A 226,467-nucleotide genomic window follows, 5' to 3' on the forward strand; every position below is an offset into this window, starting at 1 on the left:
CTCGGGCGTTCTGTTTCAAAGCGATTGATCATGCTGGCAGCAAAATGCTGTGCGTTGGCGGCTGACGTGCCGTTGCCACAACAGAGGATTTTGTTGCCATTAAGCAGGGATTGCACCAGCGTCATTGCGGCACGCGAGATAGCATCCGGAAGGGCTTCCGCCGCGGCAATCTGAGTCTGGATGCTTTCTGTGAAGCACACTTTAATTCTTTCGAGCACGTTATCCCTTTTAAATCTTAATTATGCGTCTTCGCCAAAAGCGTTTTTAAGCCATTCGATCTCATTTCCGGTGAAGGCTATCACATCGAACCGGCAATCCACAGTATCAAAGCTCCCATTATGGCGGGCAAGCCACAAGTGGGCAGTCTGTAATAATTTATGTTGTTTGGCGAGCGTCACGCTGGCGGCAGCACCGCCAAAACGGGAGGACTGTCGAAAGCGGACTTCTACAAACACGATGACCTGACCGTCTTTCATGATCAGGTCAATTTCGCCGCCACGCCCGCGGACGTTAGCGGCGATAAAGCGCAGTCCATTGCCTTCAAGCCAGCGACGCGCCTTTAACTCCCACGCATCGCCGGTCTCTTTACGGCTTAACTGGCCGGGACGATTTGCCCCTGCTGGTATTTGAGCCATGATAACTTCCTGTTGATCACGCAGTCCTGAGTCGCGGTCAGATCGCCGGTGTTGCCGTTAAGCTCAAAGCCCGGCACCTGACGCATCTGGGTAAAGTGGTTCGCCAGCGCCCATGCATCGACACCCATCGCATACAGACGCGCCAGCGAATAATCGTTACGAACGGTACTCAGCGCCTGCTGCATCAGCGCCGGGTTGCTGCCTGCCAGCATCGGGATTTCGCTGTACTGCAGACCGTCCATTTCCAGACGGAAATCCGGGCCTGCGGTGCCCTGCGCGCTGCGTGAGCTGGCGTAGAGCGTTGCGCCGCTCTGGCTGCCGTTACGCATCGCGATCATCGGTTTGATAAAGGCGATCTCCTGCGGTGTGGCAACGATATAGGCCGCATCCACTTTACCGCCACCGCTAATCTGCGCGTCGGTAGGCGGGGCAGGGATCGTCAGGCCGCCAATCGTCACGCTCTGCTGCTGCGGCAGGCTCGCGGTGACAGGACTGCCGTTAAGCGCGATACCCGCTCCGCCGTTTACGCCCGCGCGCAGTTCAGAGACGGAACCGAATTTCTGCTGCAGCACCACGCCGCCACCGAGCTTCTGCCACTCGTCGGCAAAGGCATTGGCCACGCGATCGCCCAGCGCGCTGCGCGGGATGAGCAGCAGCGGAGCCTGCTTACCCTGCTCGTGAATATGACGCGCCGCATCGCGGGCTTCATCTTCAGGGGAAAGCGCGAAATAGCAAATATTGGCCCGGCTCTGAACCTGCTCAGGCTGGTTGAGCGCCAGCACGTTCAGCGTGGTATTGCTCTTCATCAGCTCTTCCACGTTGTTTTTCAGCAGCGGACCGACAACGATGCTCGCCCCGTCCTGCTGAACCTGCGCCAGAACCTGGTCGAGCGGCTGCGAGCTGGTGTCGTAGATTTTCAACTCAGCGCCCGGGTTGGCGCTGGTGGTTGCCACGGCCTGCGGCTGCGCGGCAGGTTGAGCCGCGGGTTGTGCTGGCTGCTCTGCTGTTGCGTCAGGCGCTGGCGCTGCTTGCGTCTCGGTCGGAGCCTGAGTAGCAGGTGCTGTAGTAGCCGGTGCAGCTGTAGCCGGAGGCGTCGTCGGCGCCGTCACCGGGTTTTGCATCGTACCCTGCGCCGGCGCTTGCGCCGTGGTCAGGTCGCTGGTCTCTGCGGCGGACGGGCTGACAACATCATTTACGTTAGCCGCCTGAGCCGCCTGGGCGGGAACCGCACTGCCGGTTACCGACGTCGTGCCGTTTTTCGCTGCTTCAAAGCCCTGCTGAATAGTTCGGCCAAACACCGCCGCCTGGCCGTTGAGCGGCAGAAGCAGGGCTATTTTGCTGGTGGACGCTGGCTTAAAGTTCTGCACGTTCACCAACTGGGTTGGCAGCATTTTCGCACCCGGGTTTTGCGGGTAGCGCGTCTGCCAGTCCGTAATACCGGCCTTCAGCATCTTTGGATCGCTGCGGTTGTTAAACCACATCTGCTGCAGATCCAGCCAGCCCTGCAGGACGTTTTCATCGGCGTTGATGACCAGTGCCTGCGCCTGTTCCTGGGTCATAGAGGCAAGCGCTTGCCAGGTGGCATCAATATTTTTCTGCTTATCAGCACCGCCAAGCAGCGGCTCTTGCGCGATGAGGGCGCGGAGCAGCGTCAGGGAAGGGCGCCCCTGCTCAGCGGTAATGCCCGCCTGCCAGAAGCGAGCCTGCTGATTTTTATCCAGCGCGCTCACGTCGATGTCACCGAGGATCTTCTTCGCGGAGGCGTAATCTTTCAGCGCGACTTTCAGCTCGGCAGAGAGAAGGCTCTGCTCACGACGCTGGACATCGTTAAGATCTTTCGGCGACTGGTTAAACAGTTCGGCAGCCTGCTGGGTTTTACCCTCTTTCAGCAGTGCACGAATGGCGAGTAATTGCCAGTTGGTCTTGGTATCATTTGAACTCTGCGACATTTGTTGCAGATAAAAGCCAGAATCAGCCTGAGCAGAACCCTGAAGATGGGCGGTGCTCTGGTCAGGTGCCTGGGTGCCACAGCCTGCAAAGATCAGGGCTGCCAGCAGAAGCGGCACGCTGCGCGTGGCTTTTTTTCGAAGAAACGTTAACGGTACCATACTGTATCCAGTGATTTTTTTTACGCAATGCTCAATATTAAATCGGCAATACGGACGAAACAATGAAACAACACGAAACGGCAGATAATTCTCAAGGCCAGCTTTATATTGTACCTACTCCTATCGGGAATTTGTCTGATATTACCCAACGTGCGCTCACCGTACTGCAAGCTGTTGATTTAATTGCTGCTGAAGATACCCGCCACACCGGACTACTGCTGCAACATTTCGCGATTAACGCCCGTTTGTTTGCTCTGCACGATCACAATGAGCAACAAAAAGCCGAAACGCTGGTGGCGAAGCTGAAAGAGGGGCAGAACATTGCGCTGGTCTCCGATGCCGGTACGCCGCTGATCAACGATCCTGGCTATCACCTGGTGCGTACCTGTCGTGAAGCCGGTATTCGCGTTGTGCCCCTGCCGGGTCCATGTGCTGCAATTGCTGCGCTGAGCGCTGCGGGTCTGCCGTCGGACCGTTTCTGCTATGAAGGTTTCCTGCCAGCCAAATCCAAAGGCCGTCGCGACGTGTTAAAAGACCTGGAAGCGGAACCGCGCACCCTGATTTTTTACGAATCCACGCACCGCCTGCTGGAAAGCCTGGAAGACATGGTGACCGTCTGGGGAGAAGCCCGCTACGTGGTGCTGGCGCGCGAGCTGACCAAAACCTGGGAGACTATCCACGGCGCGCCGGTGGGTGAACTGCTGGCTTGGGTGAAAGAAGATGAAAACCGCCGCAAGGGCGAAATGGTGCTGATTGTCGAAGGGCATAAAGCTCAGGAAGACGCGCTGCCTGCCGACGCGCTGCGCACGCTGGCGCTGCTGCAGGCGGAACTGCCGCTGAAGAAAGCGGCGGCATTAGCGGCGGAGATCCACGGCGTGAAAAAAAATGCGCTGTATAAGCATGCGCTGGAGCAGCAGGGGGAGTAATCCCTGCTGTTTTGCCGGGTGGCGGCTGCGCCTTACCCGGCCTACAGATCTTTATATGCCTTTTAGTTAACAGGTATCGCCTCAAACACCAGCGTTTCCAGCGGCTGCAGCGTAATCACCACCGCGTTTTTATACTCCTCCGGTACGGTTGAATTACTGCCGTACACCGCTTTCAGACTAAACTGCGCCGCGTTGCCTGTCGGGATTTCGAAATCTTTCGCCAAATCCAGGTAGTAGCTCTGCGGCTTATCCGACGGGTTACGTAAGCCGAGAATCGCTTTGTCCTTGCTCCAGGATGCCCAGCCGTAAACCTGCAGCGCGGTTGGATCGCCACCAATCCAGTGCGTATCTACCAGCACGCTGGCGTTATCCCGGGACCACTTCGCCGCCTGCGCAAGGGTATCCCACTTCGCCTTGTTCAGCATTGAAGGGGTGATATACAGCTCCTGCAGCTGCGTGCCGGTCGCGAAGTAGCTCCAGACCTGATCGGCAAAATCGCTGTCCGTTTGTACTTTCTCCAGTCCGTAATAGGCATTTTCCGCGCTGACGATCCCGTGGTACATCAGCGAGTTCAGCGGGAACAGCGGACCTTTACGCACGATGGAGCGGTATGTTTCCGCATCGCGGTAGGTCATCCACTGCTGCACCGGCGTGCCGGGGCCGTACAGGTTGATGTCATCCCCCTGGCGCCAGATTGAATCAGCGTAGAACAGCCAGGACGGGCTGGCGTTGGTACCGGTCGTCAGGTTAATAAACAGATTCGGGTTGGCGCTGCGCATGTTATGCAGCAGAGCGATAGAGGCGTCAAAATCCGAGGCGAACGGGCTGCCCTTAATGTGTGAGTTGGCATTGCCCATTCCGTCGAGCTTGAATGAGGTAATGTGTTCGTTTTTGATAAGCTTAACGATCTGCTCATTGAAGTTCTTAAAGTAGTTCGGCCCTGACAGCGCCAGCTTTCCCTCGACGGTTTCGAACCCATACTCTTTTGCATGCGAGACGCGCACGTCGCGCGGTTTGTTATATCCGCCCCACGGTGAAAGCCACAGTCCGACCGAGCTGTGCAGGCTGTCGGCTTTTTCCCGTACCTTGCCAAAACCGTTGCTGAATGCCGGACCAAACAGCCAGCGCCCGGTAAGGTCGTCCCAGCCGTCATCCAGCAGGAAGGCGTCCAGCGCCACGCCGCGCCCGGAAATAAACTCTTTATTCCACTCGTCCATCCGTCTCAGCACATCCTGTTCGGTGTACGGATTGAAAAAGCCGATATCCATCCAGCTGTTGTAGTGCAGGTAAGGCTTGTACGGCCGTGGACGCACGGCATCAATAAACTGGTTCACGCTGCGGCGCAGCTGGCTGATTTCCGGGAAGGTGCCGAACCAGGTGGTAAAGCTGACCGGCGACTCTGGCTGGATCGGCGTTTTCAGCTCTACGTTGAGATTGGTGGTCGCTTCATAGGCATAAGTGTTAACGATGGGCTTGTCCGGCAAAATAAAGAACGAATCAGCAACGATCGGCGAGCTGTTGATCGCGCCGTCAACATAGGGTGCCTGAGACTGCTTTTTCGTCGGGAAGAAGGTAATTTTCGCCACCTCTCGCGGCTGGCCGACTGCGGCAACGGTGTAGTCGATGCTGGCGTATTTTCCCTTCACCAGGTTCAGCTTCACCGTCACGTTAAAGTCCGGATGGGTAAAGTCGATGACAATTGCATTGTCCTGCTTTTCGACGTGCTTGATGGTGAAATCCGCGGTGTGGATTTTTGTCTCATCCGGCAGCGTCAGAAAAAACAGCTCCTGCGGCGTGAGCGGATGGTTTGCCTTATTGTCCTTAACCACTACCGTTGAGTTTGCGTCATCAAACGACAGAGCAATATTGTCGTTATTGAGCGCGTAGTTCGCTGCTACCGCGCCATGAGAAACAGAGAGAGCCAGCAGCGAGAGAGTGAGCACTTTTTTCATCGATTAAGATCCTAATCAGTAATGCTTCAGCATTCGGTTGATGGATTGTTCCAGCCAGTAGCGCTGGGTGCCGAAGTTAATCCGCAGGTAGTTTTCGCCGTTTTGCACGTAGTGGCTGCCGTCTTCAATCACGACGCCGGCCTGTTGGGCGAAATGTTGGGTCAACGCTGTGGCGCTGCGGTCGTCGGCGCTTACGTCTATCCAGGCCAGATACGACGATTCCGGGTTCATCATCTTCCACGCCGGAAAATGGGTCTGAATGGCGTCCGCAAGGTAGCGGGCATTGCCCTGCAGATACCCGTTCAGCGCGTCGAGCCACGGCAGGCCGTGCTGGTAGGCGAGGATAATCCCCCATAAGCCGAACATATTGGGTGAGGTAATCGAGTTCTTCTCAAGCTGCTGGCGGAAGCGCTGGCGCAGCGAATCGTCCGGGATCATGGAGTAGGACGTTTTCAGCCCGCCCAGGTTGAAGGCTTTATTTGGCGACGTCAGCACGATCAGGTTGTCCAGTGCGGCACAGCCCGAGGTCAGACAGCTGACGAATGTGCCGTCCAAAATGTGCTCAGCGTGAACCTCATCGACAACCAGAATCGTGCCGTAGCGTTTACAGAGATCGGAGACCTGGCGTATCTCATCCGCGCGCCAGATCCTGCCCGAGGGGTTATGCGGCGAGCAGAAGAACCACAGTTTTGGACGGTGGGTTTTGAGCTGATCTTCAACCAGATTAAAATCCAGCTGATAGCGGTTTTGCTTCACGGACAGCGGGTTAGCAAGCACCCGCACGCCCTGGCGCTGCGCTGCCATCGCAAACGGATCGTAGACCGGCGTGTTCATCATCACGCTGTCGCCAGGCGTGCAGAATGCCTGGACCGTGTAATGCAGCGTGGAGACGGTGCCGTAGGTCAGGGTGATCCACGACTTCTCCACCTCAACCTGATGACGCATGCGCTGGAAGGCCATCACCGCGTCGTAAAATTCGTCGAAGCACCAGGTATAGCCAAAGGTGCCGTGCTCCACGATGCGCTGGAAGCCTTCAATAACGGCTGGCGGCGAGGTGAAATCCATGTCTGCGATCCACAGCGGGATAAACCCCTGCGGGACATCACCAAAGCGCGAGCGGACAAACGCATGGTCCCATTTACGGCACTTATCGCTTTTACGCTCGATGATTTTGTCGAAATCAAACACAACAACCCCCTGTTAGATTAAGGCTTCAATGCCGGTTTTGACGCTCTGCACCTGCGGGCCGATGATCACCTGAACGCTGTGAGCATCCAGCACCATCACCGACAGGGCGCCAGCCGCTTTCAGCGCCTGCTGATCGATAAGCCCCATCTCTTTCACGACCAGGCGCAAGCGGGTGATGCAGTTGTCGAGCGACTCGATATTTTCTTTGCCACCGAGTGCGTGCAGGATAAGCCCGTGATCGTATTTCGATTTTCCACGCGCGCGGGTGTTGGCTTCGACGGCCTGCTGCGCACCCTGCGCGTCCACCTCACGGCCCGGCGTCTTGATATCGTGTTTGAGGATGTACCAGCGGAAGACGAAGAAGTAGATGGCAAACCAGGCGATACCGACCGGGAACAGCAGATACCATTTGGTCGACATCCCCTGCATCACGCCGAAGATCAGCAGATCCAAAATCCCACCGTCGGTGTTGCCGATGGTGACCCCCAGCAGGGCCATCACCATCAGCGCCAGGCCCGACATCACGATATGGAAGGCGTAAAGCGCGGGGGCGATAAACAGGAACAGAAATTCAATCGGTTCTGAAATACCGGTGACGACGGAAACCAGCACGCCGGAAAGCAGCAGCCCCTTAATCACCGGGCGGTTTTCCGGGCGCGCGGTGCGGTAGATGGCGTACGCCACGGCAGGCAGGCCAAAGATAAAGGTCGGCATAAAGCCTTGCGACAGAAACGCGGTAACGTGCGGGCTAAACGGCAGTCCGGCTTTCAGCTCGGCGTAGAAGATATTCAGCGCGCCGGCCACTTCATGACCGTTGACCATCTCAATGCCGCCTGCCGGCGTGAAGCGCACCATCGCCAGCAGAATATGGTGCAGACCAAAGGGTTTAAGCAGCAGCACGCCTACGCCGTACAGGAACGGTCCGAAAACGCTGGTGCTCTGGATGATATGGCCAATTCCGGCAATCCCCAGCGCGACGTATTCCCACAGCAGCGGGATAAACAGCCCGACCAGCGACAGCGTGAGGGCAGTAATGATGGGCACAAAACGAATGCCGCTAAAGAAGGCAAAGGCGTCATGTAGCACGGTGTCCTGAAAACGCTCGTGCAGGAAGTAAGTGATCACCCCGACCACGATGCCGCCCAGCACGCCCATCTCCAGGGTCTGGATCCCCAGCACGATCGATTGTCCTACCTGTCTCATGGTGGCGGCGTCAGCAAGCTGGTGGGTGGCGGTCAGGTAGTAGTTGATGCTCATGTTCATCAGCATATAGCCAACAAACCCGGCAAAGGCGCCCACGGCCTTGTTGCGTTTGGCAAGACCCATCGGGATCGCCATGGCAAACATCAGCGGCAGATAGGTAAAGGCGAACCCGCCTACCATGGCGATAAAGCCAAAGGTCAGCTGCGTTAACTCACCGCCCAGAAAGGGAAAGCTTTTAATAGTTGAAGGGCTAGTGACGGAGCTACCGATACCCAGCAGCAACCCCATAAAGGCCAGCAGAGAGACCGGGAACATAAACGTCTTTCCCAGGCTTTGGAAAAATTCCCACGCTTTCGATTTAAACGACTTTTCCTGTGTCATGTAGGGACTCCTCGGATTTTTAGGATAATGGAAGGCGCTGTCCGGCTTAAGGACGCGCCTTCATATTTGCGAGGCTTATAGTTATTTTTTAGGTATTGACGTAATGCGCGATGGGATCAGGCTTCGGCAGGAAGCAGGAGCCGGTTTGCCGAGCCGCAAACGGCGATCTTGCTTCTGACCACCTCTTTCATGGCGTCCATGCCGACCCGCATGTAGAAGCGCGGGTCGTTCCCCTGCGGGTTTTCGGCAAACCAGGCTTTAACCGCGTCAGAGAAGGCGATTTTCAGCTCGGTGGCCACGTTGACTTTGCACACGCCCAGCTCGATGGTGCGGCGAACAAACTCATCCGGCACATCGCTCGCGCCGTGCAGCACCAGCGGTACGGTGACCACTTCGCGGATTTCCGCCAGCCGCTGGAAGTCGATTTTCGGGCGTTTGGTATACAGGCCGTGCGCGGTGCCGATGGCGACGGCAAGGCTATCGACGCCGGTCAGTTCGACGAAGCGTTTCGCCTCCTGCGGATCGGTGAGGAACGCGCTTTCGGCGTCCACGCTCATGTCATCTTCCACGCCGCCCAGGCGGCCCAGCTCGGCTTCGACGCTGCAGTCGTTGAGGTGGCAGAAATCGACCACCGACTTCACCAGCTTCACGTTTTGTTCAAATGGAAAATGGCTGCCGTCGATCATCGCGCTGCGTACGCCCGCGTTCACCTTGCGGCGAATATCGTCCAGCGATTCGTGGTGATCGAGGTGCAGCGCCAGCGGCATGTCGTAGGTGTGGGAGTATGCGCTGCACAGGGCGTAGATCTCTTCCAGCGCAATATGCTTAAAGGTGCCCGGCGTGCCCGCGAGGATCACCGGCGATCGCATTTCGCTGCACGCTTCGAGGATCGCCTGGATCGTCTCCGCGTTGTGGATGTTGAATGCCGGCACCGCGTAGCCTTTTGCCTGCGCGTCCTGCAGAAGATATTTCGTTGAGATAATGCTCATAGTGCGATCCTCTTAAGCCTGCCACGGATGAATAACAACGCCCTGCACCACGCGGTTGACCGTCCCGCTGGCGGATGGCGTATCGGGCGTATTGCCCACGCTGAGGGACTGGGACAGCGCAAAGACCTGGGCGTACATCAGGAAGCAGAACGCCTGTTCCATATCGATAAACGGGCGGGAAGGCGGCAGCAGGATGTGCGGACCCGCTTCGATGACCGGATCGTTTTCAGCGGCGATGGCGACGACGCGCAGGGCCTGGCGATCGCGGCGCAGCTCGGCCAGCAGATCCAGATCGTACTGACGCGTATACGGATGGCTGGAGATGAACACCACCACCAGCGTTTCGCTATCGACCAGAGACTTCGGCCCGTGACGGAAGCCCGTCGGGGAATCGTAAAACGCCGCCAGCTTGCCCGCCGTCAGCTCCAGCACCTTCAGCGCCGATTCGCGCGCCGCGCCCTGCAGGCCGCCGCTTCCCAGATACACGACGCGTTTCCATGGCTCGCTGCCAAAGACGCCGTGGCTGAAATCACCGAGTGAGGCGAGGATCGCCTGACAGCGATCTGCCACGTCGCGGAAGGTGTGGCTATTGATCGTTTCCGGCGCGAACACCGCCAGACAGCTTGCCATCATGGTGGTAATGCTGCTGGTCATCGCGAACCCGCGATCGTGCGTTTCGGCAGGCATCAGCAGGGCACAGGCGTTATCGCTGTCGACGGCGTTCTGGTACAGGCTCCCCGCCTCGTTGCAGGTAATCGACAGGTGGTAGCACTCCGGCACGAACTGGTTTGCCAGCTCGACGGCCGCGACGCTTTCCGGGCTGTTGCCGGAGCGGGCAAACGAAATCAGCAGCAGCGGATGCGCAGGGCTGAAGTAGTCCATCGGGTTTGTGACCAGATCGGTTGTCGGGACGGCAGTGAAGTTTTTTCCGGTGTAGCTCGAAAGCCATGGCGCAATGATATCGCCGATAAAGGCGGACGTGCCCGCGCCGGTCAGGACGATCCGCAGATCGTCCTTGCGCAGCAGCGGCGTCAGGAAACTGTCGATCGAAGCACGCAGGTTATCAATATTGTTGAGCGAGCGGATCCAGCTGGCAGGCTGCTGGCGGATCTCTTCCTCGGTCCAGGTGCCGGTTGTGGCGGCGGTAGTGGTTTGTGGCATAACTCAGTCCTTAGTCGTGTGAATTCCACATCAGACGCTGGCAATCGTGTCGCTATCTTTCGTTTCGTTTCACTTGTTCACTTAAGCAGTTAAATAAAATCTATAGAAAAGAAATCGAAACTTCAATGAAAGAAAAGAAATAAAACGAAAAGTGTGATCGTGAAAGGAAAGGGAAAATTTAAGGAAAGGAAAAGAAAGGCCTTACGATCGGGTGCCGTAAGGCCAACAGGAGACACAATGAAAGGGCTAAAGGGGGAGAGCCTGGCCCTGAATCCAGATCTGCTGGAGGTGTAAACCCCCGTCCAGCGCAATGACACTGGCGCGTTTACCCTGGGCTAAGGATCCGAGCTGACCGTCAATGCCCAGCAGCCGGGCAGGGTGCAGCGAGGCCATATGGATAGCGTCTTCGGCGGTTACGCCCGCATGCTCCACCATATTCCTGACCGCGGCATCCAGCGACAGCGTGCTGCCCGCCAGCCCGCCGGACCCGGTTCGAACCACACCGTTTTGCATCGAGACCTCTTCACCACAGAGCGTATACCGTCCGTCCGGCATACCTGCCGCCTGCATGGCATCGGTAATCAGCACCACGCGATCCTTCGCGCAGCAGCAGCATAAGCGCATCGCCCCCGGATGGACGTGGTGGCCGTCGGCAATCAGCTCAAGCCACGCCCGTTTGTCCGTCAGCCCTGCGCCGACCATGCCGGGCTCTCTGTGATGCAGCCCCGTCATGCCGTTGTAGCAGTGAACCAGCCCATCGGCACCCGCATCAAACGCGGCGAGAGTTTGCCGGTACGTGGCAGCGCTGTGGCCCAGCATCACGCGTATACCGCGCTGTTTAAGATGGTGAATCGCCTGCAGCGCGCCGGGCTTTTCTGGCGCGAGCGCCACTACCCGCAGCGTGCTCTGTGAAACGTCAACCAGCCTGTCCAGCTCGGCGATATCCAGCTCCCGGAACAGCTCCGGCGGATGCGCCCCTTTGTTCTGCGGCGTAAAGTACGGTCCTTCCAGATAACTGCCCAGGACCTGCGCGCCGGGTCCGCCGGACTGACTGCGCTGGGCGATACGCATCAGCGCGGCGTAAATACTCTCCAGCGGCGCGGTCACGGTGGTGGGCAGAAATGCGCCCACGCCTTCGCGGGCTTTATGCATCGCCAGAGTGTCCAGCACGTCAGGCGCATCATCCATGACGTCCACGCCCGCACCGCCGTGGACGTGCGTATCGATATAGGCCGGGCAAAGCAGCTCCGCATCGCGCGTCGTAACGCCCGCCGGGATGGGTTCAATCGCTGCAACCGCGCCGTTTTCAATGCGTAGCTGGTGGTCGTCCAGCCAGCCCTGTTCGTTCAGCACCCGTCGTGCGCGCAGCACCTGGCTCATATCCCTTCCTCGGCAGGGGCTTCCTCGCGACAGCGCCCCAGCTCGTCCACCAGGCTCGTCAGGCCGCGGTGTCCGCACTCCAGCGCCTGCAGACGAAACGCTTCGCTGCTTAATCCGTCGCGCTCCAGCACCATCTCCAGCAGCAGCTGCAGGTTGGTGCCGGTGATCACTTCGCTGCCCGGCCTTTGCATCGCGAGCGTTGACGCCACGCGAAACGGCGTGCCGCCGAGCAGGTCGGTGAGAAACACAATATCGTGCTGCGCATCAAGTTCGTTCACCGCCTGCTCAAGCTGAGCGGTCAGCCGCGCGGTGGTGGAGTTTTCAGGAAAATCGATGGCGATAAACTGCGGCTGCTCGCCGAGGATCTGCTTCATCGCCTGCTCAAGCCCGCTGGCAAACCCGCCGTGACCCGTCAAAATAATGCCTAACATCGCAACCTCTTTGCTTTTACAGGAAGTGACAGAATTTACCGACAACGCCCAGCAGCACGGTGATACCGATTAGCCGCAGCGGGCTCCAGCCGCGGCGCACCAGCCAGAACATCGTCAGGGTGTAGACCAGCGGCAGGAACGCGGGCATCAGCTTGTCGATGACGTCGGCCTGCAGTTTGACGACCGCATCACCCGCCTTGATTTCGAGCGTGGTATTGAGGCGGACGTAGGTTGCCACCAGCGCGCCGATCACCGTCATCCCCACGATAGACGCCGCGTGGCCGACCTTTTTGGTGTTGGCTTTAATCAGCGGAATGGCCGCGACGCCCATCCGGTAAGCGTAGTGCGCCAGGCCAAAACGCAGGCCGAGGTGTACCACGTTAAACAGCACGATAAAGACCACCGCGCCCAGAATCGAACCCTGCAGCGCCAGGCTGGCACCAATACCGCCGCAGATGGGCAGCAGGGTCAGCCAGAACATGGCGTCGCCAATACCGCCAAGCGGCGCGCCGACGGCAATTTTAGTGCTCTGGATGCTGTTCACATCCTGCTTGGATCGCTCCATCGCCAGAATGATGCCGATAACAAAGGTCACCAGGAACGGGTGGGTGTTAAAGAAGCCCATATGGCCTTTCATCGCCCGCGCCAGGTCCCGCTTGTTGGTGTGGATCTTTTTCAACGCGGGCAGCAGCCCGTACAGCCAGCCGGAGGCCTGCATACGTTCGTAGTTAAACGAGGCCTGCAGCAGCATGGAACGCCAGGCCACGCGGTTGATATCCTTTTTCGTCAGCTCGGCACCGATGTTCTGGTCTTCGTAGACGTTTTCATTCACGCCGGTCAGCAGCGTCTCGTCGCTTTCAGACACGCCCGGCAGGGTGGTTTGGTTAGATGCCATCTTCGAATTCCTCTTTCTGGGCTGCGGGAGCCGTCGGTTCAGGTGATTTACGCATCAGGTCGATCAGCGCCATGGCCAGCGCGGCCGCCGCAATCGCCAGCACCGGAAGCTTGAGCCAGGCGGCGGCGACAAAGCCAATAATGAAGTAAGGGATGTAGACGTTTTTCATCATGATCTTCAGCAGCACGGCGAAGCCGATGGCTGGCATGATGCCGCCCGCGACGCCGAGGCCGTCAATCAGACGCGCTGGCAGAACGTCAATGGCGGTTTTCGCATGTTCCGCACCGAAGTAGATCGGCAGGAACGCGCACAGAAAATAGAAGATGCCGAGCGCCAGCAGCGCCAGATAGTTAACCCGTTCAATACCGTTTGTATCTGCATTGGCCGCCATGCGATCGCAGCGCGACATGACGCCGGACATCACCGAGAAGAGGAACGTAATCCCCATCTGAACCGCCACGGCAAACGGCACGGCGATGCCAACCGCGACTTCTGGCTTCACGCTGGTGCTGATGGCAAATGCGGTACCCACGATGGTGCCGATAATGACGTTCGGCGGCTGGGCACCGGCGAGCGGGGCCAGCCCCATCCAGACCAGCTCTAACGTACCGCCGGTCAAAATGCCGGTGTGCAGATCGCCCAGAATCAGGCCGACCAGCGGCCCGAGGACCACCGGGCGGTGCATGTGCGTTAACCCGTTAAACATATCCAGACCGGCGATAAAGGCGAGTATGCCCAACCCCAGCGCCTGCAACAGACTGATTTCCATTGTGAATCCCTCAGAGCAGTTTAAAGAGATCCAAAGCAGTTTCTGTTGGAACGCCCTGAACGAAGCATTCCACTCCGGCCGCTTTCAGGCCGTTGAACGCGGCGATATCGTTCGCGTCGACAGAGACCGTTTTGGCAATTTGTTGTTTGCCACTGGCGTAGTGCATGTTTCCGACGTTAATACGGGTGATGGGCACGCCGCCCTCAACCAGCTTCAAAAAATCGGCGGGTGATTTGCAGACCAGCAGGATTTTCTGGCGGTCAGCGGCGCGGTGAATGTTGTCGATCACTTTTTGCAGCGACCAGAAGCGCACGGCGATCCCTTCCGCGAGCACCATTTCCATCAGGTTCTGTTGAACCGGATCCTCTGCGACCTCATCGTTAGCGACCAGCACCAGGTTTGCCCCCGCAAACCCCACCCACTGTACGCCCACCTGACCGTGGATCAGGCGTTCGTCGATGCGGCATAAAACAATGTTTGGCATAGCGTTTTCCTCATTTTTTAATTATGCGTTTTGAGTCGTTACGCCTTCGCAGGCGGCGTGGTACTGCTGGAGTATGTCCTGAATGTGGTCGATGATGAGTTCCCGTGGCGTTGACTTGAGAGCGCCCTCGCGAACTTTGCCGTACTGCAACGGCAGGTACTGGCTGATCAGCGGCAGAGGAATAGGCTCGTCTGCCAGGTTACGCACCAGCCGTTCAAAGGCGTTGTCGATCTGGCTGTCCGGCCAGTAGTAGCGCACGCGGTCAGAGTAGCTGTAGCCGCGCGCCAGGCGACGCGCGTTGCCGTCACCGTGGTAATGGCTTTGCCAGTATTCCGGGCGATCGAGCATGACGTTTTCCAGCACGTGACGCAGGCCCGAGCTGGCTTTTGCCGGCAGCAGCTCCTCTTCTATGGCGGCCAGCGAGAACAGCGCTTCGCGCAGGGCGAAGGTCAGGGCGGGGCCAACTTTTAGAATCGCAAAGTGATCGTTGACCAGCTGACGCAGCGCCTGCGGCGTCTGGTAGTCGGTGGAGTGGGCTTCAAACACCAGCGTATCGTAGGCTTCAACCATTTTGCTCAGGGCAACGGCTTTCTGCGGCTGATAGTCGCAGACGTGCGCGTGGTCGAACTCCACGCCAGGCTGGACCACCAGGCCAATAATGCGCGGCCAAATGTCGCTTAAGCCTTCCTTTTCGAAGGCGTGGCGATGGGCTTCAAGCGTGGCGCGGGCCGCGTCCGGCATGGTGACGGCAAGTTCGGTGAGCGTCTCGTGCGCGCCGCCGGGAACCGGCACTTCCGTACCGATAACGTAGACCAGATCGGATTCACCAAACTGCTCGCGACGGGTCGCTTCGGCGATCTTCGCCAGGCGTGCGGCGCGTGCGGCAACGATCGCATCGTTCAGGGGAACGGGGTCGTCCTCGCAGGACATGCTGCAGTCGAGGTGGATCTTTTTGAATCCGGCAGAGACATAGCTTTTGATCAGATCGTCTGCATTGGCCATCGCCTGTTCCGCAGGGAGATTTTGCCAGCGGTTGGGGCCTAAATGATCGCCGCCGAGGATCAGCTGTGACGTCGGGAAGCCGAGCGACTCGGCGAGCTGGCAGACAAACCCGTGAAAATCCGCAGGCGTCATGCCGGTATAGCCGCCAAACTGATCCACCTGGTTGGAGGTGGCCTCGATCAGCAGCGGCGACTGATGCGAATGCGCGTAACGAATGGCAGCTTCAAGTACCAGCGGATGTGCGGAACAGACGGCATAGATCCCGTTTGCATTCCCTCGTTTATGGTGTTCCACCATTTCTGTCAGATGTTTCACTTTCCTCTCCATTTCGGATGGTAATGACACTTTTCTTTCGTTTTGTTTCATTTAATCCTGCATCATGGTGGTATAAAAATAAAACGAAAGATAATAGATTTCCGATCTGTTTCACAAAAGAAACATAATGAAAGGTTTCAGCGCAGTGTCGGCTTGCGTCTGTCCGTAAGGCGGGGCTTGCATTCCCGAAAAAGAAAGGCCTTAATAGGCAAAACGAAATGAAACGAAAGACTATTTATTAAGGAGCTCGTATGAGCAGCACCGATTCATCCGCGGAAAAGCGCATCACCGGCACCAGTGAAAGGCGAGAGCAGATCATTCAGCGGTTGCGGGCGCAGGGAAGCGTGCAGGTTAACGACCTGTCTCATCTGTACGGCGTCTCGACGGTGACGATCCGCAACGACCTGGCGTTCCTGGAGAAGCAGGGCATTGCCGTTCGCGCTTACGGTGGGGCATTGATTTGCGAAGGCACCATGCCGGGCGCTGAGCCTTCCGTAGAAGATAAAAGCTCGCTGAATACGGCGGTGAAGCGCAGCATCGCGCAGGCCGCTGCCGCGCTGGTCAAACCCGGGCACCGTATTATTCTGGACTCCGGCACCACGACGTTTGAAATCGCCCGTATGCTGCGCCAGCACACGGACGTCATTGCGATGACCAACGGAATGAACGTGGCGAATGCGCTCCTGGAAGCAGACGGGGTGGAGTTGCTGATGACCGGCGGGCATCTGCGCCGTCAGTCGCAATCCTTCTACGGTGACCAGGCAGAACAGTCGCTACAGAATTACCATTTTGACCTGCTGTTCCTGGGCGTGGACGCCATCGATCTCGATCGCGGCGTGAGCACGCACAACGAGGATGAAGCCCGTTTGAACCGCAAAATGTGCGAGGTGGCGGAGCGTATTATCGTTGTCACAGACTCCAGCAAGTTTAATCGCTCAAGCCTGCATAAAATCATTGATACGCAAAGGATTGATATGATTATTGTCGATGAAGGCATTCCGGCGGAGAGCCTGGACGGGCTGCGGAAAAGCGGGATTGAGGTGGTGTTGGTTTAAGGGGGCTTTCCCCTCACCCTAACCCTCTCCCCATAGGGGAGAGGGGACCGTTCGGTGCGGTTGGGAATGTGAATCACGTCACCGGTGCCGGGTTGAACACCGCAAGCTGGTTATGCAGCCCCCATTGGTCAGAAAAGGTTTTCTTCCGCCCGCTCGCCACGTCCAGAATGAAGTGGAACAGTTTCCAGCCCACGTCCTCAATGCTCTCTTCCCCGGTGGCGATGGTGCCCGCGTTGATGTCCATTAAGTCATACCAGCGGTTTGCCAGTTCGGTGCGGGTCGCCATCTTGATCACCGGCACCGCCATCAGGCCGTACGGCGTGCCGCGCCCGGTGGTAAAGACCTGTACCGTAATGCCGGATGCCACCTGCTGCGTGCCGCAGACGAAGTCGCTGGCCGGCGTTGCCGCGTAAATCAGGCCGCGCTTCGTCGGGCGCTGGCCTGGAGAGAGCACTTCTGCAATGGCGCTCTGGCCGGATTTCGCAATAGAGCCAAGGGCTTTTTCCACCACGTTTGCCAGGCCGCCTTTTTTGTTGCCCGGAGACGGGTTGGCGCTGCGGTCGGTTTTGCCCATATCAAGATAGCTATCGTACCAGGCCATCTCCTCAAGCAGGCGCTTGCCGACCTCTTCATTAACGGCGCGTGGCGTAAGCAGATGGATGGCGTCACGCACTTCGGTCACCTCGGAGAACATCACCGTGGCGCCGCAGCGAACAAGCAGGTCGGACGCAAAACCCACCGCCGGGTTGGCCGTCACGCCGGAGAAGGCATCGCTGCCGCCGCACTGGGTGCCCACGACCAGATCCGAGGCCGGGCACGTTTCGCGCTGGCGGCGGTTGAGTTTGTCCAGATGACGCTCTGCTACCTGCAGAATATCGTCGACCATTGAGCGGAAACCAACGTGGCGTTCGTCTTGCAGCCGCACGATGCTGGCATCGTCTACCGGAATGGCTTTCATATCTTCGGTGCCCTGCAGCAGGCGCTCGGGCTGCAATTTTTCACACCCCAGACCGATGACCATCACCTCGCCGCCAAAATTCGGGTTCAGGGCGATGTTGTGAATGGTACGGATCGGCACTACGGCAGCGGGTGCATTAATCGCCACGCCGCAGCCGTAGAGGTGGTTCAGACCCACTACGCCATCCACGTTCGGGTATTTCGGCAGCAGATCGCGCTCGATGATTTTCACCACGTAATCCACCACGCCCGCCACGCAGTGCACGCTGGTGGTAATGCCGAGCAGATTTTTGGTGCCAACGCTGCCGTCCGCGTTGCGGTAGCCTTCGAAGGTATAGCCCTCCAGCGGAGGAAGCGGTTCCGGCACGCGGGTCGCCAGCGGAAGCGTGTTCAGCGGCGGCGCTTCCGGCAGCGCCACCAGCGACTCCTCAACCCAGCTACCCTGTGGTATAGAGCGAACGGCATAGCCGATGACTTCACCGTAACGTACGATTTCGCTATTAGCAGGGATATCCACCAGGGCGACTTTATGTCCCTGTGGAATATGCTCAATCAGTTCCAGCCCGTCCGGGAAGCGGGTGCCCGCTTTTAAGCCATTATCGTTGACAATAATCGCCACGTTATCGGTATCGTGGACTTTTATATAAAACGCCGTCGGCGATGCCTGTCGAATTTCAATGTCGGCCATTGTTCACTATTCTCCAGCAAAGTGTCTGATAATAAATTCAGCCAATTTTCTAATGGTAGAAATAAATACGCGGCTTTCAGAAATAAAGCATGGCAGCATAGGGGATATGAAAATGTGATCGCGATCGCTCCCGAACCGGCAATCCCTGATTCTGTGCATTAGCGCCCAGTGCCTTGTGCATATGCAAAAGATTTTATCAAAATGTACCGCAATGCTTGAGCATTACAACAATGTGTGGTCGTGGATTGCGTCTTATACTGAATGACGATTTTATAACGCCAAAATACGTCAGAATAATAAATATAATGCTGGCGCGGTGTCTGAATAAATAAAATGATACTGAAAAAGGCTGCGGAATAAAAAAGGTAAATACGATGAGTAACGATATCTTCCCGAATAAATTTAAAGCGGCTCTCGCGGCGCACCAGATTCAGATTGGCTGCTGGTCCGCGCTGGCAAACCCTATCAGCACCGAAGTGCTGGGTCTGGCCGGTTTCGACTGGCTGGTGCTGGACGGCGAACATGCGCCGAACGATATCAGCACGTTCATTCCGCAGCTGATGGCGTTAAAAGGCAGCCACAGCGCCCCGGTGGTGCGCGTACCCACCAACGAGCCGGTGATTATCAAGCGTCTGCTGGATATCGGTTTCTACAACTTCCTGATCCCGTTTGTGGAGACGGAAGAACAAGCGGCACTGGCCGTTGCGTCAACGCGCTATCCGCCAGAAGGGATCCGCGGCGTTTCGGTTTCGCATCGCGCCAATATGTTTGGCACCGTGCCGGACTACTTCGCGCAGGCCAATAGCAACATCACCATTCTGGTTCAGATCGAGAGCCAGCAGGGCGTTGATAACGTTGACGCAATTGCAGCCACAAACGGCGTGGACGGTATCTTCGTCGGCCCAAGCGATCTGGCTGCTGCCTTTGGCCATCTGGGTAACGCCAGCCACCCTGACGTGCAGCGCGCGATCCAGCACATCTTTGCCCGCGCCAAAGCACACGGCAAACCGTGCGGGATTCTGGCGCCGGTTGAGGCTGACGCTCGTCGCTATCTGGAGTGGGGAGCCACGTTTGTTGCCGTCGGCAGCGACCTCGGCGTATTCCGCTCGGCTACGCAGAAATTAGCGGACGCTTTTAAAAAATAACCATCATGAGGAAACAGATTATGACGCTGAAAGTGGGTTTTATTGGCCTAGGGATCATGGGTAAACCAATGAGTAAGAACCTCATCAAAGCGGGTTACTCCCTGGTTGTATCCGATCATAATTCGCAGGCCGTGGCGGAGGTGATGGCGGCGGGCGCAGAAACGGCCACCACCGCTAAAGCCATTGCCGAGCAGTGCGATGTTATCATCACCATGCTGCCAAACTCCCCGCATGTTAAAGAGGTTGCGCTGGGTGAAAACGGCATTATCGACGGTGCGAAGCCGGGCCTGGTACTGATCGATATGAGCTCTATTGCGCCGCTCGCAAGCCGTGAAATCAGCGAGGCGTTAAAAGCGAAGGGCGTCGATATGCTGGATGCGCCGGTCAGCGGCGGTGAGCCGAAAGCGATCGACGGCACGCTGTCGGTGATGGTCGGCGGTGATAAAGCCGTTTTCGATAGATTTTACGACCTGATGAAAGCCATGGCGGGCTCCGTGGTACATACCGGGGACATCGGGGCAGGTAACGTGACCAAGCTGGCCAACCAGGTGATTGTGGCGCTGAACATTGCCGCCATGTCCGAAGCGCTGACGCTGGCAACCAAAGCGGGCGTCAATCCGGATCTGGTCTATCAGGCCATTCGCGGTGGTCTGGCGGGCAGCACCGTGCTGGATGCCAAAGCGCCGATGGTCATGGATCGTAATTTCAAACCCGGTTTCCGCATCGACCTGCATATCAAAGATCTGGCGAACGCGCTGGATACGTCACACGGCGTGGGCGCACAGCTACCGCTGACCGCGGCGGTCATGGAGATGATGCAGGCGCTGCGTGCCGATGGTCTGGGCACGGCCGATCACAGCGCGATTGCATGCTACTACGAGAAACTGGCGAAGGTGGAAGTGGCGCGTTAATCACGCCTTGCCCACACCTTAGGGTGACAGCGGCGCGCAAACCCTCTATACTGCGCGCCGAAGCTGACCAGACAGTCGCCGCTTCGTCGTCGTCCCTTTCGGGGGAGACGGGCGGAGGGGAGGAAAGTCCGGGCTCCATAGGGCAGGGTGCCAGGTAACGCCTGGGGGGGAAACCCACGACCAGTGCAACAGAGAGCAAACCGCCGATGGCCCGCGCAAGCGGGATCAGGTAAGGGTGAAAGGGTGCGGTAAGAGCGCACCGCGCGGCTGGTAACAGTCCGTGGCACGGTAAACTCCACCCGGAGCAAGGCCAAATAGGGGTTCACATGGTACGGCCCGTACTGAACCCGGGTAGGCTGCTTGAGCCAGTGAGCGATTGCTGGCCTAGATGAATGACTGTCCACGACAGAACCCGGCTTATCGGTCAGCTTCAACTTCTTCTAAAACAATACGTTGGTGTGTCTCAGGCTTTCTAAGGCAAAACTGTGACACAGACTGTGATACAAACGAGGCACACCAACGGCTGTTCCATCCCGAATATTCTAAAGCGCGGCAACCCCTACTGCCTTCATTTCCGATTACCTTCAGGCGGTTTTTTTCGCGTGTCTCTGGGCTGCGATTCAGCCAGCAGAGCAAGGTTTATATCTTCCCGTCTCCCTATGTTCATTTCATTTGTAAAATCGTCCAGGCTTGAGCCAGCCCTACTATTGGATATTGTTCAGAAAAGCAGGAAATTCGAACAAAAATGCATTGATGATTATTTACTCAGCATTCAGGCCGCATTCTATGCCGCAGCAAAAAAATTCCCTCAAACGTGCGTAGTACCTTGCGAAAGTCAGGTTCGCTAGCTGATGAAAAATATAATGTGTTTGAATTTGGATACCTGCGTCAGCAGGTCGAAACATCGTCCATACAGCAAAAGCTTCAATATTTCACAATCCGAATGAAATAACATAAATTATTCACCGAGTGAATTATTTAAAACGTCGTTTCAATTTGTGTGGAAAACCGCTTTCGGGAGCATGGGGGTTATTTGTACAATGAATGCTGGATACAGCCAAATTCACAGCAAGCAGAGGGATTTATGCAGCAGTATACCAATGAACTTACTCCAGAGATTCTGGCTTCTTTTGATAAACCAGCTTTCAGTAATGAGCAACTTTCCGGAATGACGGAGGAATGGCAGGAGTTACTTGCTAAACAGCAAGCTGACTTGAAACAGCATCCAGTTATTGAGTTCTACCGCATCGCGGTTGAAGGAAGCCTGACTCGTGACGGCGGCATACTCAAAACCGCAACTGCTACCACGGAAGTGGAGATCAGCAACGGTCAAAAACTGAGAGTAGCTCAAACTCTGGATACTGTTGTTTATCCCGATGGCACAGAAGCGGCAATAATCAGTGGCGCAGGAGACGCTGGGCATAATGGCAGTCGTCAAAGCGTTGCGCTTGTTGGCAGTCGCCTCAGCAATAGTGATGAAATAATAAGCACGCCACAAGGCACAACAATACTGGTGCTTCGCCTTGGCATCCCAGCAGCTAAAGGATTTCTTGTTGAGCATTTCGAAGTAGAAAAAGTATCTGAAACAGAGCTGACTCATTGAGGGATCGCTGATGGTTACGCAAAGAACGCTTGCAAAGCTGGGTAATAAAACGAGGTACGGGCACATTGTTTCCGCCTCATCAACTATTTTTGATGAAGACCACAATCCATTGGTGAGGGCTGGTGATAAAGCATGGTGTGATGTTTGCAAAGGTGCTTTTGAAATCAATGCAACCTATACCGGCCTCCTCGAAGATGGTCTTATCGCGGGTGATGGTGATCTGGTTTTATGCCACTGCAAAGATAACTTTGTGATCGCTGTATCTGGTTTTACAGGTGAACGTCATCCGGGAATAATGACCGCTAAACCAACAACCTTTGGAATAGCCCCGGAACAACAAACTCAGCAAGAGCCAGAACAACATGCTCAGACAGCTAAAAAGAAACGCACAGGTGTAGATGCTGGTTTTTGCGTAGTCCCTCGACATTCGACAACCGAAACTTTCGAAAGCATCCTGTTTGCTGGCGGTCAGCCAGAAGGAACCCGAGAACTTTACCGATCACTTAACGGCGCGGGTAAGGAATACAAAGCAGGATCTATTCTGCTGGTGGTTGACCCTGATAAACAGGACAGCGAACAAATTGCACATATGCAGGCCGCGAAAGCGCGAGTGGATGCAGCGTTAGCTCCTCTTTCCATTCAACAAGCCAACTTTCTCTACAAGCACAAAGACACCATTGAGATGTTCGCTGCTGCTGCCAGTACGGCGAGCGATACTTATGGATACTCAGGACAAGCAACCGAAGCCGCGAAAGGGTATTTTGAACAGGTAGAAAAAATCCTTGTCGAGATCGAGAAAACCTACAAGAACCAGTACATCACCAGCGGCACACTGATCGGTGAACAATTCTTTGTTGAGCGCAGTCGCCTGTTCGGGCAACTCGATAGTGTGCTGAAGATGTTCATGAAGCATCGTTTCATGTTCAATGAATACACCGACCTTAAAAGCGCCCTCGGCCTTTCCAGCCGTTCAATCACCCACCGCTGGAACGAAACTGGTGTTAGTGATATTGAAGGTTACGCAACCCACATTGAGAAGCTGGCGAAGTACGTCAAGTGGATGGAAACAGCCGGGAAGATCGGCATTGGTCTGTCTGCTTTGGATACTGCAGCGAAGATCACGGAAGCCTGTACCGTGGGGCGAGATTGTGCGAAAACGACGTTTACCTCTATTGGTGAGTTTTCCGGTAGCCTGATCGGCGGTGCGATAGCTGGAAAAATTGCGGGTACAGCCGCAGCAAATACCGTCTGTGCGATAGTGCTTGGCGCTGCAACCATAGAAGCCGCAGGTGCAGGAGCATTACTTTGTACGCTTGGGGTAAATGGCGCTATTGCATATGGGAGCGATAAAGCCACATCCGCGTTCGGTGGCTTCGTTGGTGAATCGCTATATGAGGTTACAAGCAATGACTATTGATGACCTACTTAGCGCCAAGGCAACAGTAATTATTGGTGCACTTGCTTTCGGCTTCGGTATAGCCAGTATCATAGCCTCAGTTCTGAACAGGGATAGATTTAAAGAGATCTGCATCCTGTACAAAGAAAGATACGGTAGTTTGCCTGATGCTGTACTGCTGTTCGAGAACGTTAACACGCTTTATGTCAAAGTGGCATACAGCACGAAAGTGAGTTTTATATACATGCCGCTGTTGTGGAATAAAAGCTCAATCCTGACCAAAAACGATGACAAGGACTTTATTCGTGGGCTACCAAAACGACTTATTGGCCCATTCTACGCGGAGATATACCTAGCGGTTGTCAGTCTTTTGTTTTTTGTCGTTGGTATGTTACAAATGTTAGCAATTAGGCATGGTTGGGTGTGAAAGGCACGTCCATTGTAGAGCTTTACTCTGTCACACGGAGTGAGATACAGTCTGCGACACACGACAACCCCAGCGCCTCAGATGCCTGACGTATGGTTGAACGAAGCCGCCTTATCGGTCAGCTTCAACTTCTTAGAAAACCCCGCTTCGGCGGGGTTTTTGCTCTCTGGGGTTGTAGACCAGGGTAAGCGCAGCGCCATCCGGCACCGGACAAACGACATCAATTCTCATATTTGCGACATTAAGCACATTTCACTGTTTTTATCCCCTCAGTATCGCTCCTGAATCTGTAGACGATCGCCATCACAAAATTTCACGCTAAAAAACAGGCGATTTTCAGTATTGATAATTTGTTATGATTGTTACCTTAATGATCGCGAAACTTTTCTCGTTTGATATAGATATATTGAATTCAAATACATTTCTCCCGTGAATATGTGACGTATTCCACTCTTTTCCGCAAGCCTGAAAATTCGCGTCGGAAAAATTTGATAAATTGAAAGAATGTTTCAAACAAATAGCGGTTATTTATTGGCCTTTAATTGCCTGAAATATCGTCTTTATTGATTTTTTCCAGACGGTAAAATTTATCCGGGTTATCGCCATAAAATAAATTTATTACCGCTATTTTTGTTGATCAATATCAGCGTAGTAGCATATTTATACTGCTGTATCTCTTTGATAGATATCGGTTTTATTGGATTTTTGATGTATGGGTTAAGGGGCCTGGAAAGCAAATTGTGAGTAACAGCACATACCCCTTCAAACATTATTGAGTAGAATTCACCCCGTCATAGGGAAATAAGCGCAGAATATTATGAACACTATTATTCTACCGAAAACACAGCACCTCGTGGTATTTCAGGAAGTCATTAAAAGTGGCTCCATAGGTTCTGCAGCAAGACAGCTGGGCCTGACGCAGCCTGCCGTCAGCAAAATCATCAGCGATATCGAATCCTACTTCGGCGTGGAAGTGATGGTGCGTAAAAACACCGGCGTAAAACTCACTGCCGCGGGCCAGGTTCTGCTCTCGTACTCTGAGTCGATCACCCGCGAAATGAAAAACATGGTGAGTGAGATTAACAGCCTGAGTTTCAGTACCGTTATGGACGTCTCCTTTGGCTACCCGTCGCTGATCGGCTTTACCTTCCTGTCTGAGATGATCAAAAAATTCAAGGAAGTGTTCCCGAAAGCGCGCGTCTCGATGTATGAAGCCCAGCTCTCCTCTTTCCTTCCGGCCATCCGCGACGGTCGTCTGGATTTCGCTATCGGCACGCTGAGCGATGAAATGCTGCTGCAGGACCTGCACGTCGAACCGCTGTTTGAGTCCGAGTTTGTGCTGGTCGCCAGCAAAACGCGAACGTGCACCGGCCCGACGACACTGGCATCGCTCACGCACGAGCAGTGGGTGATGCCGCAAACCGATATGGGCTACTACAAAGAACTTCTGACCACCCTGCAAGACAACCACATCAGTATCGAAAACATCGTCCAGACCGATTCCGTCGTCACCATTTATAACCTTGTCCTGAATGCCGATTATCTGACGGTCATTCCCCGCGACATGATTGCACCGTTCGGTTCTGACCAGTTTATTGTCTTGCCAGTGGAAGATGAATTACCCGTGGCGCGTTATGCCGCCGTGTGGTCAAAAAATTACAGGATTAAAAAATCGGCGTCAGTATTAGTTGAGCTGGCAAAACAATATTCGTCGATGAATATCGAAAGACGACGATGAATAATTAGCACCCATTTTAAAAACACCCAGAGCGTTAACATGTTAACGCGCTGATACCCTGACTTTGCCTGAAAAGAATGAATTATTATAACGAGGATATTATGCATATTACCTACGATCTCCCGGTAACGATTGAAGATATTCAGGACGCCAGAAAACGACTGGCAGGAAAAATATATAAAACCGGCATGCCACGCTCAAATTATCTCAGCGAACGCTGTAAGGGCGAAATATTCCTGAAGTTTGAGAACATGCAGCGTACCGGCTCGTTTAAGATCCGCGGCGCGTTTAACAAGTTAAGCTCGCTGACCGACGCTGAAAAACGCAAAGGCGTTGTCGCCTGCTCCGCGGGGAACCACGCGCAGGGTGTGTCCCTCTCCTGCGCCATGCTCGGCATCGACGGCAAAGTGGTGATGCCGATGGGCGCGCCGAAATCCAAGGTTGCCGCCACGCGCGACTACTCCGCCGAAGTGGTGCTGCACGGCGAGAACTTCAACGACACCATCGCTAAGGTCAGCGAAATCGTCGAGATGGAAGGGCGTATTTTTATTCCCCCTTACGACGATGCCAAAGTCATTGCTGGGCAGGGCACCATCGGCCTGGAAATTCTTGAAGATTTATACGACGTGGATAACGTCATTGTGCCTATCGGCGGCGGCGGATTAATTGCCGGGATTGCCACGGCGATTAAATCCATCAATCCGACCATTAATATTATCGGCGTGCAGTCAGAGAATGTTCACGGCATGGCGGCGTCTTATCAGGCCGGAGAAATAATGAGCCATCGCGTTACCGGCACGCTGGCCGACGGCTGTGACGTTTCTCGTCCCGGTAATTTACCGTTCGAAATTGTTCGCGAGTTGGTTGATGACATTGTGCTGGTCAGCGAAGACAACATTCGCGACAGCATGATCGCGCTTATTCAGCGAAATAAAGTGGTGACGGAAGGCGCGGGTGCGCTGGCCTGTGCCGCGTTATTAAGCGGCAAGCTCGACCACTATATTCAGGGTCGTAAAACCGTCTGCATTATTTCCGGCGGCAATATCGATCTCTCTCGTGTTTCCCAAATTACCGGCTTCGTTGACGCATAAAGGTGACCTATGAGCAACACAGAAAGCATTATCGTTGGCCAGACAAAAACGTCCTCCTGGCGTAAGTCTGATACCACCTGGACGCTTGGCCTGTTTGGTACCGCCATTGGCGCAGGCGTGCTGTTCTTCCCCATTCGCGCAGGCTTTGGTGGATTGATCCCTATCCTGCTGATGCTGGTTCTCGCGTTCCCGATTGCGTTTTACTGCCACCGCGCGCTGGCGCGTTTGTGCCTGTCCGGCAGCAACGTTTCCGGCAACATCACCGAAACGGTGGAAGAGCACTTTGGTAAGACCGGCGGAGTGGTGATCACGTTCCTCTACTTCTTCGCCATTTGCCCGCTGCTGTGGATTTACGGCGTCACCATTACCAACACCTTTATGACCTTCTGGGAAAACCAGCTCCAGCTGCCTGCGCTGAACCGCGGCGTCGTGGCGCTGTTCCTGCTGCTGCTGATGGCCTTTGTTATCTGGTTTGGTAAAGACCTGATGGTGAAGGTCATGAGCTTCCTGGTGTTCCCGTTTATTGCCAGCCTGGTGCTGATTTCCCTGTCGCTGATCCCTTACTGGAACTCGGCGGTGATCGACCAGGTCAACCTGAGCGATATCGCCTTCACCGGTCATGACGGCATTCTGGTCACCGTGTGGCTGGGTATCTCCATCATGGTCTTCTCCTTCAACTTCTCGCCTATCGTCTCCTCGTTTGTGGTCTCCAAGCGCGAAGAGTACGAACCAGAGTTCGGTAAAGAATTTACCGAGCAGAAATGTTCCAAAATCATCGGTCGCGCCAGCCTGCTGATGGTGGCCGTGGTGATGTTCTTCGCCTTTAGCTGCCTGTTTACGCTCTCTCCGCAGAACATGGCGGACGCCAAGGCGCAGAACATTCCGGTGCTCTCCTACCTGGCGAACCACTTTGCGTCAATGTCCGGAACCAAATCGACGTTCGCGACGGTGCTGGAATACGGTGCCTCCATCATCGCGCTGGTGGCTATCTTCAAATCCTTCTTCGGGCACTACCTCGGCACGCTGGAAGGGCTGAACGGCCTGATCCTCAAGTTCGGCTACAAGGGCGATAAGAAGAAAGTCTCTGTCGGCAAGCTGAACACCATCAGCATGGTGTTCATCATGGGCTCCACCTGGGTAGTGGCCTACGCCAACCCGAACATTCTGGACCTTATTGAAGCCATGGGTGCGCCAATCATCGCCTCTCTGCTGTGCCTGCTGCCGATGTACGCCATCCGCAAGGCGCCTGCGCTGGCGAAATACAAAGGGCGTACCGAGAACATCTTCGTTACCGCGGTCGGCCTGCTGACCATTCTGAATATCGTTTACAAACTGTTCTAACCCATTGCTCAGGAAGAGCGGAGTCACATGATGATTGAGTTTCCGGTTGTACTGGTTATTAACTGCGGATCGTCCTCTGTTAAGTTTTCGGTGCTCGACGCCAGCAGCTGCGATCCCCTGATGACGGGCATTGCGGACGGCATCAACACCGAGAAGGCCTTTATTTCCGTGAACGGGGGTGAGCCGGCCAGACTGGCTCACCAGGACTACGAAGGGGCGCTGGCTGCCATCGCCCTGGAGCTGGAGAAGCGTAACCTGATGAGCAGCGTGGCCTTAATTGGCCACCGCATTGCGCACGGTGGCGACCTCTTCAGCGAGTCGACCCTGATCACGGAAGAGGTGATTGCGCAGATCCGCCAGGTCTCCCCGCTGGCGCCGCTGCATAACTACGCCAACCTGAACGGCGTGGAAGCGGCAGAGCGTCTGTTCCCGGGCGTGCAGCAGGTGGCGGTATTTGATACCAGCTTCCACCAGACGCTGCCGCCGCACGCGTATCTGTACGGTCTGCCGTACCGCTATTTTGAAGCGCTGGGCGTGCGCCGCTACGGCTTCCACGGGACCTCTCACCGTTACGTTGCCGCGCAGGCGCATACGCTTCTCGGGCTGTCCCCCGATGACAGCGGCCTGGTGATTGCCCATCTCGGCAACGGGGCGTCCATCTGCGCGGTGCGCAACGGCGAAAGTGTCGACACCTCGATGGGGATGACGCCGCTGGAAGGGCTGATGATGGGCACGCGCTGTGGCGACGTGGACTTCGGCGCGATGACGTGGATTGCCCGGCAGACCGGGCAGTCGTTTGAGGACCTGGAGCGCGTGGTCAATAAAGAGTCCGGGCTGCTGGGGATCTCCGGCATCTCCTCCGATTTACGCACGCTGGAGAAAGCCTGGCACGAAGGCAATGAGCGGGCGCAGCTGGCAATACACACCTTTGTTCACCGCATTGCGCGACATATCGCCGGGCACGCGGCGTCGCTGCACCGCCTGGATGGGGTGGTCTTTACCGGCGGCATTGGCGAAAACTCGAAGCTTGTCCGCGCGCTGGTGGCGGAACATCTGAACGTATTCGGCATCCGCCTCGACGACGCCAAAAATACCCTTCCTGGCAGCGCGGGTGAGCGCGTGATCTCCACCGAGTCGTCCCGCGTAGCCTGCGCGGTTATCCCTACCAACGAAGAAAAAATGATCGCGCTGGACGCCCTCCGTCTTGGGAAGGTTATTCCGGCCGCGGCTTACGCCTGATAAAGCGAGAAACACATGAAAGTAACAATCGATACGGGCGTCGCGCCCTACAGCGACGCATGGGCCGGGTTTCGCGGTGAAGAATGGAAAAACGCCGTCAACGTCCGCGATTTTATTCAGCATAACTACACCCCTTATGAAGGCGATGAAGCTTTCCTCGCGCAGGCGACGCCAGCAACGACGGCGCTGTGGCAGAAGGTAATGGTCGGCATTCGCCAGGAGAACGCCACCCACGCCCCGGTGGATTTTGACACTAACATTGCCACCACCATTACGGCCCACGGGCCGGGCTATATCGACCAGGATCTGGAGACGATCGTCGGTCTGCAAACCGATAAGCCGCTCAAGCGCGCCCTGCATCCGTACGGCGGGATCAACATGATCCGCAGCTCGTTCGAAGCCTATGGCCGGGAGATGGATCCGCAGTTCGAATACCTGTTTACCGACCTGCGAAAAACCCACAACCAGGGCGTATTTGACGTCTACTCCCCGGAGATGATGCGCTGCCGTAAATCCGGCGTGCTGACCGGTCTGCCGGACGGCTACGGGCGCGGACGCATCATCGGCGACTATCGTCGCGTGGCGCTATACGGGATTGCTTATCTGGTGCGCGAGCGTGAACTCCAGTTTACGGATCTGCAGGGCAGGCTGGAGCGCGGTGACGATCTGGAGGCGACGATCCGCCTGCGTGAAGAGCTGGCGGAGCACAAGCGCGCGCTGCTGCAGATCCAGCTGATGGCGGCGAACTATGGCTTTGATATCTCGCGCCCGGCGATGAACGCCCGGGAGGCGGTGCAGTGGGTCTATTTTGCCTACCTTGCCGCGGTGAAATCCCAGAACGGCGGGGCGATGTCGCTGGGGCGCACGGCCTCGTTCCTCGATATCTACATTGAACGCGACATGCAGGCGGGGCGCCTGAACGAAGTCCAGGCGCAGGAGCTGATCGACCACTTCATCATGAAGATCCGCATGGTGCGCTTCCTGCGGACGCCGGAATTCGACACGCTCTTCTCCGGCGATCCGATCTGGGCGACGGAAGTGATCGGCGGCATGGGGCTGGACGGGCGCACGCTGGTGACCAAAAACAGCTTCCGCTATCTGCACACGCTGCACACCATGGGGCCTGCGCCGGAGCCGAACCTGACGATCCTCTGGTCTGAACAGCTGCCGATCGCGTTCAAGAAATACGCCGCGCAGGTGTCGATCGTCACCTCTTCGCTGCAGTATGAGAACGACGATCTGATGCGTGCGGACTTCAACAGCGACGACTACGCCATTGCCTGCTGCGTCAGCCCGATGGTGATCGGCAAGCAGATGCAGTTCTTTGGCGCGCGCGCCAACCTCGCCAAAACGCTGCTGTACGCGATCAACGGCGGGGTGGACGAGAAGCTGAAGATCCAGGTCGGCCCGAAAACCGAGCCGCTGCTGGACGACGTGCTGGATTACGACACCGTGATGGCGAGCCTCGATCACTTTATGGACTGGCTGGCGGTGCAGTACATCAGCGCCCTGAATCTCATTCACTATATGCATGATAAGTACAGCTACGAAGCCTCGCTGATGGCGCTGCACGACCGGGACGTCTATCGCACCATGGCCTGCGGCATTGCCGGACTGTCGGTAGCCGCGGATTCCCTGTCGGCCATTAAATACGCCACGGTGAAGCCGGTGCGCGACCATACCGGACTGGCGGTCGATTTCGTGATTGAAGGGGACTATCCGCAGTACGGCAACAACGACGACCGCGTGGACAGCATCGCCTGCGACCTGGTGGAGCGCTTTATGAAGAAAATTCAGGCGCTGCCAACCTACCGCAACGCGGTGCCAACCCAGTCGATCCTGACCATCACCTCCAACGTGGTGTACGGGCAGAAGACCGGGAACACGCCGGACGGACGCCGCGGCGGCACGCCGTTTGCGCCAGGCGCGAACCCGATGCACGGTCGCGACAGAAAAGGGGCGGTGGCCTCGCTAACGTCGGTCGCCAAGCTGCCGTTCACCTATGCGAAAGACGGGATCTCCTACACCTTCTCCATCGTGCCGCAGGCGCTGGGCAAGGACGAGCTGGTGCGCAAAACCAACCTGGTGGGGCTGCTGGACGGGTACTTCCATCACGAAGCGTCCATTGAGGGTGGGCAGCATCTGAACGTCAACGTCATGAACCGGGAAATGCTCCTCGATGCCATTGCGCATCCCGAGAATTACCCGAACCTGACGATCCGCGTTTCAGGCTATGCGGTGCGGTTTAACGCCCTGACGCGCGAGCAGCAGCAGGATGTGATTTCGCGAACGTTTACCCAATCTATCTAAACGTGAGTTCTCATGCCCCCTCAACGCAGGGGGCATTTTTTTGCCCGCTAAACATACAAAATTGTTTATATAATTACTCACACATATTCATCCGCTCTTGAAAAACAATACGCCTGCTTTTCCCTATAACAGCATGTAAGGACAGTAAGATGATGAAAATGACCCGTATTGCGCTGGTCGCCGCCGCGCTGGCAGTGTGCAGTTTTACGGCACAGGCCGCGAACGTTGAGGCTGCCCCGTCTCCCTCGCAGGATCCGCTGGTACAGCACCTGAAGCTCAGCAATGAGCAGGTTAAGAAGATTGAAGATCTGCATAAGCAGCTGGAACAAAATGTCCGCAAGATCCCGATGACGGGCGTGAAGGACGGCGCGCTGATTGACATGTTCCAGGCGGGTAAATGGGATGAAAGCACGGTGAAAAGCCAGCTCGCTGCCTTCAGCAAAATTGAAGAGCAGACCCGCTATTACCGCGTGAAATATTACTTCGACGTCAGCCAGGTTTTGACGCCGGAACAGCGTAAACAGATTAGAACGGATATGGCTAACGCGCTGGCTAACTGATTTCCTACCCGCGCATGGCGCGGGTTTTTATTTCTTGATCGGCGTCACTTTTAGAAAGTTAGCTTTTAATATCCCACTTCAGAAGCAAAATTTCCTCCAGAAGCAGAATATCCTTATTAATGTTGTGACATTTTTCTCCCGCTCTCCGGATATGATCTTCCCACACCAATAACACTCACCTGCAACCATCTGAATCGCAGTCGCTGGCGATCGGAAACCTATAAAAACAACTGTTTACCCTACAAAATAAGCAAGTGCCCAATGAATACGGCAACAAACAGCAGTGTGATTGTGAGTGATTCCCCTGCGGCAAGGCGGGCGGGAATGAGCGAAAGCGAGTGGCGAGAGGCGATTAAATTCGACAGCACCGACACGGGCTGGGTCATCATGAGTATTGGGATGGCTATCGGCGCGGGGATAGTTTTTCTCCCCGTGCAGGTCGGATTAATGGGGCTGTGGGTATTTTTGCTCTCATCAATAATCGGCTATCCGGCCATGTATTTATTCCAGCGTCTGTTTATTAATACGCTGGCGGAATCACCGGAGTGCAAAGATTACCCGAGCGTGATTAGCGGTTATCTGGGTAAGAACTGGGGCATCTTATTAGGCGCGCTCTATTTCGTGATGCTGGTGATCTGGATGTTTGTCTATTCCACGGCCATCACCAACGACAGCGCCTCGTATTTGCACACCTTCGGCGTGACCGACGGTTTGTTATCCGACAATCCGTTTTACGGTTTATGCCTGATCTGCATTCTGGTGGCCATTTCGTCGCGCGGTGAAAAGCTGCTGTTTAAAGTCTCCAGCCTGATGGTGCTGACCAAATTATTCGTGGTAGCCGCGCTGGGGTTGTCGATGATTGGGCTCTGGCATCTGGCCAACGTGGGCATGCTGCCGCCTGCGGGGTTGTTGATTAAAAACGCCATCATTACGCTGCCCTTTACCTTAACCTCCATTCTGTTTATTCAGACCCTGAGTCCGATGGTGATCTCATACCGTTCACGGGAAAAATCAGTGAAGGTGGCGCGTCACAAGGCGCTGCGGGCGATGAATATTGCCTTCGGCATCCTGTTTGTGACGGTCTTTTTCTACGCCGTCTCCTTCACGCTGGCGATGGGACACGACGAGGCGGTGAAAGCCTACGAGCAGAATATCTCTGCCCTGGCGATTGCGGCGCAGTTTATCAGCGGTGACGGTGCGGGCTGGGTCAAAATCGTCAGCGTGATCCTCAATATCTTCGCTGTGATGACCGCGTTCTTCGGCGTCTATCTCGGCTTTCGCGAGGCGACGCAGGGTATCGTCATGAACATCCTGCGCCGCAGAATGCCGGCTGAGAAAATCAGTGAAAACGCCGTCCAGCGCGGGATTATGCTGTTCGCTATCCTGCTGGCCTGGAGCGCGATCGTGTTAAACGCGCCGGTACTGAGCTTCACCTCCATTTGCAGCCCTATCTTCGGCATGGTGGGCTGCCTGATCCCAGCATGGCTGGTCTATAAGGTGCCGGCCTTGCATAAATATAAAGGCGTATCGCTGGTGATTATCGTCATCACCGGACTGCTGCTTTGTGTTTCTCCTTTCCTCGCATTCTCCTGAGGGCAATTAAGGTCGTAACGATGTTTAAGCAAACTCATCCTTTATGGAATCAATTTATTCGCGCGGTGCAGGAAGAAGTGAAGCCTGCCCTTGGGTGCACCGAACCCGTGTCTCTGGCGCTGGCCTGCGCGATGGCCGCAGACCTTCTGCCGGGGGAGGTCACGCAAATAGAGGCGTGGGTATCGCCGAACCTGATGAAAAACGGGCTGGGCGTAACGGTGCCGGGCACCGGCATGGTCGGGTTACCCATTGCGGCGGCGCTGGGTGCGATTGGCGGTAACGCCAACGCCGGACTGGAGGTGTTGAAAGATGTCACCGCCGATGCGCTGATACGCGCCAAAGCCCTGCTTGAGGCGGGGCTGGTGCAGGTCAAACTGCAGGCACCGTGCGATGAGATCCTTTACTCGCGCGCCCGCGTTCATGCCGGGGATCTCTCGGCAATGGTGACCATCTCTGGCGGACATACGCGGGTAGTGGAGGTGGTTTGTCAGGGCGAAACGCGCTTTACGCTTGACGATCATCAGTGCCAGACGAAAGACGATCCGCTGGCGGTACTCTCAACTACCACGCTGTCGCAAATCCTGGAATTTGTCGAGCAGGTGCCGTTTGAGGCGATCCGCTTTATCCTGCAGGCACGGCGGCTGAACGATGCGCTCTCCCGCGAAGGTTTGCGTGGCAACTGGGGACTGCACATTGGCGCAACGCTCAGTAAGCAGCGCGCGCGCGGATGGATGGCGCGGGATCTGGGGTCAGATATTGTCATTCGTACCAGCGCAGCCTCAGATGCCCGGATGGGCGGTGCGACGCTGCCGGCGATGAGCAATTCGGGCTCTGGCAATCAGGGGATTGCCGCCACTATGCCGGTGGTGGTCGTGGCTGAACACGTTCAGGCTGACGACGAACGGCTGGCGCGGGCGCTGATGCTGTCACATCTTTCGGCTATCTATATCCACGTCCAGCTTCCGCGGCTGTCGGCGCTGTGTGCGGCGACAACGGCAGCGATGGGTGCTGCCGCGGGGATGGCGTGGCTGATGGGCGGTTCTTACCAGACCATTTCAATGGCGATAGGCAGTATGATCGGTGACGTCAGCGGGATGATCTGCGATGGGGCGTCTAACAGCTGCGCCCTGAAGGTCTCAACCAGCGTCAGTAGCGCCTGGAAAGCGGTGATGATGGCACTGGATGACTCTGCCGTAACGGGCAACGAGGGGATTGTGGCGCACGATGTAGAGCAGTCGATCGCAAACCTGTGCGCGCTGGCGTGCCGCTCAATGCAGGAAACGGACCGGCAGATTATTGAGATTATGGCGAGTAAGGTGTAGCGCATTTCCCTCTCCCTGTGGGAGAGGGTTAGGGTGTAAGTATTTTCTAAACCGGCAAATCAATCAGCAGCGCGCGCAGCGGCGTATCCGCCACCAGGGTGATATTCGCTTCATCACGAATAAACGCCCCGTCGCCGCAGGTGAGCGCTTCTTTCTCTTCCGTGTGCGTTACCGCATGCACCGTACCGTGAATAGACTGCAAATAGGCGCGCGGACCATGAAGCTGGAAGCTCGCCTGTTCACCTTTCTTCAGCTCGATATGGTGCAGCCACACCTGCTGACGCAGTTGCAGACTCTCTTTACTGCCGTCCGGCGATGCAATCAGCTGCTGCTTATCGCCCGTTAAATCTAACTTCTGTACCAGCGGATTTTCCCGCTCAGGGCAGGCGTCCAGCCACAGCTGCATGCGGGTCAGCGTTTTGTCTTTGCTGAGGTTATGCTCGCTGTAGCTGATGCCCGGCTGCGTGGAAATTAACAGCGCTTCGCCAGCCTTTGCCTGGACATGATTGCCCTCGCTATCGCGGTATTCTGCCTCGCCTTCCAGGATCAGGTTCAGGATATCGACTTTCGGGTACGTACGCGGCTGGAAGGAGGCGCCCGGGGCGAGCACTTCCTGGTTCAACACGCGCAGTGAAGCGTAACCGAGGAGTTTAGGGTCAAAGTAGTGTCCAAAGGAAAAGGTGTAGCGGGCCTGCAGCCAACCGAAATCGGCTTGTCCGCACTGTTTAGCTGTTCTTGTCGTAATCATAAACTTGACCTCTCTTTACACTAAAACAATGGTAAAGGTATGGACGCTGCATTGTTAGCCAGATATTCTGCCCGGTATGTTCAAATTTCCTGAATGAGAACGAGATGGCTAAAGAGAGAGCATTGACGCTTGAGGCGCTTCGCGTCATGGACGCGATTGACCGGCGCGGCAGTTTTGCGGCGGCGGCAGACGAGCTGGGGCGCGTTCCGTCTGCGCTAAGCTACACCATGCAGAAGCTGGAAGAAGAGCTGGACGTGGTGCTGTTTGACCGCTCCGGTCATCGAACAAAATTCACCAACGTCGGACGGATGCTACTGGAGCGCGGCCGCGTGCTGCTGGAAGCGGCGGATAAGCTCACGACGGACGCCGAAGCGCTGGCGCGCGGCTGGGAAACCCATCTGACGTTAGTTACTGAAGCGCTGGTGCCGACTGAAGCGCTGTTCCCGCTGGTAGACCGCCTGGCGGCGAAGGCCAATACCCAGCTGTCGATTATCACCGAGGTGCTGGCAGGCGCGTGGGAACGTCTGGAGACGGGCAGGGCGGATATCGTTATTGCGCCGGACATGCACTTCCGTTCCTCATCGGAAATTAATTCGCGCAAGCTTTACAGCGTGATGAACGTCTATGTTGCCGCACCCAATCACCCGATTCACCAGGAGCCGGAGCCGCTCTCTGAAGTGACGCGCGTGAAGTATCGCGGCGTGGCGGTAGCGGATACCGCGCGCGAGCGTCCGGTGCTGACGGTGCAGCTGCTGGATAAGCAGCCTCGTCTGACGGTGACCTCGCTGGAAGACAAACGGCAGGCGCTGCTGGCCGGTCTCGGCGTGGCAACGATGCCTTATCCGTTTGTGGAAAAAGACATTGCGGAAGGACGGCTGCGCGTTGTCAGCCCGGAATATAGCCACGAGGTGGATATCATTATGGCGTGGCGTCGCGACAGCATGGGCGAAGCCAAATCGTGGTGTTTACGCGAAATTCCGAAGCTTTTCACGCAATACAATAAATAAAATCGTAATTGGTAGGCCCGGTAAGCGAAGCGTCACCGGGCTTTTTTTATGCACCGATCTTAGGATCCGGACCAAAGCGGTTTTCGCCCGGCGTCCCGCTCTGGCAGTTGAAGATCAAAATCACGATCCAGCCAATAATCGGGATCAACAGCAGCAGTAACCACCACGCCGAACGATCGGTGTCGTGCAGTCGACGGAACAGCACCGCCCATGATGGCAGCAGGACTAACAGGCCATAAATGGTGGTCAGCACGCCTTCACCGCCAGCCCGCTCCCAGCCAAGAATTTTATCCACAATACCCAGCACCATGATGAGGATGAAGTTCACCAGAACGAACATCCAGTACTCTTTACGGCGGGCACGGCCACCAAATCCAATGTAGTTGCGCAGTACTTTTAAATACCAGTCCATTTTCCTTGCCTCATTAGTCAGTCAATCACTTGTTTTCTAAGCGATCGAGGTAAGGATAGATGGAGATTGTGAATTAAAAAAGGGCATTTACCCGTCATACTTCAAGTTGCCTGGGCGTTGGCTTTCCTCGCTCACCCCAGTCACGTACTTATGTACGCTCCTGGGGATTCGCTGTGTCGCCGCCTTCATGCAACTTGAATTATTTAGGGTATTGATTGATGCCCTCAATATTTATCCAAAACGGACGTCGCGCCCGTGAGGTTCATCGAGATCCTGCCACGGCCCAATGGAGATAATGCCCGTCGGGTTGATGGTTTTGTGGCTGCGGAAATAGTGGGTGCGAATATGGTCGAAGTCGACCGTGTCGGCAATACCCGGCATCTGGTAGATGTCGCGCAGAAAACCGTGCAGGTTCAGGTAGTCGCTGATGCGGTGTTTGTCGCACTTGAAGTGGGTGACGTAAACCGGATCGAAGCGGATAAGCGTGGTCCACAGGCGGATATCCGCTTCCGTCAGGCGATCGCCCGTCAGATAGCGATGCTGGCCGAGAATCTGCTCCAGACGCTCCAGCGATTCAAACACCTTTCCAACCGCTTCGTCATACGCTTCCTGGCTGGTGGCGAAACCGGCCTTGTAGACGCCGTTGTTGACGTTGTCGTAAATCCAGCCGTTCAGCTCATCAATCTTATCGCGCAGCTCAACCGGGTAGTAATCCCCGGCGCGGGCGCCGTGCGCGTCAAACGCGGTATTGAACATGCGGATGATTTCCGCAGACTCATTGCTGACAATCGTCTGGTTTTTCTTGTCCCACAGCACCGGCACGGTAACGCGCCCGGTGTAGTGCGGATCGGCGCGCAGATAGAGCTGGTAAAGGAAATCGTGATGATACAGCTCATCACCCGTCGCGGCCGGGAAATTGCTGTCAAACGTCCAGCCGTTTTCGAGCATCAGCGGGTTGACCACCGAAACCGGAATTAACGATTCGAGACCTTTAAGTTTGCGCACAATCAGCGTGCGGTGCGCCCACGGACAGGCAAGCGAAACATAAAGATGATAACGGTCTTTCTCGGCTGCGAAGCCACCTTCGCCGCTCGGGCCGGGCGCACCGTCGGCGGTCAGCCAGTTGCGGAAGGCCGAAACTGAGCGCTTGAAGCGACCTCCGGTGGATTTGGTGTCATACCAGACATCCTGCCATACGCCGTCTACGAGTTGTCCCATTTTTTCTCCTCCGTCAGATAGCAAAAGCGAGGAGATGTCTCCTCGCTTTGTGTTCATTCAGTATAGCGTGCTTACCACTTCTTATTCAGAACGCGGTCAATGCTGTATGCGCCTGGGCCAGTGACGGCCAGCAGCAGGAAGCCACCCGCGATGGTCAGGTTTTTCATGAACATCAGGGAGTTCACGCCTTCCGCAAAGTTGCTGTGGAAGATAAACGCCGTCAGCAGGGTGAAGCCTGCGGTAAACAGCGCGGTAGTGCGGGTCAGGAAGCCGAACAGTACCGCCAGGCCGCCGCCGAACTCAAGAAGAATGGTCAGCGGCAGCAGGAACCCCGGAACGCCCATGGCTTCCATATACTGCTGGGTACCCGCATAACCGGTGATTTTTCCCCAACCTGCCACGATGAACAGAATTGGCATCAGAATACGCGCGACCAGTACACCAACATCTTCTAATTTTTTCATTTTACTCTCCAGGAAACCACATCAGCGGCTGAACATTATTTGTCTGCAATTCCGGGTAGATACCGCGTCGTTGCTGTCGATGGAGAGGATAATAAACGGGGCGGGTGACAATTGTTAGCAAGGAAAACTGTCAATCTTCTTCAAAGATATTGAGTAAGGAAGGGGGGCGACTTTGCCGGGTGGCGCTGCGCTTACCCGGCCTACGATTGCATGTAGGTCGGGTAAGGCGTAGCTAGCGTAATTGCTGCTGACGGATCGTGGCTTTTACCAGACGCCAGGCGCTCCAGGCGCCGAATCCACGACGAGCCCAGCGGATGAGCATATTCGGATGACGAACGGACCAGATTGCCATCACGCTGCTGCCGACCAGCGCCCACGAACGCAGGCTCAGGACGGTATTCCAGCCCCGGTCAAACCGTCGCGTCGCGTCAATCCAGTCGCGACGACTGGCAGACAGATCCAGCCGTTGCTGCTGGATCTGGCTTAACAGGTACGCTTTTCGCTTTTGACGTTCGGCTTTATCGCTCACGGCTAGTCATCCTCCAGCAGAGCGCGATCGTTCGCCAGCTCCTGACGCGTATGGCGCAGGAATGTGGACTTGCGCGCTTTACGCAGCGTCCAGATACCGCCTATCAACGCGGCGACCAGCAGAACGACGGTGGTGGCAATCATCGCGTTAAGACGATACTGCGGGTCAATGGCCCAGATGATTAACACCATCAGGCTCATCAGACCAAACGCGGCGAAAAGCATGGTCAGCCCAAGCATCAGCAGCATCTGGAAGAGGTTGGCTTTCTCCTCTTCCAGCTCGACCACTGCCAGCCGGACGCGCGTTTCGGCAATCCCGACCAGCGTCGTTAAAATACGCTGGCCGATGCCGAGGACGTTGTTAGCAGGCCCTTGTGCGTGACGAGGATCTTCCATATCAGCGACGCGTCAGAAGGACACCCAGTACCACACCTACTGCGGCACCAATTCCTACACCCGTCCATGGATTATCACGCACATATTCGTCCGCGCGGGCAGCCGCTTCGCGGGTCTGTTTCGCCAGTGCATCACCGGTTTCACCCAGGCGATAGCGGCTCTCTTTCAGCGCCTGCTCCGCCTTGCTGCGCAGTTTGCTGACCTCTTCTTTTGACTTGTCAGCAGAGGAGTTCAGCACCTCTTCAAGGGTATCGGCCAGGGATTTCAGTTCAGCGCGCAGATGTTCAGACGTCGTATCTTTTGACATGATTCTCTCTCCTGTTGAGATTTCCGTTAACTCAATAATCGCGAGCTTCCAGCGCTTTCAGATCATCCTGCGCTTCTTTCAACTTCTTCTCGCGCTTAGCAATTTTTTCCGCATCTCCTTTCTCTTTCGCTTCCTGCAGGTCGCGACGGCGCTCGGCTATCTCGTCCTTCTGTTCAGCGATTTTCTTCTGGTGGTCGGCACGTAGCTTGCTGTCTGAACAGTTCGCTTTCACTTCGCTCAGCGCTTTTTTAAGACCATCAACACGGTGCTGATTGTTATGCTTTTCGGCATAACCGATCTCACGCTGAATATCCTGTTCTTTCTCCTGACAGAGAGAGTTTGCGAAGGATGCTGTGCTTAAAGAAAAAAGGGCCAGAGCCAGAGTCATGCGGAATTTCATTATCGAAACCTTCCATTGTGTGGCGGCATAAGCCGCTATCCAAACTTATGCGGAGTACGTTGAGGGGTGCTCCGCGTACTTAAGCATAGTAAGTAAACGGGGGATTCACCAAAGTGAGTGAAAAGATTCGGAATCCTGGAAGTTATCCAAACCGATGCGACGTATCGCGAATCAATGACAGCCAGGCTGCAGGCTGGCTATCATCTTCCTGCTGGGCAATGATATACCCGTGCGGCAGCGTACGGTCGAGAACCACTTTCGCCGCGGCACTTTGCGCACGGGAATCAAACTTGATCAGTAAAACATCGTCCTGCGGGGTAATGCTCTTAAAGCGGATCCCGTTCGCATCCAGATGATGCCAGACAGAAAAACCGTCAGGCACGCTCGCACCCTGGTTTACCGGGCGGATGGCCAGCGTCGATTCCTGATGCGAAAGCGCGCTCCATGCCAGCAGCATGGCGCTGAGCACCACCAGCGTAACCACGGCAAAGGCAAAACGGCGCAGAGCGAGCGGTGAGATTGCCATCGTCAGCCTCTGGCTCCGTATTTCTTTTTCCACAGGACAACCAGTGAGCCAATCAGGCCGAAGACCAGCAGAACCACGGGCAGCAGCATCAGGCAGGACATCAGCTGGTCCTCATATTTCATAAAGACCGGCGTTTTGCCCAGCGCATAGCCGAGCGTCGTCAGAATAAGGACCCATAACAGGCCGCTCATCCAGTTAAAGAACTGGAAGCGGGCGCTGCTCAACCCTGACAGGCCGGCAATGGTCGGCAACAGGGTGCGAACGAAGGCGATAAAGCGGCCAATCAGCAGCGCGGAAAGCCCGTGCTTGTGGAAAAGGTGGTGCGCCCGCTGGTGATAATGGGCAGGCAGGTGCGAGAGCCAGTTCTGGACGATCCGGGTATTGCCCAGCCATCTTCCCTGGATGTAGCTCACCCAGCAGCCGAGGCTGGCCGCCACGGTCAGCAATAAAATGGTGTGTGGAAACGCCATCGCGCCTTTGGCACACAGCACGCCGACAAGCACCAGCAAACTGTCACCGGGCAGGAAGGCCGCAGGCAGCAAACCGTTCTCAAGGAACAGGATCATAAACAAGACGAAATAGAGCATGCCAATCATGGAGGGGTTGGCCAGCGTTTCAAAATCCTGCGCCCAGAGGGCATGCAGTAGTTGGGTCAAAAGTTCCATTCAGTGTTCCTGGAAATCGGTTAACGTCACGCCTGTTATCCGGGACAAACAGCACGGCGACATTGTTGTGATTTCATTATGGTCGCTCGCGGACACATTGCGGTGTGGCCAACACTGTTCCCTGTTAATTGGCTGGTTAGCAAGCACTAACTTACAAAATAAGGAATTGAATCCAATTGTAACAAAGCCCAACGTTCTGCGTCACAGAATTTGCAGGGGTGAGTTGATTTTGGCGTAAGCCCAGGAAGTGAGCGAGGGGATTTACAAAGGCTGACACTATATATGTTTTGCTTACCCACGTAAGCCGGAAGGCGCAACGTAGCGCCTGCCAGCAGAAATGTCATCTATTTTACGGCACTGGATGCCGTATCGAGATGAACAACGGGATTATCGGCAAAAAGATAGCGGTCAGCGTTAAATTCGAAGTCATCGCTGGTTTCGTTGAACAGCATCTGCTTCGTGTTTTCCAGGTGCTGCCACATCGCCAGCTTAGCGGCATGCGGATCTTTACGAATCAGCGCCTTAAGGATTTGGTCGTGATCGTCACACCAGTTGTCGACTGTGCGGGAATCAATATGGTCGTGCAGTTTTTTCCAGTACGGGTTGTGAACGCGCTGAGTCCACATTTTTTCAACGATTGCCGCCAGGGCCGTATTTTGGGTTGCCAGGGCGACCTGAACGTGGAACTGCAGGTCCCACTCTGAATCGCGGAAACATTTTTCCTTACGGGCATTCTCCTGGATCTCCATCAGCTTCATGATGTCCTGCTTGGTCACCTGCGTCGCCGCAAACTCAGCAATATTGCTTTCGATCAACTGGCGGGCCTGGAGCAGCTCAAACGGACCATAGCTGGCGAATTCCAGACTTTCGTCGGCGACGGGAGAGTGTTTCGGCAGATTAGAAATCACGTGAATGCCGGAGCCTTTGCGTACCTCAACGTAGCCTTCCACTTCCAGCATGATGATCGCTTCACGCACCACGGTGCGGCTGACGCTTTTTTCATCCGCGATAAAGCGCTCGGCGGGAAGTTTATCACCGACAAGATAGACCCCTTGCTCGATGCGATCTTTCAGCTCCGCAGCAAGTTGTTGATATAAACGACGTGGTTCGGTGATTTCCATATGCGCTCCAGGCAGGGTACGGCAGATGATTTGTTATACCACTTTTGCGTGCCACTCTCCAGATTTTGCCATTAAAAAAGCCGCCCGGAGGCGGCTTTTGAGAAGATGTTGCCGGGTGGCGCTGCGCTTACCCGGCCTACGATTTTATTGGGTTTTGTAGGCCGGGTCAGGCGAAGCCGCCACCCGGCTCCCGGCACAACAATGCTAACTCTGCGTGGCCGGTTTCCCGAGGGACTCTTTCGCCAGCTCCTCTGCCGATTTGCTTTTCAGCACCGTCCAGATAACCACCGCACCCATCAGGTCGAAGATCGCCAGCACCGCGAACAGCGGGCTGAAGCCGATGGTATCCGCCAGCGCGCCGACCACCAGTGCAAACATCGTACTCGCGGTCCAGGCGGCCATGCCGGTCAGGCCGTTGGCGGTTGCCACTTCGTTACGACCAAAGACGTCAGACGAGAGCGTAATCAGCGCGCCGGACAGGGACTGGTGCGCAAAGCCACCGATGCACAGCAGGGCAATGGCGACGTACGGGCTGGTGAACAGGCCGATCATACCTGGGCCGATCATCAGCAGTGCGCCCATGGTGACGACCATCTTACGGGAAACAATCAGGTTCACCCCAAACCAGCGCTGGAACAGCGGTGGCAGGTAGCCGCCCACGATACAGCCCAGGTCAGCGAACAGCATTGGCATCCAGGCGAACATCGCGATCTCTTTCAGGTTAAAGCCGTAGACTTTAAACATAAACAGGGGGATCCACGCGTTAAAGGTACCCCAGGCCGGTTCAGCCAGGAAACGCGGCAGGGCGATACCCCAGAACTGACGGGTGCCGAGAATCTGCCAGACGGTCATTTTTTTGCCGTTGTTGGTCTGATGCTGCGCTTCCTGTCCGCCAATGATGTATTCGCGTTCTTCTTCGGAGAGCTTTTTCTGATCGCGCGGGTGTTTGTAGAAAATCAGCCACGCCATCGCCCAGGCAAAGCTCAGCACGCCCGAGATGATGAACGCCATCTGCCAGCTGTGCATCACGATAGCCCACACCACCAGCGGCGGTGCAATCATTGCCCCGATGGACGAGCCCACGTTGAAGTAGCCAACCGCAATGGAGCGCTCTTTTGCCGGGAACCACTCGGAGCTGGCCTTCAGGCCCGCGGGAATCATCGCGGCTTCAGCCGCACCGACCGCACCACGCGCCAGCGCCAGTCCACCCCAGCTGCCTGCCAGCGCAGTTGCGCCGCAGAACACCGCCCAGGCGATGGCGAAGAAGGCATAACCGATTTTGGTACCGAGAATATCCAGCACATAGCCAGCAACAGGCTGCATGATGGTATACGCCGCGGAATAGGCGGCAATGATGTAGGAGTATTGCTGCGTGGAGATATGCAGCTCTTCCATCAACGTTGGCGCTGCTGCTGCCACGGTGTTACGCGTCAGGTAGCCCAGCACGGTGCCTAACGTCACCAGTGCGATCATATACCAACGTAACCCTTTAATTTTACGCATCTAAAACCTCATCGTTATGTTATTTCCGCGCCAGAGCACGGCAACCTCTCAACCGTTTCCGGGAGCAGTTGTGTAACGGGAGGGGCGTAGCCGGGAGCATGTCCCGGAACGGCCCGAACCTTGCCATAAGTAAGCGTGCATAAGTCGGTATCCGTACCGTTAAACCCGATGTCTCTCTCACCGGTAATGCATTCCGTCGGCTTATAGTTTGCGACGGCGAAAAGATAACTTGTCATACAACTTCAAAAGGTGAGTGACATCACAAATGTATGATTCTTTGTGTGGACATTAATCGTCGCGCGTAAAGCCAGTACTGGCGCGGGTTGCAGGAGGGTTTACGCCATCGAGGGTAATTTATTTGTTGGCGTTTATTGATCTCACTCACGAAAAAAGCTTCGGTTGGTGGAAATTGGTGTGATAACTTTGCAGCATATGAGCATACGCTTTCTGCGCTCCCTTAATGAGGAAGACGATAATGACGCCGTTTATGACCGAAGATTTTCTGTTAGATACCGAATTTGCTCGCCGCCTGTATCACGACTACGCAAAAGACCAGCCGATTTTCGACTACCACTGCCATTTACCGCCGCAGCAGGTTGCCGAAAATTATCGCTTCAAAAACCTGTATGACATCTGGCTGAAGGGTGACCACTACAAATGGCGTGCCATGCGCACCAATGGCGTCGCCGAGCGCCTGTGTACCGGCGATGCGACCGACCGCGAGAAGTTTGACGCCTGGGCGGCGACCGTTCCGCACACCATCGGCAACCCGCTCTACCACTGGACGCACCTTGAGCTCCGCCGTCCGTTTGGCATCACCGGCAAACTGCTCTCCCCAACGACCGCCGATGAAATCTGGGAACGCTGTAATGCGCTGCTGGCGCAGGATAACTTCTCCGCGCGCGGCATCATGAAGCAGATGAACGTGAAGATGGTCGGCACCACCGACGATCCTGTCGATTCGCTCGAGCATCACGCCGTCGTTGCGAAAGACACCTCTTTCGACATTAAAGTGCTGCCAAGCTGGCGCCCGGATAAAGCCTTCAACATTGAGCAGGCCACCTTCACCGACTACATGGCGAAGCTGGCGGAAGTGTCGGATACCGATATCCGTCGTTTCGCTGACCTGCAAACCGCGCTGACCAAACGCCTGGATCACTTCGCGGCGCACGGCTGTAAAGTGTCTGACCACGCGCTGGACGTGGTGCTGTTTGCGGAGTCAAACGAAGCCGAGCTGGACAGCATTCTGGCGCGTCGTCTCTCCGGCGAAGGCTTGAGTGAGCACGACGTGGCGCAGTTTAAAACGGCGGTGCTGGTGTTCCTCGGCGCGGAATACGCGCGTCGCGGCTGGGTACAGCAATACCATATCGGCGCGCTGCGCAATAACAACCAGCGTCAGTTCAAGCTGATCGGTGCGGATGTGGGCTTCGACTCCATCAACGACCGTCCGCTGGCGGAAGAGCTGTCTAAGCTGCTGAGCAAACAGAACGAACAAAACCTGCTGCCCAAAACCATCCTGTACTGCCTGAACCCGCGCGATAACGAAGTGCTGGGCACCATGGTCGGCAACTTCCAGGGCGAAGGGATGCCGGGCAAGATGCAGTTCGGTTCCGGCTGGTGGTTCAACGATCAGAAAGACGGCATGGAGCGTCAAATGACGCAGCTGGCGCAGCTGGGTCTGCTGAGCCGCTTTATCGGCATGCTGACGGACAGCCGCAGCTTCCTGTCCTATACCCGTCATGAATATTTCCGCCGCATTCTGTGCCAGATGATTGGCCGCTGGGTACACGCAGGCGAAGCGCCAGCGGATATCCAGCTGCTGGGCGAAATGGTGAAAAACATCTGCTTTAACAATGCGCGTGACTACTTCGCCATTGAACTGAACTAAGGCCGTTTGAGGTTGATATGCAATACATCAAAATCCATTCGCTGGATAACGTGGCCGTCGCGCTGGCTGATTTGACCGAAGGAACGAACGTCACGTTCGACGGCCAGTCGGTCACGTTGCGCCAGGCTATTGGGCGTGGACACAAATTTGCCCTGATCCCCATTGCGAAAGGGGAGAACGTGGTGAAGTACGGTTTGCCCATCGGCCATGCGCTGGCGGATATTGCGCCGGGTGAATACATTCACTCACACAATACCCGCACCAATCTGAGCGATCTGGACGAGTACAGCTATCAACCTGATTTACCTGCGGAAGCGATGCAGGCGGCGGATCGTGAGGTGCAAATCTACCGTCGCGCCAGCGGCGAGGTGGGGATCCGCAACGAGCTGTGGATCCTCCCGACCGTCGGCTGCGTGAACGGGATTGCGCGCCAGATTCAGACGCGCTTCCTGAAAGAGACTAATGATGCCGAAGGTACGGACGGCGTGCATTTGTTCAGCCACACCTACGGCTGCTCCCAGCTGGGTGACGACCACATTAACACCCGCACCATGCTGCAAAACATGGTGCGTCACCCAAACGCGGGGGCGGTGCTGGTGATCGGCCTGGGCTGCGAGAATAATCAGGTGGACGCCTTCCGCGAGACGCTGGGTGAGTTTGACCCTGAGCGCGTGCATTTTATGGTGTGTCAGCATCAGGACGACGAAGTGGAAGCGGGCATTGAACAGCTTCATCAGTTGTACGACGTGATGCGCCACGACCGGCGCGAGCCGGGCAAGCTGAGCGAGCTGAAGTTTGGGCTGGAGTGCGGCGGGTCGGATGGCCTGTCCGGCATTACCGCCAACCCAATGCTGGGCCGCTTCTCGGACTACGTGATCGCCAACGGCGGCACGACCGTGCTGACCGAAGTGCCGGAAATGTTCGGCGCGGAACGTATTCTGATGAGCCACTGCCGCGACGAAGAGACGTTTGAGAAGACCGTCACCATGGTGAACGACTTCAAACAGTACTTCATCGCCCACAACCAGCCGATTTATGAGAACCCGTCGCCGGGCAACAAAGCGGGCGGGATCACCACGCTGGAAGAGAAATCCCTCGGCTGCACCCAGAAAGCGGGCGCGAGCCAGGTGGTGGACGTGCTGCGCTACGGCGAGCGCCTGAAAACCCACGGTCTGAACCTGCTGAGCGCACCGGGCAACGATGCGGTCGCCACCAGCGCGCTGGCGGGTGCCGGCTGTCATATGGTGCTGTTCAGCACCGGTCGCGGCACGCCGTACGGCGGGTTTGTGCCGACGGTAAAAATCGCCACCAACAGCGAGCTGGCGGCAAAGAAAAAGCACTGGATCGATTTTGATGCGGGTCAGCTGATACACGGCAAAGCGATGCCTGAATTGCTGATGGAGTTTGTGGACTCTATCGTGGAGTTTGCTAACGGTAAGCAGACCTGCAACGAGAAGAACGACTTCCGCGAGCTGGCGATTTTTAAGAGTGGTGTGACGCTGTAAGTTTTTTGTAGGGTGGCGCTGCGCTTACCCGACCTACTAAACCCTGTAGGCCCGGTAAGGCGTAGCCGCCACCGGGCTTTTCTTTTTAACCTCGCAGGGCGTTCTTCGCTAAACGCGCGTCTTCCGCCTGACAGGCCGCTGCGGTAAACAGCACGTCGGTAGAGGAGTTCAGTGCGGTCTCGCAGGAGTCCTGCAGCACGCCGATGATAAAGCCGACGGCCACCACCTGCATCGCGATCTCGTTCGGGATACCAAACATATTACACGCCAGCGGGATCAGCAGCAGAGAACCGCCCGCCACGCCGGATGCGCCACAGGCACACAGCGACGCCACCACGCTCAACAGCAATGCGGTTGGCAGATCCACCGGAATACCCAGCGTATGTACCGCCGCCAGGGTCAGCACGGTGATGGTGATCGCCGCGCCCGCCATGTTCACGGTTGCACCCAGCGGGATCGACACGGAGTAGGTATCGCGGTCCAGGTTCAGCTTCTCTGCCAGCGCCATGTTCACCGGAATGTTCGCCGCCGAGCTGCGGGTGAAGAAGGCATAAACGCCGCTTTCACGCAGGCAGGTCAGCACCAGCGGATACGGGTTGCGGCGGATTTGCCAGAACACCAGCAGCGGGTTGATCACCAGCGCCACCAGCAGCATACAGCCGACCAGCACAACCAGCAACTGCGCGTAGCCCCACAGCGCGTCGAAACCGGTGGTTGCCAGCGTAGAAGAAACCAGACCAAAGATCCCGATTGGTGCAAAGCGAATCACCAGCTTCACCATAAAGGTCACAGCGTTGGACACATCGTTGACCAGGTTTTTCGTGGTGTCGTTACCGTGACGCAGCGCGAAGCCCAGACCAATCGCCCATACCAGGATGCCGATGTAGTTCGCGTTCATCAGCGCGGTGATGGGGTTAGAGACCATGCTCATCAGCAGGCCGCGCAGCACTTCGACAATGCCGGACGGCGGGGTGATATCACCGGCCGCGCTGGTTAGGTGCAGCGTGGACGGGAACAGGAAGCTAAACACCACAGCCGTTAAGGCAGCGGAGAAGGTTCCCAGCAGATACAGGAACAGAATAGGGCGAATGTTGGTTTTTTGTCCGTGCTGGTGGTTGGCAATCGACGCCATGACCAGCATCAGAACCAGTACCGGTGCGACGGCCTTCAGCGCGCCAACGAAAAGGGTGCCGAGAAGCCCTGTCGCTTCCGCTGCAGGTTTTGACACCATCGCCAGCAGAATACCCAGAACCAGCCCGACCAGAATTTGTTTTACGAGGCTGCCCTGCGCCAGGCGCGCGAACAGACCGCTTGATTGTGTGCTCATACGTTATTCCTGAGTGAAATTGCGTTCCATCCTGGATGTGCTCTTAGTCACATTTATGTCCGGATGTAAGTATTTGTTTGCCTGGTTGAGTATCAGGGAAAGCAGCGAAAGGCGGAAGCGTAAAATGCTGGATTTTACGTGGTGCATCATGTTTTTTAACTATTGCTTAACGAAAATGCCCGGTAGCACAGCGCCGCCGGGCAAAACGCATTAAGCCTGCTGCTTCTTATCGTGCTGGCGGTTAACCCAGGTATTGATAATCAGCGTCACGATCAGAATGCCAAACACCACGCCGAGCGAAATGGCGATCGGGATATGGTAGAAATCAACGATCAGCATCTTGATACCGATAAACACCAGAATGACCGACAGACCGTACTTCAGCATCGAGAAGCGCTCCGCCGCGCCCGCCAGCAGGAAGTACATCGCACGCAGGCCGAGGATGGCGAACAGGTTAGACGTCAGAACGATGAACGGGTCGGTGGTCACCGCGAAGATCGCCGGAATGCTGTCCACCGCGAAAATCACGTCGCTCAGCTCAACCAGAATCAGCACCAGCAGCAGCGGAGTGGCAAACAGCAGGCCGTTCTTGCGCACGAAGAAGTGCTCGCTCTCAATCTTGTCGGTCATGCGCAGATGGCCGCGGATCCACTTCACCAGAGGGCGATCGCCAATCGCGGAGCCGTCCTCTTTCGCCAGCGCCATTTTGACCCCGGTGAACAGCAGGAACGCGCCGAATACATACAGCAGCCATTCGAACTGGGTGATTAGCCAGCTGCCGGCGAAGATCATAATGGTACGCAGAACAATGGCACCCAGCACGCCGTAGACCAGCACGCGGCGCTGCAGGGCAGCAGGCACGGCAAAGTAGCTGAACAGCATCAGCCAGACGAAGACGTTATCGACCGCCAGGGCCTTTTCAATCAGATAACCGGTGAGGAAGGCGAGCGCCTGAGGATCGGCCACCGCGCGGCCTTCGGTCGAGGCCAGATACCACCAGAAGGCAGCACAGAACAGCAGGGAAAGGGTAACCCACACCAGAGACCAGGCCGCGGCCTGCTTCATGGACATGCCGTGCGCGCCGCGACGGCCCTGCAAAAAGAGGTCGATCGCCAGCATGATGAGCACGACAACCGCGAATCCGCCCCACAAGATTGGAGTGCCGACAGAATGCATACTATTTTCCTTACACATAAAAAACAAAAACGGCCATGGTCAGAAGACGATAGCCGTTAGCTTTTTATGCATAGACCTCGCCTTCCGGCAAGGTCTCACTTACAACCACGAGGGTTGCCCGGCGACCGGATGCGGTATTGCACGCATCGTAATGACGATCCACCGACGAAGAAGTTACTCCCCTTTGCAGGTAACAAAATATGTCAGACCATCAGTTTCGTCAATGGTCTGCGCCGTTTCATTACACAGCTTTACGCGATCGCTTCCGCACTGACGTCGTCTGCCGGGAACACCACGCCGGTCTGGCGGCGGATCTCCGTTTGCAGCTTCGCCGTGGTGCGGCTCACCGCGAGGCCAGGGTGATTCACTTCGTTGTCTTCCACCAGGCGGGCGAAGACCTCTGCCTCATAGAGCATAGTGTTAATATGCTGAGGCTGCGTCAGCTCCTGCGCTTTGCCGCCGCGCGGCACAAAGCTCACCTTCTGGCATTCCGAGATCTTCTCGATAACCAGCGAGCCCGCTTCGCCCTGAATTTCGCTCGGCAGCACGGAATCGCTCACCTTGGAGTGCTGCAGCGTAACGCTGAAATCACCGTAGTCCAGCACCACCAGGCCGTGCGCATCCACGCCGCTCTCCAGCAGGCTGGCGGTGGCCGTTACGCCGTGCGGTTCGCCCCATAGCGCCACGGCGGAGGCCAGGCAGTAGAAGCCGATATCCATAATCGAGCCGTTCGAGAAGGCCGGGTTAAAGGTGTTCGGGTTCTCGCCGTCCAGGTAGCGCTGGTAGCGCGACGAGTACTGGCAGTAGTTGATAAAGGCTTTACGCACTTTGCCAATTTTCGGCAGGGACTGCTGTAGCAGCAGGAAATTCGGCAGGCTGGCGGTTTTGAACGCCTCGAACAGCACCACCTGATTTTCGCGGGCAAGCGCAATGGCCGCTTCCACTTCCTGGATGTTTGACGCCAGCGGCTTCTCGCAAATCACATGCTTTTTGTGGCTGAGGAACAGCTTCGTTTGCGGGAAGTGCAGGGAGTTCGGGCTGGCAATATACACCGCGTCTATGGCGTCGCTTTGCGCCATCTCATCAAGAGAAGTGAAGAGGTGCTCAACGAGGTAGTCGTTAGCAAAACTCTGCGCCTGCTCAAGGCTGCGGGAATAGACTGAGGTAAGTTTAAGTTTGCCGGTTTCGTGGGCGGCGTCGACGAACTGGCGTGTGATCCAGTTCGTACCAATGACTGCGAAACGTATCATAAACGTTTACGTACTCCGTAGCGGGGAACCTTTAGCCACTGTAGCACGTCATCATGACAATTCGCGTGCGCTATTCCGCATTACCATTTAACGATAAATGCGTAAGCCACAGGCGGGTATCAAACTCCAGCTGGTGGTACTGCGGCTCCATGTGGCAGCACAGGGAGTAGAACGCTTTGTCGTGCTCTTTCTCTTTCAGGTGCGCCAGCTCATGCACCACGATCATCCGCAGAAAGGCTTCCGGCGCGTTACGGAACACCGTCGCGACGCGGATTTCGGCCTTCGCTTTTAGCTTGCCGCCCTGCACGCGGGAGATGGCGGTGTGCAGGCCGAGCGCGTTTTTCAGCACGTGGATCTTGTTGTCGTACATCACCTTGTTGATCGGCGGCGCGCTCTTCAGATACCGGCTTTTCAGATCCTGCGTATACTGCCAGAGGGCCTTATCGGTCGCGAAATCGTGCGTGCCGGGATAGCGTTTTTCCAGCACTGCGCCGAGCTTCTGCTCGGCAATCAGGCTGCGAACCTGAGTCAGTAAATGCTCCGGATAACCCTGGAGATAAGTAAGTTGGTTCATCAAAAGCCCAAATTTATGCGAAAACGGGTATACTCACGCACCCTTTTCAGGGATACGCCAAATTTTACCATTCAGGAGGGCCGATGAGCCACTTAGACAACGGTTTCCGTTCACTCAACCTTAAACGTTTCCCGGAAACGGACGACGTTAACCCGCTCATGGCGTGGGAAGCGGCGGATGAATATCTGCTGCAGCAGTTGGATGAGACTGAAATCCGCGGCCCGGTTTTGATCCTGAATGACGCGTTTGGCGCGCTGGGCTGCGCCCTGGCGGAGCACACGCCTTACAGCATCGGCGATTCCTACCTGAGCGAGCTGGCGACGCGTGAAAACCTGCGCCATAACGACATCGAAGAGTCCAGCGTGAAGTTCCTCGACAGCACTGCGGACTATCCGCAGGCGCCGGGCGTGGTGCTGATCAAAGTGCCAAAAACCATGGCGCTGCTGGAGCAACAGCTTCGCGCGCTGCGTAAGGTCGTGACGCCGGATACGCGCATTATCGCGGGCGCCAAAGCGCGCGATATTCACACCTCGACGCTGGAGCTGTTCGAGAAAGTCCTCGGCCCGACCACCACGACGCTGGCCTGGAAAAAAGCGCGCCTGATCAACTGCACCTTCAGCGCGCCGGAGCTGGCCGACGCGCCAGAAACGCTGAGCTGGAAGCTGGAAGGGACCGACTGGACCATCCACAACCATGCGAACGTCTTCTCCCGCACCGGGCTGGATATCGGGGCGCGTTTCTTCATGGAACATCTGCCGGAAAATCTGGAAGGTGAGATTGTCGATCTGGGCTGCGGTAACGGGGTGATTGGCCTGACGCTGCTGGCGAAGAACCCGGACGCCAGCGTGGTGTTCAGCGACGAATCGCCAATGGCGGTGGCCTCCAGCCGTCTGAACGTGGAAACCAACATGCCGGAAGCGCTGGACCGCTGCGAGTTTATGATCAACAACGCGCTGTCCGGCGTAGAGCCGTTCCGCTTCAACGCGGTGTTCTGCAACCCGCCGTTCCACCAGAAGCACGCCCTGACGGATAACGTCGCGTGGGAGATGTTCCACCACGCGCGCCGCTGCCTGAAAATCAACGGCGAGCTGTACATCGTGGCGAACCGCCACCTGGACTACTTCCACAAGCTGAAGAAGATTTTCGGCAACTGCGTCACCATTGCGACCAACAACAAGTTTGTGGTGCTGAAGGCGGTGAAGCTGGGGCGTCGTCGTTAAGATTGTTTTGCCTGGCGGCGCTTCGCTTGCAAAGGCCTACCTAGTGTGCGGTCTGATGCCCGGTGGCGCTGCGCTTACCGGGCCTACAACGGCCTCGAACCCGTAGGCCCGGTAAGCGCAGCGCCACCGGGCAATGTTCTAGATCTCCAGAGCTAACTTCGTTCCCTGCGCAATTGCCCGCCGCGCGTCCAGCTCCATCGCCACATCGCACCCGCCGATCAAATGCACCGTTTTTCCCGCCTCACGCAGCGGATCCGCCAGATCGCGCTTCGGCTCCTGCCCGGCACATAAAATGACGTGATCCACGCGCAGCAACTGCGGTTCGCCGCCGATCGTGACGTGCAGCCCGTCGTCGTCGATCTTCTGGTAGCTGACCGCCGGGATCATCTTCACCCCGCGCGAGAGCAGGGTGGCGCGGTGGATCCAGCCCGTGGTTTTTCCCAGACCTTCACCCGGCTTGCTGGCTTTACGCTGGAGCATCACAATCTGCCGCGGGCTTTTCGGCAGCTGCGGACCTTCCGGGCGTAAACCACCGGACTGACTGAGACTGGTATCAATGCCCCATTCCACGCAGAACTCAGCGATGTTCTGGCTGGTGGCTTCGCCCGGCTGGCTTAAGTACATCGCGGTATCAAAACCGATCCCGCCGCAGCCGATAATCGCCACCTTCTCGCCGACCGGCGCTTTGTCGCGCAAAACGTCCAGATAGCTCAACACCTTTGGATGATCGATGCCTTCGATCGCCGGCAGGCGCGGTACGATCCCGCTCGCGAGGATCACCTCGTCGAAATCGATCAGATCCGCCGCGCTGACAAACTGGTTAAGCCGCAGATCGACGCCTGTAAGATCGATCATCCGGCGGTAATAGCGCAGCGTTTCATAGAACTCCTCTTTGCCGGGGATCTGCTTGGCGATATTAAACTGCCCGCCAATCTCCGCCAGCGCATCAAACAGCGTTACGCTGTGCCCGCGCGAGGCGGCATTCACCGCAAACGCCAGCCCCGCCGGGCCAGCGCCCACCACGGCCAGGCGTTTTTTATTGACCGCCGGAACGACCGGCATTTTGGTTTCATGGCAGGCGCGCGGATTCACGAGACAGGAGGTGACCTTGCCGACGAAGATCTGATCCAGACAGGCCTGGTTACAGCCGATGCAGGTGTTGATCTCATCCGCACGGCCGCTTTGCGCTTTGGAGAGCAGTTCGGCATCCGCGAGGAACGGACGCGCCATCGACACCATATCGGCATCGCCGCGTGAAATCACATCGTCCGCCACCTGCGGGTCGTTAATGCGGTTAGTGGTCACCAGCGGAACAGACACTTTGCCCTTCAGCCTGCGCGTTACCCAACTGAACGCCGCGCGCGGCACCGGCGTGGCGATGGTCGGGATGCGCGCCTCGTGCCAGCCAATTCCGGTGTTGATAATCGTGGCGCCTGCGGCTTCAATCGCCTGCGCCAGCTGCACGGTTTCGTCGAACGTGCCGCCGCCCTCCACCAAGTCGAGCATCGACAGGCGGAAGACGATAATAAAGTCCGCGCCCGCACGTTCGCGCACCGCGCGCACCACCTCCACGGCAAAGCGCATCCGGCGGGCATAGTCGCCGCCCCATTCGTCGTCGCGCTGGTTGGTGCGGGCGGCGAGGAATTCGTTGATCAGGTAGCCTTCCGAGCCCATTACCTCAACGCCGTCGTAGCCCGCCTCGCGCGCCAGCGCCGCGCAGCGGGCGAAGTCGTCAATCAGCGCCAGGATCTCGTCGTGGGTGAGGGCGTGAGGTTTAAAGCGGTTAATCGGCGCCTGTAGAGCCGACGGCGCGACCAGGTTCGGCTGATAGCTGTAGCGTCCGGTGTGCAGGATCTGCAGGGCGATTTTGCCGCCCTCGCGGTGGACCGCATCGGTCACAATGCGGTGGTGCGGCAGCTGTGACGCATCGTTCAGGACCGCGCCGCCCTCCATGCCTACGCCGGAAGGCGCTGGGGCCACGCCGCCGGTGACAATCAGCGCCACCCCATGGCGGGCGCGCTCGGCATAGAAAGCTGCCAGACGCTCGGCCCCGTCCTGATGCTCCTCCAGCCCGGTGTGCATCGAGCCCATCAACACGCGGTTTTTGAGTGTGGTGAACCCCAGATCGAGAGGGGCGAATAACGACGGGTAGCGGCTCATAGTCTCTTCCAGTGTAAAATTATTGTTATGTGGTCGGATGAGTTACTAATTTAGCCAGCGGCAGCGGAAAGGTAAAAGCGGGATCGAATGATTGTGATAGATCTCAAAGAACTTCCCCGGTGGCGCTGCGCTTACCGGGGCTACAAAACCGTAGGCCGGATAAGCGCAGCGCCATCCGGCGTTATTTACGGCGCAGCTGCCCGTACTAACCCCGGGGCCTGCCACATCGACGTCGTCAGCCCGCTGTCCACCAGCCCAAGCTGGTCGGCGTACACCGCCTGCCATTTCTGCATCATGCCGTCGTACAGCTCGCGGTGCTGCGGGTTCGGCGTGAACTCGCGGCTCCATTTCACCAGCCGCTCGCCCGTCGAGGCCATATCCGCGAACAGCCCCGCGCCAGCACCTGCCGCGATGGCGCAGCCGAGCGCTGTCGCCTCTTTCACCTCCGGCACGCGCACCGGCAGCCCGGTGACGTCGCTTAATATCTGGCTCCAGAGGGCGCCTTTGGCCCCGCCGCCCGCAAACACCAGGCTCTCAAACGTCACGCCGGAGAAACGCGAAATCTGCGCCAGGTTGCAGGCCGAGACGATCGCGGCGTTCTCCTCCAGGGCGCGGAACAGCGTCGCTTTGTTGCACTTTTCCGGGTCGATGGAGAGGTTAATAAACGACGGCGCGGCGTGGTACCACTGCTTGAAATGCATCGCGTCGGAGAAGATCGGCATCACCCCGTGGGAGCCCGCCGGGACGCGGCTCGCCATCTCTTCCAGCAGGGAATAGGTGTCCATCCCCATCCGCTCGGCAATCAGCTTTTCCTCGGCGCAGAAGGCGTCGCGGAACCAGCGCATGGTCAGCCCGGTAAAGAAGCTGATCGACTCCGCCTGCGCCATGCCGGGGATGACGTGCGGGTTCACGCGGATGTTCATCTCGGGGTCGGTGCGTACCTGCGGCAGGTTCACCACCTGCTGCCAGAAGGTACCGCCGAGCACCGCCGTTTGCCCGGCGCGCACCACGCCCAGCCCCAGGCAGCCCAGCTGCACGTCGCCGCCGCCCATCACCACCGGCGTGCCTTCGCGCAGGCCGCTCTGCTGCGCGGCCTGTCTGGTAATCGCCCCCAGCACGGTGCCGGTCTCTTTCACCGGGGAGAGGATATCGGCGCGCAGCCCGGCCATGTCGAGCAGCGCCGGACGCCAGTCGCGGGAGAAGAGATCCAGCATGCCGGTGGTGCCCGCGTTAGACGGATCAACCGCCAGCTCGCCCGAGAGCTTCGCCGCCAGCCAGTCGCTGATCATGGTGATGGTGGCGGCTTTACGATAAATATCCGGACGATGGTGTGCCAGCCACAGGAGGCGCGGCATGGCGCTCAGCGCTAGCGTCTGGCCGGAAACGTCATACACTTCGGATTCAAAACGGTCGTCGTGGATCTCTTTGAGTTCGGCCACCTCGCGGCTGGCGCGGGCGTCGACGTTGGCGCAGGCCCAGATGGCCTCGCCGTTGCGGTCGTACAGCACGATCCCTTCGCGCATGGAACAGCAGGCGACGGACTGAATATCCGCCGCGCTCAGGCGCGCGCGCTCCAGCGCCTGATGAATGCACCGGCAGGCCAGCTGCCAGTTGGTCTCAAGGTCGAACTCCATCGACCCCGGCACGTTCTCCACGCTCAGGTGCTTCCACTCGGCCTGGCCGACGGCAATCTGGTTGCCCTGTAAATCGAAAATCACGGCGCGAACGCTGCCTGTCCCTGCATCTAACGCTAAAAGGTAACTCATGAGCTTGCCTCATTGTTAGCGCAGGGCAGACTCTTATCCGGCCAGAGCCAGCACCGCGCGGGCTGTCGTCTCCTCCGTCACCAGGCCATTGATACGGCGACCTTTCAGTGCGGCATAAATCGCATCGGCTTTCTCTTCCCCTCCGGCCACGCCAACGATGGTGGGCAGCTGCGCCAGTTCATCGAGCGTGACGCCCAGCAGTTCTTTGTGGATCTCCAGCTCTTCAACGCACTCGCCCTCGGCATTGAGGAAGTAGCCGAGAATGTCGCCGACCGCCCCTTTGCGGGCGTACATCAGCTGTTCACCTTCGCTGATATAGCCGGAGCGCAGTATCGTGGCGTCACGGCGCTGGTTCACCGAACCAATGCCGACTACCGCCACGTCTGCAGCGGTGGCGGCGAGGATCACGTCCCGCACGCTGGTTTCACGTTTTAAGATCCCGGCCACCTCGGCGGATGACACGCGAAGCGGGGCGGGGATCATGCTGACGCTGCAGGCCGCGTCCAGCTGGCCGATACCGGTCATGTACGGTCCGACGCCGCCGGAGAGCGTCACCAGGCGGATCTGCTGCGAGCTGATAAAGCCGCTCAGGTGCTGCAGGCTGCTCATGGTGGTTTCACCAAACCCCACCGCCAGCAGCTGGCCGGGCTCCAGTACGCCCATCAGCGACTGCGCCGCGCCAATGCCGAGCCGCACGTTCATCGGCGGCGTATTTAACGCGGGCATCACGCGCACCAGCTTCAGGCCAAAGCGCTGCTGGAGCTCGGTCTCCAGCGCCAGGCAGCCCTCGTAGCGGGAGTTGATCTGCACGCGGATCACCCCGGACTGACGGCCCTTCTCCAGCAGGCGAGAAATCTTCAGGCGCGGCAGCCCGAGCCGCTCGCCGATGTCGTTCTGGGTTAATCCGTCGTGGTAGTAGCACCAGGCCACGCGCGCTACGAGTTCCTCTTCCGCCAGTGCCAGCCCGGCAAACCGTCCTTCTTCCGCAGTGCGTTTATCGCTCATAGTTGAACTCTTATAAAAATTTAGATCATATGTTCGTGATGGCGCGAAGGGAAAGTGTGAGCCACGCGACAAAACGGATCTTTTCGATCGTTTCTGGTTTATCTGAATCTCAATCGATAAAACTGTGATCCCTGCACGGTTGTAAATATAGTTCACCGTCTACGCTTTTGAACATTATTAAATCTAAAAATCATTTGTTCAATAGCGGAGCGATGATGACACCACTTCTCGACGCGCGAAATATCAGCAAGCAGTTCTCAGGCGTGCCGGTTCTGAAAGGCATTGATTTCACGCTGCTTGCGGGCCAGGTGCACGCGCTGATGGGCGGAAACGGCGCGGGAAAATCGACGCTGATGAAGATCATCGCCGGGGTGGAAACGCCGGACAGCGGTGAACTTTCCGTCGAGGGGCAGTCATATGCGCGGCTCACGCCCGTGCAGGCGCACAGGCTAGGCATTTACCTGGTGCCGCAGGAGCCGCTGCTGTTCCCCAACCTGACGGTGCGGGAAAACATCCTGTTCCGCCTGCCGCGCGAGCGCGATCGGGAAAAGCGCCTGGCGGAGAAGCTCCAGCAGCTCCAGTGCCAGCTTAACCTCGACGCCACCGCCAGCACCCTGGAGGTGGCGGACCAGCAGATGGTGGAGATCCTGCGTGGATTAATGCGCAACGCCAGGATCCTGATCCTCGACGAACCCACGGCCTCCCTCACGCCGGGTGAAACCGAACGGCTGTTCCGCCAGATCCGCTCCCTGCAGGCGCTCGGCGTCGGGATTGTCTTTATCTCGCACAAGCTGCCGGAAATTCGCCAGCTGTCGAGCCATGTCTCGGTGATGCGCGACGGCGCGGTGGTGCTGAGCGGCGAAACCGCGCAGTTTGACGACAGCGCCCTGATTGCCGCCATGACGCCGGTGAGCCGGGAGAAATCCCTCAGCGATACGCAAAAGCTGTGGCTGGCGCTGCCGGGCAACCGCCGCACCCAGGCCCAGGATTTCCCGGTGCTGCGGGTGGACGAACTCACCGGGGAAGGGTTTATCGATCTCAGCCTTGAGATCTACGCCGGGGAGATTGTCGGACTGGCCGGGCTGGTGGGATCCGGGCGCACCGAGTTTGCGGAAACGCTCTACGGCCTGCGGCCGGTACGCGGGGGCCGCGTCTGGCTGGAGAATCAGGAGATCACCGGCGAGCCGGTAAGTTCACGCCTGGAAAAAGGGCTGGTCTACCTGCCGGAAGACAGGCAGGTGTCCGGCCTGTTCCTCGACGCGCCGATCCGCTGGAACACCGTGGCGCTGAACGAGCCGTCGATTTGGCAGCAGAGCAAGCGGGAGTCGGCGGTGGTAGAGCGCTATCACCGGGCGCTGGGGATCAAGCTCAACCATGCGGATCAAACCGTGCGCACGCTCTCCGGCGGCAACCAGCAGAAGGTGCTGCTGGCGCGCTGCCTGGAGGCCAACCCTTTACTGCTGATCGTCGATGAACCGACGCGCGGGGTGGACGTCTCGGCGCGCGCCGATATCTACCAGCTGATAAAAAGCGTGGCGGCGCAGAACGTGGCGGTGCTGATGATCTCAAGCGATCTCGACGAGTTTCCCGGCCTTGCGGACCGGGTGCTGGTGATGCATCAGGGCGTGCTCAGCGGCGAGCTGCCGCGTCACGCCGTCAGCCTCGACAAGATGATGGCGCTGGCGTTCGGAGGGCAATCATGAAGACCTTACTCAAAAACCGCGAGCTGAGCGCGTTTCTCGCCATTCTGGCGCTGTTCGCCGTGCTGGTGGCGCTGAATCCGTCCTACCTGAGTTTACAGACGCTGGGGATGATCTTCTCCAGCGCGCAGATCCTGATCCTGCTGGCCATCGGCGCAGCGCTGGTAATGCTGACCCGCAATATTGACGTGTCCGTTGGCTCCATCGTCGGGCTGTCCGCCATCGCCGTCGGTGTGGCGCTTAATAGCGGCTACAGCCTGCCCGTTTCCATTCTCTTCGCGCTGTCTATTGGCGCGCTGGCCGGGGCGTTCAACGGGTTTCTGGTGGTGGGGCTGCGCATTCCGGCGATTGTCGCCACCCTCGGCACGCTGGGGCTGTACCGCGGGGCGATGCTGCTCTGGACGGGCGGGAAGTGGATTGAAGGACTGCCGCCAGCGCTGAAATCTCTCTCTGAGCCTGCCGCCGTCGGCATATCGCCGCTCGGCATGCTGGTATTAATTATCGCCGTCTTTGGCGCGTGGACGCTGTCGCGCACCGCTTTCGGGCGTGATTTCTACGCGGTGGGGGATAACCTCGCCGCCGCGCGCCAGCTGGGCGTGGCGGTGAACCGCACGCGAATGCTCGCCTTTACCCTGAACGGCATGCTGGCGGCCTGCGCCGGGATCGTGTTTGCCGCGCAGATTGGCTTTGTGCCCAACCAGACCGGCAGCGGGCTGGAGATGAAGGCCATCGCCGCCTGCGTGCTCGGCGGCATTTCGCTGCTGGGCGGCACGGGCACGCTGGTTGGCGCGCTGCTCGGCGCCTTCTTCCTGACCCAAATCGACACCGTGCTGGTGCTGTTCAGGCTCCCGGCGTGGTGGAACGACTTTATCGCCGGGCTGGTGCTGCTGGGCGTTTTGGTGCTCGACGGACGTCTGCGCCAGGCGCTGGCGCGCCACCAGCGGGCGCTAAAGTACGGCCGCTTCCAGCCGGGTAACAGAGGGGGAAAGCACGTGACCCCTTTTCCAAAACGCAAAAAAGAGGTGGCGTAAATGAGGCTTAACTGGGAAAGCGCGCTGCTCATTTTACTGGTGCTGGAGATCCTGCTCTTTGGCGCCATCAACCCGCGCATGCTTGATATCAACATGCTGCTGTTCAGCACCAGCGACTTCATCTGCATCGGCATCGTGGCGCTGCCGCTCACGCTGGTCATCATCAGCGGCGGAATCGATATCTCTCTCGGCTCGACCATCGGCCTGTGCGCCATCGCGCTGGGCGTGATGATGCAGGCGGGGTGGCCGATGGCGGTCGCCGTTCCATTGACGCTGCTGCTAGGCCTGCTGTGCGGATTATTTAATGCCGCGCTTATTCACTACACCGGCATCAGCCCGCTGGTGATCACCCTCGGCACGCTCTACCTCTACGGCGGCGGCGCGCTGCTGCTCTCCGGCATGGCGGGGGCGACGGGCTACGAGGGTATCGGTGGCTTCCCGGACAGCTTCACGGCGTTCGCTAACCTCACGGTGTTTGGCCTGCCGATCCCATTGGTCCTGTTCGCGGTAATCACCGTCTTCTTCTGGCTGATTACCCATCGCGGGCGCTTTGGTCGTCACCTGTTTTTAATCGGCCAGAATCCTCGCGCGGCGCGCTATGCGGCGCTGTCGGTGAACGGCATGCCCTATGCGCTGTACGGCCTGGTGGGCGTGGCCTCTGCGGTTGCCGCGCTGGTGATGGTCTCCTATTTCGGCTCCGCGCGTTCGGATTTGGGGCGCGATTTACTGATGCCTGCGCTCACCGCCGCGGTGCTCGGCGGGGCGAATATCTACGGCGGGTCAGGTTCGGTTGTGGGTACGGCGCTGGCGGCGCTGCTGGTGGGCTACCTGCAACAGGGTTTACAGATGGTCGGCATCCCTAACCAGGTGTCGAGCGCGCTGTCAGGGGCGCTGCTGGTTGTGGTGGTGATGGGACGTTCGCTGAGTCTGCACCGCGAGTGGGTGCGTTCTCTCTTTAGAAAACTATCCGGAGCGTAAGATGAAAACAAAACTGTTCGTCCTGGCAATGGCCCTCAGCTTCGCCTCGGCGCAGGCGGCGGACCGCATTGCCTTTATCCCGAAGCTGGTGGGCGTGGGCTTCTTCACCAGCGGCGGCAACGGCGCGAAAGAGGCGGGGAAAGATCTCGGCGTGGACGTGACCTACGACGGCCCGACCGAGCCGAGCGTCTCCGGCCAGGTGCAGCTGATCAATAACTTCGTCAACCAGGGCTATAACGCCATTATCGTCTCCGCCGTGTCCCCGGACGGCCTCTGCCCGGCGCTGAAGCGCGCGATGCAGCGCGGGGTCAAGGTCCTGACCTGGGATTCCGACACCAAGCCGGAGTGCCGCAGCATCTACATCAACCAGGGTACGCCGGAACAGCTGGGCGGCCTGCTGGTTGAGATGGCGGGCAAACAGGTCACCAAACCGAACGCTAAAGTGGCGTTCTTCTATTCAAGCCCCACCGTTACCGATCAGAACCAGTGGGTGAAAGAGGCAAAGGCCAAAATCGAGAAAGATCATCCGCAGTGGCAGGTCGTGACGACCCAGTTTGGCTATAACGACGCCACCAAATCCCTGCAAACTGCCGAAGGGATCTTAAAAGCGTATCCGGATCTGGATGCGATCATCGCCCCGGACGCCAACGCGCTGCCTGCGGCGGCGCAGGCGGCGGAAAACCTGAAGCGGGAAGGGGTGGCGATTGTCGGCTTCAGCACGCCGAACGTCATGCGCCCGTACGTTGAGCGCGGCACGGTAAAAGCCTTCGGCCTGTGGGATGTCGTACAACAGGGCAAAATTGCGGTCAATGTCGCCGATCGCCTGCTGAAAAAAGGCGATCTTAACGTCGGCGACAGCGTGGACGTAAAAAACATCGGGGCGCTGAAAGTCGAGCCGAACAGCGTGCAGGGCTACCAGTATGAGGCGAAGGGCAACGGCATCGTGCTGCTGCCGGAGCGCGTGGTGTTCACCAAAGAGAACATCAGCAAATACGATTTCTGACGGGGGAGCAAATGGCTGATTTAGACGACATCAAAGACGGTAAGGATTTTGGCATCGGCACGCCGCAGCAGAATGTGCCTTACACCCTTAAGGGCTGCGGCTCGCTGGACTGGGGCATGCAGTCCAGGCTTTCGCGCATCTTCAACCCGCAGAGCAACCGCACGGTGATGCTGGCCTTTGACCACGGCTACTTTCAGGGGCCGACCACCGGCCTTGAGCGTATCGATCTCTCTATCGCGCCGCTGTTTGGTGAAACCGACGTGCTGATGTGCACCCGCGGCATCCTCAGGAGCCAGGTGCCAGCCGCCACGAACAAACCGGTGGTGCTGCGCGCCTCCGGCGGTAATTCGATTCTGGGCGAGCTGTCGAACGAGTGCGTGGCGGTGGCGATGGAGGACGCGCTGCGCCTGAACGTCTGCGCGGTGGCGGCGCAGGTGTACATTGGCAGCGAGTTCGAGCACCAGTCGATCAACAACATCATCAAGCTTGTCGATGCGGGCGCGCGCTACGGCATGCCGACGCTGGCGGTGACGGGCGTCGGCAAGGAAATGGCGCGTGACGCGCGCTATTTCTCGCTCGCCAGCCGCATCGCCGCCGAAATGGGGGCGCAGTTCGTCAAAACCTACTACGTGGACGAGGGCTTTGAAAAAGTGACCGCCAGCTGCCCGGTGCCGATCGTCATCGCCGGGGGCAAAAAGCTGCCGGAGCACGAGGCGCTGGAGATGTGCTGGCGCGCGATCGACCAGGGCGCGTCCGGCGTGGACATGGGGCGCAATATCTTCCAGTCCAGCGCGCCGCTCGCCATGCTGAAGGCGGTGAAAAAAGTGGTTCACGAGAACTGGAACGCCCGCGATGCGTTCCAGTTCTGGCAGGAAGAAAAACAGGGAGAAGCAAAATGAACGTGACGCTGGTAGAGATCAACATCAAGCCCGAGCGGGTGGACGAGTTTCTGGAGGTGTTTCGCGCCAACCACGAGGGGGCAATCAAGGAGCCGGGAAACCTGCGCTTTGACGTATTGCAGGACCCGCGCGTGAAAACCCGGTTCTTTATCTACGAGGCCTATAAAGACGAGGAGGCGGTGCTGGCGCATAAGCAAACCCCGCACTACCTGGCGTGCGTGGATAGGCTTGAAGAGCTGATGTCGGAGCCGCGTAAGAAACGCAGTTTTGTGGGATTGTTGCCGGAATAGCGGATTTGCCCGGTGGCGCTGCGCTTACCGGGCCTACGGGTGGCGGGACGGTGCGGTAGGCCGGGTAAGCGTTAGCGCCACCCGGCGTTTTTCAGGCCAGCTCAAGAGCCGCAAGTAACCCGGCGAGCGCTTCACGCGGCTCACCCTGAACCGCCTGTAACGGGAACGGCAATGTAGGTGCAGCTACTTTCCCCATCATCTCTGCTGCCGCCGCGATAACCCGTAAGCTGCCGTATCGACGGAATAATTCCCAAAGCGGCTCCAGCCGCTCGGATTGTACCGCCTCTTTCGAACGGGCAATCGCCAGCGCTGCTTGCGGAAACAGCCCGCCAACCACCGAGTACCATACGTCAAACCCGGCCTGCAGGGCGGAGGCCGCTCGCCAGTCACCGGCGATGCCCAGCGTGACGGTATCAGGAAGACGAGCGCGTACCTGCGACAGGTCCTCCGGCACGCGGCCAAGCTTTATGGACCCTATATTCGGCAAGGCCGCGGCGGCAAATAACAGTTCATCGCTAAACGAAAAACCAGTCGTGGCGGGATTATCGTAAATGCACAGCGGTACGGAGATCTGGCGGGTCACCGTTTCATAGAGATGAAACACTTCGTCTTCCGTTAATCGCTGGTACGACACGGGTGCCAGCAGCACGCCGGAGACGCCTGCCGATTGCGCGTCGTCAGCCAGACGCAGAATATCGTCCAGCCGCAATGCGCCGATGCTGACGATGACCGGAATGTCATCAGCATGCGCCACCGCGCAGCGTGCGATCCGGCCGCGCTCTTCAACGGTCAGATAGGCATAACTTCCCGTTGAGCCCAAAATGCCCAGTGAATCCACGCCAGCGTCGACAACGGGGCGCAGAAGATTGATGAAGGAGTGCTCGTCAAACGTCCCCTCTTTCAGGGGGGTTAACGGAAACGCGCTTAATCCGTGAAACATTGTGTTGTCCTCTTACAGCGTCAGCATCTTAACCCGAGCCGTGGCCCCCGGCATCAGCTGCTGCAGGTTGTTAACCAGCTCTTCTCCTGCCGCTTCCAGTGCCGCAAGCGGCATCGACGGCAGGCTTTCAAGAATAAACCACATGGTTTGCGCCCGACTGTCCAGGCGGGTACGCACTCCCTGTCGCCAGTTCCAGCGGCGGCAGGTGACGCCGAGATCGTCGCGCCAGATAACCTCACCAGCATCCGGGTATTCCACCACCGGCTGGCCCTCTTTGAGTGTATCAAACGGCTCGCTGCCGTCGGCCAGCGTCAGGCGCGGTGCACCGGAATAAGCCGCGAGATTTTCACCGCCAACCGGAATCGCGTAGCGAATACTCACTGCGTTATAGATATCCACGACCGGATCCAGCGATGGCAGCGAACCGTCTTTCAGTACCCGCTTGCGCAGAGCCGCGGTGGAACAGGGCGTGCGTTTCGGTTTCGCGCCGAACGCTTTAAACACCTCATCCCAGTCTGAAAGGTGCGCATCAGCCCACGGCACATCATCATTCAACATTTGCTGGCAGGCCTGCGCCAGCGCGGCGGGCGCAACCTCCGGTTGGGCGATCGGCGCAGCTTCAACCAGAATGCTCAGCGCCCGAAAGCCCGGGGCAATCCGGGCAAGTCGCGAATCTATTGACGGCGTAGCGAGAGACATAAATAATCCTGTATTGACTGTTTTATACCATGGTAATGACCAATGACTGATAAAGTCAATATAATGACTGATTCGGGTGCCGATGTTGCCCAGGTAAGCCTGGCCGTGGCGAACCGCATCCGCAACTGGCGTAAAGAGAAAAAGCTGTCGCTGGACGAGCTGTCCCGTCGCGCAAGCGTCAGCAAAGGCATGCTGGTGGAGATCGAAAAGGGTGCAGCCAACCCCAGCATCGCCATCTTGTGCAAGCTTGCCGCCGCGCTCGGCATCTCCGTGGCGGATATCGTCAACGTCTCCAGCGAGCCGCTGGTGCATGTTATCGAAGAACAGGCTATTCCGGTGCTGTGGCAGGGTGCGCAGGGTGGTTACGCCAGACTGCTGGCGGGCACCGCGGGCCCGGATATGATTGAGCTATGGCAGTGGGAGATGCAGCCGGGAGAGCGCTTTACCTCTTCGGGGCATCCGGCGGGCACCTTTGAGCTGCTGCACGTGAACGAAGGCATGTTAACCCTGACGGTGGACGAGACGGTAACGCAGATGGCTGCCGGGGCGTCGGCGGTGGCGAAAACGGAAGCCGCGCACGGTTATGCCAATGAAGGTGATACTGTGCTTCGCTTCACCATGACGGTGGCGGAGTTCCACCGATAAAAAGCAGCCCGGTGGCGCTACGCTTACCGGGCCTACATATGCAGTATTTGGTAGGCCGGGTAAGCGTAGCGCCACCCGGCGTTGATTACGCCTCTTCCACGCTCACGCGCAGCGCTGCCAGCGCTTTACGCGCCGCTTTAAGCACCTGCTCACACTGCTCAATCGTCAGCGTCAGCGGCGGTTCAATGCGGATGGTTTTCGAGTTGTTGAGCGTTCCGGCGACCAGTACCCGCTGGCGGAACATCTCGCTCGCGAAGCGATAGCCGGTTTCGTTATCGACAAACTCAATCGCCATCAGCATTCCTTTCCCACGCGCGTCCTGCACCAGGTCCGGATACTCCCGACCTAGCTGACGGAAACCGTCCAGCAGCATGTCGCCTTTCTGCTCCGCCTGCGCGGGCAGGTTTTGCTCCAGCAGCACGTTGATGGTTGCCAGCGCGGCCGCACAGGCCAGCGGGTTACCGCCAAAGGTGGTGGTATGCAGGAACGGGTTGTCGAACAGCACCGAGAACACCTCTTCAGTCGCAACCGTCGCACCAATCGGCATCACGCCGCCACCGAGCGCCTTCGCCAGGCACAGGATGTCCGGCTGAACGTTTTCATGCTCGCAGGCAAACATCTTGCCGGTGCGCCCCATCCCGGTCTGGACTTCGTCGAGGATCAGCAGCGCGCCAAACTCATCGCACAGCTGACGCACGGCAGGCAGATAGCCCTGCGGAGGGAGGATCACGCCGCCTTCACCCTGAATCGGCTCCAGGATCACCGCCGCCACGTCATCGCCGGTTTTACGGCATTCGCTCAGCACGGTGCGCATGGCGTTGATGTCGCCAAACGGCACGTGGCGGAAGCCCGGCAGCAGCGGCATAAACGGTTTGCGGAAGGTGGATTTGGCGGTAGCAGACAGTGCGCCCAGGGATTTCCCGTGGAACGCGCCGCTGGTGGCGATAAAGGTGAATTTCCCGCGCGGCGACTGGTACGCTTTGGCGAGTTTAATCGCCGCTTCGACCGATTCCGTGCCGCTGTTGCTAAAGAAGCTGTACTTCAGTTTGCCGGGCGTTAAGGCCGCCAGCGTTTTCGCGAGCATGGCGCGAAGCGGGTCGAGCAGTTCCTGGCTATGGAGAGGTTGTTTCGCAAGTTGATTCTGTACGGCGGAAACCACAACTGGATTACGGTGCCCCACGTTGAAGATACCAAAACCACCCAGGCAATCGATAAACTCCTGTCCCTGGGTGTCGACAAGCGTGTTAAGACTCCCCGCTTGCCACTCTACGGCTCCGTAATCCCCGCCGGCGGTAACAGATTTGCGATACTCCAGAAAACCTGGATTGACGTGCTCTTTAAAGTAATCGATGACCTCTCGGTTAAGTTGTTTCATCTCCTCATGATCGAGCGTTTGCTTCTCAATGAGATTCAGTGCGTGCGCGGTACAGGCAAGAGCCGAGGCGCTGGAAGGTAACCTGTTCAAAATGTGCTCCCGGGGATCGCGTATCACATGATACTGGTTTAAGTATTGCAGGGATTACGCCACTTCAGATGACTTAACGAAAATCGGGATAAACGCCAGGTTAAAATAATGTTGCACAATATTTAATCATGCCGAAGCAACCGAAACGGGATTTAGCGGTCCAGGACAGAGAGGGCAAATGAGGGCGAAAAAGCGCAATTGCACTAAAGAAGTGCATTCGCTGCTACTTAAGTGGGCATTAACTGGTCATGCTTTACAGGTAATTTCTTATCGAAAGTATTTGAAATCAATGAATTATAAAATCGTACAAAAAGTATGGTTTAAGTCAAATCTGCGATCTTCATCAAGTTTAACAACTAAAGATAAATTGTTTACCGCCGAAAAAACATTGACCCACAAAATTAACATTCAAATAACCTGCAAGGGATGCCCACGATGTCCTCTCCAACTTATGTCACCCAGAATGAATATCCTCTGGACGATGACACCACCTTAATGTCTACCACAGACCTCCACAGCTACATTACACACGCCAACGACACCTTTGTGAAGGTGAGCGGCTACCAGCTCGATGAGCTGACGGGCCAGCCGCACAATATGGTGCGCCACCCCGATATGCCAAAAGCCGCGTTTGCCGATATGTGGTACACGCTGCAGCAGGGCGAGCCGTGGAGCGGAATTGTCAAAAACCGGCGCAAAAACGGCGACCACTACTGGGTGCGTGCGAATGCGGTGCCGATGGTGCGCGGCGGGCAGGTGACTGGCTATATGTCCATTCGCACCAAAGCCACAGCGGAAGAGATTGCCGCCGTGGAGCCGCTCTACCGGGCGCTGAACGACGGAAGCTGTAAGAAACGTGTGCACAAGGGGCTGGTGGTTGGAAAAGGCTGGCTGGGCAAACTGCCGTCAATGCCGCTGCGCTGGCGCGTGCGCAGCGTGATGGCGGGGCTTTTTGCCGTGCTCGCCGCCACGCTGGTCGCGACCTCCGCCGGGTGGATGCCGCTCGCCGCAGCCGCGCTAGTGATGCTGCTGGGGACACTGCTGTTTGAGCAACAGATTGTCCGCCCGGTAGAGAATGTGGCGCGACAGGCCCTGAAGGTCGCAACCGGTGAGCGCAACAGCGTGCAGCATCTGAGCCGCAGCGACGAGCTGGGGCTGACGCTGCGCGCGGTCGGGCAGCTGGGCCTGATGTGCCGCTGGTTAATCAATGACGTGTCGAGCCAGGTGGTGAGCGTCCGTGACGGCAGCGACAGGCTGGCGCAGGGAAATGAAGACCTGAACGATCGTACGCGTCAGACCGTGGCGAACGTGCAGCAGACCGTCGCAACAATGAACCAGATGGCCGCGTCCGTTCAGAGTAACTCTGAAACCGCCGCCGAGGTGGATAAACTCTCCGTGGCCGCGAGCAGCGCGGCCACGAAAGGGGGCAACGCGATGCAGACCGTGGTTAAAACCATGGACGACATTGCCGACAGTACGCAGCGAATTGGCTCGATTACCTCTCTAATTAACGATATCGCTTTCCAGACCAATATTCTGGCGCTGAACGCGGCGGTTGAAGCAGCAAGGGCTGGGGAGCAGGGCAAAGGTTTTGCCGTGGTCGCGGGCGAAGTTCGCCACCTTGCCAGCCGCAGCGCCAACGCAGCGAATGATATTCGCAAACTCATTGATGCCAGCGCCAGCAAGGTGCAGTCCGGCTCTGAGCAGGTGCACGCCGCAGGCCGCACGATGGATGATATCGTTGTGCAGGTGAAAAACGTGACGCAGCTTATCGCCCAGATCAGCCACGCGACCTCCGAGCAGGCAACCGGGCTGTCAGAGTTGACGCGCGCGGTGGCCGAACTCGACAGCATCACGCAGAAAAACGCCGACCTGGTCGAGGAGAGCGCCCACATTTCTGCGATGGTGAAGCATCGCGCCGGACGTCTCAAAGATGCGGTGACCGTGCTCCATTGAGTCAATAATGTTCCGGAAAAGCCGTTTATTTCGTAAGGAATAAACGGCTTTTTATTTTCTGGTTGTAACTATTAATGTATTTTATTGTTAATTTAATATTAAATAACTAAAGAAAGTGCCTCAGTTATTTATCCCTGCCTAAGTCAGTTCTTCAGAATGCTATTTCAAAAATACCCCGTTTGACGGTCTGGTAACGATCGATGAGGCAATATTAATAGCCTACACCTATGCATTGCGGGGGTTATGAAATAAAAAAACGATCAAACTCATAAAGTTAGCTAAATCGTTACCGATAACAGCGATCGTCTGAGAAATAATCACATCGATGGAGAAAATATGTTCTTACATGACGTAAAGATCGGCACGAAATTATTTCTGGCGTTTGGATTCTTTATTGTCCTGATGGCGATCAGCGCGAGCCTGTCTCTTCTGAGTCTGAACCGGGCTAATAACGGGATGCAATCCATTATTACCAGTGATTATCCGACCACGGTAAAAGCGAACCAGTTAATCGATAACTTCCAGGAATTTATTAGCACTCAACAGCTGATGCTGCTGGACGAGCAGGGCACTTACACGGGGCAATCTCAGCAGCGCCTGAAAGAGATCAGCGAGCACATCACGGTGATCCTGGGCGAGCTGAACAACGCGTTGCAGGATCAAAAGTCTCAGCAGGTGCTGGCGGAAATCCGCAGCGTGCGCCAGCAGTATCTGGACTCGCGCTACCGCATTTTGCAGGCGGTGCAGAACAACAATCGTGCGGGCGCTATCCAGGAGATGATGACCACTACCCTCGCCGTGCAGCAGGCTTATAAAGCGAAGGTGAAGGAGTTGATTACCATTCAAAACAGCGAGATGCAGAGTGCCGGCGCGCAGGTGGAAGGGGATTTCAGGTCTAACCGCCTGCTGCTGATCCTGCTTACGCTCTTTAGCGTCGCGGCAGGCAGCCTGATTGGCTGGTTTATCGTGCGCGCTATCACGCGTCCGCTCGGCGAGGCGGTGCATTTTGCGAAAGCCATTTCAGAGGGCGACCTGACGGGCAGCATCACGCCACACGGCAAAGACGAAACGGGTCTGCTGCTGCATGCGCTGATGGAGATGAAAACGCGACTGCTGGATATTGTGCAGCAGGTGCAAACCGGCTCGGAGAATATCTCCAGCGCAGCCGCGCAGATTGTCGCCGGGAACCAGGATCTGGCCGCGCGCACGGAAGAGCAGGCAAGTTCTGTCGAACAGACCGCCGCCTCGATGGAGCAGATCACCGCGACGGTGAAAAATACCGCCTCGCATACCGGGGAAGCAACCAACCTCTCGGCGGATGCCGCCAGGGTGGTCAAAAACAACGGTGAGATGATGAAGCAGGTGACCAGCAAAATGCGCCTGATTAACGAGACGTCGAACCGAATGTCCGACATTATCGACCTGATCGACGCCATTGCTTTCCAGACCAACATTCTGGCGCTGAACGCAGCGGTGGAGGCGGCGCGCGCCGGCGAGCACGGTCGTGGTTTTGCGGTGGTCGCGGGTGAAGTTCGCCAGCTTGCCCAGAAGAGCGCGTCGTCTGCCAGCGAAATCCGCGAGCTGATTGAAAGCTCAACCAGCCAGACTCAGGACGGGATGAACCTGGTCGAGAAAGCGAGCGCGCTGATCAACGGGATGGTAGGCAACGTAGAAGAGATGGATGTGATCCTGCGCGAGATCCGCCAGGCCAGCCATGAGCAGACGGAGGGGATCTCCCAGATCAACAGCGCGATTGGCCTGATTGATGCCACCACCCAGCAAAACTCCGCGCTGGTGGAGGAGTCCGTCGCGGCGGCGGCATCGCTTAACGAACAGGCGATGCACCTGAAGGCGCTGGTGCGCGTCTTCCGCGTGAGCGAGCACGCTCCGGCTTAGTCCAGCTGGGAGATCTCGAGCGCCGCGCGGTCGATTACGCCGATAATCTGCTTAAGCTGCGCGTCGCTGAGCTCTCCCTGATTCACCTTCAGGTCTAACACCGCTTTGAAGTTATCCAGCGCCCGCTTCATCTGCGGGTTTTTGCGCAGCTGAAAACCGACGGAACGCGCTTTGATACGCACCTGGATCTGTTCCAGCTGTTCCCGGTTTTCGTCCAGCCAGCGTTGTCCTTCAGCGGTAATCGCAATCTTCTTACGACCGCTCTCTTCTTCCGTGATGGTGATAAAAGTCTGATCCTGAAGATAATCCAGGGTCGGATAGATCACTCCTGGGCTCGGGGTGTAGTTCCCCTGAGTCAGATTCTCGATCTCTTTGATCAGCTCATAGCCGTGGCTCGCGCTGCGGGTCAGGATATCCAGAATCACCAGCCGCAGATCGCCGTGGCCGAAAAAGCGCGGTCGGCGCCCGCCGCTGTCGTGTTCGTGTCGCATAAAAGGCCCTTCAATTTGATATATCTAAACTATATCTAAGATATATTCAGATGCAATCTAAAAGATCTTGCATTTTTACTGACTAGTAATCATTATCATTTGAAAATTGATTTAGATATATCGTATTCACCAGAGAAGGGGCTACAAATGGCATCTACCCGTTACCCACAGCGCGTTCGTAACGATCTGCGCTTTCGCGAGCTGACGGTGCTCCGCGTTGAGCGCGCCAGCGCGGGTTTCCAGCGTATTGTTTTAGGCGGCGAGCAGCTGGAGGGCTTTAGCTCCCGCGGTTTCGACGACCATACCAAAGTCTTTTTCCCGGCGCCCGGGGCAACGTTTGTGCCGCCGGTGGTTACCGATGAAGGCATCGAGTGGGGCGACGGCGTACGGCCGCAGGCGCGCGACTATACGCCGCTGTACGATGAGGCAACTCATGAGCTGGTGCTCGATTTCTTCATTCACGACGGCGGTATTGCCAGCGGATGGGCAGTACAGGCGAAGGTGGGAGACAAACTGACCATCGGCGGCCCGCGCGGTTCACTGGTGGTGCCTGAGGATTACGCCTGGCAGCTGTACGTGTGCGACGAGTCCGGCATGCCCGCGCTGCGTCGACGCTTAGAGAGCATTGCTAAACTGCCGGTTCGCCCGCAGGTTCATGCGGTAGTGACGGTCGGGGACGACTCTTATAAGGATTATCTGGCGCACCTGAGCGAATTCAACATCACCTGGGTTGTAGGCCACAACGCGCAGGCGGTAGCGGACCATCTGGCGGCGCTGACCGTTCCGGTGGAAGATTACTTTATCTGGCTGACCGGGGAAGGGAAGGTGGTGAAGACGCTGAGCCGCCAGTATGAAACCGACGCGATTGACCAGCAACTGGTGCGTGCCAGCGCATACTGGCACGCCAAATAGTCAGGCGGCGGAATCCAGCTGCGCTTCGTTCACCTGATGTTCGAGCGAGGCGCGGACCTCGTGCAGCGCTTTCTCCTGCTGAGCAAAGTACGCTTCCATATTGTTCAGCGACGAGACCAGAAGCCAGGACTCCTCTTTCTCCAGCTCCGCCAGCTCGTTCACTAAGGTGTCGATCTGCTCGCGGACCTGCACCATTTTCTTGCGGATGCGTTCCAGATCGTTCAGCCTGTCGCTTGCCATCAATGGCTCAAAGCCCTGCTGCAGGCGGGCCACCAGTGAGCGGATGGTTTTAACGTCACCACGCTGCTTCGCCTGGTTGAGCTGCACCATCATCGCGTTGGCTTCTTCTTTCAGATCGTCCGCAACCAGATCCGGGTGGCAGAGCTTGCTCGCCTGACGCCAGAGGCGTTTCAGCTCGTTCCGATCCTCTTCCGAAAGATCCTTGCCCTTGCGCAGCCGCACTTCGGCATCGTGATGCTGCTCGCGATACTTCTCGTACTCTTCGTTAGCGTCGTCTCGTGCCTGACGCGCAGGCTCCTCTTCGCGCGTTAAGCCGCTCTCCAGCTCCAGCGCTTCAGCCAGCAGGTTGGCAATCAAATTGCTTTGCTGCTCCAGATGCTTACGCGCCTCGGCGGCCTGGACGGAGTCGGCCGGGAGATCGCGCCAGCGCTGGGTGAGCGTCGCCAGCACCTCCACCGCCTGCGCCATATAGCGCTGGCAGCGACGGTAATCTTCCTCGCGACGACGCGCTTCCGCCTGCTGACGACGCAGGTTGAGCTCTGCCAGCGTTTTACGCAGGGCGAGGATCTGCTGCATCAGCGGGCCGAGACGGGAGAAATAGAGATCGTTGAACTCATCGAGCTGCTGCACCCGGGCGTTGCGGCGATCAATCAGATCGCGCAGACGCTCTTCCAGCGCTTTCAGCTCCAGCTTGCTGGCAGCCACCTGCGGATCGCGCCACTGGGTCACAGCGCGCTGGCCCTGCAGCCAGGCGGTAATTGCCGCCATCGCAGAGGTGTAGTTCTTCTCCTCAAGCGCCACGACGATTGCCTGTAGCTCATCGTCAAACGCTTCATTTTTCAGGCGTGTCAGCTGGCTCTGGATGATGTCGTCATCTTCCAGTTCAATGGCATTTTTAATGATTTCTAGCCGTTTGATCGGTGTGCTCATGATGCCTTTCGCTTTGGCGCTTAAGTATTTGAGTTAAGGTTAGTTGTTGTAAAAGCTACAGGAAATAATACACACGGATGATGATCGGCGCGATGGGGGATTTCTTTAGTTTTTAGGGTTTGTGAGGGTGAGCGGCAGGCCGGGCTACGTTTGATTGATTTCGTATGTGCTTGCATAGGGTGCAGCAAAAATCAGAGGCGGTAGCTGACAGAGAATGCTTAACAGCATTAAGCATGATTAAAATACCCCAAACGTGTAAGAAGTGCGGAGAGCCGGCACCGGGTGATCGCGCGAGGTATTGCCATCGAGGGAGGCTACGTGCTGGCAGACCCAGGGTGCGGAAGAATTGGCACTAAAAACAATATAGGGCGAATTAACCGCCCTTTTTTTTACGCTGTTACACGCTCGTTCCACGCGTCTGAATATTGGACGTTCCCATCGCAATACTTCCAGGTGATCCGCTCATAACGTAGCTGTACGCCCTCATTATGATTATGCATCTGTAAACCTGGCTCTTTGCAGTTATGCATAACTGGGCTAATGCTGACTACCCGCACATTCTCAAGCAGCATGTTGAAATACTCGACCTCTTGCCCCGCGTCGTTGATTCTGTACCACTTAATTTCAACGCTTTTAAGCGTCTGGCCGGTTGCTACCGCTTTATAGAGATACGGGCTGGAGCTATCAAATTCTTTCTCGATCATAAGCGGCGCATGTAAGCGTGTACCCGTGATTTTGCCCGTGTTGCTATCGGTTGGAACAAGCAAGCCGTGACTAAAAGAGAGAATTTCTACGCTACTTTCACGATCCTGAACATCTACAGACCCCCTGATCAGGTTGCCGCCATCGTCTTTAAGCCACATGTAAGCTGGAATAGCCATTTTTAAAACTCCATTTTATGAGGGTAAACCCTCATTAAACGGCTAAAACCGGATCGCAGGTGATACAAATTGTGTTATCGGTATGAGTGATTAAAACGCGTTAGATATTGATATTAATAATAAAAATGATTGATTGATCTCAAACAGTACCGTGCAGCGCCGTTGGTCTTATGTTGCTGGTTTTGCCAGGCAAAAGGGAATAACGATGGCATGTATACCGATTTACCCGCCCCGCGGGCTGGAAATTTTGCGCGAACACATTAGGCTCGCGCGGGCGCGTCACGGAGTCCAGGATATGGCTACCCCGCTTACGTATACGTGGTTTTATGAGCGAGTAAGAAACGGCGGGGTGTGGGATTACAAACAACAAAAACGGGCTTACGCTGACTTCGGGAATTTTCATTACGGCGCGGTGGGTTATGCAGCGTGCATACCTGCAAAGATTTTGCTTATTGCCGCCGGCGCGGCGCAGTGGAAAGCCGGCACATCAAGACCAGAGTGGGGGAATTTCACGGGGGCCCCGCCGTTTGGTGATGATCCGATGGACCAATTTTGGATAAAGCAAGGCATAGACTATGTTAAGCAGCACCACTATTAAGGCGTTTAAGGCGTTGCATTGGGTGGCTACATTCGCTATGGCTATAGTGATTGCGGGGTACTGTTATTTTCAGCATATCCAGCGCTTAACGGTGAGTGACAAACTTTATGAGGTTCGCCAGCTCACGCCCCGGACCTGGTTATACATTACTGAGTATGACGGCTCTAACATGACTACGGGAGAAGTGTATCGCTATTTTTTAGCAAGCAAGATTGACGGCGATCCGCTGGTGGCTCTCGAAAAACAACATATCGCCCCAACGCTTACAGCGAACACCGCCCGCGCGAAAGTTGACGGCATAGGCAACAATATCTCATTTACTGTTTATGGCACCGTGTACAGCTTTACAACGTCCGCTTTTTTTTATGATGCAGAGGGAATAGCGGCCGCGCCGTCAATCGACTTAACGGCCCGTGGCGAGAGCTGGGAAAAGGGGAAATTAAGTCGATAATAAATATTTATTTATAAACAGAGGATATCCCCGTACCGAAAAAGCGCAGCGCCCTGTATCGCTGGTGGAACGGCAACCATGAGGAAATGGGTTATCAGGCCGCCGTTGCTGCCGCAGCTGCAGCTACACGCGCGCAGACGGCCACGGCAGGCGCAAGCCTGCTGGAGCTGATAAGCGGCAGGGCGCTGACATACGGCACCTGGGCGGTGCGGGGTGCTCCCGTGGCCGGGCTACTGGTGGGAATGATGCCCGGCAGGCTGAACGACGGCGAACAGGACTTTATCGACCGTATGCGCCTGGCGCAGATGCGTGAAGCCCCGAGTCGTGTTCGCTATACGTGGGAGAACGACAGCAGGGGGAACCCGGTGCCGCACGGCTGGCACACGCCACCTGGCCGGGACAGCGTGCGCGTCAGAAAAATGGAGTACGACAGCAGGGCGCAGGCGTACACGTTCACCACGGAGGAAGAACCGCGCATAACCATCGTGTGGACGCCTGACCGGACAGACGAGAAAAAGCCGTGGAATACCGGCAACCAGGCGCGGCCGGTGCTACCGAACCCGGTGGTTGTTGACCCGCTGCCGCATGATACCGGCATAACTGCGACCACCAGCCCGGCACCAGAGGAAAAGAGTTTCGCGGATTATATTCTGATCCTGCCGTTCCCTGACCTGCCACCAATTTATATTTACCTGAGCAAACCGCCGGTGGAGTTTCTGGAGGTCGAGTTATACAGTGACTTTAAACGCCGTTCGCGGCAGGGGATGTATGAGGCGGATCACATGCCGTCTGCCGCTGCTGTTAAAGCCTATTTACGCAGGGAATATCCGAATTTAAAAGAAACGGAAATTCAGGAGTTTTCATCACAGGTAGCGGCTATCGTCGTTCCCAAGGATGTGCATCAGAAAATAAGTGAGACTTATGGCGGGCGTAATACTCCTGCACAAATTGATCTGGACTCGCAGAGCTTACGGGCAGCAGTGAATCGTAATCTAGATGCCATAAAGCCAGCATTAAAAAAACATGGTGCAACGGAAAGCCAGATAGAAGCTGCCAGGGTTAAAATTCACGAATTGAATCGTAGCGTGGGGTTGTACGAATGACAGTAAATGTAGAAGCACTGATCCGTAATCTTGGCAGGAGCTATAAAGAGTTAGTTGATAATGAAATAATCACTTACAAAAGTGACCCTAAAGGGGCAGCAGGCGACCCCGTGTTACTTTTACCAATGGCGAACGAAGGTGTCTATTTAGCCTTTAATCGAGAAGGGAGAATACTGAAAGAAATTACGTTGTCTATTCAGCGTGATGGCGTAAAGGGATGGATCTTTCCGAATGAACTTCCTACACCGTTGCAGCAAAGCATGTCTCGCATCTGGATTCATCAGGCGTTTGGTGAGCCTGAAGGCGCGGTTGCCCCAAGAGCCATAATGAATCGTTCTTTCGGTTGGGTTGAAAAGTACACCGTTGAAGATTTTCACACGCCAATCACAATGCAGGTTGATTACGATCTTGACGATATGGTGAAGGAAGTTGCTTTTATTCTCACTTCTGAAATTCGCTGGTGAACTCAACATAAGCCCCGAAAGGGGATTTTTTGTGATCGTTTCTTACTGCGAATTCGCAAAAAAATCAGCCAGGAAAACTGCGAATTCGCAATTTTTCGGTTTTGTGCTCCAAACTGTTCCCCCTGTTTTGTGCCCATGGAGTTGTTAATTGAATGATTTATATCTAATTTTAATCCATCCAGAATGCGATTTATGGACCCGGCAAAATTGCGAATTCACAATTTTTGGTTTAATGATTTCGGGAATCATCATGATGCTTCGATCGTCTCAGAGCGCATGTCGGAGGTATGTCTGGCGGGTTTTCTGGCAGAAGATGGCCGAATAATTCGCGGATATGCCTTACCCCATGAGCTGTTAAGAAATAATAAGGTTTCTGGGGTACACACTGCCGGAAGCTAACCATTGAGGCATTCAGGTTTATACAGGAGGAGGGGGGAATGGATAAGGCGCTGAAACGTCATCTTCAGGAGCTGCGCAGGGAGGTCCGGGATTTTCGTGCTTCGCAGATGGAGAAAGAGGCGCAGCATGATGCGATGCGGCAAGCATATTATTCGATCCCACCCAGGTTCAGACCACAACCTGCACCCGGACGTTACGAGCGGGAACCGTGGCCGGATCATTTGCGTGCCATTCCCTGCGGTGCGACTACCCGCAGCGGAACACCCTGCAAAATAACCGTACTCTACCGTAACGGGCGCTGTAAGCTGCACGGTGGCATGAGTACCGGGGCAAAGACAAAGGCCGGGCGGAAGCGTCAGCGTGATGGGTTCCGCGCGTGGCAGGAACGGCAGTTAGCCAGCAAAGCAGGCAGAAAGCGCACCCGGACATATACCAGTGACGTTGCGGGGATTAATGGCGCGACACTGGCCGAAATCAGCGCCAGCGCGACGGAGAAACCATTAAATAAGGTCAGCGGCATTGTGTTGCACTTCACAGGAGAACGCCTCAAAGCGACGCTGGTAAGCGGTCAGAGCGTTGCAGTGCAGTTGACGACCACCAGCCCAAAGTATGGCGGCGTTCGCTGGTGGTATGTATGCCCGGCATGTACCGGGCGGAAAGCCGCACTTTATGTTTCGGGCGAGTCATTGATCTGCCGCCAGTGCGCTGGCCTGCATTATGCAAGTCAGAGTGAATAGCATTCTGACTATCAGAATAAATCACTAAAAAATGATGATGGCCACGACGAGCGCATAACATAATATCCTGCCAAATATTGTGGATTATGCGATTTGCTCCACCAGCAGCAACCGGCGTGAGTGCGTCCAAACATTTACCAGGAAAAACCAAATGAACCAGGCACCGGAAACCACACCAAATAGCGGCGAACCTTCACAGGCCTGCCGGCAGCGCCTTGCTGATACGGCTGTGAACAGGGAGGCGACTGCCGCCGAACGCCTGAGAGCGCGTGTTGACCTTCTGTGCAGTTATATTTCCGACGAGCTGATACCACCTGATGAGCAACCGACGTTTCGTGAGCGCGTTTCTGCGCTGGTGGATGGTACGGATCACATCATGCACGCTGACAGGAAGCTGAGGCAGCTGGAAGACCAGATTTATATCCCTATGCGAGAAGACGCCGCAGCGCGCTTTGACAGCCTCCACAAAGAAAAGCCGGACATGACGGCGGGGCAATTGGTTAAAGCGCTGGTAGGGCCGGAGATTGAGGAATATCGGTCATTACACCCGGAGGCTGGGCAGCAAACTTTGCTGGTGGCGCTGATGCGGTCGTCACCCTGTGCAGAAATCATCATTCAGATGGCGCGCAGCATGAACGATGAGGATCAAGTCATTGCTTTTAGCTGGCGCCCGCAGGAATGGCCGCTGATGGGTTTATGACGATCTTCATTCCACCAGCAAAAAAGCCGCAGATAAATCAATCAGTTAAAAATCCGCATTTTTTTGCTTTTTTCTTAAGCTATCAAAGTCAGCTGTCATGCGGCCTGCGCGTGCTGAAATAGTCATTTTTATGCCGCAAAAAATGCCACTTTCCCAAATGATTTCGATGGGATTTGCGGAGAATCGAAATGAACACTGATTCATCACAAAAACCACGGTTCGTGCATGAGGTTTCCCGGCTTAACGGGAGCAATATTCCGGAGCTGCTGGCGATGGCTGCAGGGGATAAAAAGTTTTTTTGGTTCGGGCTGAATTATGTCCAGGTCGTCCGGCTCGATGCCGCCCCGCATTTTGCGGCTCGCCCGCTATCGCTTTCAGGGAACTGGCACCGAATGCGGCTGGAATCCACGGCAACGGCGTTTAATGGTCAGCGCTGGTGGTACGTCTGCCCGGAATGCGGTAAGCGCAGCGCCGCGATGTACTGGAGCCCGGATAAGTTAGCATGTCGCAAGTGCATGGGGCTGCGTTATCAAAGCCAGTACGAAACGTTTTCGAGCGAATTCGAGCGGCTTTGTCACCGTGTCAGGAAAGAGCGGATCGCTATATGGGGACCGAATGAGCCTGATGTCGAATTCCTGATGCGCAAACCCAGCAGCTTTAAACGTCCAAAGGGTATGCGCAAAAAGACCTTTCGCCGGAAGCTGGAACGCCTGCAGGCGCTTGATGCTTTATGGTCTGGGGTCGCGCTCAGGCATCTTAATTCCTGGACGGATGGGGAGTGAACCAACTTTTACGGGGCTGAACCAACCTCAATTTACCGTATGTTGGTTCGCATAAATCCAGTGCTGGCGCGGGTTACAGCGCCGTGAACCAACTGAACCGACTGAACCGACGTTTTTTCTGTGTCTATATATACGTTTTAATGGGTTACTTTGAGCCACCAGCAAGCTCTCCGGGATTAAGGGCGTAGGAATGGGTTCGGTACACCGAATAAAACAAAAACAATTTCAACGATAGGTATAAACAATCGCCACAACCTATATGTTTAAACTTTTGTTTAAACAACAACATCTAGTGTCTGTCCCTGTTGTTAAGCACACCATAGGGCCCGCTTGCCTGACATGTCAGATTGACATAAAACCTACGTAGTGTAGATTTTCCTTTAACCGAGCCCGATCCCCTGTTTCTCCTTAACGTTAGTTTTGTGAGTCTCACGGTCGGGCCTTTTATTATCTAATCCCCCCAAGACTGCAATGATTGCTGCCAAACCACACAAGGAATACGATCAACAGCTCGCCCTCTTGTTAGATCGCGGCATGGTGATCAGAGACAGTGAACGGGCCATGAGAAAACTTTCTCAGGTCGGTTATTATCGCTTATCCGGCTTCTGGTATACCTCCCGCATTATCCGTGCAAACGATGAGGGCCTTTCCTTCCGTAGCGATGATTTTCTCGATGGGACTTCTTTCGAACAGGCATACGATCTTTATCTTTTCGATAAAAAGCTTCGGCTATTGATGATCGACGCGCTTGAGCGAATTGAAATACACGTTCGCTCAGTGATCGCTCATGAAGTAGGGCGTAATGACCCTCTGGCGTATCGCAATAATGCGTACATAAACCAGCGTTTCCTTAATGACGGCCAACCCAGCACTTATGATAAATGGCTGAGTAAACTTGATCAGAAAATCAGAGATAGCAGGGATGAGTGCATTACCTGGCATCTGAAACAACAGAAAGAAATCCCTTTTTGGGTTGTCGTTGAAACGTGGGATTTTGGTCAGATGTCAAAATACTACGCCATGCTTAATGGCGGAATGCAGGCAAAAATCATTAGACGACTGCAGATAGATAACAAGCAAACCCTTTCTAAATGGCTCCAGTGCCTTAACCTGTTACGTAACCGTTGTGCACACCATTCAAGGATTTGGAACAGGAAGCACCCGGCAGTAACGATACCTCAGAACGAATTTTTTAATGTATTAAGAATTGAAGGCGAAACGAACCAACGCCTTTATAGCGCTATTTGCATTATCTGGTATTTGGTTCGAATGATCGGCCCTAGCTCTAAATGGTTGAGACAGGTTGCCGACCATTTCGATACTAAGCCAAATATGCCTGGCTGCTCGTATCTTTCGATGGGGGTACCGAGAGGTGGGTTTCCTCGGGCCAGGTTCGGTGATGCTTTGGGCTTTGTTCAGGCAGATAATGAAGCGCTTCATCAGGATTCTGAAGGAGCTTAAAATGAGTCAAACACCCGCCAACCTTCCGGCCAGCACACCACCAACATCACGGCAATTCAACGAAACACAATTATCAACAGCTGCGGGAACGGGCACCATGAAAAGCTTACGAGAATAGCCCGCACACTTGGGTGGCGGGCTGAAAGGTGATTAATTAGCTGCCTGACTCATTGGGAAAGGAAGTTCAACAATGTCCCTTGAGTAACACTAGGAAAATTTAGCGGTCACCAGAGTGAAACTAGATGATCTTCAGTCCTTTATAACCTTAATATGGCTTACGTATCCCTTGGATTATCTCGGAAAGAGTAGGATCCCATTCTTGCTCCAGGAGCGGAAGCAATTCGGTTCGATGCGGTTCTTGATTATGAATTGCAAAGGAACGGCTTTGCTTTATGTTCTCCGGCAATTCCAGTATTTCCGATGGGATATCCAGATTTACCAGATCTTGATGAAGCACGGTAAGCATATCTTCAAAAGTAAGCTGAGATATCACTGCAGGGTTCCACCCCGTGCGAACAAACAGTAAATGATTAAGCGCCCGCCTTCCCAAGAGTGGTTCCCATGGGGTGGCGAATTTTTTACGGTGTTCGATTATGAGGATATCAAGCCTTAATAATTGCTCTGCATGAAGCCACGCCTTGTAGTACGGAATTCCTTCACCTTCACTGCTCCATGATCTAATCCCGGCAACTTTGTAAGCATGTTTCTGATACAGCGATTTTAACTTTTCATTATCCATTTGAACCTCCCTCGGCTCTGCTGAATGGGAGCCAAAAGCTTATACCGCGAAAGCAAAACTATTTACGCTTACAGTGCTGGTGGCGCTCGATAATGGTTATGAAAACAGGAACCATCAGCGCAGTTGGTAGAGGGTATATCTATCCCTACGGGGGGGCTCGCCATACGGCCCGCTTTATCAAATTTTTGCACCCGCGAAAAAATTACTGTTAGCAACCCGCCAGCATCGCCCGCACAAGGATCGATAGGATAATTTTATTAATATATGCGCAGAGGCAGTACACCCTTTTTCCGCGATTATCTCTGCGCATTTTAGTTACCACATACACTCTCCGTCAGATACTCCCAGAGAAATCGTGAAATATTGACGAGCCCTCTGCTGCATACAAGATTCGAATTGAGCTTGAAAAGCGGGCATTGCCCCTGCGGGAGATGTAATTATTGCCGTTAAAGTTGCAGCTGCCGCACCTTGAACGGCACATTGCTGGATATCATTCTGGATGCCAGGAATGGAGGGAGCATCCACCTCAGCATATGCGTGAACTCGTTGCTCTGCTGTTTCTAGAGTTGGTGACGGCGTTCCGAAAATGCCATCATTTCGCCAGATTACGCGTGAGCATGGGGTTATGTTTCCCCATCCGAGATCCACTCTTTCGGCATGTGCTATGTCAGGAGCTAAACCCACAAGCGGTATGCTGATAAACAGCGCTTTTGCGGTACCGTGCTTCATTACTTCCCTCCTATTACCAGTCAACTGGCATTAAGAAGAGTGTAAGTATCAGCGAAGCAGAACCAATTAAACCAAATGTATATAATTTTTTATGATATTAATATTTTATTACTAGTTCATTGGTGTTACTAAATAGAGGCGACATCTTCGGAGCTATAGACATTTCGGATGCTAAAACGGAGACATTAGCTATGAACGGTCATAAATTAACCATGTATCACTATGGTTCCCGTTTCAAAATATCCTATAAATATCCTGGAGGATTTGGGGCTGGTGGGTGACTCCCCGCCAGCCCTTGCGGTGTCTGGTGGCCCCTGCTGGACTTGAACCAGCGACCAAGCGATTATGAGTCGCCTGCTCTAACCACTGAGCTAAGGGGCCGTGGCGGTGAATTATAAAGTAACTCCCCGCAGCAATCCAGCCATTCACACCTGCCTGCTGTTTTTATAAACAACGCATAATCAATCCTTTATACTTCCCTGACGATGTATCAAGCGGGAGTAGAGATGATCAACGATATTCTGGCCCCGGGCCTGCGGGTGGTGTTCTGCGGAATCAACCCGGGCAAGTCCTCGGCGCACACCGGCTTTCACTTCGCTCATCCGGGGAATCGCTTCTGGAAGGTGATCTACCAGGCCGGGTTCACCGACAGATTACTCAAGCCGGAAGAGGAGCAGCACCTGCTGGATACGCGCTGCGGGATCACCATGCTGGTCGAGCGGCCAACCGTGCAGGCGAGCGAGGTCAACCTGCATGAGCTGCGCAGCGGCGGACGAGAGCTGGTCAAGAAGATCGAAGACTACCAGCCGGCTGCGCTGGCGATCCTCGGTAAGCAGGCCTACGAGCAGGCGTTCAGCCAGCGCGGGGCTAAGTGGGGTAAGCAGAGCATCACTATCGGCGTGACGCAGGTATGGGTGCTGCCAAATCCGAGTGGGCTCAACAGAGCAACGCTGGATAAGCTGGTAGAGGCGTATCGGGAGCTGGATGAGGCGCTGATGGTGCGGGGGCTTTAGGAGCCTCTGCGGCCTGATGCCCTCACTCTCACCCTCAGCCCACAGGGGGAGGGAATAAAAAAAAGCTCCCGATTGGGAGCTTTTTCACTGTCAGGACCGATTAATCGTCCAGGAAGCTACGCAGCACTTCAGAGCGGCTTGGATGACGCAGCTTGCGCAGTGCCTTCGCTTCGATCTGACGGATACGTTCGCGGGTAACGTCGAACTGTTTACCCACTTCTTCCAGCGTGTGGTCGGTGTTCATATCGATACCGAAACGCATACGAAGGACTTTCGCTTCACGGGCGGTCAGGCCGGCCAGTACGTCGTGCGTCGCAGCACGCAGGCTCTCGGTGGTCGCAGAGTCCAGCGGCAGCTCGAGGGTGGTATCCTCGATGAAATCACCCAGATGCGAATCTTCATCATCACCGATTGGTGTTTCCATGGAGATTGGCTCTTTGGCGATCTTCAGCACTTTACGGATCTTGTCTTCCGGCATCAGCATGCGCTCGGCCAGCTCTTCCGGCGTCGGCTCGCGGCCCATCTCCTGCAGCATCTGGCGGGAGATACGGTTGAGCTTGTTGATGGTCTCAATCATATGCACCGGAATACGGATGGTGCGCGCCTGATCCGCGATAGAGCGGGTGATAGCCTGACGGATCCACCAGGTTGCGTAGGTGGAGAATTTGTAACCACGACGGTATTCAAACTTATCTACCGCTTTCATCAGACCGATGTTGCCTTCCTGAATCAGATCCAGGAACTGCAGACCACGGTTGGTGTATTTCTTGGCGATAGAGATAACCAGACGCAAGTTCGCTTCAACCATCTCTTTCTTCGCACGGCGGGCTTTCGCTTCACCGATGGACATACGACGGTTGATGTCTTTAACCTGCTCGATGGTCAGGCCGGTCTCTTCTTCAATCTGCTGCAGCTTCTGCAGACCGCGATAGACATCGTCCTTCACGTCGTGCAGTTTTTCAGACCACGGCTTGTTCATCGCGATAGCCGCGTTGAACCAGGTTTCGCTGGTTTCGTTGCCGGTGAAGAGGGTGATGAAGTTCTTCTTCGGCATTTTGCACTGCTCAACGCACAGCTTCATGATGATACGTTCCTGGGTGCGTACGCGATCCATCATCACGCGCATGCTGTTTACCAGGTAGTCGAACTGTTTTGGCACCAGGCGGAACTGTTTGAATACTTCAGACAGTTTCAGGATCTCTTCCTGAGCGGCGGCATGGCTGCGGCCTTTCGCTTTGATGGTGTCACGCGTGACTTCGTACTGGGTACGCAGCTCGGCAAACTTCTCGCGCGCCAGCTCCGGGTCGATGCTGTTGTCATCGTCCGCGGTGTCGTCGTCGCTCTCTTCCTCATCTTCGTCTTCGTCATCATCCATCTCTTCCTGAGACAGTTCAGAACCGACGTGAGTGGCGGTAGGCGCCATATCTTCTTCAGCGTTCGGGTCGACAAAACCGGTGATCAGGTCAGACAGGCGCGCTTCTTCCGCTTCAACGCGATCGTACTGCTCCAGCAGATAGGTGATCGCTTCCGGGTACTCGGCAACGGAGCACTGAACCTGGTTGATCCCGTCTTCGATGCGTTTTGCGATGTCAATTTCGCCTTCGCGGGTCAACAGTTCAACGGTACCCATTTCGCGCATGTACATGCGGACCGGGTCAGTGGTACGCCCGATTTCAGATTCCACGCTGGACAGTACCTGTGCAGCAGCTTCTTCCGCATCTTCATCAGTGTTGTTGGAGGTTTCAGCCAGCAACAGATCATCGGCATCCGGTGCTTCTTCCATCACCTGAATGCCCATGTCATTGATCATTTGGATGATATCTTCGATCTGATCTGAATCGACGATATCTTCCGGCAGATGGTCATTGACCTCGGCATAGGTCAGATAGCCTTGCTCCTTACCGCGTTGGACAAGAAGTTTCAGCTGTGACTGCGGGTTTTGCTCCATAAGACGGTATCCACACTTAATTCGTTTGATTGGTGTCGGCGATGGGGCTGCCAACCTTTAAAGCGAGGGCGTACTTATATTTTTGCCGCTGCCTCTCAGTGCGGCTGCCGGGGGCTTCCCGATCGATATTCGGCACTTAAGCCGTTAAATTTTTTATTTCTTCGCCAGTTCCTGGTTAATCATCCAGAGCTCCCGGCGTTCTTCGCTGCTTAAGCCGTGCGTCCGCTCGCGAGCTATCAACTCTTCCTGGCGCAACTCAAGCATCGAATCAAACATATGGTTGAGCGAGTCGGTGAACGTTTTTTCTGCAATGTCCTTATCTGCTATATCGTCCCACATCGACAATTTTTCAAGGGTAGCGGCCTCTTTTGTGCCGCGATAATGCTCTAAAAGTTGTCCGGTGGTCAGACCTGGCTGAGACAAACACGTGTTGACCAGTTCTGAAAATAAGCCAAGTCCGGGCAATTTTTCGTGGTTCAAACCCGCCAGCGACGGCACCTGCGGCGCGAGTTCGGGGTTTTGGACCAGCAACCCTATCAGTATACGCATGGTTGTGCGTTTTAGCTGAGGCGCGGGGCGAACCGCGCCGTTTTCAGCCTGTTTAGGCATTAAACGTTCAAGCTGGCTGTCATCCAGAATGCCAAGCTTGTTGCCTAACTCCTGACGCAGATAGATGCGCAGCGTTTCGCCGGGCACCTGGCTGATTAACGGCAGCGCCAGCGTACTGAGCTGCGCGCGCCCGTCAGGGGTACTCAAATCGACCTGCGGCATCAGGCTGTTAAACAAAAACGTGGAGAGCGGCTGAGCCTGCTCCATCCGCGCTTCAAACGCCGCTTTGCCCTCTTTACGCACCAGCGTATCCGGGTCTTCACCGTCGGGCAGGAACATAAAGCGTAGCTGACGTCCGTCGGTCATGTAGGGCAGCGCGGTTTCCAGCGCACGCCAGGCGGCGTCGCGTCCTGCGCGGTCACCGTCGTAACAGCAGATGACGTTGTTGGTCACCCTGAACAGCAGTTGAATATGATCGGCGGTGGTGGACGTACCCAACGACGCAACCGCGTAGTTGATGTCGTACTGCGCCAGTGCCACGACGTCCATATAGCCTTCGACGACCAGAAGACGCGGAGGTTCCGCATTATTCTGCTGCGCCTCATAAAGACCGTAAAGCTGGCGGCCCTTATGGAAAATATCGGTTTCCGGGGAGTTGAGGTATTTCGGCAGGGCATCACCCAGCACGCGACCACCAAAACCAATTACCCGGCCACGCTTGTCGCGGATCGGGAACATCACCCGTTCGCGGAAGCGGTCGTAGCTTCGTCCCTGGTCGTTAGTGACCAGCATGCCTGCATCGATGAGAGACTTACGATCTTCGCTATTGCCGCCAAAACGCTTTAACACGTTGTCCCAGCCGGGCGGGGCGTAACCAATAGCGAAACGCGCAATGACATCGTCGCTCAGTCCGCGCTTGTTCAGATACTGACGCGCAGGCTCAGCCGCAGAGTGCTTAAGAGACTGTTGGTAAAACGAATTCAGGCCATCCATCAGTTGATACAGCGTTTGCCGTTGATGGCGCTCGATCTGACTTGGGCCACTGCCTGCTTCATACGGCACTTCAAGGTTATGCATCGCCGCCAGCTCTTCGACGGTTTCAACGAACTCGAGCTTGTCGTAATTCATCAAAAAATCGACGGCATTACCGTGTGCGCCACAGCCGAAGCAATGGTAGAACTGCTTTTCACCGTTTACGGTGAAGGAGGGGGTTTTTTCGTTATGGAACGGACAGCACGCATGGTAGTTCTTGCCCTGCTTTTTTAGCTTTACCCGCGCGTCGATGAGATCGACGATGTCGGTTCTGGCAAGCAGGTCATTGATGAAAACGCGTGGGATTCTTCCGGCCATATGCCCCGTTATTTTTAGTGACTCATAAACGAAAACAAGCCGCGCATTCCTTCCGGAAGCACGGCCTTACGACTATTACTCTGTCTGTCAATTGAGGGCTGCGGCCCTCAACCAATTAGTACAGACGAGTACGGCGTGCGTTTTCGCGAGCCAGTTTCTTCGCGTGACGTTTCACAGCGGAAGCTTTAGCGCGCTTACGTTCGGTCGTTGGTTTTTCATAAAACTCACGACGACGAACTTCAGCCAGAACACCTGCTTTCTCGCATGAACGTTTGAAGCGACGCAGTGCTACGTCGAACGGCTCGTTTTCACGTACTTTAATTACCGGCATGTAACTCTCACCTTTAATAAATTCGGTTTGCCGCTGGCATCAACGCCAGCTTATTTCAAAATGGTGCGGAATTTTACTGCAAATGCTGCTGCTTTGTAAAGCACCGATGCGATTTTGAAAGGGACTTTAATAAGGGTGAGGAGTATACACGAGCCTTCTTCCTGGGGCGAACAAAGTTTTACATCAACCCGCCCAGGCTCTACACTGCGCGGTATTGAAACGAGGTAAAACAAGTCATGCGTGTACTGGGTATTGAAACATCCTGCGATGAAACCGGCATCGCCATTTACGACGACGAAAAAGGGCTTCTGGCCAACCAGCTGTATAGTCAGGTGAAATTGCACGCTGACTACGGCGGCGTCGTGCCGGAACTGGCCTCTCGTGACCACGTGCGTAAAACGGTTCCCCTGATTCAGGCGGCGCTGAAAGAAGCGGGATTAACGGCAAAAGAGATTGATGCAGTGGCGTATACCGCAGGCCCGGGCTTGGTCGGTGCGCTGCTGGTTGGCGCGACGGTAGGGCGTTCGCTGGCCTTCGCGTGGGATGTGCCGGCGATCCCGGTTCACCATATGGAAGGGCACCTTCTGGCACCGATGCTGGAAGAGAATCCGCCTGAATTCCCGTTTGTGGCGCTGCTGGTTTCCGGCGGTCATACGCAGCTGATTAGCGTAACGGGCATTGGCAAATACGCGCTGCTGGGCGAGTCGATCGACGACGCCGCCGGTGAAGCGTTCGATAAAACCGCCAAGCTGCTGGGGCTGGACTATCCGGGCGGCCCGATGCTGTCGAAAATGGCGTCGCAGGGAACGGAAGGGCGCTTTGTCTTCCCGCGCCCGATGACCGACCGTCCGGGGCTGGATTTTAGCTTCTCTGGTCTGAAAACTTTCGCGGCGAATACGATCCGTAATAACGATGACAGCGAGCAGACCCGCGCCGATATCGCCCGCGCGTTCGAAGATGCGGTGGTGGATACGCTGATGATCAAGTGTAAGCGCGCGCTGGATCAGACCGGCTTTAAGCGTCTGGTAATGGCGGGCGGCGTGAGCGCTAACCGCACGCTGCGCGCGAAGCTCGCCGAGATGATGCAAAAGCGTCGCGGGGAAGTGTTCTATGCCCGTCCGGAATTCTGTACCGATAACGGCGCGATGATCGCTTACGCCGGAATGGTGCGCCTGAATGCGGGCGCGACGTCCGACCTGAGCGTGTCCGTGCGTCCGCGCTGGCCGCTGGCGGAACTGCCGGAGGCGTGAGTTTCTTTGCCCGGTGGCGCTGCGCTTACCGGGCCTACAAGATCCACGTGTGCTAACGTGCAATAAACCACCCTACACCCGCAACATTCCTTTCTCTTCCAGAAACGCAATAATCGTCGCTAAGCCGTCACCCGCCTTCAGGTTGGTAAACGTCCACGGACGATCGCCGCGCATGCGGTTGGTATCGCGCTCCATCACCTCCAGCGACGCACCGACGTACGGCGCGAGATCGGTTTTGTTGATCACCAGAAAATCGGATTTGGTGATCCCCGGCCCGCCCTTGCGCGGGATTTTTTCCCCTTCGGCCACGTCGATCACGTAAATGGTCAGATCCGCCAGCTCCGGGCTGAACGTCGCGCTCAGGTTGTCGCCGCCGCTTTCAACGAAGATCAGATCCAAATTGCCGAACTTCTCGCTTAACGCTTCCACCGCCGCCAGGTTCATTGAGGCGTCTTCCCGGATGGCGGTATGCGGGCAGCCGCCGGTCTCCACGCCCACGATGCGCTCCGGCTCCAGCGCGCCTGCCTCGGTCAGGATGCGCTGATCCTCTTTGGTGTAGATATCGTTGGTCACCACCGCAAGATGGTAGGTATCGCGCATCGCCTTGCAGAGCGCTTCCAGCAGCGCGGTTTTGCCCGACCCTACCGGGCCGCCCACGCCCACGCGCAGGGGATGTTTGTAATCAGCCATGTTGACTCCTCAGGAACGGAATAGTCGTGAATATTGGGTTTCGTGGCGCGCGGAGGCGATGGCGGACAGCGGCGTTGCTGCTCCCAGCGCGTCGTCGCGACGTAAAAATGCCTGTTCAAAACCAGCGGCGTAGTGATCGCTCAGTTCGATAATCAGCTGCTGCGCGGCCTGTTGCCCAAACGGCACCAGCTTGACGCCCGCCATCACCGCGCTCTCTATCCAACTGTAGCCAATGCTCAGCGCCAGCTCGCGCACGCGAATGCCCCAGCGCACGCCGAGCCAGGCCATGCCGCCGAGCTGGCTTTGCATAAACAGCGGCAGCCATTCCGGCGGACAGTCAGGTTCCCAGCTCTTAATCAGCCGCATAAAGGCCGCCCCGCGGTTGCGCTCCTCTTCGCGCAGCTCACGCGTTTCCCGGCAGGCGAGCAGGTATGCCGTCCAGCGTTTTGCTTTTGTAAGATCGCTTTGCCCACAGGCCTGATAAAGACGGATAAACAGCGGCAGATCGACGCAGAAAAAGCTCTGCTCCATCTGCTGGATTTGCCAGCGTTTAAAGGCCCCGGCATCCGTGACCCAGCCCGCCTCAACGGCCCACTCCAGCCCCTGCGACCAGGTAAACGACCCGACCGGCAGGCTGCTGCTGGAGAGCTGCATCAGGCGCAGCCTCTGGCGGGCGTGCTCCATCAGCTCATCAGCGCCAGCAGGGCGGAGACGATCAGCCCGCCGCCGAAGGTTTTACGCAGGCCGTCGTGACGGCGCAGCAGCAGCCCCGCGGCAAAGCTGGCGCACAGCACCGTGGCGCTGGCCAGCATAAAGCCGCTGGTGAAGAGCCAGAAGCTGTGGCCGGACATCTCCACGCCGTGCGCCCAGCCGTGGAACATCGCCAGAGCAGGCACCGCCAGCAGCAGGCGGTTTTCGGTTTTAAACATCATCACGCCGGATACCGCCAGCGAGGCGATAATCAGCATCTCCATGCCGCTAAAGCCGCCGAGCAGGCTGCCCGCAATCGCGCCGACAAGCATCATCCCGAGGGTGGCTAACGGCAGCAGGAGTTTGCGACCGCTCAGCGCCGAGAGCACGCCCGCGCCGGTCAGCATCAGCAGATGATCGAGCCCGGTCAGCGGGTGGAAGAAACCGGCCTGAAAGCTGTCGGCGCCGTGGCCGGGGTGGGCGAGCGCCGGAACGGAAAAGGCCAGAAGCAGCAGAGGTAAATACTTACGCATGATTAATCCTTAATGTGAATGAGCGTGAGAATGGCTGTGGCTGTGGGCATCGCTGGCGTAAGCGCCCGCTTCCGGTTCAAACGGCAGGCTGGCGTAGGCCACTTCCAGCCCGAACTGGCGCAGCATGTCGTCGAGAACGTGGTCGTGGTGATAGCGCAGCTCGCCGGGCATGATTTGCAGCGGCACGTGGCGGTTGCCCAGATGGTAGCAGGCGCGGGCGAGCAGGAACGGATCGGCGCAGCGCACCACGGAAACTGACTCCGGGGCGGCGATCACTTCGATGACCTCGCTGCCGTCGTCGGTAGTCAGCAGGTCGCCCCCGCGCAGCAGCAGGCCACGCGGCAGCATCAGCCCGGCTTCGCGGCCATCGTTCAGCGCTACGCGGGCGCGGCTTTTCACCCGCACGTCAATCGGCAGCGTGACGCTGGCGGTAATCGGATGCGCATGGTCCAGGCGTTGGGTTAAATAGATCATCATCACTCCTCAAAACAGGAAATAGCGTTGCGCCATCGGCAGAACGTCAGCCGGTTCGCTGGTTATCAGTTCACCGTCGACGCGCACCTCGTAGGTTTGCGAATCGACGGTGATATTTGGCTGCAGGCCGTTGTGGATCATGTCCGCCTTTTTCACCGTCCGGCAGCCTTTCACCACCGCCGTGGCGCTCTGCAGATTGAGCTGCTGCGGGATGGCGTTCGCACTGGCGGCCTGCGAGATAAACGTCAGCCGGGTGGCGTGGCGCGCGGCGCCCAGCGATCCAAACATCGGGCGGTAATGCACCGGCTGCGGCGTGGGGATCGAGGCGTTGATGTCGCCCATCGGCGCGCAGGCGATCATCCCGCCCTTGACGATGGTGGCGGGCTTGACGCCGAAGAACGCCGGGGACCAGACCACCAGATCCGCCAGCTTGCCCGCCTCAATCGAACCGACTTCGTGGGCGATGCCATGGGTGAGCGCCGGGTTAATGGTGTATTTGGCGACGTAGCGCTTTACGCGGAAGTTGTCGTTCTCGCCCGTCTCTTCCGGCAGCGCGCCGCGCTGGACCTTCATGCGGTGCGCCACCTGCCAGGTGCGGATAATGACTTCTCCGACGCGGCCCATGGCCTGCGAATCTGACGACGTGAGCGAGAACGCGCCGATGTCGTGCAGCACGTCTTCCGCGGCGATGGTCTCCCGACGAATGCGGGATTCGGCGAACGCTACGTCCTCGGCGATATCCGGATCGAGGTGATGGCAAACCATCAGCATGTCGAGATGCTCGTCGATGGTGTTCACCGTGTAGGGTAAGGTCGGGTTGGTGGAAGAGGGCAGAATATTCGGGTGCGCGCAGGCGGTGATGATGTCCGGCGCGTGGCCGCCGCCCGCGCCTTCGGTGTGGAAGGTGTGGATGGTGCGCCCGGCGATAGCCGCCAGCGTGTCTTCGACAAACCCGGACTCGTTCAGCGTGTCGCTGTGCAGCGCCACCTGAATATCCATCTCGTTAGCGACCTCCAGCGAGCAGTTGATGGCCGCTGGCGTTGCGCCCCAGTCTTCGTGGATCTTCAGCCCGATAGCGCCGGCGGCAATCTGCTCGCGCAGGGCGTCCGGGTTGGAGCCGTTACCCTTGCCGAGCAGGCCGATATTCACCGGCAGCGTATCGGCAGCCTGCAGCATACGGGCGATATACCACGGCCCCGGCGTGCAGGTGGTGGCGTTGGTGCCCGCTGCCGGTCCGGTACCACCGCCAATCATCGTCGTGACGCCGGAGACCAGCGCTTCTTCCGCCTGCTGCGGGCAGATCCAGTGGATGTGGGTGTCGATCCCACCGGCGGTGACGATCTTCCCTTCGGCGGCGATCACTTCCGTCGCGGCGCCAATCGGGATCGTCACGCCGGGCTGAATGTCCGGATTACCGGCTTTGCCGACGGCGAAGATCCGCCCGTTCTTGACGCCGATGTCGGCTTTCACGATCCCCCAGTGATCGACGATCAGCGCGTTGGTGAGAACCAGATCCACGCAGCCGTCTGCGGTCATCTGCCCCTGACCCATACCGTCGCGGATCACCTTTCCGCCGCCGAACTTAACCTCTTCGCCGTAGACCGTGAGATCGTCTTCCACTTCGATCCACAGCTCGCTGTCGGCCAGCCGCACTTTATCCCCGGTGGTGGGGCCGAACATATCGGCATACGCCCGGCGTGAAATGTCAGCCATGTTTCACCTCACCCATCACCTCGCCGCGAAAGCCGAAAATGCGCTGCGCCCCGGTGACCTGAACCAGCGTGACTTCCCGCTTCTGGCCGGGCTCGAAGCGCACGGCGGTGCCCGCCGGGATGTTCAGCCGGTAGCCCCTGGTGGCTTCCCGATTGAACTTCAGCGCCGGGTTGACCTCGTAAAAGTGGTAGTGCGATCCGACCTGGATCGGCCTGTCGCCGTGGTTTTCGACAACCACGCGTTGGGTTTCACGCCCGACGTTGAGGGCAATGTTTCCGGGCTGGATCCGGTATTCACCTGGGATCATCACGCGCTCCTTAGACGATCGGGTTGTGGACGGTGACGAGCTTGGAACCGTCCGGGAAGGTGGCTTCGACCTGAATATCCGGGATCATCTCCGGGACGCCCTCCATGACCTGGTCGCGCCTCAGGACGTGGCGGCCCGCCTCCATCAGCGAGGCGACGGTTTCGCCATCGCGCGCGCCTTCCATAATGAAGGCGCTGATCAGCGCGACCGATTCCGGGTAATTGAGTTTTACACCGCGCGCAAGGCGGCGTTCGGCAACCAGCGCGGCGGTGAACAGCAACAGCTTGTCTTTTTCTCTGGGGGTCAGTTCCATAACGTTTCTCTTATGTCTGCCAGATACGCGGCGAACAGGCGGTTTTGGTGGTGAGAAGCGGGCGAAGCGACTGCCAGATATCGCGCATCACCCGCTGGCAAATCAGGTTGTCGTGGGAGAGAAAACGCACCGACAGCAGGTCATCGGTGAGCGTTGCACCCGCAAAGTGTTCCAGCGGCGCGAGCCGTTCGCGCACCGCGTCGAGATGTTCTTCCCCGGCAGGGTAGAACAGCAGCGTGCCGAGCCACGGATGCCCGGCGACGGGCGTGAGATCGCCGTCGCTAAGATGCTGGCGCTCAATCAGGCGCGGTTCGTCTTCAATCCAGATTTCAAGGCGGCTCTCCAGCGTGCCGTGGCTGAAGGTCTCACCGATCACCGGGCGGCCCAGACAGTAAAGCTCCCACGCCAGCAGCGTGCTGGAGGCCTCCAGGTGGAAGACGGTTCGCAGCGCGGCATTCGCACCGGGAAAAATAATCGTGTCCTGCGGCAGCCACTCCAGGATGGAATCTTCATCGAGATAAAAACGCTGACTCAGACGAGCCTGCGGGCCGCTGCTGCGATAGAACTTGCTGGCGCCGGGCATGGTGATAAGCACATGGCTTTTGGCGTCCAGCTGAACGGAAATGTCCAGCGTATCGCCGCCCACAATCCCGCCGGGCGGGTGCAGCAGGTAAAGGTGGCAGGTTTCCCCTTCGGGATAAAACGGACGCTGGACGGTAAGCGGCCCGACGTGATGAGCGGAGTGCAGGAGGGTTTTCTCAGGGGTGTGACGAAACTGCAGGGCAAGCGACGCCTGCCAGCCTTTATACGTATTATCAGTGACCTGAGCTGCTAACATGCTGCATCCATTTCCACACCGTCGGGGTCGTTTCAGTATGCCCTGGCGGAAATGAAGGCTGTCATATGAGTCGCTTATGGATAAAAACGGCTCATGTGATTTTCGCCCGGCGGCGCTACGCTTGCACGGGCCTACAAGATAATGCGCAGTGTAGGCCGGGTAAGCGCAGCGCCACCCGGCAGGAAAGGCTAGCGATAATCCTCCGCATCCACATCATACCCGGACGGCTCCCAGCGGATCGCCAGCAGCGACGCCAGGCCGATAAACGGTGCCAGCGCAATCACCCAGAACACGGCAGTATCCAGCGAAGCAACCAGCAGCGGGAACAGGAATAGCGACAGCGTCGAGCTGCTGCGCATCAGCGTCTGGTTGAGACCCACGCCCACGCCGCGCAGCGAGGTTGGGTAGCTCAGCGAGGCAAACGTCATGGTATGCGCGCCCGGGCCAAAGCCCTGACCGAACAGGAAAAGCGCCAGCATCGAAACAGCAAGCACGCCTTCAGAGGCACCTTCCGGTCGACCAATCAGCGCCAGGCCAAGCAATGCGACAAGCTGGCAGGCATAACCCGCAAGCGACATCCGCCAGGCGCCGAAGCGCGGCACGTAGCGCACCGCCAGCAGTCCGCCGACAAAGGCAAACAGCAGGTTAAGCACCAGAGAAATGAGAATGGTGATGAGCATCGACTGGACAAAGAAGCTGGAGATGATCACCGGCAGGCCAAACGCCACGGCGTTATAGGCAAACGAGGAGACGACGGACAGCAGCGTGGCGAGCGTCGTGCGCCGCAGATAGATGCCGCGGAACAGGTTCAGATAGTTTGACCATTTCGCTTTATTCACCACAGGGGCTGGCTGGCCGAGCGCGTCCTGCGGCACGTGGGCATTGATGTTATACGACTGGCGTAAAATCGACGCCGCCTCTTTCAGGTTGCCCTGATTCGCCGCCCAGACCGGCGATTCACTCATATAACGGCTGCGGATGGCGATAATCACCAGCGCGGGCACTGCACCAAAGCCGAGAATCAAACGCCACAGCCAGTCGCTGTGGCTCTCCGGCAGCACGGCGTAGAAGAAAAGCACCAGGAGATACGAGATGCTGATGGCGGCATACCAGGTGGGGCACCACATCGCGACGCTGGAAGCTTTGTTTCCCGGACCTTTCAGCCTGGCGAACTCGCTTAAAAACGCCATCGCCACGGGAAGGTCGATCCCGACCCCAAGCCCCATCACAAAGCGGGCGCCCGCGAGCACATATTCGTTCGGGGCCAGCGCACAGGCGATGGCTGCCACCACGAAGAACACCATATCAGCCATAAAAACGCGGTAGCGCCCGATTTTATCCGTGAGATAGCCGCCGAGCAGCGCTCCGACAATCGCGCCAAAGGTAATCGCCGAGGCCACCATACCGGTACCGGCGGGCGTCAGGTTAAATTCGCGGGTGATGTCTTTAATGCCGAACGCCAGCGCGCCCAGATCGTAGGCATCGAGGAAAATTCCGCCCAGCGCGATACCGACCACGATACGGGCGTTTGTCCGGCCCTGAGAACCGTCATTAACGAGGCGTGATACATCCGATGCGCTGCGCACCCACTGGATGTCGCCATCAGGAGGATTACCTGCCGTTGAAAGGGGAGTGGTGTCTGTGATTTCAGCCATTTTCTTCTTATGTGGTTGTGTTGGGTCCCTAACAGTTACCACAGGCAGAAGGTGACCAAAATCACATTTGGCTATAAGGCATAACTAACTCTTCGGCGCGTCTTTTTTCTTTCTCTTGAGCTTCGTCCAGATTTTGGTCTCCTGCCGCCGCCACAGGCGCTGGATATTGTCGTGATGACGCAGCAGGATTAGACAGGAGAGCATCGACACCGGGAAGGTGAACTGGGGTTTGAACCACCAGACGTAGAACGGGGCGATCAGCGCGCTGACGATAGCGCCCAGCGACGAATAGCCGCTTAAAAGAATGGTCAGAAGCCAGGTTCCGGCCATGACGCCGGTTAAGTCCCAGCCGATGGGCGCAATGGCGCCAAAGGCGGTCGCCACGCCTTTACCGCCTTTAAAGCCGAAGAATACGGGCCAGATGTGGCCGACGCAGGCCGCAATCGCAATGAGCCCCAGCCAGAACGGCGTGACGCCCAGCGCATACGCGCCCCAGACGGGTAACATCCCTTTCAGAACATCAAAAATCAAAACCGCTACGGCTGCTCCCTTGCCGCCAATTCGTAGTACGTTGGTCGCCCCCGGATTCCCGGAACCATTTTCACGCGGGTCAGGTAACCCGGCAATGCGGCAGACCAGAATGGCGCTGGAGATTGAGCCGCAAAGGTAGGCGAGGAGGATCATTCCAGGCGCGATTGCACTCATAACGCTGTTCCGTTTTGAAAATGTATCTGTATTCTCAGCATCTGTGGATAATACGCATAATTCGCCGGAAGTGGTATCCGGTTTAGCCAAAAAGCAGGCAGGTCGTGATGGATATTGTATTTATAGAGCAACTTTCGGTAATCACCACAATTGGTGTTTACGACTGGGAACAGACCATCGAGCAGAAGCTGGTGTTCGATATCGAAATGGGCTGGGATAACCGCAAATCGGCAAAAAGCGATGACGTGAATGACTGTCTGAGCTACGCCGATATCAGTGAAACGGTCATCGCACACGTTGAAGGACAACGTTTTGCGCTCGTCGAACGGGTGGCTGAAGAAGTGGCAGAATTGCTGCTGAAAAAATTCAACTCACCGTGGGTGCGCATCAAGCTGAGCAAACCGGGCGCGGTGGCGCGCGCCGCCAATGTGGGCGTCATCATTGAGCGTGGCACAAATCTGAAAGGCAAGAATTAACGTCATAATTGCTAAACCAATTTAGGTTATACCGGTCTTAAAGCTGTATCTTTCACGGTAGCCGTTGGGGCGACCGTTTTTTTATATCTTTTTTAGGGGTTTATAGATGAGCGATATGCACTCGCTGCTGGTGGCGGCAATACTGGGTGTGGTCGAAGGATTGACGGAGTTTTTGCCGGTTTCCAGTACGGGCCATATGATTATCGTTGGCCATCTGCTGGGCTTTGAAGGCGATACCGCAAAAACGTTTGAAGTGGTGATCCAACTGGGGTCTATTCTGGCGGTGGTCGTGATGTTCTGGCGTCGCCTGTTTGGCCTGATCGGCATCCATTTTGGCCGTCCGCCTCAGCACGAGGGGGCCGGTAAAGGTCGTCTGTCACTGATCCATATCCTGCTCGGGATGATCCCTGCGGTGGTGCTGGGCCTGGTTTTCCACGACGCCATCAAATCTCTGTTTAACCCGATTAACGTCATGTACGCGCTGGTGGTGGGGGGCTTCCTGCTGATCGCCGCGGAAGTGCTGAAGCCAAAAACGCCGCGCGCGGAAGGTCTGGACGATATGACGTATCGTCAGGCGTTTATCATTGGCTGCTTCCAGTGTCTGGCGCTGTGGCCGGGCTTCTCGCGCTCAGGCGCAACGATTTCTGGCGGGATGCTGATGGGCGTGAGCCGTTACGCCGCGTCAGAGTTCTCGTTCCTGCTGGCGGTGCCGATGATGATGGGGGCTACGGTTCTCGACGTCTATAAGAGCTATCACTTCCTGACGGCTGGCGACATTCCGATGTTCGCCGTTGGCTTCATCACCGCCTTTATCGTGGCGCTGATTGCCATCAAAACCTTCCTGCAGTTGATTAAGCGTATCTCGTTTATTCCGTTCGCAATCTATCGCTTTATCGTGGCGGCTGCGGTGTACGTGGTCTTCTTCTGACCGATGGCCCTCAGTCTTTCGGCTGAGGGCAATGCTTTTCCTTCCAGTCCGACACCGCCTGAATTCGCCGTTTCGTGAGCTCTTCGCGAATTTCCGGTCCTTTAAATCCTGCTTCGACAACGTCCTTTGTGGGCACCGCTTTCGCGACGTCCCAGGCTTTACGCAGTAAACGTCCCTGCGGGTAATCGCACGCTTCAAAACCGGTACGGCCGCGCACGTCCGCTTCGCTGGTGAGCGCAATTTGCTCTACGCGCTGGGGTTTGCGCCAGGCGTCGATGTTATCGAAAAGCTTAACGATGGTGGCTGGTTTCAGGATCGGGAAGGTGTGGATCAGGTCGTGGAACTCGGCCACCAGTTTCGCCAGATCGCGGATCTCGTTCGGCACGCGCAGACGCTGGCACAGCCCCTCGACCAGCTTCACCCCAGCCGGGCCGTGCCCGTGGTGGCGAGGCCAGAATTCCTTTGGCGTTAAGCCTTTGCCGAGATCGTGGCACAGGGTAGAAAAGCGGACGTCCACGTCAGGGCTGAGCATGGCCGCCATGCTCAGGGTCATCAGCGTGTGTACGCCGGTATCAATTTCCGGGTGCCATTTTGCCGGGGCAGGCACGCCAAACAGCGCGTCTATTTCCGGGAACAGCACCTTCAGCGCGCCGCAGTCGCGCAGGACCTGGAAAAAGACCTGCGGGTTGCGCGTGGTGAGCGCATTTTCCGTCTCTTTCCAGACGCGCTCTGGCGTCAGGTGTTCAAGCTCGCCCGCCTCGGTCATGGCGGTCATCAGCGCCATTGTCTCATCGGCAATACGGAAACTGAGATGGGCGTAACGCGCGGCAAAGCGCGCCACGCGCAGCACGCGAAGCGGATCTTCAGAAAACGCCGGGGAAACGTGACGTAAAAGACGGTTGCGCAGATCGTCCTGACCGCCATAGGCGTCAACGATCTGCCCGTGCTCGTCCTGCGCCAGCGCGTTGATGGTGAGATCGCGGCGCAGGAGATCTTGCTCCAGCGTCACGTCCGGCGCGGCATAGCAGGTGAAGCCCGTATAGCCCGAGCCCGATTTCCGCTCGGTACGCGCCAGGGCATACTCTTCACGGCTTTTCGGGTGCAGGAACACGGGAAAATCGCGGCCTACCTGCTGGTAGCCCGCGTCGAGCATCTCTTCAGGGGTGGCGCCCACCACCACCCAGTCTTTATCTTTGACCGGCAGACCTAACAACGCATCACGTACCGCACCACCGACCAGATAACTCTTCACGCCTGACACTCCCGTTTTCTCTTTTCCAGAATGATACGTAAGTCTGGCAGAGAAGACGAATTAGTTCATCCAGCGGTCTTTACGCTTACGGCTTGGGATCAGATGCGGCAGGACCAGACCCAGCACCAGACCCACGCCCAGCACGCCGCCGCCATACATAAACCACTGCATAATGATGGTGCGCTGTTTGTCGTCGAGCTGCAGATTGGCGGCATTCACCTTCTTCTGCGCGACAATCAGCTCGTTTTTCAGCTTCTGGTTCTCTTCTTTCAGACCGTTAATGACACCGTCGCTTTGCGCCACTTTCTGCTGCATTTCAGCGGTGCGCTGGTTCCAGGTACCGTCGATGTTGTTCAGCTTGTCGGTCAGGGTCTTCACCTGGTTTTCCAGATCCGGAACGCGCGTGCGCAGGCTTGGCACGGTGCTCAGCTCTTTCAGCGGGATCCAGGAAGTACGACCGGTACTGTCGCGAACCTGACCATAGTTGGTGTCCGCGTTGGTCTGTAACAGGGTGACTTCCTCGCCGGCATTCACCGTGCCCACGAGGCGATAATTATCTCCGGGGCCGCTGCGTACCCAGGTGTTCAGTTCGTCAGAAACGTAACGCTTCTCTTCAGCGTGCACTGCGGTTGCGGCGCTAAAAGCGAGTAAAGTAAGTCCAATCAGGCGTAATTTAAGCATCATTAGTCGTTATTTTCATAAATAGTGGAACGATAGTAGTGGCAACAGTGTCTCTACGCAAAGCATTCGTCAGCAATCAGAATCATCTGTGTCACGACTCTACAGATTTACGCCCGACAAATTGCTCATTGCATGGCAATTTGGCGCAAAATACTATGTACTGACAAACAAATGGCGAGGAAGTTCGCCCTCATTGACGCGTCTGTGACGCACGCAAAAGTACAAGGCTATGGCACAAGAAATCGAATTAAAGTTTATCGTCGAAAAAGACAGCGTTGACGCACTCCGCCAGCATCTGCATACGCTTTCCGGCGAACACCATGCACCGGTACAACTGCTTAATATCTATTACGAAACGCCAGACAATTGGCTTCGCCGCCACGATATGGGGCTGCGCATCCGCGGTGCGAGCGGGCGCTACGAGATGACGATGAAAATTGCCGGCCGGGTGGTCGGCGGTTTACACCAGCGCCCGGAATACAATATCGACATCAGTAAGCCAGAACTTGAGCTGGAACGCTTCCCGGCGGAAGTCTGGCCGGAAGGCGAGCTGCCTTCCACGCTGGCGGAACAGGTTCAGCCGCTGTTCAGCACCGATTTCTGGCGCGAGAAATGGCTGGTGACGGAAGGCAAAAGCCGCATCGAAATCGCCCTCGATTTGGGTGACGTGAAGGCGGGTGAGTTCCAGGAGCCGATCTGTGAACTGGAGCTTGAGCTGCTGGAAGGGGACGCGAATGACGTGCTGAAGCTGGCGCGCAGGCTGGTAAACCAGTCCGGATTACGTCAGGGAAGCCTGAGTAAAGCCGCGCGGGGTTACCATCTGGCCGCCGGAAATGCGCCGCGCGTGCTGAAAGAAACGACCATCCTGCACGTTGCGCCGAAAGCCAGCGTTGAACAGGGTCTGGAAGCCGCGCTGGAGCTGGCGCTTTCTCAGTGGCAGTACCATGAAGAGCTGTGGGTGCGAAATGTGAAAAACGCGAAATCCCACGTGCTGGCGGCGATTGCCCTGGTGCGCCATACCCTGACGCTCTTCGGCGGTATTGTTCCTCGCAAAGCGAGCGCTCACTTACGTGACCTGCTGACGCAAACCGAAACGCTGATGCTCTCTGACGTATCGGCGCAAACGGCGATCTACAGCCCGCAATCCGCTTCGGCAAAACTGGCGTTGACCGAGTTTCTGGTGACGCGCGGCTGGCGCGCCTTCCTGGATGCGAAAGCGGAGACCAAAATCGCGGAAAACTTTAAGCGTTTCGCGGATATTCATCTTTCCCGTCATGCGGCCGAACTGAAGAGCACCTTTGCGTATCCGCTTGGCGATCAGTACGGCGATCAGCTTCCCCGTCTGTCGCGCAATATCGACAGCATGCTGCTCCTTTCCGGTGCCTACGATGGTCCAAAGGCGCAGGCGTGGCTGGAAAACTGGCAGGGGCTGAAGCATGCCATTGAAACCCGCCAGCATATTGAGATTGAGCATTTCCGTAACGAGGCCATTTCGCAGGAGCCGTTCTGGCTGCACAGCGGAAAACGTTAACTCTGGCAAGGAACCCCAATAATGCCGCTTTCTTCAGCGTTACAGCAGCAGTGGCAGACCGTTTGCGAACGTCTGCCTGAGTCATTACCGGCGTCATCGTTAAGCGAGCAGGCAAAGAGCGTGCTCGTATTCAGTGATTTTGTGCAGGAAAGTATCGCCGCCAACCCGGACTGGCTGGCGGAGCTTGAGAACGCACCGCCGCAGGCGGACGAGTGGCGGCATTATGCTGGCTGGCTGCAGACTGCACTCGACGACGTGGCGGATGAGGCCACGCTGATGCGCGTCCTGCGCCAGTTCCGCCGTCGGGTGATGGTACGCATCGCATGGGCGCAGGCGCTGGAGCGGGTGAGCGAAGAGAGCACGCTGCAGCAGTTAAGCGAGCTGGCGCAAACGCTGATTGTCGCCGCGCGCGACTGGCTCTACGCCGCCTGCTGTAAAGAGTGGGGCACGCCGTGCAGTGAGGAAGGGGTTCCTCAGCCGCTGTTGATTCTGGGGATGGGCAAGCTGGGCGGCTGCGAGCTGAACTTCTCCTCCGACATCGACCTGATTTTTGCCTGGCCGGAGAACGGCTCCACGCGCGGCGGCCGTCGCGAGCTGGACAACGCCCAGTTCTTTACCCGCCTCGGTCAGCGTCTGATTAAGGCGCTGGATCAGCCCACGCAGGACGGTTTTGTCTACCGCGTGGATATGCGCCTGCGTCCGTTTGGCGACAGCGGACCGCTGGTTCTGAGCTTTGCCGCGCTGGAGGATTACTACCAGGAGCAGGGGCGCGACTGGGAGCGCTATGCGATGGTCAAAGCGCGGATCATGGGTGACAGCGGCGACGCTTACGCCAACGAGCTGCGCGCCATGCTGCGTCCGTTCGTGTTCCGTCGCTACATCGACTTCAGCGTGATCCAGTCCCTGCGTAATATGAAAGGGATGATCGCCCGCGAGGTGCGCCGCCGCGGGCTGAAAGACAACATCAAGCTCGGCGCGGGCGGCATTCGCGAAATCGAATTTATCGTTCAGGTCTTCCAGCTTATTCGCGGCGGCCGTGAGCCGTCCCTGCAGTCCCGCTCGCTGCTGCCGACCCTGAGCGCCATCGAGCAGCTGCACCTGCTGCCGGACGGCGACGCGCAAACCCTGCGCGAGGCCTATCTGTTTCTGCGCCGTCTGGAAAACCTGCTGCAAAGCATCAACGATGAACAGACCCAGACCCTGCCGGGCGACGACCTGAACAGGGCGCGTCTGGCCTGGGGCATGCGCGTGGAGGACTGGTCAGCGTTGACCGAACGGCTCGATGCCCATATGGCAGGCGTACGCCGCATCTTTAACGAGCTGATCGGTGATGACGAAAGTGAATCGCAGGACGATGCGCTTTCCGAGCACTGGCGCGAGCTGTGGCAGGACGCGCTCCAGGAAGATGACACCACGCCGGTGCTGACGCACTTAACCGACGACGCGCGCCATCGCGTGGTGGCGCTGATCGCGGATTTCCGTCTTGAGCTGAACAAACGCGCCATCGGCCCGCGCGGCCGTCAGGTGCTGGATCACCTGATGCCGCACCTGCTGAGCGAGGTCTGCTCGCGGGCGGATGCGCCGGTGCCGTTGTCGCGGATGATGCCGCTGCTGAGCGGGATTATCACGCGTACCACCTACCTTGAACTCCTGAGCGAGTTCCCTGGCGCGCTGAAGCACCTGATTACGCTCTGCGCCGCGTCGCCGATGGTGGCCAACAAGCTGGCGCGCTACCCGCTGCTGCTGGATGAGCTGCTCGATCCAAATACCCTTTATCAGCCGACGGCGACGGATGCCTACCGTGACGAGCTGCGTCAGTATCTGCTGCGCGTGCCGGAAGAGGACGAAGAGCAACAGCTTGAAGCGCTCCGTCAGTTTAAGCAGGCTCAGATGCTGCGCGTGGCGGCCGCGGATATCGCCGGAACGCTGCCAGTAATGAAAGTGAGCGATCACTTAACCTGGCTCGCGGAAGCGATCATCGACGCGGTGGTCCATCAGGCGTGGGTGCAGATGGTGGCGCGCTACGGCCAGCCGAAACACCTGGCCGACCGTGAGGGTCGCGGCTTCGCGGTCGTGGGGTACGGCAAGCTTGGCGGCTGGGAGCTGGGCTATAGCTCCGATCTGGATTTAATCTTCCTGCACGACTGCCCGGTTGACGTGATGACCGACGGCGAGCGCGAGATTGACGGGCGCCAGTTCTATCTGCGCCTGGCGCAGCGCATCATGCACCTGTTCAGCACCCGCACCTCGTCGGGCATTTTGTATGAAGTGGATGCCCGTCTGCGTCCGTCCGGCGCGGCGGGGATGCTGGTCACCTCGACGGACTCCTTCGCCGATTACCAGAAGAATGAAGCCTGGACGTGGGAGCATCAGGCGCTGGTGCGCGCTCGCGTGGTGTATGGCGATCCGCAGCTCAAAACGCAGTTTGACGTCATCCGTAAGGAGGTTATGACCACCGTGCGTGATGGCAGCACGCTGCAAACGGAAGTGCGCGAAATGCGCGAGAAAATGCGCGCGCATCTCGGCAATAAACATCGCGATCGCTTTGATATTAAAGCCGACGAGGGTGGGATTACCGATATTGAGTTCATTACCCAGTATCTGGTGCTGCTGCATGCCCACGACAAGCCGAAGCTAACGCGCTGGTCCGATAACGTGCGCATTCTGGAGCTGCTGGCGCAAAACGACATTATGGACGAGCAGGAGGCGCAGGCCTTAACCCGCGCCTACACGACGCTGCGCGATGAGCTTCATCACCTGGCGCTGCAGGAGCAGCCGGGGCATGTGGCGCTGGACTGTTTTGCTCATGAACGTGCTCAGGTAACGGCCAGCTGGCAGAAGTGGCTGGTGGAACCGTGCGTAACAAATCAAGTGTGATATTATCGCGCGCAAATTGTGAATCTTTCTGGAGTCAGGAATGAAAGTAACACTGCCAGAGTTTGAACGTGCTGGGGTAATGGTTGTTGGGGATGTGATGCTGGATCGCTACTGGTATGGTCCTACCAGCCGCATCTCTCCGGAAGCACCGGTACCGGTGGTTAAGGTCGACACCATTGAAGAGCGTCCCGGCGGCGCGGCAAACGTGGCGATGAACATTGCTTCTCTGGGCGCCCAGTCGCGTCTGGTGGGCTTGACCGGCATCGACGATGCGGCGCGCGCGCTGAGCAAGTCGCTGGCGGACGTGAACGTGAAGTGCGACTTCGTTTCTGTTCCGACCCACCCGACGATCACCAAGCTGCGCGTGCTGTCGCGTAACCAGCAGCTGATCCGCCTCGACTTTGAAGAAGGTTTCGAGGGCGTTGATCCTGAGCCGCTGCACGAGCGTATCAATCAGGCGCTGGGCAATATCGGCGCGCTGGTGCTGTCCGACTACGCCAAAGGCGCGCTGGCGAGCGTGCAGACGATGATTCAGCTGGCGCGTAAAGCCAACGTCCCGGTGCTGATCGACCCGAAAGGGACCGATTTTGAGCGCTATCGCGGCGCGACGCTGCTGACGCCAAACCTCTCCGAGTTTGAGGCGGTGGCGGGCAAGTGCAAAACCGAGGAAGAACTGGTTGAGCGCGGCATGAAGATCATTGCTGATTTCGAGCTGTCTGCTTTGCTCGTCACCCGCTCCGAGCAGGGGATGACGCTGCTGCAGCCGGGCAAACCGCCGCTGCATATGCCAACCCAGGCGCAGGAAGTGTACGACGTGACCGGTGCCGGTGATACGGTGATCGGCGTGCTGGCGGCGACGCTGGCGGCAGGAAACTCCCTGGAAGAGGCGTGCTACTTTGCCAACGCCGCGGCGGGCGTGGTAGTCGGTAAACTCGGGACGTCTACCGTTTCGCCAATCGAGCTGGAAAACGCGGTGCGCGGTCGTGCCGATACCGGTTTTGGCGTGATGACCGAAGACGAGCTTAAAGTGGCCGTCGCCGCCGCGCGCAAGCGTGGTGAAAAAGTGGTGATGACCAACGGCGTGTTCGACATCCTGCACGCGGGCCACGTTTCGTATCTGGCGAATGCCCGCAAGCTGGGCGATCGCCTGATTGTGGCGGTTAACAGCGATGCGTCGACGAAACGCCTGAAGGGGGAAACGCGTCCGGTGAATCCGCTCGAGCAGCGCATGATTGTGCTCGGCGCGCTGGAAGCGGTGGACTGGGTGGTGTCGTTTGAAGAAGACACGCCGCAGCGCCTGATTGCCGGCATTCTGCCGGACCTGCTGGTAAAAGGCGGGGATTACAAGCCGGAGCAAATCGCGGGTAGCGAGGAGGTCTGGGCGAACGGCGGTGAGGTGATGGTACTCAACTTTGAGGACGGGTGCTCAACCACCAACATCATCAAGAAGATCCAGAAAGACAGTCAGTAAAAAACGGGCCAGCTGGCCCGTTTTTTATGTCGGGTGGCGGCTGCGCCTTATCCGACCTACGCGTTCATGTAGGCCCGGTAAGGCGTAGCCGCCACCGGGCGCAACAGGCCGCACTTACGCCTGGTCGTCCACCGGTGGAATAGCCGGTGCCGGTTTCACTTCTTCCGGCGCATTGCGGTTTTCCAGCTCGGTCAGACGCTGTTCCAGCAGTGCCAGCTTCTCGCGGGTGCGCAGCAGAACCTGGGTCTGTACGTCAAACTCCTCGCGGCTGACTAAATCAAGGCGAACCAACTGCGCCTGCAGCGTCTGGCGGATTTTCTTCTCAACGTCATCACCAAATTCACGAATGCCTTTTGGCATAGATTCATGAACCTGACGCGCAATTTGCTCAATTTTCTTCGGGTCAATCATTGTCGTTTCCCTTGATGGAAAGGTGTCAGTGTCCATTGTAGCGCGTCATGCCCGGGGTAAACAAAATTGTTTGATGCTTATGCATTGCCCAGGATAATCAATAGCGTTATAGTTATCTCGCTTATTCTCAGGGCGGGGCGAAATTCCCCACCGGCGGTAAATCAGCTTAACGCTGAAAGCCCGCGAGCGCTTTGGGTGAAAACTCAAAGGTCAGCAGATCCGGTGTAATTCCGGGGCCGACGGTTAGAGTCCGGATGGGAGAGAGTAACGATCCAGTCGGGCATGGGCCCGCTCACGTTATCTTTTTGCCGCTTATACGGCGCTCCTAAGACTGCCCTGATTCTGGTAACCATAATGTTAATGAGGTTTTTTTACCATGAATCAGACGCTACTTTCCTCTTTTGGCACTTCAACTCAACGTGTTGAACATGCACTGGATGCACTGCGCGAAGGCCGCGGTGTGATGGTGCTTGACGATGAAAACCGTGAAAACGAAGGCGATATGATTTTCGCCGCCGAAAACATGACCGTTGAGCAGATGGCGCTGACCATCCGTCACGGCAGCGGCATCGTATGCCTGTGTATTACCGAAGATCGTCGTAAGCAGCTTGAACTGCCGATGATGGTCGAAAACAACACCAGCGCCTTTGGTACCGGTTTTACCGTGACCATCGAAGCGGCGCATGGCGTGACCACCGGTGTCTCTGCGGCTGACCGTCTGACCACCGTACGTGCCGCGATTGCAGACGGTGCGAAGCCATCCGATCTGCATCGTCCTGGCCACGTCTTCCCACTGCGCGCGCAGGCGGGCGGCGTGCTGACCCGCGGCGGCCACACCGAAGCGACCATCGACCTGGTGACGCTGGCAGGCTTCAAACCTGCAGGCGTGCTGTGTGAACTGACCAACGATGATGGCACCATGGCGCGCGCGCCGGAGTGCATCACCTTTGCGCGTCTGCACAACATGCCGGTCGTGACGATCGAAGATCTGGTTGAGTATCGCCAGGCGCACGAGCGCAAAGCCAGCTGAAATGGCTGATGTGAAAAAGCCGGGGAAACCCGGCTTTTTTGTGTCTAGTGATAGTTAATTTTGAACAGCACCACCGTTTCGAACGGGCCGGACTGAATGGCTTGACCCTCCACGCGCGATAGCTCTGCCGTGTAGGTTTGCTCATATTGCAACGTGCTGCCCGTAAAATCAGCATACTCTTCATAGTGGTTGAAGGTGTAGGGCTGCTGCGTTTCGTTAAGGATCCGCAGCTTTAAGCCGTTCCCTATCAATAACGCCGTATCGTCGGTGCTGAGTGACTCTGTGGTATAGAACGACGAATCCATTTTGAACCCATCTGAACATTGCGCATCCTGCACTTTGGTTGTTCGTACCGAAAATGTGCGAGTGCGCGTCTGCTGATTCACAATATCGCGCGCGCTAAACGTGCCGAAATCAATCTCCTGGTTCTCAGGGTAAATACTGAACGTCGCCCCGCAGTCCAGAACGGTAATATTTTGCAGACCGTTAATATGATATTTGAGGTTTTTCGCGTCCACCATCTGGTTAACCCCACCTTTTCCGTCAAACTGCACGACGATGTAGTCCCCCAGCGAGCTGACGTAGCCGTGGGGCGGCATCGCTTTGATTTTGACGTATAAGCGCAGGCGAGCGACAAAGGTGCGTGAGGTGTGGATATCGTCCGGGTTACCGGAACAGATGCGATTTTCCCATCCCATTTGTCGGATCTGGTCAGGGGTATAGATTGTGATGTTTTGGTTGTCCAGACACTGTCGGGTATCGACGCCGTTGGGCTGGCCTGTTGCATCGTAGTCTACCCCTTCATAGGTTACCCCAAGTTCATAATAGGGATCGGTGGCAGAAGGATAGGGGTTCACCCAGCCAAAAACGTCTTCAGGTTGAAAACTGCTCGTGACGTTGTGATCGCACGTTACCGGGATTTTGATGTCATCTGACTCCCAGATTTTTTCACCCACCTGCGCATTGCTGGGAATAGCAAACGGAGAGATCGTTTTGACCTCTTCAACGGGACCGCCGGAACCGCCCAGGTAGCAGTCAAGCGCCAGCGCGTCTTTTAAAGGCAGCACTGAGAGCAGCAGTATAAACACTACGTTAGCGATATTTCGCATCTTTATCGATCTTCCGTTCGGTGAGCGTGCATTGAGCCGTTCCGGCGCACTGCGCGTCGACCTTTTTCAGCGCACCGTAATCGTCGATGTAACCGATGCTGTAGTAGTTGCCGTGATAGTCACCCGTAGACGTGGTTGCCGTTGCGAAAGGCGCGATCATCAGGCTGTCAAAGCCCGGCAGCATGGTCTTCGCATTCTTGCTGAGCCACGCGAGGGTGATGTAATACGGCGTGGGGTTATGCACGGTCAGCCCTTTGGCATTGGCTGAAATTTCCATGCGCATTTCCGTCAGCTCACCGGGCTTTTTGGTAATCGCTTTTGGACGCCAGAACAGTTTGATCCTGCTCTGCATCGCGACCTGCATAACGCTACGTTCATCGCTGGCGCTGCTGCTTTTCGGCGGCACTTCGCGCAGGTTGAAATAAAACAGGGATTCTCTGTCTTTCGGCAGCTGGCTGGTGGCCGCTTGCTTAACGATCCTGACCTGCGACGCGGAACCCGCTTCAAGGCGTTGAATGGGAGGGAGCGCCATGAAATGCGTGTCTTCTTTGCGGCCCTTTTCATCTTCAATCCAGGAGAGCGCCAGATAAGGCAACGCCTTACTCTGATTTTCAACCTTCAGGCTGCTGGCTTTGTCACTTTCCGGGAAGACAATACGCGTGCGGTCCAGGTTTACGGCCGCGTGGGTGGTGAATGCTGCGCCGACCAGCATCAGGCTCAGTCTTTTGAATAGAGTTAATTTGATCATGATTTCTTACTGACATGGCAGTATCAACTGCATACTGTTTTCAAGGTGTGAAGGTAACGCGAAGCGACACTGCTGATTGTCTCCCCACGTTACGCGGAACTGTTGTTCTGGCTCTACGGCACCGAGCCAGACGTGGCCGTCATCGGCGACCATGGCAATCTGCCGGTCGTTTTCCAGCAGGCGAACAACCGCACCCAGCGGCGGCGTGCCGGAAGCGGTGCGTAAGATGCCTGCAATATCGTTGCCTGCACGCGTGGCAATCTGACGGAATCCAATCGCGCCTTCTGTCCAGGTTGAGGTGACGACGCGGGTGTCAACGTCTACGCCATCGGGTAGGTTGTTCATATTGACCTGCACGCTGGCGGGTGAATAGCTGGAGATAGACGGTAAAACACCAATGCCAAACCGGTTTGTTTCATCCCGCGACATGTTCAGCGGGATGTTGCCTACGCCGTCGGTGCTGACCATCACGCGCGGTTCATTACCGTAGCTACGGCGGTGCAGGGCGGCACCTTTCGCCGTTGCAGTAAACGAGCCGTTCCAGCTGGCGCTCAGGGAATTGTATTCATTAGCCTTATAGCTCCCGGAAAGATTGAGATCGCCATAAGGGGAATAATGTTGATAGTTGCCGCTTACCTGCGCGCCAGCATCTGACTTCTCGCTCTCGGTGCCCGCGGAAACGCCCCAGGTATTATTCCTGTCTGATGTGTCATACCACGATACGTTCTGGCTCAGGCTGTCGCTGTTGCGCAGGTCGTAATTCAGTCGATGATCGGGATCGAGCGGCACGCTCAGTGAGAGATAGAACTGCGTATTGTCGTTTTCATCTTCATAATGCGTTTTACTCCACGACAGGGTGACGCCCAGGTTTTTCCAGCGACCCAGGTCAAAGTTGTAGCCAGCGGTCACGCTGCCCGTTGTGGAGGGCGAGTCGTTCCACCAGGTTTGGCGCAGCATATTCACATAGAGGTTGAGTGATAACGCCGAAATGTATTGGCTGGCCGTCACGCTGAGCGTCTGTTTTTCTGACTGTCGGTCGTTATTGTCATAGTCCAGAAAACGGGCGTAGCTCAGGAACTGAGGGTCTGAGTAGCGGTAGCTGGCGAGCGTAAGCTGACTGCCTGTGGTATCGAAACGCTTACTGTAGTTAAAGCGGTAGCTGTAGCCCGTCTGGCTATTCTGATTGGGCAACTGGCTGGTCGCTTGCGTGATGTCGAAAGAGAGGGCGCCCAGGTACTCCATGTTTTGTCCGATACCGGCAGCGACGGATCGGTAATGGTCGCCATCGGCGAGCGTACCGCCATAGAGGGAGGTTTGTGACAGCATCCCCCAGGAGAATTCACCGCTCAGAAACGCGTTATCTTCAACGTCATGCGAAGCGTCTTTGCGCGCTTTCCCGGTCGCCAACTTGTAGCGAACCTGACCTTTGCGGGTTAAAAATGGGACCGATTCTGCAGAGACCTGGAAGGTGCTGACGCGTCCATCTTCTTCCGTCACCTTGACGTCCAGAGTACCCTGGACAGATTGGTTAAGATCCTGAATCACAAAGGGACCGGGCGGGACTTTGCTCTGGTAAATCACGCGATCGGCAAGGCTGACGGTAACCGTGGCGTTGGTTTGTGCTATCCCGGTAATTTGTGGCGCGTAACCACGCAGCGACCACGGCAGCATGCGCTCATCGCTAATCAGGGATGCGCCGGTATAGGTGAAAGCATCAAAAATAGCGGACTGGAAATCCGTTTCGCCCAGCGTAAGTTTGGCGCCGAGCGAGGGGAGAGGACGGAACATATAGACGCGCGAAAAGCGACCATCATGTTCAGAGCCAGCATCGGTATGCGTTTGCGTGTACTGATAATCGCTGCGCAACCGCCACGCGCCCATATTTGCACCCGCGGTGCCGTAGCTGTTGGCGTTGTCCGTACCAGAGCCGTTATTGGGTTGGTAATGACTGGCGAACAGGTTGTAATCCAGCAACACGCCGGGCACGCCGTTGTCCCAGGTGGAGGGTGGCATCCAGTCTGTGGCTCGGTACTGTAGCCAGGCCTGAGGAATGGTTACCCTGAGCGTCTGACTGGCCTGATCAAAGGTGAACTTAATATCGGGTCTGGATGAAAAATCAATGCATCCCTCTTTTTTGGGCAGGGCGCTGCGAATAGTGTCCTGCAGAGCAAAGGTATCGGCCAATTCAGATGGGATACAGACCTGTACCTGATTATTCATTTCTCGCCAGCGAAGCTGCCAGCCGTTTGCCAGAGGAATATCATTAATGGAAACCGTAACAAAGTAGTTGCCCGGAATTACGGCGATTTGATCTTTGAAAAGAGATAAGTCAACGCTACCGCGCTGATCTTTATCAATTGCATTTATGTTAAACTCAGTCGCGGCGGCAGTTTTAGTCATTAACAGGGACGTAATAATAATTATCCATTGTAATTTGTATGTCATCGTCCTGTTACTCAAAAAATATAGATTGCCGGCTGCATTAAATGCCAGCCGGTTTATACCGTGACGTGATGTTATTATTTGTACATCAGAACATAGTTGGCCGTTGCTTCAACCTGACCCGCCGTAGCGGTTTTGCCTGCAAGCACTTCCATTAACGCTTTGAAGTGCAGCGTCTGAGTTGTTGAGCCTGCCAGCAGGGCAACTTCATTAGATGCACCCAGCGTAATGTTGGCTTCGGCGTTATCCAGAAGACGAACGCCCACGTTCTGTGCGCCACTTGCGAAGGTATTGGTCATCAGGCTGGTATCTGTCGCGTCTGTCGCTGAGCTGGTGAAGGTGACATCGACTTTGGTAATTGGAGTGTCAGTCTCGTCGGCCGGATCGTCAAGCTGGCAGTTTTCCAGATTGATATCAACCGGAACCGCGGTAGACTTTTTGTTGGCATTGATCACGGCTGTGGTCACTTCACCGAGATCGACTTCTTTATCTACGCTGTCAGGTGCTATGTTGCAAGGCGCATCAATAACAACGCCTTTGAATTTTATTTTGCCCGAACCCTGGTCGTCAGCAAAGGCAGAACCCGATACGATGGCAGCCACAGCAGCGGCTAACAGAATTTTTTTACCCATATACATGAAAATATCCTTTTTCAAACGAATTCATACTCTGAATATTAATTTCAGGACGCATATCAAGTATACGGGAGGACCGTGAGGGGATGCGATTATCGCATCTTAAAGCTATTTTAAGATTATATTAATATATAATTCATGTTGATTATAAGTATCGACTGCCACTCATAATTTATGCAGTGAGTCAGATAATATATTTATACAATTTCATCGTTCTATTTCTATAAAATTATATTATTTATTGTAAGGGAGTTTTTGGCAACAGAATAGCGCATCATTTTTAGCTGTTTCTTAACGTTTCGCACGCCTGCCTCCGTATTAGACGGAGGCAGGCTTATGCTAACCGATACCTGCAGATTGCAATAACACCAGGCTTAAGCCCATGACCGACATTCCGCACAGCACGCCATAGCTGGGGTTGTTATTCGGATCGATCTCTTTCGCAAGCGGCATTAGCTCATCCACGGAGAGCGCAACCATGATCCCGGCAACCGCAGCCATAATGGCAGCCATCAAAACAGGGGAGACCAGACTTCCCAGGATTAACCACGCCAGCACGCCTCCAAGAATTTCGGCCATCCCGGAAATACCCGCCCAGAACACCGCGGTGCGTTTCGAGCCCGTGGCGGCATACACCGGTCCTGCAACGGCCAGTCCTTCAGGAATATTGTGTAAGGCGACCGCCAGCGCGATACCAAAACCCATCTCAAGATTGCTGCTGGCCGTTACGTAAGTCGCTACCCCCTCAGGGAAATTATGCAGGCTGATGCCAAGCGTCAACAGAATCGCCGTTCGCTTGATATTGCGCGGCATGGACGCCACGTTCTTCTGCATTAAATCCTGCGGATGCGCGTGTGGTAACATCCTGTCGAGGGCAAAATATCCCAGCAGGCCAAAGACAAACATGCCGTAACCCAGTAGCGGAGACATGCCTTCTGTACCCAGTGCGGCAGGCAGCATCTCCATCAGGGAGATGAGCAGCATGATCCCGGCAGCAAAGCCCAGTGAGAAGGCCAGAACGCGGTTAGAGGGCTTTTGGCCGAGCACGCCGAGGAGTGCACCGATAAAGGTCGCGGCGCCCGCCAGTATGGTCAGGATCAAGGGGACTGACATGCATTGCTCCTTATGATAATGATTCTCATTAATATAAATGATTCATTTCTGGCAAAGCGAGGGGGGAACCCCGGCTTTACACATTCCTTACATTCAAATTTCCTGATGATGATCTTCACGCTTATCTGCGTTCATCTTTGCCACATTGCGCGTAATGTAGCACCATTAAATTGACACCTTCTGTAAGGATATCACCATGACTTCTTCCCGTATGCCAGCCCTGTTTTTAGGCCACGGTAGCCCAATGAACGTTCTGGAAGACAACGTCTATACCCGTGCCTGGCGTCATCTGGGCGAGACGTTGCCGCGCCCGAAAGCGATCGTGGTGGTGTCTGCGCACTGGTTTACCCGAGGGACGGGCGTGACCGCCATGGAAGCGCCTAAAACCATTCATGATTTTGGCGGCTTCCCGCAGGCGCTTTACGACACGCATTATCCGGCCCCCGGCTCGCCTGAGCTGGCACAAAAGCTGGTAGATTTGCTGGCACCTGTCCCTGTAACGCTGGATAAAGAAGCCTGGGGTTTTGACCATGGCTCGTGGGGCGTGCTGATTAAAATGTATCCTGATGCGGATATCCCGATGGTGCAGTTGAGCATCGACAGCACCAAACCGGCCGCCTGGCATCTGGAGATGGGCCGTAAGCTGGCGACGCTTCGTGATGAAGGCATCATGCTGGTGGCGAGCGGTAACGTGGTGCATAACCTGCGTACCGCACGCTGGCACGGTGAGAATACGCCATACCCGTGGGCGACCTCATTTAACGACTACGTCAAAGCCAACCTGACGTGGCAAGGTCCGGCTGAGGCGCATCCGCTGGTGAACTATCTGGATCATGAGGGTGGTTCGCTCTCTAACCCGACGCCGGAGCACTTTCTGCCGCTGCTGTACGTTCTCGGTGCGTGGGATGGTCAGGAGCCGGTGACGACCCCGGTCGACGGTATTGAGATGGGGAGTTTGAGTATGTTGTCGGTGCAGATTGGGTAAAAACATGCCGGGTGGCGGCTTCGCCTTACCCGGCCTACATGTCGAGCGTAGGCCCGGTAAGCGTAGCGCCACCGGGCAGGTCTTATTCGACAAAAATGTGCGGATAAAACCGTGACAGATCCTGCGTGATCAGCGCGCGATCTTCGCGAATGCCAATCCCGGCCGGCCGATCGTTGATGAGCCAGCTGCCAATCAGGGTATAGCTGTCGCCAAACTTCGGCAGTTGCCAGAACGCCTGAACGATCATCCCCTCTTCGCCGTACGGCCCTTCAACCGCTTCCAGCGTCTTACCGTTTTCGATAATCGAGACGTTTGCGCCTTCACGGGAGAAGATCGGCTTAACGACGTACTTCTCCATTTGCGGGTAATTATCTTCCGCAAAATACGCTGGCAGCAGGTTCGGGTGGTTAGGGAACATCTCCCACAGCATCGGCAGCAGGGCTTTGTTAGAGATAATGCTCTTCCAGGCCGGCTCCAGCCAGCGCACGCCAGCGTCTTCCAGCTTGGTGGAGAACATCTCGCGCAGCATGTATTCCCACGGGTAGAGCTTGAACAGGTTGCTGATCACCTGGTCCTGCATATCCGTAAACTGACCTTTTTCACCCAGGCCGATATCCTCGATATAGAGGAACTCGGTCGCCACTTCCGCTTCGGCAGCGCAGTCCTGCAGATACTGAACCGTGCCACGGTCTTCTTCCGTGTCGCGGCAGCAGGCGAGATGCAGCAGGTTGAAGCCATGCTGTTCACGCAGCTCGGCAAAACGCTCAATCAGCTTTTCCTGCAGGCTGTTAAACTGGTCGCTGCCTTCCGGCAGGTTTCCGGCACTGGCCTGGTCTTCCAGCCAGATCCACTGGAAGAACGCCGCTTCGTACAGGGAGGTTGGCGTATCGGCGTTGTTTTCCAGAAGCTTCGGTTCACCTTTGCCGTCCCACGCCAGATCCAGGCGAGAGTACAGAGAAGGCTGATTCGTTTTCCAAGACTGGCGCACAAAGCTCCAGGTGTGTTTTGGAATGCGGAACTTTGCCATCAGCTCGTCGCTGTCGATGACCTTTTCCACGACCTTCAGGCACATCTGGTGCAACTCGGCCGTCACCTCTTCCAGTTTTTCCACCTGGGCCAGCGTAAGCTTGTAATAGGCGTCTTCACACCAGTACGGCTCGCCGTACATGGTGTGGAAGTTAAAACCGTACTCGGTGGCTTTTTCGCGCCAGTCAGGGCGCTCGGTGATACTGACTCGTTCCATGATCAGCCGCCCATTGAGCGAGTAGAGGAGGTACCTGTCGCACTGCGCTGCATGCTGGTCTGCTTCGCCACAGATTCACCAAACCCGCCGCGGGTGATGGTGCTGGTCGTTGCTGGCTTTGGCGCCATCGCCGTTTTCGGAACGGTCACGGTGCGGCCAGGGGTTGCTGCGCCGTAGCCTTTGCCGGTGGCATCGGTATATTGACCGTAAGCCGGGCTGGCCGGGTTTTTCGAGCTAAACAGCGGCTGCTGCTGGTAGCCCGCACCGCCGCCCATCAGACGACCCATCATGTAGCCTGCCATCAGCGGCATCCAGAAGCTGCCGCTGGACTGCGCCTGCGCCTGATTTTCAGGTGCGGTGCCAGCCTGAGCCGGTGCCTGCTGGCACTGACCTTCACCAAACTCCGCCACGCAGTCTTCGCGTGAGGCATATTTCGGCGCGGTGCGTTCCGCTTCTTTCAGCGCGCTGGTGTAGGCCGTTTTACATTCGGCGGCTTTGCCGGTTGCGGCAGAGCAGTCGTCCGCGTTCTGATACAGCGAAACCGTTTCGTCATTTTTCTCACAGCCTGCCAGCATAAAGACAGCCGTGACCGCCAGCGCAACAGGGGTGAGGTGACGCGCGTTCCAGCTCTTGCGGAACGAAGCGTGATTTATAGATTTTGTCCGTTTCATCTTTGTCTTCCAGGACCCAGTGGTAATAACGCTCAGGATAGAGGATGAGTGGTTGAAAATGAAGCGAAGAGGGGCGGAATCAGGGGGATCTTTACGTTGGCTTACGTTCGGATGTGATTTTGCGCCGGGTGGCGCTGCGCTTACCCGGCCTACTTGATCGTAGGCCCGATAAGCGAAGCGCCATCGGGCAATGCTTAGTTACGGAACGGATTATTGCCTTGGCTGGCAGGCGCAGCGGTACGTGCGGCAGCAGGCTGTGCAGCAGGGGTGTTGCTGTCAGCGTTGAAGTTATCAACCGCGGCAACCTGCTGTGGGTTCTCCGGCGCGACGCTGTCTGGAGACGTCGAAACGGGTTTGCCCAGCGTGCTGTTCAGCATTTGCAGATCCTGCTCGTTAAGCGTACCCAGCGCCTGCTTGATATTCAGCTGGTTAATCAGGTACTGGTAACGCGCGCTGGAGAGCTGCTGTTTCGCGTTGTACAGCGTGGTGGTCGCGTCCAGAACGTCAACGATGGTACGAGTACCGACGGAGTAGCCCGCTTCGTTCGCATCCAGAGAGCTCTGGGCAGAGACAACGGCCTGTTTATACGCGTTGATGCTGCTGATCGAGGCGTTCACGTTGTTGAAGGAGGAACGCACGGTCTGCACCACGTTGCGGTGGGCGCTTTCCAGCTGCTCGCTCGCGCCAACAAAGTTGTACTGCGCCTGTTTCACCTGCGAGTTAACCTGACCGCCCTGGTACAGCGGCAGGGAGAAGCTCAGGCCCACTTTGTTCTGGCCCATATTGCTGTCGTCATACTGGGACGTATTGGTTTTAGAGCCGCTATAGGTGGTATCAGAGACACCGGTTGACGCGCTCAAGCTCAGGGTTGGCAGGTGGCCGTCCTGCGCCTGGCGAATTTGTTCGCGGGCCAGATCCTGGCTCAGACGCGCCTGCAGCAACGTCAGGTTGCGGTTTTCCGCCTCTTTCAGCAGGGCGTTTACGGCCTGTGGTTTATCCGTTTTAAAGCTGTCCACGTTCAGGGACGCCAGCTCTGGATAGTAGTTACCGGTGACCTGACGCAGGGATTCCAGTGCGTTATCGAGGTTGTTACGCGCGGTCACCTCGTTAGCCAGCACGGTGTCGTACTGTGAACGGGCGTTCTGCACGTCAGTAATCGCGACCAGACCCACGTTGAAACGCTGGGTCGTTTGATCTAACTGACGGTAAACTGCCTGTTTCTGCGCTTCGGTATAGGAGAGTGCATCAATCGCGCTCAGCACGTTGAAGTACGCCGTGGCGGTGTTCAGGATCAGCGTCTGCTGGTCGGTCTGATAGGTCACATCCTGGATCCCCGCGCTCTTTTCCTGCAGGGTCAGGGCGCGCCATTTGGACATATCAAACAGGGTCTGTGTCAATTGCAGTGAGGCGCTGGTAGCATTGGAGTTAACGCCGTTAGCGTCGCGGAAACCGTTGCTGTAGGTGTAATCTGCACCTAAACCTAACTGCGGCAGCAAGGGGCTACGCGCTTCGTTAATCTTTTCAAACGCAGCATCACGATCGGCCGCTGATTTACGTAAATCAGGGTTGCCCAGACGTGCCTGCTGGTAAACCTGTAACAGGTTTTCCGCCTGGCTCATTGCACTGAAGCCCGTCAGGCTCAGGCCGATAAGGATGGGGAGCAATTTCTTCATTTGCATTCCTTGTTGTGAAGCAGTATTAGCGCTGATCTAATTAAAAAATAATTGCCGATTCTAACAGAATCTTCCATACCAAAAGGTTGGCGTTACGTGCCATCTGGCGGTAATTTGCACCAATCTACCATATAGCCTTACAAACGGCAGCCAAACAGCCTTGAAATTCACAATTTCATCACCATTGCTACCAGGACTCGACTCATGCAAAAACCAGAAAAGTTGCCCGTGACATTCGCCAAAAACGATGTAGAAATTATTGCACGAGAAACGCTTTATAGCGGTTTTTTTTCAATGGATCTTTACCGTTTCAGGCATCGCCTGTTTAACGGGGAAATGAGCGGCGAAATCAGGCGCGAAATTTTTGAGCGCGGGCATGCGGCAGTCTTGCTACCCTTTGACCCAGTGCATGACGAAGTTGTGCTGGTGGAGCAGATCCGCATCGCCGCTTATGACGTCAGTGAAAGCCCGTGGCTGCTGGAGATGGTGGCCGGGATGATCGAAGAAGGTGAGTCGGTTGAAGACGTCGCCCGGCGCGAGGCGCTGGAAGAGGCGGGGTTGGTGGTAGGGCGCACAAAACCGGTGCTGAGCTATCTGGCAAGCCCGGGCGGTACCAGCGAGCGCTTGTCCATTATGGTGGGCGAAGTGGACGCCACGACGGCGGAAGGGATCCACGGTCTGGCAGATGAAAACGAAGATATTCGGGTTCATGTGGTGAGCCGGGAACAGGCTTATCAGTGGGTAGAAGAGGGGAAAATCGACAACGCAGCATCTGTCATCGCCCTGCAATGGCTACAGCTGCATTATCAGACATTACGAAACGAGTGGAAAAAATGAAGCGCTATACGCCTGACTTCCCAGAAATGATGCGCCTGTGCGAAACCAATTTCGCACAGTTGCGCCGCCTGCTGCCGCGAAACGACGCACCCGGCGAAACGGTAAGCTATCAGGTGAGCAACGCGCAGTATCGGTTAACGATAACAGAATCAACGCGCTACACTACGCTGGTTGAGATTGAGCAAACGGCACCCAGCATTAGCTACTGGAGCCTGCCGTCGATGACGGTTCGCCTCTATCACGACGCGATGGTCGCTGAAGTGTGTTCAAGCCAGCAGATCTTTCGCTTCAAGGCGCGGTATGATTACCCGAATAAAAAGTTGCATCAACGCGACGAAAAGCATCAAATTAACCAGTTTTTAGCCGACTGGCTAAGATATTGTTTAGCACATGGAGCAATGGCGATTCCGGTTTGTTAGCGTCATAAACCTACCTAAGGACACCATTTGGAAAGCCTGTTGAACCTGACTGTTGCTGGTGGGGCGCCAGTCAGGATATTACAAATCACCGATACCCACCTTTTTGCCGAAAAGCATGAAACGCTACTGGGGGTCAACACCTGGGAGAGTTATCAGGCGGTACTTAGCGCCATTCACGCTGAAAACCGTGCATGCGATCTGATTGTCGCAACGGGCGATCTGGCGCAGGATCAGTCCTCCGCGGCCTACCAGCATTTTGCTGAAGGCATCGCGAGCTTTAGCGTGCCTTGCGTCTGGCTGCCAGGAAACCATGACTTCCAGCCTGCCATGTTCAGTTCTCTTCAGGATGCGGGGATTTCTCCGGCGAAATGTGTTTTTGCGGGTGAACAGTGGCAGATCCTGCTGCTGGACAGCCAGGTATTTGGCGTCCCGCACGGTGAGTTAAGCGAGTTTCAGCTCGACTGGCTTGAGACCAAACTGGCTGCTGAACCTGAACGTCACACGTTGCTATTGCTTCATCATCATCCTCTGCCGGCGGGCTGCAGCTGGCTCGATCAGCACAGCCTGCGCAACTCCGCGGCGCTGGATCGCGTGCTGACGAAGTTCCCGCGGGTGAAAAATCTGCTGTGTGGACATATTCACCAGGAACAGGACCTCGACTGGAACGGCCGTCGCATGCTGGCGACGCCGTCGACCTGCGTTCAGTTTAAGCCGCACTGCGCCAACTTTACGCTGGATACCATCGCGCCAGGCTGGCGCTGGCTGGAACTGCATTCCGATGGCACGCTGACCACGGAAGTCTGCCGTTTGACCGGTGCAAAATTCCGCCCGGATACCGCTTCAGAAGGCTATTGATGTCTACGCTCCTTTATCTGCACGGATTCAACAGCTCGCCGCGCTCCGCAAAAGCGACACAGTTTCGCCAGTGGCTGAGTGAGCATCACCCCGACGTTGAGATGATTATCCCGCAGTTGCCGCCTTACCCGGCGGAGGCGGCAGAAATGCTCGAATCGATCGTGCTTGAACACGGCGGTGAATCCTTTGGCGTGGTTGGCTCATCATTGGGCGGATACTATGCCACCTGGCTCTCGCAATGCTTTATGCTGCCTGCCGTTGTGGTTAATCCGGCGGTTCGGCCATTTGAGCTGCTGAGGGACTTTCTTGGCGAAAACGAGAACCCCTACACCGGCCAGCAATATGTGCTAGAGTCACGCCATATTTACGATCTCAAAGTTATGCAGGTCGACCCGCTTGAGGCGCCGGATCTCATCTGGCTGCTGCAACAGACGGGTGATGAAGTGCTGGATTACCGCCAGGCAGTGGCGTATTACGCCTCCTGCCGCCAGACTATAGAAGAGGGCGGAAACCATGCTTTCACGGGCTTTGAGAATCATTTCACCCAGATTGTCGATTTTCTTGGACTGCACAGCCACTGACAATCAATGCGAATTGCTAGTTTAAATCATGACGCAAACCTATAACGCTGATGCCATTGAGGTCCTCACCGGGCTTGAGCCGGTTCGCCGCCGCCCGGGGATGTACACCGATACGACGCGCCCAAACCATCTGGGCCAGGAAGTTATTGATAACAGTGTGGACGAAGCGCTGGCGGGGCATGCCAAACGCGTTGACGTCATTCTGCACGCCGATCAGTCGCTGGAAGTCATCGACGACGGGCGCGGCATGCCGGTGGATATCCACCCGGAAGAGGGCGTGCCTGCCGTTGAGCTGATCCTCTGCCGTCTGCACGCGGGCGGAAAGTTCTCCAACAAGAACTACCAGTTCTCCGGTGGTCTGCACGGCGTGGGTATTTCCGTGGTGAACGCCTTGTCCAAACGCGTAGAAGTCAACGTCCGTCGCGACGGTCAGGTATACAACATCGCGTTTGAAAATGGCGATAAGGTGCAGGATCTGCAGGTTGTCGGCACGTGCGGCAAACGCAACACCGGCACCAGCGTCCACTTCTGGCCTGACGAAAGCTTCTTCGACAGCCCGCGCTTTTCCGTTTCTCGCCTGACGCACCTGCTGAAAGCCAAAGCGGTGCTGTGTCCGGGCGTGGAAATCACCTTTACCGATCACGTTAACAATACCGCACAAACCTGGTGCTACGCCGATGGCCTGAACGACTACCTGTGCGAAGCGGTAAACGGCCTGCCAACGCTGCCGGAAAAACCGTTTGTCGGTAACTTTAGCGGCGATACCGAAGCCGTGGACTGGGCGCTGCTGTGGCTGCCGGAAGGCGGCGAGCTGCTGACGGAAAGCTACGTCAACCTGATCCCAACCATGCTCGGCGGTACCCACGTCAACGGCCTGCGTCAGGGACTGCTGGACGCGATGCGTGAGTTCTGCGAATACCGCAATATCCTGCCGCGCGGCGTGAAGCTGTCGGCGGAAGATATCTGGGATCGCTGCGCCTACGTGCTCTCCGTGAAGATGCAGGATCCACAGTTTGCCGGTCAGACCAAAGAACGTCTGTCGTCACGCCAGTGCGCAGCGTTCGTTTCCGGGGTGGTGAAAGATGCGTTTACCCTGTGGCTGAACCAGAACGTCCAGGCGGCAGAAATGCTGGCTGAAATGGCCATTTCCAGCGCCCAGCGTCGTCTGCGCGCCGCGAAGAAAGTGGTGCGTAAAAAGCTGACCAGCGGCCCTGCGCTGCCGGGCAAGCTGGCAGACTGTACCGCGCAGGATCTCAACCGTACCGAACTGTTCCTCGTGGAAGGGGACTCGGCGGGTGGATCGGCCAAGCAGGCGCGCGATCGTGAATATCAGGCGATCATGCCGCTCAAGGGGAAGATCCTGAACACCTGGGAGGTCTCTTCTGATGAAGTGCTGGCCTCGCAGGAAGTCCACGATATCTCGGTAGCGATCGGCATCGATCCGGACAGCGACGATCTGAGCCAGCTGCGCTACGGCAAGATCTGTATCCTTGCGGATGCGGACTCCGATGGCCTGCACATCGCCACGCTGCTGTGCGCGCTGTTTGTGAAACACTTCAAAACGCTGGTGAAAAACGGTCACGTCCACGTGGCGCTGCCGCCGCTGTACCGTATCGACCTCGGCAAAGAGGTTTACTACGCGCTGACGGAAGAAGAGAAAGCGGGCGTGCTGGAACAGCTGAAGCGCAAGAAGGGCAAACCGAACGTGCAGCGCTTTAAAGGACTGGGCGAGATGAACCCGATGCAGCTTCGCGAAACGACGCTGGATCCGAACACTCGCCGTCTGGTGCAGCTGACGATCAGCGACGAAGACGAGCAGCAAACCAACGCCATGATGGATATGCTCCTTGCCAAGAAGCGTTCGGAAGACCGACGTAACTGGCTGCAGGAGAAAGGCGATATGGCGGATATCGAGGTCTGATGCCCTCACCCTAACCCTCTCCCACAGGGAGAGGGAATGGATCGTAGGCCCGGTAAGCGCTAGCGCCACCGGGCTTTTTTACATCAAAACTCCATCTTCACCGTAAACTGCACTTCGCGCGGATCGCCAATCTGGTTGCCCAGGTTGTTGGTCGCAATGGACGATGTGTAGTAGGTCTTATCAAACAGGTTTTTCACGTTCACCTGCAGCGTCACCGGATACTGTAGCTTCATCTTGTACGCCGCAAACGCATCCGCCACGAAATAGCCCGGCAGATAATAATCTGCACCGTTGGTTGCGGAGCGACGGCTTACGCCATGCCCGCCGCCGCCCAGCGTCAGGGTGTTCCCGGCAAACGCATTGTGAATATCGTAGGTCAGGAACAGGGAGCCGGTATGGCGCGGCACGTTCGGCAGCGGCTTGCCCGCATAGTCCGGGTCTTCCAGCACCTTCGCGTCGGTATAGCCGTAGCTGGCGATAATGTTGGTGTTCTCGGTCAATGACCCGGCAAGATCCACTTCCACGCCCTGAGAGCGCACGCGACCCGCGGTTTTAGCGACGGTTTCATCACCGACGCTCTCGGTGTACAGCACGTTGCGCTTGTGAATATCAAACAGCGCGATGTTGGCGGTAATACCGTCGAACAGGTCGAATTTAGCGCCGATTTCATACGCGTTCGACGTTTCCGGCGGCAGGTCGCCGATGTAGCTCGCAATGGACGACTGCGGCATAAACGTCTGGGAGTAGTTGGCAAACAGCGAGACCGCCGGGGTGAGCTTATAAACAAGACCCAGCTTTGGCGTCCACTGGTCGTCGCGGCTGTCAGTGTTCACGTTGAACGGACGGCCTTTGCCCGCGTACTGGGTGTAATACTGATAGCGCAGTCCGGCGACGGCGATCCACTTATCGGTCAGGTACAGCGCGTCCTGCGCGTAGGCGGAGTAGCTCTCCTGCTTAATGGTTTGATCGCTGTCGGATGCCGAGACGGTGGTGCACTTGCCGAGGCTGCCGTAGCTCGGGTTGTAAATATTGAAATCCTTAACGTTCTTACAGCGGATCATGTCCGTACGCAGCAGGTCGTAATTCTCATACGACACGCCGGTCAGGATCTCATTGTAAAAGCCCGCGATGTCCACGTTCCCCTGCAGATCCGCGCGCGTCGTGTGCATACGCTGGGTCGAGCCCTGGGTCGCATCCACGCGGCGGGTCAGGTTGCCGGTTTTTGAATCGTAGGCCATCACGCGGGCCTGGTTATCGCTGTATTTATCCTGGCTGTAGCTGTAGTCGAACTTCGCGGTCCACTGGCTGTTGAGGCGATACTCCGCGTTGAGCTGAGCGAGATCGGACTGGCCGTCGGTCACGTTGAACGGCTCGTCGAAGCGGGTTTTGCGATCGACGTCGACGGCTTTCTTGGTGTTGAGATCGAAGATCGTTCCGCGATCGAACGGCGTTTTATAGTCGCGATGCGAATAGAGCACGGTCACGGTGGCATCATCGCCAAACCAGGTGAGCGACGGGGCGATAAAGGTGCTGCGTTCGTTGCCAAAATTACGCCAGTAATCCTCGTCCTGATATTCGCCCGTCAGGCGATACGCCAGGCGCGTGCCGTCAATCGGGCCGGTAACATCGATCTGACCGGTGCCGCCGCCAAAGCTGGATGAGGTGGCAGAAATTGAACCGCCGAAGGTCTTCTCCGGGCGTTTGGTGACGACGTTAATCAGTCCGCCCGGATCGAGAATGCCATAGAGCGTCGAGGCCGGGCCTTTCAGCACCTCCACGCGCTCGGTTGCGGCATTAAAGCTGCGCGGCAGTACGGTGCGCAGGCCGTTGGTCATGATCGAACCGTCGCGGTTCGCACCAAACCCGCGGCGTACGAAGGCATCCTGCGTGCCGCCCAGAGTGTTGGTCTGCACCACGTTACTGACGTTATAGAGTGCTTCATCCAGCGTGGTGGCGTGCTGATCCTCCAGCACTTTGTCGCTGACGGTATTGACCACCTGCGGGATGTCCAGCATCGGCATGTTGGTTAACGTAGCGGTGGAAGTATTCAACGGCTGATAGCCATTCGTGGCCTCTGCCGTCGTATTTGGATCGGCGGTGACGGTAAGCGTTTCGCCGTCTGTAGCCGCGGTGTTATCTGCTGCCTGCACCAGCGGCGCCATAAACAGCAGTGAAAAGAGCGCGCGCCCTTTTACCCCAGAGAGTGAAGGTGTGAACGTAGCCATTACATCTGTTATCCCGAAATATCCCGCGAATGCGTTTCGCAGCAAAATGTGTGAGTCATTGCCCTTTACGGTCTGTCCGTTAGCCTGCGCTGGCATCAGACATGTAATTGAGAATCATTCAATCATGCGCGAATGTAGTAGTAAATGGAAAAAAGAAAAAAACGGCTACAGCATTTAATCGTGTGTATAAGCGCAGCGGGACAATAATTAATGTGTTGATATTACTGTTTTTGTAATGCATGACGTGTTCATCTTCCCTCTGGCTTATCCCTGGTTTTTTCGGGGTGTTTCTTCTCTTGACTACTACATGGCGCAGCGTCAAACTCTCAAAAGAGAATGATTTTTATTTATATTTGTTGCGCTTTTTTATTACGTTGGCATTCACGTGGCTCACAACACAAAACAACCGGGACTGGTTCTGGAGAACCTCTCTGCGGGCTATCAGAAAAAAATCATCGTTGATGATATCTCCCTTGCCATCCCTCAGCAGAAAATGACGGTGCTGGTAGGGGCGAACGGCTGTGGGAAATCCACGCTGTTGAGCACAATCGCGCGGCTGCTCCAGCCGCTGGGTGGCGCCGCACTGCTGGACGGCAAAGCCATTCATGCGCAGCCGACCAAAGCGGTCGCCCGCCAGCTTGGCATTCTCCCGCAGTCTCCGATGCTCCCGGAAGGATTAACCGTTTTTGAACTGGTCTCGCGCGGGCGTTTTCCCTGGCAGAATTTTATGCGTCAGTGGAGCGACGAGGACGAACTGGCGGTGGAGGAGGCTCTGCGCCTGACCGGCACGGCAGAGTTTGCCCATATGCCGGTGGAAAGCTTGTCCGGCGGCCAGCGTCAGCGCTGCTGGATCGCCATGGCGCTGGCGCAGCAAACGCCGTATATCCTGCTTGACGAGCCCACGACGTTTCTCGATCTCCGCTATCAGGTGGAGATCCTGGAACTGTTGCACGCTCTGACCCGCCAGCACGGGCGTACCGTGGTGGTGGTGCTGCACGATCTCAACTTTGCCGTGAACTACGGCGATTCGCTGGTCTTTTTACGCCAGGGGAAAGTTGAAGGCGTATTGCATGAAGGCGATGCCTGCACGCCGGAGCTGATCAAAGCGGTGTTTGATGTGGACGTGCATATGTCCATTAACCCGTTGACCGGCAAGCCGTTCTTTATGCCGTTTCGCCAGGGCACGGTTCAGCCATGATGCGATCCTCTCTGGCCTTCCCGATCTTCGCGTTGCTGCTGGCGCTGGGCGCGATTATGCACCTGGGCATCGGCGCGCGCTTTATCGCCCCGCAGACGGTGGTGGAGGCATTCTTCCATTTCGACCCGCGCAATTTCGACCACAGCGTCATTATCAAATTACGGCTGCTGCGCCTCTGCGCCGCGATGGTGACGGGCGCCGCGCTCGGCGTGGCGGGCGTCCTGCTGCAGTCCGTGATCCGCAATCCGCTCGGCGAGCCGCATATTCTGGGGCTCAACGCCGGGGCCGCGCTGGCGGTGGTGATTACCAGCGCGCTTGGGCTGTCGCTGCCGTTTGGTCGCCCGCTCGTTGCCGCCGCCGGTGCCGCCGCGCTGTTTTTGCTGGTGCTGATGTTCTCCTCGTCCGGTCGCACCGGGCTTACGCCGATGAAGGTCACGCTGTGCGGCGTGGCGTTGTCGGCGTTTGCCTCGTCGATTACCGCCGCGGTGTTAATCCTCGATGAACAGACGCTGCTCGCCATGCGCACCTGGCTGGCTGGAGACCTGGCCGGGATCAGCGTGCAGACGCTCCAGAGCGCCCTGTGGGCTGCAGCAGCCGGTTTTGTTCTCGCTATTGGACTGTCGCCGTCGCTCAACATGCTGGCGCTGGGAGACCGGATGGCGCAGGGGCTCGGCGTGTCGATGCTGAAAACTCGCCTGCTCGCCCTGCTGGCCATCGCGCTGCTCTGCGGCGCGGCCGTGTCTATCGCCGGGCCGATTGGCTTTATCGGCCTGGTCGTGCCGCAGCTCATCCGCCGTCTGGTGTCGGTCGATTTACGCGTGATGGTGCCGCTGTCTGCCCTGTGCGGCGCGCTGGTTCTGCTGCTGGCGGATATCGCCGCCCGCACGCTGTTCACGCCCTGGGAGCTGGCAACCGGTATTATGACGGCCCTGGTCGGCGCGCCCGTGTTCATCTTTATGGCCTCGAGGATGTTCAAATGAACCGGGCCGGATTCCGCGCGATCCGAATTGGCCGTTTATCGGCGCTGGTTCGTCCAAAGGCGCTGGCGTGCCTGACGCTTTTAGCGCTGGTGGTGCTAAGCCTGCTGGGCTTTGGCCTGACGCACGGTTCTCTGCCCATTCCCACCTCCGACATCGGGCGCGCGCTGTTTTCGCCTGAGAGTCTGACGGCGGAGACGCGCTACATCGTGATGGATATCCGCCTGCCGCGCCTGCTGATGGCGGTGCTGTGCGGCGCGATGCTCGGTATGGCGGGGGCGGCGATGCAGTCCATCACCCGCAATGGCCTGGCTGACCCCGGGCTTATCGGCGTGAAAGAGGGCTGTAGCGCGGCGGTACTGCTGCTGATTTTTCAGTTCCCGGCGCTGGGCCTGGCCTGGCGTCCGCTGGTCGGCATGGCCGGCGGGCTGCTTACCGCGCTGCTGGTCATCGCCCTGGCGCGCGATATCTCGCGCCCGCGATTCATCCTGATCGGCATCGGCGTGTCGTGGGCCTTTGCCGCGGCAATGGGCGTTTTTATCACCACCGCCGACGTGCGGGACGTGCAGACGGCGATGCTGTGGCTGGCGGGAAGCCTGCATGCGGCAAACTGGACGCTGGTGGGGTTAGCCGCGCTCTGGGCGGCCCCTGCGTTTGCGCTACTGCTGTTTACCGCGCGGGCAGCGGACGTGGCGTTGCTCGGCAATCAGGCCGCAGCGGGCCTTGGCGTGCGCATAACCCGGCTGGCGCTGCTGCGGGTTCTCGCCCCGGTGGTGCTGACGGCGGCCTGCGTCTCCTGCGTGGGCAGTATTGGTTTCGTGGGGCTGATTGCCCCGCATATGGCGCGCCTGCTGCTGCGCGGCGGGCAAACCGCGCTCCTGACGGGAAGCGCCGTGCTGGGCGCGCTGCTGGTGCTGCTGGCGGATAACGTCGGACGTCTGGCATTCCTCCCGCTGCAGCTGCCGGCGGGGATTGTGATTTCACTGATTGGCGGACCGTTTTTCCTGCTGCTGCTCTGGCAGCGTCGGGACAGATTTTAGGGGACTTAAATGCGCGTAGTGTTTTCGATGCTGTTGCTGGTGGGGTTCGCGGTGAGTGCGGCGGAGCCGACGCAGACGTTTACTGACGATCTGAACCGAAAAGTGGTGGTGCCGGTTCATCCGAAGCGAATCGTCTCCTTACACGATCTGGATATCACCATTCCGCTGATTGAGCTTGGCGTGCCGCCCGTGGCAAGCCATGGCCGCACGCGGCCGGACGGCAGCCACTTTCTGCGCTCAAGCGGCATGTTGACCGGCGTCGACTTCGACAATTCCGACATTAAATTTATCGGCACGGCCGATATCGACATTGAAGCTATCGCCGCCGCAAAGCCTGACCTCATTATTACCGAGCCGACCCGCAACACCCCGGTGGAACAGCTGGCGAAAATTGCCCCGACGGTGAGTATCGATCATCTCGACGGCGGCGCGCCGGAGATCTACCGCAAGCTGGCTCAGCTGACGGGAACGCAGGCGCGGCTCAAGGTTCTGGAGCGCCGCTATCAGGAGCAAATCAAGGCGCTGAAGGCGACTATTGATACCCGCAAGGTGACCGTGTCCGTGATTCAGGCCAATCAGGGAAAGATTAACGCCATGCACAGCTACCACTCGCTGGGCCGCGTGCTGCGCGACGCGGGATTCAAATTCCCGCCGCTGATTGAGAGCATCCCGGACGGAGGGCGCATCGACGTCAGCGCCGAGCGCCTGCCGGAGCTGGATGCCGATTTCGTCTTCGCCACCTGGCGCGGGGATACGGGCGGTAAGCCGCAGGACGAGCTGGCGGCGATGGAGGCGGTCATGCCGGGCTGGTGTCAGTTCCTGAATGCCTGCCGAACCGGGCACTACGTGCTGATCTCGCGTGAAGAGGCCATCTCGAATTCGTTCGCGTCTCTAGGGCTGATGGCCGCGCAGGTGCAGTCGCAGATTGCCGGGCGTCCGCTGCCGGAGGCGACACGGTGATCCGCAAAGAGAAAGGGCGCGTGGATGTCTATGGCGACCGCTTTCGCGCGCGGGCGCATCAGCTGACGCCGCGACTTCTGCAGGTTGCACGCTACATCCATGACAACCGCGAAGCGGTGATGGAGCAGACCGCAATGGAGATCGCGACGCAGTTGAAAACCTCGGATGCCACCGTCGTTCGCGCCATTCAGGCGCTGGGTTTCGCCGGGCTGCGCGATCTCAAGCAGACGCTGGAGCAGTGGTTTGGTCCGGTGGTTACCTCCAGCGAAAAGATGTCCACCACGGTGAATACGCTCGCCAGCGACGTCAACGCGAGCATTGATTTTGTGCTGGAGGGGCATCAACACACCTGCGAAGTTTTATCCGAGCCCCATAACCGCTACGCAATGGCGCAGGCGGTCTCTCTGCTGGCGCAGGCGAGGCAGGTCGCCATATTTGGCATTGGCGCCTCCGGCATTCTGGCCGAGTACACTGCCAGGCTGTTCAGCCGTATGGGGTTACCCGCTATGCCGCTTAACCGTACCGGCATAGGGCTTGCCGAGCAGCTGATTGCGCTTCAGCGCGGTGACGTGCTGGTGATGATGGCGCAGAAATCCGCGCACCGGGAGGGGCAAACCACGCTGCGTGAAGCAAAGCGTCTGGGCATTCCAACCATCCTGCTGACCAACGCCCTTGACTCACGTTTCAGCAAGGAGGCCAGCGTGGTGATCCACGTTCCGCGCGGCGGCGAAAAGGGCAAAATCCCGCTCCACGGCACGGTGCTGCTGTGTCTGGAGATGATCATTTTATCCGTGGCCTCCACCGAGCCGCAGCGCACCATTAAGTCGATGAAGCGCATCAACGAGTTACACCGTGGGTTAAAACCGGGGAAGAAAAACAGCTAAAACAAAGCCCGGTGGCGCTAGCGCTTACCGGGCCTACGGTTCAGGATTTGTAGGCCGGGTAAACGCAGTGCCACCCGGCAAATTCCACGAACTTAAACCCCTTGCTCCAGAATACGGATGTGCGTTTCCAGCACGTCACCCTTCACCGCGTCGCTCCACGCTTTCATGTGCGGGGTCTGCAGGTGCGCTTCAAGGTGCGCGACGGTTTCCCACTGCTCAACCATGATGATCGAGTCTGGTGCGGTCGCCTGGAAGCTGGCGTCAGTGGCGGCATCCACCATCGGCGCGTAGCCGTGGCAGCCTTCTTCTTTCAGTACGGTCGGGATGATTTTCGCGAACTGATCCAGCACCGCCTGGCGGTGATGTTGACCTGGACGAGTACGGATTTCTGCGATAACGGTAAGCATGTTTACTACTCCTTTAATTCCAGGCTACCAGTTAAGCAAAAATTTCCGCGAGATGCTTGCGATATTCTGCGATATAGCTCGGGACGTCAGGCATTTTAATCACGTCGTTGACGATAAACGTTGGCAGCGGATCCATGCCAAGGAACTGGTTAGCCTTGTGGAACGGCAGGTGCGCACCGTCTACGCCCACGCCTTCGAAGAACTGATCTTTATCGGTGAAGGCTTCCAGCGGGGCGTTCCAGGTCAGCGAGAGCATATATTTTTTGCCCTGAATCAGGCCGCCTGAACCGTATTTTTTGGATGCGTCAGAGCGGGTGCGGCCATCGCTGGCATACAGCGAACCGTGACCTTCGGTGAACACGTCGTCCATGTATTTTTTTACGGTCCACGGCGCGCCCATCCACCAGCCTGGCATCTGCCAGATCACCACGTCAGCCCACAGGAAGTTCTGCACTTCTGCTTTCACGTCGTAGTTGCTGTCCGCGCGCACGACCTTAACATCATGCCCGGCGTCGCGCAGGAAACCGTCCGCGACCTCGGTCAGGGTGTCATTCAGCTGGCCTTTAGAGTGCGCAAATTCTTTTGCGCCGTTGATAATCAGAATGTTGCTCATTATTTGTCCTCGATGATGAGAGTATGGCGAGTATTCTACGCGCGAGGACGGTGCGGTAAAATGAGCAAAATGTGCAAAGTCTTTTGCATTAAACGCAATAATCCCTTACCAGCTGACCTTCGCTTCAAAACCGCCTTCAGGGGCATTGCTCAGCGAAACGCGCATCCCGTGTAGGGCGGCGATGCGTTTTACGATAGATAATCCCAGCCCGCTGCCCGTGGCATCCTGACCCGGTGGACGATAAAAGCGCTCGCCGATGCGCGCCAGCGCGTCCGGTGAAATGCCGGGACCGTTGTCGCGCACGGTAAAGCTACGCGCGTCCAGCGTCACGTCCACCACGCTGCCGCGCGGACTGTAGCGAATCGCGTTATCCAGCAGGTTGCGTACCAGCAGGCTTAACAGCAGCGGCTGGCCCGGGCGTTTAACCTGCGGAGCCGCGTTGTTGAGGCGAATATCAATGCCCGCCTGCTGCGCGGGATGCCAGATATCCAGCACGGCCGACTGCAGTAAGTCGGCAAGCGTTATCGGTTCGATATCGTCCAGGTTATCCAGCGAGTCCAGACGCGACAGCGTGAGGAGCTGATCCACCAGCCGGGAAGCGCGGTCGATGCCCGCATGCAGCTGCATCAGCGCCTTTTCCCGCGCCTGCGGGTCGTCATGAGAGAGCTGCGCCACGTCAGTTTGTACCTTCAGGGCCGCCAGCGGGCTGCGTAATTCGTGGGCGGCGTCGGACGTAAAGCGGCGCTCGCGGGCCATCATCTCCTGCGTGCGCATAAACAGATGATTCAGCGCGTCGAGCAGCGGACGCACCTCTGTGGGTACCCCTTCCGTCGGCAGTTTATCGGTGGCATCCGGCGAACGAGAACGCAACGTCTGCGCCAGCTTTTTCAGCGGCTTCAGCTCGCGGCTTAACAGAACGATTAGCAACAGCAGCATCACGGGCAGCGCCACCAGCCACGGCGTGAGCTGCGAGCTGACCACGTCCAGCGCCATATCCTGGCGGTACTCCCACTCCTGGCCGACCACCACGTGGTACTTCCCGTCGGGTGAGGTCAGCCATAAAAAACGCCACTCGTCGTTGTCGCCCTGCAGCTGACCGTTATCGAACCCGTCGCGGCGATAGTGGTACGGAATATCGCGTCCGTTTTCACCGTCGTTCAGGAGCATTTTGCCGTCGACGGCGTAAATGGCGAAAGCCAGCGCGTCGTCATCCAGACGACCGTGCTTCACTTTTTTTGGGATGTCACGCATCCGTTCGGGGGCGCGGATCTCGTCCAGATCCATCGTCAGCAGCCGTTTAGCAAACAGCATCTGCTGGGTATCGAACAGCTTGTCGAGCTTGTGGGTGGTCTGCTGCCACGCGACCAGGCTGGCGGTAAACCACGCCGTCAGAGAGAGCAGCAGGAAGAGAAGCGTCAGGCGAAGTTTCAGGCTCAGCTTCATGCGTCACCCAGGGTATAGCCGATGCCGTGCACGGTGCGGATAAACTCGCTGCCAAGCTTGCGGCGCAAATGATGGACGTGAACCTCAATGGCGTTGCTGGAGACGTCATCGTCCCAGGTATAGAGTTTTTCCTCGATAAGCTTTCGCGGCAGCACCCGGCCCGCGTTGCGCATCAGCAGCTCCAGCAGGGCGAACTCTTTCGGCTTGAGCGTCAGCGGCTCACCGTCCAGCGTGGCGACGAGACGGCTCGGATCGAGCGTGACCTTCCCGTGACGCAGTTCGCTACGCGCCTGGCCGTGGCTGCGGCGGACCAGCGCTTCGAGGCGGGCACCCACTTCAATCAGCGCGAACGGCTTACAGAGATAATCATCCGCGCCAAGACGCAGCCCTTCGACGCGCTGGTTAAGCGCATCCCGCGCCGTCAGAATTAATACCGGCTCGCTGCGCCCGCTCTCGCGCCACGCGCGCAGGATCTCCAGACCGTCAATTTCCGGCAGCGTCAGATCCAGCACCACGGCATCATAGGGCGCAGAGGAGAGCGCGGCCTGACCGGTTTTTCCGTCGGTAAACCAGTCCACGCTAAAGCCCATTTTGCTTAACCCCGCCTTGATACCGTCGCCGATTAACCTGTCGTCTTCTACCAGTAAAATGCGCATGTTCCCTCCTTGATGCCGCCAGTAAACCCTCTGCAAGCGCCTGCTGTACAGCAATAATAAATAAATTTTTCCCTTAAGAAGTTGTTAAGGATTACCCTGTTAAATGGATTGCGAAACGACATTAAAGGGAGAGATGAAGATGAAAAAATTCGCTGCAATTGCTGCCATCATGATGATGACCACCGCGCCGGTCTTTGCTGCTCAGGGCGGTTTTACTGGCCCATCGGCCACACAGACCCAGACGCAAACTCAGCAGGGCGGTTTTGTCGATAACAACGCCAACCTCACCACCGCGGCAAAAGTGAAAGACCTGAAGGACGATGCCTGGGTGAAGCTGCGCGGGAACATTACCGAGCGCCTGTCCGATGACCGCTACACCTTCCGCGATGAGTCCGGCACGGTGGTCGTTGAGATTGACCACAAGCGCTGGAACGGCGTGACCGTCACTCCGCAGGATAAAGTTGAACTGCAGGGTAAAGTCGATAAGGACTGGAACGAGTTTGAAATCGACGTGAAGCAGGTTATTAAGCTGAACAAATAACCCAAAAAGGGCCGCCTGTGCGGCCCTTTTTCTTTGTGACTCAATTCATCAGATGAGGTAGTATCTGCGGCAATATTGCCTGAAACCCTTCGGTTTCTGAGTTGAGGAATCACACGTAATGAGCGATATGGCAGAGCGCCTCGCGCTACATGAATTCACGGAAAACGCCTACCTGAACTACTCCATGTACGTCATCATGGACAGGGCGTTGCCGTTTATCGGGGATGGCCTGAAGCCCGTTCAGCGCCGCATCGTCTATGCGATGTCCGAACTGGGGCTGAACGCCACCGCCAAGTTCAAGAAATCCGCCCGAACCGTCGGTGACGTGCTGGGTAAATACCATCCGCACGGCGACAGCGCCTGTTATGAAGCGATGGTGCTGATGGCGCAGCCGTTCTCTTACCGCTACCCGCTGGTGGACGGGCAGGGGAACTGGGGGGCACCGGACGATCCGAAATCCTTCGCCGCAATGCGTTATACCGAATCCCGCCTGTCTAAATACGCCGAAGTGCTGCTGGGCGAGCTGGGTCAGGGGACCGTTGACTGGGTGCCAAACTTCGACGGTACGATGCAGGAGCCGAAGATGCTGCCTGCGCGTCTGCCGAACATCCTGCTGAACGGCACCACCGGTATCGCGGTCGGTATGGCGACGGACATTCCGCCGCACAACCTGCGCGAAGTGGCGAAAGCCGCCATCACCCTGATCGAGCAGCCGAAAACCTCGCTGGATGAGCTGCTGGATATCGTGCAGGGGCCGGACTACCCGACCGAAGCCGAGATCATCACCTCGCGCGCGGAAATCCGCAAAATCTACCAGAACGGTCGCGGCTCCGTGCGTATGCGCGCGGTGTGGAACAAAGAGGACGGCGCCGTGGTGATCACCGCGCTGCCGCATCAGGTTTCCGGCGCGAAAGTGCTGGAGCAAATCGCCTCCCAGATGCGCAATAAAAAGCTGCCGATGGTGGACGACCTGCGCGACGAATCCGACCACGAGAACCCGACCCGTCTGGTGATCGTGCCGCGTTCCAACCGCGTGGACATGGAGCAGGTGATGAACCACCTGTTCGCCACCACCGATCTGGAAAAAAGCTACCGCATCAACCTGAACATGATTGGCCTCGACGGACGCCCGGCGGTGAAAAATCTGCTGGAGATCCTTACCGAATGGCTGACCTTCCGCCGCGATACGGTACGTCGTCGTCTGAATTACCGTCTGGAGAAAGTGCTTAAGCGCCTGCATATCCTTGAAGGTTTGCTGGTGGCGTTCCTCAACATCGACGAAGTGATTGAGATCATCCGTACCGAGGACGAGCCGAAGCCGGCGCTGATGTCGCGCTTTGGCATCAGCGAAACCCAGGCCGAAGCGATCCTCGAACTGAAGCTGCGCCATCTCGCCAAACTGGAAGAGATGAAGATCCGCGGCGAGCAGAACGAGCTGGAAAAAGAGCGCGATCAGCTGCAGGCGATCCTCGCGTCCGAGCGCAAGATGAACACCCTGCTGAAGAAAGAGCTGCAGGCCGATGCTGACGCCTTTGGCGACGACCGTCGTTCTCCGCTGCACGAGCGCGAAGAAGCGAAGGCGATGAACGAGCACGACATGCAGCCGTCCGAGCCGGTGACCATTGTCCTGTCGCAGAGCGGCTGGGTGCGCAGCGCCAAAGGCCACGATATCGACGCGCCGGGGCTCAGCTACAAGGCGGGCGACAGCTTCAAAGCGGCGGTGAAAGGCAAGAGCAACCAGCCGGTGGCCTTTATTGATTCCACCGGCCGCAGCTACGCCATCGACCCGATCACGCTGCCTTCCGCGCGCGGGCAGGGCGAGCCGCTCACCGGCAAGCTGACGCTGCCGCCGGGCGCGACGGTCGACCATATGCTGATGGAGGCCGATGACCAGAAGCTGCTGCTGGCGTCCGATGCGGGCTACGGCTTTATCTGTACCTTTAACGACCTGGTCTCCCGTAACCGTGCCGGTAAGGCGCTGATTAGCCTGCCGGACAACGCCCACGTAATGGCGCCGCTGGTGATCGAGAATGAAAGCGACATGCTGCTGGCAATCACCACCGCCGGACGTATGCTGATGTTCCCGGTCAGCGATCTGCCGGAGCTGTCGAAAGGCAAGGGCAACAAGATCATCAACATCCCGTCGGCGGAAGCTGCGAAAGGCGAAGATGGCCTGGCGCACCTCTTCCTCCTGCCGCCGCAGAGCACGCTGACCATTCACGTCGGCAAGCGTAAGATCAAGCTGCGTCCGGAAGAGCTGCAGAAAGTGGTGGGTGAGCGCGGTCGCCGCGGCTCGCTGATGCGCGGCCTGCAGCGCATCGACCGCGTGGAGATTGACTCTCCTGCACGCAGCGCGGCGGGTGACAGCGAAGAGTAATGTCGTGATATCCCCCTCTGCCCGGAGGGGGAATTTCAATAAAATTTCCCGTAAAATCGTTGTTAATTCGTGCGTTGCGATTAACAATACGCGCTCGTAATAAAGTCCTTACCTGGCCACAGGTGAAGTATAATTGTCAGCTGTTGGGGCTTCAGAGGTCGCTATGCTATATATTGTTCGTATTATTCTTACCGTTATCTACTGCATTCTGGTCTGTATTTTCGGCTGTATCTATTGCCTGTTCAGTCCGCGTAATCCGAAGCATGTTGCCACCTTTGGCCATATGTTCGGTCGCCTTGCGCCGCTTTTTGGCCTGAAGGTTGAAAAACGTCTGCCTGAAGGGGCGGAGAATTTCGGTAATGCCATCTATATCGCTAACCATCAGAACAATTACGATATGGTGACCGCCGCAAATATCGTTTTGCCGCCGACCGTGACGGTGGGGAAAAAAAGCCTGCTGTGGATCCCGTTTTTTGGCCAGCTGTACTGGCTGACCGGTAACCTGCTGATTGACCGTAACAACCGCGCAAAAGCGCACAGCACCATTGCGGAAGTGGTGAATCATTTTAAAAAGCGCAGGATCTCAATCTGGATGTTCCCGGAAGGAACGCGCAGCCGCGGTCGTGGCCTGCTGCCGTTTAAAACCGGTGCGTTTCATGCCGCAATTGCGGCAGGTGTTCCAATTATTCCTGTGTGCGTTTCCAATACTTCGAATAAGATTAATCTTAACCGCCTGAATAACGGGCTGGTGATTGTCGAAATGCTGCCACCCGTCGATACCAGCAAATACGGTAAAGACCAGGTGCGCGAGCTGGCAGCGCACTGCCGTGAGCTGATGGCTCAGCATATTGCGCAGCTCGACAAAGAAGTCGCAGAGAGAGAAGCCGCCGGTAAGATTTAATCCGGCGTTGAAGGGAAAACGAATTCCCGCGTTGTTAGTCGTTTCAGATGGAGCTTATATGTCACTCAGTCGGCGTCAGTTTATTCAGGCTTCCGGGATCGCCCTTTGTGCGGGTGCGATGCCGCTGACAGCCAGCGCCGCCGGGCAGCAACAGCCGCTGCCTATTCCGCCATTAATTGAATCTCGTCGCGGTCAGCCGCTTTTCCTGACGCTGCAGCGTAGCCACTGGTCCTTCACCCAGGGGACGCGTGCACCCGTCTGGGGCATTAACGGACGTTATCTTGGGCCGACCATACGCGTGTGGAATGGCGATGATGTAAAGCTCATCTACAGCAATCGAACCCCTGAAAATGTTGCCATGACCATCAGCGGCCTACAGGTACCTGGCCCGTTGATTGGCGGCGCGGCGCGAATGATGTCACCCAACGCCGACTGGGCGCCCGTTCTGCCAATCCGCCAGAGTGCGGCAACGCTGTGGTACCACGCCAACACGCCTAACCGCACGGCGCAACAGGTCTATAACGGCCTGGCCGGCATGTGGCTGGTGGAAGATGAGGTCAGCAAATCCCTGCCGATACCGAACCATTACGGCGTGGATGACTTCCCGATTATCATCCAGGACAAACGTCTGGATAATTTCGGTACGCCGGAATACAGCGAGCCGGGCAGCGGCGGCTTCGTCGGCGATACGCTGCTGGTCAACGGCGCGCAAAGCCCGTATGTCGAAGTCTCGCGCGGCTGGGTGCGCCTGCGCCTGCTCAACGCCTCCAACTCGCGCCGCTATCAGCTGCAAATGAGCGATGGCCGTCCGCTGCACGTGATCTCCGGCGACCAGGGCTTTTTACCGGCGCCGGTTTCCGTCAAACAACTGGCGCTCTCGCCGGGTGAACGTCGCGAAATTCTCGTGGATATGACCAACGGGGATGAAGTGTCGCTGACCTGCGGCGAAGCGGCGAGCATTGTTGACCGTATTCGCGGGTTCTTTGAACCGTCGAGCATACTTGTCTCGACCCTGGTGCTGACCCTGCGTCCAACCGGTCTGCTGCCGCTGGTGACCGACAGCCTGCCAATGCGTCTGCTGCCGCAGGAGATCATGAGCGGCTCGCCGGTACGCAGCCGTGATATCAGCCTGGGCGACGATCCCGGCATCAACGGCGCGCTGTGGGACGTCAACCGCATCGACATTACGGCGCAGCAGGGCACCTGGGAGCGCTGGACGGTCCGTTCAGATATGCCGCAGTCGTTCCATATTGAAGGGGTATCTTTCCTGATCCGCAACGTCAACGGCGCGATGCCGTTCCCGGAAGATCGCGGCTGGAAAGATACCGTCTGGGTGGACGGCCAGGTCGAACTGCTTGTCTACTATGGTCAGCCTTCGTGGCCACACTTCCCGTTCCTGTTCCACAGCCAGACGCTGGAGATGATGGACAGGGGATCCGTGGGGCAGATGCTGATCAATCCGGCACCGTAATCCTGACATTCCCGGTTCGCCGGGAATGTTTTATGCCCGCCAGAAAAAGCGCGAGAACAGAATCAGCACCGGGTAAATTTCCAGACGCCCTAATATCATCGCCGCACACATCAGCAGTTTTGCCCCCTCTGTCAACGTGCCAAACGTTGACGCCGTTTCGCCAAACCCTAGCCCCATGTTGTTGATGCAGGCGGCAACCGTTGCGAATGAGGTAAACAGGTCGTAGCCCATCAGATTAAGCGCCCAGACAAAAAAGCCCGTAATCATGACGTAGAGGAAAAAGAAGCTCCATACCGAGCGCAGAACGCGTTCATTCACCACGCTTTTACCGACCTTGATACTCAGCAGCGCCCGTGGATGCGCCAGCTGGTTCATTTCCTGAATACTCTGTTTGAACATGATCAGAAAACGCAGCGCTTTGATCCCGCCACAGGTCGAGCCTACGCAGCCACCAAAAAAGCTGGCGCTCAACAGCAGGAAGATGGTGTGTGCGGGCCATTGGGCATAGTCAGCTGTTGAAAGGCCGTTATCGGTCATCATCGAACTGGCAAGGAAGAAGGCGTGCACCAGGCTATCGGTGGCGTTGTACATCCCCGCATGCCAGACCTGCCAGGCGGTGATGGCGATAAGCACCGCGGCGGCGGTCAGAAAAAATCTCACCTCCGGGCTGCGGCGAATTGGTTTCAGGGTGCGTCTGACAATGGCAACATACCAGAGGGTAAAGTTAAACGCGGAAAGCAGTGAAAACGCCCCGGCGACCAGCTCAATGGCGTGGCTGTCATAAAAACCGATGCTCTCGCTGCGGGTGGAGAATCCGCCCAACGACACGGTCGACAGCCCGTGACAGAGGGCGTCAAAAAAGGACATGCCCGCCAGCCAGTAGGCCAGGGTGCAGGCCACGCCCAGCGCGAAGTAGGTCACCCACAGCGTGCGCGCGGTATCGGCAAGGCGGGGCGTCAGACGTTCCTCCTTGAACGGCCCCGGCATCTCTGACTGATAGAGTTTCATGCCACCGATACCCAGCAGCGGCAGGACCGCGACGGCCAGCACGATAACGCCTAAGCCGCCAATGAAATTCAGCTGAGCGCGGTAATAAAGGTACGACTTAGGCAGGGCGCTGACGTCCCCGATTACCGTTGCGCCGGTAGTGGTTATACCGGAAACCCCTTCAAAGAGCGCGTCAGCAAAGGAAAGATGCAGGCCATCGTCCATCCATAGCGGCATGGCGCTGATCAATGAAAACAGCAGCCAGAACAGCACGATAATCACAAACCCGTCGCGGGTACGCAGCTGAATACCGGCATGGCGGGTTGCCCTCCACGTCAGTCCGCCCAGGCTGAAAAAGGTTAAAAAGGTGGTCAAAAACGCAAAATAGGTCCGCTCTTTATTCAGCAGGGCGATAACCATCGGCGGCAGCATAGAAAGGCTGTACAGCAGAACCAGAAAACCGCAGAGGTGAAGGACAACCCGGAGCTGGGACACATGTAATGAATCGTTGAACTTCACAGAGGTACTCCGCGCCATCGCACATTCCGGGAGGCTACTCACCGGAAGATATAGTGGATATTATGATCCAAAATTAACAGGGTGCTGTATTTTAACGACTTCCACGAATATCTGCCTGCTTGCTGCATCCTTTTCTTCAAATCTGGCGGATGAACAGCGTATAATCCCGCTCCTTTTGTCTATTTTTTCTTCGGAAGCATTATGAGCGCAATTTCCCTGATCCAGCCGGATCGTGACCTCTTCTCCTGGCCCCAGTACTGGGCGGCCTGTTTTGGACCGGCGCCGTTCCTGCCGATGTCCCGTGAAGAGATGGACCAACTGGGCTGGGACAGCTGCGACATCATTCTGGTCACGGGCGATGCCTACGTTGACCATCCGAGCTTCGGTATGGCCATCTGTGGCCGTATGCTTGAGGCGCAGGGCTTCCGCGTGGGGATCATCTCCCAGCCTGACTGGAACAGCAAAGACGACTTTATGCGTCTGGGTAAACCGAACCTGTTCTTCGGCGTCACCGCAGGCAACATGGACTCGATGATCAACCGCTACACCGCCGACCGTAAGCTGCGTCATGACGACGCCTACACGCCGGATAACGTGGCGGGTAAACGCCCCGACCGCGCGACCCTGGTCTATACCCAGCGCTGTAAAGAAGCCTGGAAAGACGTGCCGGTGATCCTGGGCGGCATCGAGGCGAGCCTGCGCCGTACCGCGCACTACGACTACTGGTCAGATACCGTTCGCCGCTCGGTGCTGGTGGATTCCAAAGCCGACATGCTGATTTACGGTAACGGCGAGCGTCCGCTGGTGGAAGTGGCGCACCGTCTGTCGAAGGGCGAGCCGGTGAGCAGCATCCGCGACGTGCGCAATACCGCCATCATGGTGAAAGAGGCGCTGCCGGGCTGGAGCGGGGTGGATTCCCGCATCATTGATATGCCGGGCAAAATCGACCCGATCCCGCACCCGTACGGTGAAGATCTGCCGTGTGCCGATAACAAGCCGGTTGAGCCGAAAAAAGCGGAAGCGAAGGCTATCGTCGTGCAGCCGCCGCGCCCGAAGCCGTGGGAAAAGACCTACGTTCTGCTGCCGTCCTACGAGAAGGTGAAAGCCGACAAGGTGCTCTACGCGCACGCGTCCCGTATTCTGCACCATGAAACCAACCCGGGCTGCGCCCGCGCGTTGATGCAGAAGCACGGCGAGCGCTTTATCTGGATCAACCCGCCGGCGATCCCGCTCTCCACCGAAGAGATGGACAGCGTCTTTGCGCTGCCGTACAAGCGCGTGCCGCACCCGGCGTACGGCAACGCACGCATCCCGGCGTATGAGATGATCCGTTTCTCGATCAACATCATGCGCGGCTGCTTCGGCGGCTGTTCCTTCTGCTCCATTACCGAACACGAAGGCCGTATTATCCAGAGCCGCTCTGAAGATTCGATCATCAATGAGATCGAAGCGATTCGCGACTCGGTGCCGGGCTTTACCGGCGTGATCTCCGATCTCGGCGGCCCAACCGCGAACATGTACATGCTGCGCTGCAAGTCGCCGCGCGCCGAGCAAACCTGCCGTCGCCTCTCCTGCGTCTATCCGAGCATTTGCGAGCACATGGACACCAACCATGAGCCGACGATCAACCTCTACCGCCGCGCGCGCGACCTGAAGGGCATCAAGAAGATCCTGATCGCCTCCGGGGTACGTTACGACATCGCCGTGGAAGATCCGCGCTATATCAAAGAGCTGGCGACGCACCACGTCGGCGGTTATCTGAAGATTGCGCCGGAGCATACCGAAGAAGGCCCGCTGTCGAAAATGATGAAGCCGGGCATGGGCAGCTACGATCGCTTTAAAGAGCTGTTCGACACCTATTCGAAGCAGGCGGGTAAAGAGCAGTACCTGATCCCGTACTTCATCTCCGCCCACCCGGGCACGCGCGATGAGGACATGGTCAACCTGGCGCTGTGGCTGAAGCAGCGTCGCTTCCGTCTGGATCAGGTGCAGAACTTCTATCCGTCACCGCTCGCCAACTCGACGACCATGTATTACACCGGCAAGAACCCGCTGAGTAAGATTGGTTATAAGAGTGAAGAGGTGGTGGTGCCGAAAGGGGATAAACAGCGTCGTCTGCATAAAGCGCTGCTGCGTTACCACGATCCGAAAAACTGGCCGCTGATCCGTCAGGCGCTGGAAGAGATGGGTAAAAAACACCTGATCGGCTCGCGCCGCGACTGTCTGGTACCGGCCCCGACGCTGGATGAGATGCGCGAAGCGCGTCGCCAGAACCGCAATACGCGCCCGGCGCTGACCAAGCACACGCCGATTGTGCATCAGCGTTCGAACGGTGGAGCGGGAACGAAGAAGAACGTAAAACGTAAGATCGGTTAAACCTGTAACAATGCCCGGTGGCGCTGCGCTTACCGGGCCTACAGGTCAGCGCGTAGGCCGGGTAAGGCGCAGCCGCCACCCGGCTTTTTTCTGCGACTACCCGCCAAACTGATCCGGATCCGGGCCTAAACGTTTACCCTTATCCAGCTTCGCAATCTCACCCAGCTCTTCTTTGTCCAGACGGAAATCCCAGACGTCGAAGTTCTCGGCGATGCGCGATGGCGTGACCGATTTCGGGATGACCACCACGCCGTTGTCCAGATGCCAGCGAATGACGATTTGCGCCGGGGTTTTACCGTATTTATCCGCCAGCTCGCGGATAATCTTTTGATCAAACACCCCTTCGCCGCCCTGCGCCAGCGGGCTCCATGACTCGGTCTGGATTTTATGCGTGGCGTTCCAGGCATGTAACTGACGCTGCTGCATCAGCGGGTGCAGTTCGATCTGGTTAATCACCGGCGCGACGCCCGTCTCGTCAATCAGCCGCTGCAGGTGATGAACCTGGAAATTACAGACGCCGATGCTTTTCACCAGCCCCTCTTTCTGCAGTTCAATCATCCCTTTCCAGGCATCAACGTAGTGATCGATAGCCGGAACCGGCCAGTGCATCAGCCAGAGATCGACGAAATCGAGCTGGAGCTTTTCAAGGCTCTCCTCCAGCGCTTCACGGGGGCGTTTTTGATCGTCGTTCCAGAGTTTCGTGGTGATGAATAACTCATCGCGGGGGACGCCAGCGCCGGCAAGTGCCTTACCCACGCCGTCCTCGTTTTTGTATGCGGCGGCGGTATCAATGGACCGATAGCCGACTTCCAGGGCTTTATGAATGGCGGAGACGACCTCGTCGTTACCGGCTTTCCATACACCTAGCCCCAACTGGGGCATCACGTTGCCGTCCTGCAGCTTGATTACGGTTTGGTTTGCCATTTTTCCTCCTTCAGGTGCGCATCGCCGGAGGGTTCCTCCGGCGATGGGGTGTGCATTAAGTCTGGACGAAATGTCAAAAAACGAAAGTCGGGAGGGCAAAAACGCTTAGCGCGCCGCTTCGTAGATACGACGGCTCACGTCCAGCGTGATGTCGCCGTGCTCGCCCAGGTGGGTCATGCCGTGCTCTTCGAGTTTCGCCAGCAGGGCAGGGATGGAGCTGCCGTCCAGACCGTAGCCAGAGAGACGCGTTGGCACGCCCAGACCTTCGAAGAAGCTGCGGGTTGCTTCGATGGCGGCATCAATCCGCGCATCGTCAGAACCCTCGGTGATGTTCCACACGCGCTCGGCGTACTGCAGCAGCTTGGCACGCTTGGTGTCGCGTTTTTCGTTCCACAGGGCAGGCAGCACAACGGCCAGGGTCTGCGCGTGATCCAGACCGTGCATTGCCGTCAGCTCGTGGCCCAGCATGTGGGTTGCCCAGTCCTGCGGCACGCCAGCACCGATCAGGCCGTTCAGCGCCTGCGTGGCGGCCCACATCACGTTGGCGCGAACGTCATAGTTTTCCGGCTCTTTCAGCGCTTTCGGACCTTCTTCGACGAGCGTCAGCAGGATGCCTTCCGCGAAGCGATCCTGAATTTTGGCATTCACCGGATACGTTACGTACTGCTCAACGGTATGAACAAAGGCGTCGACCACGCCGTTCGCTACCTGACGCGCAGGCAGGGTGTAGGTGTAAACCGGATCCAGAATGGCGAACACAGGCTGAACGTGTTCGTTCATGAAGGCCTGTTTGTCGCCGGTCGTTTTACGGGAGATTACCGCGCCCTTGTTGGATTCAGAGCCGGTCGCTGGCAGGGTCAGCACGGAGCCCATCGGGATAGCGCTTTTGATGTCGCTGCCGCGGGTTTCCAGAATGTGCCACGGATCGATGCCGTCAGCGTAGTGGGCAGCCGCCGCGATGAACTTGGTGCCGTCCAGCACGGAACCGCCGCCGACCGCCAGCAGGAAGGTGATGTTTTCTTCGCGGGCGATTTTCACCGCGTTCATCAGCGTTTCGTAAGACGGGTTTGGCTCAATGCCGCCGAACTCACGCACGTCCAGACCGTCCAGCGCGCTATAAACCTGATCCAGCACGCCGGTTTTTTTCACGCTGCCGCCACCGTAGGTGATCAGCATGCGGGCGTCAGCAGGGATCTGCGCACGCAGGTCAGCGATAGCGTCTTTACCAAACAGAATGCGGGTTGGGGTGTGAAGATTAAAGTTATTCATTGCTCGTTCCCTTTAGTGGGTGAAAAACCGTGGTGGCGCGGAGGGCTACCTGATGCTGCACATTGTGGCTTTCCAGGGCTACGTCCTCAATGCACATTCCTGCCGATGTCTTGCCCATTTCTACAGAGCGCTGGAGAAAGCGCGGAAAACGACGCACACTGTCAACGTCGATAACCGTACCCGGAGTAACGCAAGATGAACCGTGAGGCTATCTGCCAGCAGCTCACTGCGCAGATTAAGAGATTGATAGATAATGATAATTGTGCCAGCGATCTACTGCCGGACATTCGCCTGCTCTATGGCACGCAGCCCGGGACGCGCACGCCGGTCATGTACCAGCCGGGCATCGTTTTTCTCTTCTCGGGCCATAAAATTGGCTATATCAACGAGCGCGTGTTCCGCTACGACACCAATGAATATCTGCTTCTGACAGTACCTTTACCCTTTGAATGTGAAACCTTCGCGACAGAGGCCGTTCCGCTGGCCGGTATTCGCGTCAACGTCGATATTCTTCAGCTGCAGGAGCTGCTGATGGAGATAGGTGAAGACGAGCTCTTCCAGCCTTCGATGGCGTCGAGTGGGATTAACTCGGCGACGCTGTCGGAAGAGATCCTCTGCGCCATTGAGCGTCTGCTGGACGTGATGGAGAGGCCGCTGGACGCGCGCATTCTGGGCAAGCAGATTATCCGCGAAATTCTCTACCATGTGCTGCTGGGCCCGGGGGGCGGGGCGTTACTGGCTCTGGTGAGCCGACAGACCCACTTCAGCCTGATAAGCCGCGTGCTCAAGCGTATCGAAAGCCAGTACACGGAAAATCTCAGCGTCGACCAGCTGGCGGCGGAAGCGAACATGAGCGTCTCGGCGTTTCACCATAATTTTAAATCGGTGACCAGCACCTCGCCGCTGCAGTACCTCAAAACCTACCGGCTGCATAAGGCGCGGATGCTGATGATCCACGACGGCATGAAGGCCAGCGCGGCGGCAATGCGGGTGGGTTACGAAAGCGCGTCGCAGTTCAGTCGGGAGTTTAAGCGCTATTTCGGCGTCACGCCGGGGGAAGATGCATCACGCATCCGAACCATGCAGGGCGCCTGAGGGGAAACGTAGGCCGGGTAAGGCGTAGCCGCCACCCGGCAATTACGTCACGCGCTGCAATACTTCTTCTTAATCACTACCGCAATAGTCCCTACCAGTCCCGCGACCAGCAGGAACATCGGCAGCACCATCAGGAAGGTCATCACCTGGTCTTCATGGTGTTTCACAAAGGGGATCATATTCAGCGCGTAGCCGAGCGTGGTGACCACACCCACCCACAGCAGGGCGCTCAGCCAGTTAAAGAACTGGAAGCGGCGGTTCGACAGACCGGAAATGCCCGCCATCGTAGGCAGAAGCGTGCGAACAAATGCCAGGAAACGCCCGGCGAGCAGCGCCAGCAGGCCATGTCGGTCAAACATGCAGGTCGCACGCTGATGATATTTATGCGGCAGCTGCGCCAGCCAGCCTTTCACGACGCGGGTATTGCCCAGCCAGCGGCCCTGCAGATAGCTCAGCCAGCAGCCCAGGCTGGCGGCGGAGGTGAGAATAACCATCGTGGGCGTGAAGTCCATAACGCCTTTGCCGATTAACGCCCCGGCCAGTAAAAGCAGGCTGTCACCTGGAAGAAATGAGGCTGGCAGTAATCCATTTTCCAGAAACAGCGTTGCGAACATCACGAGATAGACGATACCGACGACGTGAGGATCCGCCAGCGCGGCAAAGTCGTGTTGCCAGAGCGCCGCGATAATATCTTGAATAACAGCCATGGACTTTCCTGTGGAACAGCAGATATAGCGCTATTGTACTCCCTTATTCGCCCGTCGGGTTTGATCCCGGGCGCAACTCATGCAGACTTTTCTGCTTGCGGTGTCCACAAAAGCGTCCAGGGAGTACATTTTCAGCCAGCACTCTACACGATACGCTCGAACCCTGCTGCTAAATCGGCAATCAGATCGTCAACATTTTCTAAACCGATATGCAGTCGAATCAGGGTGCCGCTGAAGTCCACTTCACCGCCTGGGCGCAGAGCCGCAACCTGTTCCGGCTGGTTAGGCAGGATCAGGGATTCAAAACCGCCCCAGGAGTAGGCCATGCTGAAGAGGGTAAAATTATCCAGATAGCTCGCCAGCTCGTCGTTATTCAGCCGTTTTTTCAGCACGAACGAGAACAGGCCGCTGCTGCCCGTAAAGTCACGTTGCCAGAATTCGTGGCCTTTACTGCCCGGTAGCGCGGGGTGATTAACGCGCTCAACCAGCGGATGCTGCGCCAGCCATTCGGCCACCTTCAGGCTGCTTTCATGGTGCTGACGCAGGCGAACGCCCAGCGTGCGAAGTCCGCGGCTGGTCATGTAGGCCGTGTCTGCGTCCACCATCTGGCCCATCAGGTAGGCATTTTCTCGCAGCTGATCCCAGCAGCGCGCGTTAGAGACCGCGGTTCCAATCATGCCGTCAGAGTGGCCTATCAGGTACTTCGTCGCAGCCTGAATCGAGATATCAATATCGAATTCCAGCGCCTTAAACAGCACGCCCGCCGCCCAGGTGTTGTCGATCATGATAATCGCATCCGGCGCTTTGCTGCGCACGGCCTTCACGATAGCCGGCACGTCGTGAACTTCCATGGTGAGCGACCCCGGAGATTCCAGGAACACGATGCGGGTGTTTGGCTGAATAAGTTCGGCAATGCCTTCACCAATCATCGGGTCGAACCAGCCGGTCGCCACGCCGAGCTTGCTGAGAATTTTGGTGCAGAAGTCCTGGCTGGGTTCATAGGCGGTGTTGGTCATCAGGATATGATCGCCCTGTTCCACAAACGCCAGAATCGTGTTGGCGACCGCAGCCGCCCCGCACGGGAACAGCGCGCAGCCCGCGCCGCCTTCCAGCTCGCACATCGCCTCCTGCAAAGAAAAATGGGTTAGCGTGCCGCGACGGCCATAAAAAAGCCCGCCTTTCGCGCGGTTGCGCGTGGCGATTTTTTTCTCCTCAACGGTATCAAACACCAGCGAGGAGGCGCGTTGAATCACGCTGTTGACCGATCCCTGCGTATATTTTTTGCTGCGTCCTGCCTGTACCAGCGTGGTATCAAGATGCTTCTTTGTCATGTTCGCTAACCCTGTTTTTATACGTCTGGACGTCCAGACTACCACGATTGGAAAAAACTGCACCCCGAGGCTTATCGAATAAGCAGAAAATATTAGCAAAAATTCGCATAAGAAATTTTTACTGCGTAAGCGCAAGGAAAGTGAGCGAAAATTACGGCACCATGCAAATACTAATGAGAACTACTATCAATTCGACGACGTTTTGATATTATTACGCTCAGATTTTGTGATTTGCGTCCTGGAGATACAGAGTGGGTAATAATTTGATGCAGACGGATCTCTCCGTTTGGGGCATGTATCAGCATGCTGACATCGTGGTTAAGATTGTGATGGTCGGCCTGATTCTGGCGTCCGTTGTCACCTGGGCTATCTTCTTCAGCAAAAGCGCCGAGCTGCTTTCGCAGAAGCGTCGCCTTAAGCGGGAACAGCAGCAGCTGGCTGAAGCCCGCTCTCTGGATCAGGCTTCTGACATGACCTCATCCTTCCACGCGAAAAGCCTGACCACCCTGTTAGTGAATGAAGCTCAGAACGAGCTGGAACTCTCCGCTGGCAGTGAAGATAACGAAGGCATTAAAGAGCGTACCGGTTTCCGCCTGGAGCGTCGCGTTGCGGCCGTGGGCCGACACATGGGACGCGGCAACGGTTATCTGGCGACCATCGGTGCGATCTCGCCGTTTATCGGTCTTTTCGGTACGGTCTGGGGCATCATGAACAGCTTTATTGGTATCGCGCAGACCCAAACCACCAACCTGGCGGTTGTGGCGCCGGGTATCGCGGAAGCGCTGCTGGCAACGGCGATTGGTCTTGTTGCTGCGATCCCAGCGGTCGTAATCTACAACATTTTCGCGCGTATGATTGGCAGCTATAAAGCCACGCTGGGTGACGTTGCCGCGCAGGTTCTGCTGCTGCAAAGTCGCGATCTCGACCTGAATGCCAGCTCGGTTAAGCCGGTGCACGCGGCGTCTAAACTGCGCGCAGGTTAATGCTATGGCGATGCGTCTGAACGAAAATCTGGACGATAACGGCGAAATGCATGAAATTAACGTGACGCCGTTTATCGACGTTATGCTGGTTCTGCTGATTATCTTCATGGTGGCTGCGCCGCTGGCGACGGTGGATGTGAAGGTGAATTTGCCTGCCTCTTCCAGCCAGCCCCAGCCGCGCCCGGAGAAGCCTATCTACCTGTCGGTGAAGGCGGATAAATCCATGTTCCTCGGGAACGACCCGGTGACGGCAGACTCAGTCATCCCGGCTCTTGAGCAGCTTACCGGCGGTAAGAAAGACACCACGGTCTTCTTCCGTGCGGATAAAACCGTTGATTATGAAACCATGATGAAGGTAATGGACACGCTGCATCAGGCGGGTTACCTGAAGATTGGGCTGGTCGGCGAAGAGAAAGCGGCCTCGAAATGATAAAGAAGCTGGCGAAAGCCGGCTTTTTTTATGCCTGTCGGTTTATGCGTTTTTACTCTCCGTCTGTGCGGTAGAGGGGGTGGCCAGCGCGTCCTCATCAAGCGCCACGCAGGTGACGTTAGAAGTACGGTACTCGCCGTCTGACAGTTTACGCGTCAGGCGCAGGGTGGCGATTTCTCTGGCAAGCAGATACTGGTAATTGGCCTCAAGACGTCCGAGAAGCTTCTCTTTCAGTTCTGGCCGCTGTTCCATGATGGCGTTCATCACGGCACCGTAAATTTCTTCTTTGACCTGTAGCGGATAAATTTCACGGCGATTCTGCCATTTCAGACGAACCAGCGTCGCCGGGATCGATACCAGGTCTTGCGTAATACGCGTCATCTCGTCATTTTTAGTGTTTCTCAGCGCGTCGAGATTTTGCTTTAAGATAAATTGATCGCTTTTTTTATCATCTAAAGTCAAATAAACGTCGTTGTTTTTAACTTCTTTCACGTTAATCTTCCCCCAGGCTATAAAAAATAGGGTTGTTTTTTTCGCGCGTAATTAAATTAAGCCAAATTTCATTGCCCGCTTCATTAATTTCTTCGGTTTTCTCTGCCAATATTTGACTTAGTTTCTGGGCATCTATTTCGCCCTCGGCCTGCAGGTCATTCAGCAGGTGGACAAAGGCTTCAATTTTTATGGCGCGAAATAAGCGGTCTTTTATATGGCGATCGTGCTCTTCCAGCAACATATTTCGGGATTTGCCAGTTCGGGAAACACCAATTAATATATCGGGCTCGAAATCGGAGAGCTTTCTTTTCCCCTGAGTGAAACTGGCCTCTTTTTCCGCTTCCGTCGGTTGCTGTTCCACAGGCGTAATGTGGTACTTAGCCGGGACGAGATAGTCGGGCAGCATTTTTAATTTCCTTTAATTTCAACAGGGTGGGGTTGGTAAAGGCGTGAGATTCGTTGACAATATCATGAGGCAAATTTAAAATCAAAAAAAATGGAGCCTACCCATGAACAGCATCTTTTTTACGGTCATCACATTACTATTACTGACCGCTGGTGTTCTTTTATTGATGCAGGAGTTCAATAAAACGAAAGTGTCGAAAGACGCCAGTGAACCCCCGCAACCTGAACTGATGACAAAAGAGGAAGGTGAAGACCATTTCTCTGTATTGATGAACTCCGTTACGCCTGTCTGGTACTGGCGGGTGAACCACGAATATATCGACTTTTTACACGCGACAATTAAACGCATGAAAATGTCGGAAATTAATGATACGCCCGGACTGTTTGAGGCGCAGCGTCGCTGCAGCGACCTGAATTCAGCAGTGTATAAATATTATGACAATATCAAAAAGCGCTGCCTAAACGGCGAGAAGGTATCTTATTCCGATCTGGACGTATTAAATTTGCGGCAGTGTTTTCGCGAGTTCAGCCTGGAAGCCTATCCTGAGCTGGTGGCGCTTGTCTGGCCAGAGTTCGCGCGTCCTGAGGTGAACCCGGACAACGTCTGAGTGAGGTACTGTTGAGTTATTGTAAACAGTCAGCGCCGTTGAGATATACTGGGCGCTGGTTTCTTTTGCAAACAGGACTTTATGGAACGCTTTTTTGAAAATGCCATGTACGCCTCTCGCTGGATACTGGCCCCCGTCTATTTTGGCCTTTCGCTGGCACTTGTCGCGCTGACGATTAAGTTCTTTCAGGAAATCCTGCACGTTCTGCCGAACATTTTTTCCATTGCCCAGGCGGATTTGATTCTGGTTCTGCTGTCGCTGGTGGATATGACCCTGGTGGGCGGGCTGCTGGTGATGGTGATGTTCTCCGGCTACGAGAATTTTGTCTCCCAGCTTGATATCGACGAGCGTAAAGAGAAGCTCAGCTGGCTGGGCAAAATGGATGCTTCTTCGCTGAAGAATAAAGTGGCCGCGTCGATTGTGGCGATCTCCTCAATCCACCTGCTGCGCGTGTTCATGGACGCGAAGAACGTGCCGGATAACAAACTGATGTGGTACGTCATCATCCACCTGACGTTTGTGCTGTCTGCGTTTGTGATGGGGTATCTGGATAAGATCAGTAAGAAGTAATTCCCCTCACCCTAACCCTCTCCCACAGGGAGAGGGAATAGTTAGCTCCCTCTCCCTGTGGGAGAGGGCCGGGGTGAGGGCAACAGATCGCACTATTTATCAGACGATGCCTGCCACAGATTCAACTCCCCATCCGCAACATGCTGGTCAATCCGCTTGAGTTCGTCGTCCGTAAAGCGCAGGTTGTCCAGCGCCCGAACGTTCTCCTCAATCTGTTCCGGACGGCTTGCGCCAATCAGCACGGACGTCACGCGCGTATCTTTCAGCAGCCAGCTTAGCGCCATCTGTGCCATCGTCTGACCGCGAGCGTGCGCCATCTCATTCAGCAAACGCAGACTGCTCAGGTTGGCGTCGGTCAGCATCTTCTGCGTCAGGCCGCGCGCTTTATTCCCTTCGCGCTGCATGCGTGAACCTTCAGGAATACCGTTCAGGTATTTTCCGGTCAGTAGCCCCTGCGCCAGCGGGGTAAAGGCGATACATCCCGTACCGTTTGCTTCCAGCGTATCCAGCAAGCCGGTCTTATCGACCCAGCGGTTAAGCAGGTTATAGGACGGCTGGTGGATCAGCAGCGGGATCTTCCACTCGCGCAGTAGCTCGGTCATTTTTTGGGTGCGCTCGGTCGAGTAGGAGGAAATGCCCACATACAGCGCTTTTCCGCTCTGCACGGCGTGGGCCAGCGCAGCGGCCGTCTCTTCCATCGGCGTGTTTTCATCCACGCGGTGGGAGTAGAAAATATCCACGTATTCGACGCCCAGACGCTTCAGGCTCTGGTCGAGGCTGGCGAGCAGATATTTGCGTGAACCGCCCGAACCGTAAGGCCCTGGCCACATGTCGTAACCCGCCTTGGTGGAGATAATTAGCTCGTCGCGGTGCGCGGCAAAATCCTCACGCAGCAGGCGGCCGAAATTCTCTTCCGCGCTACCCGGCGGTGGTCCGTAGTTATTGGCGAGATCGAAATGGGTGATGCCTAAGTCGAAGGCTTTTTGCAGCAGCGCGCGCTGGGCGTCAAGAGGCTGGACGTGGCCGAAGCTATGCCACAGCCCAAGCGACAGCGCGGGCAGGCGAAGGCCGCTCTTGCCGCAGTGGCGGTATTGCATGTTCTCGTAGCGGTCAGGGGCAGGGTACCAGGACATGATGTCTCCTTTTCTTATCGATGAATTTTTGAAACGGCGTTTTCATTCTGTCCTTATCAAAACACAAATCCCGGGGAGAAGCGATGGCAGAACTCCCTGCCAGCCATTTTCCTCGGGATGCGTCAGACGTTGCGTTCCGCATTGCCCGGTACACGCTGGTCACCGGGCAATCAGACGACAATCAGAAGCTATAGCTCATACCCGCCTGCACGCTGGCATCGTTATCCACATCACCCGTACCGACATACACGCCGGTGGTCAGGGTAAAGTTATGGGCAATGGTGGCATTGATGCCTGCCCCAAAGATGCCCATGGAGTTGTTGTGGCCAGAGGTATTGTGATAATCCGCCGCCTGAATGTCGGTGTTATCGCTGAACTCTTTCTGGAAGCGCGCGTCAATCCACGGCATCACCTTCACGTTCTTGTTCAAATCGCGAAGGGTGGTGGTGAGCCTCACGCCAGCGCCACTGTTCCAGGAAGAGACCTGGCTGTCGGCAAAGGTCACAGCACTATCAGAGAAGCCGTTTGCTTTGGTCTGATCCCAGCCTAACGTGGCGTAAGGCTGCAGCAGCGTTTCGCCCGGCAGCAGCACATTGACGCCGGTACGGGCTTGCGCCATATACAGGCTGCCATCGGTGGAGCCGTTCAGCGCTTCCGTCATGCCGCTGGTATCGCCCGTCACGTTGTTGGCAGACAGCGAATAACGCATATCGCCGTAGCTGAAGCTGCCGTCTGCAAACAGACCCCAGGTTCGGCCGTTCAGCGCCTGCTGCCAGCCGCCATACAGGCTGTAGTAGTTACCGTAAACACTGTCTTTGAAGCTATCCGCACCGTCGCTGGTGTCCTGCACGCGGCTGCGCGTCCACGCCAGCGCGATACCGCCGGTCACGCTGTCGCCGTTATTCAGATGCGCCGTCCAGTCTACGCCGCCCTGCGCACCCTGAGTGATGCTTTTATAGTCGACATCGTTGCTGAAATTCCCGTTCTGATAAAGGAAATCTCCCCACACCTGCGCGCCGTCCTGCTGCTCTCCCAGCAGGTTCGCCAGATGCACCTGGTTCATATGGTTGCTAATATCATCAGCCACCTGATGACCGGCTTGTTCAGCTCCATCCAGACCAGCAACCAGCCCCTGAACGTCGCTTGCGAGATTGCCCCTTTGGCTATTGAATTCAATATTCCAGTTCTGACTATTATCGGCTGCCAGCATCGTCTGCGGCGCGCCGTCGGCAGCAACAATATCCAGGCTATTGTCGTAGTTATAGGCTCCGCTGCGGCTCTCAACATTCTGCTGGCCGTTGGTAAAACTTGCTGCGGCATAATTTTCTGGGGCGCTGCTGCCTGAAGTGGTGAACGTACCCAGAATAACGTTACGTTGATTCAGTGCTGACGGGGTGATGCTATTCACAATGACTGCGTTATTGGCGCCGGTAATATTACCGAAATTCACATAGCTGTCGGTGCTCATGGTAACCAGCGCATTGCTGCCGGTGGTGGTGGCAGTCAGGGTTGAACCGTTTTGCAAACTCCAGCTGGTTGCATCGTTAATTTTATCAATGGCAATACTGTTATCGCTGGTGGTATTCACCGTTTCAAACTGGCTTATTTGTCCGGAGACGGAACTGCCCGCATCCATTGAAAGGGTATCGCTACCGTCACCGCCGTTAACATTGCCATTTACATGTGAATCATTGGTCAGCACGACCGTATCATCACCTGCACCCGTTGTTATATCACCGTTGACGGTTGCATTGTTTTGCAGCGTGATGGTGCTGCTGCCCTTATTCTGGCTGGTATTTATCTCGCCATTCACGGTACTGTTATCCACCAGAACGGAATTTGCGGAATTGCCCTCGACGGTCACATTACCATTTACAACGCTGTTATTCGTCAGTGAGATACGGGTGGAACCGTTTTCGTTAATGGCCCCAATGTCTCCGGCGATCGTGCTGTTATTCAGCGCCAGCGAATCGGCCTTCGTTCCGTACATCGCGATGGCGACATCGCCAAAGGCATCCAGGTTGATGTCGCTGAAGGGCTTGTATTCGCTCAGCTTTACCGCCAGCGTGTCGATGTTCTGCGCGATTTCGCTCTGCGAGGCATCCACGGAAGCGTTAGTCAGCGTAATACTGGTATCAGATTTATCGCTACCTGCGTAAATACCGCCCTTATCCATCGTGCTGTCGCTGATGGCAATATTTTGCGCACCGGCCCCCGCGCTGAGAATACTGCCGTGTAGTACGCTGCCGTTCTCAACGTTCACGGTGTGGTAGCCTTTATCCATCGGGTCGAGGTAAATGGCTGAACCCATCATATAGGCTTTCTTTCCCTCGTAGCTTCCGGCGTCATTTTCGCCATTCAGCGTGGCACCATCGATGGTCACCGTCGTATTGGTGGTTGCGCCAGTATTGCCCACTTCGATCATATCGGCGGTGGCGCCGTTATTCAGCGTAATATTAGCCGTGCCCCCGTTGCTGCCCTGAATATAATGGCCGGACATATCGGTGCCGGAAACGGTCAATGACTGGGTATCCCCTGATTCACGGCTTCCATCCATAAATATATTATTTGCGGTGGTGTCGGCCATAATGGCATTAGTCACGCCGGGCTCCTGATAGAAACTATTATCTTTGTACTTCGATAAACCGCAGGTCTGCGATGTCACGCCGGGCTGGCAGGGCGTGGCGGGCGTGGCGGCAGCCTGGGCACCAAATGAGGTTAAAGCTACTAAAACACATTGTGAAAGCAACGTACGATTCATTAATTTGCGCATTTGAAGTTCTCTGGATGAGTCGAAAATTGTCCGGCTCTTTTTAAATGAATTTATTTAAAATAAGAACTTTCTTAGTGGCTGGGGATGTAATGAAATCTAAGAATATATCCCGCGCAATAACTGACGTTTAAATAATTAAACCTGATTAATAAATTTTAATTAATTCATTCGGTAAATGTTTTGGAATGATTTGCATACAAATTAAAGGGTTTCTTGACTGTATGTGCGGTACTTTGACCGTCTCATTCACTGGGATATTAACCCTTTCGGGTTATGTGGTTAATTGATTGTTTGTCTGTTTTACATTTCGACGGCTGGTGAAATATTAAAACACGTATTGTGCAGAGAGATTTTCCCCGCAGCGATTATCCTTTTCCAGCGATCGGTAGGGTAGTGAAGATTTTTATAAAATTACGCGCGAAAGATTATACCTTCGTCACTTCCTGCCGATAACGAGAGTAGTACTCGCCTCTGGGCGAACTCACCCTCACGGCAAGGAAGACTTATGAATATGCTCCGTAATTTCACGATCCGCTTCGTCATGCTGACGATTCTCGGGATCTTTTGTTTAATGTGGGCGGGTGTTGGCTTGTACAGCACCTGGTCCCTTTCCCGCGTTTCTGATGGCAACGACGTGGATCGCCAGCTGGTTAAACAGATGACGGTGCTCAGCCAGGGCAACGATCAGTATTTCCGCTTTGTGACCCGTCTGAGCCGCGCCATGGAAGTTAAAGCCGCAGGCGGCACGCCGGATCTGGCCTCTGCCCAACAGGCGCTGGATAACATGGGTAAGAAACTGGCCGAGATGAAAGCGATCTCTCCTGGCCCGATGGATGAGCAGATCTCTTCCCGGGTGATCGGCACCTGGCAGGCGCTGCTTGAACAGGGCGTTACGCCGCAGATGCAGCAGGCAAAGCAGGGGGCTCTGGAGGGGTATCGCCAGCAGGCCAACAACGTTACGCCACCGCTGAGCCGCGCGTTCGGTGCGGCTGCCGAGGCGTTCAACAATGCCGCCGCGAAATCGCTCGATAGCACCCGCGTGGTGGTGGACGGCCTGACCAGCATGACCCGCACGGTGATAATCGTCGCCACGATTATCGGCCTGCTGATCCTGCTCTTCACCGACCGTTACCTGGTGGCGATGCTGGTCAAACCGCTGGACCGCATTCGCCAGCAGTTCCGCCAGATTGCCCAGGGCGATCTCAGCCAGCCCATTGAGCCGTTTGGCCGCAACTGCGTGGGACAGCTGGTGCCGCTGCTGAGCGCCATGCAGGACAGCCTGCGCGAAGCGGTCAGCACGATTCGCTCCGGCAGTGAAAATATCTGGCGCGGCGCGACGGAAATCTCCAGCGGTAACAACGATCTCTCTTCCCGTACCGAAGAGCAGGCGGCTGCGCTGGAAGAGACGGCAGCCAGCATGGAACAGCTGACCGCCACGGTGAAGCTGAACGCGGAAAGCGCGCGCCAGGCAAGCCAGCTGGCAGATGTGGCCTCAACCACCGCCAGCCGCGGCGGCTCGCTGGTGGAAGAGGTGGTGACCACCATGAGCGGAATTTCGGAAAGCTCGAAGAAAATTGCTGAAATCACTAACGTTATCAACAGCATTGCCTTCCAGACTAACATTCTGGCGCTTAACGCGGCGGTTGAAGCGGCGCGCGCGGGCGAACAGGGTCGTGGTTTCGCGGTAGTGGCAGGTGAAGTTCGCAATCTGGCAAGCCGCAGCGCCAACGCGGCCAAAGAGATTGAGGGGCTGATTACCGATTCCGTTTCCCGCGTAGAGCAGGGGGCGAAGCTGGTAGGCGATACCGGCACCACCATGGATGCGATTTTGCGCGACGTAACGGAAGTGACGACCATCATGAAGCAAATCGCTTCCGCCTCTGAGGAGCAAAGCAAGGGCATTTCGCAGGTCGGGATTGCCATTACGCAGATGGATGGCGTCACTCAGCAAAACGCCTCGCTGGTGGAGGAAGTTTCCGCGGCGGCAGCCGCGCTGGAGCGCCAGACGGAAGATCTTCAGCGCTCGGTGCAGAAGTTCCGCCTGACGGCATAACGCAACGTTGCAAGGCCGCGTTTTGCGGCCTTGAATTATTAAAGCCTTCCCCCTTCAGCGCGCGCTGAAACTGCTATTCTTTTGCTAACCCCCCTGACGTTCTGGGCTCTCTTCTATGAGGTGTTGCTATGAACAGATCGTTATCCGTTATCCCTGTTCTCTCTTTCATTTTTCTGATGCTGTTCTCGGTTTTTGCCAGTGCGACCCAGCAGGCGCAGGAACGGCGCGTGGCACGTGATGTCAGGCAGGAAACCCGCGACACGTCACGGCAGGTGAAGCAGGCCTGCGTCGCGAATAATAACCAGAGCAATCACGACTGCCGTCAGGACAAGCGTCAGATGAAACAGTCCGGAAGACAAAAAGCGCGGGACATTAAGTATTAATGCAACTGGTGAGGCGGCATGCAGGCATGTCTCTTACCACCTATTTCCAATAGCGTTTCAGTATGACGATCGTCATTGATGCTTCGTCCGGCTAGCACTTTCGGGCATGTTTTGACGTGCGTCTCACGCTGGTGCGTTTAACCCTGCAGCTGCAATTCGGGAAATCGGGTATCCGGTTGCAGATGCTACTTCTGCGATACGCTTAAATGAGGGGTTGCCGTTTGGTGAGAGTGATTTGTAGAGTGATTCGCGGGAAATACCTGCGCGTTTTGCAATGACGGTCATCCCGCCAGAGGCTTCAATGACATGCCGTAAAGCCAGCATGAACGCCTCATAGCCTCCGGGCTCGTCAATTTCAATGAAAGCCTGATGAAGATATACGGGCGCGAAATCTGGAGAATCTTTCAGGAGCTGTACCATTGCGTCATCATGTAGTACTGATTTAGCCATTACGATTTCCTCTTATATTCTGCGCTTGTAGTCGTTGAGGTACTCAACGGCCCTTTCAATATCTGCATTTTGCATTTTTTTCGTTCCAGTCAATAACACCAGACTCACTGTGCCATCTGCCGGATCGGAGACTTCGCTGAAATAGACACGGTAACCCGGCCCCTGGTTAATTCTGAGCTCTGAAACGCTCTCTCTGCATGGCTTGCAATCACCATAGTTACCCGTTGACATTCTGGCGACACGCGTAGCAATCATGGCTTTTGCTATGGGATCTTTCACACTTCTCAGATATGCATCAAAAGGATCGTACCCGTCAGATGTGATGTAGTGTTTAACCTTAGCCATTATTGTAGCCTGTAGTTTACGATAAGCAAATGCATTGTAATCTTCAGGCTACGATAGGCAATTATTCACTGAGTTGCGACACAGGGGAAGATGTGATTTCTGAAAGCGGATCGCAAAAATTTGAGACCTTGTGCGGAGGGATTACTGCATAACAACGAGGCCGGGCTCGTAGAGTGCCGCCCGGCGAAGTATATCAGTGCGTCGCTTCACCAATCAGCGCGCCTGTACCTGCACCAACGGCCGCACCTTTCAGCACGCTCTTACCGGTAACCGCCGCGGCACCTGCGCCCACGGCAGCACCTACCGCACCCCCTTTACGCGCGGCTTTACCTTTCTCGCCGTTTTTGAACATGGCGCCGGTTCCTGCGCCCACGACGGCGCCGCCAACGGTCGATTTCAGATCTTTGCCCGTGGCCGCGCCAATGGCAGCGCCTGCTACCGCGCCAGCGGCGGTTTTGTCGATGGCCATTCCCGAGGTGGAAAAAATGAGGGCGCTGATAACCAGAGTTGTTTTAATAAGTTTCATAACAGATCCTTTGTGACTGCTGTCGATTGAGACGTCATTTCTCACTCTCTGACGCGAGAAAAACGCCCAGATAGTGCCAGCAATACCGACTCAACCTTTAAGCTAATCATGCCCTGGATAAGGATCTCTGCTGCCGGGCGGCGAACCACCCGGCGGAACATTACGCCTGACGCTTGTCTTCCGTATTTGTCTCGAAGTCGCTCGCCGCGTGGCGTTCGTGAAGCTGCTCGTTCAGCTCGCCGCTGGTACGGTTAACGATGCGTCCGCGCTTAACGGCATGGCGATTCGCCACGTCTTTCGCCCAGCGCTGCACGTTGGTGTACTTCTCTGCGTCGAGGAACTCGGCGGCGTTATAAACGCTACCCAGCGCCACGCAGCCGAACCACGGCCAGATGGCAATATCCGCGATGGTGTACTCCTCACCCGCGACGTAACGCCCCCGCGCCAGCTGTTTATCCAGCACGTCGAACAGGCGTTTGGCTTCCATGGTGAAGCGGTCAATCGCGTACTCAATTTTCACCGGGGCATAGTTGTAGAAGTGGCCAAAACCACCGCCGAGGAACGGCGCCGCGCCCTGCAGCCAGAACAGCCAGTTCAGCGTCTCGGTGCGTCCCGCCGGATCTTTCGGCAGGAAGTGACCGAACTTCTCTGCCAGGTAGAGCAGGATATTGCCGGATTCAAAGACGCGCGTTGGCGGGTTCGTGGAGTGGTCGCGAAGTGCCGGAATTTTCGAGTTCGGGTTGACGTCAACAAAGCCGCTGGAGAACTGGTCGCCCTCGCCGATGCGGATCAACCATGCGTCATACTCCGCGCCCGTCACGCCCAGCGCCAGCAGCTCTTCGAGCATGATCGTCACTTTCTGGCCGTTCGGCGTACCGAGAGAGTAAAGCTGCAGCGGGTGCGAACCGACTGGCAAATCTTTCTCATGCGTTGCGCCGGAGATCGGGCGGTTAATATTGGCGAACGCGCCGCCGCCATTCTTTTTCCATTCCCACACTTTCGGTGGCTGATACGTGTTGTCTGACATGTTGGTCTGCCTTTTGAGTGATGTGTTGAGGCAGTGTAGCAGGAGATTTGTGAAGCGTTTAACCAACTGAGCGTAATCGATCTGCCGCTATTCCTTCCGGCGCTTATATATATCAAATCCGGCATAAGCTTAATCGAAAATCGCATTTTCATAATTAATGCGTAAACCGATAAAGCTGAATATGATGCTTCAACATAAATAAAAGATGCAGTAATAAACACTTTATAAGGCAAGGAGTTAGTGAGATGCGCAAGCTTCTGTTATCGGCAGTGGTCGTTTCGCTCGCGTTAGGCCTGGCGGGCTGTGATGATGCGAAAAATAAAGAGACAAACAGTGTGGCTGCGGCAAAAAGCGACGCGCCAAAAGAGGGCGGTTCGCTGATTATCGGTATTACCTCCGGCGACCCGTTAGCCGTGAATCCGCTCTATGCCAGTGACCGTACGACGTTAACCATCATGCAGGCGCTTTATGCCCCGCTCTATAGCTTCAACAACGGTAAGATCGAGTGGGGCCTGGCGGAAAGCCTGACGCCCTCTGCCGACAACCTGAGCTATACCCTGACGTTAAAACCCAACCTCAAATGGCAGGACGGACAGCCGCTGACGGCGGATGACGTGGTCTTCACCTTCAATAAGCTGCTGGATGCCAAACAGCACAGCTTCTTCCGCAGCATGTTCACCTACAGCGACAAGCCGGTACAGGTGAGCAAGGTGGATGAGCGCACCGTGAAGTTCACCCTACCGCAGGTCAGCGCGGCCTTTACCGGAACGCTGGTGCAGATCTACCCGATCCCTCAGCACGTGTTCGCCGGTGAAGGTGACCTGGAAAAGAGCACCAAAAACGATGCGCCGGTCGGCTCCGGGCCGTTCAAATTCAAAGAGTACCGCGCCGGGCAGTATTACGCCCTGACCCGTTTTGACGATTACTGGAACGGAAAAGCGAAGCTTGATTCGGTCACCTACCGTTTCGCCAAAGACAGCAACGCCGCCAACCTGGCGCTGCAAAACGGGGAAATCAACCTGAAGATGGTTGACCCGCAGGATGTGAACCGCCTGAAAAATACCGGTAAGTTTGACTTCGTGGTCTATCCGGAAGGCCGTCTGGCCTATATGACGTTCAACCAGAACGTGCCGGTGATGAAGAGTAAAGAACTGCGTCAGGCCATTGCTTACGCCATCAACAAGGACGAGCTGACCCAGACCGCGTTTACCTCGCTGGACTACGCTAAACCGGCGACCTCGTTCCTGACGCCAGATACGCTTTACAAGACGGATGACGTCGAGCAGTACAAGTTCGATCTGCAAAAAGCCAAAGAGCTGCTGAAGACGTCCGGCGCGCCGGACAACCTCAAGCTGCGCCTGGCATATGTGAACACCAACAAAACCCAGGAGAGCATGGCGCTTTATATTCAGCAGGCGCTGAAGGGCATTGGGGTGAACGTGGAGCTGATGCCGCTGGACTCCAACGCCATGTCTCAGCGCAGCCTTGATATGAACAACACCGCGTGGGAGCTGAACCTGGGCGGCTACATCATGGGCTCCGAGCCGGACGGTTACAAATCGCTGTTCATGAGCAACGAAGCCTATAACTACGCGCATTACAAAAATCCGCAGTTTGATGCTCTGTGGGATAAAGGCGCAGTGGAAACCGACGCCGCGAAACGTGCCGATATCTACAAGCAAATTCAGCAGACCGTAGCGAACGACATGACGTACTACCCGATTGCCTACACCAATGCGACCGTCGCGGTGGACAAGCGCTTCGGCGGCACCCAGGAGGCAGAGCCGAAACCGGTCTATCTGTTCCAGGATCTGTCAAAAATCTATCAGAAATAAGTGATTGCCCCGGCCGTCAGGTCGGGGCTTTTGAAAGGGCACGTCGTGAACACACTCCTCACGCGTCGGCTGCTGCAGCTGCTGCCGATGCTGTTCTTTATTTCACTGGTGGCGTTTTTGCTGGTCAAGCTCGCGCCAGGCGATCCGGTGGCGGCGTACATTACGCCGCGCATGGCTCCGGAAGATATCGAACGTATTCGCCAGAGCCTGGGGCTGGATAAGCCGCTGGTCACGCAGTACGTTCTGTGGCTGAAAAACGTCCTGCAGGGCGATCTCGGCTATTCGCTGATTTACCACCGCCCGGTGCTGGAGATGATCGGCGAACGCATTCCGGCCACGCTGGGGCTGATGGGCGCGTCGCTGCTGATGGCGATCGTGCTGGCGATCCCGCTGGGCCTGCTGGCGGGGGCATTTAAGCACCGCTGGCTGGATCACCTCCTGAACCTGTTCGCCTATATCGGCATCTCGGTGCCGATATTCTGGTTCGGCATTTTGCTCATCACCGTGTTTGCCGTGCAGCTTAACTGGTTCCCCAGCATGGGGATGCGCACCATCGGCATGGAGGACAACGGCCTGGACCTGCTGCGTCACGGCGTGCTGCCGTGTATTGCACTTACGTTCTATAACCTCTCCAGCTACGTGCGCTACATTCGCTCCAACACCATCTCGCAGCTCTCGGCCGACTACGTACAGACCCAGCTTGCTTACGGCGCCACGCGTTCCAGCATTCTGTTCCGCCACGTGCTGAAAAACGTGCTGCTGCCGGTGATTACCCTGTTCGGCCTGTCGTTCGGTGAGCTGATTGTGGGGGCCTATGTGACGGAAAGCGTCTTCTCCTGGCCGGGGATGGGGCTGCTCGGGATCCAGTCGATCGCCTCGCTGGACTACCCGCTGATCATGGCGATCATCATGCTCTCGTCGATGATGCTGATCGTCGGTAACCTGATCGCCGATGTGCTTTATCGCTTCGCCGATCCCCGCATTCGTACGCTGAGGTAACCCGGATGAGCAGACGCTGGCAGCAGGTTCGTCACCAGCTGCGCCGCAACCGTCCGGCGCAGTTCTCTCTGTTTGTGCTTTTTATCTTCGTTGTCGCCGCGCTCTGTGCGGGATTAAGTCCGTACGATCCGGATCGGATGGCGCTCGGCGCACGCACGCTACCGCCGGATGCCGCGCACTGGTTCGGCACCGATGAATACGGGCGCGACTACTTCACCCGCGCGCTGTATGGCGGCCAGATCTCCCTGATGGTCGGTTTTCTCGCCATGCTCTTTTCCACGCTTATCGGCACGGTGGTGGGAACGGTGAGCGGCTATTTTGGCGGCTGGCTGGATAACCTGATGATGCGCGCCGTGGATATCCTGATGGCCATTCCGGCCTTCTTCCTGCTGCTGGTGGTGAATGCTTACCTCAAGCCGGGCGTGGATAACATCATTCTCATCATCAGCCTGCTGACGTGGATGAACATGTCGCGGCTGGTGCGTGCTGAAACCCTGTCGGTGAAAGAGCGCGAGTACGTGCTTTATGCCCGCGCGTCGGGAGAGCACCCGCTGCGCATTATCGTGCGCCACATCATTCCCGGCGTGCTGCCGACCATCATCGTGGCGGCCACGCTCAATATCGCCTCGGCCATTCTGATGGAGTCAACGCTCAGCTTCTTAGGGCTCGGCGTGCAGGCGCCTGCGGCGTCGTGGGGAAGCATGCTTAACAACGCGCAGTCTTATATCGGCGAAGCGTCGTGGCTGGCGATGTTCCCCGGCATTCTGATCCTGCTGACGGTGTTCAGCTTTAACGTGCTGGGCGATGTGTTCCGTACCGCCTTTGAGCCGGGAGCGAATCGCGATGAGTAACTTATTAGCGCTTGAGAACCTGCAAACCACGTTCCGCACCCGCGAGGGCGAGGTTCACGCGGTGCGCGGCGTGAGCTTTCAGGTTCAGCCGGGCGAGCTCGTCGGCATCGTCGGCGAGTCGGGCTGTGGGAAAAGCGTCACCTGTAAGTCGATTATCCAGCTTCTGGGGAGCAACGGACGGATAACCGGCGGCAGCATTCGCTTCCAGAATGAGGATCTGGCGCAGAAAACCCCCGCGCAGATGCGTGCCATTCGCGGCAACGAGATCGCGATGATTTTTCAGGATCCGATGACCGCCCTGAACCCGGTGCTGACCATCGGCAAGCAGATGGCTGAGATCCTGATGCGTAACAAAGGGCTGAGCAAAAAAGCGGCCAAAGCGGCGGCGATCGCCATGCTGGAACAGGTAGGCATTGCCGAGGCGGAACGCCGATACGACCAGTATCCCCACGAGTTCAGCGGCGGGATGCGCCAGCGGGTGATGATCGCGATTGCGCTCTCCTGCAATCCGAAGCTTCTTATTGCCGATGAGCCGACCACCGCGCTGGACGTGACCATTCAGGCGCAGATCCTGCGCCTGCTGAAAAGCCTGCAACAGCAGACCCAAACCGCGATTTTGCTGATCACCCACGATCTCGGCGTGGTGGCGCAGGTCTGTAGCCGCGTGGTGGTGATGTACGGCGGGCTGGTGATGGAGGAGGGGAGCGTGGAGGACATTTTTTATCGCCCTGCGCATCCTTACACCCAGGGGCTGCTGGCCTCGCTGCCGCGCCCGGATGAGGTCAATCAACGTTTATCGCCGATCGAAGGTTCGCCGCCTGGCCTGCTTAACCCGCCGCCGGGCTGTCCGTTCGCGGAACGCTGCCCGAAGCGCATGCCCCAGTGTGAACGACAGCCCGCATTTTACACCGCCGGCGAGGGCCATCGCGCCGCCTGCTGGCTATGGGCCGATAAGGAGATTCAGGCATGAGCAAACAACAGGCGCCATTAGTGAGCGTGCGCGATCTGCGCAAGCACTATCCGCTCAACGGCGGTTTGCGGCGTAAAGGCGTGGCCGTGAAGGCGGTTGATGGCGTGAGCTTTGATATTCAGCCCGGCGAGACGTTTGGCCTGGTGGGGGAGTCCGGCTGCGGGAAATCCACCCTCGGGCGCGCCATCCTGCGCCTGTTCGATATCACCTCGGGCGAGATCCACTTTGCCGGGCAGTCTATCGCCCACGCCCGTGAAAAAGAGCTCAAGCCGCTGCGCAAGCGGATGCAGGCGATTTTTCAGGATCCTTATTCCTCGCTTAACCCCGGAATGACCGTGCGGCAGCTAGTGGCGGAGCCGATGCAGATCCACGGCTACAGCCGCGAAGAACAGCGGGAACGTACGGAAACGCTGCTCTACAAAGTGGGGCTGAAGCACGAACACCTTGAACGGTTCCCGCACGAGTTCAGCGGCGGGCAGCGCCAGCGCATCAGTATTGCCCGCGCGTTGTCCGTGCATCCTGAATTTGTGCTGTGCGATGAGCCGCTCTCGGCGCTGGACGTCTCGGTGCAGGCGCAGGTGGTAAATATTTTGCAGGATCTGCAGCAGGAGCTGGGGCTAACCTATCTGTTCATCGCCCACGATCTCTCCATGGTGCGCCATATCTCCAGCCGCATTGGGGTGATGTATCTCGGTAAACTGGTGGAGGTGGCCCCGGCGAATGAACTGTATCAGCGTCCGGCGCACCCTTACACCCGCGCGCTGCTGGCGGCGGTTCCCCAGCCCGATCCGCGCATTCGCAATCTCGACGACGCCACCCTGCGCGGCGACATTCCAGGCCCCACGTCCGCGCTGCCGGGCTGTAAGTTCTGCAGCCGCTGCCCGCACGCCATGCCGGTTTGCCAGACGCAGGAGCCTGCCATGCGGGAGATTGCGCCAGGGCATTTCGCGGCGTGCTGGTTGTTTAAGGTTTGAGCCTTAAACGTGTCGGGTGGCGCTTCGCTTACCCGACCTACAGGGTTTTGTATTTCGTAGGCCGGGTAAGGCGAATAATTTGCCGCGCAGGTGTATGATAAATGTTCCTCTGTCAGGTTAATTACAACGTGCAGACGACGACAACCCTTAAAAAAATTGCCGCCTGCCTGTTTTAGGTTGGATACATGCGTAAAGGAAAGTTAAGCAGTGATGCGCCATTCGGGACGTTGTTAGGCTATGCGCCCGGTGGCGTGGCGATTTACTCTTCAAATTACGGCAGTCTGGACCCGCGCAACTACCCGCAAGACGCGGATTTTCGCAGCTATATCGGCAACGAATACATGGGCCACAAGTGGCAGTGCGTTGAGTTTGCCCGCCGTTTCCTGTTTCTCAACTATGGCTTCGTGTTTACCGACGTCGGCATGGCGTGGGAAATCTTCTCCCTGCGCTTTTTGCGTCAGGTGGTGAACGATAACATCCTGCCCCTCCAGGCCTTTGCCAACGGTTCAAAACGCGCGCCGCGCGCGGGGGCGCTGCTGATCTGGCAAAAGGGCGGTGAGTTTCATGAGACCGGCCACGTGGCGGTGATCACCCAGCTTCTGGACGATAAGGTACGTATTGCGGAGCAGAACGTGATTCACTCCCCGCTGCCGCTCGGGCAGCAGTGGACGCGCGAGCTGCGTCTGAGCGTGGAGAACGGGTGTTATACCATCCATGACACCTTCAACGACACGGAGATTCTCGGCTGGATGATCCAGACCGACGACACGGAACACAGCATTCCCCAGCCGGAAATCGACGGCGAACTGCTGAAAATCAGCGGCGCGCGGCTGAAAAACAAACGTCAGTTCGACGGAAAATGGCTTAACGAAAATGACGCGCTGCAGCAGGCGTATATCCGCGCCAACGGCCATGTGATCAACAAAGACCCCTGCCAGTACTTCACCATTACCGAAAGCGCCGAGCAGGAGCTGATCAAGGCCACGAACGAACTGCATTTGATGTACCTGCACGCGACGGACAAGGTGCTGAAAGACGACAGCCTGCTGGCGCTTTTCGACATCCCGAAAATCCTCTGGCCGCGCCTGCGCCTCTCCTGGCAGTGGCGTCGCCACCATATGATCACCGGTCGTATGGATTTCTGCATGGACGAGCGCGGCATTAAGGTCTACGAGTACAACGCCGACTCCGCGTCCTGCCATACCGAGGGCGGGCTGATTCTCGAAGAGTGGGTGAAAAACGGCTATCGCGGCAACGGGCATAACCCGGCAGAAGGGCTGCTGGAAGAGCTGACCGGCGCCTGGAAGCATAGCCACGCGCGGCCGTTCGTCCACATCATGCAGGACAACGATGTTGAAGAGGACTATCACGCGCTCTTTATTCAGCGTTCGCTGATGCAGGCCGGGTTTGAAACTAAAATCTTGCACGGGCTTGGCGCCCTAAGCTGGGATACCGCCGGGCAGCTGATTGACGACGAAGGTCGCCACGTCAACTGCGTATGGAAAACCTGGGCGTGGGAAACGGCGATAGAGCAGATCCGCGAGGTCAGCGAAACCGAATACGCCGCCGTGCCGATCCGCACCGGACATCCCGAGGGCGAGGTGCGCCTGATTGACGTCCTGCTGCGCCCGGAGGTGCTGGTCTTCGAACCGCTGTGGACCGTGATTCCCGGCAACAAGGCGATTCTGCCGGTGCTGTGGCAGCTGTTCCCGAACCATCGCTACCTGCTCGACACCGATTTTGAGGTTAACGATCTGCTGAAACAGACCGGCTATGCCGCTAAACCGATTGCCGGGCGCTGCGGCAGCAATATCGATCTCATCAGCGCCCAGGACGAACTGCTGGATAAATCCAGCGGCAAGTTTGTCGACCGTAAAAACATCTACCAGCAGCTGTGGTGCCTGCCGAAGGTCGACGGCAAGTACATACAGGTCTGTACCTTTACCGTGGGCGGGAACTACGGCGGAACCTGTCTGCGCGGCGATGACTCGCTGGTGGTGAAGAAAGAGAGCGATATCGAGCCGCTGATTGTGGTGAAGGACTCGCTATAAAATAATACCTGCACGGACGACCCCCTCTCCCTTGAGGGAGAGGGCTGGGATGAGGGGGAACATACGGCTCTGGTGGTCATTCCGTTCACTTTATGTTCCTTGCTACTCTTTAACGACATGGCCTGTGAACGTGCAAGGGTGGCTCAGTCGCCACCACCCTGGCGACCCGGGCATCCAGCGGGGTCTTTTCGTTACAGTTCTTCCTCTTCCAGCTGCTCGCTGATCTTCAGATCGATGATGCGGCCAATCTGGTCATGATACACCGTCAGCAGGTTGTACTGGCTCATCTCGGAGATGATCTGCGGTGAGACATTAAAGCTGCGGGCCAGCTCCTCCTGGTGAAAATAGCCCGGCTGACGCCGCCTCACGTGGGCGCGGCGGCGGTTGTACTGATACCACAAAATTAGCAGCCAGCCGTTAAGCGCGGCGAACAGCAGGTAGAGCAACACCGTATTAAAGGACGCGATAATCACGCCCCAGCGGTGGTCGCTCTCATCGGTGAGCTGCATCCAGAGCCGGGCATACAGGAAAAACAGAAATCCACCCCACGCCACCAGCGTTAATGCGGCATCGAAAAGACGTGGCAAGAGCCGATGCTCGGTCAAAATTAAGGTATTTTCGTTCATTGAAGGCTTCCTTTTCCCCGGTCCGGACTGATCCAGCGAGCGCGGGCGCGCTGACGTTTAAGCATGACTTTTGGAAATGCGACGAGGGTGGTAAACAGGCCGATCATCCAGTACACCATCGGGAACCAGATCACCCAGAAAAGCGAGCTGGCCACTTTTCGTTCATAGCGCCGCTCTATAAACAAGCTGACCAGAAACTGCAGCAGACACATCACCCCCAGCAGCAGCCCGGTAAACTCCGGGGGGAAAAGGCTCTCCACGGTCAGCCTGGCGGGAACAGGCGCAACCTGGCTGAGGAGGAACAGCAGCACCGTCATCGCGTACGCGAAGGCCCACAGCGTTGACAGCGCGTACTCCATGAACAGCGGCCACATCCGGTGATGCTCCCAGCGCACAATCCTGCGAAGGTTGACCAGAAACACCTCCGCGCCGCCCTGGGCCCAGCGCAGACGCTGTTTCCACAGGCCCTTCAGTGTCTCCGGCATCAGGATCCAGCACAGCGCCCGCGGCTCGAAAAAGATATCCCAGTGGCGCAGCTGGAGCTTCCAGCTGATGTCGATGTCTTCAGTGATCATGTCCGGGCTCCAGTACCCGACGTCCGCCAGCGCCTGTCGGCGAAAGGCGGCGATGACGCCGGAGACGGTAAAGACCCGGCCATAGATCCGCTGCGTCCGCTTAATGAGCCCAATGATGGAGGAGAACTCACCCACCTGAATGCGGCCAATCAGCGTGGAGCGCGTGCGAATGCGCGGGTTCCCGGTCACCGCGCCGACGTGAGGGTACTGAATCAGCGGGGCCACCAGATACGCCGCCGTATCGCGATCGAGCAGGGCGTCGCCGTCAATGCAGACCAGCAGATCGCCCCTCGCCGCCGCTGCCCCGGCCTTGAGCGCCAGCGCTTTACCCTGGTTCTCCGCGAGGTTAATCACCCGCAGGCGCGGCTGTTCCTGCGCCAGCGCCTGCAAAACCTGCGCGGTGTTGTCAGACGAGCCGTCGTTGATGGCGATAACTTCTATATTTTCATACCGCTGATCCAGCGCGGCGCTGATGGTCTCCCGGGCATTTCGTCCCTCGTTGAAACAGGGGATAAGAATGGAGATGAGCGGCTCACCGGCGAGCGTCGGGGCAGGCGTGTCTTTATCCCACGACCAGTGGCGTTCAAGCTGATACCAGAAATAGAGGCCGCCGGTTATCCAGAGCACCGACATGAACAGCGGCCAGAAGAACACAAAATCCAGAATCAGTTCGCCGGTAAAGAGGGCGGCCACACCTAACGGCAACCCGAATACCAGACATAAAATAGAGAATGCAATAATGCGATCAGTCATTGTCAGGGTACCAGTACGAAGAAAATTCAGGCCTGATGCGTGAGATATCAGGTTGGTTGTTGAGGAAGTCGTCGGGGTAGTAACCGTAGTTTTTGACGCCGTTCAGCTGGAGCACGCGCATCCACTCTGCAAGCTGGCTATCGGACACGGCGCGCTGCGGTTTCTGGTCCCAGTCCCTGGCCTGCAGCTCGAAAAGGGTTTTATCGAGCGCGCCGGGGCGCGTGGCGACCGCCTTAACCAGACGCGTCAGCCAGGCATCGCTCTCGTCTGCCGGGACGGACTCCATCAGCGGCATGGCCATTGGCACCGTCCAGTCATACTCCGCCAGAAAATCATCAAGATTCTGCGCAAACCACGCCTCGCTTTCGGGCTGCAGAATGGGTAAGGCGAACATATTGCGGGCGGTTTTTATCTGCGGGCCGCGGATATGCTTCACCGCCAGGCTCAGGGCGTGGGTAAACCCGATAAGCCGTTGGCTCTTCTGGCGAGTCGTGTCCTGTCCGGCATCGTCCACGTCCGTCAGCACCGCATCGTCATGGAACAAAATCCCATTGAAGCTGGCATAGCGGGCCAGGTCTTCATAGATGTCCGTCACCTGCTGGCGCACCTGCGGGTCCCACGGGGAGAGCCGGATATAGGGCTCGGTGGCTTCGCGCAGCTGGCCGGTTTGACGATCCCGGCGCTGCACGCGCGGCAGGGAAGGATCGAGATCGAACGAGAGCACCGGCATCCACGCGAAGACTTTTACCCCCGCGCGGGTTTGCAGCTGCCAGGAGACAAAATTAAAGAGATCGGCCCGAACCGGCAGCCGACGGTTGGGGAAATAGAGCGCCGTGATCCTGCCGTCGCCCTGCGGATCGGCAAACGCCTGCAGGAAAACGTGGCTGATTTTCATGTCATAGACCCGCTGGATCAGCCTGTTGATGTTTTGAGTCTGCTGAGCCGGATCGGGATCGTAAACGTAGTCGAGATCGACGTGCATGACGCGCACGGGATCGCGTTCCTGAATCTGGCTGACCGTACTGGCAAACGCCTTGAGCGAGGGATTTCCGGCGATCAGCAGGCGGGGGATGTTGCCCAGATCCTGCACATTCCCCAGCCCGTCCTCAAGGGTAAAGGCCAGCTGATAACCCTGCTGTCTGGCGATAGCGAGCGACGTCCCGCTGGCGGCGCCGTAGGGCCAGACCCAGGCGCGAGGCGCTTTGCCCGTCACCTGCGTGATTTTTTCAGTCACTTTGCGAACGTCATCGCCGATCCGCTGGCTGAACTGCTGGTCGGTTTCATAGCGGCCTGTGGCTTTATCATAAAAGCGATTGGCGATCGCCGGTTCCCGGCTGCCCTGCGGGTTAGCCGGAATGCCGTAATGCGAGGCCCAGGTATGCGATCCGATCTCAATCAGTGGGGACTGGCTGAGCTCGCGCACCATGTCCCACGTCGCAAAGCGATCCCGGGGCGTCATCAGGCCGCCAAAATTCACCTTTTGATTTGCCGGCGTATCCACCCAGCTGCCCACCGGCGCCCAGAGCGCAGGAACGTTCCACGCCTGAAGCAGCGGCCAGACGCGGGTATAAAAGCTGCTGTAGCCGTCGTCAAAGCTGAGCAGAACGGCTTTCGGCGGCAGCGTTTTTTTTCCGTCATGGGCATCGAGAATGTCCTGCACGCTGATGGCGTGATAGCCGTTGTGCAGAAGCCAGCTTATCTGCTCGTTTAACGCGCTGGTGCGAACGGAGAGATAGCGCTGATCGGCGGCATCGTCTTCGACGTCGTGGTAGGCCAGGACCAGAAACTGGTTCTTCGGCCAGGGTTTACTTGCCTCCAGCTGCGGCCGATCTTTGGGCGCAATGAACGAGATCGCCTGCGCGCAGACGCTCGCGATGAGGCAGAGCCAGCCGAGGAGTATCAGGCTCACGGAAAAACGTGTGTTCAGCATATTCATCCTTAAAAGCGTAAAGTCGCGTCAAACGTGACGGAGAGATTGCTCTCGCGTTTGCCGTCGTAAGGGCGCTTATCCCAGTTCAGCATCACGCCGGTATCGATAACGTTGTTCCACTGAACGCGCTGTCCGTAACCCAGCAGGGCGATCGCGCCAGCGGACTGATTTTTCTGCCAGTAGCTGCCGCCTCCCGCCACGAACTGCTGGCTCCAGAGGGTGTCGTAATGGCGATACATCTCATGGTCGACGGCCAGGGCAGCCGTCACGGACAGATCCCGCGCCGGGTTGTAATAGAGCGTGTCCCGCAGGGTGTTTTTACTGGCGGCAATCCCCGGTTCGAGATCCAGCGTCAGGGACGGGGTCTGCCAGAGACGCTCCTTACCCGTGAGGCTGTATTCCTGGCGACGGTTACGATCGGAGAAGCGGCTGAGGGCGGCGCTGAACTGGTACTCACGCCGTTCGTTTTGATACCAGCGCACGCCGCCTTCACCCCGGTTGGCGCTAATTCCGTTGCGTAACGCCCGAAGGGGCGTAGTGCGCGACAGGCGCTCAAGGCTGCCGCTGACCTGCCAGCGATCGGTCGCAAAGTACGTCGTTGAGAGGCGAGCGCCCGGCTTGTTTTCACCGTGATAGCGGTTGCTGGAGAGTTCGGCCTCGAGCTGGAGGTCGCGTGGCCGCCATTCGACGCCGCCCAACAGGTGACGGCTGGTGCCCTTGCCTTCATCGAAATTACTCTGCGCATAGCGGGTGCCCGCAAACAGCCGCCAGTTATCCGCTACGGGTGGGCCATAGAGCGTGGCGTCCCCGCTCAGGTCGTGTGTCCCGCTCACGGGGCTATCGGAGTGCAAGCCCTTGCTCGCGTTGAGGCGCAGTTCGGACATGTGGTGGACCGTTCTGAGCCTGTCGAGACGCCTGGTGCTGCGGTCGGCGGGCGCGCGAGCCAGCACGTCGTCGGCCAGTAAGTCCATCTGTCGCCACTCCTGCAGATCCATCGCGACGTAGGCCTGCTGCTGTTCGAGTTCCAGATTCGATGGCTCCAGCGCCTCCGCCGTTTTCAGCTTTTGCTCGGCCGCGCGCGGCAGGCCCCGCGCCTGAAGCAGGGTGGCGTAGTCAATCTGTAGCCCCTGATTGCCCGGCGCCGTTGTCGCCAGACGGTGCGCCAGCGTTTCGGCTTCCGGCAGGGCATTCGTCGCCAGCAAATAGTTAAAGCGGAGCGACTGCCCGGTAAGCCATCGATCGTTAGGCTGAGGGGTAGGGGAGCCGAAATCGTAACGGGTCCAGGGGACGTCGCGGGTCTGGCGCTCAACGTACTGGCGGGCGGACTGATACTGTCCCGTATCCAGCCAGGCGTAGAACAGCGCGTGTTCCTCGTCCTGCGGGTCGGAAGCGTATTGCGGGTAGCGTTGCAGAAGCGCGAAGGCGGCGGCCGCGTTTTTTTCCTGCAGATACGCGGAGATCACCCAGCCGATTGCCCAGTCCGGTACCGGATGCTGAGCTGCCGTAAGATCCTGATATTCGCTAATCACCTTTGCGTAATCAGCATGAGCGTACAGCGCGCCAAGCCTGTCGATACGCGCAAGAACGACGTCTTCCGCCGCCTGCGGATCGTTTTGCCAGCGAGCAAGCAGAGCGTCGTAACGATTCAGCGCGGATTGCGCAAGCTGCAGGCGCTCCTTTTCTGTTCTGCCGGGCACATCGGCAAGGCGCACCCGTTCGGCGGCGGCATTACGCTCAAGACGACGACGCTCCGCGGGGGGCAGCGCCACCTTTTGTGAAAGCTGGAGCGCGGGGGTATTCACCCGGTTATCCGTAAGCGCGTCGATCAGCTCGTTGAGGAGCGCTTTATTCTCAGGTGCAATATTTAGCGCGCGCGTGTCTGCCAGAAGCCGATCCCAGCTTTTTCCCTGGCGTAACCAGACATACGAGAGCGTCTGAAGATGCGCCTGAGAGGGATTTTCCGCCACCAGACGTCGGGCTTCCTGCAGGGCAAGCGTGTCCATGCGGGCATCGGCCAGGGTTTTGATGTAGCCGATACGATAATCGTCGTTATCCGGCGCAAGGCTACGCGCCTCTTTCCAGAGCGCCAGGGCCGGCTGCCACGCTTTTTGATTTCGCCTGGATTGCGCGACGGCAGCCACACCACGGGCGGGCAGCGGCATATAAATGCCGTAACGCTGCCAGACCTGAATAACCTCGTCATCATGACCCGCCCAGGCTGCAACCTGTAACCAGTCCGCAACCTGTTCAGGCGTCAGGGCATGCTGCTGCTGATAACGCTGAAGATAATCGAGAAACGGCGTGTAATTACCGTTACGCGCCTGTTGAATCTGTTGCTCATATACGGATTCAGTCGCCTGAGCCAGAACAGGAAAGAGGAATAACAGAAACAATAATGTTGGGGCGCGATAAAAGAATAACGTATTGAAGCGAAGCGATCTTTCCATATCTATTTGCCATTTGTTTATCATGAATCCATTGCATAACACGGCCGCCTTTAAACTCAGGGTTAAAGGCCATAAATGAGAACATTAAATCTGAATGCAGTGATGTTACGGGGTACTTACCTAAAGGTAATTATGGATCCTTTTCTTAGTGGACTGGGTGAAAGCTAATGTACACCTGATATGTTGCCGGATAAATATGTTGAAAAGCGGGTGTGTCGTTTTGAGATAATTCTGGATTGAGCGCTTAGCGATGATTATTTTGAATTGATCTGTTATTTGTAACTTATTGAAAATAATAAATTTTATTTTTATTGTGACAGTTTTGTATATATTTTTAATGCTGCTTATCTGTGTCAATTAAAGTACTTTCTGGTGCATGTTTGGGAAGTTTCATGACAAAAATTCTTAATGTTTAGAGAAGTGACTTTTCTGCGATTGTTTTTTATTTATAATTAATGGCAGCCATTGAATGATAGTCTACAGGAAGTCTCGCTCATCAATGTCTGTATTGAGAGATGTCCAAAGCCAGAATACATTTATCGTTAATATAACAGCGCTATAAAACGAAGGCGGCCTTCTTTCCGAGGGATCGTTCTTGCTTTAATCTAAAAGGGATGGTTAGTGGCAACTTCAATAGTGTTAGTGACTCAGGATCGCTACCTTGTCAGGGGGATGCGGATATTTTTTCCGGATATTATCCTGCTCGACTCGATTGACAGAAACATATTTGATAACGGTGCAGATGAATATTCTGTATTGATTGATAGTCGTTCTCCGCTCCGTTTATATGATTACCTGATACGCCATCCGGCCAGAACGAAAAAAACAATCTGCTGCGTTATGCTTGATATGCGACACCGCGAGGAGAATCTGCTCAGCATGAAGCTGTTTATGAACACGCCGCTCACCGCGCCGGATATGGCGTCGCTATTTAACCTGGTGCTCAATATGAAGGGCAGGCGTCTGACCACGAAGTGGCTGCTTAACTTACGGCTTAGCACGCACGAAGCGATCATGCTGCGGTTGCTGCGGGCAGGGATGTCGATGGAAGCCATTGCTGATGAGCTGAATACGTCGGTGAAAAGTCTCTATCGCAAACGCACGGCGCTCTCGGAACGCCTGGGAGCGGAGAACTTCAATGAGGCATGTTTGTTTATCTTTAAAAACAAACTGCTGGACGCGGGTGGGAACGATCCCTAGGGTGGGGAGAAACCTAAAGCATAAAACTGACTTGCGGGCGGTATTCTGAGTTTTAAGAAAACTGGAAGATGACGACAGCCTTGTTTTAGCTATGGATTTACTATGGCTCAAAACGACAGAAAGGACGTTGTAATGGACACGGTTGAAGAGTCTGGCGGGACATGTTTTTGATGCTGCTATCCGATGAGCAAGAATTATTAGATTACCTCACTGAGAATTACAGTGACCGTAAATCTCCGGCAATGAAGGAATGGACCTTCCAGGAGCATTTCAATCTCGTACCTGAAGATCTTGAGGACATGCTACTTGATCTTTTCATCCGGTATGGAATCGAGTACAGCAACTTTGTGATGGACCATTATTTTGAACCGGAGTTGTTTTGGTTTCAGTTTCGGCTCAGAAAAAAATTCCGCGATCGGCAGTACAAGCCGCTAACCCTCGAAATGATTATTGAGTCGGCAAAAGCCGGACGCTGGCTGTATGACTAAGGGGCTGAAAGCCCCTTATGATGTTTACGCCGATTGACGCTCGTTACATGCATCGCTAAAGATGATGTTCCCATCGTTATGCTTCCAGGTGATTTTCTCGAACCTGAGTTCGACGGTTTCCATATGGTTTTCGTTAGGGATAGCGACAGTAGTCATCGCAGGGGAAATCGACACTATCCTGAAGCTAAAAACTTCTTCAGTGAATTGCTGTATGACTGGGGGGATAACACGCTGAGGACATCGCGTTAGCTAAGAACTAAAGAAGGAAGCATTGAGCTGTTAGACTAGCCCAAAAGCAAAAACCCAGCCATAGGCTGGGTTTTCTAAATAGTGGTGCCCGGACTCGGAATCGAACCAAGGACACGGGGATTTTCAATCCCCTGCTCTACCGACTGAGCTATCCGGGCAACGGGGCGCATTAAACCCGATCTGCCCCCTGCCGTCAACGAAAAATGTTGTTTTCGTTACAGACTGCGCAATCTCTCACCATTTCGCCGCATCCTTAAGCAAAAAAGTGCGTCCAGAGCGCGGAGAGCGGCATGGCGAGCAGCAGTGCGGGCAGCATGTTCACCACGGCAAACATCTTGATCCCGCAAATGCGCAGCCCGGTAGCCAGCAGCAGCAGGCCGCCGACGGCGGTAAAGTCTGCCATCATTGCCGGCGTGGTGAGCGGGAGAATCAACGTGGCGCAGGTGGCAAGCGCCAGCTGAATAAGCAGCATCGGCACGGAAATCGCGGCAACGGCAATACCGAGCGTGGTGGCAAAAATAGTGGCCGTAAAGAAATCAAGAAACGCCTTCGCAATCAAAATGCTTGGGTCGCCCGTCATCCCCTCCTGCATCGAACCGAAAATCCCGGTGCCGCTGGCGCAAAACAGAATGATGATGGCGACATAGTTTTGAATAAACGACTCGTGCGTGCCGTGTTTCGCTTTGCCGCCCGGTCGGGCAATCAGGTTTTTGGCTTTACTCACCGCACTGTTAATGCCTTTTTCCAGATAGCAGAACTCGCCAATCAGCGCGCCGAGCAGGGTGGCCAGCACCATCACCGGCAGGTTGGCACATTTGATGACTAAAAGAATACCGATCCCTAACGATGCCAGGCCGAATATGGAAGGCATGGAGGTGCGAATACGCTCCGGCAACCGCTGGCTCAGCACGGCGCCGAGTACGCCGCCCAGCAATACGGCCCCTGCGTTAATAAATGGCCCGATAACCAAAGTTAACTCCTGTTATTTAATCATTGATATTGCATTATTATGGCACGTCAGGGCTGCGCGGGCCTTAGCTTTGGGTGGTTTCGTGCATACTGATTCCTTCTTGCACCTCAAAATAAAAGGTGACATTATTGCGCGAATTTTCTCCTCCCTGTCTCACCGCTCGGTGAGGGTAACTGCGCCTATGAAAACCATGAAAATTGCCGTCAGCCGCGAGCTGGCCTCCTCCGTGTCTACGCACCGCGAAAAGGTGACGCTGGACAGCACTGATTTTACCAATGTGGCGGCCGTGGTCATCACAACAGCGGAAAGTCGCAGCGGCATTCTTGCACTGCTGAAACGCACGGGCTTTCAGCTACCGGTGTTTATTTTCTCGCAGGAGCCAACGGACGTTCCTGACGGCGCCACCGCGGTTATCTCCGGTAAAGCTCAGGAGTTTCTGGAACTGGAGAGCGCTGCCAGCCGTTACGAAGAGAACCTGCTGCCGCCCTTTTTTGACACCCTGAGCCAGTATGTGGAGATGGGCAACAGCACTTTCGCCTGTCCGGGCCACCAGCACGGGGCGTTTTTCAAAAAACACCCGGCAGGGCGACAGTTCTATGATTTCTTCGGTGAGAACGTGTTTCGCGCCGACATGTGCAATGCCGACGTGAAGCTGGGCGATCTGCTGATCCACGAAGGGTCTGCCAAGCACGCGCAAAAGTTCGCGGCGAAAGTGTTCAATGCGGATAAAACCTACTTCGTGCTGAACGGCACGTCAGCGGCCAACAAGGTGGTGACCAACGCGCTGCTGACCCGCGGCGACCTGGTGCTGTTCGACCGCAATAACCATAAATCTAACCACCACGGGGCGCTGATCCAGGCGGGCGCCACGCCGGTTTATCTTGAGGCCGCGCGTAACCCGTTTGGCTTCATTGGCGGGATTGACGAGCACTGCTTTGACGATGGGTATCTGCGGGAGCTGATCCGCGAGGCGGCGCCGGAAAAGGCCGGCGAGGCGCGTCCGTTCCGCCTGGCGATCATTCAGCTTGGCACCTACGACGGGACGATCTACAACGCCCGTCAGGTGATCGACAAGATCGGCCACCTTTGCGACTACATCCTCTTTGACTCCGCCTGGGTGGGCTACGAGCAGTTTATTCCGATGATGGCGGAAACGTCCCCGCTGTTGCTGGAGCTGAACGAGAACGATCCTGGGATTTTCGTGACCCAGTCGGTGCACAAACAGCAGGCCGGGTTCTCGCAAACCTCGCAGATACATAAAAAGGATAACCACATCCGCGGCCAGGCGCGTTTCTGCCCGCACAAGCGTCTTAACAATGCGTTTATGCTGCATGCTTCCACCAGCCCGTTTTACCCGCTGTTCGCGGCCCTGGATGTCAATGCGAAAATCCACGAAGGGGAAAGCGGGCGCAGGCTGTGGGCCGAGTGTGTGGAGCTGGGCATTGAGGCGCGCAAGGCCATCATCGCCAACTGCCATATGATCAAACCGTTTATCCCACCGGTGGTGGCGGGGCGGCCGTGGCAGGATCATCCGACGCGCGCCATTGCCAGCGAGCTGCGCTTCTTCAGCTTCGAGCCGGGGGCCAAATGGCACGGGTTTGAGGGCTATGCCCGCGAGCAGTACTTTGTTGACCCGTGCAAGCTCCTGCTGACCACGCCGGGTATCGATGCCGAAACCGGGGAGTACACGGATTTCGGCATCCCGGCGACGATTCTGGCGCACTACCTGCGCGAAAACGGCATCGTGCCGGAGAAATGCGACCTCAACTCGATCCTGTTCCTGCTGACGCCTGCCGAAAGCAGCGAGAAGCTGGCGCAGCTGGTGGCAATGCTGGGCCAGTTTGAACAGCATATTGAAGACGACACGCCGCTGGCGGACGTGCTGCCGACGATCTTCCAGAAATACCCGGTGCGCTACCGGGATTACACCCTTCGTCAGCTGTGCCAGGAGATGCACGATCTCTACGTCAGCTTTGACGTGAAGGATCTGCAGAAGGCGATGTTCCGCAAGGAGAGCCTGCCTGAGGTGGTAATGAACCCGCAGGATGCCAACCGGGCCTATATTCGCGGAGAGGTGGAGCTGGTTCGCATTCGGGATGCCGCAGGACGCATTGCTGCTGAAGGGGCGCTGCCCTATCCGCCTGGCGTGCTGTGCGTGGTGCCGGGTGAAGTCTGGGGCGGGGCGGTACAGCGTTATTTCCTGGCGCTGGAGGAGGGCGTCAACCTGCTGCCGGGCTTCTCGCCGGAGCTGCAGGGGGTTTACAGCGAGAAGGATGCCGACGGGATTAAGCGGCTGTATGGGTATGTTTTAAAGTAGACCCTCTCTCGAACGTAAGCCGGGTAAGCGTTAGCGCCACCCGGCGATGTGCCCGGTGGCGCAAGCTTACCGGGCCTACAATACTGCATCAGGCTTCTGCGCGGCGGTACATCCTCCTCGGATGTCCAATCTTGCCGTACAGCATCTCCACCGTCAGAAAACCCGTCTCCACGCAGTGTTCCAGGTAGCGCCGGGTGGTGGTTTTGCTTAATCCCGTTTCGCTCACCACCTCATCCACGGTAAAGCAGTGCGTTGCCTTGTCGTTGAACAGCGTCTGCACCCGCGCCAGCGTATTTTCCTCAATGCCTTTGCTGCCGTTGTCCAGGCGATAGTTTTTCGCCTGGAGCTGATACAGCGAATCCACGTTCTGCTGGTCGACAATCTTCCAGACCCGCTGCTGTTCGGCAAACTGCACGAACCGCTCCAGCGACTGGCTGAGCCGCTTCCAGGAGACGGGTTTAAGGATGTAGTCGAACGCGCCGTTGCGAATAGCCTGGCTGCAGGTGTCCATATCGCTGGCGGCAGTAATGAAAATCACCGAGCAGTTGGCGCGGGCCAGCATGGGGTTATTGATAAGCGAGATACCTTTGCCGTCCGGCAGATAGTTATCCAGCAGCACCAGCTGGGGCTGTTTGCTTTCAAGCTCTGCCTGGGCCGCAGCCAGCGACGAGGCAATGCCCACCAGCCTCAGACGCGGATGTTTGCCTATCAGCTCCGCGTGCAGTTGCGCCAGTTCGTTCTCGTCTTCAACAATCAGTACGTCAATAAGTTCATGTTGCATAGTCGGTGTCTTCCAGTTGCCGGGCGGTTCCCGTAGCCGGGATAAACAAGGAGAAAATGGCGCCGCGCGGGGTATTATCGGCAACTTCTATCGCGCCGCCAGCCTGTGTGACATAGCTTTCGATCAGATACAGACCAATCCCATGATCGCCGCGCGTTTTGGTGGTGATGCCGCGTTCAAAGATCCGGTCACGGATCGCCGGTGTAATGCCTACGCCCTGGTCGGCCACTTCAATAATCAGCTCCTGTTCGCTGAGTTTGATCAGCACCTCCACCGGCGCATGGGGAAGCGGCGATCGCTGGGTCGCTTCGATGGCGTTATCCAGCAGGTTGCCAATAATTGAAATCAGCTCTTGCTCCCCAAGGGGCAGGAACGGTTTGTCCAGCCGACAGGCCGGGTCGAAGCACAGCTCGACGCCTTTCTCCCGCGCGCGGGCGGCTTTCCCCAGCAGCAGGCCGCACAGAGTCGGGGAACTGAAGCGCGAAGAGATAAAGTCCAGCAGCTCCTGGGCATGCTCCGACTGCGCCTGAATGTAGCCGATGGCCTCCTCATAGCGGCCCATATGCAGCAGGCCGGAGAGGGTCGTCATCCGGTTTAACTGCTCATGACGCATAATGCGCAGGTTATCGACATAGCGTTTGACCTGGCTGAGCTGGGCGCTCAGCGAGTCGATCTCGTTGCGATCGCGGAAGGTGATCACCCAGCCCTGCAGCGACCCCTCAAGCATGATGTGCACCCGGCTGGCAATCACCGTCAGATCGTTAAAACGGCAAATCTCGTCATGGGTATCTTTCGCCAGCATCGTCTGCGTGTCGAAGAACGGGACCGGATCGATCACCTGGCTTATCAGCTGTCCGCGCAGCTCGCGGGCCGGCTGGCTCAGACCCAGCAGCTTGCGCGCCGCCTGGTTAATGACTTCAATCCGCCTTTGAGCGTCAATGGCAATCACGCCTTCATAAATAGACTCCATCATCGCCTTCTGCTGGCGCACCAGCAGGCCGATCTCGCGCGGCTCAAGGGAGAAGATCTGCTTCTTGATGCTGCGGGTAAAGAACCAGGAGAAGATAAAGAGAGCGATCAGCAGCAGCACGGCGGCAATCAGGATATTGACCACTTTACTGACGGTAATGGTATCAAGGTAGCTGGTGAGATAGCCTACCGAAACAATGCCGACCACCTGTCCGGCGGCGTTAAAGATGGGGGCTTTACTGCGCAGCGAAATGCCCAGCCCGCCTTTGCGGATGGTGGTGATGCTTTTACCCTGCAAAACGGCTTCATTGTCTCCGCCCACCAGGGTAGTGCCCACTCGGTCGGCAAAGACGGAGTGAAAAAGATGCTGCCCTTTATTATCACCAATCACAATAAAGCTGGCGTCGCTGTGCGCGGACATCTTCTGCATAAAATCATGGATGGCGGAGATATTTTTTTGTTCAACTTCATTACGCAATGTCGGAATAAGCGCAATCTCTTCAGCCTGTATTTTGGCTCGTGTACTCATTTCCTGATAAAGCTGTTTCCCGACGTCGGCATAATAATATCCGCCCAGTAGCGCAAAAAGCACTGAGAAAAAGGCAACCAGCGAAATAAACAGCTTGATCTGGAAAGAGACTTTCATAACTATCACGCGAGGTAGCAGCAAAGATGGCCAATATATCATCTTTTTTCGCGCGGACGCCCGCTTTGCCGAAAACTTGTGATCCCTTGCACAGCGGGCGCTGTAAAAGAGTTATCCTGAAGGCTAACGTGCTTCGGGCTGCGCGAACAAATGTTATTTGATTGTTCGATTCGGAAAAGAAACCATAAAAACCACGATAATAAATAAGGTATAAATCACATTAAATAAAAGAAACCATTAAAACCATAGCTGCCATTAAAACTTCGCTTTTAATATGCCATTCCTCACATAAAGTAAGCCTTTGTGACTCTAAGCTGAACGCACAAAATAACCAAGGGGCTTATTATGAGCACAACTGACGATTCTTTCTCTGTTACCCACGACCCGATTGAAATTCAGCGACCTTCGCTCAAAGAGCGCTGGTGGCATATTATGGATACCTGGAAAATTGGGATTATTCCTCTGCCGCTGTTCGTTCTGGCGGGCGCGCTGATTGCGATTGATTGCCTGGGCGGAAAACTGCCGAGCGACATCGTGGTGATGGTGGCTACGCTGGCCTTCTTCGGCTTTGCCTGCGGCGAGTTTGGCAAACGCCTGCCGATTGTCGGTAAGCTCGGCGCGGCGGCGATTTGCGCCACCTTTATCCCTTCCGCGCTGGTCTACTATGGCCTGCTGCCGGACGTGGTGGTCGAGTCCACCACCAAGTTCTACAAATCCACCAACATTCTCTATCTCTACATCTGCTGCATTATCGTTGGCAGCATCATGAGCATGAACCGCACGGTGCTGATCCAGGGCTTCCTGCGCATCTTCTTCCCGATGCTGTGCGGCGAAATCGTCGGCATGCTGGTGGGGATGGGCGTAGGCCTGGCGCTGGGTCTTGAGCCGTTCCAGATCTTCTTCTTTATCATTCTGCCGATTATGGCGGGCGGCGTCGGGGAAGGGGCAATCCCGCTTTCCATCGGCTATGCCACCCTGCTGCACATGGATCAGGGCGTGGCGCTCGGTCGCGTGCTGCCGATGGTCATGCTCGGCGGCCTGACGGCAATCATCATCTCCGGCTGCCTGAACCAGCTTGGTAAACGTTACCCGCACCTGACCGGTGAAGGCCAGCTGATGCCTAACCGCGCGAATGCCGATGCCACCGTCTCTCAGCCTGCATTTTCCGGCAAAGCGGACGTCACCACTATCGCCTCCGGTGCGCTGCTGGCGGTGCTGCTCTACATGCTGGGCATGCTCGGCCACAAGCTGATTGGCCTGCCTGCCCCGGTCGGCATGCTGTTTATGGCGGTGCTGGTGAAGCTCTGCAACGGCGCCTCTCCGCGCCTGCTGGAAGGCTCGCAGGTGGTGTACAAATTCTTCCAGACCTCCGTGACCTACCCAATCCTCTTCGCCGTCGGCGTGGCCATCACCCCGTGGCATGAACTGGTGGCGGCGTTCACCGTCAGCAACCTGCTGGTGATTGTCAGCACCGTTTCTGCACTGGTGGCGACCGGCTTCTTCGTCGGCAAAAAGATTGGCATGCACCCGATTGATGTCGCCATCGTCTCCTGCTGCCAGAGCGGGCAGGGCGGTACCGGCGACGTGGCGATCCTGACCGCAGGCAACCGCATGAGCCTGATGCCGTTCGCCCAGATTGCTACCCGTATCGGCGGGGCGATTAACGTCTCTATCTCACTGCTGATTCTGGGCAACTTCCTCGTTTAAGTTTTCAGGAAAGAACAATGAAACTCGCAAGCTTTTTATACCAGGGAAAACGCAGCTACGGCATCGTCCAGGCCGACGGCGTGATTGATTTAGGCCGCCGTCTCGGCGACCGCTACGGCGACCTCAAGGCGCTGCTGCAGGGCAACGGGCTGGCGCTGGCCACCCGCTATCTGAACGACGCCGTGGACGTGCCGTTGAGCGCCATCACCTTCTTACCGGTGATTGTGCAGCCGGAAAAAATCCTCTGCGTGGGCATGAACTACGCCGACAAGCGCAAGGAGTTTGACCAGCATAACCCGGCCCCGACGCTGTTTGTCCGCTTCCCGGATTCACAGACCGGCCACAACGAGCCGGTGCTGAAGCCGCGCCACTCCAGCGAATTCGACTATGAAGGCGAGCTGGCGGTGATCATCGGCAAAGGCGGGGAGAACATCAGCCGCGACGACGCCCTGCGCCACGTGGCGGGCTACAGCTGTTACATGGACGGCTCCGCCCGCGACTGGCAGCACACCTGGTTTACGGCCGGTAAAAACTGGCGACAGACCGGCGCGTTTGGCCCGTGGATGGCGACGGCCGATGAGATCCCGGATCCGCACCAGCTGGCTATCCGCACCTGGCTGAACGGCCGCATGGTGCAGGAAGACAACACCAGCAGCATGATCCACAAGGTTGCGGAGCTGATCGAATACATCAGCACCTTCACCCGCTTAAGCCCGGGGGATGTGATCATCACCGGATCCCCGGGCGGCGTGGGTAAAAAGCGTAACCCGCCGCTGTTTATGAAAGAGGGCGATCGCATTGAGGTGGAGATCGAGCATATCGGTCATCTGAGCAACGTGATTGTGGAAGCGCCAGCCGTCGGGCTTGCGGCGGCACACTGAGAAAGGCGGCATGAACAGTCAACCCATCGATTTTCGCCACACCCTCGTGGCGAAACACCCGGAACGCTTAAGCCAGATCCGTTACCTGCTGGCAGACAGCGGCCTTGGCCTGGACAACGACATCACGCTGTTTGTCGAAGCCTGGTCCGGCCCGCAGCTGGTGGGTTGCGCAGGGCTTGCCGCCAACGTCATCAAATGCGTGGCGGTCAACGAGCAGCTTCGCGGCGAGAACCTCAGCGCCCGGCTGCTGGCTGAGGTGCAAAATGCGGCGCTGGAGCGCGGCCATTTTCACCTCTTCCTCTGCACCCGCCCGTGCAACCGGGAGCGCTTTGCCCGCAGCGGCTTCTGGTCGATTGCCCAGAGCGGGAACAACGCGGTGCTGATGGAGAACACCCCGCAGGGGATCGAGCGCTACTGCCGTTCGCTGCGCGCGACGCGCAAGTGCGGGGAGAAAATCGGCGCGATAGTGATGAACGCCAATCCGTTCACCCTCGGCCACCGCCATCTGGTGGAGCAGGCGGCGCAGCGGTGCGACGCCCTGCATCTGTTCGTGGTGCGAGAAGACGCGTCGTTCTTCCCGTTTAGCGCGCGCCTTGAGATGGTGCGCGCGGGCGTGGCGCACCTGCCGAACGTGGTGGTGCATGAAGGCTCGCAGTACATCATCTCCCGCGCCACCTTCCCGGCCTACTTCCTGAAGGAGACCGGCAGGGTGCAGCAGGCGTGGAGCGAGATCGACGTGCTGATCTTCCGGGACTTTATCGCCCCGGCGCTTGGCATCACGCACCGCTTCATCGGCTCGGAGCCGTTTTGCGATATCACCCGCCAGTACAACCAGACGCTGCACGACCTGCTGGCCTCGCATATTGAGGTGGTAGAAATGCCGCGCATCAAGGCCACCGGCAACGCCATTTCGGCGTCGGAAGTGCGCCGCTTACTGAAGACACAGCAGTTTTCCCGGATCCGGGAGATCGTCCCGGACTCCACCTTCGCGCATCTCGAAACGCATTACCGTGCGAGTGCGGAAGTCGCTTAACTACCAGGAATTTATCATGAAAATTGTAAGGGAGGCGCTGGCCGGAACGCAGGAGTCCAGCGACCTGATGGTGAAAATCGCTCCCGCTCACGGCGAGCTGGAGATAGTCATCCACAGTGAAGTGATTAAGCAGTTTGGCGAGCAAATTCGCCAGGTGGTCAACGACACGTTGCGCGCCATGAACGTGCACCAGGGACTTATCATTATTGAAGACAAAGGGGCGCTGGACTGTGTGATCCGCGCCCGCCTGCAGAGCGCGCTGATGCGTGCCGCCGATGAACAGGCCATCAACTGGGGGGCGCTGAAATGAGCAAACTCCGCCGCAGCATGCTGTTCCTGCCGGGCGCCAACGCCGCCATGCTCTCAACCGCCTTTATCTACCGTCCCGACTCCATCATGTTTGACCTTGAGGACGCCGTTGCCCTGCGCGAGAAGGATACCGCGCGCATGCTGGTGTTCCACGCGCTGCAGCACCCGATGTATCAGGATATTGAAACCGTGGTGCGTATTAACCCGCTCAGCACGCCGTTTGGCCTGCTGGATCTGGAGGCCGCCGTGCGGGCCGGCGTGGACGTGATCCGCCTGCCGAAAACCGACACGCCGGACGATATCTACGAGCTGGAAGGCCACCTCGAGCGTATCGAGCGCGAGTGCGGCCGCGAGGTCGGTTCCACCCGCGTGATGGCGGCGATTGAATCGGCCATTGGCGTCATCAACGCCGTGGCGATTGCCCGCAGCTCTGTGCGCCTCATCGGCATCGCGCTGGCCGCCTTTGACTACGTGATGGACATGCAGACCGAGCGCGGCGACGGCACCGAGCTGTTCTACGCCCGCTGCGCCGTGCTGCACGCCGCCCGCGCGGCGGGCATCGACGCCTTCGACGTGGTGTGGTCCGACGTTAACGACGAGGCCGGGTTCCTGCGCGAGGTCGATCTGATCCGCAAGATGGGCTTCAACGGCAAATCGCTGATTAACCCGCGCCAGATTGACCTGCTGCACAACGCCTACGCCCCGACTCAGGAAGAGGTGGATCATGCCAAAAGGGTGATTGAGGCGGCAGAAGAGGGCGAGCGTAACGGCCTGGGCGTGGTGTCGCTCAACGGCAAAATGGTGGATGCACCGATTATTAACCACGCGCAGGTGGTGCTGGAGCGCGCGGCGGCCTCCGGCGTGCGTCGGTAAGGATGAGATGATGAATCAGACAGAACTTCTTCACGTGAATTTTCCCCATCTGCGGGACTTAAAACCCTTCGATACCGCCCACAGCGCCACGCCGTGGCTGGCGGACAGCGACGCGAAGCACAGCCGCAAGCTCTGCGCCTCTGTTGAAGAGGCGGTGATGCGAAGCGGCCTGCAGGACGGGATGACCATCTCCTTCCACCATGCGTTTCGCGAAGGCGACCGGGTGATCAACACCGTCGTGGCGCTGCTGGCGCGGATGGGCTTCAAAAACCTGACGCTGGCCTCCAGCTCGCTGATGACCTGCAACGACGCGCTGATCGAGCATATTGAAAGCGGCGTCATCACCCGGATTTACACCTCGGGGATGCGCGGCAGGCTGGCGGACGCCATCTCCCACGGGCTGATGGACGAGCCGGTGCAAATCCACTCCCACGGCGGGCGCGTGAAGCTGCTCCAGGACGGCGAGCTGAATATTGACGTGGCGTTTCTCGGCGTGCCGTGCAGCGATGAGTTTGGCAACGCTAACGGCACGCACGGTAAATCGTGCTGCGGCTCGCTCGGCTACGCGATGGTGGACGCGCACTTTGCCCGCAAGGTGGTGCTGCTGACCGAAGAGCTGGTGCCGTTCCCGAATATGCCCGCCAGCCTGGTGCAGGACCAGGTGGACTACATCGTGCAGGTGGAGAGCGTGGGCGATCCGGCGAAAATCAGCGTCGGCGCGGCGCGCGTCACCAGCAACCCGCGAGAGCTGATGATCGCCCGCTATGCGGCGGACGTCATTGAACACTCCGGCTACTTCAAACCGGGCTTCTCGATGCAGACCGGCTCCGGCGCGGCTGCGACCGCCTGCACGCGCTTTATGGAAGAGAAGATGGAGCGCAGCGGCGTGAAGGCGCGCTTTGCGCTTGGCGGCATCACCGGCAGCCTGGTGGATCTGCACGAGAAGGGGCTGATCGAAAAGCTGCTCGACACCCAGTGCTTTGACGGCCAGGCGGCGGCTTCGCTGGCGCGCAACCCGAACCACGTGGAGATTTCCACTAACGTCTACGCCAACCCCGGCAGCAAGGCGGCAAGCTGCGACCAGCTCGACGTGGTGATCCTCAGCGCGCTGGAAATCGACGTCGATTTCAACGTCAACGTTATCACCGGATCCGATGGGGTGATGCGCGGCGCGTCCGGCGGGCACTGCGACGTGGCCGCCGCGGCGAACCTGACCATTGTGGTCGCGCCGCTGCTGCGAAGCCGTATTCCGACGGTCGTGAAGCGGGTGACCACGCGCCTCACGCCGGGCGAAAGCATCGACGTGCTGGTCACCGACCACGGCATTGCGGTCAATCCGGCGCGCCCGGAGATCCGCGAACGACTGATGGAAGCAGGACTGAAGGTTGTAGACATTAGCGCGCTTTACGCGCGGGCGATTTCCCTGACCGGCGTACCGAAACCGATTGAATTTACCGACAAAATCGTCGGGGTGATCCGCTACCGCGACGGCAGCGTGATCGACACCGTGCGACAGGTGAAGGAGGAAGTATGACTTTAGCGACACCCGTGCGGGCGGGTGTCAGCCTGGACGAACTGCTGGCGGCGAAAGATCGCCGCGCAGCGCGCCAGGCTGACATGCTTGAGCACTATCAACAGCCGGTGATTTCCCTCACGCTGGTCACGCCGGGGGAAATCAAAGACAGCCTGCGCTATCGCAATACCATGGGCGTGGCGCTGCAAATGTGCGACCAGCTGCTGTGGGAGAACCGCTGGCAGGTGCTGGACCGCCAGGTGCTGTGGCTCCCGACCGGGCCGGAAGCCCTGTGGTGCGTGGCCCATCCGGCGGCGGAAATCAAAGCGCACTGTGCGGATCTGGAGCAGACGCACCCGCTCGGCAGGCTGTGGGATCTGGACGTGATCTGCCCTCAACACGGCCACGTCGGGCGTCAGTCGCTGGGGGCGAATCTCAGACGCTGTCTAATCTGCGACGAGCCCGCTCACGCCTGTTCCCGTTCGCGCAATCACCCCGCTGAGCAGGTGGTTTCCCGCGTGGAGAAGATGATTGATGACTGGTTTGCTCGCGACTAAACCGCGCCCGGTTGACGTGCCTGCACTTGCCGAAGCGGCGCTGTGGCAGGAGCTGGAGCTGACGCCCAAGCCGGGGCTGGTGGACAAGCTCAATAACGGTTCTCATCGCGATATGGACCACGCGCTGTTCGTCCGCAGCATTGCGGCGATCACGCCGTGGTTTTCGCGTTTTGCCGAGCTGGGCAGCGCGCATGCGGATAAACCCGCTGACGCGCAGTTACGGATTATCCGCCCGATGGGGATGGCCTGCGAGCAGGCGATGTACGCCGCGACGAACGGGGTGAACACCCACAAGGGCGGGATTTTTGCCCTGGGTTTACTGTGCTTCGCCGCCGGGCGTGTGAAAAATTTCTCCGCAGACAGCCTCTGTTGTGAGGTGAGTAACATCTGCCGCGGGATGGTGTCGCGTGAGCTGGCCGCCCGCAGCGGGCAGAAAACGGCGGGCGAGCGGCAGTTTCAGCAGTATGGCTTAACCGGCGCGCGCGGTGAGGCGGAAAGCGGTTTTGCGACGGCGCGTAGGGCGCTGGCGCAGTGGAACGGACGGTCGCTTCACGGCCTGCTGTTGCGCCTGATGGCGGTTAATCAGGACAGCAATCTCGTTTCGCGCGGCGGCATTGATGGGCTGCGCTACGTTCAGGGCTACGCGCGGGAATTACTGGCTAACGGCTGGGACCGCGAGGCGTTGCTTAAGATGGATAAGGCATTGATTGAACGAAACCTGAGCCCGGGCGGCAGCGCGGATTTGCTGTCGGTGGGGTGGGTGCTCTCTGCAATAAAATAGCCGGGTGGCGGCTTCGCCTTACCCGGCCTACGGTCTGGTTTTGTAGGCCCGGTAAGCGCAGCGCCACCGGGCACAACAATCAATGCGCTATTGGCTGCGCACCGTGCGGTTCACGCACGTGCTTGTACTTGAACAGCGCGATGAACGCGAAGAACAGCACCAGCGAGTACGCCGCGAAGATCAGCCATACAGGCTGCCAGTTGGTGATGCCGTTGGTGGTGTACATCTCAACCACCTTACCGCTCACCACACCGCCCAGAATACAGCCGAAGCCGTTGGTCATCATCAGGAACATACCCTGTGCGCTGGCGCGGATTTCAGGCTTCACCTCTTTTTCCACAAACACCGAACCGGAGATGTTGAAGAAGTCGAAGGCGCAGCCGTAAACAATCATCGACAGCACCAGCAGCACGGTACCGAACGCGCTCGGGTCACCGTAGGCGAACAGGCCGAAGCGCAGCATCCACGCGGCGATACTGATCAGCATGACGTTTTTGATGCCGTAGCGGCTCAGGAAGAACGGAATGGTCAGGATGAACAGCGTCTCAGAGATCTGAGAGATGGACATCATCACCGACGCGTGCTCGACGATAAAGCTTCCGGCGAACAGCGGGTTGTTGTCGAAGCTGTGCAGGAAGGTGTTGCCGAACATGTTGGTGATCTGCAGCTCTGCGCCCAGCAGCATGGAGAAGATAAAGAAGATCGCCATGCGCTTGTTTTTGAACAGCGCGAACGCGTCCAGGCCGAGCATGGTACTCCAGCTCTGGTTTTTCTGCTGGTTAGAAACCGGAATGGTTGGCAGCGTCAGGGTGAAGATCGCCAGCACCACGGAGAGCGCTGCACCGATATAGAGCTGCATATGGCTCAGTTCAAAGCCCGCGAAGCTCACGCCCCACATCGCCATGATAAAGCCGATGGTACCCCAGATACGGATTGGCGGGAAGTCGGTCACGATATCCATATCCGCGGATTTCAGACGGTAGTAGGAGATGGTGTTGATCAGGCCAAGCGTTGGCATATAGGCCAGCGAGTTAAGCAGGATCACCATGAACATCGCCCCCGGCGTGTTCACCTGGGCCGCCATAAACAGCGTCCCCGCACCCACCAGATGGCAAAGCATGTACAGCCATTTCGCACTCAACCATTTATCCGCCACGATGCCCAGCAGCGTTGGCATGAAGACAGCCGCAATACCGAGCGAACTGTATACGGCACCGATTGACGCTCCGTCGAACTTGAGCGTTACAAACATATAGGAGCCGAGTGTAGTCAGCCAGCTACCCCACAGGCAGAACTGCAGAAACGACAATATTTTAAGCTGCAGCTTAAGGTTCATGTTACTTTCCTCACAAGTGAGCGGGAGATATGTTGTTATAGGAACATTCAGGGTTGTTATTTGATGCAATTCTATCAGTTGGCAACGATATGTTTTGTTACCTCCCGCAAAAAAATGCAATCCACATTAATTTGCAGTTTGGATTGTGATGCAAATAACATTTTCGTATGGGTGTTCAATTTCCCTCTCCCTTTTGGGGAGAGGGTTAGGGTGAGGGGGCGTTTTTTAGCGACGACGATAGTTCTTCTGCGCCGTATTCACCTTATACAGATAGCGGCGGGATTCCGCAGACGGGTGGCGGGTCGTGAGGGTTGAGTAGACATCCCCCGGTGCCATGCTGTTGATGATGTTCGCGGCCTGCACTTTGTCATTTGAGAAGACGCGCAGCACGCTGCCCGCGCCGCCGTTATAGGCGGTGATCACCGCATAGCGGCGCGACGTTGGGTTATCAATTCCGCCGAGGTAGACATTGTTCAGCATCGCCAGGTAGGCCGTGCCTGTATCAATGTTGCTCTGCGGATCGAACAGATAGCTGCGGCTCGGCGTGCCGGATTTCCCCTGCGCGCGGAAGACGTCTTTACCGGCGCTGTGCTGCACAACCTGCATCAGCCCCAGGGCGTCGGAACGGCTTACCGCGTACGGGTTGAACGATGATTCGGTCTGCATAATCGCCAGGATCAGCGACTCATCCACGCCGTACTTGCGCGAGGCCTGACGCACCATCCCAATGTACTTATGCGCACGCTTGTCGAGGTGGTTCGGGACGAGGTTGATGGTGACGCTGTAGATAATCTTCAGACCGTTAGAGCGGCTTTTCAGGCGGGTCTGCAGCAGGTAGTCGGCAAATTTCGTGGCGCGACCTTCCCAGCGGATCGGCTGACCGGTCTGATCGACAACCTGGCCGTACAGGAACGGCTCTTTCGAGATAGTGATATCGTCGGCATCGGAGTAGAGATCGATAGATCCCGGATCGTCACACATCAGCAGGGTTTTGATAATCGCCTGACGGAGTCGTGCCGCAGGGTCTGTGCCTGCAATGGTCTCAATCGTGATCGTACCCTCATCAAAGTTGATGTGGCTACGGGTCTGATAGGCGTCGGTGTACTTAACGTAGTCCTTAGGTCCGGCAATAAGAACTTCGTTAAATCCCCATATATTCTCGATGTTGTGGGCAAACTGCCCCATCAAAATGTCAAAACCGTTGGTGTCCTTGATCCAGGCTTCGTTGTAATCTTCGCCTTTTTTTGACGAACACGAGACAAGCAACGGCGCAACAAGGGCTAGCGCTAAAAGTTTTTTCATCATTCCGGGAGTGCGTGTTGTGTTTGCTTAGTCGTTGCTATTGCCCGGCGGCGCTACGCTTGCACGGGCCTACGGTTTTGTAGGCCGGGTAAGCGCAGCGCCACCCGGCAACAGCCGCTCAATATTATTTTTCCGGTGGCGTATAGCCTTCGATGTGCACGTCTTTACCTTCGAACAGGAAGCTCACCATCTCCTGCTCTAGCAGCTTGCGGTGTTCCGGGTTCATCATGCTGAGTTTTTTCTCGTTGATCAGCATGGTCTGCTTTTTCTGCCACTGTCCCCAGGCTTCTTTGGAGATTTCATTGTAGATGCGTTTACCCAGATCGCCCGGATAAAGCTGGAAATCCTGGCCTTCAGCGTCACGCTGCAGGAAAGTACAAAAAATCGTTCTGGCCATACTCATTCCTCTTTTTCTTGTCGATGCTAAACCATTGCACCGGCACGTAATTGCTGTAACAGGCGCTCCACGGGAGCCGCCAGTCCGACTGATGGCGGTTGCGCTAAGTTATACCAGAGAGCGGTGCCTTCATCCATGCACGAGGCAAATGACGACACGGGAAGCCACATGGGTACAATATCCAGGTGGAAATGGCTGAAGGTATGGCGAAACGCGGTCAGCTGCGTCAGGTTATCGGCAGCAATCCCGCGCTGTTTAAGCCATTCACGCAGCAGGTCTTCATTTTCAAACTGTGGGAAGCAGTATAGACCGCCCCACAGGCCGCTCGGCGGCCGCTGGGCAAGGAACACGTCGTCGCCGTGCTGCATCAGCAGCATATAGCCGGTGCGCTCCGGCAGCGTCTGTTTGGGTTTCTTACCCGGATATTGCGCCCATGAATGGTTAGCGTACGCCACGCAGAGGTTATTCACCGGGCAGAGTTCGCATTTTGGTTTTGAGCGCGTGCAGACCATCGCGCCGAGATCCATCATCGCCTGGTTAAAACGCTCAACGCCGTTGGCCGGGGTGACCGCTTCACTTATTTCCCAAAGACGTTTTTCAACGTCCTTCTTCCCCGGCCAGCCGTCGACGGCATAGCAGCGTGCCAGCACGCGCTTCACGTTGCCGTCGAGGATCGGGAAATGCTTGCCTAAAGACAGGGAGAGGATAGCGCCTGCGGTTGAACGTCCGACGCCGGGGAGATCGGCCACCTCGTCGAAGGTTTCCGGGAATTTACCGTTGTGGCGCGTCGCAACCTGCTGTGCGGCCTTATGCAGATTACGCGCGCGGGCGTAATAGCCAAGACCGGTCCACAGGTGCAGGACCTCGTCCAGCGGCGCGTTGGCCAGATCGGTCACCGTCGGGAAGCGCGCCATAAAACGCTCGAAGTAAGGGATAACCGTGGCGACCTGCGTTTGTTGCAACATCACCTCGGAGAGCCATACTTTGTAAGGCGTTTTTTCAATTTGCCAGGGCAGGGTTTTACGCCCGTATTTGTCGTACCAGTCCAGCACCTGGGCTGAAAATTGAGAGGCTTGCATGGTCATCGATTCGCATAATCAGGGACGCAGATTGCAGCACAGCGTCAATCTGCTGTAAACCGGATCTTTCCCATGCTTGCATAGAAGCCTTAACTTTGGATAATGCCCGTTTCCCGAACATTCTCACAAGCAGACAACTCTTTTATGAAAAACGACGTCATTTCACCGGAATTTGATGAAAACGGTCGCCCGCTGCGCCGTATTCGCAGCTTTGTCCGCCGTCAGGGCCGCCTGACAAAAGGGCAGCAACATGCGCTGGACAACTACTGGCCGGTGATGGGCGTTGAGTTCAGCGAGCAGCCTCTGGACTTTACCGAACTGTTCGGCCGCGAAGCCCCCGTCACGCTGGAGATTGGGTTTGGTATGGGCACCTCGCTGGTGACCATGGCGAAAGCGCGACCGGAGCAGAACTTCCTCGGTATTGAAGTCCACTCCCCGGGCGTGGGTGCATGCCTGGCAACGGCCCATGAAGAGGGCGTTGAGAACCTGCGCGTGATGTGTCACGACGCGGTGGAAGTGCTGCATAAAATGATTCCTGACAATTCTTTAACCATGGTTCAGCTCTTTTTCCCTGACCCGTGGCACAAAGCACGTCATAATAAACGCCGTATCGTTCAGGCGCCGTTTGCCGAGCTGGTGAAAAGTAAGCTGAAGCTGGGCGGCGTCTTCCACATGGCGACCGACTGGGAACCGTATGCGGAACATATGCTGGAAGTGATGTCGTCGCTGGACGGGTATAAAAACCAGTCTGCAAGCAACGACTATGTACCGCGTCCGGAATCGCGTCCGGTAACGAAATTTGAACAGCGTGGCCATCGTCTTGGTCACGGTGTATGGGACTTAATGTTCGAGAGGGTGAAATAATGGCAAAGAATCGTAGCCGTCGTCTGCGTAAAAAGATGCACATCGAAGAATTCCAGGAAGTGGGCTTCTCCGTTGCCTGGCGTTTCCCGGAAGGCACCAGTGTAGAACAGATCGATCGGGACGTGGATGCGTTCATCAATGACGTGATCGAGCCAAACAAGCTGGCCTTCGACGGTAGCGGCTACCTGGCATGGGAAGGTCTGATCTGCACCCAGGAAGTGGGTAAATGCACCGAAGAACATCAGGCGCTGGTGCGTAAATGGCTTGAGGACCACAAGCTGGAAGATGTCCGAGTCAGCGAACTTTTCGACGTTTGGTGGGACTAATAAAGCAAGTACGGGGCCAGCATTAGCTGGCCCATTTTGTCTGAGGGAGTGTTTAAGATGCGCAAAACGTTGCTGGCTGTTGCTTTGATGGCAACCGGATTCACCGCCCATGCGGAGTATAAATGTAGCGTCACCCCGCGTGATGACGTGGTGTTAAGCCCGCAAACCGTGCAGGTTAAAGGCGAGAACGGCAATCTGGTGATTACGCCGCAGGGGAATGTCACCTTTAACGGCAAGCAGTACAACCTGACTGCCGCACAGCGTGAGCAGGCGAAAGACTATCAGGCCGATTTGCGTACCGCGCTGCCATGGATTAATGAAGGTGCGCTGACCCGCGTTGAGAAAAGCCGCGTCGCGCTGGATAAGATCATCACCAAAGAGGTGGGTGAGAGCAGCAACATGCGCACCCGCCTGACGAAGCTCGACAAGCAGCTTAAAGAGCAGATGAACCGCATTATCGAGACGCGCTCCGACGGCCTGACGTTCCACTACAAGGCGATTGATGAAGTGCGTGCCGACGGGCAGCAGTTGGTGAATCAGGCGATGGGCGGCATTCTGCAGGACAGCATTAACGAGATGGGGGCGAAAGCCGTGCTGAAAGGCGGCGGTAACCCGCTGCAGGGCGTGCTGGGCAGTCTGGGCGGCTTGCAGACCTCCATTCAGAACGAGTGGAAGAACCAGGAAGATGATTTCCAGCAGTTCGGCAAAGACGTGTGTAAACGCGTGGTGTCGCTGGAAGATAGCCGTAAGGCGCTGGTGGGGACGCTGAAGTAAGATCTCTGCGCGCTGGGCCCCTCACCCTAACCCTCTCCCCAAAGGGGCGAGGGGATGGTTTGCTCCCTCTCCCTTTCAGGGAGAGGGCCGGGGTGAGGGTTGTAGCATTTGCAGTGTTTCAAGGATCTTTTCTAACACCGCCTCTTCGTTATCCCAGAGTTCGTTATTCCAGAATCGAATGACATGCCAACCTTTCTCGTTAAGCCAGCACGTTCTTTGACGATCGTATTCCTGCTTTTCATCATGATGCCCGCCATCCAGCTCAACAGCCAGACGAGCCGCGCAGCAGGCGAAATCCAGAATGTAGTTTCCTACCGGATGCTGTCGGCGAAATTTATAATTTTCGAAACGGCGGCTGCGCAGTAGATACCAAAGCCGCCTTTTTTCTTTTGTCAGCTCACGTCTGAGCTGTTTTGCATAAGAACGAGTAATTTCCATCCCCGCACTCTGCCAGCCTTTCCCTCAGCCGACAGAACGGGATGCGAAATCCTGAATCAGCCTTCAGGATTCTTCGGCGAGGAACAGTTCAAGAAGGGAGTTTAAGAACAGTTTGCCGTGCTCGGTGATCTGCCAGTATTCCTCACATTCCGTGAGATACCCCTGGGCCAGCGCCTCGTCGATCTGCGGGCGAATCACCGACTCCGGCAGCCCGGTGTAACGCGCAAACTCCACGCGCGGCGCGGCTTCCAGCAGGCGGAATCGGTTCATAAAGAACTCAAACGGCTTATCCGCCGCCTCGACGTCGTGCTGACGCTCCAGGTAGCGGCCTTCCATATACCCGCGCGGATGGCGAGTCTTCGCCGTACGCAGAATGCGCCCGTCAGGGAAGGTGACCTTACCGTGCGCGCCGCAGCCAATCCCCAGATAGTCGCCAAAGCGCCAGTAGTTCAGGTTGTGCTGACACTGGTAGCCCGGCTTCGCGTACGCGGACGTTTCATACTGCTGATAGCCCGCAGCGGTTAGCAGCCTGTGGCCCTGCTCGAAGATATCCCACAGCGCGTCGTCGTCCGGCAGCACCGGCGGGCGGGAACCGAACAGCGTGTTTGGCTCGATGGTGAGCTGATACCACGACAGGTGCGGCGGATTCAGTTCGATCGCCTGGCGCAGGTCGTCCAGCGCCTCTTCCAGCGACTGATCCGGCAGGCCGTGCATCAGATCCAGGTTAAAGCTGCGAAGATTAAGCCCGGTCGCCAGGTGTGCCGCGCGCTTCGCCTCTTCCGGGCCGTGAATGCGCCCCAGACGTTTCAGCTTCGGCTCGCTAAAGCTCTGCACGCCGATGGAAATGCGGTTCACCCCCGCGTGCTGATAGTCGACAAAACGGTCGGCTTCAACGGTGCCGGGGTTGGCTTCCATCGTAATTTCAGCATCCGCCGCCAGGTTCAGGCGCGCACGCACGCCGTCCAGCAGCGTCTGCATCGCCGGGCCGGACAGCAGGCTCGGCGTACCGCCACCAATGAAAATGGTCTTAACTTCACGTCCCTGTGCGTAAGGTACATCGGCGTCCAGGTCGGCCAGCAGATGCGCAACGTAGTCATCGTGCGGCACTTCGCCCTTCAGCGCGTGCGAGTTGAAATCGCAGTACGGGCATTTCTGCACGCACCACGGGATGTGAATATACAGACTCAGAGGCGGCAAATTAGCCATTACGCAGTGCTTCCAGTAACAGTTTCAGCGCGCGTCCACGGTGGGAAATCGCGCTTTTCTCTTCGCGGGTCAGTTCCGCAGCGGTTTTGCCCTCGGAGGGGACAAAGAAAATTGGGTCGTAGCCAAAGCCGCCGTTGCCAGCCGCTTCACGGGTAATCACGCCCGGCCAGCTGCCGTGGCAGACGATCGGCGTCGGGTCTTCCGCGTGACGCATATAGACCAGCACGCAGTGGAACTGCGCGGTGCGCTGTTCGTCGGGAACGTCCTTCAGAGCCACGAGCAGCTTTTCCAGATTCTGCTGGTCGGTGGCGTCCACGCCGGAATAGCGCGCGGAGTAAATCCCCGGCGCACCGCCGAGGAAATCGACGGCCAGACCGGAGTCGTCGGCAATCGCGGGCAGGCCGGTAATCTGCGCAGCGTGGCGGGCTTTCAGGATCGCGTTTTCGATAAACGTCAGCCCCGTCTCTTCGGCGGACTCCACGCCAAGATCGGTCTGGGCGACTACGTCCAGCCCAAAATCATTTAATAGCGAGGCCAGCTCGCGCACTTTACCGGCGTTGCCGGTCGCGAGAACAACTTTCTGCATGGTTTAGTCCTGTTCTTTCAGAGCCGCGACTTCCGTCGGGATAGATTGCGGATTAAGGATTTTTACCTGTTTATGTCGCCCAAGTTCACCTTTTTCAATGATGACCTGGCTTTTGGCGACGCGAAACTGTTTTGCTAAATATTTGGTCAGATGCGCATTCGCCTGGCCGTCAACCGGCGGGGCGGTGATGGCGACTTTTAACTCGTCGCCATGCAGCCCAACAATACTGTCACGGCTGGCTTTGGGCTGAATGTACAGCCGCAAAACCAGCCCGTCAGCGCAGGTGCTTACTGCACTCATAGCGCCATCCACAGCCCCGGCAGCAGCATGTTGCCCGTGGCCTGTAACAGCTCGGCAATCCCCATATTGGCCACATACAGCAGCAGCACCAGTATCATCGGGGAGAAGTCGATTCCGCCCATTGAAGGCAGCAGGTTGCGAATCGGACGCAGCAGCGGTTCAGTCAGCTGGATCAGGGCATATTCCACTGGACTGCGCCCCTGGCTTACCCAGCTCATGATCGCCATCACCAGCAGCACCCAGAAGATCAGCGACCCGATGGTTTTAATCAGAATCAGGACGGCGGCAATCCAGATAATCGGCTGGAAGGTGATGACCATAAACAGCACTATCGCTTTGATAACGCTCAGAATAAACGCCACCAGCAGAGACGAACTGTCGATGGGACCCATGGCCGGGATAATGCGACGCAGCGGTCCGACAACAGGCTGCGTGATTTTCACGACAAACTGCGAGAACGGATTGTAAAAATCACAGCGGGCCCACTGCATCCAGACGCGCAGCAAAAGCGCCATAGTGTACAGCTCAAGCACAGTTGAGAGCAGGAAAGTCAACGTCTTCATGGCGTTCCTCAGGTTTCCTTATTATTTTGAGTAGTCGCGCGCACCGAAAATTGCCGTGCCGATGCGCACCATAGTGCTGCCTGCCGCGATGGCGGCTTCCATATCATCCGACATGCCCAGTGAAAGCGTGTCTACCGTGTTATAACGCGCTTTAAGCGCCTCAAATGCTACAGCCATTTGCTGTGCCACGGCAAACTGCCTTTCATAACTTGACTCAGGTGCCGGAATTGCCATCAGCCCGCGCAGGGTCAGGCGCGGCAGTTCGGCCACCTCTGCGGCCAGCGCGTCCAGCTCGCTCAGCGCAATGCCGGACTTGCTGTTTTCATCGCTGATGTTGACCTGAATAAGCACGTTGAGCGCTGGCATTTCCGTCGGGCGCTGGTCATTCAGACGGGTAGCAATACGCAGACGGTCGATGGTATGGCACCAGTCGAAGTGCTCTGCCACCAGACGGCTTTTGTTCGACTGCAGTGGGCCAATAAAGTGCCATTGCAGACTCGTCTTCCCCTGTTCCTGGAAATAACGAATTTTATCCACGCCTTCCTGCACGTAGTTTTCACCAAACGCCCGCTGGCCTGCATCAATGGCTTCTGCGATGGCGCTCGCAGGCTTGGTTTTGCTGACTGCAAGCAGCGTAATTTCTTCTGAAGCCCGGCCGCAACGCGTTGCAGCGGCTGAGATTTTGTCCCGGACCTGTGCCAGGTTATGCGCAATGTCGTTCATTTTCCGAGGAGTAGTCTATGGATCTGGAAGAAATTGTGGCTCTTAGTGTAAAGCATAACGTCTCCGATCTACACCTGTGCAGTGATTCGCCACCGCGCTGGCGCAGATTAGGCCGACTTGAGCCTGCTCCCTTTCCGCCTCCCGACGTTGGGGCGTTATTAAAAGCGTGGCTCAACGATGAGCAGCAGGGAACATGGTGGGCGAACGGGCAGGTGGACTTTGCCGCGACGGTGACGGGAGGCCAGCGCCTGCGCGGCAGTGCCTTTAAGCAGATGAGCGGTATCTCTGTGACGCTGCGGCTGTTGCCGCGTACCTGCCCGCAACTCACTTCGCTAGGCGCGCCGCGGGTAATCCCTGAACTGTTATCCAATGACGCCGGGCTGATTCTGGTGACTGGGGCAACCGGCAGCGGCAAATCCACTACGCTGGCGGCGATGGTCGATTTTCTCAACCGCCATGCTGACGGCCATATCCTCACGCTTGAAGATCCGGTGGAGTTTATCTACCAGAGCGAGCGTTGCCTGATCCAGCAGCGGGAGATAGGTCAGCACAGTACGTCATTTGCCGACGCGCTGCGCGGCGCCTTACGCCAGGATCCGGACGTTATTCTGCTCGGGGAGTTGCGCGACAGCGAAACGATCCGCCTGGCGCTGACGGCAGCGGAAACCGGACATCTGGTGCTGGCGACGCTGCATACGCGCGGGGCATCGCAGGCGATTGAACGGCTGGTCGATACGTTCCCGGCGCAGGAGAAAGATCCGGTGCGTAACCAGCTGGCCGGCAGCCTGCGGGCGGTGCTGGCGCAAAAGCTGCTTCCCGATCTACAGGGCGGGCGCGTCGCGTTGTATGAACTGCTGGTGAACACCGCAGCGGCGGCGAATCTGATTCGTGAAGGGAAAACGTGGCAATTGCCAGGCATCATCCAGACCGGTCAGCAGGCTGGAATGCAGAACTTTGACCAGAGCCTGGCGGAGAGACGGGCGCAGGGGCGGCTGTAGGCTCCTGCGTTCAAAAGCCCTGTTCGAAATAGCTTTCGAGGATGATGACTGCTGAAGCGGAATCCACGCTGCCCTTGTTGAGCGCCCTGAAGCCGCCGTGCTCAAACAGGCCCGCACGCGCTTCGACGGTGCTAAGACGCTCGTCGTGAAGCTTCACGGAGACGCCAAACCGGCCATGGATTTTATTGGCGAACTTACGTGCCCGGGCGGTAAGCGGCTGTTCCGTGCCGTCCATGTTCAGCGGCAGCCCAACAATCACGTCGTCCGGCTGCCACTCTTTGAGCAGACGCTCGATAAGATTCCAGTCAGGCGTGCCGTCATTGGCCTTCAGGGCCGTGAGCGGACGCGCGGTACCGGTGATGCGCTGACCCACGGCAACGCCAATGCTTTTGGTGCCAAAATCGAAGGCCAGAAGCGTTCCGCTCATCAGGCGTGCCCCGCTACGCCTGGCATGGTCAGGATATCAATGCCAATCAGCTTCGCCGCGTCACGCCAGCGATCGGCGATAGGGGTTTTAAACAGGATATTCATGTCCGCAGGCGCGGTAAGCCAGGCGTTATCGAGGATCTCTTGCTCAAGCTGGCCTTTCTCCCATGATGAATAGCCCAGCGCCACCAGCACTTCAGAAGGCTGCTCTGCGGTGCCCAGCGTTTCGAGCACGTCACGCGAGGTGGTGATAACGGTGTTGTCGGAGATGCGAATGCTGGAAGAGAATACCGGCGGCGTATGCAGGATAAAGCCGCGATCTTCTGCAAGAGGTCCACCCAGCATCACCGGTTTATCCAGCCGGATTTCCGGCAGTCGCGCTTCAGCCGGTATTTTCAGCTTGTCCAGAATCCCTTCAACCTGCAGGTTTTCCAGCGGTTTATTGATGATAATGCCCATCGCGCCGTCTTCATTGTATTCACAAATATAAACCACGGCGCGGCGAAAAATCGGGTCCTGGAGAGCAGGCATGGCAATAAGAAAGTGATGCTGTAAATTCATTGTCAGAGGTACTGTTTCCTGGTTTAAAAAGCGACAGCGCCCAGTATGGGGACAAACACAGGCGCTGTCACTAATAGTATTGTTAGGTTATTTCTGTAAACGTTTTTCGATAGCGTCCATCAGCATTCCGGTAATTGAGATCGGGAATTCCGCTTCAATTTCACGAATGCAGGTTGGGCTGGTGACGTTCACTTCGGTCAGACGATCGCCGATGATATCCAGGCCAACGAAGATCAGGCCTTTGGCTTTCAGCGTCGGGCCAACGCGGCGGGCAATTTCCCAGTCGCTTTCGGTCAGCGGGCGCGGCTCGCCGCGGCCGCCGGCCGCCAGGTTACCGCGGGTTTCGCCACCCTGCGGGATACGTGCCAGGCAGTAAGGAACCGGTTCGCCATCTACCACCAGAACGCGTTTGTCGCCGTCTTTGATCGCCGGAATATAGTTCTGTGCCATGCAGTAACGCGTGCCCAGCTCGGTCAGCGTTTCGGCAATCACGCCAATGTTCGGATCGCCTTCCTTCACGCGGAAAATCGACGCGCCGCCCATGCCGTCGAGGGGCTTCATGATGATATCGCCGTGCTTCTGCCAGAATTCTTTCAGCTGTGCTTTGCTGCGGGTCACCAGGGTTTCCGGCGTCAGGTCAGAGAACCAGGCGGTGTAGAGCTTCTCGTTGCAGTCGCGCAGGCTCTGCGGCTTGTTGACGATCAGCGTGCCTTTCTCTTCTGCACGCTCAAGGATGTAGGTGCTGTAGATGTATTCGGTGTCGAACGGTGGATCTTTACGCATCAGAATGACGTTGAGATCGGCCAGGGCAATGTCCTGCTCGGTGCCGAACTCGTACCATTTGTCGTAGTTCTGCTCGACGTTAACGATGCGGGTGCGCGCGCGGGCTTCACCCTTGATCAGGTAAAGATCGTTCATCTCCATATAGTGGAGTTCATAGCCGCGACGCTGCGCTTCCAGCAGCATGGCGAAGCTGGAATCTTTCTTGATGTTAATGTTTGCGATGGGGTCCATCACGATGCCGAGCTTGATCATGTTCTTCTCCGTTAATGCTTCAACCCAGATCGCCAAACCGTACCTGTAGCGCGGTAATGGCCGTGAGTGCCGTTGTCTCAGTGCGCAGAACGCGAGGTCCCAACAGAATATCAGTAAACTGGTAACGTGCCGTCATCGCAATTTCGTCCGCCGACAGGCCGCCTTCGGGGCCAATCAGCAGGCGTACGCGCTCAACGGGCAGGGGCAGCGTATTGATGCTGGCGCTGGCGCGCGGATGAAGATTGAGCTTCAGCCCACTGTCCTCTTCAGCACACCACTCCTCCAGATCCATCGCTGGGCGGATCTCCGGAATACGGTTGCGGCCACTCTGTTCGCAAGCCGCAATGGCAATTTTCTGCCACTGCTGGATCTTTTTGTTCAGACGTTCCGCATCCAGTTTAACGCCACAGCGTTCAGAAAAAAGTGGCGTAATGAGGCTTACACCCAATTCAATGGATTTCTGAATCGTGAACTCCATTTTCTCGCCGCGCGAGATCACCTGGCCCAGATGGATGTGTAGCGGTGATTCCCGGTCATCCACTTCGCCACGCAGGACGTTAACGTGCACGCTTTTTTTATCAGACCGCGTGATTTCCGCGTCGAAAACCTGGTTCGAGCCGTCGAACAGCTGTATTGCCTGACCTGCGCCCATGCGCAGCACGCGGCCAACGTGGTTGGCGGCATCATCAGACAGGGCGATTTCGCGGCCTGCGGTAATCAGTTCAGGATGGTAAATGCGGGGAATGCGCATAGTCAGAAATTCCATGTGTCATGCGATATAAGCGAATTGCCGTAGTGTAGGTTAGCTCTTTTGCGCCTGGCAAGCCCGCTGGACGTAAGGGTTGTGATTCCCCTGAACTCTGGCGATACGTTCGTCGCGCTGGCATTCCCACTCCGTCACCGGGTACTGCTTGTCCCAGGCGTTGAACAGCTGCGTCTGCTGGCGGGAGAGGTTGAGGTCGTAACGGTCACGCATATAGAAGTAGGTGCGGGCAATACTGCCGCGCGCGCGGGCAGGGGGCTCGGCGACTTTCTCTTTAAAATCAACCTTCATACCGCACTGGCCGTACTGGCCTTCGCCACCGTTCCACTGGCTGTACATGAAATTACCGCGGTCGCCGTTCACTTCACCTACGGCAGGCTGCAGGTTATGCATATCGCTTTCCATCTGGCGATAAACCGGATCTTTGGCGCAGTTTTTACGTCCGCCATCCTGCCAGCACTGGCGCTGGTGGCCAAACTGCCAGGCCGGAACGACATGCTCCCATTCAATACGGCTGGCGCGATTTTCGTTTTTACGCACCTTATAGCCGCAGGACTCAAGGTCAACGACCCCTTTTTTACCCTGCCAGTTAATTTTACAGCCGCAGTAGAAATCGCCCGGCACATCGGCGTTCACCTTCACGCCTGCTGCCTTAGCCTGGGAAAAACTGTTGATACCGTCGGCCAGAGCATGGCCTGAGAGCGCCGTCGTCAGAAAGGCGACTGTGAGAGAAAAATTACGGGACATCTTACACTCCGTGTCAAAACGAGCCCGCAACGTAACGAATGTTGTTCCTGTATGCAATCAGTCAGATCAGGAAAGTTCCTGAAAGTTCAGGTGATTATTCCGCAACCAGCGGCTCGCCGCATTTGACGCAGCGGTAGGTCGCCTCGCCGCGCACCACGCGATTATGGCGGCGGACGGTAAGCTGGTGCTGCTGACACTGGCAGCGGTAGGGGAAGGTATTGCGGCGCACCGATTCCAGCTCGAACTGATGGGTACGGCGTGCCGGAACGCCGAGCACCGCTTCCATCATCCACTTCCACTCTTTCCCGTGGGGCGCGACGCGCCCAAAGTGTTTCCACACCAGCAGATGCGCCAGCTCGTGCGGTACCACTTCCTCGATAAACGCCTGCTGGTTTTCCATCATCAGCACCGGGTTAAGGCGGATCTCATACGACTCGAGCCAGGCGGTACCGGCCGCGGTGCCGCGCTGCTGATAAACGATCTTCGGTTCAGGGTAATTGCGGCCAAGCTTCAGGTTCGCCTGGGCGAGTTTTTCCCGCAGGCTGCGCATAACGGCTTGCTGAAGGGCGATGGGGAGACGGGGTGCTTTCATAGGGGCAGAGCATAAAGCGCGAAGCGGGGAGGCGCAAGAGGCGCCTCCCGCAAGAGAATTAGTCGTGTGCGCCGATTTCGCGCAGAGGACGACCTTTCATCAGGTTACGTTCAATATGTTCCAGAGATACGTGTTTGGTTTCTGGAACCAGCCAGATTGTCAGCACAATAAAGAAGATGTTCAGACCGGCGTAGACCCAGAAGGTGTTCGCGTTGCCCAGGGTATTGAGCATGGTCAGGAACGTTGCGCCGACGATCATGTTGGCAATCCAGTTGGTTGCGGTAGAGCAGGTGATGCCAAAATCACGCCCTTTCAGCGGCTGGATCTCAGAGCACAGCACCCAAATCAGCGGGCCGGCGCTCATCGCAAATCCGACGATAAACATCAGCAGCATGCCTACGGCAAAGTACTGGGCGGTGGGTGAGTGAATGCCCACATGCATCATGGTACCGAGGACACCCATACCGGCCGCCATCACCAGGAAGCCCAGCGTCAGGGTTGGCTTACGTCCCCAGCGGTCCACCAGACCGATGGCGATAAAGGTGGCCAGCACGTTGGTCAGACCCACGATGACGGTCCCCCACATCTGCTCGGTGGTGTTGGTATAGCCCGCCAGCTCAAAGATTTTTGGCGCGTAATACATGATGACGTTCATCCCGGTGAACTGCTGCATCACCTGAAGCAGTACGCCGAGGAACACCGCACGGCGGAAGTTGCTGTTCTCTTTAAACAGCGCCCAGCCGGACTGTTTGACCTTCAGGCTTTCGCGGATCTCTTCCAGCTCGTTTTTCGCTTCGGCGCTGGTGTCGCGCAGGCGCATCAGTACGCGTTCGGCATCGTGGAATCGACGTTTGGCGGCGAACCAGCGCGGGCTGTCCGGCAGGAAGAAGACGCCAATCAGCAGCAGAATGGCCGGGATGATGATCACGCCGAGCATCCAGCGCCATGCGCCGCTGTAGCTAAACGCGGTATCGGAAAGGTACGCGCCCAAAATACCGATGGTGATCATGAGCTGGTACATCGAAATCATGCTGCCGCGGATTTTCTCCGGCGCGATTTCAGACAGGTAAAGCGGGGCGGTATAGGACGCCACGCCCACGGCCAGACCAAGCAGCACGCGGGAAACCAGCAGGACCTCAACGTTAGGCGCTGCGGCAGAGAAGAGTGAACCGGCAACGAACAGAATCGCGCCGATCATCAGGCTCTTTTTACGCCCGAGCTTGAAGGAGAGCCAGCCGCTGCCGACGGCCCCGACGGCCGCGCCAAACATCATGGAGCTGACTACCCACTCCTGGGTGTGAGCGCTGATCTGGAACTCGTCAGTGATGAAAGGTAATGCACCGGCAATGACGCCGATATCCAGGCCAAAAAGTAATCCTGCCAGGGCGGCGAGGAAACAGACGAAGAATGTCATCGCCTTGTTGGACGTACGCCCCTGTTTTTTATTGTCAGGCATTATGCCCTCCAGTTGGGTTATCAGTTTTATTGATGTAAAGGGTAGGTGAGTGACCCGTAAAAATATGTGAGATTAATCACATAGGTGTAATCGGTTACACTAACGCGGAACCGTAAAAATTATTAAAGCTTTGAAAATATAGAGGTAAATGAGGTGATGTGCATCGCGTTTGTTTGAATTTCGGACTTAACTGAAATGAAATGTAACAGCAGAAGAAAGACGATCAGGCAAAGAGAATATTCTGAAAGCGGGATATATTCGGCATGGTGTAAGCGGTTTCAAACATTGCCGTGTGGCGGCTGCGCCTTACCCGGCCTACAAACACCGCAAAACCCGTAGGCCCGTGCAAGCGAAGCGCCGCCGGGCAAAGATGATCGCACAAATGCAAAAGGCCAGCCCGAAGGCTGGCCTTTTATAAAGCAGCTGTCAGTCGATTACTTCAGACCGGCAGCTTCACGCAGCAGGGCGGCTTTGTCGGTTTTTTCCCATGGGAAATGTTCGCGACCAAAGTGACCGTATGCCGCGGTTTCTTTGTAGATTGGGTGCAGCAGATCCAGCATCTGAATCAGACCATATGGACGCAGGTCGAAGAACTCGCGCACCAGCAGCGTCAGCTGTTCTGAAGGCACTTTTTCAGTACCGAAGGTTTCAACCATGATGGAGGTTGGCTCAGCCACGCCGATTGCGTAGGAAACCTGGATCTCACAGCGGTCAGCCAGGCCGGCAGCAACGATGTTTTTTGCCACATAACGTGCCGCATATGCCGCAGAACGGTCAACTTTAGACGGGTCTTTACCGGAGAATGCACCGCCGCCGTGACGCGCCATGCCGCCGTAGGTATCAACGATGATTTTACGACCGGTCAGACCGCAGTCACCCATTGGGCCGCCGATAACAAAGCGTCCGGTTGGGTTGATGAAGAATTTGGTCGCAGAGCTCAGCCATTCGGTCGGCAGAACCGGCTTGATGATCTCTTCCATCACTGCTTCCTGCAGGGATTTCTGATCGATATCTTCGGAGTGCTGGGTAGACAAAACCACCGCGTCAATACCGACGATTTTGCCGTCGTCATACTGGAAGGTGACCTGGCTTTTCGCATCCGGGCGCAGCCACGGCAGGGTGCCGTTTTTACGCACTTCAGCCTGGCGCTGCACCAGACGGTGTGCGTAGGTGACAGGTGCTGGCATCAGCACGTCGGTTTCGTTGGTTGCATAGCCGAACATCAGGCCCTGGTCACCCGCGCCCTGTTCCAGCGGATCGGCACGGTCAACGCCCTGGTTGATGTCGGGAGACTGTTTGCCAATCGCGCTCAGCACCGCGCAGGAGTTGGCATCAAAGCCCATATCAGAATGCACATAGCCGATCTCACGCACCGTGTTACGGGTGATCTCTTCGATATCAACCCATGCGCTGGTGGTGATCTCACCGCCAACCAGAACCATGCCGGTTTTGACATAGGTTTCACACGCTACGCGCGCTTTTGGATCCTGCGCGAGGATCGCATCCAGCACCGCATCGGAGATTTGGTCAGCAATTTTATCAGGATGTCCTTCTGATACGGACTCGGACGTAAACAGGTGTTTTGCCATGTTTTATTTCACCTAAGAGGAATTTGGTTAGCTCAAGCTGCTGTGTGGAATAGCCAAAGGAGATAATTCTACCAAGGCCTGCAGGTTTTTGACACTGGCAGTATGAGTGTTAATCAGTATAGATGGATTAACATCTGGATGGCTATTTTAGGTCACTTCTTCGCCCGATTTCCAGTTTTTTTTGATTCATCTCTCACTGCGTTGAAATGGCAGCTGGAAATTTTTCCTGACGCTGCTGGCAACACGTGCATTTTTGTTTTGCTTTTTAGCCCCCTTCTCGGTATAAAACGCGGCGCGCGGCTCATATAAAATAAGCGCTCGATGGACTCATCGTGTCGCCACTTCCAGCCGGGTTAAGCAGTGAACTTTTAGCTTTGGCTTGTGGTCCGTTTCAGCAGAGGCGGCCGTGGAGGTGATACGAGATAATGAACCATCGTTTTCCGCACATTCAGCGCAGCCGTTCTGGCGCGCATTTGATTCCCGCAACCCGCATTTCTAGTCTGCAAACCTGCCGATGTTATACCCATCTCGGCGCTTCTCAGGATTCAAGGGCCGGTTACGCTCTGTGAAAACTGAACAAGGGCGCTCTTGTTAATACAAGAGTTTTCTCGTGGTTTCGCCGAACCTTGTCATACAGAGTTCGGATACGTGTTTTACAATGATATGAATAAGAAACCGGTCGCACGGTCTGGTTTTCAGCATACTCTGCTGGGAAACGGAGCCGTTTATGGGTTGTTATCGCCGTATAACGCTGCGATAGTAGTCAACTGTTTTACACTTAATACAAAGAGTTGAGGTTCGCTATGTCTGACGACATGTCTTCTTTTTCGCCTTCGTCAGCGGGCGAACAGGGTGTACTACGTTCTATGCAGGAGGTTGCGATGAGCTCCGAGGAAGCCAGCAAGATGCTGCGCACTTACAATATTGCCTGGTGGGGCAATAACTACTACGACGTCAACGAACTGGGCCACATCAGCGTCTGCCCGGATCCGGACGTCCCTGAAGCGCGCGTGGATCTCGCTAAACTGGTGAAAGCCCGTGAAGCTCAGGGCCAGCGTTTGCCTGCACTGTTCTGCTTCCCGCAGATCCTGCAACATCGCCTGCGTTCTATTAACGCCGCCTTCAAGCGCGCGCGTGAGTCCTACGGCTATAAAGGTGACTATTTCCTGGTTTACCCGATCAAGGTGAACCAGCACCGCCGCGTAATTGAATCCCTGATCCACTCCGGCGAGCCGCTGGGCCTGGAAGCAGGCTCCAAAGCGGAGCTGATGGCGGTTCTGGCGCATGCGGGCATGACCCGTTCGGTGATCGTCTGTAACGGTTATAAAGACCGTGAATACATTCGTCTGGCGCTGATTGGCGAGAAGATGGGCCACAAGGTCTATCTGGTTATCGAAAAGATGACCGAAATTGCCATCGTGCTGGAAGAGGCCGAACGTCTGAACGTGGTGCCACGCCTTGGCGTGCGCGCGCGTCTGGCGTCACAAGGTTCCGGTAAATGGCAGTCCTCCGGCGGTGAAAAATCCAAGTTCGGCCTGGCGGCAAACCAGGTGCTGCAGCTGGTGGAAATCCTGCGCGAGCGCGGTCGTCTGGACAGCATTCAGCTGCTGCACTTCCACCTCGGCTCGCAGATGGCCAATATTCGCGACATCGCTACCGGCGTGCGTGAATCCGCGCGGTTCTACGTGGAGCTGCACAAGCTTGGCGTGAATATTCAGTGCTTCGACGTGGGCGGCGGCCTGGGCGTGGACTACGAAGGGACCCGCTCGCAGTCCGACTGCTCCGTGAACTACGGCCTGAACGAATACGCGAACAATATCATCTGGGCGATCGGCGATGCCTGTGAAGAGAACGGCCTGCCGCACCCGACGGTGATCACCGAATCCGGTCGTGCGGTGACCGCGCACCATACGGTGCTGGTCTCTAACATCATCGGCGTTGAGCGTAGCGAAATCTCCGAAGCGACGCCTCCGGCAGACGATGCCCCGCGCTCTCTGCAAAGCATGTGGGAAACCTGGCAGGAAATGCACGAGCCGGGCACGCGTCGATCCCTGCGCGAATGGCTGCACGACAGCCAGATGGACCTGCACGACATCCACGTCGGCTACTCCTCAGGCACCTTCAGCCTGCAGGAGCGCGCGTGGGCCGAGCAGCTTTATCTGGATATGTGCCATGAAGTGCAGAAACAGCTCGACCCGAGCAACCGCGCACACCGTCCGATTATCGACGAGCTGCAGGAGCGTATGGCGGACAAGATTTACGTCAACTTCTCGCTGTTCCAGTCGATGCCGGATGCCTGGGGTATCGACCAGCTGTTCCCGGTTCTGCCGCTGGAAGGGCTGAACCACGCCCCGGAACGCCGTGCGGTGCTGCTGGACATCACCTGTGATTCCGACGGTGCTATCGACCACTACGTTGACGGCGACGGTATCGCAACGACGATGCCAATGCCGGAATACGACCCGGAGAACCCGCCGATGCTGGGCTTCTTTATGGTCGGCGCGTATCAGGAGATCCTCGGCAACATGCACAACCTGTTCGGTGATACCGAAGCGGTTGACGTGTTCGTCTTCCCTGACGGCAACGTGGAAGTCGAGCTGTCTGACGAAGGGGACACCGTAGCGGACATGCTCGAATACGTTCAGCTGGATCCGAAAAAACTGCTCACCCAGTTCCGTGACCAGGTGAAAAACACCGGTCTGGACGACGCGTTACAGCAGCAGTTCCTGGAAGAGTTTGAAGCGGGTCTGTACGGGTACACCTACCTGGAAGATGAGTAAGTAAACCTCCCTCTCCCTGTTGGAGAGGGGCGGGGTGAGGGCAACAGGCTGCTGCGCCGCTGATGCCCGGTGGCGCTGTGCTTACCGGGCCTACGAATGTAGGCCGGATAAGGCGGAGCCGTCATCCGGCAGAATGCTATACTCACTTGAACCCGTCTGCATTACCGGCGATAATTCGCCCCAATAAGCGATTTACGAATCAATCCCTTCCTCGTCGGGTTTAACGACGCGGAGGGGATTTTTTTCATCTGTTTTTAATGTATCGACTTTAAAAGAGGTCAGGACATGAGCACTTTAGGTCATCAGTACGATAACTCTCTGGTATCTAACGCGTTTGGTTTTTTACGCCTTCCGATGAACTTCCAGCCATACGACAGCGACGCTGACTGGGTGATCACCGGCGTGCCGTTCGACATGGCAACGTCCGGTCGCGCGGGCGGTCGTCACGGCCCGGCAGCGATTCGTCAGGTTTCCACCAACCTGGCCTGGGAGCACAACCGCTTCCCGTGGAACTTCGACATGCGCGAGCGCCTGAACGTGGTGGACTGCGGTGACCTGGTGTACGCCTTCGGCGACGCGCGTGAGATGAGCGAAAAGCTGCAGGCCCACGCCGAGAAGCTGCTGGCTGCCGGCAAGCGCATGCTTTCCTTCGGCGGTGACCATTTCGTGACCCTGCCGCTGCTGCGCGCCCACGCCAAGCACTTCGGTAAAATGGCGCTGGTGCACTTCGATGCGCATACCGACACCTACGCGAACGGCTGCGAATTTGACCACGGCACCATGTTCTTCACCGCGCCGAACGAAGGCCTGATCGACCCGAACCACTCCGTGCAGATCGGCATCCGCACCGAGTTCGATAAAGACAACGGCTTCACCGTGCTGGATGCGGGCCAGGTTAACGATCGCGGCGTTGATGACATCATCGCTCAGGTGAAGCAGATCGTGGGTGATATGCCTGTCTATCTGACCTTCGACATCGACTGTCTGGATCCGGCATTTGCACCGGGCACCGGTACGCCGGTCATCGGCGGTTTGACCTCAGATCGTGCCATCAAGCTGGTGCGCGGCCTGAAGGATCTGAACATTGTCGGTATGGACGTGGTGGAAGTGGCGCCTGCCTATGACCAGTCCGAGATCACCGCGCTGGCCGCGGCGACTCTGGCACTGGAAATGCTCTATATTCAGGCAGCTAAGAAAGGCGAGTAAGCCTTACGCGCTGAGTGCTGCTGCGCGACGCATGCGCAGCAGCAACATTCCGCCCGCCAGCAGGGTGATAGCCTGCGACACGACCAGCACTGAAAAACCTGAACTGACCGACCCCGCCGATTTCATCACTACCCCCATCAGCAGCGGAATAAACGCCGCGCAAATATTCCCAATCCCATTAATTATGCCGTATGCGCTACCTACCGCTTCCCGCGCGGCGTGGTGTTGGATCACCGCGGGTATCGCGGCGCCCTGCAGTCCCCAGAACGCATTGGCGGACAGCATAAACAGCGCCAGCCATGCGGGCTGATGGCTGAGTATCAGCCCAACCGCGGAGAGCGCCGTCAGCGCCCCGCCTAACACAAACAGCACCGGCGCCTGTTCCGGGCGCATTTTGTCGAGCAGTACGCCGCCCAGGAACTTGGATCCCAGACTCAGGAGAAAGGGAATAGCCGCAAGCATGCCCGTGGCGTGCAGCGAGAAGTGATGCTCGTCGCGCAGCCACGCGGGCAGCCACGCGCTGCTGCCCCACAGATAGCTTAGCGTGGCGATTTCAACCAGCAGGATCCAGCCCAGCAGCGGCGTTTGCCAGGCGAGCGTGAAGGTGCGGGCAAGCCCCGGTTTTTTCGCCGTTAAGCGGCTACGAGGAGCAGGAAGAAAACGCCAGATTAACCCGCCGCCCAGCAGCAGATTGATCGCCGCCAGCGCATAGAACGAGCCGGCCCAGCCCAGATGCACCATCAGCCAGGTGACCAGCGGAAAGCCCACGGCCAACCCGAGCGAGACGCCCAGCGCGGTGACGGCGTTGGGTTTGCCGATCTCTTCCGCGCTAAAGTTGTCGCTGATAAAGCGCGTCTTCAGCGAAAAGAGCGGCCCTTCGGCAATACCCAAAATCACGCGGGCGATGAGCATGCCCATCAGCGATCCCAGCAGCGGAGAAATTGCGCAGACCGCGGCCCAAATCGCAATGCTGCTTAATAATCCCTGCCGATAATGAAGCTTGCTTTCAATAACTGGCGTTAATAGTAAAGCCGAAAAACCATAACCCAGCAGAAAGCAGGTCATAAGCATTCCCTGTAACATTCTGTTTTCATTTAGCTGAAAGTGTTCGGCAAAGTCCGGGTTTAAAATCATTACCGAGATATTTACTCGGTCGACGTAGGAAATAATAATGAGTAATAACAGTGCAAATGTGCCATGCCATCTTGCCGTCATCATGCCCGCCTTACGTTTTCATCTATTTATATTTTTATCAAAGTGATTGTCACGGATCTAAAATGGTTCACTGGTGAAACCCATTGTTTATAAAGGGTAAATAAATTTTCTGTTTCACAGGTGAAACACCAAAGATGTGACGCTGCTTTATTTTTAATGAACAAAAAGAAAAGAAGTCAATATCTTTTATTGAAATGTCGAGGGCATTAATAAATCGTATTTATCACGCCGCAATAATGAAAATTTCATATTGCTGCATTTTTTCGTGATCCTTTGCACACTTAGTTAATTAATACCCGTTTAATTAACAAATTCGTCACATTGCCGCTTGACGAAACATTCATCGCTTTTATATTGACCGTATTAAATAAGAAACAGAGTTTCATATATGAAACAAAAGCCTGGAGGATCGTGATGAGCTGGATAGGCGTATGTGACGCAGAACAAGTACAGGAAGATTTTCCTTTTAGCGGCAGCGTAGACGGTAAAGAGATCGGCGTTTATTTGATTGACGGTGAATATTACGCGCTGGAAGACGTATGCCCGCACGCTTATGCCCTGCTGAGCCAGGGATTTGTGGAGGACGGCAAAGTGGAATGCCCGCTGCATGAGGCGGTGTTTGACGTCAAAACCGGCCAGTGCCTGCACGGACCCGGAGGTCGCAACCTCAACCGCTACCCGGTTCGGGTCTTTGAAAACCAAATCCAGATTACCTTCGTCGAGGAGACCGTGGCATGAGTGACACCCTAAACTATAACCCGGCGCTGCCGGAAAGCCGTCAGTTTACTCCGCCGGCGGAGGGCGGCAACGGCGCCATCCATAAGCCGGGTGAGTACCAAAACCTGATCTGGCAAACCCGCAGCCGCGTGCCGGAAAGCTGGGAGGTGAACCTGATTGCCACGCTGGAAGATCTCTTTGAACAGGGCGTTGAAACCCTACCGGAACTGGTAAACGGCCTGAACGCGGTGCGCATGCACGACCAGCAGGGCGAACCGTGGAGCGACGCCAGCTTCCAGGCATTCTTACAGGTTAACGGCTACTGAGGACAACGCGATGACGACGACCGTACAAAACTATCTCGATAAAGGCCTGCGTGGCCTCTGGTATCCGGTGCTGGCAAGCTGGGAAGTGCAGTCTGCTCCTGTGGGCATTACCCGCCTGGGCGAGCAGATTGTGGTCTGGCGCAATAAAGACGGCCAGGTGCAGGCGCTGGAAGACCGCTGCCCGCACCGCGGCGCGCGCCTGTCGATGGGCTGGAACCTTGGCGACCGCATCGCCTGCTGGTATCACGGCGTGGAAGTGGCGGGCAACGGTGAGGTAAAAGATGTGCCCGCCGTGGACAAATGCCCGCTGGTCGGCCAGCAGTGCGTGCGCAGCTATAATGTGCAGGAGGCGCACGGCGCCATCTTCCTGTGGTTCGGCGTTACCGCTGACCAGCAGCCGGACGCGCTGACCTTCCCGGATGAACTTGCCGATACGGAGAACTTCAGCAACTTCCTCTGCACCGCCGCGTGGAAGTGCAACTACCAGTACGCGCTGGAAAACGTGATGGACCCGATGCACGGCACTTATCTGCATTCGTCGTCGCACTCAATGGCGGAAGGGGATCGTAAGGCCGACATGGTGCTCCAGCCGACCAAAACCGGCTTCATCTTTGAGAAGAAAGGGCAGAGCGGCGTCAACTTCGACTGGGTTGAGCTCGGCAACAGCGGCACCTGCTGGATGCGCCTCTCTATTCCCTACAAGAAGCGCTTTGGGCCGGGCGGCCACTTCTTTATCGTCGGCATGGTAGTCCCGGAAGATAACGACAACTGCCGCGTCTTCTTCTGGCGCATCCGCCGCGTGCAGGGCTGGCAGCGCGATATGTGGCGCTTCATGTACCGCAACCGCCTTGAAAAATTGCACTGGGAAGTGCTGGAGCAGGACCGCGTGGTGCTGGAAAGCCTGGCCCCAAACGCCCGCGACCATGAATACCTCTACCAGCACGACGTCGGCCTCTCCCGCCTGCGCCGCATGATGCAAAAGGCCGCGAAAGAGCAGCTGGCGCTGCGCGAAGAACAGCAGGGAGCCGCCTGATGAACGGGCTGCTGAGCGGCAAGCGCATCGTGGTGACCGGCGCCGCGCGCGGGCTGGGCTATCACTTTGCCAAAGCCTGCGCGGAGCAGGGCGCCGCAGTGGTGATGTGCGACATCCTCGAAGGCGAGCTGGCTGAAAGCGCCCACGGGCTGGTCGAGCAGGGTTATGCGATCGAATCGCACGTCATCGATCTGGCCGATCCGCATTCCATCGAGCAGGTCTTTAGCGCCATTGGCGAGCAGGGACAGATTGACGGCCTGGTGAACAACGCGGCGATGGCGACGGGCGTGGGCGGCAAAAATATGCTCGATTACGATCCTGACCTGTGGGACCGCGTGATGAGCGTGAACGTCAAAGGCACCTGGCTGGTGACGCGCGCCGCCGTGCCGCTGCTGCGCGAAGGGGCCGGAATTGTAAACGTGGCGTCCGACACCGCGCTGTGGGGCGCGCCGCGCCTGATGGCCTACGTCGCCAGCAAGGGCGCCGTGATTGCCATGACCCGCTCGATGGCGCGCGAGCTGGGTGAAAAACGCATTCGAATCAACGCCATCGCCCCGGGATTAACCCGCGTCGAGGCGACCGAATATGTTCCGGCCGAGCGGCATAAGCTTTACGAAAACGGTCGCGCGTTAACGGGCGCGCAGCAGCCGGAAGATGTCACCGGCTGCGTGGTCTGGCTGCTCAGCGATCTCTCGCGGTTCATCACCGGGCAGCTGATCCCGGTCAACGGCGGTTTTGTCTTTAACTAAGGTAGGGCGATGATGGCAAACGATCGGGATGTGAAGTATCTGGTGCCGGGGCTGGAGCGCGGCCTGCAGCTGCTGTTGGCCTTCGGCGAGCAGCATCGCGAACTGACCTTTGCCGAGCTGCACCGGCTGGTGGATATGCCGAAGGCCACTGCCTACCGCGTGGTGCAGACCCTGGAGTTCATGGGCTTTCTGGAGCGCAACGCGCGCACCAATACCTTCTCGCTGGGCATGAACGTGCTGCGCCTCGGCTTTGAGTACATCGCCTCGCTGGACGTGGCGCAGGTTGGCCAGCCGGTGATCGAGCAATTGCGCGACGTGAGCCAGTGCAGCAGCCACCTGGCGATCCGCGACGGGCGCGACATTATCTACATCGCCCGCGTCAGCGCCGCCGGGTCGCGCATCAACCAGGTCAGCATCGGCACCCGCCTGCCGGTGCACTGCACCTCGCTCGGCCGCATGCTGCTGACCGATATTTCCCGCGCCGAGTTTGAACAGCTGTTCCCGCACGAGCGCCTGCCGGGCAACACGCCGGGCCAGCTTCATGACCGCGAAGCCCTGTGGCAGATGGTGCAACAGGACAAAGCCCGCGGGTACGTGATTGGCGAATCCTTCTTCCGCCACGGCATCTCCTCCATTGTTTACCCGGTGTATGACCGAAGCGGACGCGTGGCGGCGGTAGTCAGCATTCTGGTGCCGTCGGAAGAGATCCCGCAGGCCGACCGCGAGCGCCTGCAAAACGAGGTTCGCCTCGCGGCGGATAAAATTTCTGGCTTCTTAGGGTATCTGTCACAGGCCAGTTAAATCAGTGAGTTAACGTCAGGCGCTTTGCTGCGTCGGGCATGTTTTACGCCCAATTTGGGCCAGATGAGGCAACGAACGATGAGTGTAACCGGAATTGAAAAGCTGGAATTTGGCGTGGAAGACCTGACGCACTGCGCCAAATTTATGCGTGATTTTGGCCTGACGGGCGATGCCAGCGGCCAGCGTTTTACCACCCTGAGCGACGCGCGCGTGGAGCTTAACCCGATCGACAGCCCCGACCTGCCGCCGGCGTTTGAAGCGGGCAACACCCTGCGCCGCATGACCTGGGCGGTTGCCACGCAGGCGGATCTGGATGCGTTGCGCCCGAAGCTGGCGCAGCAGCCCGGCTTTCGCGAGGTGGGCGACGCGCTGGAGTGCCTGGACCCGAACGGCATGACGCTGCGCGTGCAGGTGACCCAGCAGACCGACGTGGAGCTGAACGTCGAGCCGATTAACCAGTGGGGCGACGTTCGCCGTATCGACACGCCCAGCCCGGTTTACGATCGCGCTCAGCCCATCAACGTGGGGCACGTGGTGTTCTTCGTGGAAGAACTGGCCGCAGTGGAAAAATTCTACCGCGAGGTGCTCGGCTTCCAGGTCTCGGACCGCTACATCAACCGCGCCGTGTTCCTGCGCTGCGGCGCGCGCGGCGGCCATCACAACCTGTTCCTGCTGCAGCTGCCGAACCGCAGGCGCGGCCTTAACCACGTGGCCTTTACCGTACGCGACATTCACGAGGTGATCGGCGGCGGTATCGCGATGAATAAAAATGAATGGAGCACCTTCATCGGCCCGGGTCGCCATCCGGTGTCGTCGGCGTACTTCTGGTACGTCAACAGCCCGACCGGCGGCGCGTTTGAGTATTACACCAACGACGATTATCTGACCGAAAACTGGCAGCCGCGCGAGCTGGAGCACTCGCTGGTCTCCTTCACAGAATGGGCGGTGGAAGGCGGGATCGACCACGACACGCGCCGCCAGCAGAAAAAGCCGGAGGCGGTATGACGTCGCGCATTGTCATTATCGGCGGCGGCCAGGCGGGCGGCTGGGCGGCGAAAACCCTGCGCGACGAAGGCTTCGAAGGCGAGATTTGCGTGGTGGCGGAAGAAGAGTGGGATTTCTACGAGCGTCCGCCGCTGTCAAAAGCGTCTTTGCTGGAGCCGGACGCGGCGCTCCCAAGGCTGTTTACCGACGAGGCGCAGCGGGCGCTGAACCTGACCTGGTACCGACCGCTGCGCGCGGAGCAGATCGACCGCGAGGCGAAAACGGTGCATTTAAGCAACGGCGAGCTTCTTAGTTACAACATTCTTTTAATTGCCACCGGAGGGCGGGCGCGCGTGCCGGGTGAGGCGTGGGCGGCGCATCCGCAGGTCTATACCCTGCGCCACTGGCAGGACGCGCAGCGTCTGAAAGGTCGCCTGGCGGAAAGCCAAACCCTGGCGATTGTCGGCGGCGGCTGGATCGGCCTGGAAATTGCCGCGTCCGCGCGCAAAAGCGGCGTGGCGGTCACCCTGTTCGAGCAGCAGCCCGCGCTCTGCATGCGCTCGGTGAGCGGCGAGGTGTCGCAGCGCTTAGAGGTCCTTCACCGCGAGCAGGGCGTGGATATCCGAACCGGCTGCGGCGCGCTGGAGCTGGAGGACGATAACGGCCTGCCGGTTATCCACTGCGACGGCCAGCGTGAAACCTTTGATGCGGTGGTGGTCGGGATCGGCGTCGATCTCAATCTGGAGCTGGCCCGCGACGCGGGGCTGAGGACTGAACGCGGTATCGTCGTGGATGCCCAGGGGAGAACGTCGGATCCGTACATTTTTGCCGCCGGCGATGTGGCGCAGCATCATCACTACGGCCTGTGCATCCAGTCCTGGGCCTTCGCCCAGAACCAGGCGGTGGCGACGGCGAAAGCGATGCTCAACCCCGATGCGCCGGGCTACGACGACGCGCCGTGGCTATGGTCGGATCAATACCAGCACAACATCCAGATCCTCGGCATTCCGCAGCCGGGCAGCAGAACGGTAGTGCGTGAAGAGACGCTGTACTTCTCGCTGGACGACATCGGGCGGCTGACGCAGCTGGTGGCGTTCAACGACGCCCGCACCGTCAAGCTGGCGAAGCGCTGGATGGCAGCGGGGCGGGATTTATCGAATGTACCGCTCGGCGACCCGGCTTTTTCACTGATGTCACTGCGATAGCTAACCGCACCCGTAGGGGGAGACATGACCACATTAGAGACCAACACCGCGCCAGTTGAGGCGAGCGGTGAGGGAACCTGCACGCCCGAAAAAGCGGTGCGCTGGGCTATCCCGCTGTCGCTGCTGGCCTGCGTGCTGCTGGCGTTTTTCGACAAAATCAGCATCGCGGCGCTCTTTTCAGATACCCATTTCCAGCAGGCGATGGGCATCGATTTCGACACCACGCGCCTCGGCATTTTGATGAGCGCCTTTCTGCTCAGCTACGGCTTTTCGTCGGTGTTTTTAAGCGGGCTGGGCGACAAAATTGCGCCGCTGCGCCTGCTCACCGGAATGATGGCGGTGTGGTGCGTGCTGATGGTGGCGATGGGCTTTACCCATAACTACACGCTGATGATTGTCCTGCGTATTCTGCTGGGCGTGGCGGAAGGGCCGCTGTTCCCGCTGGCCTTCGCCATCGTGCGCCACAACTTCCCGCAGCATCTTCAGGCGCGCGCCACCATGCTCTGGCTGCTGGGCACGCCGGTCGGCGCGGCGATTGGCTTCCCGCTTTCCCTCTGGCTGCTGAACACCTTCGGCTGGCAGAGCACCTTCTTCGTGATGGCGATGCTCACCGTGCCGGTGCTGATCTTTGTGCGCGTCGGTCTGCGCGGGATCCGCCTGGAGGCGAAACCCGGCACCTCGCAGGCGTCCCAGGACGAGCGGCGCGCGGCGCGGCGTGAGCTGTTTGTCAGCCCGCACTTCTGGATCATCTGCATCTTTAACATCGCCTTCCTGACCTACCTGTGGGGTATCAACGGCTGGCTGCCGGGCTACCTCATCAAGGGCAAAGGCATTCATCTGGAGCACGCGGGCTGGCTATCGTCGATGCCGTTCATCGCCATGCTGGCGGGCGAGGTCATTGGCGCGTGGCTCTCTGACCGGGTCGATAAGCGTGCGGCGGCCTGCTTTATCTCGATGGCGGGGGCGGCGGCAGGACTGGCGGCGGTGATGCACCTCGACACCCCGCTGGCCGTCATCGCGGCGATGAGCTTCAGCACCTTTATGTGGGGCACCGGCGCACCCAACATTTTCGCCCTGCTGGCAAAGGCCACCCATCCGCGGGTGAGCGCCACGGCGGGCGGCATTTTCAACGGGCTGGGAAACTTTGCGGGCGCGCTGTCGCCAGCGGTGATGGGGGCGCTAATCGCCTTCACCCACAGCATGGATTCCGGGCTGATTTTTCTGGCGGTGATGGCGGCGGTGGGCTGCGTCCTGTTACTGCCGCTGCTGAGACGTTACTGAGGAGAGTGTCATGACTGATTCAACCGTAACCAACACAACGGGCATCAAACCTGACCATCTGACGATGGAAGAGTGGATCGAGTCGCGCATCGCGCGCTTCGAAGGGCGCAAGTACGACTGGAACGCGCTGAAGTTCCAGGCCGATTTTGACCCGAAATACCGCCGGGCGCAGATGCGCTATATCGGCACCGGCGCAACGGGCGTGGCGAACGATACCAACACCGTGCAGGCGGACCATTTTACCTTCTCCACCATGGTGCTGCCGTCGAAGTGCGAAGGGCCGTTGCACCTGCACGACGACGTGGAAGAGGTGTTCTTCATGCTTAAAGGGCAGATCACGCTGATGATCCAGGACGGCGACAACTACACCGAAACCGTGCTGCGCGAGCGTGACCTGATCTCCGTCCCGCCGGGCATCTATCGTGGGCTGTTCAACCACGGGGAAGAAGAGGCGCTGATGTGCGTCATGCTTGGGACCAACAAGCCAGAAATCCCGACCTATCCATCCGATCATCCGCTTTCGAAAGCGAAGCGGAGCTAAGGGGGCATGATGACGGGTTTTCGTGAACAGGGAAGCGGCATTCCGCTGATGCTGCTGCATGGCATCAGTTCCGGCGCGGCCTCCTGGCACAAGCAGATGGCGCTGAACGGCTTTCGCGTGCTGGCGTGGGACATGCCCGGCTATGGCGAAAGCCCGATGCTGGCGGTTGAGCGGGCAAACGCGGGGGATTATGCCGACGCGCTGGCGGCGATGCTTGACCGCGCGGGCGTCTGGCAGGCGGTGCTGGTCGGCCATTCGCTCGGCGCACTGGTCGCCAGCGCCTTTGCGGCGAAGTTCCCGGATCGCGTCATCCATCTGGTGCTGGCGGACGCCGCGCAGGGCTACGGCAATGCCGCACCGGCGCAGCGCGAGCAGGTCTGGCGCAGCCGCGAACAGCAGATGGCATTGGGCGGTGAGATCCTCGCCCAGACCCGCGCCGCGAAGCTGTTGCACCCCGGCGCGCGGGCGGAAGATATCGCCACCGTTGCGGCGGGCATGCGCGGGCTGCGCCCTGAAGGTTACCTCGCCGCCGCGTGGATGCTGGCACATGACGACATTCACGGCTGGCTTAAGCGCTACCCGGGCCGCTTTGAAGTCTGGTGCGGCGAGCAGGACGCCATCACGCAGCCCGAGCTGGTGCAGGGGCTGGCGCTGCGCTACGGCATGCCGTTTACCGTTATTCCCCAGGCCGGGCACGCCAGCTATCTCGATAACGACGCGTTTTTTAACCAACAGCTTTTACGCATTAACGAAGAGGTGCGCGATGAATGCACAAATTGACGGGCGCGTAGCGGTCGTTACCGGCGGTTCTTCTGGTATTGGCTTTGAAACGCTGCGCCTGCTGCTGGGCGAGGGGGCAAAAGTGGCCTTCTGCGGCCGCGACCCTGACCGTCTCGCCAGCGCCCACGCGGCGCTGCACAACGAATACCCCGACGGGGAGGTTTTATCTTACCGCTGCGACGTGCTGAACGCTGACGACATGCGGGCCTTCGCGGACGCCGTCCAGGCGCGCTTCGGCGCGGCGGACATGCTGATCAACAACGCCGGGCAGGGCTACGTGGCGCACTTCCAGGATACTCCGCGCGAGGCGTGGCTGCACGAAGCCGAGCTGAAGCTGTTTGGGGTGATCAACCCGGTACAAGCATTTCAGCCTCTGCTGGAACAGTCCGACATCGCCTCTATCACCTGCGTGAACTCCCTGCTGGCGCTGCAGCCCGAGGAGCACATGATTGCCACCTCTGCCGCCCGTGCCGCGCTGCTGAACATGACGCTCACGCTCTCGAAAGAGCTGGTGGGCAAAGGTATTCGCGTCAATTCCATTCTGCTCGGCATGGTGGAATCCGGCCAGTGGCAGCGCCGCTTTGAAAACCGGGCGGACAAAAGCCAGAGCTGGCCGGAATGGACGGCGGATATCGCGCGCAAGCGTGGCATTCCGATGGCGCGCCTCGGCAAGCCGCAGGAGCCCGCGCAGGCGCTGCTGTTCCTCGCCTCGCCGCTGGCCTCGTTTACCACCGGCGCGGCGCTGGACGTTTCCGGCGGCTTCTGCCGCCATCTGTAAGGACACATCATGAAAAAGGTTATGTTGATTGGTTTTGGTGCCATGGCGCAGGCGGTGATTGAGCGTCTGCCCAAGGGCGTGGCTATCGGCTGGATTGTGGCGCGTGAAGCCCACCACGCGGCGATTCAGGCGCAGTTTGGCGATGCGGTGGTGGCGCTGGCCTCTCCGATGGATTGCGCGCAAACGCCGGACCTGGTCCTGGAGTGCGCCAGCCAGCAGGCGGTGGCGCAGTACGGCGAAGCGATTTTAAGACGGGGCTGGCATCTGGCAGCGATCTCCACCGGCGCGCTGGCGGACAGTGCGCTGGAGCAACGTCTGCTCGCTGCGGGCGGAAAACTGACCTTGCTTTCCGGTGCGGTGGCCGGTATCGACGGGCTGGCGGCGGCGAAAGAGGGCGGACTTGAGCGCGTGACCTACCGGTCACGTAAAAGTCCGGCCAGCTGGCGCGGCAGCTACGCCGAACAGCTCATCGATCTCAATTCAGTTTCTGAGGCAAAGGTCTTCTTCGAGGGCAGCGCCCGCGAGGCGGCGCGTCTGTTTCCGGCCAATGCCAACGTGGCGGCAACCGTGGCGCTCGGCGGCGTGGGAATGGACGACACGCGCGTACAGCTGATGGTCGACCCGGCCACGAAACGCAACACCCACACGCTGCACGTCGAAGGGATGTTTGGCGAGTTCCACCTGGAGCTGAGCGGGCTGCCGCTGGCCAGCAACCCGAAAACCTCCACCCTGGCGGCACTCAGCGCGGTTCGCGCCTGCCGCGAGCTGGCCCTGAGCTGAGGAGTGACGATGGACGATCTGAAGATTTTTATTGGCGGTCACTGGCGTCGCGGCAGCGGCAACCCGATGCAGAGCCACTTCCCGGCTGACGGGTCGATCAACGCGACGCTGAATGCCGCCAGTCTGGATGACCTGCAGGAGGCGATTGACGCCGGAGAGCGCGCCTGGCGGGAGCCAGCCTGGCGCAACAGCCTGCCGCACGTCCGCGCGAAGATCCTGCATAAGGTTGCCGACCTGATTGAATCTCGCGTGGATGAACTGGCGCAGATGCAGAGCCGCGATAACGGCAAGCCGCTGGCAGAAGCGCGCGGGCTGGTAATGAGCGCGGCGGGAACGGCACGCTATTTCGCCGCCGCCTGCGAGCTGCTGGAAGGCGAGCTTCCGACCCCGCGTCAGCCTGATTTGCTGACGCTGAGCCGCTATGAGCCGCTCGGCGTGGTGGCGGCCATTACGCCGTGGAACTCGCCGATTGCCAGCGAAATGCAGAAGGTCGCGCCGGCCATTGCTGCCGGTAACGCGGTGATCCTGAAGCCTGCCGAAGCGACGCCGCTGATGGCGCTGGAGCTGGCGCGGATTTTCGAACAGGCCGGGCTGCCCGCCGGGCTGCTGAGCGTCCTGCCGGGCAAAGGTTCGGTGATTGGCGATGCGCTGGCGCGCCACCCTAAAGTGCGCAAAATCTCCTTTACCGGCGGCACCACCACGGGCCGCCATCTGGCGCACGTGGCGGCGGAAAAACTGATCCCGGCCTCGCTGGAGCTGGGCGGCAAATCGCCGACCATCGTGCTGGAGGATGCCGATATCGAACAGGCCGCGCGCGGGATTTGCTACGGCATTTTCAGCTCGGCGGGGCAGGCGTGTATCGCCGGTTCGCGGCTGTTTATCCACGAGAGCATTTACGCCCCGCTGATGGCGCGGCTGCTGGAATTAACTCGCGGGCTGCGCGTCGGGCACCCGTTTACCGACGGCGTCCACGTTGGGCCGCTGATTAACGACGGGCATCGTCAGAGCGTGCAGGAATATGTCGAGCTGGCGAAGCGCGAGGGGGGCCGCGTGCTGTGCGGCGGGGAGATCCCGGCCGATCCTAATCTTGCTAACGGCAGCTTTTTCCAGCCCACGATTATCGAAGGGCTGAGCAACGGCGCCCGCGCCTGCCAGGAGGAGATCTTCGGTCCGGTGCTGGTGGCGATGCCGTTTCGCGATGAAGCCACGCTTATCCGCGAGGCGAACGACTCGGTTTACGGCCTGGCGGCGGGGATCTGGACGCGGGATACCGGGCGCGCGCTGCGCCTGAGCGAGCAGCTCGAAGCGGGCACGGTGTGGATCAACACCTACAAGGTCTTTGCTATTTCGACCCCGTTCGGGGGCTTTAAAGAGAGCGGTCTGGGCCGCGAAAAGGGCATTCAGGGGCTGAAAGCCTGGATGCAGCAGAAGAGCATTTATCTGGCGACGGGTAACGGCGTCAACCACTGGTGCGACTGAGAGAGGGTGAGCAATGAGCGAAATGATAACCGTCGGCGACGCCATCGCCAGAACGCTGGAGCAGTATCAGGTTGAGGCCATCTACGGCGTCATCTCCATTCACAACCTGCCGATCGCGGATGCAATAGGACAGCGCGGCAACATCCGCTTTGTGCCCGCGCGCGGCGAGGCCGGTTCCGTCACCATGGCCGATGCCCACGGGCGCTTTTCCGGTCTCGGCGTGGCGCTGACCAGCACCGGCGCGGGGGCGGGTAACGCGGTCGGCGCGCTGGTGGAAGCGATGAATGCCTGCACGCCGCTGCTGCATTTAACCGGGCAGGTAGAGAAAGCCTGGCTGGACGCCGACACCGGGTTTATCCATGAAACCCGCGACCAGCTGACCTTCCTGAAGGCCAGCTCAAAACGGGCGTACCGCATCAGCAACGCCAGCCAGGCGATAGCGATTCTGCATAAAGCGATTCAGGACGCCCGGACGCCGCCGTGCGGGCCGGTCTCCGTGGAGATCCCGATTGATATTCAGGGGGCGAAAATCCCGCTGTCGCTGGTGACCGCCCCGGTCAAGCCGGCGTCGGGGGGAAACGTTGATGCAGCCATTGTCGATGCGCTGTGGATGCAGCTTAAGCAGGCAAAACAGCCGCTGCTGTGGCTGGGCGGCGGCGCGCTGTGCAGCGCTGACGCCGTGAAAAAACTGGCGGATGCGGGCATCACCGTTATCTCAAGCACTCACGCGCGCGGCGTGCTGCCGGACAGCCATCGCGCCAGCCTGCGGGCGTTCCACAACTCGCCGTCGGTGGAAGCGCTTATCGCGCAGTGTGATTTTACCCTGGTCGCCGGTTCACGCTTGCGCAGCAACGAAACCCGCTCCTGGACGCTTGAGCTGCCGTCCCCGCGCGTGCAGATCGATATCGACCCGGCGGCGGGCAGCCGTAACTATCTGATGGATAACACGCTGATAGCCGACTGTTCAGCCTTACTTAGCGCGCTTGCCGACAAAATTCAGGGCCGCGAGTGGGGCAGTGCCCAATGGGATATGCAGGTGCAGCAGGCGGTTGAGCAAGCCGAACAGGGGCTGCGCGAGCAGTGCGGCGCCTATGCGAAACTCAACGATGCCATTGAGAAAGCGCTGCCTAAAAATGGCCTGCTGGTGCGTGATATTACCGTTTCCGGCAGCCTGTGGGGGAGCCGACTGTTCCGCGCCAGTGGCCCGCTGATGAACATTCACTCCCTGGCCGGGGCGATCGGCATGGGGCTGCCGATGGCGATCGGCACCGCGATTGCTAACCCGCAGCGTAAGGTTGTGGGGCTGGTGGGCGACGGCGGCCTGAGCCTGAATCTTGGCGAACTGGCGACGCTGGCGCAGGAAAAAGCCAACGTGACGCTGCTCATCATGAACGATGGCGGGTACGGGGTCATGCGCGGCATTCAGGATAAATATTTCGGCGGGCGGCAGTATTACAACGAGCTGCACACCCCGGACTTCACCCTGCTGGCACAGGCGATTGGCCTGCAGGCATGGAGCGTTGAGCGAGCAGAAGATTTTGATGCCGTGATGACGGAGGCGCTGGCGATGCCGGGGCCGTCGGTGGTGGAAGTGCGAATGGGGCAGATTGGCGCTCTGAAGTTTGCCGGGCCGCCGCAGAAGACGCTTTACTAGCTGTT

Annotated in this window: 217 protein-coding genes, 2 tRNA genes, 1 other RNA gene, 1 pseudogene and 1 riboswitch; of the genes and pseudogenes, 108 read left to right on the top strand and 113 right to left on the bottom strand. The window is 57.1% G+C overall.

All coding sequences use genetic code 11. The features are described 5' to 3' along the window. The 3 genes from N037_RS09090 to N037_RS09100 form a co-directional block, all read right to left on the bottom strand. The coding region (locus N037_RS09090) for an SIS domain-containing protein (protein ID WP_032640424.1) at positions 1-218 on the bottom strand (218 nt) is incomplete at its 3' end. A gap of 21 nt (positions 219-239) precedes the next feature. Next, a complete protein-coding gene (locus N037_RS09095; protein WP_023333573.1) occupies positions 240-635 on the bottom strand; it encodes a YraN family protein in 396 nt (131 codons plus the stop codon). Then, entirely contained in the window at positions 593-2,743 is a 2,151-nt protein-coding gene (locus tag N037_RS09100) for a penicillin-binding protein activator (RefSeq protein ID WP_032640426.1), read from the bottom strand. The genes N037_RS09095 and N037_RS09100 overlap by 43 nt, the downstream gene beginning before the upstream one ends. Positions 2,744-2,805: 62 nt before the next feature. Here N037_RS09100 and rsmI point away from each other — a divergent pair, with 62 nt between their 5' ends. Beyond that, complete coding sequence (rsmI, locus tag N037_RS09105; RefSeq protein WP_023309315.1) at positions 2,806-3,669, top strand: 16S rRNA (cytidine(1402)-2'-O)-methyltransferase; 864 nt, start codon at positions 2,806-2,808, stop codon at positions 3,667-3,669. A gap of 62 nt (positions 3,670-3,731) precedes the next feature. Here rsmI and N037_RS09110 read toward each other — a convergent pair whose 3' ends face one another. The 11 genes from N037_RS09110 to kbaZ all read right to left on the bottom strand — a co-directional run bounded on the left by N037_RS09110 (position 3,732) and on the right by kbaZ (position 15,819). Further along, positions 3,732-5,621: an enterotoxin gene (locus N037_RS09110; RefSeq protein ID WP_032640428.1), complete on the bottom strand. Its 1,890-nt coding sequence runs from the start codon at positions 5,619-5,621 to the stop codon at positions 3,732-3,734. Between the two features lie 15 nt (positions 5,622-5,636). Beyond that, on the bottom strand, positions 5,637-6,809 hold the full coding sequence (locus N037_RS09115) for a MalY/PatB family protein (protein WP_032640431.1): 1,173 nt from the start codon (positions 6,807-6,809) through the stop codon (positions 5,637-5,639). A 12-nt stretch (positions 6,810-6,821) separates the two neighbouring features. Next, positions 6,822-8,393 (bottom strand): maltose/glucose-specific PTS transporter subunit IIBC, encoded by a 1,572-nt coding sequence (gene malX, locus N037_RS09120; protein ID WP_032640433.1) that lies wholly within the window; start codon positions 8,391-8,393, stop codon positions 6,822-6,824. 116 nt (positions 8,394-8,509) lie between these two features. Beyond that, complete coding sequence (gene kbaY, locus N037_RS09125; protein ID WP_032640435.1) at positions 8,510-9,382, bottom strand: tagatose-bisphosphate aldolase subunit KbaY; 873 nt, start codon at positions 9,380-9,382, stop codon at positions 8,510-8,512. A 12-nt stretch (positions 9,383-9,394) separates the two neighbouring features. Then, on the bottom strand, positions 9,395-10,543 hold the full coding sequence (locus tag N037_RS09130) for an SIS domain-containing protein (protein ID WP_032640437.1): 1,149 nt from the start codon (positions 10,541-10,543) through the stop codon (positions 9,395-9,397). Positions 10,544-10,789: 246 nt separating this feature from the next. Beyond that, a complete protein-coding gene (gene nagA, locus N037_RS09135) occupies positions 10,790-11,923 on the bottom strand; it encodes an N-acetylglucosamine-6-phosphate deacetylase (RefSeq protein ID WP_032640439.1) in 1,134 nt (377 codons plus the stop codon). Continuing rightward, a complete protein-coding gene (gene agaF, locus N037_RS09140; RefSeq protein ID WP_032640441.1) occupies positions 11,920-12,354 on the bottom strand; it encodes a PTS galactosamine/N-acetylgalactosamine transporter subunit IIA in 435 nt (144 codons plus the stop codon). The genes nagA and agaF overlap by 4 nt, the downstream gene beginning before the upstream one ends. A gap of 16 nt (positions 12,355-12,370) precedes the next feature. Next, positions 12,371-13,249: a PTS N-acetylgalactosamine transporter subunit IID gene (gene agaE, locus N037_RS09145; protein WP_032640443.1), complete on the bottom strand. Its 879-nt coding sequence runs from the start codon at positions 13,247-13,249 to the stop codon at positions 12,371-12,373. Then, positions 13,239-14,018: a PTS N-acetylgalactosamine transporter subunit IIC gene (gene agaW, locus N037_RS09150; protein ID WP_032640445.1), complete on the bottom strand. Its 780-nt coding sequence runs from the start codon at positions 14,016-14,018 to the stop codon at positions 13,239-13,241. The genes agaE and agaW overlap by 11 nt, the downstream gene beginning before the upstream one ends. A gap of 10 nt (positions 14,019-14,028) precedes the next feature. Next, positions 14,029-14,502 carry a PTS N-acetylgalactosamine transporter subunit IIB gene (gene agaV, locus N037_RS09155; RefSeq protein ID WP_023333561.1) on the bottom strand — a complete coding sequence of 158 codons (474 nt, stop codon included), beginning with the start codon at positions 14,500-14,502 and terminating at the stop codon, positions 14,029-14,031. Between the two features lie 21 nt (positions 14,503-14,523). Continuing rightward, entirely contained in the window at positions 14,524-15,819 is a 1,296-nt protein-coding gene (gene kbaZ / locus N037_RS09160; protein WP_231686681.1) for a tagatose-bisphosphate aldolase subunit KbaZ, read from the bottom strand. Positions 15,820-16,070: 251 nt separating this feature from the next. On the opposite strand from kbaZ, the gene N037_RS09165 reads away from it, so the two are divergent. Then, entirely contained in the window at positions 16,071-16,874 is an 804-nt protein-coding gene (locus N037_RS09165; protein WP_032640447.1) for a DeoR family transcriptional regulator, read from the top strand. Positions 16,875-16,947: 73 nt separating this feature from the next. On the opposite strand, the gene garD is transcribed toward N037_RS09165, so the two are convergent. Beyond that, entirely contained in the window at positions 16,948-18,519 is a 1,572-nt protein-coding gene (gene garD / locus N037_RS09170; RefSeq protein WP_032640449.1) for a galactarate dehydratase, read from the bottom strand. A 374-nt stretch (positions 18,520-18,893) separates the two neighbouring features. Between garD and garL the strand changes: the two genes are divergently transcribed. The 14 genes from garL (at position 18,894) to N037_RS09235 (ending at position 35,195) form a co-directional block, all read left to right on the top strand. Next, the gene (gene garL / locus N037_RS09175) at positions 18,894-19,664 is read left to right on the top strand and encodes a 2-dehydro-3-deoxyglucarate aldolase (RefSeq protein WP_032640452.1); all 771 of its coding nucleotides are present in this window, start codon (positions 18,894-18,896) and stop codon (positions 19,662-19,664) included. 20 nt (positions 19,665-19,684) lie between these two features. Next, a complete protein-coding gene (garR, locus tag N037_RS09180) occupies positions 19,685-20,575 on the top strand; it encodes a 2-hydroxy-3-oxopropionate reductase (protein ID WP_032640454.1) in 891 nt (296 codons plus the stop codon). 59 nt (positions 20,576-20,634) lie between these two features. Next, an RNA gene (gene rnpB / locus N037_RS11630) (RNase P RNA component class A) lies at positions 20,635-21,011 on the top strand. A gap of 648 nt (positions 21,012-21,659) precedes the next feature. After that, positions 21,660-22,178 (top strand): hypothetical protein, encoded by a 519-nt coding sequence (locus N037_RS09185; RefSeq protein WP_050511232.1) that lies wholly within the window; start codon positions 21,660-21,662, stop codon positions 22,176-22,178. 10 nt (positions 22,179-22,188) lie between these two features. Then, complete coding sequence (locus tag N037_RS09190) at positions 22,189-23,595, top strand: PAAR domain-containing protein (RefSeq protein WP_072163927.1); 1,407 nt, start codon at positions 22,189-22,191, stop codon at positions 23,593-23,595. Beyond that, a complete protein-coding gene (locus tag N037_RS09195; protein WP_032640457.1) occupies positions 23,585-24,001 on the top strand; it encodes a hypothetical protein in 417 nt (138 codons plus the stop codon). The genes N037_RS09190 and N037_RS09195 overlap by 11 nt, the downstream gene beginning before the upstream one ends. 817 nt (positions 24,002-24,818) lie before the next feature. Beyond that, positions 24,819-25,739 (top strand): transcriptional regulator TdcA, encoded by a 921-nt coding sequence (gene tdcA, locus N037_RS09200; protein WP_008501504.1) that lies wholly within the window; start codon positions 24,819-24,821, stop codon positions 25,737-25,739. Between the two features lie 101 nt (positions 25,740-25,840). Then, positions 25,841-26,830, top strand: a complete 990-nt coding sequence (tdcB, locus tag N037_RS09205) for a bifunctional threonine ammonia-lyase/L-serine ammonia-lyase TdcB (protein ID WP_032640996.1) — start codon at positions 25,841-25,843, stop codon at positions 26,828-26,830. A 9-nt stretch (positions 26,831-26,839) separates the two neighbouring features. Then, positions 26,840-28,171, top strand: a complete 1,332-nt coding sequence (gene tdcC / locus N037_RS09210; protein ID WP_023333551.1) for a threonine/serine transporter TdcC — start codon at positions 26,840-26,842, stop codon at positions 28,169-28,171. Positions 28,172-28,201: 30 nt separating this feature from the next. Further along, complete coding sequence (gene tdcD / locus N037_RS09215; RefSeq protein WP_032640998.1) at positions 28,202-29,410, top strand: propionate kinase; 1,209 nt, start codon at positions 28,202-28,204, stop codon at positions 29,408-29,410. Positions 29,411-29,425: 15 nt separating this feature from the next. Next, complete coding sequence (gene pflB / locus N037_RS09220) at positions 29,426-31,720, top strand: formate C-acetyltransferase (protein ID WP_032640459.1); 2,295 nt, start codon at positions 29,426-29,428, stop codon at positions 31,718-31,720. Positions 31,721-31,869: 149 nt separating this feature from the next. After that, complete coding sequence (locus N037_RS09225; protein ID WP_032640462.1) at positions 31,870-32,280, top strand: Spy/CpxP family protein refolding chaperone; 411 nt, start codon at positions 31,870-31,872, stop codon at positions 32,278-32,280. A 261-nt stretch (positions 32,281-32,541) separates the two neighbouring features. Continuing rightward, positions 32,542-33,873, top strand: coding sequence for an amino acid permease (locus tag N037_RS09230; protein ID WP_032640464.1), 1,332 nt, complete (start codon positions 32,542-32,544; stop codon positions 33,871-33,873). Between the two features lie 20 nt (positions 33,874-33,893). Further along, a complete protein-coding gene (locus N037_RS09235; RefSeq protein WP_032640466.1) occupies positions 33,894-35,195 on the top strand; it encodes an L-cysteine desulfidase family protein in 1,302 nt (433 codons plus the stop codon). Between the two features lie 46 nt (positions 35,196-35,241). Here N037_RS09235 and N037_RS09240 read toward each other — a convergent pair whose 3' ends face one another. Next, positions 35,242-35,943, bottom strand: coding sequence for a pirin family protein (locus N037_RS09240; protein WP_023333544.1), 702 nt, complete (start codon positions 35,941-35,943; stop codon positions 35,242-35,244). Between the two features lie 104 nt (positions 35,944-36,047). Between N037_RS09240 and N037_RS09245 the strand changes: the two genes are divergently transcribed. Continuing rightward, a complete protein-coding gene (locus tag N037_RS09245; RefSeq protein ID WP_029739659.1) occupies positions 36,048-36,950 on the top strand; it encodes a LysR family transcriptional regulator in 903 nt (300 codons plus the stop codon). Between the two features lie 46 nt (positions 36,951-36,996). On the opposite strand, the gene N037_RS09250 is transcribed toward N037_RS09245, so the two are convergent. The 11 genes from N037_RS09250 to N037_RS09300 form a co-directional block, all read right to left on the bottom strand. Next, entirely contained in the window at positions 36,997-37,362 is a 366-nt protein-coding gene (locus N037_RS09250) for a DUF805 domain-containing protein (RefSeq protein WP_029739660.1), read from the bottom strand. A gap of 231 nt (positions 37,363-37,593) precedes the next feature. Then, on the bottom strand, positions 37,594-38,580 hold the full coding sequence (locus N037_RS09255) for a glutathione S-transferase family protein (protein ID WP_023333542.1): 987 nt from the start codon (positions 38,578-38,580) through the stop codon (positions 37,594-37,596). Between the two features lie 71 nt (positions 38,581-38,651). Next, entirely contained in the window at positions 38,652-39,044 is a 393-nt protein-coding gene (locus tag N037_RS09260; protein ID WP_023294633.1) for a DoxX family protein, read from the bottom strand. A 232-nt stretch (positions 39,045-39,276) separates the two neighbouring features. Next, on the bottom strand, positions 39,277-39,573 hold the full coding sequence (locus tag N037_RS09265) for a YqjK-like family protein (protein ID WP_023333541.1): 297 nt from the start codon (positions 39,571-39,573) through the stop codon (positions 39,277-39,279). A 2-nt stretch (positions 39,574-39,575) separates the two neighbouring features. Next, a complete protein-coding gene (locus N037_RS09270; protein WP_023333540.1) occupies positions 39,576-39,968 on the bottom strand; it encodes a phage holin family protein in 393 nt (130 codons plus the stop codon). 1 nt (position 39,969) lies between these two features. Next, positions 39,970-40,275 (bottom strand): DUF883 family protein, encoded by a 306-nt coding sequence (locus N037_RS09275; RefSeq protein ID WP_008503141.1) that lies wholly within the window; start codon positions 40,273-40,275, stop codon positions 39,970-39,972. Between the two features lie 31 nt (positions 40,276-40,306). Beyond that, the gene (locus tag N037_RS09280; RefSeq protein ID WP_008503142.1) at positions 40,307-40,675 is read right to left on the bottom strand and encodes a DUF1090 domain-containing protein; all 369 of its coding nucleotides are present in this window, start codon (positions 40,673-40,675) and stop codon (positions 40,307-40,309) included. 142 nt (positions 40,676-40,817) lie between these two features. Next, a complete protein-coding gene (gene mzrA / locus N037_RS09285) occupies positions 40,818-41,201 on the bottom strand; it encodes an EnvZ/OmpR regulon moderator MzrA (RefSeq protein ID WP_023333539.1) in 384 nt (127 codons plus the stop codon). 2 nt (positions 41,202-41,203) lie between these two features. After that, on the bottom strand, positions 41,204-41,866 hold the full coding sequence (gene yqjA, locus N037_RS09290; protein WP_023309289.1) for a DedA family general envelope maintenance protein YqjA: 663 nt from the start codon (positions 41,864-41,866) through the stop codon (positions 41,204-41,206). A gap of 344 nt (positions 41,867-42,210) precedes the next feature. After that, complete coding sequence (gene exuR, locus N037_RS09295) at positions 42,211-42,987, bottom strand: transcriptional regulator ExuR (protein WP_023333538.1); 777 nt, start codon at positions 42,985-42,987, stop codon at positions 42,211-42,213. Positions 42,988-43,191: 204 nt separating this feature from the next. Next, the gene (locus N037_RS09300) at positions 43,192-44,490 is read right to left on the bottom strand and encodes an MFS transporter (RefSeq protein ID WP_023333537.1); all 1,299 of its coding nucleotides are present in this window, start codon (positions 44,488-44,490) and stop codon (positions 43,192-43,194) included. 475 nt (positions 44,491-44,965) lie between these two features. On the opposite strand from N037_RS09300, the gene uxaC reads away from it, so the two are divergent. Continuing rightward, complete coding sequence (gene uxaC / locus N037_RS09305; protein WP_032640469.1) at positions 44,966-46,378, top strand: glucuronate isomerase; 1,413 nt, start codon at positions 44,966-44,968, stop codon at positions 46,376-46,378. 17 nt (positions 46,379-46,395) lie between these two features. Then, positions 46,396-47,883, top strand: a complete 1,488-nt coding sequence (locus N037_RS09310; protein WP_032640471.1) for a UxaA family hydrolase — start codon at positions 46,396-46,398, stop codon at positions 47,881-47,883. An 85-nt stretch (positions 47,884-47,968) separates the two neighbouring features. Here N037_RS09310 and sstT read toward each other — a convergent pair whose 3' ends face one another. From sstT to N037_RS09330, 4 genes are all read right to left on the bottom strand, one after another. Continuing rightward, positions 47,969-49,210: a serine/threonine transporter SstT gene (sstT, locus tag N037_RS09315; protein ID WP_032640474.1), complete on the bottom strand. Its 1,242-nt coding sequence runs from the start codon at positions 49,208-49,210 to the stop codon at positions 47,969-47,971. 210 nt (positions 49,211-49,420) lie between these two features. Beyond that, entirely contained in the window at positions 49,421-50,386 is a 966-nt protein-coding gene (locus N037_RS09320; RefSeq protein WP_032640476.1) for a TerC family protein, read from the bottom strand. A gap of 251 nt (positions 50,387-50,637) precedes the next feature. After that, a complete protein-coding gene (locus tag N037_RS09325) occupies positions 50,638-51,636 on the bottom strand; it encodes a Gfo/Idh/MocA family protein (RefSeq protein WP_023333532.1) in 999 nt (332 codons plus the stop codon). A 70-nt stretch (positions 51,637-51,706) separates the two neighbouring features. After that, positions 51,707-52,210 carry a YgjP-like metallopeptidase domain-containing protein gene (locus N037_RS09330; RefSeq protein WP_023333531.1) on the bottom strand — a complete coding sequence of 168 codons (504 nt, stop codon included), beginning with the start codon at positions 52,208-52,210 and terminating at the stop codon, positions 51,707-51,709. 83 nt (positions 52,211-52,293) lie between these two features. Between N037_RS09330 and rlmG the strand changes: the two genes are divergently transcribed. Further along, positions 52,294-53,430, top strand: a complete 1,137-nt coding sequence (rlmG, locus tag N037_RS09335) for a 23S rRNA (guanine(1835)-N(2))-methyltransferase RlmG (protein ID WP_032640477.1) — start codon at positions 52,294-52,296, stop codon at positions 53,428-53,430. 138 nt (positions 53,431-53,568) lie between these two features. On the opposite strand, the gene N037_RS09340 is transcribed toward rlmG, so the two are convergent. The 3 genes from N037_RS09340 to lsrR form a co-directional block, all read right to left on the bottom strand. After that, entirely contained in the window at positions 53,569-55,590 is a 2,022-nt protein-coding gene (locus N037_RS09340) for an NADPH-dependent 2,4-dienoyl-CoA reductase (protein ID WP_032640480.1), read from the bottom strand. Positions 55,591-55,775: 185 nt separating this feature from the next. Next, positions 55,776-57,356, bottom strand: a complete 1,581-nt coding sequence (gene lsrK, locus N037_RS09345; RefSeq protein WP_032640482.1) for an autoinducer-2 kinase — start codon at positions 57,354-57,356, stop codon at positions 55,776-55,778. Positions 57,357-57,389: 33 nt separating this feature from the next. Further along, positions 57,390-58,361 (bottom strand): transcriptional regulator LsrR, encoded by a 972-nt coding sequence (gene lsrR / locus N037_RS09350; RefSeq protein ID WP_023295481.1) that lies wholly within the window; start codon positions 58,359-58,361, stop codon positions 57,390-57,392. A gap of 215 nt (positions 58,362-58,576) precedes the next feature. Between lsrR and lsrA the strand changes: the two genes are divergently transcribed. The 6 genes from lsrA to lsrG are packed head-to-tail and all read left to right on the top strand — an operon-like array spanning position 58,577 to position 64,262. Next, complete coding sequence (gene lsrA / locus N037_RS09355) at positions 58,577-60,064, top strand: autoinducer 2 ABC transporter ATP-binding protein LsrA (RefSeq protein ID WP_032640484.1); 1,488 nt, start codon at positions 58,577-58,579, stop codon at positions 60,062-60,064. Further along, a complete protein-coding gene (lsrC, locus tag N037_RS09360) occupies positions 60,061-61,092 on the top strand; it encodes an autoinducer 2 ABC transporter permease LsrC (RefSeq protein ID WP_032640486.1) in 1,032 nt (343 codons plus the stop codon). Before lsrA ends, lsrC begins: the two co-directional genes overlap by 4 nt. Then, the gene (gene lsrD / locus N037_RS09365; protein WP_023333524.1) at positions 61,093-62,070 is read left to right on the top strand and encodes an autoinducer 2 ABC transporter permease LsrD; all 978 of its coding nucleotides are present in this window, start codon (positions 61,093-61,095) and stop codon (positions 62,068-62,070) included. 1 nt (position 62,071) lies between these two features. Beyond that, positions 62,072-63,073: an autoinducer 2 ABC transporter substrate-binding protein LsrB gene (gene lsrB, locus N037_RS09370; protein WP_023333523.1), complete on the top strand. Its 1,002-nt coding sequence runs from the start codon at positions 62,072-62,074 to the stop codon at positions 63,071-63,073. An 11-nt stretch (positions 63,074-63,084) separates the two neighbouring features. After that, positions 63,085-63,972, top strand: coding sequence for a 3-hydroxy-5-phosphonooxypentane-2,4-dione thiolase (gene lsrF, locus N037_RS09375; protein ID WP_023333522.1), 888 nt, complete (start codon positions 63,085-63,087; stop codon positions 63,970-63,972). Beyond that, complete coding sequence (gene lsrG, locus N037_RS09380) at positions 63,969-64,262, top strand: (4S)-4-hydroxy-5-phosphonooxypentane-2,3-dione isomerase (protein WP_023333521.1); 294 nt, start codon at positions 63,969-63,971, stop codon at positions 64,260-64,262. The genes lsrF and lsrG overlap by 4 nt, the downstream gene beginning before the upstream one ends. Positions 64,263-64,353: 91 nt before the next feature. Here the strand turns inward: lsrG and N037_RS09385 are convergent, their stop codons facing one another. Together N037_RS09385 and N037_RS09390 are read right to left on the bottom strand one after the other, a co-directional pair. Then, positions 64,354-65,202: a dihydrodipicolinate synthase family protein gene (locus N037_RS09385; RefSeq protein ID WP_032640488.1), complete on the bottom strand. Its 849-nt coding sequence runs from the start codon at positions 65,200-65,202 to the stop codon at positions 64,354-64,356. A gap of 12 nt (positions 65,203-65,214) precedes the next feature. Beyond that, a complete protein-coding gene (locus tag N037_RS09390) occupies positions 65,215-65,901 on the bottom strand; it encodes a B3/B4 domain-containing protein (RefSeq protein WP_032640489.1) in 687 nt (228 codons plus the stop codon). Positions 65,902-65,943: 42 nt separating this feature from the next. On the opposite strand from N037_RS09390, the gene N037_RS09395 reads away from it, so the two are divergent. Next, positions 65,944-66,546: a helix-turn-helix domain-containing protein gene (locus tag N037_RS09395; RefSeq protein WP_032640492.1), complete on the top strand. Its 603-nt coding sequence runs from the start codon at positions 65,944-65,946 to the stop codon at positions 66,544-66,546. A gap of 85 nt (positions 66,547-66,631) precedes the next feature. Here N037_RS09395 and ygjG read toward each other — a convergent pair whose 3' ends face one another. Continuing rightward, positions 66,632-68,011: a putrescine aminotransferase gene (ygjG, locus tag N037_RS09400; protein WP_032640495.1), complete on the bottom strand. Its 1,380-nt coding sequence runs from the start codon at positions 68,009-68,011 to the stop codon at positions 66,632-66,634. Positions 68,012-68,446: 435 nt separating this feature from the next. Between ygjG and N037_RS09405 the strand changes: the two genes are divergently transcribed. Further along, the gene (locus N037_RS09405; protein ID WP_032640497.1) at positions 68,447-69,967 is read left to right on the top strand and encodes a methyl-accepting chemotaxis protein; all 1,521 of its coding nucleotides are present in this window, start codon (positions 68,447-68,449) and stop codon (positions 69,965-69,967) included. A gap of 336 nt (positions 69,968-70,303) precedes the next feature. Continuing rightward, positions 70,304-71,863: a methyl-accepting chemotaxis protein gene (locus N037_RS09410; RefSeq protein WP_032640499.1), complete on the top strand. Its 1,560-nt coding sequence runs from the start codon at positions 70,304-70,306 to the stop codon at positions 71,861-71,863. Here the strand turns inward: N037_RS09410 and N037_RS09415 are convergent. Further along, a complete protein-coding gene (locus N037_RS09415) occupies positions 71,860-72,354 on the bottom strand; it encodes a PadR family transcriptional regulator (RefSeq protein WP_023333504.1) in 495 nt (164 codons plus the stop codon). The two genes, N037_RS09410 and N037_RS09415, sit on opposite strands and share 4 nt — an antisense overlap. Positions 72,355-72,501: 147 nt before the next feature. On the opposite strand from N037_RS09415, the gene N037_RS09420 reads away from it, so the two are divergent. Beyond that, positions 72,502-73,266 (top strand): siderophore-interacting protein, encoded by a 765-nt coding sequence (locus N037_RS09420; RefSeq protein ID WP_023333503.1) that lies wholly within the window; start codon positions 72,502-72,504, stop codon positions 73,264-73,266. On the opposite strand, the gene N037_RS09425 is transcribed toward N037_RS09420, so the two are convergent. Together N037_RS09425 and N037_RS09430 are read right to left on the bottom strand one after the other, a co-directional pair. Continuing rightward, on the bottom strand, positions 73,267-74,436 hold the full coding sequence (locus N037_RS09425) for a DNA repair protein (RefSeq protein WP_032640501.1): 1,170 nt from the start codon (positions 74,434-74,436) through the stop codon (positions 73,267-73,269). 389 nt (positions 74,437-74,825) lie between these two features. Next, complete coding sequence (locus N037_RS09430; RefSeq protein ID WP_032640503.1) at positions 74,826-75,317, bottom strand: Hcp family type VI secretion system effector; 492 nt, start codon at positions 75,315-75,317, stop codon at positions 74,826-74,828. A 295-nt stretch (positions 75,318-75,612) separates the two neighbouring features. On the opposite strand from N037_RS09430, the gene N037_RS09435 reads away from it, so the two are divergent. The 8 genes from N037_RS09435 (at position 75,613) to N037_RS09470 (ending at position 82,012) form a co-directional block, all read left to right on the top strand. Beyond that, the gene (locus N037_RS09435; protein WP_228117504.1) at positions 75,613-75,915 is read left to right on the top strand and encodes a polymorphic toxin type 44 domain-containing protein; all 303 of its coding nucleotides are present in this window, start codon (positions 75,613-75,615) and stop codon (positions 75,913-75,915) included. Further along, positions 75,893-76,366: a hypothetical protein gene (locus N037_RS09440; protein WP_032640505.1), complete on the top strand. Its 474-nt coding sequence runs from the start codon at positions 75,893-75,895 to the stop codon at positions 76,364-76,366. Before N037_RS09435 ends, N037_RS09440 begins: the two co-directional genes overlap by 23 nt. A gap of 86 nt (positions 76,367-76,452) precedes the next feature. Further along, a complete protein-coding gene (locus N037_RS09445) occupies positions 76,453-77,469 on the top strand; it encodes an S-type pyocin domain-containing protein (protein ID WP_231686682.1) in 1,017 nt (338 codons plus the stop codon). Further along, positions 77,466-77,933, top strand: a complete 468-nt coding sequence (locus tag N037_RS09450; protein WP_032640507.1) for a DUF6392 family protein — start codon at positions 77,466-77,468, stop codon at positions 77,931-77,933. Before N037_RS09445 ends, N037_RS09450 begins: the two co-directional genes overlap by 4 nt. A gap of 437 nt (positions 77,934-78,370) precedes the next feature. Next, the gene (locus tag N037_RS24595) at positions 78,371-79,069 is read left to right on the top strand and encodes an HGGxSTG domain-containing protein (RefSeq protein WP_050511233.1); all 699 of its coding nucleotides are present in this window, start codon (positions 78,371-78,373) and stop codon (positions 79,067-79,069) included. Between the two features lie 151 nt (positions 79,070-79,220). After that, positions 79,221-79,769, top strand: a complete 549-nt coding sequence (locus tag N037_RS09460; RefSeq protein ID WP_032640509.1) for a hypothetical protein — start codon at positions 79,221-79,223, stop codon at positions 79,767-79,769. Between the two features lie 188 nt (positions 79,770-79,957). Next, the gene (locus N037_RS09465) at positions 79,958-80,551 is read left to right on the top strand and encodes a hypothetical protein (RefSeq protein ID WP_050511234.1); all 594 of its coding nucleotides are present in this window, start codon (positions 79,958-79,960) and stop codon (positions 80,549-80,551) included. Positions 80,552-81,022: 471 nt separating this feature from the next. Further along, positions 81,023-82,012, top strand: a complete 990-nt coding sequence (locus tag N037_RS09470) for an Abi family protein (protein WP_032640511.1) — start codon at positions 81,023-81,025, stop codon at positions 82,010-82,012. 265 nt (positions 82,013-82,277) lie between these two features. Here N037_RS09470 and N037_RS09475 read toward each other — a convergent pair whose 3' ends face one another. The 3 genes from N037_RS09475 to N037_RS09480 form a co-directional block, all read right to left on the bottom strand. Further along, positions 82,278-82,751, bottom strand: coding sequence for an ECs1072 family phage-associated protein (locus N037_RS09475; protein WP_050511235.1), 474 nt, complete (start codon positions 82,749-82,751; stop codon positions 82,278-82,280). Between the two features lie 315 nt (positions 82,752-83,066). Further along, positions 83,067-83,480, bottom strand: coding sequence for a hypothetical protein (locus tag N037_RS24845; RefSeq protein ID WP_156369719.1), 414 nt, complete (start codon positions 83,478-83,480; stop codon positions 83,067-83,069). Positions 83,481-83,785: 305 nt separating this feature from the next. Then, positions 83,786-83,861: transfer RNA gene (locus N037_RS09480), tRNA-Ile, on the bottom strand. Between the two features lie 125 nt (positions 83,862-83,986). Between N037_RS09480 and mug the strand changes: the two genes are divergently transcribed. Further along, a complete protein-coding gene (gene mug / locus N037_RS09485) occupies positions 83,987-84,493 on the top strand; it encodes a G/U mismatch-specific DNA glycosylase (RefSeq protein WP_023333460.1) in 507 nt (168 codons plus the stop codon). A gap of 100 nt (positions 84,494-84,593) precedes the next feature. Here the strand turns inward: mug and rpoD are convergent, their stop codons facing one another. From rpoD to rpsU, 3 genes are all read right to left on the bottom strand, one after another. Then, entirely contained in the window at positions 84,594-86,441 is a 1,848-nt protein-coding gene (gene rpoD / locus N037_RS09490; protein WP_023333459.1) for an RNA polymerase sigma factor RpoD, read from the bottom strand. A gap of 153 nt (positions 86,442-86,594) precedes the next feature. After that, positions 86,595-88,340 carry a DNA primase gene (dnaG, locus tag N037_RS09495; protein ID WP_023333458.1) on the bottom strand — a complete coding sequence of 582 codons (1,746 nt, stop codon included), beginning with the start codon at positions 88,338-88,340 and terminating at the stop codon, positions 86,595-86,597. A 115-nt stretch (positions 88,341-88,455) separates the two neighbouring features. Further along, positions 88,456-88,671 carry a 30S ribosomal protein S21 gene (rpsU, locus tag N037_RS09500; RefSeq protein ID WP_001144069.1) on the bottom strand — a complete coding sequence of 72 codons (216 nt, stop codon included), beginning with the start codon at positions 88,669-88,671 and terminating at the stop codon, positions 88,456-88,458. A 236-nt stretch (positions 88,672-88,907) separates the two neighbouring features. Between rpsU and tsaD the strand changes: the two genes are divergently transcribed. Next, entirely contained in the window at positions 88,908-89,921 is a 1,014-nt protein-coding gene (gene tsaD / locus N037_RS09505; protein WP_023333457.1) for a tRNA (adenosine(37)-N6)-threonylcarbamoyltransferase complex transferase subunit TsaD, read from the top strand. A 72-nt stretch (positions 89,922-89,993) separates the two neighbouring features. Here tsaD and ureG read toward each other — a convergent pair whose 3' ends face one another. From ureG to plsY, 10 genes are all read right to left on the bottom strand, one after another. Continuing rightward, positions 89,994-90,611, bottom strand: a complete 618-nt coding sequence (gene ureG / locus N037_RS09510; protein ID WP_023333456.1) for an urease accessory protein UreG — start codon at positions 90,609-90,611, stop codon at positions 89,994-89,996. A gap of 9 nt (positions 90,612-90,620) precedes the next feature. Then, on the bottom strand, positions 90,621-91,295 hold the full coding sequence (locus N037_RS09515; RefSeq protein WP_032640514.1) for an urease accessory protein UreF: 675 nt from the start codon (positions 91,293-91,295) through the stop codon (positions 90,621-90,623). Next, positions 91,295-91,834, bottom strand: coding sequence for a HupE/UreJ family protein (locus N037_RS09520; protein ID WP_032640516.1), 540 nt, complete (start codon positions 91,832-91,834; stop codon positions 91,295-91,297). Before N037_RS09520 ends, N037_RS09515 begins: the two co-directional genes overlap by 1 nt. Positions 91,835-91,843: 9 nt before the next feature. Next, a complete protein-coding gene (gene ureE, locus N037_RS09525; RefSeq protein WP_032640519.1) occupies positions 91,844-92,308 on the bottom strand; it encodes an urease accessory protein UreE in 465 nt (154 codons plus the stop codon). A gap of 9 nt (positions 92,309-92,317) precedes the next feature. Further along, positions 92,318-94,021: an urease subunit alpha gene (ureC, locus tag N037_RS09530; RefSeq protein ID WP_032640522.1), complete on the bottom strand. Its 1,704-nt coding sequence runs from the start codon at positions 94,019-94,021 to the stop codon at positions 92,318-92,320. Continuing rightward, positions 94,014-94,328, bottom strand: a complete 315-nt coding sequence (locus N037_RS09535) for an urease subunit beta (RefSeq protein ID WP_032640524.1) — start codon at positions 94,326-94,328, stop codon at positions 94,014-94,016. Before N037_RS09535 ends, ureC begins: the two co-directional genes overlap by 8 nt. Positions 94,329-94,338: 10 nt before the next feature. Next, positions 94,339-94,641, bottom strand: a complete 303-nt coding sequence (locus N037_RS09540) for an urease subunit gamma (RefSeq protein WP_006811999.1) — start codon at positions 94,639-94,641, stop codon at positions 94,339-94,341. Positions 94,642-94,651: 10 nt separating this feature from the next. Beyond that, positions 94,652-95,479 carry an urease accessory protein UreD gene (locus N037_RS09545; RefSeq protein WP_032640526.1) on the bottom strand — a complete coding sequence of 276 codons (828 nt, stop codon included), beginning with the start codon at positions 95,477-95,479 and terminating at the stop codon, positions 94,652-94,654. Between the two features lie 188 nt (positions 95,480-95,667). Beyond that, on the bottom strand, positions 95,668-97,134 hold the full coding sequence (locus tag N037_RS09550; protein WP_032640529.1) for an MFS transporter: 1,467 nt from the start codon (positions 97,132-97,134) through the stop codon (positions 95,668-95,670). Positions 97,135-97,218: 84 nt separating this feature from the next. Further along, entirely contained in the window at positions 97,219-97,839 is a 621-nt protein-coding gene (plsY, locus tag N037_RS09555; protein WP_023333448.1) for a glycerol-3-phosphate 1-O-acyltransferase PlsY, read from the bottom strand. Between the two features lie 107 nt (positions 97,840-97,946). On the opposite strand from plsY, the gene folB reads away from it, so the two are divergent. Beyond that, a complete protein-coding gene (gene folB / locus N037_RS09560; protein WP_023333447.1) occupies positions 97,947-98,315 on the top strand; it encodes a bifunctional dihydroneopterin aldolase/7,8-dihydroneopterin epimerase in 369 nt (122 codons plus the stop codon). Positions 98,316-98,421: 106 nt separating this feature from the next. Continuing rightward, on the top strand, positions 98,422-99,243 hold the full coding sequence (gene bacA, locus N037_RS09565; protein ID WP_023333446.1) for an undecaprenyl-diphosphate phosphatase: 822 nt from the start codon (positions 98,422-98,424) through the stop codon (positions 99,241-99,243). Positions 99,244-99,253: 10 nt separating this feature from the next. Here bacA and N037_RS09570 read toward each other — a convergent pair whose 3' ends face one another. Both N037_RS09570 and N037_RS09575 read right to left on the bottom strand, forming a co-directional pair. After that, on the bottom strand, positions 99,254-100,495 hold the full coding sequence (locus tag N037_RS09570) for a multifunctional CCA addition/repair protein (protein ID WP_024906483.1): 1,242 nt from the start codon (positions 100,493-100,495) through the stop codon (positions 99,254-99,256). Positions 100,496-100,555: 60 nt separating this feature from the next. Beyond that, the gene (locus N037_RS09575) at positions 100,556-101,176 is read right to left on the bottom strand and encodes a TIGR04211 family SH3 domain-containing protein (RefSeq protein ID WP_024906484.1); all 621 of its coding nucleotides are present in this window, start codon (positions 101,174-101,176) and stop codon (positions 100,556-100,558) included. Positions 101,177-101,405: 229 nt separating this feature from the next. Between N037_RS09575 and N037_RS09580 the strand changes: the two genes are divergently transcribed. The 3 genes from N037_RS09580 to hldE are packed head-to-tail and all read left to right on the top strand — an operon-like array spanning position 101,406 to position 107,055. Continuing rightward, positions 101,406-102,707: a CYTH domain-containing protein gene (locus N037_RS09580; protein ID WP_023333444.1), complete on the top strand. Its 1,302-nt coding sequence runs from the start codon at positions 101,406-101,408 to the stop codon at positions 102,705-102,707. A gap of 21 nt (positions 102,708-102,728) precedes the next feature. Continuing rightward, entirely contained in the window at positions 102,729-105,584 is a 2,856-nt protein-coding gene (gene glnE / locus N037_RS09585; protein WP_032640532.1) for a bifunctional [glutamate--ammonia ligase]-adenylyl-L-tyrosine phosphorylase/[glutamate--ammonia-ligase] adenylyltransferase, read from the top strand. 40 nt (positions 105,585-105,624) lie between these two features. Then, complete coding sequence (hldE, locus tag N037_RS09590; protein ID WP_032640535.1) at positions 105,625-107,055, top strand: bifunctional D-glycero-beta-D-manno-heptose-7-phosphate kinase/D-glycero-beta-D-manno-heptose 1-phosphate adenylyltransferase HldE; 1,431 nt, start codon at positions 105,625-105,627, stop codon at positions 107,053-107,055. Positions 107,056-107,169: 114 nt separating this feature from the next. Here the strand turns inward: hldE and ubiK are convergent, their stop codons facing one another. Beyond that, entirely contained in the window at positions 107,170-107,466 is a 297-nt protein-coding gene (gene ubiK, locus N037_RS09595; protein ID WP_003862539.1) for a ubiquinone biosynthesis accessory factor UbiK, read from the bottom strand. Between the two features lie 119 nt (positions 107,467-107,585). Further along, positions 107,586-107,736, top strand: a riboswitch (FMN riboswitch). Between the two features lie 106 nt (positions 107,737-107,842). On the opposite strand from ubiK, the gene ribB reads away from it, so the two are divergent. Then, entirely contained in the window at positions 107,843-108,496 is a 654-nt protein-coding gene (ribB, locus tag N037_RS09600) for a 3,4-dihydroxy-2-butanone-4-phosphate synthase (protein WP_010435670.1), read from the top strand. Positions 108,497-108,540: 44 nt separating this feature from the next. Here the strand turns inward: ribB and N037_RS09605 are convergent, their stop codons facing one another. The 5 genes from N037_RS09605 to zupT all read right to left on the bottom strand — a co-directional run bounded on the left by N037_RS09605 (position 108,541) and on the right by zupT (position 114,543). After that, on the bottom strand, positions 108,541-109,605 hold the full coding sequence (locus N037_RS09605) for a fimbrial protein (protein WP_032640537.1): 1,065 nt from the start codon (positions 109,603-109,605) through the stop codon (positions 108,541-108,543). Next, positions 109,589-110,350: a fimbrial biogenesis chaperone gene (locus tag N037_RS09610; RefSeq protein WP_082440892.1), complete on the bottom strand. Its 762-nt coding sequence runs from the start codon at positions 110,348-110,350 to the stop codon at positions 109,589-109,591. Before N037_RS09610 ends, N037_RS09605 begins: the two co-directional genes overlap by 17 nt. 9 nt (positions 110,351-110,359) lie before the next feature. Continuing rightward, complete coding sequence (locus N037_RS09615) at positions 110,360-112,798, bottom strand: fimbria/pilus outer membrane usher protein (protein WP_032640541.1); 2,439 nt, start codon at positions 112,796-112,798, stop codon at positions 110,360-110,362. A 74-nt stretch (positions 112,799-112,872) separates the two neighbouring features. Further along, positions 112,873-113,433, bottom strand: coding sequence for a fimbrial protein (locus N037_RS09620; protein WP_032640543.1), 561 nt, complete (start codon positions 113,431-113,433; stop codon positions 112,873-112,875). Between the two features lie 336 nt (positions 113,434-113,769). Next, complete coding sequence (gene zupT / locus N037_RS09625) at positions 113,770-114,543, bottom strand: zinc transporter ZupT (protein ID WP_032640545.1); 774 nt, start codon at positions 114,541-114,543, stop codon at positions 113,770-113,772. A gap of 196 nt (positions 114,544-114,739) precedes the next feature. Here zupT and ygiD point away from each other — a divergent pair, with 196 nt between their 5' ends. Then, positions 114,740-115,528: a 4,5-DOPA dioxygenase extradiol gene (ygiD, locus tag N037_RS09630; RefSeq protein WP_032640547.1), complete on the top strand. Its 789-nt coding sequence runs from the start codon at positions 114,740-114,742 to the stop codon at positions 115,526-115,528. 82 nt (positions 115,529-115,610) lie between these two features. On the opposite strand, the gene N037_RS09635 is transcribed toward ygiD, so the two are convergent. From N037_RS09635 to tolC, 3 genes are all read right to left on the bottom strand, one after another. Next, on the bottom strand, positions 115,611-116,771 hold the full coding sequence (locus N037_RS09635) for a glutathionylspermidine synthase family protein (protein WP_023333431.1): 1,161 nt from the start codon (positions 116,769-116,771) through the stop codon (positions 115,611-115,613). Between the two features lie 2 nt (positions 116,772-116,773). Further along, positions 116,774-117,442, bottom strand: a complete 669-nt coding sequence (locus tag N037_RS09640) for a DUF1190 family protein (RefSeq protein ID WP_032640549.1) — start codon at positions 117,440-117,442, stop codon at positions 116,774-116,776. Between the two features lie 194 nt (positions 117,443-117,636). Continuing rightward, positions 117,637-119,115, bottom strand: coding sequence for an outer membrane channel protein TolC (tolC, locus tag N037_RS09645; RefSeq protein ID WP_032640551.1), 1,479 nt, complete (start codon positions 119,113-119,115; stop codon positions 117,637-117,639). Between the two features lie 204 nt (positions 119,116-119,319). On the opposite strand from tolC, the gene nudF reads away from it, so the two are divergent. From nudF to parE, 5 genes are read left to right on the top strand one after another with little or no spacing between them, the layout of a single operon-like run. Beyond that, a complete protein-coding gene (gene nudF / locus N037_RS09650) occupies positions 119,320-119,952 on the top strand; it encodes an ADP-ribose diphosphatase (RefSeq protein WP_032640553.1) in 633 nt (210 codons plus the stop codon). Next, on the top strand, positions 119,949-120,371 hold the full coding sequence (locus N037_RS09655) for a DUF1249 family protein (protein ID WP_003862516.1): 423 nt from the start codon (positions 119,949-119,951) through the stop codon (positions 120,369-120,371). The genes nudF and N037_RS09655 overlap by 4 nt, the downstream gene beginning before the upstream one ends. Before the next feature lie 27 nt (positions 120,372-120,398). Next, on the top strand, positions 120,399-121,226 hold the full coding sequence (cpdA, locus tag N037_RS09660; protein ID WP_023333428.1) for a 3',5'-cyclic-AMP phosphodiesterase: 828 nt from the start codon (positions 120,399-120,401) through the stop codon (positions 121,224-121,226). After that, positions 121,226-121,807 (top strand): esterase YqiA, encoded by a 582-nt coding sequence (gene yqiA / locus N037_RS09665; protein WP_023333427.1) that lies wholly within the window; start codon positions 121,226-121,228, stop codon positions 121,805-121,807. Before cpdA ends, yqiA begins: the two co-directional genes overlap by 1 nt. Before the next feature lie 28 nt (positions 121,808-121,835). Further along, positions 121,836-123,728, top strand: a complete 1,893-nt coding sequence (gene parE / locus N037_RS09670; RefSeq protein ID WP_032640555.1) for a DNA topoisomerase IV subunit B — start codon at positions 121,836-121,838, stop codon at positions 123,726-123,728. A gap of 83 nt (positions 123,729-123,811) precedes the next feature. Here parE and N037_RS09675 read toward each other — a convergent pair whose 3' ends face one another. Then, the gene (locus N037_RS09675) at positions 123,812-125,953 is read right to left on the bottom strand and encodes a TonB-dependent siderophore receptor (protein ID WP_032640556.1); all 2,142 of its coding nucleotides are present in this window, start codon (positions 125,951-125,953) and stop codon (positions 123,812-123,814) included. Between the two features lie 385 nt (positions 125,954-126,338). Between N037_RS09675 and N037_RS09680 the strand changes: the two genes are divergently transcribed. From N037_RS09680 to N037_RS09700, 5 genes are read left to right on the top strand one after another with little or no spacing between them, the layout of a single operon-like run. Then, complete coding sequence (locus N037_RS09680) at positions 126,339-127,151, top strand: ABC transporter ATP-binding protein (protein ID WP_032640558.1); 813 nt, start codon at positions 126,339-126,341, stop codon at positions 127,149-127,151. Beyond that, the gene (locus N037_RS09685; RefSeq protein ID WP_032640560.1) at positions 127,148-128,131 is read left to right on the top strand and encodes a FecCD family ABC transporter permease; all 984 of its coding nucleotides are present in this window, start codon (positions 127,148-127,150) and stop codon (positions 128,129-128,131) included. Before N037_RS09680 ends, N037_RS09685 begins: the two co-directional genes overlap by 4 nt. Continuing rightward, complete coding sequence (locus N037_RS09690) at positions 128,128-129,168, top strand: FecCD family ABC transporter permease (protein ID WP_032640562.1); 1,041 nt, start codon at positions 128,128-128,130, stop codon at positions 129,166-129,168. The genes N037_RS09685 and N037_RS09690 overlap by 4 nt, the downstream gene beginning before the upstream one ends. Positions 129,169-129,177: 9 nt before the next feature. After that, a complete protein-coding gene (locus N037_RS09695; protein ID WP_032640565.1) occupies positions 129,178-130,128 on the top strand; it encodes an iron-siderophore ABC transporter substrate-binding protein in 951 nt (316 codons plus the stop codon). Next, positions 130,125-131,012, top strand: a complete 888-nt coding sequence (locus N037_RS09700) for a MurR/RpiR family transcriptional regulator (RefSeq protein WP_032640568.1) — start codon at positions 130,125-130,127, stop codon at positions 131,010-131,012. Before N037_RS09695 ends, N037_RS09700 begins: the two co-directional genes overlap by 4 nt. 92 nt (positions 131,013-131,104) lie before the next feature. Here N037_RS09700 and N037_RS09705 read toward each other — a convergent pair whose 3' ends face one another. The 4 genes from N037_RS09705 to qseB all read right to left on the bottom strand — a co-directional run bounded on the left by N037_RS09705 (position 131,105) and on the right by qseB (position 134,131). Next, positions 131,105-131,419, bottom strand: coding sequence for a putative quinol monooxygenase (locus tag N037_RS09705; RefSeq protein ID WP_032640570.1), 315 nt, complete (start codon positions 131,417-131,419; stop codon positions 131,105-131,107). A gap of 31 nt (positions 131,420-131,450) precedes the next feature. Continuing rightward, positions 131,451-132,032 (bottom strand): NAD(P)H-dependent oxidoreductase, encoded by a 582-nt coding sequence (locus N037_RS09710; RefSeq protein WP_032640572.1) that lies wholly within the window; start codon positions 132,030-132,032, stop codon positions 131,451-131,453. Positions 132,033-132,137: 105 nt separating this feature from the next. Beyond that, positions 132,138-133,475: a quorum sensing histidine kinase QseC gene (gene qseC, locus N037_RS09715; RefSeq protein ID WP_032640574.1), complete on the bottom strand. Its 1,338-nt coding sequence runs from the start codon at positions 133,473-133,475 to the stop codon at positions 132,138-132,140. Next, a complete protein-coding gene (gene qseB, locus N037_RS09720; RefSeq protein ID WP_023333416.1) occupies positions 133,472-134,131 on the bottom strand; it encodes a quorum sensing response regulator transcription factor QseB in 660 nt (219 codons plus the stop codon). The genes qseC and qseB overlap by 4 nt, the downstream gene beginning before the upstream one ends. A gap of 139 nt (positions 134,132-134,270) precedes the next feature. On the opposite strand from qseB, the gene N037_RS09725 reads away from it, so the two are divergent. From N037_RS09725 to ftsP, 4 genes are all read left to right on the top strand, one after another. Further along, positions 134,271-134,672, top strand: a complete 402-nt coding sequence (locus N037_RS09725) for a YgiW/YdeI family stress tolerance OB fold protein (RefSeq protein ID WP_023309189.1) — start codon at positions 134,271-134,273, stop codon at positions 134,670-134,672. Positions 134,673-134,790: 118 nt separating this feature from the next. Next, positions 134,791-137,049 (top strand): DNA topoisomerase IV subunit A, encoded by a 2,259-nt coding sequence (gene parC, locus N037_RS09730; RefSeq protein ID WP_023333414.1) that lies wholly within the window; start codon positions 134,791-134,793, stop codon positions 137,047-137,049. A 163-nt stretch (positions 137,050-137,212) separates the two neighbouring features. Continuing rightward, positions 137,213-137,950 carry a 1-acylglycerol-3-phosphate O-acyltransferase gene (gene plsC / locus N037_RS09735; protein WP_032640575.1) on the top strand — a complete coding sequence of 246 codons (738 nt, stop codon included), beginning with the start codon at positions 137,213-137,215 and terminating at the stop codon, positions 137,948-137,950. A gap of 58 nt (positions 137,951-138,008) precedes the next feature. After that, positions 138,009-139,421, top strand: a complete 1,413-nt coding sequence (ftsP, locus tag N037_RS09740) for a cell division protein FtsP (protein ID WP_023333412.1) — start codon at positions 138,009-138,011, stop codon at positions 139,419-139,421. A gap of 30 nt (positions 139,422-139,451) precedes the next feature. On the opposite strand, the gene N037_RS09745 is transcribed toward ftsP, so the two are convergent. Then, positions 139,452-140,927 (bottom strand): TrkH family potassium uptake protein, encoded by a 1,476-nt coding sequence (locus tag N037_RS09745; protein WP_032641009.1) that lies wholly within the window; start codon positions 140,925-140,927, stop codon positions 139,452-139,454. A 201-nt stretch (positions 140,928-141,128) separates the two neighbouring features. Here N037_RS09745 and N037_RS09750 point away from each other — a divergent pair, with 201 nt between their 5' ends. Next, complete coding sequence (locus N037_RS09750) at positions 141,129-143,303, top strand: YgiQ family radical SAM protein (protein ID WP_032640577.1); 2,175 nt, start codon at positions 141,129-141,131, stop codon at positions 143,301-143,303. Between the two features lie 96 nt (positions 143,304-143,399). Here the strand turns inward: N037_RS09750 and dkgA are convergent, their stop codons facing one another. Continuing rightward, positions 143,400-144,227 carry a 2,5-didehydrogluconate reductase DkgA gene (gene dkgA / locus N037_RS09755; protein ID WP_032640579.1) on the bottom strand — a complete coding sequence of 276 codons (828 nt, stop codon included), beginning with the start codon at positions 144,225-144,227 and terminating at the stop codon, positions 143,400-143,402. Positions 144,228-144,332: 105 nt separating this feature from the next. After that, positions 144,333-145,496: an alcohol dehydrogenase gene (gene yqhD, locus N037_RS09760; protein WP_032640581.1), complete on the bottom strand. Its 1,164-nt coding sequence runs from the start codon at positions 145,494-145,496 to the stop codon at positions 144,333-144,335. 195 nt (positions 145,497-145,691) lie between these two features. On the opposite strand from yqhD, the gene N037_RS09765 reads away from it, so the two are divergent. After that, on the top strand, positions 145,692-146,591 hold the full coding sequence (locus N037_RS09765) for an AraC family transcriptional regulator (protein ID WP_032640583.1): 900 nt from the start codon (positions 145,692-145,694) through the stop codon (positions 146,589-146,591). Between the two features lie 47 nt (positions 146,592-146,638). On the opposite strand, the gene yghB is transcribed toward N037_RS09765, so the two are convergent. After that, a complete protein-coding gene (yghB, locus tag N037_RS09770) occupies positions 146,639-147,298 on the bottom strand; it encodes a DedA family general envelope maintenance protein YghB (RefSeq protein WP_023309176.1) in 660 nt (219 codons plus the stop codon). Positions 147,299-147,441: 143 nt separating this feature from the next. Then, positions 147,442-148,629 (bottom strand): cystathionine beta-lyase, encoded by a 1,188-nt coding sequence (gene metC / locus N037_RS09775; RefSeq protein ID WP_032640585.1) that lies wholly within the window; start codon positions 148,627-148,629, stop codon positions 147,442-147,444. A 251-nt stretch (positions 148,630-148,880) separates the two neighbouring features. Between metC and exbB the strand changes: the two genes are divergently transcribed. Together exbB and exbD are read left to right on the top strand one after the other, a co-directional pair. Beyond that, entirely contained in the window at positions 148,881-149,612 is a 732-nt protein-coding gene (gene exbB, locus N037_RS09780; RefSeq protein WP_032640587.1) for a tol-pal system-associated acyl-CoA thioesterase, read from the top strand. Positions 149,613-149,616: 4 nt separating this feature from the next. Then, complete coding sequence (gene exbD, locus N037_RS09785) at positions 149,617-150,042, top strand: TonB system transport protein ExbD (protein ID WP_023309173.1); 426 nt, start codon at positions 149,617-149,619, stop codon at positions 150,040-150,042. A gap of 42 nt (positions 150,043-150,084) precedes the next feature. On the opposite strand, the gene N037_RS09790 is transcribed toward exbD, so the two are convergent. Together N037_RS09790 and N037_RS09795 are read right to left on the bottom strand one after the other, a co-directional pair. Then, entirely contained in the window at positions 150,085-150,534 is a 450-nt protein-coding gene (locus N037_RS09790) for a hypothetical protein (protein ID WP_023333403.1), read from the bottom strand. Position 150,535: 1 nt separating this feature from the next. Continuing rightward, positions 150,536-150,940 (bottom strand): hypothetical protein, encoded by a 405-nt coding sequence (locus N037_RS09795; protein WP_023333402.1) that lies wholly within the window; start codon positions 150,938-150,940, stop codon positions 150,536-150,538. Positions 150,941-151,043: 103 nt separating this feature from the next. Between N037_RS09795 and N037_RS09800 the strand changes: the two genes are divergently transcribed. Next, positions 151,044-151,547: an ESA_00282 family adhesion-associated protein gene (locus tag N037_RS09800; protein ID WP_023333401.1), complete on the top strand. Its 504-nt coding sequence runs from the start codon at positions 151,044-151,046 to the stop codon at positions 151,545-151,547. A gap of 81 nt (positions 151,548-151,628) precedes the next feature. Beyond that, positions 151,629-152,117: a TIGR00645 family protein gene (locus tag N037_RS09805; RefSeq protein WP_032640589.1), complete on the top strand. Its 489-nt coding sequence runs from the start codon at positions 151,629-151,631 to the stop codon at positions 152,115-152,117. Positions 152,118-152,209: 92 nt separating this feature from the next. Here N037_RS09805 and N037_RS09810 read toward each other — a convergent pair whose 3' ends face one another. Next, on the bottom strand, positions 152,210-153,250 hold the full coding sequence (locus tag N037_RS09810) for an aldo/keto reductase (protein WP_032640591.1): 1,041 nt from the start codon (positions 153,248-153,250) through the stop codon (positions 152,210-152,212). A gap of 181 nt (positions 153,251-153,431) precedes the next feature. Further along, on the bottom strand, positions 153,432-155,852 hold the full coding sequence (locus N037_RS09815; protein ID WP_231686683.1) for an autotransporter outer membrane beta-barrel domain-containing protein: 2,421 nt from the start codon (positions 155,850-155,852) through the stop codon (positions 153,432-153,434). Positions 155,853-156,528: 676 nt separating this feature from the next. On the opposite strand from N037_RS09815, the gene N037_RS09820 reads away from it, so the two are divergent. Both N037_RS09820 and N037_RS09825 read left to right on the top strand, forming a co-directional pair. Further along, positions 156,529-158,076: a methyl-accepting chemotaxis protein gene (locus N037_RS09820; RefSeq protein ID WP_023333397.1), complete on the top strand. Its 1,548-nt coding sequence runs from the start codon at positions 156,529-156,531 to the stop codon at positions 158,074-158,076. Between the two features lie 128 nt (positions 158,077-158,204). Further along, positions 158,205-158,459, top strand: coding sequence for a hypothetical protein (locus tag N037_RS09825; RefSeq protein ID WP_032640596.1), 255 nt, complete (start codon positions 158,205-158,207; stop codon positions 158,457-158,459). Positions 158,460-158,582: 123 nt separating this feature from the next. Here the strand turns inward: N037_RS09825 and N037_RS09830 are convergent, their stop codons facing one another. The 4 genes from N037_RS09830 to yghU form a co-directional block, all read right to left on the bottom strand. Continuing rightward, positions 158,583-158,909: a helix-turn-helix domain-containing transcriptional regulator gene (locus N037_RS09830; protein WP_032640599.1), complete on the bottom strand. Its 327-nt coding sequence runs from the start codon at positions 158,907-158,909 to the stop codon at positions 158,583-158,585. Positions 158,910-158,921: 12 nt separating this feature from the next. Beyond that, positions 158,922-159,254, bottom strand: coding sequence for a type II toxin-antitoxin system RelE/ParE family toxin (locus N037_RS09835; RefSeq protein ID WP_032640601.1), 333 nt, complete (start codon positions 159,252-159,254; stop codon positions 158,922-158,924). A gap of 193 nt (positions 159,255-159,447) precedes the next feature. Then, positions 159,448-159,780, bottom strand: a complete 333-nt coding sequence (locus N037_RS09840) for a glycine zipper domain-containing protein (protein WP_023333387.1) — start codon at positions 159,778-159,780, stop codon at positions 159,448-159,450. A 160-nt stretch (positions 159,781-159,940) separates the two neighbouring features. Further along, on the bottom strand, positions 159,941-160,807 hold the full coding sequence (yghU, locus tag N037_RS09845; RefSeq protein WP_023333386.1) for a glutathione-dependent disulfide-bond oxidoreductase: 867 nt from the start codon (positions 160,805-160,807) through the stop codon (positions 159,941-159,943). Positions 160,808-161,052: 245 nt separating this feature from the next. On the opposite strand from yghU, the gene N037_RS09850 reads away from it, so the two are divergent. From N037_RS09850 to gss, 6 genes are all read left to right on the top strand, one after another. After that, positions 161,053-162,642, top strand: coding sequence for an ABC transporter substrate-binding protein (locus N037_RS09850; protein ID WP_032640603.1), 1,590 nt, complete (start codon positions 161,053-161,055; stop codon positions 162,640-162,642). 45 nt (positions 162,643-162,687) lie between these two features. Beyond that, positions 162,688-163,641 carry an ABC transporter permease gene (locus N037_RS09855; protein ID WP_010435561.1) on the top strand — a complete coding sequence of 318 codons (954 nt, stop codon included), beginning with the start codon at positions 162,688-162,690 and terminating at the stop codon, positions 163,639-163,641. 5 nt (positions 163,642-163,646) lie between these two features. Then, positions 163,647-164,492, top strand: coding sequence for an ABC transporter permease (locus tag N037_RS09860; protein ID WP_023294546.1), 846 nt, complete (start codon positions 163,647-163,649; stop codon positions 164,490-164,492). Beyond that, positions 164,485-165,462 carry an ABC transporter ATP-binding protein gene (locus tag N037_RS09865; RefSeq protein WP_032640604.1) on the top strand — a complete coding sequence of 326 codons (978 nt, stop codon included), beginning with the start codon at positions 164,485-164,487 and terminating at the stop codon, positions 165,460-165,462. The genes N037_RS09860 and N037_RS09865 overlap by 8 nt, the downstream gene beginning before the upstream one ends. Further along, positions 165,459-166,436, top strand: coding sequence for an ABC transporter ATP-binding protein (locus N037_RS09870; RefSeq protein WP_032640606.1), 978 nt, complete (start codon positions 165,459-165,461; stop codon positions 166,434-166,436). The genes N037_RS09865 and N037_RS09870 overlap by 4 nt, the downstream gene beginning before the upstream one ends. A 185-nt stretch (positions 166,437-166,621) precedes the next feature. After that, a complete protein-coding gene (gss, locus tag N037_RS09875) occupies positions 166,622-168,487 on the top strand; it encodes a bifunctional glutathionylspermidine amidase/synthase (RefSeq protein ID WP_032640607.1) in 1,866 nt (621 codons plus the stop codon). A 191-nt stretch (positions 168,488-168,678) separates the two neighbouring features. Here the strand turns inward: gss and pgaD are convergent, their stop codons facing one another. From pgaD to pgaA, 4 genes are read right to left on the bottom strand one after another with little or no spacing between them, the layout of a single operon-like run. Then, on the bottom strand, positions 168,679-169,113 hold the full coding sequence (gene pgaD / locus N037_RS09880; protein ID WP_032640608.1) for a poly-beta-1,6-N-acetyl-D-glucosamine biosynthesis protein PgaD: 435 nt from the start codon (positions 169,111-169,113) through the stop codon (positions 168,679-168,681). Continuing rightward, positions 169,110-170,441, bottom strand: coding sequence for a poly-beta-1,6-N-acetyl-D-glucosamine synthase (pgaC, locus tag N037_RS09885; protein ID WP_032640609.1), 1,332 nt, complete (start codon positions 170,439-170,441; stop codon positions 169,110-169,112). The genes pgaD and pgaC overlap by 4 nt, the downstream gene beginning before the upstream one ends. Continuing rightward, the gene (gene pgaB, locus N037_RS09890) at positions 170,434-172,371 is read right to left on the bottom strand and encodes a poly-beta-1,6-N-acetyl-D-glucosamine N-deacetylase PgaB (protein WP_032640611.1); all 1,938 of its coding nucleotides are present in this window, start codon (positions 172,369-172,371) and stop codon (positions 170,434-170,436) included. Before pgaB ends, pgaC begins: the two co-directional genes overlap by 8 nt. A gap of 8 nt (positions 172,372-172,379) precedes the next feature. After that, positions 172,380-174,818 (bottom strand): poly-beta-1,6 N-acetyl-D-glucosamine export porin PgaA, encoded by a 2,439-nt coding sequence (gene pgaA / locus N037_RS09895; RefSeq protein WP_032640613.1) that lies wholly within the window; start codon positions 174,816-174,818, stop codon positions 172,380-172,382. A gap of 672 nt (positions 174,819-175,490) precedes the next feature. On the opposite strand from pgaA, the gene N037_RS09905 reads away from it, so the two are divergent. Beyond that, positions 175,491-176,018, top strand: a complete 528-nt coding sequence (locus N037_RS09905; RefSeq protein ID WP_050511236.1) for a helix-turn-helix domain-containing protein — start codon at positions 175,491-175,493, stop codon at positions 176,016-176,018. A gap of 170 nt (positions 176,019-176,188) precedes the next feature. Further along, entirely contained in the window at positions 176,189-176,506 is a 318-nt protein-coding gene (locus N037_RS09910; protein ID WP_032641012.1) for a DUF1493 family protein, read from the top strand. A 24-nt stretch (positions 176,507-176,530) separates the two neighbouring features. Here the strand turns inward: N037_RS09910 and N037_RS25195 are convergent. The 3 genes and pseudogenes from N037_RS25195 to N037_RS09925 form a co-directional block, all read right to left on the bottom strand. Then, positions 176,531-176,635: pseudogene (locus N037_RS25195) on the bottom strand (type VI secretion system tube protein Hcp); the annotation flags it as partial. Positions 176,636-176,837: 202 nt separating this feature from the next. Next, positions 176,838-176,913, bottom strand: a tRNA-Phe gene (locus tag N037_RS09920). Between the two features lie 95 nt (positions 176,914-177,008). Next, positions 177,009-177,725 (bottom strand): DUF554 domain-containing protein, encoded by a 717-nt coding sequence (locus N037_RS09925; RefSeq protein ID WP_032640616.1) that lies wholly within the window; start codon positions 177,723-177,725, stop codon positions 177,009-177,011. A gap of 181 nt (positions 177,726-177,906) precedes the next feature. Here N037_RS09925 and N037_RS09930 point away from each other — a divergent pair, with 181 nt between their 5' ends. Continuing rightward, positions 177,907-180,042: an ornithine decarboxylase gene (locus N037_RS09930; protein ID WP_032640618.1), complete on the top strand. Its 2,136-nt coding sequence runs from the start codon at positions 177,907-177,909 to the stop codon at positions 180,040-180,042. 88 nt (positions 180,043-180,130) lie between these two features. Here the strand turns inward: N037_RS09930 and N037_RS09935 are convergent, their stop codons facing one another. Next, complete coding sequence (locus tag N037_RS09935; RefSeq protein WP_032640619.1) at positions 180,131-180,823, bottom strand: response regulator; 693 nt, start codon at positions 180,821-180,823, stop codon at positions 180,131-180,133. Then, complete coding sequence (locus N037_RS09940; protein ID WP_023333367.1) at positions 180,813-182,438, bottom strand: ATP-binding protein; 1,626 nt, start codon at positions 182,436-182,438, stop codon at positions 180,813-180,815. The genes N037_RS09935 and N037_RS09940 overlap by 11 nt, the downstream gene beginning before the upstream one ends. Positions 182,439-182,783: 345 nt before the next feature. On the opposite strand from N037_RS09940, the gene N037_RS09945 reads away from it, so the two are divergent. Genes N037_RS09945 through citG form a run of 8 tightly spaced genes read left to right on the top strand, consistent with a single transcriptional unit; the run spans position 182,784 to position 190,092 of the window. Continuing rightward, positions 182,784-184,145 carry a 2-hydroxycarboxylate transporter family protein gene (locus tag N037_RS09945; RefSeq protein ID WP_023333366.1) on the top strand — a complete coding sequence of 454 codons (1,362 nt, stop codon included), beginning with the start codon at positions 182,784-182,786 and terminating at the stop codon, positions 184,143-184,145. Between the two features lie 17 nt (positions 184,146-184,162). Continuing rightward, positions 184,163-185,026, top strand: coding sequence for a fumarylacetoacetate hydrolase family protein (locus tag N037_RS09950; RefSeq protein ID WP_023333365.1), 864 nt, complete (start codon positions 184,163-184,165; stop codon positions 185,024-185,026). 10 nt (positions 185,027-185,036) lie between these two features. After that, positions 185,037-186,059 (top strand): [citrate (pro-3S)-lyase] ligase, encoded by a 1,023-nt coding sequence (gene citC / locus N037_RS09955; protein WP_032640620.1) that lies wholly within the window; start codon positions 185,037-185,039, stop codon positions 186,057-186,059. A gap of 16 nt (positions 186,060-186,075) precedes the next feature. Further along, on the top strand, positions 186,076-186,369 hold the full coding sequence (gene citD / locus N037_RS09960) for a citrate lyase acyl carrier protein (protein WP_008499773.1): 294 nt from the start codon (positions 186,076-186,078) through the stop codon (positions 186,367-186,369). Continuing rightward, on the top strand, positions 186,366-187,241 hold the full coding sequence (citE, locus tag N037_RS09965) for a citrate (pro-3S)-lyase subunit beta (RefSeq protein WP_032640621.1): 876 nt from the start codon (positions 186,366-186,368) through the stop codon (positions 187,239-187,241). The genes citD and citE overlap by 4 nt, the downstream gene beginning before the upstream one ends. A gap of 10 nt (positions 187,242-187,251) precedes the next feature. After that, the gene (gene citF, locus N037_RS09970; RefSeq protein WP_032640622.1) at positions 187,252-188,775 is read left to right on the top strand and encodes a citrate lyase subunit alpha; all 1,524 of its coding nucleotides are present in this window, start codon (positions 187,252-187,254) and stop codon (positions 188,773-188,775) included. Then, positions 188,772-189,311 (top strand): citrate lyase holo-[acyl-carrier protein] synthase, encoded by a 540-nt coding sequence (gene citX, locus N037_RS09975; protein WP_032640623.1) that lies wholly within the window; start codon positions 188,772-188,774, stop codon positions 189,309-189,311. Before citF ends, citX begins: the two co-directional genes overlap by 4 nt. Then, positions 189,289-190,092 carry a triphosphoribosyl-dephospho-CoA synthase CitG gene (gene citG, locus N037_RS09980; RefSeq protein ID WP_032640625.1) on the top strand — a complete coding sequence of 268 codons (804 nt, stop codon included), beginning with the start codon at positions 189,289-189,291 and terminating at the stop codon, positions 190,090-190,092. The genes citX and citG overlap by 23 nt, the downstream gene beginning before the upstream one ends. Before the next feature lie 79 nt (positions 190,093-190,171). On the opposite strand, the gene N037_RS09985 is transcribed toward citG, so the two are convergent. The 4 genes from N037_RS09985 to mutY all read right to left on the bottom strand — a co-directional run bounded on the left by N037_RS09985 (position 190,172) and on the right by mutY (position 194,206). Continuing rightward, positions 190,172-191,428, bottom strand: a complete 1,257-nt coding sequence (locus N037_RS09985; protein WP_023333358.1) for a nucleoside permease — start codon at positions 191,426-191,428, stop codon at positions 190,172-190,174. A 225-nt stretch (positions 191,429-191,653) separates the two neighbouring features. After that, positions 191,654-192,730, bottom strand: coding sequence for a membrane-bound lytic murein transglycosylase MltC (gene mltC / locus N037_RS09990; protein ID WP_032640628.1), 1,077 nt, complete (start codon positions 192,728-192,730; stop codon positions 191,654-191,656). Between the two features lie 124 nt (positions 192,731-192,854). Beyond that, positions 192,855-193,127, bottom strand: a complete 273-nt coding sequence (locus tag N037_RS09995) for an oxidative damage protection protein (protein ID WP_023309138.1) — start codon at positions 193,125-193,127, stop codon at positions 192,855-192,857. A gap of 26 nt (positions 193,128-193,153) precedes the next feature. Continuing rightward, positions 193,154-194,206, bottom strand: coding sequence for an A/G-specific adenine glycosylase (gene mutY / locus N037_RS10000; protein ID WP_197278574.1), 1,053 nt, complete (start codon positions 194,204-194,206; stop codon positions 193,154-193,156). 144 nt (positions 194,207-194,350) lie between these two features. Here mutY and trmB point away from each other — a divergent pair, with 144 nt between their 5' ends. The 3 genes from trmB to N037_RS10015 are packed head-to-tail and all read left to right on the top strand — an operon-like array spanning position 194,351 to position 196,170. Beyond that, a complete protein-coding gene (gene trmB, locus N037_RS10005) occupies positions 194,351-195,070 on the top strand; it encodes a tRNA (guanosine(46)-N7)-methyltransferase TrmB (RefSeq protein WP_023333355.1) in 720 nt (239 codons plus the stop codon). Next, positions 195,070-195,396 (top strand): YggL family protein, encoded by a 327-nt coding sequence (locus N037_RS10010; protein ID WP_023333354.1) that lies wholly within the window; start codon positions 195,070-195,072, stop codon positions 195,394-195,396. The genes trmB and N037_RS10010 overlap by 1 nt, the downstream gene beginning before the upstream one ends. Before the next feature lie 57 nt (positions 195,397-195,453). Further along, positions 195,454-196,170 (top strand): DUF2884 domain-containing protein, encoded by a 717-nt coding sequence (locus N037_RS10015; protein WP_023333353.1) that lies wholly within the window; start codon positions 195,454-195,456, stop codon positions 196,168-196,170. 75 nt (positions 196,171-196,245) lie between these two features. On the opposite strand, the gene N037_RS23780 is transcribed toward N037_RS10015, so the two are convergent. The 6 genes from N037_RS23780 to N037_RS10045 all read right to left on the bottom strand — a co-directional run bounded on the left by N037_RS23780 (position 196,246) and on the right by N037_RS10045 (position 199,986). Then, a complete protein-coding gene (locus tag N037_RS23780) occupies positions 196,246-196,608 on the bottom strand; it encodes an endonuclease domain-containing protein (RefSeq protein WP_072163932.1) in 363 nt (120 codons plus the stop codon). Positions 196,609-196,671: 63 nt separating this feature from the next. Then, a complete protein-coding gene (hemW, locus tag N037_RS10025; RefSeq protein WP_032640634.1) occupies positions 196,672-197,814 on the bottom strand; it encodes a radical SAM family heme chaperone HemW in 1,143 nt (380 codons plus the stop codon). After that, complete coding sequence (locus N037_RS10030; RefSeq protein WP_023333350.1) at positions 197,807-198,400, bottom strand: XTP/dITP diphosphatase; 594 nt, start codon at positions 198,398-198,400, stop codon at positions 197,807-197,809. The genes hemW and N037_RS10030 overlap by 8 nt, the downstream gene beginning before the upstream one ends. A 3-nt stretch (positions 198,401-198,403) precedes the next feature. Next, positions 198,404-198,700 carry a DUF167 family protein YggU gene (yggU, locus tag N037_RS24850; RefSeq protein WP_023333349.1) on the bottom strand — a complete coding sequence of 99 codons (297 nt, stop codon included), beginning with the start codon at positions 198,698-198,700 and terminating at the stop codon, positions 198,404-198,406. Beyond that, positions 198,697-199,263, bottom strand: coding sequence for a YggT family protein (locus N037_RS10040; protein WP_023333348.1), 567 nt, complete (start codon positions 199,261-199,263; stop codon positions 198,697-198,699). The genes yggU and N037_RS10040 overlap by 4 nt, the downstream gene beginning before the upstream one ends. 21 nt (positions 199,264-199,284) lie before the next feature. Continuing rightward, positions 199,285-199,986 carry a YggS family pyridoxal phosphate-dependent enzyme gene (locus N037_RS10045; protein ID WP_023333347.1) on the bottom strand — a complete coding sequence of 234 codons (702 nt, stop codon included), beginning with the start codon at positions 199,984-199,986 and terminating at the stop codon, positions 199,285-199,287. Between the two features lie 17 nt (positions 199,987-200,003). On the opposite strand from N037_RS10045, the gene N037_RS10050 reads away from it, so the two are divergent. Next, complete coding sequence (locus N037_RS10050; RefSeq protein WP_032640636.1) at positions 200,004-200,984, top strand: type IV pilus twitching motility protein PilT; 981 nt, start codon at positions 200,004-200,006, stop codon at positions 200,982-200,984. A 10-nt stretch (positions 200,985-200,994) separates the two neighbouring features. Here N037_RS10050 and ruvX read toward each other — a convergent pair whose 3' ends face one another. The 8 genes from ruvX to metK form a co-directional block, all read right to left on the bottom strand. Next, positions 200,995-201,411: a Holliday junction resolvase RuvX gene (gene ruvX, locus N037_RS10055; RefSeq protein WP_021242076.1), complete on the bottom strand. Its 417-nt coding sequence runs from the start codon at positions 201,409-201,411 to the stop codon at positions 200,995-200,997. Next, entirely contained in the window at positions 201,411-201,971 is a 561-nt protein-coding gene (locus tag N037_RS10060; protein ID WP_008499752.1) for a YqgE/AlgH family protein, read from the bottom strand. The genes ruvX and N037_RS10060 overlap by 1 nt, the downstream gene beginning before the upstream one ends. Before the next feature lie 87 nt (positions 201,972-202,058). After that, complete coding sequence (gene gshB, locus N037_RS10065) at positions 202,059-203,006, bottom strand: glutathione synthase (RefSeq protein ID WP_023333345.1); 948 nt, start codon at positions 203,004-203,006, stop codon at positions 202,059-202,061. Positions 203,007-203,025: 19 nt separating this feature from the next. Continuing rightward, on the bottom strand, positions 203,026-203,757 hold the full coding sequence (rsmE, locus tag N037_RS10070) for a 16S rRNA (uracil(1498)-N(3))-methyltransferase (protein ID WP_032640638.1): 732 nt from the start codon (positions 203,755-203,757) through the stop codon (positions 203,026-203,028). Between the two features lie 51 nt (positions 203,758-203,808). Beyond that, positions 203,809-204,516, bottom strand: coding sequence for a deoxyribonuclease I (gene endA, locus N037_RS10075; RefSeq protein WP_032640640.1), 708 nt, complete (start codon positions 204,514-204,516; stop codon positions 203,809-203,811). A gap of 94 nt (positions 204,517-204,610) precedes the next feature. Beyond that, positions 204,611-205,108 carry a SprT family zinc-dependent metalloprotease gene (locus N037_RS10080; protein ID WP_032640642.1) on the bottom strand — a complete coding sequence of 166 codons (498 nt, stop codon included), beginning with the start codon at positions 205,106-205,108 and terminating at the stop codon, positions 204,611-204,613. Positions 205,109-205,166: 58 nt separating this feature from the next. Continuing rightward, positions 205,167-206,564, bottom strand: a complete 1,398-nt coding sequence (gene galP / locus N037_RS10085) for a galactose/proton symporter (protein ID WP_023309123.1) — start codon at positions 206,562-206,564, stop codon at positions 205,167-205,169. A 434-nt stretch (positions 206,565-206,998) separates the two neighbouring features. Then, positions 206,999-208,153: a methionine adenosyltransferase gene (metK, locus tag N037_RS10090; protein WP_010435443.1), complete on the bottom strand. Its 1,155-nt coding sequence runs from the start codon at positions 208,151-208,153 to the stop codon at positions 206,999-207,001. 425 nt (positions 208,154-208,578) lie between these two features. Between metK and N037_RS25405 the strand changes: the two genes are divergently transcribed. The 4 genes from N037_RS25405 (at position 208,579) to speB (ending at position 212,139) form a co-directional block, all read left to right on the top strand. After that, positions 208,579-208,722, top strand: coding sequence for a hypothetical protein (locus tag N037_RS25405; RefSeq protein ID WP_420095149.1), 144 nt, complete (start codon positions 208,579-208,581; stop codon positions 208,720-208,722). Between the two features lie 94 nt (positions 208,723-208,816). After that, positions 208,817-208,948 (top strand): acid stress response protein YqgB, encoded by a 132-nt coding sequence (yqgB, locus tag N037_RS23790; protein ID WP_127312443.1) that lies wholly within the window; start codon positions 208,817-208,819, stop codon positions 208,946-208,948. Positions 208,949-208,956: 8 nt separating this feature from the next. Beyond that, positions 208,957-210,933, top strand: a complete 1,977-nt coding sequence (gene speA, locus N037_RS10095) for a biosynthetic arginine decarboxylase (protein ID WP_032640643.1) — start codon at positions 208,957-208,959, stop codon at positions 210,931-210,933. Between the two features lie 285 nt (positions 210,934-211,218). Continuing rightward, positions 211,219-212,139, top strand: coding sequence for an agmatinase (speB, locus tag N037_RS10100; RefSeq protein ID WP_014071686.1), 921 nt, complete (start codon positions 211,219-211,221; stop codon positions 212,137-212,139). A gap of 3 nt (positions 212,140-212,142) precedes the next feature. Here the strand turns inward: speB and N037_RS10105 are convergent, their stop codons facing one another. Further along, positions 212,143-213,354 (bottom strand): MFS transporter, encoded by a 1,212-nt coding sequence (locus N037_RS10105; RefSeq protein WP_032640646.1) that lies wholly within the window; start codon positions 213,352-213,354, stop codon positions 212,143-212,145. Positions 213,355-213,768: 414 nt separating this feature from the next. On the opposite strand from N037_RS10105, the gene N037_RS10110 reads away from it, so the two are divergent. The 14 genes from N037_RS10110 to N037_RS10175 all read left to right on the top strand — a co-directional run bounded on the left by N037_RS10110 (position 213,769) and on the right by N037_RS10175 (position 226,462). Further along, on the top strand, positions 213,769-214,092 hold the full coding sequence (locus tag N037_RS10110) for a Rieske (2Fe-2S) protein (protein ID WP_023333340.1): 324 nt from the start codon (positions 213,769-213,771) through the stop codon (positions 214,090-214,092). Beyond that, positions 214,089-214,397: a recombinase-like helix-turn-helix domain-containing protein gene (locus N037_RS10115; RefSeq protein ID WP_032640647.1), complete on the top strand. Its 309-nt coding sequence runs from the start codon at positions 214,089-214,091 to the stop codon at positions 214,395-214,397. The genes N037_RS10110 and N037_RS10115 overlap by 4 nt, the downstream gene beginning before the upstream one ends. Before the next feature lie 10 nt (positions 214,398-214,407). Further along, positions 214,408-215,430 (top strand): aromatic ring-hydroxylating oxygenase subunit alpha, encoded by a 1,023-nt coding sequence (locus N037_RS10120; RefSeq protein WP_032640649.1) that lies wholly within the window; start codon positions 214,408-214,410, stop codon positions 215,428-215,430. Next, on the top strand, positions 215,430-216,179 hold the full coding sequence (locus N037_RS10125) for an SDR family oxidoreductase (RefSeq protein WP_032640652.1): 750 nt from the start codon (positions 215,430-215,432) through the stop codon (positions 216,177-216,179). Before N037_RS10120 ends, N037_RS10125 begins: the two co-directional genes overlap by 1 nt. 12 nt (positions 216,180-216,191) lie before the next feature. Next, positions 216,192-216,980 (top strand): IclR family transcriptional regulator, encoded by a 789-nt coding sequence (locus tag N037_RS10130; RefSeq protein ID WP_032641016.1) that lies wholly within the window; start codon positions 216,192-216,194, stop codon positions 216,978-216,980. A 78-nt stretch (positions 216,981-217,058) separates the two neighbouring features. Beyond that, a complete protein-coding gene (locus tag N037_RS10135) occupies positions 217,059-217,985 on the top strand; it encodes a VOC family protein (protein WP_032640654.1) in 927 nt (308 codons plus the stop codon). Continuing rightward, positions 217,982-219,169 (top strand): NAD(P)/FAD-dependent oxidoreductase, encoded by a 1,188-nt coding sequence (locus N037_RS10140; RefSeq protein ID WP_032640656.1) that lies wholly within the window; start codon positions 217,982-217,984, stop codon positions 219,167-219,169. Before N037_RS10135 ends, N037_RS10140 begins: the two co-directional genes overlap by 4 nt. A 24-nt stretch (positions 219,170-219,193) precedes the next feature. Next, the gene (locus N037_RS10145) at positions 219,194-220,450 is read left to right on the top strand and encodes an MFS transporter (protein WP_032640658.1); all 1,257 of its coding nucleotides are present in this window, start codon (positions 219,194-219,196) and stop codon (positions 220,448-220,450) included. Positions 220,451-220,460: 10 nt separating this feature from the next. Further along, positions 220,461-220,991, top strand: coding sequence for a cupin domain-containing protein (locus tag N037_RS10150; protein ID WP_032640660.1), 531 nt, complete (start codon positions 220,461-220,463; stop codon positions 220,989-220,991). Between the two features lie 9 nt (positions 220,992-221,000). Further along, positions 221,001-221,771: an alpha/beta fold hydrolase gene (locus tag N037_RS10155; protein WP_032640662.1), complete on the top strand. Its 771-nt coding sequence runs from the start codon at positions 221,001-221,003 to the stop codon at positions 221,769-221,771. Further along, positions 221,755-222,549, top strand: coding sequence for an SDR family oxidoreductase (locus N037_RS10160; RefSeq protein WP_032640664.1), 795 nt, complete (start codon positions 221,755-221,757; stop codon positions 222,547-222,549). The genes N037_RS10155 and N037_RS10160 overlap by 17 nt, the downstream gene beginning before the upstream one ends. 9 nt (positions 222,550-222,558) lie before the next feature. Continuing rightward, positions 222,559-223,329, top strand: coding sequence for an aspartate dehydrogenase (locus N037_RS10165; protein WP_032640667.1), 771 nt, complete (start codon positions 222,559-222,561; stop codon positions 223,327-223,329). 9 nt (positions 223,330-223,338) lie between these two features. Further along, positions 223,339-224,808 (top strand): aldehyde dehydrogenase, encoded by a 1,470-nt coding sequence (locus N037_RS10170; protein WP_032640669.1) that lies wholly within the window; start codon positions 223,339-223,341, stop codon positions 224,806-224,808. A 13-nt stretch (positions 224,809-224,821) separates the two neighbouring features. Then, positions 224,822-226,462 (top strand): thiamine pyrophosphate-binding protein, encoded by a 1,641-nt coding sequence (locus tag N037_RS10175; protein WP_032640672.1) that lies wholly within the window; start codon positions 224,822-224,824, stop codon positions 226,460-226,462. Positions 226,463-226,467: the final 5 nt, after the last annotated feature.

This window comes from Enterobacter sp. EGD-HP1 (assembly GCF_000733275.2).
Taxonomy (GTDB): domain Bacteria; phylum Pseudomonadota; class Gammaproteobacteria; order Enterobacterales; family Enterobacteriaceae; genus Enterobacter.

What these genes read in the sequence shown, in the direction of transcription:
- N037_RS09230 (WP_032640464.1), top strand. Translation starts at nt 32,542, where the DNA reads ATGAATACGGCAACAAACAGCAGTGTGATTGTGAGTGATTCCCCTGCG.
- glnE (WP_032640532.1), top strand. Translation starts at nt 102,729, where the DNA reads ATGCCGCTTTCTTCAGCGTTACAGCAGCAGTGGCAGACCGTTTGCGAA.
- N037_RS09850 (WP_032640603.1), top strand. Translation starts at nt 161,053, where the DNA reads ATGCGCAAGCTTCTGTTATCGGCAGTGGTCGTTTCGCTCGCGTTAGGC.
- lsrC (WP_032640486.1), top strand. Translation starts at nt 60,061, where the DNA reads ATGAAGACCTTACTCAAAAACCGCGAGCTGAGCGCGTTTCTCGCCATT.
- N037_RS09930 (WP_032640618.1), top strand. Translation starts at nt 177,907, where the DNA reads ATGAAAACCATGAAAATTGCCGTCAGCCGCGAGCTGGCCTCCTCCGTG.
- tdcC (WP_023333551.1), top strand. Translation starts at nt 26,840, where the DNA reads ATGAGCAACACAGAAAGCATTATCGTTGGCCAGACAAAAACGTCCTCC.
- exuR (WP_023333538.1), bottom strand. Translation starts at nt 42,987, where the DNA reads ATGGAAATCACCGAACCACGTCGTTTATATCAACAACTTGCTGCGGAG.
- ubiK (WP_003862539.1), bottom strand. Translation starts at nt 107,466, where the DNA reads ATGATTGACCCGAAGAAAATTGAGCAAATTGCGCGTCAGGTTCATGAA.
- pgaB (WP_032640611.1), bottom strand. Translation starts at nt 172,371, where the DNA reads ATGCTGAACACACGTTTTTCCGTGAGCCTGATACTCCTCGGCTGGCTC.
- N037_RS09910 (WP_032641012.1), top strand. Translation starts at nt 176,189, where the DNA reads ATGCTGCTATCCGATGAGCAAGAATTATTAGATTACCTCACTGAGAAT.
- hemW (WP_032640634.1), bottom strand. Translation starts at nt 197,814, where the DNA reads ATGGCTAATTTGCCGCCTCTGAGTCTGTATATTCACATCCCGTGGTGC.
- N037_RS09575 (WP_024906484.1), bottom strand. Translation starts at nt 101,176, where the DNA reads ATGCTTAAATTACGCCTGATTGGACTTACTTTACTCGCTTTTAGCGCC.
- mutY (WP_197278574.1), bottom strand. Translation starts at nt 194,206, where the DNA reads ATGCAAGCCTCTCAATTTTCAGCCCAGGTGCTGGACTGGTACGACAAA.
- gss (WP_032640607.1), top strand. Translation starts at nt 166,622, where the DNA reads ATGCGTAAAGGAAAGTTAAGCAGTGATGCGCCATTCGGGACGTTGTTA.
- N037_RS09245 (WP_029739659.1), top strand. Translation starts at nt 36,048, where the DNA reads ATGGCTAAAGAGAGAGCATTGACGCTTGAGGCGCTTCGCGTCATGGAC.
- N037_RS09545 (WP_032640526.1), bottom strand. Translation starts at nt 95,479, where the DNA reads ATGTTAGCAGCTCAGGTCACTGATAATACGTATAAAGGCTGGCAGGCG.
- lsrG (WP_023333521.1), top strand. Translation starts at nt 63,969, where the DNA reads ATGAACGTGACGCTGGTAGAGATCAACATCAAGCCCGAGCGGGTGGAC.
- pgaC (WP_032640609.1), bottom strand. Translation starts at nt 170,441, where the DNA reads ATGACTGATCGCATTATTGCATTCTCTATTTTATGTCTGGTATTCGGG.
- N037_RS09225 (WP_032640462.1), top strand. Translation starts at nt 31,870, where the DNA reads ATGATGAAAATGACCCGTATTGCGCTGGTCGCCGCCGCGCTGGCAGTG.
- N037_RS10050 (WP_032640636.1), top strand. Translation starts at nt 200,004, where the DNA reads ATGGATCTGGAAGAAATTGTGGCTCTTAGTGTAAAGCATAACGTCTCC.
- agaF (WP_032640441.1), bottom strand. Translation starts at nt 12,354, where the DNA reads ATGTTAGGCATTATTTTGACGGGTCACGGCGGGTTTGCCAGCGGGCTT.
- N037_RS09130 (WP_032640437.1), bottom strand. Translation starts at nt 10,543, where the DNA reads ATGCCACAAACCACTACCGCCGCCACAACCGGCACCTGGACCGAGGAA.
- lsrF (WP_023333522.1), top strand. Translation starts at nt 63,085, where the DNA reads ATGGCTGATTTAGACGACATCAAAGACGGTAAGGATTTTGGCATCGGC.
- yggU (WP_023333349.1), bottom strand. Translation starts at nt 198,700, where the DNA reads ATGAGTGCAGTAAGCACCTGCGCTGACGGGCTGGTTTTGCGGCTGTAC.
- N037_RS10105 (WP_032640646.1), bottom strand. Translation starts at nt 213,354, where the DNA reads ATGACGGCAAGATGGCATGGCACATTTGCACTGTTATTACTCATTATT.
- malX (WP_032640433.1), bottom strand. Translation starts at nt 8,393, where the DNA reads ATGACACAGGAAAAGTCGTTTAAATCGAAAGCGTGGGAATTTTTCCAA.
- gshB (WP_023333345.1), bottom strand. Translation starts at nt 203,006, where the DNA reads ATGATCAAGCTCGGCATCGTGATGGACCCCATCGCAAACATTAACATC.
- trmB (WP_023333355.1), top strand. Translation starts at nt 194,351, where the DNA reads ATGAAAAACGACGTCATTTCACCGGAATTTGATGAAAACGGTCGCCCG.
- mug (WP_023333460.1), top strand. Translation starts at nt 83,987, where the DNA reads ATGATCAACGATATTCTGGCCCCGGGCCTGCGGGTGGTGTTCTGCGGA.
- N037_RS09430 (WP_032640503.1), bottom strand. Translation starts at nt 75,317, where the DNA reads ATGGCTATTCCAGCTTACATGTGGCTTAAAGACGATGGCGGCAACCTG.
- N037_RS09185 (WP_050511232.1), top strand. Translation starts at nt 21,660, where the DNA reads ATGCAGCAGTATACCAATGAACTTACTCCAGAGATTCTGGCTTCTTTT.
- N037_RS10130 (WP_032641016.1), top strand. Translation starts at nt 216,192, where the DNA reads ATGGCAAACGATCGGGATGTGAAGTATCTGGTGCCGGGGCTGGAGCGC.
- N037_RS10155 (WP_032640662.1), top strand. Translation starts at nt 221,001, where the DNA reads ATGACGGGTTTTCGTGAACAGGGAAGCGGCATTCCGCTGATGCTGCTG.
- N037_RS09795 (WP_023333402.1), bottom strand. Translation starts at nt 150,940, where the DNA reads ATGCTGCCCGACTATCTCGTCCCGGCTAAGTACCACATTACGCCTGTG.
- N037_RS09995 (WP_023309138.1), bottom strand. Translation starts at nt 193,127, where the DNA reads ATGGCCAGAACGATTTTTTGTACTTTCCTGCAGCGTGACGCTGAAGGC.
- N037_RS09750 (WP_032640577.1), top strand. Translation starts at nt 141,129, where the DNA reads ATGAGCGCAATTTCCCTGATCCAGCCGGATCGTGACCTCTTCTCCTGG.
- citX (WP_032640623.1), top strand. Translation starts at nt 188,772, where the DNA reads ATGACTTTAGCGACACCCGTGCGGGCGGGTGTCAGCCTGGACGAACTG.
- N037_RS09235 (WP_032640466.1), top strand. Translation starts at nt 33,894, where the DNA reads ATGTTTAAGCAAACTCATCCTTTATGGAATCAATTTATTCGCGCGGTG.
- N037_RS09520 (WP_032640516.1), bottom strand. Translation starts at nt 91,834, where the DNA reads ATGCGTAAGTATTTACCTCTGCTGCTTCTGGCCTTTTCCGTTCCGGCG.
- pgaD (WP_032640608.1), bottom strand. Translation starts at nt 169,113, where the DNA reads ATGAACGAAAATACCTTAATTTTGACCGAGCATCGGCTCTTGCCACGT.
- N037_RS09465 (WP_050511234.1), top strand. Translation starts at nt 79,958, where the DNA reads ATGAACACTGATTCATCACAAAAACCACGGTTCGTGCATGAGGTTTCC.
- N037_RS09905 (WP_050511236.1), top strand. Translation starts at nt 175,491, where the DNA reads ATGCGGATATTTTTTCCGGATATTATCCTGCTCGACTCGATTGACAGA.
- N037_RS09820 (WP_023333397.1), top strand. Translation starts at nt 156,529, where the DNA reads ATGAATATGCTCCGTAATTTCACGATCCGCTTCGTCATGCTGACGATT.
- nagA (WP_032640439.1), bottom strand. Translation starts at nt 11,923, where the DNA reads ATGAGCCAGGTGCTGCGCGCACGACGGGTGCTGAACGAACAGGGCTGG.
- galP (WP_023309123.1), bottom strand. Translation starts at nt 206,564, where the DNA reads ATGCCTGACAATAAAAAACAGGGGCGTACGTCCAACAAGGCGATGACA.
- N037_RS09440 (WP_032640505.1), top strand. Translation starts at nt 75,893, where the DNA reads ATGTTAAGCAGCACCACTATTAAGGCGTTTAAGGCGTTGCATTGGGTG.
- N037_RS09985 (WP_023333358.1), bottom strand. Translation starts at nt 191,428, where the DNA reads ATGAACCTTAAGCTGCAGCTTAAAATATTGTCGTTTCTGCAGTTCTGC.
- N037_RS10150 (WP_032640660.1), top strand. Translation starts at nt 220,461, where the DNA reads ATGACTGATTCAACCGTAACCAACACAACGGGCATCAAACCTGACCAT.
- pgaA (WP_032640613.1), bottom strand. Translation starts at nt 174,818, where the DNA reads ATGGAAAGATCGCTTCGCTTCAATACGTTATTCTTTTATCGCGCCCCA.
- lsrK (WP_032640482.1), bottom strand. Translation starts at nt 57,356, where the DNA reads ATGAGTTACCTTTTAGCGTTAGATGCAGGGACAGGCAGCGTTCGCGCC.
- exbD (WP_023309173.1), top strand. Translation starts at nt 149,617, where the DNA reads ATGGCGATGCGTCTGAACGAAAATCTGGACGATAACGGCGAAATGCAT.
- N037_RS09095 (WP_023333573.1), bottom strand. Translation starts at nt 635, where the DNA reads ATGGCTCAAATACCAGCAGGGGCAAATCGTCCCGGCCAGTTAAGCCGT.
- N037_RS09275 (WP_008503141.1), bottom strand. Translation starts at nt 40,275, where the DNA reads ATGTCAAAAGATACGACGTCTGAACATCTGCGCGCTGAACTGAAATCC.
- N037_RS24845 (WP_156369719.1), bottom strand. Translation starts at nt 83,480, where the DNA reads ATGAAGCACGGTACCGCAAAAGCGCTGTTTATCAGCATACCGCTTGTG.
- N037_RS09515 (WP_032640514.1), bottom strand. Translation starts at nt 91,295, where the DNA reads ATGGAGCACGCCCGCCAGAGGCTGCGCCTGATGCAGCTCTCCAGCAGC.
- N037_RS09605 (WP_032640537.1), bottom strand. Translation starts at nt 109,605, where the DNA reads ATGCGAAATATCGCTAACGTAGTGTTTATACTGCTGCTCTCAGTGCTG.
- mltC (WP_032640628.1), bottom strand. Translation starts at nt 192,730, where the DNA reads ATGAAAAAACTTTTAGCGCTAGCCCTTGTTGCGCCGTTGCTTGTCTCG.
- N037_RS09395 (WP_032640492.1), top strand. Translation starts at nt 65,944, where the DNA reads ATGACTGATAAAGTCAATATAATGACTGATTCGGGTGCCGATGTTGCC.
- folB (WP_023333447.1), top strand. Translation starts at nt 97,947, where the DNA reads ATGGATATTGTATTTATAGAGCAACTTTCGGTAATCACCACAATTGGT.
- N037_RS10145 (WP_032640658.1), top strand. Translation starts at nt 219,194, where the DNA reads ATGACCACATTAGAGACCAACACCGCGCCAGTTGAGGCGAGCGGTGAG.
- N037_RS10110 (WP_023333340.1), top strand. Translation starts at nt 213,769, where the DNA reads ATGAGCTGGATAGGCGTATGTGACGCAGAACAAGTACAGGAAGATTTT.
- N037_RS09540 (WP_006811999.1), bottom strand. Translation starts at nt 94,641, where the DNA reads ATGGAACTGACCCCCAGAGAAAAAGACAAGCTGTTGCTGTTCACCGCC.
- rpsU (WP_001144069.1), bottom strand. Translation starts at nt 88,671, where the DNA reads ATGCCGGTAATTAAAGTACGTGAAAACGAGCCGTTCGACGTAGCACTG.
- N037_RS10015 (WP_023333353.1), top strand. Translation starts at nt 195,454, where the DNA reads ATGCGCAAAACGTTGCTGGCTGTTGCTTTGATGGCAACCGGATTCACC.
- tdcB (WP_032640996.1), top strand. Translation starts at nt 25,841, where the DNA reads ATGCATATTACCTACGATCTCCCGGTAACGATTGAAGATATTCAGGAC.
- tdcA (WP_008501504.1), top strand. Translation starts at nt 24,819, where the DNA reads ATGAACACTATTATTCTACCGAAAACACAGCACCTCGTGGTATTTCAG.
- N037_RS09450 (WP_032640507.1), top strand. Translation starts at nt 77,466, where the DNA reads ATGACAGTAAATGTAGAAGCACTGATCCGTAATCTTGGCAGGAGCTAT.
- dnaG (WP_023333458.1), bottom strand. Translation starts at nt 88,340, where the DNA reads ATGGCCGGAAGAATCCCACGCGTTTTCATCAATGACCTGCTTGCCAGA.
- tolC (WP_032640551.1), bottom strand. Translation starts at nt 119,115, where the DNA reads ATGAAGAAATTGCTCCCCATCCTTATCGGCCTGAGCCTGACGGGCTTC.
- parC (WP_023333414.1), top strand. Translation starts at nt 134,791, where the DNA reads ATGAGCGATATGGCAGAGCGCCTCGCGCTACATGAATTCACGGAAAAC.
- N037_RS09420 (WP_023333503.1), top strand. Translation starts at nt 72,502, where the DNA reads ATGGCATCTACCCGTTACCCACAGCGCGTTCGTAACGATCTGCGCTTT.
- N037_RS09840 (WP_023333387.1), bottom strand. Translation starts at nt 159,780, where the DNA reads ATGAAACTTATTAAAACAACTCTGGTTATCAGCGCCCTCATTTTTTCC.
- tsaD (WP_023333457.1), top strand. Translation starts at nt 88,908, where the DNA reads ATGCGTGTACTGGGTATTGAAACATCCTGCGATGAAACCGGCATCGCC.
- lsrA (WP_032640484.1), top strand. Translation starts at nt 58,577, where the DNA reads ATGACACCACTTCTCGACGCGCGAAATATCAGCAAGCAGTTCTCAGGC.
- N037_RS09165 (WP_032640447.1), top strand. Translation starts at nt 16,071, where the DNA reads ATGAGCAGCACCGATTCATCCGCGGAAAAGCGCATCACCGGCACCAGT.
- citE (WP_032640621.1), top strand. Translation starts at nt 186,366, where the DNA reads ATGAGCAAACTCCGCCGCAGCATGCTGTTCCTGCCGGGCGCCAACGCC.
- N037_RS09950 (WP_023333365.1), top strand. Translation starts at nt 184,163, where the DNA reads ATGAAACTCGCAAGCTTTTTATACCAGGGAAAACGCAGCTACGGCATC.
- N037_RS09705 (WP_032640570.1), bottom strand. Translation starts at nt 131,419, where the DNA reads ATGCTTACCGTTATCGCAGAAATCCGTACTCGTCCAGGTCAACATCAC.
- N037_RS10175 (WP_032640672.1), top strand. Translation starts at nt 224,822, where the DNA reads ATGAGCGAAATGATAACCGTCGGCGACGCCATCGCCAGAACGCTGGAG.
- N037_RS09415 (WP_023333504.1), bottom strand. Translation starts at nt 72,354, where the DNA reads ATGCGACACGAACACGACAGCGGCGGGCGCCGACCGCGCTTTTTCGGC.
- N037_RS09260 (WP_023294633.1), bottom strand. Translation starts at nt 39,044, where the DNA reads ATGAAAAAATTAGAAGATGTTGGTGTACTGGTCGCGCGTATTCTGATG.
- metK (WP_010435443.1), bottom strand. Translation starts at nt 208,153, where the DNA reads ATGGCAAAACACCTGTTTACGTCCGAGTCCGTATCAGAAGGACATCCT.
- N037_RS09635 (WP_023333431.1), bottom strand. Translation starts at nt 116,771, where the DNA reads ATGGAACGAGTCAGTATCACCGAGCGCCCTGACTGGCGCGAAAAAGCC.
- yghU (WP_023333386.1), bottom strand. Translation starts at nt 160,807, where the DNA reads ATGTCAGACAACACGTATCAGCCACCGAAAGTGTGGGAATGGAAAAAG.
- nudF (WP_032640553.1), top strand. Translation starts at nt 119,320, where the DNA reads ATGCAAAAACCAGAAAAGTTGCCCGTGACATTCGCCAAAAACGATGTA.
- N037_RS23780 (WP_072163932.1), bottom strand. Translation starts at nt 196,608, where the DNA reads ATGGAAATTACTCGTTCTTATGCAAAACAGCTCAGACGTGAGCTGACA.
- N037_RS09310 (WP_032640471.1), top strand. Translation starts at nt 46,396, where the DNA reads ATGCAATACATCAAAATCCATTCGCTGGATAACGTGGCCGTCGCGCTG.
- N037_RS09695 (WP_032640565.1), top strand. Translation starts at nt 129,178, where the DNA reads ATGCGCGTAGTGTTTTCGATGCTGTTGCTGGTGGGGTTCGCGGTGAGT.
- N037_RS10170 (WP_032640669.1), top strand. Translation starts at nt 223,339, where the DNA reads ATGGACGATCTGAAGATTTTTATTGGCGGTCACTGGCGTCGCGGCAGC.
- yqjA (WP_023309289.1), bottom strand. Translation starts at nt 41,866, where the DNA reads ATGGAACTTTTGACCCAACTACTGCATGCCCTCTGGGCGCAGGATTTT.
- N037_RS09860 (WP_023294546.1), top strand. Translation starts at nt 163,647, where the DNA reads ATGAGCAGACGCTGGCAGCAGGTTCGTCACCAGCTGCGCCGCAACCGT.
- qseC (WP_032640574.1), bottom strand. Translation starts at nt 133,475, where the DNA reads ATGAAGCTGAGCCTGAAACTTCGCCTGACGCTTCTCTTCCTGCTGCTC.
- N037_RS09710 (WP_032640572.1), bottom strand. Translation starts at nt 132,032, where the DNA reads ATGAGCAACATTCTGATTATCAACGGCGCAAAAGAATTTGCGCACTCT.
- zupT (WP_032640545.1), bottom strand. Translation starts at nt 114,543, where the DNA reads ATGTCAGTCCCCTTGATCCTGACCATACTGGCGGGCGCCGCGACCTTT.
- N037_RS09765 (WP_032640583.1), top strand. Translation starts at nt 145,692, where the DNA reads ATGAACCGTGAGGCTATCTGCCAGCAGCTCACTGCGCAGATTAAGAGA.
- N037_RS10115 (WP_032640647.1), top strand. Translation starts at nt 214,089, where the DNA reads ATGAGTGACACCCTAAACTATAACCCGGCGCTGCCGGAAAGCCGTCAG.
- N037_RS25405 (WP_420095149.1), top strand. Translation starts at nt 208,579, where the DNA reads ATGAACCATCGTTTTCCGCACATTCAGCGCAGCCGTTCTGGCGCGCAT.
- rsmE (WP_032640638.1), bottom strand. Translation starts at nt 203,757, where the DNA reads ATGCGCATTCCCCGCATTTACCATCCTGAACTGATTACCGCAGGCCGC.
- ruvX (WP_021242076.1), bottom strand. Translation starts at nt 201,411, where the DNA reads ATGAGCGGAACGCTTCTGGCCTTCGATTTTGGCACCAAAAGCATTGGC.
- N037_RS09830 (WP_032640599.1), bottom strand. Translation starts at nt 158,909, where the DNA reads ATGGCTAAATCAGTACTACATGATGACGCAATGGTACAGCTCCTGAAA.
- N037_RS09580 (WP_023333444.1), top strand. Translation starts at nt 101,406, where the DNA reads ATGGCACAAGAAATCGAATTAAAGTTTATCGTCGAAAAAGACAGCGTT.
- N037_RS10125 (WP_032640652.1), top strand. Translation starts at nt 215,430, where the DNA reads ATGAACGGGCTGCTGAGCGGCAAGCGCATCGTGGTGACCGGCGCCGCG.
- endA (WP_032640640.1), bottom strand. Translation starts at nt 204,516, where the DNA reads ATGTCCCGTAATTTTTCTCTCACAGTCGCCTTTCTGACGACGGCGCTC.
- N037_RS09550 (WP_032640529.1), bottom strand. Translation starts at nt 97,134, where the DNA reads ATGGCTGAAATCACAGACACCACTCCCCTTTCAACGGCAGGTAATCCT.
- qseB (WP_023333416.1), bottom strand. Translation starts at nt 134,131, where the DNA reads ATGCGCATTTTACTGGTAGAAGACGACAGGTTAATCGGCGACGGTATC.
- yghB (WP_023309176.1), bottom strand. Translation starts at nt 147,298, where the DNA reads ATGGCTGTTATTCAAGATATTATCGCGGCGCTCTGGCAACACGACTTT.
- N037_RS09255 (WP_023333542.1), bottom strand. Translation starts at nt 38,580, where the DNA reads ATGGGACAACTCGTAGACGGCGTATGGCAGGATGTCTGGTATGACACC.
- N037_RS09405 (WP_032640497.1), top strand. Translation starts at nt 68,447, where the DNA reads ATGTCCTCTCCAACTTATGTCACCCAGAATGAATATCCTCTGGACGAT.
- N037_RS09725 (WP_023309189.1), top strand. Translation starts at nt 134,271, where the DNA reads ATGAAAAAATTCGCTGCAATTGCTGCCATCATGATGATGACCACCGCG.
- N037_RS09410 (WP_032640499.1), top strand. Translation starts at nt 70,304, where the DNA reads ATGTTCTTACATGACGTAAAGATCGGCACGAAATTATTTCTGGCGTTT.
- speB (WP_014071686.1), top strand. Translation starts at nt 211,219, where the DNA reads ATGAGCACTTTAGGTCATCAGTACGATAACTCTCTGGTATCTAACGCG.
- citF (WP_032640622.1), top strand. Translation starts at nt 187,252, where the DNA reads ATGAATCAGACAGAACTTCTTCACGTGAATTTTCCCCATCTGCGGGAC.
- N037_RS10135 (WP_032640654.1), top strand. Translation starts at nt 217,059, where the DNA reads ATGAGTGTAACCGGAATTGAAAAGCTGGAATTTGGCGTGGAAGACCTG.
- ribB (WP_010435670.1), top strand. Translation starts at nt 107,843, where the DNA reads ATGAATCAGACGCTACTTTCCTCTTTTGGCACTTCAACTCAACGTGTT.
- plsY (WP_023333448.1), bottom strand. Translation starts at nt 97,839, where the DNA reads ATGAGTGCAATCGCGCCTGGAATGATCCTCCTCGCCTACCTTTGCGGC.
- N037_RS09470 (WP_032640511.1), top strand. Translation starts at nt 81,023, where the DNA reads ATGATTGCTGCCAAACCACACAAGGAATACGATCAACAGCTCGCCCTC.
- N037_RS09800 (WP_023333401.1), top strand. Translation starts at nt 151,044, where the DNA reads ATGAACAGCATCTTTTTTACGGTCATCACATTACTATTACTGACCGCT.
- N037_RS10165 (WP_032640667.1), top strand. Translation starts at nt 222,559, where the DNA reads ATGAAAAAGGTTATGTTGATTGGTTTTGGTGCCATGGCGCAGGCGGTG.
- N037_RS10140 (WP_032640656.1), top strand. Translation starts at nt 217,982, where the DNA reads ATGACGTCGCGCATTGTCATTATCGGCGGCGGCCAGGCGGGCGGCTGG.
- N037_RS09870 (WP_032640606.1), top strand. Translation starts at nt 165,459, where the DNA reads ATGAGCAAACAACAGGCGCCATTAGTGAGCGTGCGCGATCTGCGCAAG.
- ureC (WP_032640522.1), bottom strand. Translation starts at nt 94,021, where the DNA reads ATGGCTGACATTTCACGCCGGGCGTATGCCGATATGTTCGGCCCCACC.
- garL (WP_032640452.1), top strand. Translation starts at nt 18,894, where the DNA reads ATGAGTAACGATATCTTCCCGAATAAATTTAAAGCGGCTCTCGCGGCG.
- garD (WP_032640449.1), bottom strand. Translation starts at nt 18,519, where the DNA reads ATGGCCGACATTGAAATTCGACAGGCATCGCCGACGGCGTTTTATATA.
- N037_RS09685 (WP_032640560.1), top strand. Translation starts at nt 127,148, where the DNA reads ATGATGCGATCCTCTCTGGCCTTCCCGATCTTCGCGTTGCTGCTGGCG.
- citC (WP_032640620.1), top strand. Translation starts at nt 185,037, where the DNA reads ATGAACAGTCAACCCATCGATTTTCGCCACACCCTCGTGGCGAAACAC.
- N037_RS09675 (WP_032640556.1), bottom strand. Translation starts at nt 125,953, where the DNA reads ATGGCTACGTTCACACCTTCACTCTCTGGGGTAAAAGGGCGCGCGCTC.
- citG (WP_032640625.1), top strand. Translation starts at nt 189,289, where the DNA reads ATGACTGGTTTGCTCGCGACTAAACCGCGCCCGGTTGACGTGCCTGCA.
- N037_RS09935 (WP_032640619.1), bottom strand. Translation starts at nt 180,823, where the DNA reads ATGCAACATGAACTTATTGACGTACTGATTGTTGAAGACGAGAACGAA.
- N037_RS10120 (WP_032640649.1), top strand. Translation starts at nt 214,408, where the DNA reads ATGACGACGACCGTACAAAACTATCTCGATAAAGGCCTGCGTGGCCTC.
- garR (WP_032640454.1), top strand. Translation starts at nt 19,685, where the DNA reads ATGACGCTGAAAGTGGGTTTTATTGGCCTAGGGATCATGGGTAAACCA.
- lsrB (WP_023333523.1), top strand. Translation starts at nt 62,072, where the DNA reads ATGAAAACAAAACTGTTCGTCCTGGCAATGGCCCTCAGCTTCGCCTCG.
- dkgA (WP_032640579.1), bottom strand. Translation starts at nt 144,227, where the DNA reads ATGGCAAACCAAACCGTAATCAAGCTGCAGGACGGCAACGTGATGCCC.
- N037_RS09100 (WP_032640426.1), bottom strand. Translation starts at nt 2,743, where the DNA reads ATGGTACCGTTAACGTTTCTTCGAAAAAAAGCCACGCGCAGCGTGCCG.
- mzrA (WP_023333539.1), bottom strand. Translation starts at nt 41,201, where the DNA reads ATGGCAATCTCACCGCTCGCTCTGCGCCGTTTTGCCTTTGCCGTGGTT.
- N037_RS09835 (WP_032640601.1), bottom strand. Translation starts at nt 159,254, where the DNA reads ATGGCTAAGGTTAAACACTACATCACATCTGACGGGTACGATCCTTTT.
- metC (WP_032640585.1), bottom strand. Translation starts at nt 148,629, where the DNA reads ATGACAAAGAAGCATCTTGATACCACGCTGGTACAGGCAGGACGCAGC.
- N037_RS09280 (WP_008503142.1), bottom strand. Translation starts at nt 40,675, where the DNA reads ATGAAATTCCGCATGACTCTGGCTCTGGCCCTTTTTTCTTTAAGCACA.
- plsC (WP_032640575.1), top strand. Translation starts at nt 137,213, where the DNA reads ATGCTATATATTGTTCGTATTATTCTTACCGTTATCTACTGCATTCTG.
- ureG (WP_023333456.1), bottom strand. Translation starts at nt 90,611, where the DNA reads ATGGCTGATTACAAACATCCCCTGCGCGTGGGCGTGGGCGGCCCGGTA.
- parE (WP_032640555.1), top strand. Translation starts at nt 121,836, where the DNA reads ATGACGCAAACCTATAACGCTGATGCCATTGAGGTCCTCACCGGGCTT.
- yqiA (WP_023333427.1), top strand. Translation starts at nt 121,226, where the DNA reads ATGTCTACGCTCCTTTATCTGCACGGATTCAACAGCTCGCCGCGCTCC.
- N037_RS10010 (WP_023333354.1), top strand. Translation starts at nt 195,070, where the DNA reads ATGGCAAAGAATCGTAGCCGTCGTCTGCGTAAAAAGATGCACATCGAA.
- sstT (WP_032640474.1), bottom strand. Translation starts at nt 49,210, where the DNA reads ATGAGCACACAATCAAGCGGTCTGTTCGCGCGCCTGGCGCAGGGCAGC.
- lsrD (WP_023333524.1), top strand. Translation starts at nt 61,093, where the DNA reads ATGAGGCTTAACTGGGAAAGCGCGCTGCTCATTTTACTGGTGCTGGAG.
- N037_RS09435 (WP_228117504.1), top strand. Translation starts at nt 75,613, where the DNA reads ATGGCTACCCCGCTTACGTATACGTGGTTTTATGAGCGAGTAAGAAAC.
- speA (WP_032640643.1), top strand. Translation starts at nt 208,957, where the DNA reads ATGTCTGACGACATGTCTTCTTTTTCGCCTTCGTCAGCGGGCGAACAG.
- N037_RS09460 (WP_032640509.1), top strand. Translation starts at nt 79,221, where the DNA reads ATGAACCAGGCACCGGAAACCACACCAAATAGCGGCGAACCTTCACAG.
- N037_RS09445 (WP_231686682.1), top strand. Translation starts at nt 76,453, where the DNA reads ATGGGTTATCAGGCCGCCGTTGCTGCCGCAGCTGCAGCTACACGCGCG.
- rsmI (WP_023309315.1), top strand. Translation starts at nt 2,806, where the DNA reads ATGAAACAACACGAAACGGCAGATAATTCTCAAGGCCAGCTTTATATT.
- N037_RS09270 (WP_023333540.1), bottom strand. Translation starts at nt 39,968, where the DNA reads ATGGAAGATCCTCGTCACGCACAAGGGCCTGCTAACAACGTCCTCGGC.
- N037_RS09865 (WP_032640604.1), top strand. Translation starts at nt 164,485, where the DNA reads ATGAGTAACTTATTAGCGCTTGAGAACCTGCAAACCACGTTCCGCACC.
- N037_RS09655 (WP_003862516.1), top strand. Translation starts at nt 119,949, where the DNA reads ATGAAGCGCTATACGCCTGACTTCCCAGAAATGATGCGCCTGTGCGAA.
- N037_RS09300 (WP_023333537.1), bottom strand. Translation starts at nt 44,490, where the DNA reads ATGCGTAAAATTAAAGGGTTACGTTGGTATATGATCGCACTGGTGACG.
- N037_RS09475 (WP_050511235.1), bottom strand. Translation starts at nt 82,751, where the DNA reads ATGGATAATGAAAAGTTAAAATCGCTGTATCAGAAACATGCTTACAAA.
- agaW (WP_032640445.1), bottom strand. Translation starts at nt 14,018, where the DNA reads ATGGAAATCAGTCTGTTGCAGGCGCTGGGGTTGGGCATACTCGCCTTT.
- N037_RS10040 (WP_023333348.1), bottom strand. Translation starts at nt 199,263, where the DNA reads ATGAAGACGTTGACTTTCCTGCTCTCAACTGTGCTTGAGCTGTACACT.
- N037_RS09940 (WP_023333367.1), bottom strand. Translation starts at nt 182,438, where the DNA reads ATGAAAGTCTCTTTCCAGATCAAGCTGTTTATTTCGCTGGTTGCCTTT.
- N037_RS09240 (WP_023333544.1), bottom strand. Translation starts at nt 35,943, where the DNA reads ATGATTACGACAAGAACAGCTAAACAGTGCGGACAAGCCGATTTCGGT.
- agaE (WP_032640443.1), bottom strand. Translation starts at nt 13,249, where the DNA reads ATGGCATCTAACCAAACCACCCTGCCGGGCGTGTCTGAAAGCGACGAG.
- uxaC (WP_032640469.1), top strand. Translation starts at nt 44,966, where the DNA reads ATGACGCCGTTTATGACCGAAGATTTTCTGTTAGATACCGAATTTGCT.
- N037_RS24595 (WP_050511233.1), top strand. Translation starts at nt 78,371, where the DNA reads ATGGATAAGGCGCTGAAACGTCATCTTCAGGAGCTGCGCAGGGAGGTC.
- N037_RS09250 (WP_029739660.1), bottom strand. Translation starts at nt 37,362, where the DNA reads ATGGACTGGTATTTAAAAGTACTGCGCAACTACATTGGATTTGGTGGC.
- N037_RS09190 (WP_072163927.1), top strand. Translation starts at nt 22,189, where the DNA reads ATGGTTACGCAAAGAACGCTTGCAAAGCTGGGTAATAAAACGAGGTAC.
- N037_RS09615 (WP_032640541.1), bottom strand. Translation starts at nt 112,798, where the DNA reads ATGACATACAAATTACAATGGATAATTATTATTACGTCCCTGTTAATG.
- N037_RS10080 (WP_032640642.1), bottom strand. Translation starts at nt 205,108, where the DNA reads ATGAAAGCACCCCGTCTCCCCATCGCCCTTCAGCAAGCCGTTATGCGC.
- N037_RS09340 (WP_032640480.1), bottom strand. Translation starts at nt 55,590, where the DNA reads ATGAGCCGCTACCCGTCGTTATTCGCCCCTCTCGATCTGGGGTTCACC.
- hldE (WP_032640535.1), top strand. Translation starts at nt 105,625, where the DNA reads ATGAAAGTAACACTGCCAGAGTTTGAACGTGCTGGGGTAATGGTTGTT.
- kbaY (WP_032640435.1), bottom strand. Translation starts at nt 9,382, where the DNA reads ATGAGCATTATCTCAACGAAATATCTTCTGCAGGACGCGCAGGCAAAA.
- N037_RS10060 (WP_008499752.1), bottom strand. Translation starts at nt 201,971, where the DNA reads ATGAATTTACAGCATCACTTTCTTATTGCCATGCCTGCTCTCCAGGAC.
- N037_RS09825 (WP_032640596.1), top strand. Translation starts at nt 158,205, where the DNA reads ATGAACAGATCGTTATCCGTTATCCCTGTTCTCTCTTTCATTTTTCTG.
- ureE (WP_032640519.1), bottom strand. Translation starts at nt 92,308, where the DNA reads ATGATCTATTTAACCCAACGCCTGGACCATGCGCATCCGATTACCGCC.
- N037_RS09535 (WP_032640524.1), bottom strand. Translation starts at nt 94,328, where the DNA reads ATGATCCCAGGTGAATACCGGATCCAGCCCGGAAACATTGCCCTCAAC.
- citD (WP_008499773.1), top strand. Translation starts at nt 186,076, where the DNA reads ATGAAAATTGTAAGGGAGGCGCTGGCCGGAACGCAGGAGTCCAGCGAC.
- rlmG (WP_032640477.1), top strand. Translation starts at nt 52,294, where the DNA reads ATGAGCCACTTAGACAACGGTTTCCGTTCACTCAACCTTAAACGTTTC.
- N037_RS09690 (WP_032640562.1), top strand. Translation starts at nt 128,128, where the DNA reads ATGAACCGGGCCGGATTCCGCGCGATCCGAATTGGCCGTTTATCGGCG.
- N037_RS10045 (WP_023333347.1), bottom strand. Translation starts at nt 199,986, where the DNA reads ATGAACGACATTGCGCATAACCTGGCACAGGTCCGGGACAAAATCTCA.
- N037_RS09330 (WP_023333531.1), bottom strand. Translation starts at nt 52,210, where the DNA reads ATGAACCAACTTACTTATCTCCAGGGTTATCCGGAGCATTTACTGACT.
- N037_RS09195 (WP_032640457.1), top strand. Translation starts at nt 23,585, where the DNA reads ATGACTATTGATGACCTACTTAGCGCCAAGGCAACAGTAATTATTGGT.
- N037_RS09620 (WP_032640543.1), bottom strand. Translation starts at nt 113,433, where the DNA reads ATGTATATGGGTAAAAAAATTCTGTTAGCCGCTGCTGTGGCTGCCATC.
- bacA (WP_023333446.1), top strand. Translation starts at nt 98,422, where the DNA reads ATGAGCGATATGCACTCGCTGCTGGTGGCGGCAATACTGGGTGTGGTC.
- agaV (WP_023333561.1), bottom strand. Translation starts at nt 14,502, where the DNA reads ATGCCAAACATTGTTTTATGCCGCATCGACGAACGCCTGATCCACGGT.
- N037_RS09805 (WP_032640589.1), top strand. Translation starts at nt 151,629, where the DNA reads ATGGAACGCTTTTTTGAAAATGCCATGTACGCCTCTCGCTGGATACTG.
- N037_RS09945 (WP_023333366.1), top strand. Translation starts at nt 182,784, where the DNA reads ATGAGCACAACTGACGATTCTTTCTCTGTTACCCACGACCCGATTGAA.
- N037_RS09810 (WP_032640591.1), bottom strand. Translation starts at nt 153,250, where the DNA reads ATGTCCTGGTACCCTGCCCCTGACCGCTACGAGAACATGCAATACCGC.
- ftsP (WP_023333412.1), top strand. Translation starts at nt 138,009, where the DNA reads ATGTCACTCAGTCGGCGTCAGTTTATTCAGGCTTCCGGGATCGCCCTT.
- yqhD (WP_032640581.1), bottom strand. Translation starts at nt 145,496, where the DNA reads ATGAATAACTTTAATCTTCACACCCCAACCCGCATTCTGTTTGGTAAA.
- N037_RS09320 (WP_032640476.1), bottom strand. Translation starts at nt 50,386, where the DNA reads ATGCATTCTGTCGGCACTCCAATCTTGTGGGGCGGATTCGCGGTTGTC.
- N037_RS09325 (WP_023333532.1), bottom strand. Translation starts at nt 51,636, where the DNA reads ATGATACGTTTCGCAGTCATTGGTACGAACTGGATCACACGCCAGTTC.
- ygiD (WP_032640547.1), top strand. Translation starts at nt 114,740, where the DNA reads ATGACTTCTTCCCGTATGCCAGCCCTGTTTTTAGGCCACGGTAGCCCA.
- N037_RS09425 (WP_032640501.1), bottom strand. Translation starts at nt 74,436, where the DNA reads ATGAGCACACCGATCAAACGGCTAGAAATCATTAAAAATGCCATTGAA.
- N037_RS09640 (WP_032640549.1), bottom strand. Translation starts at nt 117,442, where the DNA reads ATGAAACGGACAAAATCTATAAATCACGCTTCGTTCCGCAAGAGCTGG.
- yqgB (WP_127312443.1), top strand. Translation starts at nt 208,817, where the DNA reads ATGAATAAGAAACCGGTCGCACGGTCTGGTTTTCAGCATACTCTGCTG.
- N037_RS09390 (WP_032640489.1), bottom strand. Translation starts at nt 65,901, where the DNA reads ATGTCTCTCGCTACGCCGTCAATAGATTCGCGACTTGCCCGGATTGCC.
- N037_RS09110 (WP_032640428.1), bottom strand. Translation starts at nt 5,621, where the DNA reads ATGAAAAAAGTGCTCACTCTCTCGCTGCTGGCTCTCTCTGTTTCTCAT.
- rpoD (WP_023333459.1), bottom strand. Translation starts at nt 86,441, where the DNA reads ATGGAGCAAAACCCGCAGTCACAGCTGAAACTTCTTGTCCAACGCGGT.
- pflB (WP_032640459.1), top strand. Translation starts at nt 29,426, where the DNA reads ATGAAAGTAACAATCGATACGGGCGTCGCGCCCTACAGCGACGCATGG.
- tdcD (WP_032640998.1), top strand. Translation starts at nt 28,202, where the DNA reads ATGATTGAGTTTCCGGTTGTACTGGTTATTAACTGCGGATCGTCCTCT.
- N037_RS10030 (WP_023333350.1), bottom strand. Translation starts at nt 198,400, where the DNA reads ATGCAGAAAGTTGTTCTCGCGACCGGCAACGCCGGTAAAGTGCGCGAG.
- lsrR (WP_023295481.1), bottom strand. Translation starts at nt 58,361, where the DNA reads ATGAGCGATAAACGCACTGCGGAAGAAGGACGGTTTGCCGGGCTGGCA.
- N037_RS10160 (WP_032640664.1), top strand. Translation starts at nt 221,755, where the DNA reads ATGAATGCACAAATTGACGGGCGCGTAGCGGTCGTTACCGGCGGTTCT.
- N037_RS09385 (WP_032640488.1), bottom strand. Translation starts at nt 65,202, where the DNA reads ATGTTTCACGGATTAAGCGCGTTTCCGTTAACCCCCCTGAAAGAGGGG.